General features: G+C 63.1%; 193 protein-coding genes, 1 pseudogene and 2 riboswitches (2 of these 196 cut by a window edge). Of the genes and pseudogenes, 110 read left to right on the forward strand and 84 right to left on the reverse strand.

The genetic code is table 11. The features are described from left to right. Positions 1-769 carry the 3' portion of a malic enzyme-like NAD(P)-binding protein gene (locus FHW75_RS02160; RefSeq protein ID WP_026020363.1) on the forward strand. Its footprint begins 500 nt before the window's first position, so only the last 769 of its 1,269 coding nucleotides appear in the window; the start codon falls outside the window, past its left edge; the stop codon is at positions 767-769. Between the two features lie 185 nt (positions 770-954). Here the strand turns inward: FHW75_RS02160 and FHW75_RS02165 are convergent, their stop codons facing one another. Further along, positions 955-3,408: a penicillin-binding protein 1A gene (locus tag FHW75_RS02165; RefSeq protein ID WP_019097361.1), complete on the reverse strand. Its 2,454-nt coding sequence runs from the start codon at positions 3,406-3,408 to the stop codon at positions 955-957. Between the two features lie 191 nt (positions 3,409-3,599). Between FHW75_RS02165 and pilM the strand changes: the two genes are divergently transcribed. From pilM to FHW75_RS02220, 11 genes are all read left to right on the forward strand, one after another. Further along, positions 3,600-4,481: a type IV pilus biogenesis protein PilM gene (gene pilM / locus FHW75_RS02170; protein ID WP_019097360.1), complete on the forward strand. Its 882-nt coding sequence runs from the start codon at positions 3,600-3,602 to the stop codon at positions 4,479-4,481. Continuing rightward, positions 4,478-5,014, forward strand: coding sequence for a PilN domain-containing protein (locus FHW75_RS02175; protein WP_084296627.1), 537 nt, complete (start codon positions 4,478-4,480; stop codon positions 5,012-5,014). The genes pilM and FHW75_RS02175 overlap by 4 nt, the downstream gene beginning before the upstream one ends. A gap of 11 nt (positions 5,015-5,025) precedes the next feature. Beyond that, positions 5,026-6,027 (forward strand): pilus assembly protein PilP, encoded by a 1,002-nt coding sequence (locus tag FHW75_RS02180; protein ID WP_183673199.1) that lies wholly within the window; start codon positions 5,026-5,028, stop codon positions 6,025-6,027. Further along, a complete protein-coding gene (locus FHW75_RS02185; protein ID WP_183673081.1) occupies positions 5,951-7,219 on the forward strand; it encodes a type IV pilus secretin PilQ in 1,269 nt (422 codons plus the stop codon). The genes FHW75_RS02180 and FHW75_RS02185 overlap by 77 nt, the downstream gene beginning before the upstream one ends. Positions 7,220-7,223: 4 nt before the next feature. Further along, positions 7,224-7,742 carry a shikimate kinase AroK gene (gene aroK / locus FHW75_RS02190; RefSeq protein ID WP_025752276.1) on the forward strand — a complete coding sequence of 173 codons (519 nt, stop codon included), beginning with the start codon at positions 7,224-7,226 and terminating at the stop codon, positions 7,740-7,742. A 97-nt stretch (positions 7,743-7,839) separates the two neighbouring features. Continuing rightward, complete coding sequence (gene aroB, locus FHW75_RS02195) at positions 7,840-8,937, forward strand: 3-dehydroquinate synthase (protein WP_025752278.1); 1,098 nt, start codon at positions 7,840-7,842, stop codon at positions 8,935-8,937. 15 nt (positions 8,938-8,952) lie between these two features. Next, positions 8,953-10,566, forward strand: a complete 1,614-nt coding sequence (locus FHW75_RS02200; protein WP_027610018.1) for an SPOR domain-containing protein — start codon at positions 8,953-8,955, stop codon at positions 10,564-10,566. A 372-nt stretch (positions 10,567-10,938) separates the two neighbouring features. After that, the gene (gltB, locus tag FHW75_RS02205) at positions 10,939-15,384 is read left to right on the forward strand and encodes a glutamate synthase large subunit (protein WP_019098285.1); all 4,446 of its coding nucleotides are present in this window, start codon (positions 10,939-10,941) and stop codon (positions 15,382-15,384) included. Positions 15,385-15,507: 123 nt separating this feature from the next. Further along, the gene (locus FHW75_RS02210; RefSeq protein WP_019098286.1) at positions 15,508-16,926 is read left to right on the forward strand and encodes an FAD-dependent oxidoreductase; all 1,419 of its coding nucleotides are present in this window, start codon (positions 15,508-15,510) and stop codon (positions 16,924-16,926) included. A 129-nt stretch (positions 16,927-17,055) separates the two neighbouring features. After that, entirely contained in the window at positions 17,056-18,120 is a 1,065-nt protein-coding gene (hemE, locus tag FHW75_RS02215; RefSeq protein WP_019098287.1) for a uroporphyrinogen decarboxylase, read from the forward strand. A gap of 116 nt (positions 18,121-18,236) precedes the next feature. Then, a complete protein-coding gene (locus FHW75_RS02220; protein ID WP_019098288.1) occupies positions 18,237-18,584 on the forward strand; it encodes a YgiW/YdeI family stress tolerance OB fold protein in 348 nt (115 codons plus the stop codon). Positions 18,585-18,622: 38 nt separating this feature from the next. Here FHW75_RS02220 and FHW75_RS02225 read toward each other — a convergent pair whose 3' ends face one another. Next, the gene (locus tag FHW75_RS02225; RefSeq protein ID WP_202607039.1) at positions 18,623-19,810 is read right to left on the reverse strand and encodes an MFS transporter; all 1,188 of its coding nucleotides are present in this window, start codon (positions 19,808-19,810) and stop codon (positions 18,623-18,625) included. A gap of 166 nt (positions 19,811-19,976) precedes the next feature. Between FHW75_RS02225 and FHW75_RS02230 the strand changes: the two genes are divergently transcribed. Continuing rightward, complete coding sequence (locus FHW75_RS02230) at positions 19,977-20,876, forward strand: LysR family transcriptional regulator (RefSeq protein ID WP_025752284.1); 900 nt, start codon at positions 19,977-19,979, stop codon at positions 20,874-20,876. Positions 20,877-20,952: 76 nt separating this feature from the next. Continuing rightward, complete coding sequence (locus FHW75_RS02235; protein WP_019098291.1) at positions 20,953-21,726, forward strand: ParA family protein; 774 nt, start codon at positions 20,953-20,955, stop codon at positions 21,724-21,726. Between the two features lie 131 nt (positions 21,727-21,857). On the opposite strand, the gene trxC is transcribed toward FHW75_RS02235, so the two are convergent. The 4 genes from trxC to FHW75_RS02255 are packed head-to-tail and all read right to left on the reverse strand — an operon-like array spanning position 21,858 to position 28,939. Further along, complete coding sequence (trxC, locus tag FHW75_RS02240; protein ID WP_019098292.1) at positions 21,858-22,292, reverse strand: thioredoxin TrxC; 435 nt, start codon at positions 22,290-22,292, stop codon at positions 21,858-21,860. A 54-nt stretch (positions 22,293-22,346) separates the two neighbouring features. Further along, positions 22,347-23,807, reverse strand: a complete 1,461-nt coding sequence (gene selO / locus FHW75_RS02245; protein ID WP_183673083.1) for a protein adenylyltransferase SelO — start codon at positions 23,805-23,807, stop codon at positions 22,347-22,349. Between the two features lie 45 nt (positions 23,808-23,852). Continuing rightward, positions 23,853-27,161, reverse strand: coding sequence for a mechanosensitive channel MscK (gene mscK / locus FHW75_RS02250; RefSeq protein WP_025752287.1), 3,309 nt, complete (start codon positions 27,159-27,161; stop codon positions 23,853-23,855). Positions 27,162-27,196: 35 nt separating this feature from the next. Then, entirely contained in the window at positions 27,197-28,939 is a 1,743-nt protein-coding gene (locus FHW75_RS02255; protein ID WP_016712480.1) for a potassium/proton antiporter, read from the reverse strand. Between the two features lie 179 nt (positions 28,940-29,118). Between FHW75_RS02255 and FHW75_RS02260 the strand changes: the two genes are divergently transcribed. After that, complete coding sequence (locus tag FHW75_RS02260; RefSeq protein ID WP_183673084.1) at positions 29,119-31,155, forward strand: dermonecrotic toxin domain-containing protein; 2,037 nt, start codon at positions 29,119-29,121, stop codon at positions 31,153-31,155. 64 nt (positions 31,156-31,219) lie between these two features. On the opposite strand, the gene betA is transcribed toward FHW75_RS02260, so the two are convergent. The 3 genes from betA to betI form a co-directional block, all read right to left on the reverse strand. Beyond that, on the reverse strand, positions 31,220-32,917 hold the full coding sequence (gene betA / locus FHW75_RS02265) for a choline dehydrogenase (protein WP_016712478.1): 1,698 nt from the start codon (positions 32,915-32,917) through the stop codon (positions 31,220-31,222). A 77-nt stretch (positions 32,918-32,994) separates the two neighbouring features. Further along, entirely contained in the window at positions 32,995-34,467 is a 1,473-nt protein-coding gene (gene betB, locus FHW75_RS02270; RefSeq protein WP_027614845.1) for a betaine-aldehyde dehydrogenase, read from the reverse strand. 39 nt (positions 34,468-34,506) lie between these two features. Next, a complete protein-coding gene (gene betI / locus FHW75_RS02275) occupies positions 34,507-35,163 on the reverse strand; it encodes a transcriptional regulator BetI (protein ID WP_016712476.1) in 657 nt (218 codons plus the stop codon). Between the two features lie 533 nt (positions 35,164-35,696). Here betI and FHW75_RS02280 point away from each other — a divergent pair. Then, positions 35,697-37,643, forward strand: coding sequence for a BCCT family transporter (locus FHW75_RS02280; protein WP_311647304.1), 1,947 nt, complete (start codon positions 35,697-35,699; stop codon positions 37,641-37,643). A 73-nt stretch (positions 37,644-37,716) separates the two neighbouring features. Here FHW75_RS02280 and FHW75_RS02285 read toward each other — a convergent pair whose 3' ends face one another. The 4 genes from FHW75_RS02285 to gpmI all read right to left on the reverse strand — a co-directional run bounded on the left by FHW75_RS02285 (position 37,717) and on the right by gpmI (position 42,869). Further along, positions 37,717-38,484, reverse strand: coding sequence for a divergent polysaccharide deacetylase family protein (locus FHW75_RS02285; RefSeq protein ID WP_183673088.1), 768 nt, complete (start codon positions 38,482-38,484; stop codon positions 37,717-37,719). Positions 38,485-38,492: 8 nt separating this feature from the next. Then, positions 38,493-39,809 (reverse strand): S41 family peptidase, encoded by a 1,317-nt coding sequence (locus FHW75_RS02290; protein WP_016712472.1) that lies wholly within the window; start codon positions 39,807-39,809, stop codon positions 38,493-38,495. 78 nt (positions 39,810-39,887) lie between these two features. Further along, positions 39,888-41,192 (reverse strand): murein hydrolase activator EnvC, encoded by a 1,305-nt coding sequence (locus FHW75_RS02295; protein ID WP_027614846.1) that lies wholly within the window; start codon positions 41,190-41,192, stop codon positions 39,888-39,890. A gap of 141 nt (positions 41,193-41,333) precedes the next feature. Continuing rightward, positions 41,334-42,869 carry a 2,3-bisphosphoglycerate-independent phosphoglycerate mutase gene (gene gpmI, locus FHW75_RS02300; protein WP_019098296.1) on the reverse strand — a complete coding sequence of 512 codons (1,536 nt, stop codon included), beginning with the start codon at positions 42,867-42,869 and terminating at the stop codon, positions 41,334-41,336. Between the two features lie 206 nt (positions 42,870-43,075). Here gpmI and FHW75_RS02305 point away from each other — a divergent pair, with 206 nt between their 5' ends. The 3 genes from FHW75_RS02305 to secB are packed head-to-tail and all read left to right on the forward strand — an operon-like array spanning position 43,076 to position 44,270. Then, positions 43,076-43,489 carry a rhodanese-like domain-containing protein gene (locus tag FHW75_RS02305; RefSeq protein WP_019098297.1) on the forward strand — a complete coding sequence of 138 codons (414 nt, stop codon included), beginning with the start codon at positions 43,076-43,078 and terminating at the stop codon, positions 43,487-43,489. A gap of 1 nt (position 43,490) precedes the next feature. Further along, positions 43,491-43,745 carry a glutaredoxin 3 gene (gene grxC / locus FHW75_RS02310; protein WP_003249204.1) on the forward strand — a complete coding sequence of 85 codons (255 nt, stop codon included), beginning with the start codon at positions 43,491-43,493 and terminating at the stop codon, positions 43,743-43,745. 39 nt (positions 43,746-43,784) lie between these two features. Then, positions 43,785-44,270 carry a protein-export chaperone SecB gene (gene secB / locus FHW75_RS02315; RefSeq protein WP_016712467.1) on the forward strand — a complete coding sequence of 162 codons (486 nt, stop codon included), beginning with the start codon at positions 43,785-43,787 and terminating at the stop codon, positions 44,268-44,270. A gap of 154 nt (positions 44,271-44,424) precedes the next feature. Here the strand turns inward: secB and trmL are convergent, their stop codons facing one another. Beyond that, positions 44,425-44,886, reverse strand: coding sequence for a tRNA (uridine(34)/cytosine(34)/5-carboxymethylaminomethyluridine(34)-2'-O)-methyltransferase TrmL (gene trmL / locus FHW75_RS02320; protein WP_016712466.1), 462 nt, complete (start codon positions 44,884-44,886; stop codon positions 44,425-44,427). Here trmL and FHW75_RS02325 point away from each other — a divergent pair. Further along, on the forward strand, positions 44,885-45,322 hold the full coding sequence (locus FHW75_RS02325; RefSeq protein ID WP_016712465.1) for a hypothetical protein: 438 nt from the start codon (positions 44,885-44,887) through the stop codon (positions 45,320-45,322). The genes trmL and FHW75_RS02325 overlap by 2 nt on opposite strands. A 365-nt stretch (positions 45,323-45,687) precedes the next feature. On the opposite strand, the gene ntrC is transcribed toward FHW75_RS02325, so the two are convergent. The 3 genes from ntrC to glnA form a co-directional block, all read right to left on the reverse strand. Next, positions 45,688-47,124: a nitrogen regulation protein NR(I) gene (gene ntrC, locus FHW75_RS02330; RefSeq protein ID WP_016712464.1), complete on the reverse strand. Its 1,437-nt coding sequence runs from the start codon at positions 47,122-47,124 to the stop codon at positions 45,688-45,690. Beyond that, positions 47,121-48,206: a nitrogen regulation protein NR(II) gene (gene glnL / locus FHW75_RS02335; RefSeq protein ID WP_016712463.1), complete on the reverse strand. Its 1,086-nt coding sequence runs from the start codon at positions 48,204-48,206 to the stop codon at positions 47,121-47,123. The genes ntrC and glnL overlap by 4 nt, the downstream gene beginning before the upstream one ends. A 357-nt stretch (positions 48,207-48,563) precedes the next feature. Continuing rightward, the gene (gene glnA / locus FHW75_RS02340) at positions 48,564-49,970 is read right to left on the reverse strand and encodes a type I glutamate--ammonia ligase (protein WP_016712462.1); all 1,407 of its coding nucleotides are present in this window, start codon (positions 49,968-49,970) and stop codon (positions 48,564-48,566) included. 401 nt (positions 49,971-50,371) lie between these two features. On the opposite strand from glnA, the gene thiI reads away from it, so the two are divergent. Both thiI and typA read left to right on the forward strand, forming a co-directional pair. Then, a complete protein-coding gene (gene thiI / locus FHW75_RS02345; RefSeq protein WP_016712461.1) occupies positions 50,372-51,826 on the forward strand; it encodes a tRNA uracil 4-sulfurtransferase ThiI in 1,455 nt (484 codons plus the stop codon). A gap of 128 nt (positions 51,827-51,954) precedes the next feature. Beyond that, on the forward strand, positions 51,955-53,775 hold the full coding sequence (typA, locus tag FHW75_RS02350; RefSeq protein WP_016712460.1) for a translational GTPase TypA: 1,821 nt from the start codon (positions 51,955-51,957) through the stop codon (positions 53,773-53,775). 122 nt (positions 53,776-53,897) lie between these two features. Here the strand turns inward: typA and FHW75_RS02355 are convergent, their stop codons facing one another. After that, complete coding sequence (locus FHW75_RS02355) at positions 53,898-54,302, reverse strand: YkgJ family cysteine cluster protein (protein WP_025752310.1); 405 nt, start codon at positions 54,300-54,302, stop codon at positions 53,898-53,900. A 184-nt stretch (positions 54,303-54,486) separates the two neighbouring features. Between FHW75_RS02355 and FHW75_RS02360 the strand changes: the two genes are divergently transcribed. The 5 genes from FHW75_RS02360 (at position 54,487) to FHW75_RS02380 (ending at position 59,844) form a co-directional block, all read left to right on the forward strand. Continuing rightward, complete coding sequence (locus FHW75_RS02360; RefSeq protein ID WP_019098300.1) at positions 54,487-56,937, forward strand: glycogen/starch/alpha-glucan phosphorylase; 2,451 nt, start codon at positions 54,487-54,489, stop codon at positions 56,935-56,937. 247 nt (positions 56,938-57,184) lie between these two features. Then, positions 57,185-58,195 (forward strand): class 1 fructose-bisphosphatase, encoded by a 1,011-nt coding sequence (locus tag FHW75_RS02365; protein ID WP_016712457.1) that lies wholly within the window; start codon positions 57,185-57,187, stop codon positions 58,193-58,195. A 3-nt stretch (positions 58,196-58,198) separates the two neighbouring features. Then, positions 58,199-58,795 (forward strand): DUF924 family protein, encoded by a 597-nt coding sequence (locus FHW75_RS02370; RefSeq protein ID WP_019098301.1) that lies wholly within the window; start codon positions 58,199-58,201, stop codon positions 58,793-58,795. A gap of 225 nt (positions 58,796-59,020) precedes the next feature. Beyond that, complete coding sequence (bamE, locus tag FHW75_RS02375; RefSeq protein ID WP_003249234.1) at positions 59,021-59,275, forward strand: outer membrane protein assembly factor BamE; 255 nt, start codon at positions 59,021-59,023, stop codon at positions 59,273-59,275. Then, positions 59,272-59,844, forward strand: coding sequence for a lipocalin family protein (locus FHW75_RS02380; protein WP_019098302.1), 573 nt, complete (start codon positions 59,272-59,274; stop codon positions 59,842-59,844). Before bamE ends, FHW75_RS02380 begins: the two co-directional genes overlap by 4 nt. A 32-nt stretch (positions 59,845-59,876) precedes the next feature. Here the strand turns inward: FHW75_RS02380 and FHW75_RS02385 are convergent, their stop codons facing one another. Beyond that, positions 59,877-61,241 (reverse strand): formimidoylglutamate deiminase, encoded by a 1,365-nt coding sequence (locus FHW75_RS02385; protein WP_019098303.1) that lies wholly within the window; start codon positions 61,239-61,241, stop codon positions 59,877-59,879. Between the two features lie 142 nt (positions 61,242-61,383). On the opposite strand from FHW75_RS02385, the gene hutC reads away from it, so the two are divergent. The 14 genes from hutC to FHW75_RS02455 all read left to right on the forward strand — a co-directional run bounded on the left by hutC (position 61,384) and on the right by FHW75_RS02455 (position 78,762). Beyond that, positions 61,384-62,094, forward strand: coding sequence for a histidine utilization repressor (gene hutC / locus FHW75_RS02390; RefSeq protein ID WP_174244684.1), 711 nt, complete (start codon positions 61,384-61,386; stop codon positions 62,092-62,094). Then, positions 62,091-62,663, forward strand: a complete 573-nt coding sequence (locus FHW75_RS02395) for a HutD family protein (RefSeq protein ID WP_016712452.1) — start codon at positions 62,091-62,093, stop codon at positions 62,661-62,663. The genes hutC and FHW75_RS02395 overlap by 4 nt, the downstream gene beginning before the upstream one ends. A gap of 155 nt (positions 62,664-62,818) precedes the next feature. Next, complete coding sequence (gene hutU, locus FHW75_RS02400) at positions 62,819-64,492, forward strand: urocanate hydratase (protein ID WP_016712451.1); 1,674 nt, start codon at positions 62,819-62,821, stop codon at positions 64,490-64,492. 108 nt (positions 64,493-64,600) lie between these two features. Then, on the forward strand, positions 64,601-66,133 hold the full coding sequence (hutH, locus tag FHW75_RS02405) for a histidine ammonia-lyase (protein WP_019098304.1): 1,533 nt from the start codon (positions 64,601-64,603) through the stop codon (positions 66,131-66,133). A 147-nt stretch (positions 66,134-66,280) separates the two neighbouring features. After that, positions 66,281-67,684: an amino acid permease gene (locus tag FHW75_RS02410; protein WP_019098305.1), complete on the forward strand. Its 1,404-nt coding sequence runs from the start codon at positions 66,281-66,283 to the stop codon at positions 67,682-67,684. Between the two features lie 15 nt (positions 67,685-67,699). Beyond that, complete coding sequence (gene hutI / locus FHW75_RS02415; RefSeq protein ID WP_025752319.1) at positions 67,700-68,905, forward strand: imidazolonepropionase; 1,206 nt, start codon at positions 67,700-67,702, stop codon at positions 68,903-68,905. A 10-nt stretch (positions 68,906-68,915) separates the two neighbouring features. Next, the gene (gene hutG / locus FHW75_RS02420; protein ID WP_025752321.1) at positions 68,916-69,719 is read left to right on the forward strand and encodes an N-formylglutamate deformylase; all 804 of its coding nucleotides are present in this window, start codon (positions 68,916-68,918) and stop codon (positions 69,717-69,719) included. Positions 69,720-69,969: 250 nt separating this feature from the next. Next, the gene (gene pip / locus FHW75_RS02425; protein WP_016712445.1) at positions 69,970-70,941 is read left to right on the forward strand and encodes a prolyl aminopeptidase; all 972 of its coding nucleotides are present in this window, start codon (positions 69,970-69,972) and stop codon (positions 70,939-70,941) included. Beyond that, positions 70,938-71,375: a D-aminoacyl-tRNA deacylase gene (dtd, locus tag FHW75_RS02430; protein ID WP_019098637.1), complete on the forward strand. Its 438-nt coding sequence runs from the start codon at positions 70,938-70,940 to the stop codon at positions 71,373-71,375. The genes pip and dtd overlap by 4 nt, the downstream gene beginning before the upstream one ends. Before the next feature lie 263 nt (positions 71,376-71,638). Beyond that, entirely contained in the window at positions 71,639-73,378 is a 1,740-nt protein-coding gene (locus FHW75_RS02435) for a glucan biosynthesis protein G (RefSeq protein ID WP_201296075.1), read from the forward strand. After that, a complete protein-coding gene (gene mdoH, locus FHW75_RS02440; RefSeq protein ID WP_025752326.1) occupies positions 73,371-75,944 on the forward strand; it encodes a glucans biosynthesis glucosyltransferase MdoH in 2,574 nt (857 codons plus the stop codon). Before FHW75_RS02435 ends, mdoH begins: the two co-directional genes overlap by 8 nt. Before the next feature lie 251 nt (positions 75,945-76,195). After that, positions 76,196-76,993: a transporter substrate-binding domain-containing protein gene (locus FHW75_RS02445; protein ID WP_025752328.1), complete on the forward strand. Its 798-nt coding sequence runs from the start codon at positions 76,196-76,198 to the stop codon at positions 76,991-76,993. A 79-nt stretch (positions 76,994-77,072) separates the two neighbouring features. Further along, on the forward strand, positions 77,073-78,035 hold the full coding sequence (locus FHW75_RS02450) for an amino acid ABC transporter permease (protein WP_016712441.1): 963 nt from the start codon (positions 77,073-77,075) through the stop codon (positions 78,033-78,035). Next, positions 78,028-78,762, forward strand: coding sequence for an amino acid ABC transporter ATP-binding protein (locus FHW75_RS02455; RefSeq protein WP_025752329.1), 735 nt, complete (start codon positions 78,028-78,030; stop codon positions 78,760-78,762). The genes FHW75_RS02450 and FHW75_RS02455 overlap by 8 nt, the downstream gene beginning before the upstream one ends. 107 nt (positions 78,763-78,869) lie before the next feature. On the opposite strand, the gene FHW75_RS02460 is transcribed toward FHW75_RS02455, so the two are convergent. From FHW75_RS02460 to ubiE, 12 genes and pseudogenes are all read right to left on the reverse strand, one after another. Continuing rightward, on the reverse strand, positions 78,870-80,810 hold the full coding sequence (locus FHW75_RS02460; protein WP_019098456.1) for a methyl-accepting chemotaxis protein: 1,941 nt from the start codon (positions 80,808-80,810) through the stop codon (positions 78,870-78,872). A gap of 148 nt (positions 80,811-80,958) precedes the next feature. After that, complete coding sequence (locus FHW75_RS27060; protein ID WP_371058789.1) at positions 80,959-81,831, reverse strand: methyl-accepting chemotaxis protein; 873 nt, start codon at positions 81,829-81,831, stop codon at positions 80,959-80,961. Further along, positions 81,814-82,929, reverse strand: a pseudogene (locus FHW75_RS27065) (methyl-accepting chemotaxis protein); the annotation flags it as partial. The pseudogene FHW75_RS27065 and the gene FHW75_RS27060, both read right to left, overlap by 18 nt. Before the next feature lie 46 nt (positions 82,930-82,975). Beyond that, positions 82,976-83,683 carry a 16S rRNA (uracil(1498)-N(3))-methyltransferase gene (locus FHW75_RS02470; protein WP_019098458.1) on the reverse strand — a complete coding sequence of 236 codons (708 nt, stop codon included), beginning with the start codon at positions 83,681-83,683 and terminating at the stop codon, positions 82,976-82,978. Further along, on the reverse strand, positions 83,680-84,468 hold the full coding sequence (gene tatC / locus FHW75_RS02475; RefSeq protein WP_016712436.1) for a twin-arginine translocase subunit TatC: 789 nt from the start codon (positions 84,466-84,468) through the stop codon (positions 83,680-83,682). Before tatC ends, FHW75_RS02470 begins: the two co-directional genes overlap by 4 nt. Beyond that, entirely contained in the window at positions 84,465-84,842 is a 378-nt protein-coding gene (tatB, locus tag FHW75_RS02480; protein WP_016712435.1) for a Sec-independent protein translocase protein TatB, read from the reverse strand. Before tatB ends, tatC begins: the two co-directional genes overlap by 4 nt. A 3-nt stretch (positions 84,843-84,845) precedes the next feature. Then, the gene (locus FHW75_RS02485; RefSeq protein ID WP_016712434.1) at positions 84,846-85,133 is read right to left on the reverse strand and encodes a twin-arginine translocase TatA/TatE family subunit; all 288 of its coding nucleotides are present in this window, start codon (positions 85,131-85,133) and stop codon (positions 84,846-84,848) included. A gap of 25 nt (positions 85,134-85,158) precedes the next feature. Then, complete coding sequence (locus FHW75_RS02490; protein ID WP_013974545.1) at positions 85,159-85,494, reverse strand: phosphoribosyl-ATP diphosphatase; 336 nt, start codon at positions 85,492-85,494, stop codon at positions 85,159-85,161. 1 nt (position 85,495) lies between these two features. Further along, positions 85,496-85,888: a phosphoribosyl-AMP cyclohydrolase gene (hisI, locus tag FHW75_RS02495; protein WP_003249284.1), complete on the reverse strand. Its 393-nt coding sequence runs from the start codon at positions 85,886-85,888 to the stop codon at positions 85,496-85,498. 72 nt (positions 85,889-85,960) lie between these two features. Further along, entirely contained in the window at positions 85,961-87,580 is a 1,620-nt protein-coding gene (ubiB, locus tag FHW75_RS02500) for a ubiquinone biosynthesis regulatory protein kinase UbiB (protein WP_025752338.1), read from the reverse strand. After that, the gene (locus FHW75_RS02505; RefSeq protein WP_019099357.1) at positions 87,577-88,200 is read right to left on the reverse strand and encodes an SCP2 domain-containing protein; all 624 of its coding nucleotides are present in this window, start codon (positions 88,198-88,200) and stop codon (positions 87,577-87,579) included. Before FHW75_RS02505 ends, ubiB begins: the two co-directional genes overlap by 4 nt. Beyond that, complete coding sequence (gene ubiE, locus FHW75_RS02510) at positions 88,200-88,970, reverse strand: bifunctional demethylmenaquinone methyltransferase/2-methoxy-6-polyprenyl-1,4-benzoquinol methylase UbiE (RefSeq protein ID WP_016712431.1); 771 nt, start codon at positions 88,968-88,970, stop codon at positions 88,200-88,202. Before ubiE ends, FHW75_RS02505 begins: the two co-directional genes overlap by 1 nt. Positions 88,971-89,094: 124 nt before the next feature. Between ubiE and FHW75_RS02515 the strand changes: the two genes are divergently transcribed. Continuing rightward, positions 89,095-89,370, forward strand: coding sequence for a polyhydroxyalkanoic acid system family protein (locus FHW75_RS02515; protein WP_016712430.1), 276 nt, complete (start codon positions 89,095-89,097; stop codon positions 89,368-89,370). Positions 89,371-89,382: 12 nt separating this feature from the next. On the opposite strand, the gene FHW75_RS02520 is transcribed toward FHW75_RS02515, so the two are convergent. Further along, entirely contained in the window at positions 89,383-94,080 is a 4,698-nt protein-coding gene (locus FHW75_RS02520) for a DUF6543 domain-containing protein (RefSeq protein WP_183673090.1), read from the reverse strand. 178 nt (positions 94,081-94,258) lie between these two features. On the opposite strand from FHW75_RS02520, the gene FHW75_RS02525 reads away from it, so the two are divergent. Both FHW75_RS02525 and FHW75_RS02530 read left to right on the forward strand, forming a co-directional pair. Then, complete coding sequence (locus FHW75_RS02525) at positions 94,259-94,678, forward strand: phasin family protein (RefSeq protein ID WP_016712427.1); 420 nt, start codon at positions 94,259-94,261, stop codon at positions 94,676-94,678. A 10-nt stretch (positions 94,679-94,688) separates the two neighbouring features. Next, positions 94,689-95,474, forward strand: coding sequence for a phasin family protein (locus FHW75_RS02530; protein ID WP_025752344.1), 786 nt, complete (start codon positions 94,689-94,691; stop codon positions 95,472-95,474). A gap of 151 nt (positions 95,475-95,625) precedes the next feature. Here FHW75_RS02530 and FHW75_RS02535 read toward each other — a convergent pair whose 3' ends face one another. From FHW75_RS02535 to gshB, 14 genes are all read right to left on the reverse strand, one after another. After that, positions 95,626-96,240, reverse strand: coding sequence for a TetR/AcrR family transcriptional regulator (locus FHW75_RS02535; protein ID WP_016712425.1), 615 nt, complete (start codon positions 96,238-96,240; stop codon positions 95,626-95,628). A gap of 13 nt (positions 96,241-96,253) precedes the next feature. After that, positions 96,254-97,936 carry a class II poly(R)-hydroxyalkanoic acid synthase gene (gene phaC, locus FHW75_RS02540; RefSeq protein WP_025752348.1) on the reverse strand — a complete coding sequence of 561 codons (1,683 nt, stop codon included), beginning with the start codon at positions 97,934-97,936 and terminating at the stop codon, positions 96,254-96,256. A 42-nt stretch (positions 97,937-97,978) separates the two neighbouring features. Then, entirely contained in the window at positions 97,979-98,830 is an 852-nt protein-coding gene (phaZ, locus tag FHW75_RS02545; RefSeq protein ID WP_019099360.1) for a poly(3-hydroxyalkanoate) depolymerase, read from the reverse strand. A gap of 62 nt (positions 98,831-98,892) precedes the next feature. Beyond that, positions 98,893-100,572: a class II poly(R)-hydroxyalkanoic acid synthase gene (gene phaC / locus FHW75_RS02550; protein WP_016712422.1), complete on the reverse strand. Its 1,680-nt coding sequence runs from the start codon at positions 100,570-100,572 to the stop codon at positions 98,893-98,895. 268 nt (positions 100,573-100,840) lie between these two features. Further along, positions 100,841-101,218, reverse strand: coding sequence for a gamma-butyrobetaine hydroxylase-like domain-containing protein (locus FHW75_RS02555; protein WP_016712421.1), 378 nt, complete (start codon positions 101,216-101,218; stop codon positions 100,841-100,843). Between the two features lie 86 nt (positions 101,219-101,304). Further along, entirely contained in the window at positions 101,305-102,648 is a 1,344-nt protein-coding gene (gene hslU, locus FHW75_RS02560; RefSeq protein ID WP_016712420.1) for an ATP-dependent protease ATPase subunit HslU, read from the reverse strand. 76 nt (positions 102,649-102,724) lie between these two features. Continuing rightward, a complete protein-coding gene (gene hslV / locus FHW75_RS02565) occupies positions 102,725-103,255 on the reverse strand; it encodes an ATP-dependent protease subunit HslV (RefSeq protein ID WP_003249309.1) in 531 nt (176 codons plus the stop codon). A gap of 212 nt (positions 103,256-103,467) precedes the next feature. After that, on the reverse strand, positions 103,468-104,739 hold the full coding sequence (locus FHW75_RS02570; protein WP_027614853.1) for a dihydroorotase: 1,272 nt from the start codon (positions 104,737-104,739) through the stop codon (positions 103,468-103,470). Then, the gene (locus FHW75_RS02575; protein ID WP_011536054.1) at positions 104,736-105,740 is read right to left on the reverse strand and encodes an aspartate carbamoyltransferase catalytic subunit; all 1,005 of its coding nucleotides are present in this window, start codon (positions 105,738-105,740) and stop codon (positions 104,736-104,738) included. Before FHW75_RS02575 ends, FHW75_RS02570 begins: the two co-directional genes overlap by 4 nt. A 12-nt stretch (positions 105,741-105,752) precedes the next feature. Beyond that, the gene (gene pyrR, locus FHW75_RS02580; protein ID WP_016712418.1) at positions 105,753-106,271 is read right to left on the reverse strand and encodes a bifunctional pyr operon transcriptional regulator/uracil phosphoribosyltransferase PyrR; all 519 of its coding nucleotides are present in this window, start codon (positions 106,269-106,271) and stop codon (positions 105,753-105,755) included. A gap of 49 nt (positions 106,272-106,320) precedes the next feature. Continuing rightward, entirely contained in the window at positions 106,321-106,746 is a 426-nt protein-coding gene (gene ruvX / locus FHW75_RS02585; RefSeq protein WP_012312410.1) for a Holliday junction resolvase RuvX, read from the reverse strand. After that, entirely contained in the window at positions 106,746-107,315 is a 570-nt protein-coding gene (locus FHW75_RS02590; protein WP_016712417.1) for a YqgE/AlgH family protein, read from the reverse strand. Before FHW75_RS02590 ends, ruvX begins: the two co-directional genes overlap by 1 nt. A 138-nt stretch (positions 107,316-107,453) precedes the next feature. Then, a complete protein-coding gene (locus FHW75_RS02595) occupies positions 107,454-108,359 on the reverse strand; it encodes an energy transducer TonB (protein WP_019099363.1) in 906 nt (301 codons plus the stop codon). A gap of 91 nt (positions 108,360-108,450) precedes the next feature. Then, complete coding sequence (gene gshB, locus FHW75_RS02600; RefSeq protein WP_027610033.1) at positions 108,451-109,404, reverse strand: glutathione synthase; 954 nt, start codon at positions 109,402-109,404, stop codon at positions 108,451-108,453. A 153-nt stretch (positions 109,405-109,557) separates the two neighbouring features. Between gshB and FHW75_RS02605 the strand changes: the two genes are divergently transcribed. From FHW75_RS02605 to trhA, 7 genes are all read left to right on the forward strand, one after another. Beyond that, positions 109,558-109,959, forward strand: coding sequence for a PleD family two-component system response regulator (locus FHW75_RS02605; RefSeq protein ID WP_019099364.1), 402 nt, complete (start codon positions 109,558-109,560; stop codon positions 109,957-109,959). Between the two features lie 47 nt (positions 109,960-110,006). Further along, positions 110,007-110,372, forward strand: coding sequence for a twitching motility response regulator PilH (gene pilH / locus FHW75_RS02610; RefSeq protein WP_016712413.1), 366 nt, complete (start codon positions 110,007-110,009; stop codon positions 110,370-110,372). Further along, positions 110,369-110,923, forward strand: a complete 555-nt coding sequence (locus tag FHW75_RS02615) for a chemotaxis protein CheW (protein WP_019099365.1) — start codon at positions 110,369-110,371, stop codon at positions 110,921-110,923. Before pilH ends, FHW75_RS02615 begins: the two co-directional genes overlap by 4 nt. 47 nt (positions 110,924-110,970) lie before the next feature. Continuing rightward, positions 110,971-113,010 carry a methyl-accepting chemotaxis protein gene (locus FHW75_RS02620; RefSeq protein ID WP_230852946.1) on the forward strand — a complete coding sequence of 680 codons (2,040 nt, stop codon included), beginning with the start codon at positions 110,971-110,973 and terminating at the stop codon, positions 113,008-113,010. A 9-nt stretch (positions 113,011-113,019) separates the two neighbouring features. Continuing rightward, complete coding sequence (locus FHW75_RS02625) at positions 113,020-117,969, forward strand: Hpt domain-containing protein (protein ID WP_183673092.1); 4,950 nt, start codon at positions 113,020-113,022, stop codon at positions 117,967-117,969. Beyond that, on the forward strand, positions 117,962-118,435 hold the full coding sequence (locus FHW75_RS02630; RefSeq protein WP_019096623.1) for a chemotaxis protein CheW: 474 nt from the start codon (positions 117,962-117,964) through the stop codon (positions 118,433-118,435). Before FHW75_RS02625 ends, FHW75_RS02630 begins: the two co-directional genes overlap by 8 nt. Before the next feature lie 61 nt (positions 118,436-118,496). Next, positions 118,497-119,114, forward strand: coding sequence for a PAQR family membrane homeostasis protein TrhA (trhA, locus tag FHW75_RS02635; protein WP_159266657.1), 618 nt, complete (start codon positions 118,497-118,499; stop codon positions 119,112-119,114). Here trhA and FHW75_RS02640 read toward each other — a convergent pair whose 3' ends face one another. The 3 genes from FHW75_RS02640 to FHW75_RS02650 all read right to left on the reverse strand — a co-directional run bounded on the left by FHW75_RS02640 (position 119,115) and on the right by FHW75_RS02650 (position 121,922). Continuing rightward, the gene (locus FHW75_RS02640; protein WP_019096621.1) at positions 119,115-119,834 is read right to left on the reverse strand and encodes a 16S rRNA (uracil(1498)-N(3))-methyltransferase; all 720 of its coding nucleotides are present in this window, start codon (positions 119,832-119,834) and stop codon (positions 119,115-119,117) included. 110 nt (positions 119,835-119,944) lie between these two features. Further along, positions 119,945-121,351, reverse strand: a complete 1,407-nt coding sequence (locus FHW75_RS02645; protein ID WP_016712407.1) for an adenosylmethionine--8-amino-7-oxononanoate transaminase — start codon at positions 121,349-121,351, stop codon at positions 119,945-119,947. Between the two features lie 79 nt (positions 121,352-121,430). Continuing rightward, complete coding sequence (locus tag FHW75_RS02650; protein ID WP_183673201.1) at positions 121,431-121,922, reverse strand: hypothetical protein; 492 nt, start codon at positions 121,920-121,922, stop codon at positions 121,431-121,433. Between the two features lie 211 nt (positions 121,923-122,133). On the opposite strand from FHW75_RS02650, the gene FHW75_RS02655 reads away from it, so the two are divergent. From FHW75_RS02655 to FHW75_RS02665, 3 genes are all read left to right on the forward strand, one after another. Beyond that, the gene (locus FHW75_RS02655) at positions 122,134-123,990 is read left to right on the forward strand and encodes a flavin monoamine oxidase family protein (protein WP_019096620.1); all 1,857 of its coding nucleotides are present in this window, start codon (positions 122,134-122,136) and stop codon (positions 123,988-123,990) included. Between the two features lie 211 nt (positions 123,991-124,201). Further along, on the forward strand, positions 124,202-124,753 hold the full coding sequence (locus FHW75_RS02660; protein WP_183673094.1) for a cytochrome b: 552 nt from the start codon (positions 124,202-124,204) through the stop codon (positions 124,751-124,753). Positions 124,754-124,785: 32 nt separating this feature from the next. Beyond that, positions 124,786-125,364, forward strand: coding sequence for a YceI family protein (locus tag FHW75_RS02665; RefSeq protein ID WP_019096618.1), 579 nt, complete (start codon positions 124,786-124,788; stop codon positions 125,362-125,364). A gap of 51 nt (positions 125,365-125,415) precedes the next feature. Here the strand turns inward: FHW75_RS02665 and FHW75_RS02670 are convergent, their stop codons facing one another. The 5 genes from FHW75_RS02670 to ahcY all read right to left on the reverse strand — a co-directional run bounded on the left by FHW75_RS02670 (position 125,416) and on the right by ahcY (position 131,915). Beyond that, a complete protein-coding gene (locus FHW75_RS02670) occupies positions 125,416-127,311 on the reverse strand; it encodes a DEAD/DEAH box helicase (RefSeq protein WP_027610035.1) in 1,896 nt (631 codons plus the stop codon). Between the two features lie 218 nt (positions 127,312-127,529). Beyond that, positions 127,530-128,318 (reverse strand): ABC transporter substrate-binding protein, encoded by a 789-nt coding sequence (locus FHW75_RS02675; protein ID WP_019096156.1) that lies wholly within the window; start codon positions 128,316-128,318, stop codon positions 127,530-127,532. Positions 128,319-128,384: 66 nt separating this feature from the next. Beyond that, positions 128,385-129,458 carry a hypothetical protein gene (locus FHW75_RS02680; RefSeq protein ID WP_027614855.1) on the reverse strand — a complete coding sequence of 358 codons (1,074 nt, stop codon included), beginning with the start codon at positions 129,456-129,458 and terminating at the stop codon, positions 128,385-128,387. Between the two features lie 93 nt (positions 129,459-129,551). Next, on the reverse strand, positions 129,552-130,397 hold the full coding sequence (gene metF / locus FHW75_RS02685) for a methylenetetrahydrofolate reductase [NAD(P)H] (protein ID WP_016712399.1): 846 nt from the start codon (positions 130,395-130,397) through the stop codon (positions 129,552-129,554). Positions 130,398-130,505: 108 nt separating this feature from the next. Beyond that, the gene (gene ahcY, locus FHW75_RS02690; RefSeq protein ID WP_183673097.1) at positions 130,506-131,915 is read right to left on the reverse strand and encodes an adenosylhomocysteinase; all 1,410 of its coding nucleotides are present in this window, start codon (positions 131,913-131,915) and stop codon (positions 130,506-130,508) included. Positions 131,916-131,935: 20 nt separating this feature from the next. Beyond that, a riboswitch (S-adenosyl-L-homocysteine riboswitch) is annotated at positions 131,936-132,032 on the reverse strand. Between the two features lie 178 nt (positions 132,033-132,210). On the opposite strand from ahcY, the gene FHW75_RS02695 reads away from it, so the two are divergent. Next, complete coding sequence (locus tag FHW75_RS02695; RefSeq protein WP_016712397.1) at positions 132,211-132,612, forward strand: acyl-CoA thioesterase; 402 nt, start codon at positions 132,211-132,213, stop codon at positions 132,610-132,612. Between the two features lie 33 nt (positions 132,613-132,645). Here FHW75_RS02695 and FHW75_RS02700 read toward each other — a convergent pair whose 3' ends face one another. Next, complete coding sequence (locus FHW75_RS02700; protein ID WP_016712396.1) at positions 132,646-133,881, reverse strand: sodium:proton antiporter; 1,236 nt, start codon at positions 133,879-133,881, stop codon at positions 132,646-132,648. Positions 133,882-134,070: 189 nt separating this feature from the next. On the opposite strand from FHW75_RS02700, the gene FHW75_RS02705 reads away from it, so the two are divergent. Both FHW75_RS02705 and FHW75_RS02710 read left to right on the forward strand, forming a co-directional pair. Then, positions 134,071-134,904 (forward strand): EamA family transporter, encoded by an 834-nt coding sequence (locus FHW75_RS02705; RefSeq protein ID WP_016712395.1) that lies wholly within the window; start codon positions 134,071-134,073, stop codon positions 134,902-134,904. Between the two features lie 27 nt (positions 134,905-134,931). Next, the gene (locus FHW75_RS02710) at positions 134,932-135,318 is read left to right on the forward strand and encodes an MAPEG family protein (RefSeq protein WP_019096159.1); all 387 of its coding nucleotides are present in this window, start codon (positions 134,932-134,934) and stop codon (positions 135,316-135,318) included. Positions 135,319-135,367: 49 nt separating this feature from the next. Here FHW75_RS02710 and FHW75_RS02715 read toward each other — a convergent pair whose 3' ends face one another. After that, entirely contained in the window at positions 135,368-136,519 is a 1,152-nt protein-coding gene (locus tag FHW75_RS02715) for a murein transglycosylase A (RefSeq protein ID WP_016712393.1), read from the reverse strand. A 119-nt stretch (positions 136,520-136,638) separates the two neighbouring features. On the opposite strand from FHW75_RS02715, the gene FHW75_RS02720 reads away from it, so the two are divergent. After that, positions 136,639-137,085: a cytochrome c gene (locus tag FHW75_RS02720; protein ID WP_183673099.1), complete on the forward strand. Its 447-nt coding sequence runs from the start codon at positions 136,639-136,641 to the stop codon at positions 137,083-137,085. 176 nt (positions 137,086-137,261) lie between these two features. Here FHW75_RS02720 and FHW75_RS02725 read toward each other — a convergent pair whose 3' ends face one another. The 4 genes from FHW75_RS02725 to FHW75_RS02740 form a co-directional block, all read right to left on the reverse strand. After that, complete coding sequence (locus FHW75_RS02725; RefSeq protein ID WP_016712391.1) at positions 137,262-137,654, reverse strand: DUF1090 domain-containing protein; 393 nt, start codon at positions 137,652-137,654, stop codon at positions 137,262-137,264. A 132-nt stretch (positions 137,655-137,786) separates the two neighbouring features. Beyond that, positions 137,787-139,487, reverse strand: coding sequence for an NAD-dependent DNA ligase LigB (gene ligB / locus FHW75_RS02730; RefSeq protein ID WP_183673101.1), 1,701 nt, complete (start codon positions 139,485-139,487; stop codon positions 137,787-137,789). A gap of 145 nt (positions 139,488-139,632) precedes the next feature. After that, positions 139,633-140,823, reverse strand: coding sequence for a methionine adenosyltransferase (gene metK, locus FHW75_RS02735; RefSeq protein ID WP_003249375.1), 1,191 nt, complete (start codon positions 140,821-140,823; stop codon positions 139,633-139,635). Between the two features lie 18 nt (positions 140,824-140,841). Beyond that, entirely contained in the window at positions 140,842-141,834 is a 993-nt protein-coding gene (locus tag FHW75_RS02740) for a metalloregulator ArsR/SmtB family transcription factor (protein ID WP_019097662.1), read from the reverse strand. A 229-nt stretch (positions 141,835-142,063) separates the two neighbouring features. On the opposite strand from FHW75_RS02740, the gene tkt reads away from it, so the two are divergent. The 9 genes from tkt (at position 142,064) to FHW75_RS02785 (ending at position 151,444) form a co-directional block, all read left to right on the forward strand. Continuing rightward, positions 142,064-144,061, forward strand: coding sequence for a transketolase (gene tkt, locus FHW75_RS02745; RefSeq protein WP_019097663.1), 1,998 nt, complete (start codon positions 142,064-142,066; stop codon positions 144,059-144,061). A gap of 150 nt (positions 144,062-144,211) precedes the next feature. Beyond that, a complete protein-coding gene (gene epd, locus FHW75_RS02750) occupies positions 144,212-145,273 on the forward strand; it encodes an erythrose-4-phosphate dehydrogenase (protein WP_012274524.1) in 1,062 nt (353 codons plus the stop codon). 12 nt (positions 145,274-145,285) lie between these two features. Then, positions 145,286-146,449, forward strand: a complete 1,164-nt coding sequence (locus FHW75_RS02755; protein WP_016712386.1) for a phosphoglycerate kinase — start codon at positions 145,286-145,288, stop codon at positions 146,447-146,449. Further along, a complete protein-coding gene (locus tag FHW75_RS02760; protein ID WP_060501000.1) occupies positions 146,449-146,700 on the forward strand; it encodes a hypothetical protein in 252 nt (83 codons plus the stop codon). The genes FHW75_RS02755 and FHW75_RS02760 overlap by 1 nt, the downstream gene beginning before the upstream one ends. 63 nt (positions 146,701-146,763) lie before the next feature. Next, positions 146,764-147,093 (forward strand): MliC family protein, encoded by a 330-nt coding sequence (locus tag FHW75_RS02765; protein ID WP_016712384.1) that lies wholly within the window; start codon positions 146,764-146,766, stop codon positions 147,091-147,093. A 100-nt stretch (positions 147,094-147,193) separates the two neighbouring features. Next, positions 147,194-148,258 carry a class II fructose-bisphosphate aldolase gene (gene fba, locus FHW75_RS02770; RefSeq protein WP_012274520.1) on the forward strand — a complete coding sequence of 355 codons (1,065 nt, stop codon included), beginning with the start codon at positions 147,194-147,196 and terminating at the stop codon, positions 148,256-148,258. Between the two features lie 210 nt (positions 148,259-148,468). Beyond that, complete coding sequence (locus FHW75_RS02775; protein WP_019097665.1) at positions 148,469-150,595, forward strand: bifunctional diguanylate cyclase/phosphodiesterase; 2,127 nt, start codon at positions 148,469-148,471, stop codon at positions 150,593-150,595. Positions 150,596-150,634: 39 nt separating this feature from the next. Beyond that, positions 150,635-151,135, forward strand: coding sequence for a M48 family metallopeptidase (locus FHW75_RS02780; RefSeq protein ID WP_026020381.1), 501 nt, complete (start codon positions 150,635-150,637; stop codon positions 151,133-151,135). A gap of 12 nt (positions 151,136-151,147) precedes the next feature. Continuing rightward, positions 151,148-151,444, forward strand: coding sequence for a helix-turn-helix domain-containing protein (locus FHW75_RS02785; RefSeq protein WP_016712380.1), 297 nt, complete (start codon positions 151,148-151,150; stop codon positions 151,442-151,444). 32 nt (positions 151,445-151,476) lie between these two features. On the opposite strand, the gene FHW75_RS02790 is transcribed toward FHW75_RS02785, so the two are convergent. Then, entirely contained in the window at positions 151,477-151,929 is a 453-nt protein-coding gene (locus FHW75_RS02790; RefSeq protein ID WP_016712379.1) for a GNAT family N-acetyltransferase, read from the reverse strand. 155 nt (positions 151,930-152,084) lie between these two features. On the opposite strand from FHW75_RS02790, the gene FHW75_RS02795 reads away from it, so the two are divergent. Continuing rightward, on the forward strand, positions 152,085-152,822 hold the full coding sequence (locus tag FHW75_RS02795; protein WP_019097666.1) for an ABC transporter substrate-binding protein: 738 nt from the start codon (positions 152,085-152,087) through the stop codon (positions 152,820-152,822). 15 nt (positions 152,823-152,837) lie between these two features. On the opposite strand, the gene yccS is transcribed toward FHW75_RS02795, so the two are convergent. The 7 genes from yccS to FHW75_RS02830 form a co-directional block, all read right to left on the reverse strand. After that, a complete protein-coding gene (yccS, locus tag FHW75_RS02800) occupies positions 152,838-155,021 on the reverse strand; it encodes a YccS family putative transporter (protein WP_019097667.1) in 2,184 nt (727 codons plus the stop codon). 83 nt (positions 155,022-155,104) lie between these two features. Then, entirely contained in the window at positions 155,105-156,286 is a 1,182-nt protein-coding gene (locus tag FHW75_RS02805; protein ID WP_183673103.1) for an NAD(P)/FAD-dependent oxidoreductase, read from the reverse strand. Between the two features lie 138 nt (positions 156,287-156,424). Continuing rightward, positions 156,425-157,762, reverse strand: a complete 1,338-nt coding sequence (gene dbpA / locus FHW75_RS02810) for an ATP-dependent RNA helicase DbpA (RefSeq protein WP_232238295.1) — start codon at positions 157,760-157,762, stop codon at positions 156,425-156,427. 112 nt (positions 157,763-157,874) lie between these two features. Then, on the reverse strand, positions 157,875-159,302 hold the full coding sequence (gene mdtD, locus FHW75_RS02815; RefSeq protein ID WP_019097669.1) for a multidrug transporter subunit MdtD: 1,428 nt from the start codon (positions 159,300-159,302) through the stop codon (positions 157,875-157,877). Between the two features lie 109 nt (positions 159,303-159,411). Then, entirely contained in the window at positions 159,412-160,731 is a 1,320-nt protein-coding gene (locus tag FHW75_RS02820) for a TldD/PmbA family protein (protein WP_183673105.1), read from the reverse strand. Then, positions 160,731-162,173 (reverse strand): TldD/PmbA family protein, encoded by a 1,443-nt coding sequence (locus tag FHW75_RS02825; RefSeq protein ID WP_025752389.1) that lies wholly within the window; start codon positions 162,171-162,173, stop codon positions 160,731-160,733. The genes FHW75_RS02820 and FHW75_RS02825 overlap by 1 nt, the downstream gene beginning before the upstream one ends. 87 nt (positions 162,174-162,260) lie before the next feature. Continuing rightward, a complete protein-coding gene (locus FHW75_RS02830; protein ID WP_016712371.1) occupies positions 162,261-163,154 on the reverse strand; it encodes a LysR family transcriptional regulator in 894 nt (297 codons plus the stop codon). Between the two features lie 291 nt (positions 163,155-163,445). Here FHW75_RS02830 and FHW75_RS02835 point away from each other — a divergent pair, with 291 nt between their 5' ends. Next, on the forward strand, positions 163,446-163,709 hold the full coding sequence (locus FHW75_RS02835; protein WP_183673107.1) for a DUF3077 domain-containing protein: 264 nt from the start codon (positions 163,446-163,448) through the stop codon (positions 163,707-163,709). 201 nt (positions 163,710-163,910) lie between these two features. After that, positions 163,911-164,834 carry a DMT family transporter gene (locus FHW75_RS02840; protein ID WP_183673203.1) on the forward strand — a complete coding sequence of 308 codons (924 nt, stop codon included), beginning with the start codon at positions 163,911-163,913 and terminating at the stop codon, positions 164,832-164,834. Positions 164,835-164,864: 30 nt separating this feature from the next. Here the strand turns inward: FHW75_RS02840 and FHW75_RS02845 are convergent, their stop codons facing one another. The 3 genes from FHW75_RS02845 to FHW75_RS02855 all read right to left on the reverse strand — a co-directional run bounded on the left by FHW75_RS02845 (position 164,865) and on the right by FHW75_RS02855 (position 171,341). Then, positions 164,865-166,667: an acyl-CoA dehydrogenase gene (locus tag FHW75_RS02845; protein ID WP_084296644.1), complete on the reverse strand. Its 1,803-nt coding sequence runs from the start codon at positions 166,665-166,667 to the stop codon at positions 164,865-164,867. Positions 166,668-167,104: 437 nt separating this feature from the next. Continuing rightward, positions 167,105-171,058 (reverse strand): trifunctional transcriptional regulator/proline dehydrogenase/L-glutamate gamma-semialdehyde dehydrogenase, encoded by a 3,954-nt coding sequence (putA, locus tag FHW75_RS02850; RefSeq protein ID WP_027610042.1) that lies wholly within the window; start codon positions 171,056-171,058, stop codon positions 167,105-167,107. A gap of 31 nt (positions 171,059-171,089) precedes the next feature. Continuing rightward, the gene (locus tag FHW75_RS02855) at positions 171,090-171,341 is read right to left on the reverse strand and encodes a hypothetical protein (protein ID WP_141099571.1); all 252 of its coding nucleotides are present in this window, start codon (positions 171,339-171,341) and stop codon (positions 171,090-171,092) included. A gap of 74 nt (positions 171,342-171,415) precedes the next feature. On the opposite strand from FHW75_RS02855, the gene putP reads away from it, so the two are divergent. The 9 genes from putP (at position 171,416) to FHW75_RS02900 (ending at position 182,187) form a co-directional block, all read left to right on the forward strand. After that, positions 171,416-172,894: a sodium/proline symporter PutP gene (gene putP / locus FHW75_RS02860; protein WP_019097676.1), complete on the forward strand. Its 1,479-nt coding sequence runs from the start codon at positions 171,416-171,418 to the stop codon at positions 172,892-172,894. Positions 172,895-173,000: 106 nt separating this feature from the next. After that, the gene (locus FHW75_RS02865; RefSeq protein WP_016712364.1) at positions 173,001-173,837 is read left to right on the forward strand and encodes a 23S rRNA (adenine(2030)-N(6))-methyltransferase RlmJ; all 837 of its coding nucleotides are present in this window, start codon (positions 173,001-173,003) and stop codon (positions 173,835-173,837) included. Positions 173,838-174,046: 209 nt separating this feature from the next. Next, a complete protein-coding gene (locus tag FHW75_RS02870; protein WP_016712363.1) occupies positions 174,047-175,804 on the forward strand; it encodes a carbamoyltransferase in 1,758 nt (585 codons plus the stop codon). Next, positions 175,788-176,918, forward strand: coding sequence for a glycosyltransferase (locus tag FHW75_RS02875; protein WP_019097677.1), 1,131 nt, complete (start codon positions 175,788-175,790; stop codon positions 176,916-176,918). Before FHW75_RS02870 ends, FHW75_RS02875 begins: the two co-directional genes overlap by 17 nt. Further along, entirely contained in the window at positions 176,918-177,814 is an 897-nt protein-coding gene (locus tag FHW75_RS02880) for an antimicrobial resistance protein Mig-14 (RefSeq protein WP_019097678.1), read from the forward strand. The genes FHW75_RS02875 and FHW75_RS02880 overlap by 1 nt, the downstream gene beginning before the upstream one ends. Further along, positions 177,811-179,214 carry a PIG-L deacetylase family protein gene (locus FHW75_RS02885; protein WP_089229921.1) on the forward strand — a complete coding sequence of 468 codons (1,404 nt, stop codon included), beginning with the start codon at positions 177,811-177,813 and terminating at the stop codon, positions 179,212-179,214. The genes FHW75_RS02880 and FHW75_RS02885 overlap by 4 nt, the downstream gene beginning before the upstream one ends. Positions 179,215-179,262: 48 nt before the next feature. After that, entirely contained in the window at positions 179,263-180,219 is a 957-nt protein-coding gene (locus FHW75_RS02890) for a glycosyltransferase (RefSeq protein WP_019097680.1), read from the forward strand. A gap of 65 nt (positions 180,220-180,284) precedes the next feature. After that, complete coding sequence (locus FHW75_RS02895; RefSeq protein WP_019097681.1) at positions 180,285-181,058, forward strand: glycosyltransferase family 2 protein; 774 nt, start codon at positions 180,285-180,287, stop codon at positions 181,056-181,058. A gap of 37 nt (positions 181,059-181,095) precedes the next feature. Continuing rightward, positions 181,096-182,187 carry a glycosyltransferase gene (locus tag FHW75_RS02900; RefSeq protein WP_019097682.1) on the forward strand — a complete coding sequence of 364 codons (1,092 nt, stop codon included), beginning with the start codon at positions 181,096-181,098 and terminating at the stop codon, positions 182,185-182,187. 3 nt (positions 182,188-182,190) lie between these two features. Here the strand turns inward: FHW75_RS02900 and FHW75_RS02905 are convergent, their stop codons facing one another. Next, positions 182,191-182,796 (reverse strand): hypothetical protein, encoded by a 606-nt coding sequence (locus FHW75_RS02905; RefSeq protein WP_019097683.1) that lies wholly within the window; start codon positions 182,794-182,796, stop codon positions 182,191-182,193. Positions 182,797-182,896: 100 nt separating this feature from the next. Here FHW75_RS02905 and FHW75_RS02910 point away from each other — a divergent pair, with 100 nt between their 5' ends. The 3 genes from FHW75_RS02910 to hldE all read left to right on the forward strand — a co-directional run bounded on the left by FHW75_RS02910 (position 182,897) and on the right by hldE (position 187,448). Beyond that, positions 182,897-184,072: an O-antigen ligase gene (locus FHW75_RS02910; protein ID WP_019097684.1), complete on the forward strand. Its 1,176-nt coding sequence runs from the start codon at positions 182,897-182,899 to the stop codon at positions 184,070-184,072. Positions 184,073-184,087: 15 nt separating this feature from the next. Beyond that, entirely contained in the window at positions 184,088-185,896 is a 1,809-nt protein-coding gene (gene msbA, locus FHW75_RS02915) for a lipid A export permease/ATP-binding protein MsbA (RefSeq protein ID WP_019097685.1), read from the forward strand. 130 nt (positions 185,897-186,026) lie between these two features. Next, the gene (gene hldE, locus FHW75_RS02920; RefSeq protein WP_019097686.1) at positions 186,027-187,448 is read left to right on the forward strand and encodes a bifunctional D-glycero-beta-D-manno-heptose-7-phosphate kinase/D-glycero-beta-D-manno-heptose 1-phosphate adenylyltransferase HldE; all 1,422 of its coding nucleotides are present in this window, start codon (positions 186,027-186,029) and stop codon (positions 187,446-187,448) included. A 30-nt stretch (positions 187,449-187,478) separates the two neighbouring features. Here hldE and FHW75_RS02925 read toward each other — a convergent pair whose 3' ends face one another. Genes FHW75_RS02925 through FHW75_RS02940 form a run of 4 tightly spaced genes read right to left on the reverse strand, consistent with a single transcriptional unit; the run spans position 187,479 to position 190,863 of the window. Beyond that, positions 187,479-188,447 carry a hypothetical protein gene (locus FHW75_RS02925; RefSeq protein WP_019097687.1) on the reverse strand — a complete coding sequence of 323 codons (969 nt, stop codon included), beginning with the start codon at positions 188,445-188,447 and terminating at the stop codon, positions 187,479-187,481. Positions 188,448-188,499: 52 nt separating this feature from the next. Further along, positions 188,500-189,312: an aldo/keto reductase gene (locus FHW75_RS02930; RefSeq protein ID WP_019097688.1), complete on the reverse strand. Its 813-nt coding sequence runs from the start codon at positions 189,310-189,312 to the stop codon at positions 188,500-188,502. Next, complete coding sequence (locus tag FHW75_RS02935; RefSeq protein WP_025752398.1) at positions 189,309-190,484, reverse strand: FAD-binding oxidoreductase; 1,176 nt, start codon at positions 190,482-190,484, stop codon at positions 189,309-189,311. The genes FHW75_RS02930 and FHW75_RS02935 overlap by 4 nt, the downstream gene beginning before the upstream one ends. 46 nt (positions 190,485-190,530) lie before the next feature. Then, positions 190,531-190,863, reverse strand: coding sequence for a multidrug efflux SMR transporter (locus FHW75_RS02940; protein ID WP_008095055.1), 333 nt, complete (start codon positions 190,861-190,863; stop codon positions 190,531-190,533). Positions 190,864-190,950: 87 nt separating this feature from the next. Here FHW75_RS02940 and FHW75_RS02945 point away from each other — a divergent pair, with 87 nt between their 5' ends. Together FHW75_RS02945 and waaA are read left to right on the forward strand one after the other, a co-directional pair. After that, positions 190,951-191,841: a LysR family transcriptional regulator gene (locus FHW75_RS02945; protein WP_016712349.1), complete on the forward strand. Its 891-nt coding sequence runs from the start codon at positions 190,951-190,953 to the stop codon at positions 191,839-191,841. A gap of 11 nt (positions 191,842-191,852) precedes the next feature. Next, positions 191,853-193,124 (forward strand): lipid IV(A) 3-deoxy-D-manno-octulosonic acid transferase, encoded by a 1,272-nt coding sequence (waaA, locus tag FHW75_RS02950; RefSeq protein ID WP_019097690.1) that lies wholly within the window; start codon positions 191,853-191,855, stop codon positions 193,122-193,124. A 52-nt stretch (positions 193,125-193,176) separates the two neighbouring features. Here waaA and FHW75_RS02955 read toward each other — a convergent pair whose 3' ends face one another. Then, positions 193,177-194,613 carry a TolC family outer membrane protein gene (locus FHW75_RS02955; protein ID WP_016712347.1) on the reverse strand — a complete coding sequence of 479 codons (1,437 nt, stop codon included), beginning with the start codon at positions 194,611-194,613 and terminating at the stop codon, positions 193,177-193,179. 160 nt (positions 194,614-194,773) lie between these two features. After that, positions 194,774-194,880: riboswitch (TPP riboswitch) on the forward strand. Between the two features lie 154 nt (positions 194,881-195,034). On the opposite strand from FHW75_RS02955, the gene thiC reads away from it, so the two are divergent. Further along, entirely contained in the window at positions 195,035-196,915 is a 1,881-nt protein-coding gene (thiC, locus tag FHW75_RS02960) for a phosphomethylpyrimidine synthase ThiC (protein WP_183673109.1), read from the forward strand. 149 nt (positions 196,916-197,064) lie between these two features. Next, complete coding sequence (gene cytX / locus FHW75_RS02965) at positions 197,065-198,348, forward strand: putative hydroxymethylpyrimidine transporter CytX (protein WP_027610050.1); 1,284 nt, start codon at positions 197,065-197,067, stop codon at positions 198,346-198,348. Here cytX and FHW75_RS02970 read toward each other — a convergent pair. Beyond that, positions 198,317-199,063 carry an RsiV family protein gene (locus FHW75_RS02970; protein WP_019097693.1) on the reverse strand — a complete coding sequence of 249 codons (747 nt, stop codon included), beginning with the start codon at positions 199,061-199,063 and terminating at the stop codon, positions 198,317-198,319. The genes cytX and FHW75_RS02970 overlap by 32 nt on opposite strands. A gap of 196 nt (positions 199,064-199,259) precedes the next feature. On the opposite strand from FHW75_RS02970, the gene FHW75_RS02975 reads away from it, so the two are divergent. The 9 genes from FHW75_RS02975 (at position 199,260) to FHW75_RS03015 (ending at position 208,464) form a co-directional block, all read left to right on the forward strand. Then, the gene (locus FHW75_RS02975; RefSeq protein WP_016712343.1) at positions 199,260-199,877 is read left to right on the forward strand and encodes an NUDIX domain-containing protein; all 618 of its coding nucleotides are present in this window, start codon (positions 199,260-199,262) and stop codon (positions 199,875-199,877) included. Further along, positions 199,868-200,320 (forward strand): DUF1249 domain-containing protein, encoded by a 453-nt coding sequence (locus FHW75_RS02980; RefSeq protein ID WP_025752404.1) that lies wholly within the window; start codon positions 199,868-199,870, stop codon positions 200,318-200,320. Before FHW75_RS02975 ends, FHW75_RS02980 begins: the two co-directional genes overlap by 10 nt. Position 200,321: 1 nt before the next feature. Continuing rightward, a complete protein-coding gene (gene cpdA, locus FHW75_RS02985) occupies positions 200,322-201,119 on the forward strand; it encodes a 3',5'-cyclic-AMP phosphodiesterase (protein WP_026020382.1) in 798 nt (265 codons plus the stop codon). Positions 201,120-201,265: 146 nt separating this feature from the next. Further along, the gene (locus FHW75_RS02990; RefSeq protein WP_016712341.1) at positions 201,266-201,874 is read left to right on the forward strand and encodes a YqiA/YcfP family alpha/beta fold hydrolase; all 609 of its coding nucleotides are present in this window, start codon (positions 201,266-201,268) and stop codon (positions 201,872-201,874) included. A 35-nt stretch (positions 201,875-201,909) separates the two neighbouring features. Continuing rightward, positions 201,910-203,814, forward strand: coding sequence for a DNA topoisomerase IV subunit B (parE, locus tag FHW75_RS02995; RefSeq protein ID WP_016712340.1), 1,905 nt, complete (start codon positions 201,910-201,912; stop codon positions 203,812-203,814). Further along, positions 203,811-204,797, forward strand: coding sequence for an esterase-like activity of phytase family protein (locus FHW75_RS03000; protein ID WP_019097696.1), 987 nt, complete (start codon positions 203,811-203,813; stop codon positions 204,795-204,797). Before parE ends, FHW75_RS03000 begins: the two co-directional genes overlap by 4 nt. Next, positions 204,794-205,312 carry a TIGR02281 family clan AA aspartic protease gene (locus FHW75_RS03005; protein WP_019097697.1) on the forward strand — a complete coding sequence of 173 codons (519 nt, stop codon included), beginning with the start codon at positions 204,794-204,796 and terminating at the stop codon, positions 205,310-205,312. The genes FHW75_RS03000 and FHW75_RS03005 overlap by 4 nt, the downstream gene beginning before the upstream one ends. Positions 205,313-205,322: 10 nt before the next feature. Then, positions 205,323-207,581 (forward strand): DNA topoisomerase IV subunit A, encoded by a 2,259-nt coding sequence (parC, locus tag FHW75_RS03010; RefSeq protein ID WP_016712337.1) that lies wholly within the window; start codon positions 205,323-205,325, stop codon positions 207,579-207,581. Positions 207,582-207,753: 172 nt separating this feature from the next. Then, positions 207,754-208,464 carry a membrane integrity-associated transporter subunit PqiC gene (locus FHW75_RS03015; RefSeq protein ID WP_025752408.1) on the forward strand — a complete coding sequence of 237 codons (711 nt, stop codon included), beginning with the start codon at positions 207,754-207,756 and terminating at the stop codon, positions 208,462-208,464. A gap of 109 nt (positions 208,465-208,573) precedes the next feature. On the opposite strand, the gene FHW75_RS03020 is transcribed toward FHW75_RS03015, so the two are convergent. After that, positions 208,574-210,034, reverse strand: coding sequence for an AhpA/YtjB family protein (locus FHW75_RS03020; protein ID WP_019097699.1), 1,461 nt, complete (start codon positions 210,032-210,034; stop codon positions 208,574-208,576). Positions 210,035-210,168: 134 nt separating this feature from the next. Here FHW75_RS03020 and serB point away from each other — a divergent pair, with 134 nt between their 5' ends. Next, positions 210,169-211,383, forward strand: a complete 1,215-nt coding sequence (gene serB, locus FHW75_RS03025; RefSeq protein ID WP_019097700.1) for a phosphoserine phosphatase SerB — start codon at positions 210,169-210,171, stop codon at positions 211,381-211,383. A gap of 73 nt (positions 211,384-211,456) precedes the next feature. On the opposite strand, the gene asd is transcribed toward serB, so the two are convergent. Genes asd through FHW75_RS03040 form a run of 3 tightly spaced genes read right to left on the reverse strand, consistent with a single transcriptional unit; the run spans position 211,457 to position 214,719 of the window. Next, positions 211,457-212,320, reverse strand: a complete 864-nt coding sequence (gene asd / locus FHW75_RS03030) for an archaetidylserine decarboxylase (RefSeq protein ID WP_019097701.1) — start codon at positions 212,318-212,320, stop codon at positions 211,457-211,459. Between the two features lie 9 nt (positions 212,321-212,329). Further along, positions 212,330-213,139, reverse strand: a complete 810-nt coding sequence (locus FHW75_RS03035) for a rhodanese-like domain-containing protein (RefSeq protein WP_019097702.1) — start codon at positions 213,137-213,139, stop codon at positions 212,330-212,332. 44 nt (positions 213,140-213,183) lie between these two features. Beyond that, positions 213,184-214,719: an HDOD domain-containing protein gene (locus FHW75_RS03040; protein ID WP_025752410.1), complete on the reverse strand. Its 1,536-nt coding sequence runs from the start codon at positions 214,717-214,719 to the stop codon at positions 213,184-213,186. A 130-nt stretch (positions 214,720-214,849) separates the two neighbouring features. Here FHW75_RS03040 and motA point away from each other — a divergent pair, with 130 nt between their 5' ends. Together motA and motB are read left to right on the forward strand one after the other, a co-directional pair. Next, the gene (gene motA / locus FHW75_RS03045; RefSeq protein WP_016712329.1) at positions 214,850-215,701 is read left to right on the forward strand and encodes a flagellar motor stator protein MotA; all 852 of its coding nucleotides are present in this window, start codon (positions 214,850-214,852) and stop codon (positions 215,699-215,701) included. A 3-nt stretch (positions 215,702-215,704) separates the two neighbouring features. Continuing rightward, entirely contained in the window at positions 215,705-216,736 is a 1,032-nt protein-coding gene (gene motB, locus FHW75_RS03050) for a flagellar motor protein MotB (protein ID WP_025752412.1), read from the forward strand. Between the two features lie 45 nt (positions 216,737-216,781). Here motB and rsgA read toward each other — a convergent pair whose 3' ends face one another. Then, the gene (gene rsgA, locus FHW75_RS03055) at positions 216,782-217,813 is read right to left on the reverse strand and encodes a small ribosomal subunit biogenesis GTPase RsgA (RefSeq protein WP_019098047.1); all 1,032 of its coding nucleotides are present in this window, start codon (positions 217,811-217,813) and stop codon (positions 216,782-216,784) included. Between the two features lie 152 nt (positions 217,814-217,965). On the opposite strand from rsgA, the gene orn reads away from it, so the two are divergent. Both orn and FHW75_RS03065 read left to right on the forward strand, forming a co-directional pair. Next, positions 217,966-218,508 (forward strand): oligoribonuclease, encoded by a 543-nt coding sequence (orn, locus tag FHW75_RS03060; protein ID WP_016712326.1) that lies wholly within the window; start codon positions 217,966-217,968, stop codon positions 218,506-218,508. Between the two features lie 91 nt (positions 218,509-218,599). After that, positions 218,600-219,211 (forward strand): trimeric intracellular cation channel family protein, encoded by a 612-nt coding sequence (locus FHW75_RS03065; RefSeq protein WP_003249516.1) that lies wholly within the window; start codon positions 218,600-218,602, stop codon positions 219,209-219,211. A gap of 26 nt (positions 219,212-219,237) precedes the next feature. On the opposite strand, the gene queG is transcribed toward FHW75_RS03065, so the two are convergent. Then, the gene (gene queG, locus FHW75_RS03070; RefSeq protein WP_016712325.1) at positions 219,238-220,302 is read right to left on the reverse strand and encodes a tRNA epoxyqueuosine(34) reductase QueG; all 1,065 of its coding nucleotides are present in this window, start codon (positions 220,300-220,302) and stop codon (positions 219,238-219,240) included. A 65-nt stretch (positions 220,303-220,367) separates the two neighbouring features. Between queG and FHW75_RS03075 the strand changes: the two genes are divergently transcribed. The 10 genes from FHW75_RS03075 to FHW75_RS03120 form a co-directional block, all read left to right on the forward strand. Next, on the forward strand, positions 220,368-221,228 hold the full coding sequence (locus tag FHW75_RS03075) for an NAD(P)H-hydrate dehydratase (protein WP_025752418.1): 861 nt from the start codon (positions 220,368-220,370) through the stop codon (positions 221,226-221,228). Then, a complete protein-coding gene (gene tsaE / locus FHW75_RS03080; protein ID WP_016712323.1) occupies positions 221,216-221,689 on the forward strand; it encodes a tRNA (adenosine(37)-N6)-threonylcarbamoyltransferase complex ATPase subunit type 1 TsaE in 474 nt (157 codons plus the stop codon). Before FHW75_RS03075 ends, tsaE begins: the two co-directional genes overlap by 13 nt. An 11-nt stretch (positions 221,690-221,700) precedes the next feature. Next, entirely contained in the window at positions 221,701-223,131 is a 1,431-nt protein-coding gene (locus tag FHW75_RS03085) for an N-acetylmuramoyl-L-alanine amidase (protein ID WP_016712322.1), read from the forward strand. Continuing rightward, the gene (gene mutL, locus FHW75_RS03090; RefSeq protein ID WP_019097354.1) at positions 223,128-225,026 is read left to right on the forward strand and encodes a DNA mismatch repair endonuclease MutL; all 1,899 of its coding nucleotides are present in this window, start codon (positions 223,128-223,130) and stop codon (positions 225,024-225,026) included. The genes FHW75_RS03085 and mutL overlap by 4 nt, the downstream gene beginning before the upstream one ends. Before the next feature lies 1 nt (position 225,027). Then, positions 225,028-225,999: a tRNA (adenosine(37)-N6)-dimethylallyltransferase MiaA gene (gene miaA, locus FHW75_RS03095; RefSeq protein WP_019097353.1), complete on the forward strand. Its 972-nt coding sequence runs from the start codon at positions 225,028-225,030 to the stop codon at positions 225,997-225,999. A 94-nt stretch (positions 226,000-226,093) separates the two neighbouring features. Then, entirely contained in the window at positions 226,094-226,354 is a 261-nt protein-coding gene (gene hfq, locus FHW75_RS03100) for an RNA chaperone Hfq (RefSeq protein ID WP_003258160.1), read from the forward strand. 12 nt (positions 226,355-226,366) lie between these two features. Further along, entirely contained in the window at positions 226,367-227,668 is a 1,302-nt protein-coding gene (gene hflX / locus FHW75_RS03105) for a ribosome rescue GTPase HflX (RefSeq protein WP_016712319.1), read from the forward strand. Between the two features lie 96 nt (positions 227,669-227,764). Then, positions 227,765-228,940: an FtsH protease activity modulator HflK gene (gene hflK / locus FHW75_RS03110; protein WP_183673111.1), complete on the forward strand. Its 1,176-nt coding sequence runs from the start codon at positions 227,765-227,767 to the stop codon at positions 228,938-228,940. Next, the gene (gene hflC / locus FHW75_RS03115) at positions 228,940-229,809 is read left to right on the forward strand and encodes a protease modulator HflC (RefSeq protein ID WP_012274454.1); all 870 of its coding nucleotides are present in this window, start codon (positions 228,940-228,942) and stop codon (positions 229,807-229,809) included. The genes hflK and hflC overlap by 1 nt, the downstream gene beginning before the upstream one ends. 301 nt (positions 229,810-230,110) lie before the next feature. Next, on the forward strand, positions 230,111-230,686 hold the 5' portion of the coding sequence (locus tag FHW75_RS03120) for an ATP phosphoribosyltransferase regulatory subunit (RefSeq protein WP_019097352.1). It continues 612 nt past the right edge of the window; 576 of the gene's 1,188 nt are visible here — the first part of the coding sequence; the start codon lies at positions 230,111-230,113; the stop codon falls past the right edge of the window.

The following is a 230,686-nucleotide window of genomic DNA, read 5'->3' on the forward strand; positions in this document are numbered from 1 at the left end:
CGTGACCGCTGCCGGCATGATCAACGCCCTGGAAATCGCCGGCAAGAAGCTGGAAGACGCCAAGATCGTCTGCCTGGGTGCTGGTGCAGCCGCCATCTCCTGCATGAAGCTGCTGGTGAGCATGGGTGCCAAGGTCGAGAACATCTACATGATCGACCGCAGCGGCGTGATTCACGCTGGCCGCGACGACCTGAACCAGTACAAGGCGCAGTTCGCCCACGCTACCGACAAACGTACCCTGGCTGATGCCCTTAACGGTGCAGACGTGTTCGTGGGCCTGTCCGGCCCGAACCTGCTGAGCCCGGAAGGCCTGAAGTCAATGGCGGCCAACCCGATCGTGTTCGCCTGCTCGAACCCGGACCCGGAAATCTCGCCAGAGCTGGCGCACGCCACCCGCAGCGACGTGATCATGGCGACCGGTCGTTCCGACTACCCGAACCAGGTCAACAACGTACTGGGCTTCCCGTTCATCTTCCGTGGTGCTCTGGACGTTCGCGCCAAGCGCATCAACGAAGAAATGAAGATCGCTGCCGCTATCGCCCTGAAGGACCTGGCCAAGCTGCCAGTGCCGAAGGAAGTGTGCGAAGCCTACGGCGTCGAAGGCCTGGAGTTCGGCCGTGAGTACATCATTCCGAAGCCGCTGGACGCACGCCTGATCACCGTCGTTTCCGACGCTGTGGCCAAGGCCGCCATCGAATCCGGCGTGGCTACCCTGCCGTATCCGAAGCACTACCCGCTGACCAGCGTGGATGACGTGTTCAACGGCTGATTGCCGCTGTAGCGACACAAAAAGCCCCGGCTCGTATGAGCCGGGGCTTTTTGTTTGGCATTGTGAAGGATGTGTCAGGGCTGCAGGGTGTTTGCCATGGCAAAGTTGTCGCCTATGAGATCGAGCGCCGCCCGCGCGGCGCTCGATGTCAGCAGCCTCACATAACCCCAGTCAAACACCCAGCCTCAGAACAGATCCATCGGCGCCGCTTCATCCGCTGGCAGCGGGCTGCCAGGCGCTGCACCATTGCCCAGCTCATCCACCGACGGCGGCGAGTCTTCGGCCTTGAACAGCTCGAAGTAGGCATTCGGCGTGCTCGGCGAGGCAGCGCGGCCACTGACCGGGTCGACCCGCAGGCTAAGGATGCCTTCCGGTTCTGCCGGTGCGTGATTCGGTTTGTCCTTCAGCGCCGCGCCCATGAAGCTCATCCAGATCGGCAAGGCCGCCGTACCGCCGTACTCGCGACGGCCGAGGGTTTCCGGCTGGTCGAAGCCGACCCACACGGTGGTCACGTAATCGGCGTTGTAGCCGGAGAACCAGGCGTCCTTGGATTCGTTGGTGGTGCCTGTCTTGCCTGCGAGGTCGGTGCGGCCCAGTGCCAGCGCCCGGCGGCCGGTGCCGCGCTTGATCACGTCCTGCAGCATGCTGGTGAGGATGTAGGTGGTGCGCCCGTCGATGATCTGCTCGGCCACCGCAGGTGCTTGTGGTGCAGTCGCAACCTGGCTGAAGGCCGGCGGCGCCTCACCTGGCATGGCGGCGGTGCTGATGGGTTGTTCAGGTGCGGCCAGGCCCGCCTGGTCTTCGGCACCCTGCGGTACGCGGGCCGGGTTGGCGGTGAACAGGGTCTCGCCGCTGCGGCTTTCGATGCGGTCGATCAGGTACGGGGTGATCTTGTAGCCGCCGTTGGCGAATGTGCTCCAGCCGGTGGCGATTTCCATCGGGGTCAGGGTGGCGGTGCCCAGGGCCAGCGACAAGTTGCGTGGCAGGTCCTGCTTGTTGAAACCGAACTTCGCAATGTAGTCGATGGTGCGGTCTACACCCATGGCCTGCAGCAAGCGGATCGACACCAGGTTACGCGACTTGTACAGCGCTTCGCGCATGCGGATCGGGCCAAGGAAGGTGTTGGTATCGTTCTTCGGCCGCCACACTTTATCCACCGACTCGTCGACGAACACGATCGGCGCATCGTTGACCAGGGTGGCTGCCGTGTAGCCGCTGTCCAGTGCGGCACTGTAGATGAACGGCTTGAAGCTCGAACCTGGTTGGCGCTTGGCCTGCATGGCGCGGTTGTAGTTGCTCTGCTCGAACGAGAAGCCGCCAACCAGTGCACGAATGGCGCCGTTGGAAGGGTCGAGGGTGACCAGGGCGCTTTGTGCACCAGGCACCTGGCTGAACTTGAGCTTGCCGTCGTCCAGACGCTGCAGACGCACCAGGTCACCGACCTGGGCCACGTCGGCCGGCGACTGCGGTGTACGGCCCTGGGCGTTGCTGTTGATGAACGGGCGCGCCCACTTCATGGTGTCCCAGGCAACCTCGGCTTGCTGGCCGTCGCGGGTCAGCACCTTGAGGCCGGTTTTTTCGACATGGGTGACAATGGCCGGCTCCAGGCCACCAAGGATGCGCTGCTTGCCCAGTTCCTGCAGCCAGGCTGCCTGGGTACGGCCCGGGAAGCGGGCTTCCGGGCCGCGATAGCCGTGGCGCTCGTCGTAGTCGGAGAGGCCGTTGAGGATGGCCTTGTTGGCCATTTCCTGCATGTCGCTGGGCACTGTTGTGGTGACGCGGAAGCCTTCGGTGTAAGCGTCGCTGCCGTAACGGCCGACCATTTCCGCGCGGGCCATTTCAGCGATGTAGGGGGCGTTCACCTCAGGCGTCGGCACGTGGTAGCTGGCATTGAGCGGCTCGGCCAGGGCAGCCTGGTAGCTGGCTTCGTCGATCTTGCCCAGCTTGTACATGCGGCCAAGGATCCAGTCGCGGCGCTCCTTGGCGCGCACCGGGTTGGCCAGCGGGTTGAAGCGTGACGGTGCTTTGGGCAGGCCGGCGATCATGGCCATCTGCGCCAGGCTCACGTCGCGGATCGACTTGCCGTAATACACCTGCGCGGCTGCGTCGATGCCGTAGGCGCGGTTGCCCAGGTAGATCTTGTTCACGTACAGCTCGAGAATCTCGTCCTTGGTCAGCTCGCGCTCGATCTGCAGGGCCAGCAGGATCTCGTTGGTCTTGCGCGAGAAGCTGCGTTCGCTGGTGAGGAAGAAGTTTTTCGCCACCTGCATGGTGATGGTGCTGCCGCCGGTCTGGATATGCCCGGTTTTTACCAGCTGGGTCGCTGCGCGCATCAGGCTGCTGGGGTCGACACCGTAGTGGTTGAGGAAATTGTCGTCCTCGGCTGACAGAAGTGCCTGAATGAACTGTGGCGGAATTTCCGCGAAGCGGATCGGCGAGCGGCGCATCTCGCCAAACTCGGCAATCAGCTTGCCATCGCTGCTGTACACCCTGAGGGGGATCTGCAACTGGATGCTTCTGAGCGACTCGACCGAGGGCAGGCTGGGGCTAAGATACAGAAACGCACCGCTCACACCGAGTACGAGCGCGCAGATGACTGCGACGGAAGACCACCAGAAGAACTTCAGCAGACGTATCAAGGTTTTTCGGTGTCCAGGTTGAGAGTGGATTGCACGCAGGTCCGGCGGACCAGAAAACGCTGGGCATTATAAGCATTTTTTCGCCTCTCCGGGTTACCGGCCAGGCAGCCCGTCGCCTCGATGAGCAGCCCTGGCCCAGTGTTGCCGCGGGGTTGCGACAGATCGCTGCGACACGCAGCAAGGAAGCCGCGATGTTAGGACGCTTCGGCAAGGATGCCGGTTCACTGGTGGGGGTAGAAATTGCCCCGGACGCTGTTCGGGTTGTGCAGCTTCAGCGGCGCAGCCGGCGTTGTCGGGTGCTTGCCTCGGCTCAGGAACCGTTCGAGTCAGCGGCCGGCAAGGATTGGGCAGCGGAGCCCGCTGCGGTGGTGGCAGCCTTGCGTCGTGCCTACCGGCGCAGTGGTCTCAGGCAACGGCGGGTAGCGTTGGCATTACCCGCCAACCAGGTGATCTGCAAGCTGTGTCATCTGCCGATGGAGCAGACTGGTGTAGAGCTGGAGGCGCACTTGCTGGCCGGTGCCGAGCGACTGTTTCCGTTTCCGCTGGAGGACCTGGCCCTGGATTTTCAGGTTTTGGGGGCGTCTCGCGTGCAACCGGGATGCGCCGAGGTGATGGTGGCCGCATGCCGGCAAAGTGCGTTGGCGTCACTGGAGGCCATCGTTGACGAGGCAGGGTTGCAGCTGGAAGCCGTCGAGGTCGATAACATCGCCCTGTGCCGCATGTTGCCTCAGGGGTGCTTCGAAGGCTCGGCATTACTGCGTGTAGAGGCACATGGTGCAGTTCTGTATGACTGGCATCCCGGTCGGCCCAGCCAGCGTCGTGAATTGCAAACGCAGGGGCAGAAGGGGATGGGGCCGCTGTCGGAGGCGCTACATGCGCTGCTTGCCGATGAGCATTTGCCTGCTGGCCTGTGGATAACCAGCAGCTGTTCGCTGGATCCTGACTGGCTGCAAAGCCTGGGCCGTCAACTGAAAACGACGTGCCGGCATTTGCCTGGCAAGGCCGGGCTTGAGCATGTCGACGGGTCGATGCTGCTGGCTTGCGCCCTCGCTTATGGAGGATTGCGGCCATGATGCGACTGAACCTGCTGCCTTGGCGTGAGCGGCAGCGCCAGGCCACGCTTCGGCGTTTTCGCTCCCGGTTGGTCGCTGGCGCCATTCTGGCGCTGTGCGCGGTGATGCTGGTCGATCAGTTGGCCCGCCAGCGCGCGCAGCAGCAGGCGCTGTCCAACACCCGGCAACAGGCCGCGCTTGAGCGCTTGGCCGAGCAATTGCGGCCGTTGGATGATGTGCGTGCACAGCATCAGGCGCTGCTGGAGCGTTTGGCTGCGCTTGAGCGTTTGCGCGCTCAGCAGGGCATTCTGGGTGATGTGTTCACTGACCTCGAAGGGGCGCTGCCGATGGGCGTGCAGCTTCTTGACCTCAGCTTGGAAAACGGCCACTTGCGGTTGGCCGGGCTCGCTACCTCCGGCGCCGTGGTTGCGCAGTTCATGCGCGACCTGGAACATTCGCGTGTTCTGCTCGACCTGGAGCTCAAGCGCATCAGGAGCGTGCCGGGTGGCGATGAGTTTCTGTTGGCCGCGCGCGTTTCGGCGTTCTGGTCGTGAATGTGGCGCCGATCTTTGCCTGGCTGGCGGTCGCCGAGCACTCCAGGCGTATCAGGTGCCTGGCGCCAGCCATGGTCGCTGTGCTGGTGTTCGGTCTGGGTTGCGCGTTGCGCCTGCCGGCAGCGCTCCAGCAACAGGCACAAGAGGCGTCCAGGCAAGCCTCATTAGATGAACAGAAGTCAGCCAGCACGGCGAAGCTGGTCGAACTGGAGCAACTGCGGGCAGCTCTGATTGTTGCCGAGCAGGCGTTGCTGGAGGCTCACTGGCACCTGGCCAGCGGGGAGGACATGAGCGACGTGCTCGGCAGCCTGGCTTCGTCGGGGCATGCGCACGGCCTACTGGTCGAGCGGTTCGATGTGCATGAAAGCGAGCCGCAGGCAGGCTACCGCAAAACACCCCTGGAGGTGCAGGTGATGGGGCCTTACACGGCTCTGCGTCAATGGCTGCACGACTGGCTGGGCCAGGCGCGCCTGCTGCGCAGTGGCGACATCAACCTTTCTATTGTCGAGGGGCAGCCAAGGCTTTTGCGCCTGCAACTGCATGTAGAGGCCTTCGAGGCTGTCGCGCCGGTGCCGGCACCCGAGGCGTTTGCACGCACCTCGGCCAGGGCCGCCACACCAGAACCCGTGGTCGACCCTTTCACGCCAGCAGCAAGACGAATGGCAGGCTTTGGGCTGGGCAGTGTGCCGTTGGCACAACTGGAAATGGTCGGCAGCCTGTCGCGCGGGATGTCGCACGAGGCGCTGCTGATGGCGGCTGGCAGGCTCTATAGGGTTCGGGCAGGCGAGCGTTTAGGGCGTAACCACGGTGTGGTGGAGCGGGTCGACCAAGACCATGTCGAGGTCCGCGAACGGCTATTCATGGCGGGGGTGTGGCACGAGCGCACAGCGTTCATCACCCTTGCAAAGCGCCTGGGCAAGGAGGCCCCGGACCGGAATGAAAATGTTGATGAAATGGGTGTTGGCAGCCCTGCTGCCGATCCCGCTGGCGTCGGCGATGCCTTACCAGGGTGAGCCCCTGTCGTTGAACTTCCAGGATGTGGAAGTGCGCTCGGTGCTGCAGGTGCTGGCTGATTATGCGGGCGTCAACCTGGTTGCGGGTGACGACGTACAAGGTAACGTCACGTTGCGTTTACAGGATGTACCTTGGGGTCAGGCACTCGACCTGGTGTTGCGAAGCAAGGGCCTGGCCCGGCGGCAGGAGGGTAATGTACTGCTGGTGGCACCTGCGGCAGCGTTTGCCGCGCAGCCGTTCGATGCCCCCTTGGGGCAGGAGCCGAATGCTCAGGTGCAGCCGCTACGCCGTGAGCTGATACCGATCCATCATGCCAAGGCCGCCGAGCTGGTTGATCTATTGCTGACCAGCCTGGCGGATGACGGCACCCTCACTGCCAGAGGCAGCCTGGCTGTCGACGAGCGCACCAATACACTGGTGGCGTACCAGCCCGCCGACCGCCTGGCGGAACTGCGGCAGCTGGTTGCGCAACTGGACGTGCCGGTGCGCCAGGTGGCGATCGAGGCGCGTATCGTCGAAGCCAACGTCGATTACGAGAAAAGCCTGGGGGTGCGCTGGGGCGGGCCGTTGTATAGCGAAAACCTGCGGCCGGGCCAGGAGCTGTTTGTCGACCTTGGTGTGGAGCGTGCGGGCAGTAGCCTCGGCCTGGGTCTGCTGCGTGGCGACCTGTTGCTCGACCTGGAGCTCAGCGCCATGGAAAAAAGCGGCAACGGCGAGATCATCTCGCAGCCCAAAGTGGTAACGGCCGACAAGGAAACGGCCAGGATCCTCAAAGGCACCGAGGTGCCCTACCAGGAAACCAGTCAAAGTGGCGCCACCTCGGTGTCGTTTCGTGAAGCCTCGCTGTCGCTGGAGGTGACACCGCAAATCACCCCGGACAACAAGGTGATCATGACCGTCAGGGTGACCAAAGACGAGCCGGATTACGTCAATGCCTTGAACAACGTACCGCCGATTCGCAAGAACGAGGTCAATGCCAAGGTTCGCGTGGCGGACGGTGAAACCATCGTGATTGGTGGCGTGTACTCCACTTCGCAAAACAATGTGGTCGACAAGGTGCCATTTTTCGGCGATCTGCCGTATGTTGGGCGGCTGTTTCGACGCGATGCATTACAAGAGAAAAAATCCGAGCTGCTGGTCTTCCTGACTCCGCGTATCATGAGTGACCAGGCGATTGCTGTGAGTCGTTGATTCTGTGCGAAATTTGATACTTGTGGGGCCCATGGGCGCTGGTAAAAGCACCATTGGACGCCTTTTGGCCAAAGAGCTGCGCCTGCTGTTCAAGGATTCCGACAAGGAAATCGAACTGCGATGCGGCGCCAATATCCCGTGGATTTTCGACAAGGAAGGCGAGCCGGGTTTTCGTGATCGCGAGCAAGCGATGATCGCCGAACTGTGCGCGCTTGATGGCGTGGTCCTGGCCACCGGCGGCGGCGCGGTGATGCGCGAAGCCAACCGCCAGGCATTGCACCAGGGTGGTCGGGTGATCTACCTGCACGCCTCGGTGGAGCAGCAGGTTGGCCGTACCGCGCGCGACCGTAATCGCCCGCTGCTTCGCACCGCCAACCCCGAGGCGACCTTGCGCTCCCTGCTGGCAGCGCGCGACCCGCTCTACCGCGAGATCGCCGACCTGGTGGTGGAAACCGACGAGCGGCCGCCGCGCATGGTGGTGATCGACATTCTCGAGCGCTTGCAGCAGTTGCCGCCCCGTTAACCCGGGACTATTCTCGGCCACCAGCGCCGAGGCGAGGTTCAACGTTACCGCGCAGGTTGCCCGTACGGCGCCGCGCCCAAGTACATTGTGGGGATACATGCAGACACTTAAGGTCGACCTGGGCGAGCGTAGCTACCCGATCTACATAGGCGAAGGCTTGCTGGACCAGCCCGAGTTGCTGGCGCCGCACATTGCCGGCCGGCAAGTCGCCATCGTTTCCAACGAGACCGTCGCGCCCCTGTATCTCGAACGCCTGACCAAGACCCTCGGTGCCTATTCGGTGCTGCCAGTGGTGCTGCCCGATGGCGAAGCCTACAAGAACTGGGAAACCCTGCAGCTGATTTTCGATGGCCTGCTGACCGCCCGCCATGATCGCCGCACCACCGTGGTCGCTCTGGGCGGGGGTGTGATCGGTGATATGGCCGGCTTCGCGGCCGCCTGCTACCAGCGTGGTGTCGATTTCGTCCAGGTGCCGACCACCCTGCTGTCCCAGGTCGACTCCTCGGTGGGTGGCAAGACTGGTATCAACCACCCGCTGGGCAAGAATATGGTCGGTGCCTTCTATCAGCCCAACGCCGTGCTGATCGACACCACCAGCCTGAAGACGCTGCCTGCACGCGAGCTTTCGGCTGGCCTGGCCGAGGTGATCAAGTACGGCCTGATCTGCGACAAGCCGTTCCTTGCCTGGCTAGAAGACAATATGCAGGCCCTGCGCGGCCTGGACCCTGTGGCCCTGACCGAAGCCATTCGTCGCTCCTGCGCGGCAAAGGCTGCGGTAGTCGGGGCCGATGAGCGCGAGTCCGGCGTACGGGCCACGCTCAACCTGGGGCATACCTTCGGGCATGCCATCGAGACCCACATGGGCTACGGCGTGTGGCTGCACGGCGAAGCCGTGGCAGCGGGCACGGTGATGGCCCTGGAAATGTCCATGCGCCTTGGCTGGATCGACCAGGCCGAGCGCGATCGCGGAATCCGCCTGTTGCAGGACGCAGGTTTGCCGGTGGTGCCACCACAGGAAATGACCCCGGCGCATTTCATGGAGCACATGGCGGTCGACAAGAAGGTGCTCGACGGTCGTCTGCGTCTGGTGCTGCTGCGCCAGATGGGCGAGGCCGTGGTGACCGACGACTATCCGAAAGAGATTCTACAGGCCACGCTGTCGGCGGATTACCGCGCGATCGTGGCCCAGCTTTGAGGTTGTGACAGCGCAATGACCAGTTTGCATGCCGATGAGGCCTTTCTCGACCATTACCAGTTGAGCCACGATCCGTTCGCACCCCGCGTGCCCGGCTTCAAGTTCTTCCCGGCCCAGCGCAAGCCCGTGCTTGGCCAATTGCACCATCTGGCACGCTATAGCCAGTTGATGCTGGTAGTCAGCGGCCCGCTGGGCAGCGGCAAGTCGCTGCTGCGCCAGGCCCTGGTGGCCAGTACCAACAAACAGGCGGTGCAGAGCGTTGTGGTGTCTGCCCGCAGTGCCAGCGATGCTTCCGGCATGCTGGCCCAGGTCGCCCAGGATCTGGGTGTGGACCAGGCTGAAGTGCAGGCGATTCTGTCCAAGGTGGTGCAGCTGGCACTCACCGGGCAGGAAGTGTATTTGCTGGTAGACGATGCGGAACAACTCGACGAGTCGGCACTCCAAGCGTTGCTGGAATTGGCGGCCGGTGTACCGGAAGGGCGCCCGCATGTGTTCCTGTTCGGTGAACCGTCACTGATTGCCGGGCTGGATGAGCTCAATATCGAGGAAGAACGCTTCCACATCATCGAGCTCGCCCCCTACAGTGAAGAGGAAACCCGCGAGTACCTGGAGCAGCGTCTGGAAGGCGCGGGCCGGGGCATCGAGGTGTTCAGCCGTGAACAGATCGTCGATATCCATGAAAACTCCGACGGTTGGCCTGGCAACATCAACCAGGTCGCCCGTGACACTTTGATCGAAGCCATGATCGCCAGCCGCTCGACGGCCAAGCGACCATCCATGGGGTTCAAGATGCCTAAAAAACATGTGCTCGCGCTGTCCGCTGTGGTCGTGGTCGCCGTTGGCGCCGCGGTGTTGATGCCCAAGAAAGGCGACAAGGCGCCGGCCGATGCGCCAGCCGCCCAAGCCCAGTTGCCGCTTGGCGAAGGCAAGCAAGGTGCTGCCATCGAGTTCTCTGGCTCGTCCCAGCCGATGCCACTGCCTTTGGTGGGCCAGTCCCAGCCGGTGATGCGCGAACCGCTGGCCCAAGCCGCAGGCATGGGTGAAGGTGAAGAAGGCAGCCCGGCAGGCGATACCGCCCTGCAGCCCGGCAACCCACCGCCCACCGTGACCACCATTGCTCCGCCGCAAGGCGTGCCCGCCGGCCCGGCACCTGCGCCTGCCCAGCCCGTCGCCAGCGTGCCTGCCCAGCCTGTGCAGCCGGTGGCACCTGCGCCGAAACCCGTCGCAACCCAACCGGCCAAACCGGTTGCACCTGCCAAGCCTGCGCCAGCACCGACCCAGGTTGCCGTGGCCAAGCCAGCCGCCAAACCGGCTGAAAAGCCAGCGGCATCCGGTGGTGGCAGCGGTGGCTGGTACGCCGGGCAAAAGCCGGGTAACTATGTGGTGCAGATCCTCGGCACCAGCTCCGAGGCTTCGGCTCAGGCGTACGTCAAGGCCCAGGGTGGCGACTATCGCTACTTCAAGAAAAACCTGCAGGGCAAGCCGTTGTACGTCGTGACTTATGGCAGCTTCGCCAGCCGCGATGCAGCGGTTGCGGCAATCAAGAACTTGCCAGCGAAGGTCCAGGCTGGTAAACCTTGGCCACGTACCGTCGCCAGCGTCCAACAAGAGCTGGCCTCGGCCCGCTGATACCTTCCGGGCGGCATCACCCCGCCGCCCAGTAGCTAAGCGAATTCTAGCTTTCGACTAGCCTGCTGCGTTCTAACGCGGCAGGCTTTTCTGTCCCAGACTGCCGGCCACAAGCCTTACTTGCAGTCATGGCTGAAACGCTTCAGACTCGAGCCAAGCCGCTATCACGGCGCATGGCGCAAAAACATTCAAAATTGCGACATAAATTTTCAATGGTGAGACATGAAAATTTGTGGGCATCGCTGTCGCTGTGCAACAATGGTTTTCCATGGCCACCGCAAAAAAGCTGGCATTTGATCGGCGTGGATGGTAAGTGGTTGTTAAAAAAGAGATTTGCCTCCGTTGAGAGGTGAACCTGGTGAGAATGTGTCTATGAAAACAGGTCTGTACCATCCCGAAGAATTCAAGGACAACTGTGGTTTTGGCCTGATCGCCCATATGACGGGCGAACCGAGCCACCACCTTCTGCAAACCGCCATGCAGGCGCTGACCTGCATGACCCACCGCGGCGGCATCAACGCCGACGGCAAGACCGGTGACGGTTGCGGTCTGCTCATGCAGAAGCCCGATCAATTCCTGCGTGCCGTGGCCCAGGAGCACTTCGCCGTCGAGCTGCCGAAGCAGTACGCCGTCGGTATGGTGTTCTTCAACCAGGACCCGGTCAAAGCTGAAGCCGCCCGCGCCAACATGGACCGCGAAATCCTCGCAGCCGGCCTGAAACTGGTCGGCTGGCGTAAGGTGCCGATCGACACCAGCGTGCTCGGCCGCCTGGCCCTGGAGCGCCTGCCACAGATCGAGCAGGTGTTCATCGGCGGTGAAGGCCTGAGCGATCAGGAATTCGCGATCAAGCTGTTCAGTGCCCGTCGCCGTTCGTCGGTGGCCAACGCCCACGACGCCGACCACTACATCTGCAGCTTCTCGCACAAGACCATCATCTACAAAGGCCTGATGATGCCGCGCGATCTCGCGGCGTTCTACCCAGACCTGGGTGACGAGCGCCTGCAAACTGCGATCTGCGTGTTCCACCAGCGCTTCTCCACCAACACCCTGCCGAAATGGCCGCTGGCGCAGCCGTTCCGCTTCCTCGCCCACAATGGCGAGATCAACACCATCACCGGCAACCGCAACTGGGCCATGGCCCGTCGCACCAAGTTCGCCAACGACCTGATCCCCGACCTCGAAGAGCTCGGCCCGCTGGTCAACCGCGTGGGTTCCGACTCGTCGAGCATGGACAACATGCTGGAACTGATGGTGACCGGTGGCATCGACCTGTTCCGTGGTGTGCGCATGCTGGTACCGCCAGCCTGGCAGAACGTCGAGACCATGGACGCCGACCTGCGTGCCTTCTACGAATACAACTCCATGCACATGGAGCCGTGGGACGGCCCGGCCGGTATCGTCATGACCGAAGGCCGCCACGCGGTGTGCCTGTTGGATCGGAACGGCCTGCGCCCGGCGCGCTGGGTGACCACCACCAATGGCTACATCACCATCGCCTCGGAAATCGGCGTATGGGGCTACCAGCCTGAGGAAGTGCTGGCCAAAGGCCGTGTCGGCCCGGGTCAGATCCTGGCCGTGGACACCGAAACCGGCCAGATCCTCGACACCGACGCCATCGACAACCGCCTGAAGTCGCGTCACCCCTACAAGCGCTGGCTGCGTCAGCACGCCACCCGTATCCAGGCGACGCTGACCGACGACCAGGGCGTGGCCAGCTATGACGCTGACCAGCTCAAGCAATACATGAAGATGTTCCAGGTCACCTTCGAAGAGCGTGATCAGGTGCTGCGCCCGCTGGGTGAGCAGGGCCAGGAAGCCGTCGGCTCGATGGGTGACGACACGCCGATGGCCGTGCTGTCGCAGCGCGTGCGTTCGCCGTACGACTTCTTCCGCCAGCAGTTCGCCCAAGTGACCAACCCGCCGATCGACCCGCTGCGCGAAGCGATCGTGATGTCGCTGGAAATCTGCCTGGGCGCCGAGCGCAACATTTTCCAGGAGTCCCCGGAGCACGCTTCGCGGGTGATCCTCAGCTCGCCGGTCATTTCGCCCGCCAAGTGGCGTTCGCTGATGAGCCTGGAGCGCGAAGGTTTCGACCGCCAGCTGATCGACCTCAACTATGAAGAGGGTGTCGGCCTGGAGGCGGCCATCCGCAATATCGCTGACCAGGCTGAAGAAGCCGTGCGCGCTGGCAAGACCCAGCTGGTGCTGAGTGACCGCTACATCGCCCCGGGCAAACTGCCGGTGCACGCTTCGCTGGCCGTGGGTGCAGTGCACCACCGCCTGACCGAACAAGGCCTGCGTTGCGACAGCAACATCCTGGTGGAAACCGCCACCGCCCGCGACCCGCACCACTTTGCCGTGCTGCTGGGCTTCGGTGCCTCGGCTGTTTACCCGTACCTGGCTTATGAAGTGCTGGCCGACCTGATCCGCACCGGCGAAGTACTGGGCGACCTGGACGAAGTCTTCAAGTACTACCGCAAGGGCATCTCCAAGGGCCTGCTGAAGATCCTGTCGAAGATGGGCATCTCCACCATCGCCTCGTACCGTGGTGCGCAGCTGTTCGAAGCCATCGGCCTGGCCGAGGAAGTGGTCGGCCTGAGCTTCAAGGGCGTGTCCAGCCGTATCAAGGGTGCGCGCTTCGAAGACCTGGAAAGCGACCAGAAGCTGCTGGCAGCCGAAGCCTGGAGTGCGCGCAAGCCGATCCAGCAAGGCGGCCTGCTGAAGTTCGTTCACGGTGGCGAGTACCACGCTTACAACCCGGACGTGGTCAACACCCTGCAAGCCGCCGTGCAGCAGGGCGACTACGCCAAGTTCAAGGAATACACCACGCTGGTCGACACCCGCCCGGTGTCGATGATTCGCGACCTGCTGAAAGTGAAAGTGGCCGACCAGCCGCTGCCGCTGGAGCAGATCGAACCGCTGGAGGCCATCCTCAAGCGGTTCGACTCCGCCGGTATCTCGCTGGGTGCCCTGTCGCCGGAAGCCCACGAGGCGCTGGCCGAGGCCATGAACCGCCTGGGCGCGCGCTCCAACTCCGGTGAGGGCGGTGAAGACCCGGCGCGCTACGGCACCCTGCGCAGCTCCAAGATCAAGCAGGTGGCCACCGGTCGCTTTGGCGTGACCCCGGAATACCTGGTCAACGCCGAAGTGCTGCAGATCAAGGTAGCCCAGGGCGCCAAGCCCGGTGAGGGCGGCCAGCTGCCAGGCGGCAAGGTCAACGGCCTGATCGCCAAGCTGCGCTATGCGGTACCGGGCGTGACCCTGATTTCGCCACCACCGCACCACGACATCTACTCGATCGAAGACCTGGCCCAGCTGATCTACGACCTCAAGCAGGTCAACCCGCAGGCGCTGGTGTCGGTCAAGCTGGTGGCGGAAGCCGGCGTGGGCACCATCGCCGCTGGTGTGGCCAAGGCCTATGCCGACCTGATCACCATCTCGGGCTACGACGGGGGTACCGGTGCTTCGCCGCTGACCTCTATCAAGTACGCCGGCGCCCCGTGGGAACTGGGCCTGGCCGAAACCCACCAGACCCTGCGTGGCAACGACCTGCGCGGCAAGGTGCGGGTACAGACCGACGGCGGCCTTAAAACCGGCCTGGATGTGATCAAGGCGGCCATCCTTGGCGCCGAAAGCTTCGGCTTCGGTACCGCGCCAATGATCGCCCTGGGCTGCAAGTACCTGCGCATCTGCCACCTGAACAACTGCGCCACCGGCGTAGCCACTCAGAACGACAAGCTGCGCAAGGATCACTACATCGGCACCGTCGACATGGTGATCAACTTCTTCACCTTCGTCGCCACCGAGACCCGTGAGTGGCTGGCCAAACTGGGCGTGCGCAGCCTGGGCGAACTGATCGGCCGTACTGACCTGCTCGACGTATTGCCAGGCGACACCGAGCGCCAGCAGTACCTGGACCTGTCGCCGCTGCTGGGCAGCTCGCACATCCCGGCTGACAAGCCGCAGTTCTGCGAAGTGGACAAGAACCCGCCGTTCGACCAGGGCGAGCTGGCCGAGAAAATGGTGGAAATGGCCATGCCGGCCATCCGTGACCAGGCTGGTGGCGAGTTCAACCTCGACATCTGCAACTGCGACCGTTCCATCGGTGCGCGCGTGTCGGGTGAAATCGCCCGCTTGCACGGCAACCAGGGCATGGCTGCGGCGCCGATCACCTTCCGTTTCAAGGGTACTGCGGGCCAAAGCTTCGGTGTGTGGAACGCCGGTGGCCTGAACCTGCACCTGGAAGGCGACGCCAACGACTACGTCGGCAAGGGCATGACCGGTGGCAAGCTCACCATCGTGCCGCCAGCCGGCAGCCCGTTCGAAACCCAACACAGCGCCATCGTCGGCAACACCTGCCTGTACGGTGCCACTGGCGGCAAGCTGTTTGCTGCGGGTACTGCGGGCGAGCGCTTCGCTGTGCGTAACTCCGGCGCCCACGCTGTTGTCGAGGGCACTGGCGATCACTGCTGTGAATACATGACCGGCGGCTTTGTCTGCGTGTTGGGCAAGACCGGTTACAACTTCGGTTCTGGCATGACTGGCGGCTTCGCCTACGTGCTCGACATGGACAATAGCTTCGTCGACAAGCTCAACCACGAACTGGTGGAAATCCAGCGTATCAGTGGTGAAGCGATGGAGGCCTACCGCAGCCACCTGGCGCGCGTCCTTGACGAGTATGTGGAAGAAACCGGCAGCGAGTGGGGGCGTGAGCTCTCGGAGAACCTGGACGACTACGTGCGGCGCTTCTGGCTGGTGAAGCCGAAGGCAGCCAACCTGAAGCAACTGCTGTCCAGCACCCGTGCCAACCCGCAGTAAAAACAGCTGCAAGTGGCAAGCCTCAAGCTGCACGTAAAGGCAGTACGAGGTTTGCCCGGCTTAAGTGATCGTCTTGCGGCTTGCAGCTTGTAGCTTGCAGCTGCTGTAAAGAGGTTTTGAAAAATGGCTGAACGTCTGAACAACGACTTCCAGTTCATCGAAGTGGGCCGCAAGGACCCGAAGAAAAAGCTGCTGCGCCAGCGCAAGAAAGAGTTCGTGGAAATCTACGAACCGTTCAAGCCGCAGCAGTCCGTGGAACAGGCGCACCGCTGCCTGGGCTGCGGTAACCCGTATTGCGAATGGAAGTGCCCGGTACACAACTTCATCCCCAACTGGTTGAAGCTGGTTTCCGAAGGCAACATCCTGGCCGCCGCCGAGCTGTCGCACCAGACCAACACCCTGCCGGAAGTGTGCGGCCGCGTGTGCCCGCAAGACCGCCTTTGCGAGGGTGCCTGCACCCTGAACGACGGCTTTGGTGCGGTGACCATCGGTTCGGTGGAGAAGTACATCACCGACACCGCCTTCGCCATGGGCTGGCGCCCGGACATGTCCAAGGTCAAGCCAACCGGCAAGCGCGTTGCCATTATCGGCGCCGGCCCTGCTGGCCTGGGCTGCGCCGACGTACTGGTGCGTGCCGGCGTGACCCCGGTGGTGTTCGACAAGAATCCGGAAATCGGTGGCCTGCTGACCTTCGGCATCCCCGAGTTCAAGCTGGAAAAAACCGTGCTCAGCAACCGCCGCGAAGTCTTCACCGGCATGGGCATCGAATTCCGCCTGAACACCGAGGTGGGCAAGGACGTCACCATGGAACAGCTGCTCGCCGAGTACGACGCCGTATTCATGGGCATGGGTACCTACACCTACATGAAGGGTGGCTTCCCGGGCGAGGACCTGCCAGGCGTGCACGACGCGCTGGACTTCCTGATCGCCAACGTCAACCGTAACCTGGGCTTCGAGAAGTCGCCGGAAGACTTCGTCGACATGCAGGGCAAGAAGGTTGTGGTGCTGGGCGGTGGCGATACTGCGATGGACTGCAACCGCACGTCGATCCGTCAGGGCGCCAAATCGGTGACCTGCGCCTATCGCCGTGACGAAGCCAACATGCCGGGTTCGCGCAAAGAGGTGAAGAACGCCAAGGAAGAGGGCGTGAAGTTCCTCTACAACCGCCAGCCTATCGCCATCGTTGGCGAGGACAAGGTGGAAGGCGTGAAAGTGGTCGAAACCCGCCTTGGCGAGCCGGATGCCCGTGGCCGCCGTAGCCCCGAGCCGATCCCGGGTTCTGAAGAGATCCTGCCGGCCGATGCCGTGGTGATCGCCTTCGGCTTCCGTCCAAGCCCGGCGCCGTGGTTCGAGCAGCATGGTATCCAGCTGGATAGCCAAGGCCGCGTGGTGGCGCCGGAGAAAGGCAAGTTCAAGCACCAGACCAGCAACCCGAAAGTGTTTGCCGGTGGCGACATGGTGCGCGGTTCGGACCTTGTGGTAACGGCCATCTTCGAAGGGCGTACCGCTGCTGAAGGCATCCTGGACTACCTCGAAGTCTGAAATCATTTAGATTTTGTATACAAAATCTATTGATCCAGGACATACCCATAGAGAAAAGGCACGGCAATGAGCCGTGCCTTTTCTTTGTGCGTCTGAGAAAATGCCCGCACTATTTTTCCGGATGCCGACATGACTGCCCTGAAGAACGATCGTTTCCTGCGTGCACTGCTCAAGCAACCCGTAGATGTCACCCCGGTGTGGATGATGCGCCAAGCCGGCCGCTACCTACCGGAGTACCGCGCCAGCCGCGCCAAGGCCGGTGACTTCATGAGCCTGTGCATGAACCCGCAGTTCGCCTGCGAGGTCACCTTGCAGCCGCTGGACCGCTACCCGCTGGACGCGGCGATCCTGTTCTCGGACATCCTCACCATCCCTGACGCCATGGGCCTGGGCCTGTACTTCGAAACCGGCGAAGGCCCGCGTTTCAAGAAGGTCATCAGCACCCCGGCCGACATCGAAGCGCTGCCAATCCCCGACCCACAGAAAGACCTGGGTTATGTGATGGACGCGGTCAGCACCATTCGCCGCGAGCTCAACGGCCGTGTGCCGCTGATCGGCTTCTCGGGCAGCCCGTGGACCCTGGCCACCTACATGGTCGAAGGCGGCTCGTCGAAAGACTTCCGCAAGACCAAGGCCATGGCCTACGACAACCCGCAAGCCCTGCACCTGCTGCTGGACAAGCTCGCCCAGTCGGTGACCAGCTACCTGAATGGCCAGATTCTGGCCGGTGCCCAGGCTGTGCAGATTTTCGACACCTGGGGTGGCAACCTGTCGGCGGCGGCCTACCAGGAATTCTCCCTGGCCTACATGCGCAAGATCGTCAGCGGCCTGATCCGCGAGCACGAAGGGCGCAAGGTGCCGGTGATCCTGTTCACCAAGAACGGTGGCCTGTGGCTGGAAAGCATTGCCGACGCCGGTGCCGACGCATTGGGCCTGGACTGGACCTGCGAGATCGGCGACGCCCGCCGCCGCGTGGGTGACAAGGTGGCCCTGCAAGGCAACATGGACCCGACCGTGCTGTACGCCAAGCCGGAAGCCATCCGCCAGGAAGTGGCGCGCATCCTGGCCAGCTACGGTCACGGCACGGGCCATGTGTTCAACCTGGGCCACGGCATTACTCCGGAAGTCGACCCGGAGCACGCGGGTGTGTTCATCAACGCCGTGCATGAGCTGTCGGCGCAGTATCATCAGTGATCTGAAGGCTGAAAACCCAAGCCCGGCCCTGTGCCGGGCTTTTTGTCGCATTAAGTTTTAATTCAGCGATCGTCGTTAATCTGGTCCCATCGAAACCCAAAAAGGACCCGATCCCCATGAAAGCACGTTATCTCGCCCTGATCCTCGCCCCTCTGTTCAGCACCGCCGCACTGGCTGCGAGCTATACCGGCCCCGGCGCCCAGTCGGTCACTACGGTGGCCGCTGCCAACGACGCTGCCGATGACACTCCGGTGGTGCTGCAAGGCTTCGTGACCAAGAAGATCAACAACGACGACAAGTACGAGTTCAAGGACAACACCGGCACCATCACCGTCGAGATCGATGACGAAGACCTGCCGCCTACGCCGTTCAATGACAAGACCAAGGTCAAGCTGACCGGTGAGGTGGAGAAGCACCTGATGAGCCGGGAAGTGGATGTGGATATTGTCGAGATCATCAACTGATCCGAGGGCCTATTCGCGGGTAAACCCGCGAATGGCCCTCAAGCCGTTTTCGGTGGAAGCTTGCTCAGGTGCAACGCCACCAGCAACGCCACCGCCAGCAAGCTGCCAATGAACAGCCCGATGCCATTCCAGCCCCACTGGTGCCAGAACACCCCGCCCGCAGTACCCGCCACGCTCGACCCGGCGTAATAGCTGAACAGGTACAGCGACGAGGCCTGCCCCTTGGCCTTCAGCGCCCGGCGGCCGATCCAGCTGCTGGCAACCGAGTGCGCGCCAAAGAAGCCGAAGGTGAACACCAGCATGCCTAAGATCACCATCGCCAGCGGGCTGGCCAGGGTCATCAGTAAGCCTCCCGCCATCACCACGATACTGGCCCAGAACACCTTGCGCCGGCCCAGCTTGTCCGCCAGTGCGCCGACCTGCGCCGAGCTGTAGATGCCAGACAGGTACACCACCGACAGCAGGCCGACCAGCGCCTGGTTCATATGGTAGGGCTCAGCCAGCAGGCGGTAGCCGATGTAGTTGAACAGGGTGACGAAAGCCCCCATCAGCAGGAAGGCTTCAAGGAACAACCAAGGCAGGCCGGCATCCTTGAAGTGCATGACAAAGCCGTCCAGCAGGCTGCGCGGGTTCATCGACTGTGGGCGGAAGTTGCGCGATTCGGGCAATACCTTCCAGAACACCAGCGCGGCCACCAGGGCCAGGCCGCCGATGGTCAGCATCGCCGTGTGCCAGCTGACGAAGTCGATCAGTACGCCAGTGATGAGCCGCCCACTCATGCCGCCAATCGCGTTGCCCCCGATGTACAGGCCCATGGCCAGGCCGATGTGCTGCGGGTGGATCTCTTCGCTCAGGTAGGTCATGGCCACTGCCGCCAGGCCACTCAACGACAGGCCGACCAGTGCGCGGGTGACCAGTACCAGCTCCCAGCTCGGCATCACTGCGCTGGCCAAGGTGGAGAGGGCTGCGCAAACCAGGGCAAAGACCATGACCGGCTTGCGCCCGATGCGATCAGAGATAGGGCCGGTGATCAACAGGCCGAACGCCAGCATGGCGGTGGCCACCGACAGCACCAGGCTGCTTTGCGCAGCGTTGATGGCAAATTCCTTGGACAACAGCGGCATCATCGGCTGAACGCAGTACAGCAGGGCGAAGGTGGCGAAGCCGCCGCTGAACAAGGCCAGCACGGTCTTCATGAAGGCGGGGGTGCCTTTTTCGATCCACATTTCGTTCAGGGGCGCAGGTTCTGGCTCGGCGGGAAGGGGGGCTACAGCAGTTTTCACGGGCGGGTACCTCTGGCGCAATGGAAAAAAGCATATAGCTGGCTAATGATTAGATCCAATATATTGTTCGACCTATTTGAGATGTTTTACGACCTGTTTGGAGCCGATCATGGAACTGCGCCATCTGCGTTACTTCATCGCCGTGGCCGAAGAGCTGCACTTTGGCCGTGCCGCGCAGCAGCTGGGCATCTCGCAGCCGCCGCTGAGCCAACAGATCCAGGCCCTGGAGCAGGAGCTGGGAGCTCGGCTGTTCGAGCGTACCAACCGTCGGGTGGAGCTGAGCGAGGCAGGGCGGTTATTCCTTGAGGAGGCGCGTCGGGTGCTGGCGCAGGTGGAGAAGGCGGCCGATGTGGCCCGGCGTGCTCAGCTGGGAGAACTGGGTGAAATGAAGATCGGCTTTACCTCGTCTGCGCCCTTCACCTCGAAGATCCCCAAGGCCATCCATGCCTTTCGCCAGCGTTTCCCGGCGGTGCACCTGAACCTCAAGGAAATGAGCAGCCGCGATGTCGCCGAAGGGGTGTTCGACGAGTCCATCGAAGTCGGGTTGATGCGGCCGATGCCGTTGCCTGAAGGTTTGCAGGTCACCGAGTTGTTTCGTGAGCCGCTGGTGGCAGTCATCAATGCTTCGCATCCGCTTGCCGAGGGCACTGAACAGGGTGTGCACATGGCGGCGCTGGCCCATGAGCCATTCGTGTTCTTCCCACGCAGTTATGGCAGCGGTTTGCATGCGCAGTTGCTGAGTCTGGCGCGTCAGGCAGGTTTCAGCCCGCACTTTGCCCAGGAGGCGGGGGAGGCGATGACCATCATCGGGCTGGTGTCGGCGGGGTTGGGGGTGTCGGTGTTGCCGGCGTCATTCCAGCGCATGCGCATCGAGGGGGTGGTGTACCGCACCTTGCTGGATGAAGGGGCGATGTCGGCGGTTTGGCTGGTGCAGCGCGAGCGCGGCAATTCGGTGATGGCCAAGGCGTTTGCCGAGCTGTTGACGGGGCAGGTGGTCGGCCAGGGCTGATGCCGGTCAAATGGCACTGGCCATTGCCGCAGTGCCGCCACATACTCGGGCATTCGTTGAAACACGGAGGTCAATCATGCGGCGCGTGGTGTTCAATCAGAAAGGTGGCGTGGGCAAGTCGAGCATTGCCTGCAACCTGGCGGCGGTCAGTGCCAATGAAGGCTATCGGACCCTGTTGATCGACCTGGATGCCCAGGCCAACTCGACCCAGTACCTTACCGGCCTCACCGGCGAGGACATCCCCATGGGGATTGCCGACTTCTTCAAGCAAAGCCTGTCCAGCGGGCCGTTCAGCAAGAAGAACAAGGTCGATATCTACGAAACCCCTTTCGACAACCTGCATGTGGTCACCGCCACGGCAGAACTGGCCGATTTGCAACCCAAGCTTGAGGCCAAGCACAAGATCAACAAGCTGCGAAAGCTGTTGGACGAGCTGGACGAGGATTACGACCGGATCTACATCGACACCCCGCCAGCGCTGAATTTTTACGCGGTTTCTGCACTGATTGCCGCCGATCGCGTACTGATTCCCTTCGACTGCGACAGTTTTTCACGCCAGGCCCTGTACGGCCTGCTGGCCGAGATCGAAGACCTCAAGGATGACCACAACGAAGACCTGCTGGTCGAAGGTATCGTGGTCAACCAGTTCCAGTCCCGCGCCAGCCTGCCGCAGCAGATGCTCGACGAACTGCTGGCCGAAGGCCTGCCGGTGTTACCGGTGTACCTGGGCAGCTCGGTGAAGATGCGTGAATCGCACCACGCCAGCCTGCCCCTGATTCACCTGGAGCCGAAGCACAAGCTGACCCAGCAGTTTGTCGAGTTGCATGATTTGCTGGAGGAGAGAGGTTAGACGTCTGTTAGGTATCAAGGCTGCCAGGTGCCTGGCGCAGCATTTTCGGCGCCTGTGAAATCGAGCGCCGCCCGCGCGGCGCTCGATGCCACAGCCGCCATCCTGCTAAAGGCATGCACCAGAAAACACACCTAAACCCCTTGGCTACGCACCCACTCCAGCAACGACTGAAGTGGAAACGCCCCGGCCTGGCGGCTGACTTCGCGGCCGTTCTTGAACAGCAGCAGGCTGGGGATCGAGCGGATGCCGAGTTGCCCGGCGAGGTTGCGGTTGGCTTCGCTGTCGAGCTTGGCCAGTCGGCAACGGCCAGCCAGCTGGCGGGCAGCCTGTTCGAAGGTGGGGGCGAAGGATTTGCACGGGCCGCACCAGTCGGCCCAGATGTCGACCAGCAGCGGCAGGTCGCCTTTGATCTGGCTGGCGTAGCTGGCTTCGGTGAGCTCGAAAGGAGTGCTCAGCAGCACGTCTTGTTTGCAGCGCCCGCATTTCGGGGCGTCACCCAGGCGCCCGGCGGGCAGGCGGTTGAGGCCGTTGCAGTGGGGGCAGGGGATTACCAGTGGGTCGGACATATCAATTCCTTGTATTGTTTTTGCGGGCCCTATCGCCGGCTGAGCAATCATCAATCAAGAAGAGCAGCTGATTTCCAGATGCTTGCCCCATTCCGGCGGTCGCTCAGCGTAGGCTTGCATGCCGGCTTGTTCCTCGAACGGCCTGGTCAGCACCTGATGCAACCGCCGCACTTCACTGTAATCCCCCGCTTCGGCCGCTTCGATGGCTCTCTGGGCCAGATAATTGCGCAGCACATACAGCGGGTTCACCGCATGCATCCGTTCACGGCGCCCTTCGGCATTACCGGGTTCACGCTCACAGCGGGCCAGATAATCTGCGCCCCAGTCATCGAAAGCGGCCAGGTCGATAAAATCATCGCGCACTAGGTTCAGCGCCTCGGCAACCGGCTGTTCACCCAGCTTTCGGAAGAACAGGCTGTAGTCCACACCACCCCGCTGCATGCACTGCAGCAGGCGCTCGACCAGCGCCATGTCGTCATCCTCGGCAGTGGTCAGGCCCAGGCGGCGGCGCATGATGTCCAGATAATGGGCCTGGTACAGAGGCAAGAAAAGCCCCAGTGCCTCCTTCAGGGGCTCCACCTCGATCACCGTGGTCAGGGCCTGTGCCAGCGCGCTGAGGTTCCAGTGGGCGATGGGCACCTGGTTGGCGTAGCTGTAGCGGCCACGGTCGTCGGAGTGGTTGCAGATGAAGTTGGCGTCGAAGTCATCGAGGAAGGCGTAGGGGCCGAAGTCGAAGGTGATGCCCAGGATCGACATGTTGTCGGTGTTCATCACCCCGTGGCAGAAACCATAGGCCTGCCAGCGGGCGATCAGTTCGGCATTGCGCTCGACGATGGTGCGGAACATGGCCAGGTACGGTTGCTCGGCATCCTGGCATTCAGGGTAGTGCTGCTGCAGTACATGATCGATCAGCACGCGCTGCTGCTCGGGCTGTTTGGTGTAGTAGAAGTATTCGAAATGGCCGAAGCGCACATGGCTCTGCGCCAGGCGGGTGAGCATGGCAGCGCTTTCGCGGGTTTCGCGCCAGACCGGGGTACTGGAGCCGACCACGCACAGCGCACGGCTGGTGGCAATGCCGAGGGCGTGCAGGGCTTCGGAGGCCAGAAACTCGCGGATCGACGAGCGCAGCACAGCGCGGCCGTCGCCCATGCGCGAATACGGGGTCTGGCCGGCCCCCTTCAGGTGCAGGTCCCAGTGTTCGCCTTTGTCGTTGAGCACTTCAGCCAACAGCAGGCCACGGCCATCGCCCAGGCGCGGGTTGTAGGAGCCGAACTGGTGGCCGGAATACACCATCGCGCGTGGGTCGGCTTCTTCCCACAGTTTGTGGCCGCTGAACAGCTCGGCGAACACTGGTAGGTCGGCCTGGGCGGGGTCGAGGTCGAGCAGCGCCATGGCCGACTCGCTCGCAACGACCAGGCGCGGGTCTGCGATGGGTTCTGGCAGGACCTGGGTAGAGAACGCATCGCCCAGGCGGGCGAAGCGGTTGTCGAAGGTGAGTTGGTCGAGGGCTTTCACGGGCTGCTCCTGAGATTCAGCACAGAATAAAGCATTCGAGCCCACTCAGGCCGGTGCAGTGCCATCCGGTTTGGGCTGCTCCATCGGAATCAACTGCTGTTTGCCGCCGTTGGGGTCCATCAGGAATACCTCGACCTGGCGCACCGAGATCTTGATGTTGTGCGCCTTGAACTCGCGGCTGATGTAGCGGTTGATCTCGTCCAGCGTCGGGTTGCGGTCGCCCAGGTCGCGTACGTGCATCCGCAGTTCGTGGTCCAGCGAGCTTTCGCCGAAGTTGAGGAAGTACACGATCGGTTCAGGGTCCTTGAGCACCCGTGGGTTCTCATGCGCACCTTTGAGCAGCAGGTCACGTACCAGGTCCAGGTCGGAGCCGTAGTCGATACCCAGTTTCAGCGTCACCCGGGTAACCGTGTCGGTCAGCGACCAGTTGATCAGCTGGCCGGTGATGAAGGTCTTGTTGGGGACGATGATGTCCTTGCGGTCGAAGTCGGTGATGGTGGTGGCGCGGATGCGGATCTTGCTGACCGTGCCGGACAGGTTGCCGATGGTGATGGTGTCGCCAATGCGCACCGGGCGCTCGAACAGGATCATGATGCCAGAGATGAAGTTGGCGAAGATTTCCTGCATGCCGAAGCCCAGGCCCACCGACAGTGCAGCCACCAGCCATTGCAGCTTGTCCCAGCTCACCCCCAGGGTGGACAGGGTGCTGACGATACCGACGCCGACGATGGTGTACGACAACAGCGTGGTGGTGGCGTAGGCGCTGCCCTGGGCCAGGTTCAGGCGTGACAGCACCAGCACTTCCAGCAGGCCCGGCAAGTTGCCGGCCAGGGCGAAGGTGATACCGACGATCACCAGCGCACCCAGCAGGTCGCCAAGGCTGATCGGTACCATGCTGGCGGCGGCGCCGGTGCCGCTGGTGTATTCGTAGAGGACGAAGTTGTTGAGGTAGGCGAACACTGAAATCAGGTCTGCCCACACCCAGTACAGGCCGGCGATGAAGCCGCCGAGCAGGGCCAGGCGAATCAGGCGCAGCGATTGCTGGTTGACCTGCTCGATGTCCAGCGTCGGCTCTTCGGTGATGACTTCGCCATCCAGCCCTTCCTTGGCCGCCGCCCGCTTGCTCAGCGCCCGCTGGTAGGCCAGGCGCCGTGCCGCGACCGACAGGCCACGCACGAATGCAGCCTCGATCACCAGCCAGAACAGCAGCAGGTACAGGGTGTAGATCAGCCGGTCGGTGAGTTTCAGCGCGGTGTAGTAGTAGCCGAAGCACACGGCGACGAACAGGGCGATGGGCAGGGCGGTGAAGGCCACGCCCACTGCCTTGCGGAACAGTGAAGTGTCGCGGTGTGCCGGGCTGCTGAGCAGCAGGCGGCTGAGCAGCCAGGCCATCAGTGCGTAGCACGTCAGCACCACGCCGATCCCCAGCACGTCGTCGGCCAGCGCCGAGGGCTGGTGCTCGGCCACCGCCACCACACCGACCAGCGCCAGCACCACGGTGCCCAGGCGGCGTACCCAGCCGCGCAGGAATTCGACCTGCGGCTTGTGCCAGCGGAAGTGGATTTCGGCCACGCCACCGGGGGCGAGGATGCGGTAGGCGGTGTAGAACACCAGCCAGGCCTGGGCCAGTTGCCAGAGGGCGGCGCCCAGGTTGGCGTTCTGCCCGCGGGCGTCGATCTGCAGGGCGTAGCTGCACAGCGCCAGGCCAAGGCTGACCGGCATTGCCAGCAGGATATTGATGAGGATTGCCTGGGGCGTGTGCCACTGGCTGTCACGGCGGAAGTGGCCGATGTCCTGGTGCACCTTGCCCAGCCGTTGGTACAGGTACTTGCGCCGCCACAGCAAGGCGCCAATCACCAGCAGCAATGGCAGGAACAGCAGCGGGCGCTGGCTGAGACCGTCGGCCAGTTCTTTCAGGCCCGAGCCCCACGGCAGGTTGGCTACCTGGTCGGCCAGGCGCTCTGGCACATAGCTCAGCCAGTCCCAGTCCAGCGGCTTGTTGCTGGGGATCCAGAACATCTGCTCGTCGAGGGTGGTGCGCAGGCTCTGCGCGGTGCCCAGCAACTGCTTCTGATTGAGCTGCAGGGTGATCGATTCGTTCAGCAGCGCCGACAGCTCGCGGTTCAACCGCTCCAGCAGGTCGCTACGGTTGATGGCCACTTCCAGCAGGGCCTTGCGCAGTTGAGGCGTCACCTCTTCCTGCGGTTGGGCAGCCAGCAGCTTGTCGACGTAGGTGACCGGGCTGCTCATTTGCTCGCGCTGCTGGTTGACCTCGAACTGGTACAGGCGGGTGTCGGCGATCTGGTCGGCCAGGTCGCGGTCGACCTTCAGGTGCGGCAGGGTCTGCTTCTGCTTGTAGAGGATCTTGGACAGCAACAGGCTGCCCTTGAGCACGTTGATCTGCTCGTCCAGCGCCTGGTCGGCCTGGGTCAGGCTGTCCAGTTGCTGTTTGGTGCGCAGGTTCTGCTGGGTCAGTTCGTTCAGGCGGTCGGTACTTTTCAGCAGGTAGTCGGAAAGCTTGAGGTTAAGCGCGCTTTCGGTGGCCAGCAGGCTGCTGCCGCCGGCCTTCTGGGCTTCGATGGACTGCTGGGTAACCGCCTCCTGAGACTGGGCCAGGCGCTTGTCGTTGATCAGGGTCTGCAGGTCCTGGATTTCCTGCTCCAGGCGCGTAGCGCGTTCGATCAGCAGGTCGTGGCGGGCGTTCCCCAGGTCTTGCAGCAGGCTGTTGCCGGCCAGCTCCTGGCGGCGCAGCAGGGTCAGCGCATTGAGCGAGGCCAGCTCGGCATTGAGCTGGTTGCGCTGGTCGGCGTTGATGGATTTGCCGCCGTCCTTGCCGGTTTTCAGGATGTTGTTGATCTGCTGGGTACGGGCCTGGCTGTTGCTGATTTCGGCCTGGGCGCGTTCCGGGCGGGTTTGAGAATTGATGATCAGGCTATTGGCTTCGGACAGCGCCTTTTGCAGCTCGCCCTGTTGGGTGTTGCGCTCGCTGAGCATCTGCTCAAGCTGCGGCACGCTCAGCGTGGCATACCGCTGGGCGACGGGCTGGGGCTTGCTTTCCTTGAGCCTGGCGAGCTCTTTCTGGCTGTCGCTGGTTTCTTTCGGGGCCCCGGCCAGCTGCTGCTTCAGCGCGGCAAGCTTCTTCTCGCTGTCTTCCTTGCTGGCCAGCTGGCTCAAGGTCTGTTCGAGCACCTGCTGCAGGGCCTTCTGGTCGGCCTCAGGCAGCTTGCGCTCAGCGATCTTGTCGAGGCTGTTCTGGATGCTGGCGGTGGTCGGGGCCTCTGCGGCAGTGGCCGCAAAGGAAAGGGACAGGCACAGCCCGAGCAGGGCTGTGCGAAGGTACACGCGCAGGGACATAGGCAGACTACTTGTGGATCCGGCAGAAACGAAGTTTAGAGGAACAATCCTGGTCCGGGTCGCGTTCCTTCGGGGAATCTGACGCCCACTTTCTGGATCTTGTTCCCGTCCATGGTCGCCACGGTCCAGATCGTGCCATGCCATTCGACCTGGTCACCTACTACTGGAGCGCCTCCGACCTTTTGTCGGATGAACTGCGCCAACGGCATTTTCGCGTCCAGGCCATCGAGTTTCAGGCCGTACAACGCTGCCACTGCGCCCAGTTCGGCATCGCCTTCGAGCACGAAATCGCCGAAGAAACGCAGGTCCAGGCCACGCTGTGGCGCCTGGCTGAACAGTTTGCCCAGGGCCGGCAGGTTGTGCTCGTGGCCGATCACGCAGAGCATGTCGCCTACTTCCAGCACGGTACTGCCCGACGGGTGCAGCAGTTGCTCGTTACGGAACAGGGCGGCGATCCGCGTGCCTTCGGGCATTTTCAGTTCGCGCAGGGCGGCGCCGATGCACCATTTTTCGGCACCCAGGCGGTACACGAACAGCTCCCACTCGCTGGTGATGTGCACTTCCAGGGCAGAGCGGGAAATCGGTGCCGGGTCTGGCGGTACGGTCACTTTCAGCAGCTTGGCCATCCACGGCAGGCTGGTGCCTTGCACCAGCAGCGACACCAGCACGATGAAGAACGCCAGGTTGAAGAACAGCTGGGCGTCCGGCAGGCCGGCCATCAGCGGGAACACCGCCAGAATGATCGGTACCGCGCCGCGCAGGCCGACCCAGGAAATGAAGCCTTTCTCGCGGCCATGGAAGGCCTTGAAGGGCAGCAAGGCGGCGACCACCGACAGCGGCCGCGCCACCAGGATCATCCACAGCGCCAGGCCCAGCGCCGGCAGGGCGATAGGCAGCAGGTCGTGCGGGGTGACCAGCAGCCCCAGCACCAGGAACATGCCGATCTGGGCCAGCCAGGCCATGCCGTCGAGCATGTGCAGGATGCCGTGGCGGCTGCGGATCGGCTTGTTGCCCAGCACCAGGCCGCACAGGTACACGGCGAGGAAGCCACTGCCGTGCAGGGCGTTGGTCAGCGAGAACACCACCAGGCCACCGGCCACCACCAGGATGGGGTACAGGCCGCCGGCCAGGTTGATGCGGTTGACCAGTTGCAGCATCAGCCAGCCACCGCCCAGCCCCAACAGGCCGCCGATGCCGAATTCGCGCAGTAGATGGCCCAGCAGGCTCCAGTGCAGGCCAGTCTGGCCGCTGGCGATCATGTCGATCAGGGTGACAGTGAGGAACACCGCCATCGGGTCGTTGCTGCCCGACTCGATTTCCAGCGTAGCGGTAACCCGCTCGTTCAGGCCTTTGCCGCCCAGCAGCGAGAACACCGCCGCAGCGTCGGTAGAGCCGACGATGGCGCCGATCAGCAGGCCCTGGATCAGGCTGAGGTTGAACAGCCAGGCGGCGACCAAGCCGGTGAGGGCGGTGGTGATCATTACCCCGACCGTGGCCAGCGACAGCGCCGGCCACAGTGCCACGCGAAAGCTTGCCACCCGTGTGCGCAGGCCACCGTCGAGCAGGATCACTGCCAGTGCCAGGTTGCCCACCAGGTAGGCGGTGGGGTAGTTGTTGAAGATGATGCCGCCACCATCCACACCGGCGACCATGCCGACGGCGAGGATGATGACCAGGATAGGGATGCCCAGGCGCGACGACAGCGAGCTGACCAGGATACTTGCACCCACCAGCAATGCGCCGATCAGGAACAGGCTATTGATGGTGCTTGCATCCAAAGGCAGGTACTCCGAAACAGCGGGGGAAGGGACGTGGTAGCGGATTTTTCAGCAAAAGCTAGCAGGTCGCGTGCCAATCGATTCTAACCTGAGGCTGATGCGGGCTGTAAAGCGATACCGCACTGTAGTTACGGCTTGCGGATGTAGTGGTGACCCCCACAGTCAGGCAGCCGAGTAACATGAACGATAAACAACGTCTCCCTCTTGCCCAGGTGGCCCAGCGCCTGCTCGGGCAATTTCCAGATCTGCACGGCATGGCGCGCGAGGCGGCGGGCCATGTGCTGCGCCACCAGCTGGGATACTGGCTGGACCCGGACACGCTCTACTGGCATGAATTCAAGTCAACGGCCAACAGCTCCCGCAGCTACACCGGCTGGCGCCACCGTGGGCCGCCGCGGCGGTCGCTGAGCCTGACCGAGCTGGTTATCCAACGCTTCAGCCCTCAGCAGCAGACTGCTGCCGATGAGTTGAGTGTCTACGGCGGTTTCTACCGGGTGGATGCCAGCCATAGCGATTATGACGAGCGTAACGAAGTGCGGCTCGACCCGCAGGCGATGCTGAAGGCGTTCTGGCAAATGGATTTTGCGGGGCGCTACAGCGAGGCACTGAGCCGTTTTCGCGAGCAGCGTGGCGAAGATTACTGCGTACTGGCCCGCGCTCGCTTTCTTGCCGCTGTCGGTCAATCCGTGCTGAGCGAACCTGAGCGGCGTGAACTGCTGGCGGCAACACTCCGTGTGACGAAGCTGCCGAGTAGCCTGAAAGCCTTGCGCGAGGATTACCCTGCAAATGCCCGGGGTGGCTGGTGTGCGCTGTCCGGCCATGCCCCTGATGCCAAGCCACTGTTCCTGTACACGCTCAAGACCGGTAGAGCGTGCGCTTTTCTACCCGCTGCGCAGGATGTGCTGCTGGTATTTGGCGGCCGCCAGGCGTTACAGGCCTGGATTGCAGCGCATGCTTTTTCGAATGACACGCAGCGGCAAGCTGTTGTGGGTGACCTGTTCATTCGTGTTCGTGAGATGTTCATGGATGCGCTGGTCCATGAGGCCCACCAACGGCTGACCACCAATGCACAGCTGCGCAAGGCCGAATGGCTGGCTGGGTTGCAGGCTGCAAGCATGTTGATTGCGCCGATGGCGCCAGTGGGTTGGCCGGTGATCCTGACGTCGCTCGGGCTTGGCACTGCGAGCCTGGCCCTGCACCTGGACCGTGCCCTCAATGGCAAGGCGGCCTGGCGCACGGCTGCCTGGTGGGCGGTGGTTGTGGATGTGCTGTTCATTCTGCTCGATGCGGCAATGCTGCGTGCCAGTGAGCTGTTCACCGATGCCCGCCTGCCGCTACGCGTGGCAGGCCAGGCGCAAACCGTCGTTGCCAAGGTGGACTGGGCGCGCTACATGGCACCGGCTGCAGACGAGTTGCTGGCCATGTCGGATCAGGCCTTGGCTCGCCAGGCCGCTTTGCTTGGAGCGGTGCCTTGGGCCGATCTCGACAGCGTAGGTGCCGGCGGTGCTTATCTCGATGCTTTCAGTGAGCCCTACCCGGTTTACCGCGATGAGCATGGCTTTGGCTCGGCCGCCATTGCCGAATACACCAGCTCGCCGGAGCGCTACAACAACTTGTGGCAAGGTTTGCCTTTGGAAGGCTCGCGTGCAGAGAGCATCCAGCGCAGCCACGACCTTGCACATGCGCTTGGGCAATTAGGCGTGAACAATCAAGTGCGGCTGTACCGTGCGGCGTCCGGCCTGCGTGGTTCTGGCATACCGACGACAGGCGAGGGTGCCCTTGCAGTGGGCGACGTGTTGGTGACCAGCGATTTCACTTCGTTCACAGAAAACCCTTATGCCCTGTGGGAGGTGTTCAACGACCCGCAGACCCAGGCGAGCGGCAAGGGGGCTTTTGGCGACAATGCGTTGGTGTATGTGCTGGAGCCGGGTGAGAACGTGCAGGCAATGCCGATCGGGCCGTTCTCAAGGCGTCCGGACGAGGCGGAGTCGCTGATGATGCCGGGGCGTTATTTGCAGGTTGAAAAGCTGACGCCGGTGAAGGGAGGCAATCATCGCTTCATGGAAGTGTGCCTGAAGGCACTGGCGCGGGCGCCGGAGGGGGCGAGGGTGCGTGAGATGCGCACGGGGGCCTTGTTCGACCGTCAGGTGATGGCTGAACGGTTGGGTGTGGAGGATGACGGGTTGATGCGTACGTTTTTTGCGGTACCGACGTGACACATCTTTGATGTCAGCCAATCAAGTGATTTGGGGCTGCAAAGCAGCCCCATTAGTACTGCTGTCAGCCTTGCTTCACTTCACGCATCGGCTTGCCCTTCACCGGTGCATCGCCCGCCACGTAGTATTTGGCGGTGCTGCGCGGCAGCGGCTTGCGTCCACGGATCTTGTCCGAGATTTTCTCGGCGATCATGATCGTGGTGGCGTTGAGGTTGCCGGTGATGATCAGCGGCATGATCGACGCATCGACCACGCGCAGGCCCTTCATGCCGTGCACACGGCCTTCGCCGTCGACCACTGCCATGTCATCGGTGCCCATCTTGCACGAGCAGGACGGGTGGAAGGCAGTTTCGGCGTGCTCGCGGATGAACTTGTCCAGTTCTTCGTCGGTTTGCACGTGGGCGCCCGGGCTGATTTCGCGGCCACGGTACGGGTCCAGCGCCGGCTGGGCCATGATTTCACGGGTCAGGCGGATGCCGTCACGGAATTCCTGCCAGTCCTGCTCGGTGGACATGTAATTGAACAGGATGCTCGGGTGTTGGCGCGGGTCCTTCGATTTGACCTGGATGCGGCCGCGGGCAGGGGAGCGCATGGAACCCATGTGCGCCTGGAAACCATGTTCCTTCACGCCATTGGAGCCGTTGTAGTTAATGGCCACTGGCAGGAAGTGGTACTGAATGTTCGGCCATTTGAATTCAGGGCGGGTACGGATGAAACCGCCAGCCTCGAACTGGTTGCTGGCGCCGATGCCGGTGCCGTTGAACATCCACTCGGCACCGATGGCCGGCTGGTTCCACCACAGCAGCGAGGGGTACAGCGACACCGGCTGGGTGCAGGCGTACTGCAGGTATAGCTCCAGGTGGTCCTGCAGGTTTTCGCCAACGCCCGGCAGGTCGTGCACCACCGGGATGTCGAGGCTTTCCAGCAGGGCACGCGGGCCGACGCCGGAACGTTGCAGCAGTTGCGGCGAAGCGATGGCGCCGGAGCTGACGATCACTTCCTTGCGCGCACGGGCTTCAACGCGCTCTTCGCTGTCGCCGACCAGGTAGGTCACGCCAACGGCGCGCTTGCCGTCGAACAGCACGCGGTCACTCAGGGCGTGGGTGACGATGGTCAGGTTCGGGCGCTTCTTGGCCTGGTCCAGGTAGCCACGGGCGGTGCTGGAACGGCGGCCGTTCTTGGTCACGGTACGGTCCATGGGACCGAAGCCTTCCTGCTGGTAGCCGTTGAGGTCTTCGGTGCGCGGGTAACCGGCCTGCACGCCGGCTTCGATCATGGCGTGGAACAGGGGGTTGTTGCCCGCTTTTGGCGTGGTCACGCTGACCGGGCCTTCGCCGCCGTGATAGTCGTTCGGGCCGATGTCGCGGGTTTCGGCTTTACGGAAGTACGGCAGGCAGTCCAGGTAGGTCCAGTCTTCCAGGCCTGGCAGTTCTGCCCAGCCGTCGAAGTCCATGGCGTTACCGCGGATGTAGCACATGCCGTTGATCAGCGACGAGCCGCCCAGGCCCTTGCCGCGGCCACATTCCATGCGGCGGCCGTCCATGTACGGCTCCGGGTCGGTCTCGTAGGCCCAGTTGTAGCGGCGGCCCTGCAGCGGGAAAGCCAGTGCGGCTGGCATCTGGGTGCGGAAGTCGAAGCGGTAGTCGGGGCCACCGGCTTCCAGCAGCAGTACGGTAACGCCGGCGTCTTCGGTCAGGCGGGTCGCCAGGGTGTTACCGGCGGAGCCTGCGCCGACGATGATGTAATCGAATTCTTGGGACATGAAAGTACCCTCGTGTTGGCGGTGATCAGGGAGCGGGAACGCCCGTGCGCAGCGGCACGGGCGGGGCTATACAGGGTTTAGAAAACCGAGTTGTAGCCACCCAGCTCAACCTGGACCGACTTGATGCGGGTGTATTGAGCCAGCGAGCTGACGCCGTTCTCACGGCCGACGCCCGATTGCTTGTAGCCACCGACCGGCATTTCGGCCGGCGATTCGCCCCAGGCGTTGATCCAGCAGATACCGGCTTCCAGCTTGTGGATGATGCGGTGGGCGCGGGTGATGTCGTTGGTGCACACACCGGCGGCCAGGCCGTACTCGGTGTCGTTGGCACGACGGATCACTTCTTCTTCGGTTTCGTAGGTGAGGATGCTCATCACCGGGCCGAAGATTTCTTCCTTGACGATGGTCATGTCGTCGGTGCAGTCGGTGAACACGGTCGGGGCCACGAAGGCGCCCTTGGCGAAGTCACCGGCAGTCAGACGTTCGCCGCCGCACAGCACGCGGGCACCTTCTTCTTTGCCCTTGGCGATGTAGCCCAGCACGTTTTCCATGTGCGGGAAGCTGACCAGCGGGCCGAAGTTGGTGTTTTCGTCTTCTGGGTTGCCAACACGAATGCGGGCAACGCGCTCGGCGATCTTGGCTTCGAAAGCCGCTTTCATCTCGGCAGGGATGAACACGCGGGTGCCGTTGGTGCACACCTGGCCCGAGCTGTAGAAGTTGGCCATCATGGCGATGTCGGCGGCCTTGTCCAGGTCGGCGTCGGCGCAGATGATCAGGGGCGACTTGCCGCCCAGTTCCATGGTCACTTCCTTCAGCGACGAGCTGGAGGCGCTGGCCATGACCTTCTTGCCGGTGGTGGTGCCGCCGGTGAAGGACACTTTTTCAATGCGTGGGTGCTCGGTCAGCCAGGTGCCGACTTCGCGGCCGCTGCCGGTCAGGACGTTGAACACGCCGTTTGGCAGGCCGGCCTCGGTGTAGATCTCGGCCAGTTTCAGGGTGGTCAGCGAGGTGACTTCCGACGGCTTGAAGATCATCGCGTTGCCAGCGGCCAAGGCCGGGGCGGACTTCCACAGGGCGATCTGGATCGGGTAGTTCCAGGCACCGATACCCACGGTGACGCCCAGCGGCTCGCGACGGGTGTAGACGAAGGACGATTCGCGCAGCGGGATCTGCTCGCCTTCGATGGCCGGTACCAGGCCTGCGTAGTATTCCAGCACGTCGGCGCCGGTGACGATGTCGACGTAGCGGGTTTCGGAGTACGACTTGCCGGTGTCCAGGGTTTCCAGCATGGCCAGCTCGTCGTTGCGCTCGCGCAGGATGTCGACGGCGCGGCGCAGGATGCGCGAACGCTGCATGGCAGTCATCGCTGCCCAGACTTTCTGGCCGCGCTCGGCGCTTTCCACAGCCTTCTCGACGTCAGCCTGGGTGGCACGCTGTACGTGGGCGAGGACTTCGCCGGTGGCCGGGTTGATGGCTTCGAAGGTGGCATCGCTGCCAGCGTCGACGTAAGCGCCATCAATGTAGAGTTTTTGCGTTCCGAAACGGGCCATAGTGTCCTCGCAAGTGCAGTGTGTGGTTTGGCTTGCGCGTCACGCTCCAGCCGGGTTGGCAAGGGCCGTGCGCGGTTGTTCAGCGGCCTGGTCGTTTGTACCCAGGGTGTGCTGTTTAGCCAGTTGTAGATCCATGTATTCGTAAGCAATCCGTATCGCCTGGTCGGTGTCGAATGCATCACCCGACAGGGCACCACGCAGCCACAGGCCATCGATCAAAGCTGCCAGGCCGCGGGCTGCCTTGCGCGCATGGTAGAGCGGCAAGGCGCGGCGGAACTGGCAGCACAGGTTGGAATACAAGCGGTGGTCGTTGATCCGCTGCAACCTGTGCAAATCGGGCTGGTGCATGCTGGAAGCCCAGAAGGCCAACCAGGTTTTCATTGCCGGGCCGTTCACCTGGCTGGCATCGAAGTTGCCCTCGATGATCACTTTCAGGTGGGCGCGCGGGCTGTCGTCCTTCAGGGCCTGGCGACGTGCTCGAACACCTTCGTTGAGCATGTTCATGATGTAGCCCATCGTCGCTGCAATCAGGCCGTTCTTGTCCCGAAAGTAGTGACTGATGATGCCGTTCGACACACCGGCCAAACGGGCAATCAGCGCAATGCTGGCGTCCCCCAGACCGACCTGATCGACCGCCTGTAACGTGGCTTCGATCAACTGCTGGCGGCGGATGGGTTGCATACCGACCTTGGGCATCTTGCTATCTCCTCAGGCCTGCGAGCAGACGACGGGCGGCTGACTCGGCGAAGGCCAGTCTATTTTGTTTTGATTGAACGTTCAATCAATAAAGAATAAGCTCTGCGACAATTTGTGCCATTGACAGTTTTTCAGGCGGTCGAGAAGGCACGAGTTGACACCCCAGGAAATCGCGTAACCCCCGGAATACAAGGCGTTGACGGGCATGAGCGATGCGAAATGCAGATTCTGCCGTACGGTCACTGGCCCTGCGACAGGCCCTTGGAGCGGGCGGGGTGATCTGTGACGAATGCGCGCACCTCTGCCGAGGTGTGGCTTTTTCAGCAGGCCACCTGTCTGTTTTTTTGCAACGTATCGATTCGGGATCACGGTTTCCAGGGTGCTTTTATAACACCTGATGCAGTGGGGATATTCCACCAATTGCTCGGGAAAGACTGATTAGCCTCCACAGCCGCACTGCCCGGAGCATTCGTGCAATGAGTTCTGCCTCACTTACCAAGCCCCCCGCCGAGAGGGTACGGGTCAACCGCGTGGTGTTCTTCACCTCCGCGCTGATGATCCTTGTTCTGACTGCCTTGCTGATCGCTGTACCCGAAACCGCCGGCCAGGTGCTGGGCGTGGCCCAGAAATGGCTGACGCGCACCTTTGGCTGGTACTACATGCTGGTGATCTGCGGTTACCTGCTGTTTGTCGTCTACCTGGCCTTCTCCGACTACGGCAGCCTCAAGCTGGGGGGCAAGGACGACCAGCCGGACTTCAGCTACGGCGCCTGGGCCGGCATGCTGTTCTCGTCCGGTATCGGTATTTCGCTGCTGTACTTCGGCGCGTCCGAACCGCTGGACCACTACTTCAACCCACCGGAAGGCACCCCAGCCAGCCTCGAAGCTGCGCGCCAGGGCCTGCAACTTACCTTCCTGCACTGGGGCCTGCACGGCTGGGCGATCTATGCCCTGGTTGGCCTGGCCGTGGGTTACTTCGCCTACCGCCACAACCAGCCGCTGGCACTGCGCTCGGCGCTGTACCCGCTGGTGGGTGAGCGTTGGGTCAAGGGTGCTGCCGGCAACGCCGTGGACATCTTCGGCATGTTCGTGACCCTGCTGGGCCTGGTGACCAACCTGGGGATCGGGTCGATGCAGGTGTCCTCCGGCCTGGAATACCTGTTCGGCATGGACCACAGCAAGACCAACCTGCTGGTGGTGATCCTGGTCATGGCCGGTGTGGCCACCGTGGCGGCGGTGTCGGGTGTGGAGAACGGCATTCGCCGCCTGTCCAACCTGAACATCCTGCTGTTCAGCGGCCTGCTGATCTTCGTACTGCTGGGTGGTGAAACACTGCACCTGCTCAACGGCTTCGTGCAGAACATCGGTGACTACCTGAACGGCATCGTGCTGAAAACCTTCGACCTGTATGTGTATGAAGGCGAGGCGGGCAAGTCCGAGCGCTGGCTGGGCCTGTGGACCGTGTTCTACTGGGCCTGGTGGATTTCCTGGGGCCCGTTCGTCGGCATGTTCATTGCCCGTATCTCCAAGGGCCGCACCGTGCGCCAACTGGTGATGGGCGTGCTGCTGATCCCGCTGGGCTTTACCCTGGCCTGGCTGTCGATCTTCGGCAACACCGCGCTGGACCTGGTGATCAACCAGGGCGCCGTGGAGCTGGGCAAGACCGCGCTGGAACAACCGTCAATGTCGATCTACCAGCTGCTGGAATACTTCCCGGCGGCCAAGATCGTGATCGGTGTAGCGGTGTTCGTGGGCTTCGTGCTGTTCCTCACCCCGGCCGACTCCGGCGCGGTGATGATGGCCAACTTGTCGTGCAAAGGCGGCAAGGTCGACGAAGACGCCCCGCACTGGATGGTGGTGTTCTGGTCGGTGGTTATCACCCTGGTCACCATCGGCCTGCTGTTTGCCGGTAACTTCGAAGCCATGCAGACCATGGTGGTGCTGGCGGGCCTGCCGTTCTCGGTGGTGCTGGTGCTGTTCATGTTCGGTCTGTACAAGGCCATGAAGCAGGACGTGGCGGTGGAAAGCGAGCGCGCCGAGCTGGCCGCCCGTGGCCGTCGCGGCTTCAGCGAGCGCCTCACCCAGCTGGAACTGCAGCCGACCCAGGCCGTGGTGCAGCGCTTCATGGACAAGCAGGTTAGCCCGGCGCTGAAAGAAGCGGCCGCGCAGCTGCAAACCCTGGGCTTCGAAGTGGAAACCCGTGTTGGCCAGTCGCGCAACATGATGGGCCTGCGGGTGATGATGGACGAGGGTAACCCGTTCGTTTACGAAGTCAGCCTGGACGGCTACATGGCCGCGCCGAGCGAGGCGCCGGTGGAAGGCGAGCCGGAAGTGCGCCAGCGCTTCTACCGTGCCGAGGTGTACTTGCACGACGGCAGCCAGGAGTACGACCTGATGGGCTTTGCGCCGGAGCAGATCGTGCGTGATGTGCTGGACCAGTTCGAAAGCCACCGCCAGCTGTTGGGGCGTGTGTATAGCTGATGGCTGTTGAGGTAAAAGAAAACCCGCTCACCTGAGCGGGTTTTTTATTGGGCCGCGTTGTAGCCCCTGCTTCTCAGCGATTGGTGTAGCGGCCATTCTTGCCATGTCCAAGCATCGCTTGGTTGCTTCGCAGGGCAATCATCTGGCTGAGCTTGATCAGTTCGATGCCTTGGCCTCTGAGCTGTGGCAGTGCCCGCTCCAGCACATCGAGAGTCTGAGGATAAGGGTGCCCGATCAACACAGCCGAACCCTGCTTGCGCGCCAGGGCGATGCCTTGCTGCAACTGCCCGCTGATGGCCTCGGTAGTGCGCACATCGTCGAGGAACACATCACGCGAAACGTGGGCCAGGCCGATGCGCTGGGCTTCGGCAGCCGCTACGGTGGCCGCGCTGGTGCGGCTGTCGACGAAGAACAGGTGACGTTGTTGCAACTCACCCATCAACCAGGTCATGGCATCACGCTGTGCGGTCATCCGGCTGCCCATGTGGTTGTTGATGCCGGCGGCGAATGGCACCTTGGCCAAGGCTGCATCCAACCTGCTGGCCAGGACCGGCAGCGGCAACTCGGGATGCCAGGCATAGGGACCGGTCGCAGGGTCCATCGGCATGTGCAGGATCACCGTCTTGCCAGCTTTGTGTGCCTGACGAGCGAAATCGCTGGCATGCGGGGTGTCGGGCATGATCGCCATGGTCACCGGGCCGGGCAGGGCGAGGGTGCGGCTGTCCCGCTCGGTGCTCTGGCCCAGGTCGTCGATGATGATGCTCATGTAGGCCTTGTTGGCCGGTGCCGCTTGCGCGATCCCGGCCAACAGGCAGAACAACAGACACAGCAGATACCGCATAGGGTGAATCACTTGCCTGAGGTGATGTTCAGCCCTTTGAGCAGGCTCAGCGCCTGGCTCAACTGGAAGTCGTCATCCTGTGGGCGCTCTTTGCGCTTGCTGCTGCCGGTCGGGCGGTCGGCGCCGCCGTTGCCGTTGCCCAGGTGGCCCTGCAGGTCGGCTTCCTTGAAATTGTCGGTGTCGACTTCGGCGGTGAGCTTGGCCGGGCGCACTTCGATATCGGGGACGATGCCCTGGGCCTGGATCGAGCGGCCATTGGGGGTGAAGTACAGCGCGGTGGTGAGCTTCAGGGCGCGGTCGTTGGCCAGCGGCAACACGGTCTGCACCGAGCCTTTGCCAAAGCTGTCGGTACCCATCAGCACAGCGCGTTTCTGGTCCTGCAGGGCGCCGGCGACAATCTCGGAGGCCGAGGCACTGCCGCCGTTGATCAGCACCACCAGTGGCACGCCTTCGCTGGCGTCCGCCGGGTCGGCGGAGAAGCGCAGTTCGGAGTTGGCGATGCGGCCTTTGGTGTAGACGATCAGGCCCTTGGTCAGGAAGTGGTCGGCCACTTCCACCGCCGATTGCAGTACGCCGCCCGGGTTGTTGCGCAGGTCCAGCACAACGCCGCGCAGCTTCTTGCCGTTGTCCTTGCGCAGCTTGGCCAGGGCCTTGCCCACTTCGTCGCCGGTCTTGACCTGGAACTGGGTGATACGGATGTAGCCGTAGTCGTTTTCCAGCAGCTGGCTCTTCACGCTCTTGACCTGAATGACCGCGCGGGCCAGGGTCACGTCAAACGGGTTGCCGCCGTCGCGCACCAGGGTCAGGGTGATTTTTTCGCCAACCTTGCCGCGCATCTTGTCGACCGCTTCGGTCATGGTCTGGCCGCGGGTGGGGGCGCCGTTGATCTTGACGATCAGGTCGCCGGCCTGCACGCCAGCCCGGGAGGCCGGGGTGTCATCGATAGGCGAGACCACCTTGATGAAGCCGTCTTCCTGGCCCACTTCGATGCCCAGCCCGCCGAACTCGCCGCTGGTGCTTTCCTGCAGCTCCTGGAAGTCCTCGGGGCCGAGGTAGGCCGAGTGCGGGTCAAGGTTGCTGAGCATGCCTTTGATGGCGTTTTCCAGCAGGGTCTTGTCGTCCACTGGCTCTACATAGGCCGCCTTGATGCGGTCCATGACCTCGGCGAAGGTGCGCAGCTCTTCCAGCGGCAGTGGCGCCTTGGCCGTGACCTCGGTGGCAGGCACTGCGGCGGCCTTGGCCGGCTCGGCAGCGATGGCCAGGGGCGCACCGACCGCCAGGGCGATGGACAGGGCCAGCTGGGTGAGACGAGGCGAGTGCAGCATGTCGAACGAACTCCTGATCCTGTAAGCGCTCCCTGGGGAGCATCGGCGCAGCACTCAGGCTACGCCGTAGAAATTTGACTAGCCCCGGCACCACTGCGAAGGGTCGGTCGGGCGGCCCTGCTGGCGGATGGCGAAGTACAAGCCTGCCGCGTCCTGGCCGCCGCTGTCGCCAACGGTGGAAATGGCTTCACCGGCCTTGACGATATCACCGGCGCTCTTGAGCAGGCTCTGGTTGTGGCCGTACAGGCTCAGGTAACCGTTGCCATGGTCGAGAATGACCAGAAGCCCCGCACCGCGCAACCAGTCGGCGAACACTACACGCCCGCCGTGCACCGCACGTACCTGGGTGCCTGGGTTGGCGCTGATCATCACCCCGTCCCATTTGGCACGGGCATCGCTGCCGCGGGCATCACCAAAGCGTGCCAGCAGTCGACCATTGACGGGCCATGGAAGTTTGCCCCGCGCGGCAGAAAAAGCGCCGCCATAGTTGGCGCCATCGCTGGAAACCATCGGGCCGAGGGTGGTACGGGCCTTTTTGGGCGGTTCCACAGGTTCCTTGGCCTGTTCGCGGGCGGCGGCGGCCAGGGCTTCCTGCTGGCGGCGTTTTTCCGCTTCCTGCTGGGCCAGCAAGGCTTTCTTGCGCGCCTCCTCGGCTTCGCGGGCCTGACGGGCCAGGGTTTCCTCGATGGTCTTGAGGACTTTGGACAGGTCGGCCTGGTCCTGCTCGCGGGCCTGCAACTTCTGGTCGCGGTCCTTCATGTCGCCATTGAGCTTGGCCAGCACCTGCTGGCGCTTGCCGCGCTCGGCTTCCAAGGCCTGGCGGCGGCTGTCGAGGTCGGCGCGCTGGGCCAGCAACTGCTCCTGCTGGGTGGCAATTTCCTGCTCGACGTTGCCCAGCTGGCGCAGGGTCTCGTTGAAGGTGCGCAGTTGTTCCAGGCGCGCCTTGCTGATGTAGTCGTAGTAGGTGAGGGTGCGGGCGAACTTCTCAGGGTTCTGCTGGTTGAGCAGCAGCTTGAGGTATTCCTCGCGGCCGTTGTTCTGGTAGGCCGAGCGGGCCTGGATGGCGATCAGCCGTTGTTGTTCAACGCGGGCGCTCTGGAGTTTTTTTTTCTCGGTATCAAGGCGCTCCAGATCGCCCTCGGTCTTTTTTAGCTCTTGCTGCAGCGCCTCCACCTGTTTTTCGAGGTTGCCGATGTCGGTCTCGGTGGCTTTGAGGTCCTTTTGCACACCGGCCTTTTCTTCCTGGAGCTTGCCCAGCGTCTTCTTGAGCTCGGCAATGTCCTGGCGGGTGGCGTCCAGTTGCTGCTGGGTCTGCGCACGCTCATCGGCGAATGCCGGGCTGAGCAGGCAAGACAGGGCTAGGAGAATCAGGGCGCGAAGCATGGGGTTTGGCGTACCAAGGATGGAGACTGGCCTAGTATGCCCGCCCGGGCGGGCAAAAAAAACGCCTCGCTGCGGGTGCAGAGGGGCGTTTGTCCGGAATTCATGTGCAAAGGGGCTGCTTTGCAGCCCCAACCCACCGAATCAGGCGTCAACCAGGATCGAGGTGCCGGTCATTTCCACCGGCTTCTCAAGCCCCAGTAGCTTCAGCATGGTCGGTGCCACGTCGGCCAGCACGCCGCCATCACGCACTTTCACGTTGCGCTTGCCCACATAGATGAACGGCACCGGCTCGGTGGTGTGCGCGGTGTGCGCCTGGCCGGTGCATTCGTCTTCCATCTGCTCGACGTTGCCGTGGTCGGCGGTGATCAGCGCTTCGCCGCCCACCTTGTCCAGCGCGTCAACGATGCGGCCGACGCAGCCGTCCAGGGCCTCGACGGCTTTCACAGCCGCCTCGAACACGCCCGTGTGGCCGACCATGTCGCCGTTGGCGTAGTTGACCACGATCACGTCATAGCGTTGCTGCTCGATAGCTTCGACGATGCGGTCGGTCACTTCCGGTGCGCTCATCTCCGGCTGCAGGTCGTAGGTAGCAACCTTCGGCGATGGAATGAGGATGCGTTCTTCGCCTTCGAACGGTTCTTCGCGGCCGCCGGAGAAGAAGAAGGTGACGTGAGCGTATTTCTCGGTTTCGGCGATGCGCAGCTGGGTCTTGCCGTTTTTCGCCAGGTACTCGCCCAGCACGTTGTGCAGGCTGGCCGGGGCGAAGGCCGCAGGGGCCGGGATTTTGGCCGAGTACTGGGTCAGGCCGATGTAGGCCGCCAGTTTTGGCAGGCGGGCACGCGGGAATTCGTTGAAGTCGGCTTCGACGAACACGCGCGACAGCTCGCGGGCACGGTCGGCGCGGAAATTCATGAAGATCACGGCATCGCCATCTTCGACCTTGACCGCTTCGCCAACGCGCGTGGCCTTGACGAACTCGTCGCTCTCGTCGCGTGCGTAGGCCGCTTCCAGGCCAGCCAGCGCGGTGTCGGCGGTGTATTCGGCAGTGCTGTCGACGATCAGGTTGTAGGCAGCGCTGACGCGGTCCCAGCGGTTGTCGCGGTCCATGGCGAAGTAGCGGCCGATCAGGCTGGCGATGCGGCCCTTGCCCAGCTTGGCGAAGGTGGCGTCGAGCAGTTCGATGGACGACTGCGCGCTGCGCGGCGGGGTGTCGCGGCCATCGAGGAAGGCGTGCAGGTAGATTTTTTCTGCACCGCGCTGCGCGGCCAGTTCGGCCATGGCCACCAGGTGGTCCTGGTGGCTGTGTACGCCGCCATCGGACAGCAGGCCGAGGATGTGCACGGCCTTGCCGGCACTGGCGGCCTTGTCCACGGCGCCGGTGAGCACAGGGTTTTCGAAGAATTCGCCGTCACGGATGGCCTTGGTCACCCGGGTGAAGTCCTGGTACACGACGCGGCCGGCGCCGAGATTCATGTGACCGACTTCGGAGTTGCCCATCTGCCCGTCCGGCAGGCCGACATCCATGCCCGAACCGGAAATGAGGCCGTGCGGCTGGCTGGCGCGCAGGCGGTCATAGACCGGTGTGTTGGCGGCGTAGATGGCGTTGTATTCGGGGCTTTCGCTGTGGCCGAAGCCATCCAGGATGATCAGGACCAGGGGTTTGGGCGTACTCGTCATCAATCAAACTCACGGTTGTTCAAAGATGATAAAGACACGCATTTTAGGGCAAATCCGCCACCAGCGGCGAATATTCGTCCTGTTGCCTGACCAGCGCGCCCGATGTAGCAACATGAAGGTACCTTTCCGGCCGGCCTGTCGGGCTTTGGTGGCACTGGGGGGCTGTGTATACTGGCCGGCATTTTCAATCGCCTGGAACACCGCTGATGGTTGCTCACCTGATTCAATTCGCGACAGATCACTACATCCTGGTTGCGATCTTCGTTGTTCTGCTGGTCCTGCTGCTGCTCAATGAAATCCGCCGTGGCGGCCAGAGCCTGAGCAACGGCCAGCTGACCGCCCTGGTCAATGCCGACAAGGGTCTGGTCGTCGACATCCGTACTGCCAAGGAATATGCCGCCGGCCACATCGTCGGTGCGATCAACATTCCGCAGGACAAGCTGGCCACCCGCATGAGCGAGCTGGACAAGCACAAAGAGAAGACCCTGATCGTCGTCGACGCAATGGGCCAGCAGTCCGGCACCCACTGCCGCGAACTGCTCAAGGCTGGCTACACCGCTGCCAAACTGAGCGGTGGCGTTTCCAGCTGGAAAGCCGATAACCTGCCCCTGGTGAAGTGATATGAAGCCCGTCATCGTCTATTCCAGCGACTACTGCCCCTACTGCATGCGCGCCAAGTACTTGCTTGAGAGCAAAGGCGTGGCCTTCGAGGAAATCAAGGTCGACGGCAAACCGCAGGTGCGCGCCGAGATGAGCCAGAAGGCCGGCCGTACGTCGGTGCCGCAGATCTGGATCGGCAGCACCCATGTCGGTGGATGCGATGACCTCTATGCCCTGGAGCGCGCCGGCAAGCTCGACGCGCTGCTGGCGGCCTGATTTGCACTGCATTCAAAAACATTAGGATAAGGATCTGCCATGACTGACCAACAGACCAACGGCGCTGCTGCAGAAGACAACAGCCCACAGTTCTCCCTGCAGCGCATCTACGTGCGCGATCTGTCGTTCGAAGCCCCGAAAAGCCCGCAGATCTTCCGCCAGAGCTGGGAGCCGAGCGTTGCGCTGGACCTGAACACCAAGCAGAAAGCCCTGGAAGGCGACTTCCACGAGGTGGTGCTGACCCTGTCGGTTACCGTCAAGAACGGTGACGAAGTGGCGTTCATCGCTGAAGTACAGCAGGCCGGTATCTTCCTGATCGCCAACCTGGATGCAGCTTCGATGAGCCACACCCTGGGTGCGTTCTGCCCGAACATCCTGTTCCCGTACGCCCGTGAGACCCTGGACAGCCTGGTGACCCGCGGTTCGTTCCCGGCCCTGATGCTGTCGCCGGTCAACTTCGACGCACTGTATGCGCAAGAACTGCAACGCATGCAGGAAGCGGGCGCTGCGCCGACTGTGCAGTAATCACTGCCGGTATCAAGAAAGCGCCTCTCGGGGCGCTTTTTTATTGCCTGTGCGGGCCTCTTCGCGGGGCAAGCCCGCTCCCACAATGGTTTGGCGTACACATTTGAATGTGGGAGCGGGCTTGCCCCGCGAAGAGGCCGTTCCTGCCCATGCATCAACTGCCGGCAAACGCATTCTGCCGCCACGCCTCATACACGGTCACCGCCACAGTGTTCGACAGGTTCAAGCTACGGCACCCCGGCCGCATTGGCAGGCGCAGGCGCTGCTCAGCCGGCAAGCTGTCCAGCACCTCGGCTGGCAACCCGCGGCTCTCTGGCCCGAACAAGAAGGCATCACCCGGTTGATAGGCCACTTCATGGAACGGGTGCGAGCCCTTGGTGGTAAAGGCGAACAGCCGTGGATTGCCCAGGCTTTCCAGGCATCCGGCCAGGCTCTCATGGCGCTTGAGCGTGGCATACTCGTGGTAGTCCAGCCCCGCACGGCGCAGGCGCTTGTCGTCCAGTTCGAAGCTGATGGGTTCGATCAGGTGCAGGTGGCAGCCGCTGTTGGCGCACAGGCGAATGATGTTGCCGGTATTTGGCGGAATTTCTGGTTGAAAAAGGATGACGTGAAACATGCACGGCTCCAAGCGTGAAGATGACGGGCATTCTACCCCTGAACCGGACGTGCGTTCGAAGGCCTTCCCACGGATGATGCTGTCGCTGGCGATCGTTGGCGTCATGGTCGGGTTGATGATTGGCCGCCTGACAACGCCCGAAGAGCGGGTGTTGCAGCAGGTGGAGGTGGTGCAGGACGGCCTGGACCTTTGGTTCAATGAAGAACCGCAGCTGCACGGCGAGAACGTGGAAGGGACGGTTGCGTTGCTGTTCCAGGCCCAGGGCAAGGCCCAGCAAGGGCAATTGAGCCTGGCGGGGAAGCCAGTTAGCTGGCGGGTGCAGAAGAGCAAGGAAGGGCTGTTGCTGACAGTGGTGGCCGCGCGTCCCCTGCACGGCGAGTGGGCCGGTACAGAGGACGCTGGGCGTTGGCGTGTGCAGGTGAAGCTGCACGAATAAAAGAGGGGATATCCCGGCCTGCCTGTACCAGGGTCCCCAAAAGGGGTACTGCGTGTTGCGTGTAAAGGGGGGATGTCCCGGCCTGCCTGTACCGAGGTCCCCAAAACGGGCGGTGTTGCGAATAAAAGAGGGGTTCACCCGGCCTGCCTGTACCAGGGCCCCCGAAACTGGGTATGTATTAGGTATTGCAGGGGGCGTGCCAATTTTGCAAAGCCCGTGAATATTGGGCTTTGAGGGGTATTTGGCCGGTTTTTGAGGGGATTTGTGCCTTCGAGAGGTGCATTGGGCACAGGATCGGTGCATCGGTAGGCTGAAATGGCTGGGGCCGCAAAGCGGCCCCAGGGATCTTGCAGGATTACCGAGAGTTAGTGGTCGTCACCTTCCTCGTCATCACCGCCCGCGACATTCATCCCCAGCTCCTTGATCTTGCGGGTCAAGGTATTACGCCCCCAACCCAGTAACAGCGCCGCATCCCGGCGCCGACCGGCGGTATGCTTGAGCGCCGTCTCGATCATGATCCGCTCAAAGCTTGGCACCGCGCTGTCCAGCAGGTTCGACTGCCCGCGTGCCAACGCCTGGTCGGCCCACTGGCGCAAGGCCTGCTCCCAGTTGGTGACCGGTGCGGCATCCTGCGGCAGGTTCAGCAGTTCAGGCGGCAGGTCGCCGATCAGTACCTCGCGGCTGGAGGCCATCACAGTGATCCAGCGGCAAGTGTTCTCCATCTGCCGCACGTTGCCCGGCCACGGCAGGTTGCGGATGAACTCTTCGGTCTCCGGCTTGAGAATTTTCGGCTCCACCGCCAGCTCCTGGGCGGCGCGGGCGAGGAAATGGCGGGCGAGGGCGGGGATGTCCTCACGGCGGTCGGCCAGCCGAGGAATATGGATGCGAATCACGTTCAGGCGGTGGAACAAGTCTTCGCGGAACTTGCCGGCCTGTACCAGCGACTCCAGGTTCTGGTGGGTCGCGGCAATGATGCGCACATCGACCTTGACCGGCACGTGGCCGCCAACGCGATAGAACTCGCCATCGGCCAGCACCCGCAGCAGGCGGGTCTGGGTGTCGGCAGGCATGTCACCGATTTCGTCGAGGAACAGCGTGCCGCCATCCGCCTGCTCGAAGCGGCCCCGGCGCAGGTTGGCGGCACCCGTGAAAGCGCCTTTCTCATGGCCGAACAGTTCGGACTCCATCAAGTCCTTGGGGATGGCGGCCATGTTCAGGGCAATGAACGGCGACGCCGCACGCGGGCTGTGGCGGTGCAGCGCATGGGCGACCAGCTCTTTACCGGTACCCGACTCACCGTTGATCAATACGGTGATGTTGGAGTGGCTGAGGCGGCCGATGGCGCGGAACACCTCCTGCATGGCCGGTGCTTCGCCGATGATTTCGGGTGTGCGCGCCAGGTTCTGTGGCACATCCAGCCCTTGCTGTTCCTGGGCATGCTGGTTGGCACGCTTGACCAGCGAGACAGCCTCGTCCACGTCGAACGGCTTGGGCAGGTATTCGAAGGCCCCCCCCTGGTAAGACGCCACGGCGCTGTCCAGGTCGGAATGAGCGGTCATGATGATGACCGGCAGGCGTGGGTGCTGCTCGCGAATCTGTGCCAGCAGGTCGAGGCCGCTGGCACCCGGCATGCGGATGTCGGAAATGATCACGTCCGGTTGCTGGCGTGCAAGGCGGCCCATCACACCATCTGCGCTGTCGAAGCTCTGGGTGGTCATGCCTTCCTGTTGCAGGGCTTTTTCCAGTACCCAGCGGATGGAGCGATCATCGTCGACAATCCATACGGTTTCACTTCGGCTCATGAGGCGGTGGCTCCTTGTTCCAGAGGCAGGTAGATCGAAAAGGCGGTGTGGCCTGCGTGGCTTTCACACTCGATCAGGCCCTGGTGCTGGCTGATGATGTTCTGGGTAATGGCCAGGCCCAGCCCGGTACCGTCGGGGCGGCCACTGACCATGGGATAGAAGAGGGTGTCTTGCAGTTCCGGCGGGATGCCCGGGCCGTTGTCGATGATTTCTACCCGCGCCACCAGACGATGGCGCACATGGCCGATGGTGAACTGGCGCAAGGCGCGGCTGCGCAGGGTGATACGGCCCAGGCGCAGCTCGTTCTGCGAACTGATTGCCTGCATGGCGTTACGCACGATGTTGAGGACGGCCTGGATCATCTGCTCGCGGTCGATCAGGACGTCCGGCAGGCTTGGGTCGTAATCGCGCACCAAAGTGATGCAACCCTGGCTTTCGGCCTCGACCAGGCTGCAGACCCGCTCCAGCACTTCGTGGATGTTGGTCATGGCCAGTGACGGCAGCTTGTTCGAGCCGAGCATGCGGTCTACCAGGTTACGCAGGCGGTCGGCCTCTTCGATGATCACGTTGGTGTAGTCGCGCAGGCCTTCCTCGGGCAACTCGCGTGACAGCAACTGCGCCGCGCCACGGATGCCGCCGAGGGGGTTCTTGATTTCGTGAGCCAGGCCGCGCACCAGCATCTTGGTGGTTTCCTGCTTGCTCAGCTGGGCCTCTTCCTTGGTGATACGCAGCAGCCGGTCGCGCGGGTGCACCTCCAGCAACAGCAAGGTCTGGCCCTGGTTGAGGATGGGTGTTACCGCGTAGTCGACGGTGATGGTCTGCCCGGTCAGCGAGGTGAGCTGCGCTTCGCGCTTGGTGAACGGGTGCGCCTGTTCGACCGCCTGGCGCAACGAGCTGAGCGCTTCGGTCGACTCGGTGAACAGCTCGCTGATGAACTGCCCATGGCTACGTTGCCCGCTGACAGCCAGCAGCATTTCCGCAGCCGGGTTCATGTACTCCAGGCGCAGCTCGGCATTGAGCAGCAACGTGGCGGTGGTCAGGTTGTCCAGAAGCAGACGGTGCTGTGCATCGCTGATGGTCATAAGGCGTCGTTGACCTCTTTTGGCGCTTGCCTGGCACTGCTTTGGCCAGGGCCAGGTGCGGTGGCCCCGCTGGTGCGAAGCTCTGTACCTGCTAGAAATGCAAGAAACAAACCAAAGCTCCGAAAAGAAGCGGGATTTGCCGATAAAGGCCTGTATCTGCGCAAATTCGGATCAGAAACTCTGGATGAAACGTTTCATGTGAACCAGATTGGGGAGCAAATAGGGGCATGGCGCTTTGTTGTGCACCAAGATAGAGCATAGCGTGGGTGAGGTGATTTCTGTGTGGCGCAGAAACGAAAACGGCCTCCCGAGGGAGGCCGTTCCTGATCATGTCATCGGCGCAAGGCGCCGATCAGATCAGCAGCTGTAGTACAGCTCGTATTCCAGCGGGTGCACGAAGGTACGGACCTTGATCTCTTCTTCCGATTTCAGCTCGATGAAGGCATCGATGAAGTCGTCGGAGAACACGCCGCCCTTGGTCAGGAACGCACGGCCTTTGTCCAGCTCTTCCAGGGCTTCTTTCAGGCTGCCGCACACTTGCGGAATGTCCTTGGCCTCTTCTGGTGGCAGGTCGTACAGGTTCTTGTCGGCAGCATCGCCTGGGTGGATCTTGTTCTGGATGCCGTCCAGGCCAGCCATCAGCAGGGCCGCGAAGGCCAGGTACGGGTTGGCCGATGGGTCCGGGAAGCGTGCTTCGATACGGCGGGCTTTCGGGCTGCCGACGTAAGGAATACGGATCGAGGCGGAACGGTTACGCGCCGAGTAGGCCAGCATTACCGGGGCTTCGAAACCTGGAACCAGACGCTTGTACGAGTTGGTCGACGGGTTGGTGAAGCCGTTCAGGGCCTTACCGTGCTTGATGATACCGCCGATGAAGTACAGGGCGGTGTCGGACAGGCCGGCATAGCCTTCACCCGAGAAGGTGTTCTTGCCGTCTTTCCAGATCGACATGTGTACGTGCATGCCCGAACCGTTGTCGCCGTACAGTGGCTTCGGCATGAAGGTGGCAGTACGGCCGTAGGCGTCGGCAACGTTGTGCACGACGTATTTCAGGGCTTGTACTTCGTCAGCCTTCTTCACCAGGGTGTTGAACTTGACGCCGATTTCGTTCTGGCCGGCAGTCGCCACTTCGTGGTGGTGAACTTCAACGGTCTGACCCATTTCTTCCAGTGCGTTGCACATGGCAGTACGGATTTCGTGGTCGTGGTCGAACGGCGGAACCGGGAAGTAGCCGCCTTTCACGCCTGGACGGTGGCCTTTGTTGCCGCCTTCCACGTCAGCACCGGTCATCCACGAGCCTTGCTCGGAGAAGATCTTGAACATCGAGCCGGAGATGTCCGACTGGAACTTCACTTCGTCGAAGATGAAGAACTCTGGCTCCGGGCCTGCGAATACGGTGTCACCGATGCCGGTGCTCTTCAGGTACTCTTCGGCGCGCTTGGCGATTGCGCGTGGGTCACGATCGTAGCCCTGCATGCTCGACGGGTCGACGATGTCGCAGGTGATGATCAGGGTTGGTTCTTCGGTGAACGGGTCCAGCACGGCGGTTTCGTCAACCGGCATCAGGATCATGTCGGAAGCTTCGATGCCTTTCCAGCCAGCGATGGAGGAACCGTCGAACATCTTGCCGACTTCGAAGAAGTCCTCGTCCAGCGCATCACGCGACGGCATGGTCACGTGGTGCTGAATGCCTTTGGTGTCCGTGAAACGCAGATCAATCCACTTGACGTCATGATCTTTGATGAGTTGAACCGACTTCGACATGTTGTCCTCCGGATGGTCTAGAGCGCGGTGGGCCGCTGCCCTGGAAAAAGGGTGTTGCCGGGCGCGGATAGTCGGCCAAGCTTACCTGCCTCACAAGGGAGCAAATTGCATGCCAGTGCCCGAAAATGGCGAGGGCGGGATAAAAGGGGGCGTTTGCGGGCATTTGGTACGCGGGTGATGGCGAAAAATGCACCCTTAAGATGCGGGCTTTGGTGCCGACGCACCAAAGAAGTGCATTGCTTGATTTGTGTCGCGCCTGCGATCGATCTCACGGGCACCGCAAAACCCCCCGCCTTGCATTTATCTGAAAGCTTCTGATCAAAAGTTGGTCAAATCCTGAGCAATTTCCGCTATAATTCGCGCCCCTCATTTTCGGCAGGCCCTGCGCGCGCTGTTAACCAATGAAACTTATCGTCAAAGTCTTCCCAGAAATCACCATCAAGAGCCGGCCGGTGCGCAAGCGCTTCATCCGCCAGCTCGGCAAGAACATCCGCAACGTGCTCAAGGACCTCGACCCTGAGCTCGCGGTCGATGGTGTCTGGGACAATCTCGAAGTGGTCACCCGCGTCGAAGACGAGAAAGTCCAGCGCGAGATGATCGAGCGCCTCACCTGCACGCCGGGTATCACCCACTTCCTGCAGGTAGAGGAATACCCGCTGGGTGACTTCGACGACATCGTCGCCAAGTGCAAGCACCACTTCGGCCACTTGCTGGCCGGCAAGCACTTCGCCGTGCGCTGCAAGCGCGGTGGCCACCATGACTTCACCTCGATGGACGTCGACCGCTACGTCGGCAGCCAGCTGCGCCAGCAATGCGGCGCCGCCGGCATCGAGCTGAAGAACCCTGAAGTGCTGGTGCGCATCGAAATCCGCGACCAGCGCCTGTACGTGATCCACAACCAGCACAACGGCATCGGCGGTTACCCGCTGGGCGCCCTGGAGCAGACCCTGGTGCTGATGTCCGGTGGTTTCGACTCCACCGTGGCGGCCTACCAGATGATGCGCCGTGGCCTGATGACCCACTTCTGCTTCTTCAACCTCGGCGGCCGTGCCCACGAGCTGGGCGTGATGGAAGTGGCCCATTTCCTGTGGAAAAAGTACGGAAGCAGCCAGCGTGTGCTGTTCATCAGCGTGCCGTTCGAAGAAGTGGTCGGCGAAATCCTCAACAAGGTCGACAACAGCTACATGGGCGTCACCCTCAAGCGCATGATGCTGCGCGGTGCCGCGCACATGGCCGACCGCCTGCAGATCGACGCGCTGGTCACCGGCGAGGCGATTTCCCAGGTGTCCAGCCAGACGCTGCCGAACCTGTCGATCATCGACTCGGCCACCGACAAGCTGGTGCTGCGCCCGTTGCTGGCCAGCCACAAGCAGGACATCATCGACCAGGCCACCGAAATCGGCACCGCCGATTTCGCCAAGCACATGCCAGAATACTGCGGCGTGATCTCGGTAAACCCGACCACCCACGCCAAGCGCCACCGCATGGAGCATGAAGAAAAACAGTTCGACATGGCCGTGCTGGAGCGCGCCCTGGAGCGCGCCAAATTCATTTCCATCGACCATGTGATCGATGAGCTGGGCAAGGACATCGAAATCGAGGAAGTGGCCGAAGCGTTGCCAGGCCAGATCGTCATCGACATTCGTCACCCCGATGCCCAGGAAGACGAACCCCTGGCGCTGGAAGGTATCGAAGTCCAGGCCATGCCGTTCTACGCGATCAACAGCAAGTTCAAGCACCTGGACCCCACGCGCCAGTACTTGCTGTATTGCGACAAGGGTGTGATGAGCCGTTTGCACGCACACCACCTGCTCAGTGAGGGACATGCCAATGTGCGTGTTTATCGTCCGACATAAGACGCCGGGGCTGTATGGCGGCAGTATCCGCCATCGCCCTCCCGACCGCCGGGCCCGCTGAGCCTTAAACAGTACATATTGGCCGCCTACACTGGGCGGCAACCGAATCCTCTGATCGAGATACACTTGTGATCGAAAATCTGCGTAACATCGCCATCATCGCCCACGTTGACCATGGTAAAACCACCCTGGTCGACAAACTCCTGCGTCAGTCCGGCACTCTGGAGCGTAACGAGCTCAACGACGAGCGCGTCATGGACTCCAACGACCAGGAAAAAGAGCGCGGTATTACCATTCTGGCGAAAAACACCGCCATCAACTGGAACGGCTACCACATCAACATCGTCGACACCCCCGGCCACGCCGACTTCGGTGGCGAGGTTGAGCGTGTAATGTCGATGGTCGACTCCGTGCTGCTGCTGGTCGACGCCCAGGACGGCCCGATGCCGCAAACCCGCTTCGTGACCAAGAAAGCCTTCGAAGCCGGCCTGAAGCCAATCGTCGTGATCAACAAGGTTGACCGCCCGGGCGCACGTCCTGACTGGGTTCTGGACCAGATCTTCGACCTGTTCGACAACCTCGGTGCTACCGACGAACAGCTGGACTTCAAAGTCGTCTACGCCTCGGCCCTGAACGGCATTGCCGGCCTGGACCACACCGAAATGGGCGAAGACATGACCGCCCTGTACCAGTCGATCGTCGACAACGTACCTGCGCCGTCTGTTGACCGTGACGGCCCGTTCCAGATGCAGATCTCCGCACTGGACTACAACAGCTTCCTCGGCGTTATCGGCGTTGGCCGTATTGCCCGTGGTCGCGTCAAGCCGAACACCCCGGTTGTTGCCATCGACACCAACGGCAAGAAGCGTAACGGCCGTATCCTGAAGCTGATGGGCCACCACGGCCTGCACCGTGTAGACGTTGAAGAAGCCCAGGCTGGCGACATCGTCTGCATCAGCGGTTTCGACGAGCTGTTCATCTCCGACACCCTGTGCGCCCCGGATGCGGTAGAAGCGATGAAGCCGCTGACCGTTGACGAGCCGACCGTTTCCATGACCTTCCAGGTCAACGACTCGCCGTTCTGCGGTAAAGAAGGCAAGTTCGTCACCAGCCGTAACATCAAGGACCGTCTGGACAAAGAGCTGCTGTACAACGTTGCTCTGCGCGTTCAGGAAACCGATTCCCCTGACAAGTTCAAGGTATCGGGCCGTGGTGAGCTGCACCTGTCGGTTCTGATCGAAACCATGCGCCGTGAAGGCTTCGAGATGGCCGTAGGCCGTCCTGAAGTAATCATCCGCGAAGTTGACGGCGTGAAGCAGGAGCCGTTCGAGAACGTCACCATCGACATCCCTGAAGAATCCCAGGGCAAGGTGATGGAAGAGATGGGTCTGCGTAAAGGCGACCTGACCAACATGGTTCCGGATGGCAAGGGCCGTGTGCGCCTGGAGTACAACATTCCAGCCCGTGGTCTGATCGGTTTCCGTAACCAGTTCCTGACCCTGACCAACGGTGCAGGCATCCTGACCTCGATCTTCGATCGTTACGACACCATGAAGTCGGGCCAGATGTCCGGCCGCCTGAACGGCGTACTGGTTTCGGTCGAAACCGGCAAGGCGCTGACCTACTCGCTGGAAACCCTGCAGGCGCGCGGCAAGCTGTTCGTCGAGCACGGCCAGGAGATCTACAACGGTCAGATCATCGGCCTGAACAGCCGTGACAACGACCTGGGCGTGAACCCGACCAAAGGCAAGAAGCTCGACAACATGCGTGCTTCGGGCAAAGACGAAGTCATCGCCCTGGTACCGCCAGTTCGCCACACCCTGGAACAGGCCCTGGAATTCATCCAGGACGACGAGCTGTGCGAAGTGACGCCTAAGTCGATCCGTCTGCGCAAGAAGATCCTGGACGAAGGCGAGCGTACCCGCGCTGCCAAGAAAGCCAAGAACTGAGTTAGCTCAGGCTGAATGAAAACGCCCCCGGTCGAAAGGCCGGGGGCGTTTTTTTATGCCTTCAGGAATTGTGCTGCCCGCTTCGCGGGCAAGCCCGCGAAGCGGCACTTGAAGGCTAACGATCAGCGCCCAACCACCTTGGGCTTGTACGCACAATACCCCGGTCGCGGCCCGACCTTGGGGTGGTTGCGGCAGGTATCCGGGCGCTTGTCATAAATGGTGCACAGGCGGCTTTTACGATCCAGATACATGCAGTCATCGTTGCTCATCCGGGTCAGGGTGAAGATCCCCGACTTCTGGTTGAAGCGCTCGATGATGCCTTCCTTCTGCAGGCGTTTGGCCACGTTCTTCGGCGGTTCGTCTTTTTCGAACTCGTCTACCACGCCGATACGGATCAGATCCTTGATCTTCACCTCCACCGGCAGGGTGCAACAGGTCGAGTGGCAGCCACCGCACATGTGGCTGGTGTAGCGCTGCCAAGTCTCCAGGCGGTCGACTTCGGCGGCGGCGATCAGGGTTGTTTTCATCTTTATAGGGTGGATCACGGTCTTGGGGCGCGCGATGATACCGGAATTGTTCAATTTATGAACAACCTTTTGCCGGAATCGCAGAGTGGGCATGAAAACTGCGAACCGTAACTGTCACTCCCGGTCGAAGGGTCTAGTCTCAACAATCTCCCTCCGCTTTCGTCAACTTGCCCGAGGATGCCGCATGTCCCAGGAACCCAAAGCACGTGACGCCGAAGTCGCGGATTTTCGCGCCGCCGTACTGAACAAGCTGACCTATGCGGTTGGCAAGGACCCGGAGCACGCCTTCGACCATGACTGGTTCGAAGCCATTGCCCTGGCTGCGCGCGATCACATGGTCGACCACTGGATGGACCATACCCGCCAGGCTTATCGACGCAGCCAGAAGCGGGTCTACTACCTCTCCCTGGAATTCCTTATCGGGCGCCTGCTGTACGACAGCCTTAGCAATCTGGGGCTGCTGGACATCGCCCGCGATGCACTGGAAGGGCTGGATGTGGACTTGGAGCGCATCCGCCTGCTCGAACCCGATGCCGCGCTGGGTAACGGAGGCCTTGGCCGGCTGGCAGCATGCTTCATGGAAAGTATGTCCACCTTGGGCATTGCCGCCCATGGTTATGGCATCCGCTACGAGCATGGGCTGTTCCGTCAGGCCGTGGTCGATGGCTGGCAGCAGGAGCAGACCGAAAACTGGCTGGATTTCGGCAACCCGTGGGAGTTCGAGCGTGCCGAGGTGATCTACCCGATCAGCTTCGGCGGCAGCGTTGAAACCTTGAGCGATGATAGCGGTGCCCAGCGCCAGGTCTGGTCGCCGGGTGAAACGGTGCGGGCGGTCGCCTATGACACGCCCGTTGTCGGCTGGCGCGGGTCCAGCGTCAACACCTTGCGCTTGTGGCGTGCGCGGGCGCTGGAAGAGCTGCACCTTGAACGCTTCAATGCGGGCGACCACCTGGGGGCCGTGGCCGAAGTGGCGCGGGCCGAGAGCATTTCTCGCGTGCTGTACCCGGCGGACAGCACCGAGGCGGGGCAGGAACTGCGCCTGCGTCAGGAGTACTTCTTCGTGTCGGCTTCGTTGCAGGATTTGCTCCGCCGTCACCTGAACATGCACAAAGACCTGCTCAACCTGCCCGATGCGGCAGCCATCCAGCTCAACGACACCCACCCATCGATTGCGGTGGCGGAGTTGATGCGGCTGTTGGTGGATCAGCATGAAATACCGTGGGAAAAGGCCTGGGAGCTGACTGTCGGCACGCTCGCGTACACCAACCACACGCTGCTGCCCGAAGCCCTGGAAACCTGGCCGGTCGCGCTGATGGAACGCATGCTGCCCCGGCACATGCAGATCATCTACCTCATCAATGCCTACCATATCGACTCGCTGCGCGCCAAAGGCCTGCACGATTTCGACGTGCTGCGCGCCGTGTCGCTGATCGAGGAAGACAACGGCCGCCGCGTGCGCATGGGCAACCTGGCGTTTCTTGGCTCGCACAGCGTCAACGGCGTGTCGGCGCTGCACAGCAAGTTGATGAAGAGCACCGTGTTCTCCGAGTTGCACAAGCTTTACCCGCAGCGTATCAACAACAAGACCAACGGCATTACCTTCCGCCGCTGGCTGTACCAGTCCAATCCTCAGTTGACCGACATGCTGGTCGAGGCGCTCGGGCCAGAGCTCAAGGACGACCCTGAAGGGCGGCTGGCCGGCCTGGTGCCGTTTGCCGACAAGCCTGGTTTTCGCAAGCAGTTCGCCGCCCAGCGCCTGCACAGCAAGCGCGCGCTGGCCAGCATCATCCAGGACCGCATAGGCGTTACGGTAAACCCCGAGGCGTTGTTCGACGTGCAGGTCAAGCGCATCCACGAGTACAAGCGCCAGTTGCTAAACCTGCTGCACACCGTGGCGTTGTACCAGGCCATACGCAACGACCCCGGTACCAACTGGGTGCCGCGGGTGAAGATTTTCGCCGGCAAGGCGGCAGCCAGTTATCACCAGGCCAAGTTGATCATCAAACTGGCCAACGACATCGCTCGGGTGGTGAACAACGACCCGACCGTCCGTGGCCTGCTGAAGGTGGTGTTCCTGCCCAACTACAACGTCAGCCTGGCTGAAAGCATCATCCCGGCGGCAGACCTTTCCGAGCAGATTTCCACGGCCGGTTATGAAGCCTCCGGTACCAGCAACATGAAGTTCGGGCTGAACGGCGCGTTGACCATCGGCACGCTGGATGGCGCCAACGTGGAGATGTGCGAGCAGGTGGGTGCCGACAACATGTTCATCTTTGGCCTGACAGCCCAGCAGGTCGAGGCGCGCAAGAAGGCGGGTGATTTTGGTGCCAGTGCGGCGATTGCTGCGTCCAACCGCCTGAGTGACGTGCTGCAGGCGATTCGCAGCGGTGTGTTCTCGCCGGACGACCCTTCGCGCTACGCCGGCTTGATCGACGGGCTGGTGGCGTATGACCGCTTCCTGGTGTGCGCCGACTTCGATGCCTACTGGGATGCCCAGCGGCGGGTCGAGGAACTGTGGCACACGCCGCAGGAGTGGTGGCGCATGGCGGTGCTGAACACGGCGCGGATGGGGTGGTTCTCGTCGGACCGGACCATTCGGGAGTATGCCACCGAGATCTGGAAGGCTTTGGATTGATGTGAGGCCATTCGCGGGCGCGCCCGCTCCCACAGGTGCATCACAAGCCTCGCAGCTTGCGAGACACCTGTGGGAGCGGGCGTGCCCGCGAATGGGCCCACAACCAGACCACCGGCCTGGCGAAGGCTGAACTACCGACCTATTGTGCCGTCAGAGAGCCGTGGCGAGTCTCATCACTCGCTAGCCTGCAACTCTCCCTGTAAACTGCGGGGGTTTTTCATCCCCCCCAATCCGTTCGGAGCCATACATGTCCCGCGTTACCCTGAGTCGCTATCTGATTGAGCAGACCCGCAGCAACAATACCCCTGCCGATCTGCGCTTCCTGATCGAAGTGGTGGCGCGTGCGTGCAAGGAAATCAGCCATCACGTGTCCAAAGGCGCCCTGGGTGGTGTGCTGGGCAGCATGGGCACTGAAAACGTGCAGGGCGAAGTCCAGAAGAAACTGGACGTGATTTCCAACGATATCCTGCTGGAAGCCAACGAGTGGGGCGGCCACCTGGCCGGCATGGCGTCCGAAGAAATGGACAACGCCTACCAGATCCCGGGTAAATACCCGAAAGGCGCCTACCTGCTGGTCTTCGACCCGCTGGACGGTTCGTCGAACATCGACGTCAACGTGTCGGTCGGCACCATCTTCTCGGTACTGCGTTGCCCTAACGAATACCTGAGCCAGAACGAAACCCTGAACGAAAACGCCTTCCTGCAGCCAGGCACCCAGCAGGTCGCCGCCGGTTACGCCATCTACGGCCCGCAGACCATGCTGATCCTCACCCTGGGCAATGGCGTGAAGGGCTTCACCCTGGACCGCGAGCTGGGCAGCTTCGTTCTGACCCACGAAAACATCCGTGTGCCGGAAAGCACCGCCGAATTCGCCATCAACATGTCCAACCAGCGCCACTGGGAAGCCCCGGTACAACGCTACGTGGGCGAGCTGCTGGCAGGCGAGACCGGCCCGCTGAAGAAGAACTACAACATGCGCTGGATCGCTTCGATGGTGGCCGACGTGCACCGCATCCTGACCCGTGGCGGCCTGTTCATGTACCCACGTGACGCCCGTGAACCAAGCAAGCCGGGCAAGCTGCGCCTGATGTACGAAGCCAACCCGATGTCCTTCATCATCGAGCAGGCCGGCGGCGCCTCCACCAACGGTTACGATCGCATCCTCGACATCAAGCCAGAAAGCCTGCACCAGCGCGTGTCGGTGATCCTCGGCTCGAAGGAAGAGGTCGAGCGCGTTACCGCCTACCACAAGGAGTAAGTCATGCTCGCACCTTGGCAGCCGTTGCTGGAATGGTGGTTCGGTTGGGGCACCAGTCCCCAGGCCGTGGCTGACGAGAAGAGCACGCTGTGGTTCGGCAAGCATCACGATGCCGATGCCCATGCGCTGTTTGGCGACCTGACCGAGCAGGCCTTGGCCGGCGGGCTCGACGAGTGGCAGCAAAGCCCGCAGGGCTGGCTGGGCCTGCTGATTCTGCTGGACCAGCTGCCGCGCATGATCTACCGCGACACGCCGCGCGCTTTCGAGGGCGACCGGCGTGCCCAGGTGGTGGCCATGCAGGGCCTGCAGAAGGGCTGGGACTACCAGTTGCTGCCCATCCAGCGGGTGTTCGTGCTGCTGGTGTTGGAGCATGCCGAGGTGCTGGACTGGCAGAACCTGTGTGTCGAGCGTTATCAGGTATTGCTCGACGAGCAGCCAGAGGCCCATCGCCGGCTGTTCGAAGGCTTCCTCGACTATGCCGAGCAGCATCAGCGCGTGATTGCCCGGTTCGGGCGCTTCCCGCACCGCAATCTGGTGCTGGAGCGGCCGAGTACCAGTGAAGAGATGGACTTTTTGCTGGAGCCCGGGTCCAGGTTCTGAGGCATTGAGCCTGCTGCGCAGGCTGTCGTGACGCAAGGCCGCTCCTACAAGGTGCGGCCTTTTTTATTGGGCGATGACTATTACTTTGTGATTAATCGCACGGTAGTGGCCACCCGACCAATGGTGTAGGGGTAAATGGGGTGGAGTAGGGAACCTGGGAGGGTTTTTTCCGTCGAAGGTCACTGCAGGCCACTCGCCTGTATCCCCTCTCCAGGAGTGTCCTTCATGTCGTTGCGTTCCCTCGCCCTGTTGTCGCTGTGCGTCGTCCTGACTGCCTGCAGCAAGATCAACCAGGAAAACTATTCCAAGATCAAGGCCGGTATGAACAAGGCCGAGGTCGAGCAGTTGCTCGGCACGCCGACCGAGTGCTCTGGCGCGTTGGGCATGAGCAGCTGCACCTGGGGGGACGAGAAGAGCTTCATCAGCGTGCAGTACGCAGCTGACAAGGTGCTGATGTATTCAGGGCAGGGTCTCAAATGAGGCGTGCGTACCTGCTGATGGGGGTGTGCCTGGCGTTGCTGCTGGGCGGTTGTGCAGGCTCCGTGCATGACCCGCTGGCGCCGAAAACCGCCGGCAATGTCGACCTCAAGCGCTATCAGGGCAAATGGTTCGAGCTGGCACGCCTGCCTATGCGCTACCAGACCGGCTGCGAGCAGTCCGAGGCGCACTACAACCTCAAGCCGGATGGCAGCTTTGGCGTGCTCAACCGTTGCCGCACCATGGGTGATGAATGGCTGCGTGCCGAGGGGCACGCCAGCATTCAGGAACCGGGGCATACCGACAAGCTGTGGGTAGAGTTCGACAACTGGTTTACCAAGCTGGTGCCGGGCGTGGCTCGGGGCGAGTACTGGATTCTGTACGTGGATGACCGTTACCGCACGGCAGTGGTCGGCAGCCCGGATCGCAAGCACCTGTGGATTCTGTCGCGTACGCCGACATTGCCGGCGTGGGAGCGTGAGAACCTGTTGTCCAAGGCTCGGCAGCAGGGGTATGACACCAGCCGCTTGATTTGGCGGGCGTCTGATCAACAGATTGTAAAAATGCACTGATTTTTTGGGGCTGCAAAGCAGCCCCAGTACACTCAACCCAAAAGCTGCCGCAATACCTGAGTAAACGCCCGCGCGCTTTCCTCTTCCTGTGCATGCCGCCCTTGGCGCACTACCCACTGCCCATTCACCATCACATCGCGCACTTGGCGATCCCCACCCGCAAACAGCCAGCGGTTAAGAATGGCATCCCCATCCGCCATAGCGATATAAGGGTCCTGCCCGTCGAGTACCAGCCAGTCGGCACGCTTGCCCACGGCCAGCTCTCCAATCCCTTGCCCCAGTGCCTGCGCACCACCTGCCAGTGCTGCGTCATACAGCGTGCGCCCGACCATCGGCTGGTCGGCGCGGTACAGGCGGTTACGCCGCTGGTCACGCAGGCGCTGGCCATATTCCAGCCAGCGCAGTTCTTCCACCACGCTCAGCGACACATGGCTGTCTGAACCAATGCCCATGCGCCCGCCCTGCGCCAGGTAGTCCACCGCCGGGAAAATCCCGTCACCCAGGTTGGCCTCGGTGGTCAGGCACAGCCCGGCCACGGCACCGCTGCGGGCCATGGCGGTGACTTCATCCGGCTCGGCATGGGTGGCATGCACCAGGCACCAGCGGTGATCGACATCGATATGTTCGTACAGCCATTGCAGCGGGCGCAGGCCGCTCCAGGCCAGGCAGTCGTCCACTTCCTTCTGCTGCTCGGCGATATGGATATGCACCGGGCATTGCTTGTCGCTGGCCGTCAGCACGTCGGCGATCTGCCCAGGCGTTACCGCTCGCAGCGAGTGGAAGCACAGGCCCAACTGCTGTGCAGGTTGCGCGGCCAGGATCGGGGACAGTTGTGCCTGCAGTTGCAGGTACCCTTCGGTGGAACTGATGAAGCGCCGCTGCCCGTCGTTCGGTGCCTGGCCGCCGAAGCCGGCGTGGCTGTACAGCACCGGCAGCAAGGTCAGGCCAATGCCGCTGTCGGCCGCAGCCGCGCTGATGCGGCGGGAAAGCTCGGCCGGGTCGGCGTAGGCCTTGCCGGCATGGTCATGATGCACGTAATGAAACTCGGCTACCGAGGTGTAGCCGGCCTTGAGCATCTCGATGTACAGCTGGCGGGCGATGACCTGCAGCTGGTCCGGGGTGATCTGCCCGACCAGGCGGTACATCAGGTCGCGCCATGTCCAGAAACTGTCGTTGGGGTTGCCAGCGACTTCCGCCAGGCCTGCCATGGCGCGCTGGAAGGCATGCGAGTGCAGGTTGGGCATGCCGGGCAGCAACGGGCCGGCCAGGCGTTCAGCACCTTCGGCCGAAGCGCTCGGCTCGATGCTGACTACATGGCCATCGCTGGCGACCTCGATACGGACATGGTTGGCCCAGCCCGTTGGCAGCAGGGCGCGTTCGGCGAAGTAGGCGGACATCGGTAAAATCCTGTTATTGTTAACTTGTATATACATATACAGGCGTTTGCCTGCCGGGTAAACTGCGGCAAGCTACCGCTCATTCCATTGCAAAGGACTCAACGCCGTGCCGACACCTCCTGTCTCCGCGCTGGTTGCCCAGATGGGCGAGGGCCCGGCGCCGCTGTATGCCCGGGTCAAACACATGATCGTCCAGCAGATCGACAACGGCAGCTGGCCGCCCCACCACCGGGTTCCCTCCGAGAGCGAACTGGTCAGCGAGCTGGGTTTCAGCCGCATGACCATCAACCGCGCCCTGCGCGAGCTTACGGCTGAAGGCCTGCTGGTGCGCATGCAAGGCGTGGGTACCTTCGTGGCTGAGCCCAAGGGCCGATCGGCGTTGTTCGAGGTCAACAACATTGCCGACGAAATCGCCGCACGCGGCCATCAGCATAGCTGCCAGGTCATTACCCTTGCCGAAGAAGCCGCCGGCTCCGAACGGGCCCTGGCCCTGGACATGCGTGAAGGCCAGCGGGTGTTCCACTCGCTGATCGTGCATTTTGAAAACGGCGTGCCGGTGCAGATCGAGGACCGCTACGTCAACGCGGCCATTGCCCCTGACTACCTCAAGCAGGACTTCACCCGGCAGACGCCTTACGCCTACCTGTCCCAGGTGGCGCCGCTGACCGAGGGCGAGCACGTGGTCGAGGCCATCCTGGCCGAGCCGGACGAATGCACCCTGTTGCAGATCGAGCGGGGCGAGCCTTGTCTGCTGATTCGCCGCCGCACCTGGTCCGGCCGCCAGCCGGTGACCGCTGCACGGTTGATACACCCCGGTTCCCGTCATCGCCTGGAAGGACGTTTCAGTAAATGAGCCAACTGCAGTTGTTGCGTGCGCAGGATTACCCGCGCATGCCGTGGAAGAACGGTGGCGGTTTCACCGAAGAAATTACCCGCGACAGCGGTGAAGGGCTGGACGGTTTTGGCTGGCGCCTGTCGATTGCCGATATCGAGGAGTCGGGCGGGTTTTCCACGTTCGCCGGCTACCAGCGGATCATCACTGTGCTGCAGGGCGATGGCATGCGACTGCTGGTCAATGGCCAGGCCAGTCGACCGTTGTTGCCGTTGGATGCCTTTGCCTTCAGCGGCGAAAGCCAGGTCAGCTGCAAGCTGCTGGGCGGGCCGATTCGCGATTTCAACCTGATCTATGCACCGCAGCGGTATCGGGCGCGGTTGCAGTGGTTCGATGGCACCAGCCGGTTGTACAGCTCGGCGTCGACGGTGTTGTTGTTTGCGGCCAGTAGCCAGGTTGAGGTGACCATGGCAGGGCGCGAAACGCAGCGGTTGGGGTTGCATGACTGCCTGCGGCTCGAAGGCAATGACGAATTGCTTGGGCTGGAGGTTCAGGGGCGGTTCTGCCTGATCGAACTCATTTCACGTTGAGCTATCCGGGGCCGCAAAGCGGCCCCAGCTTTTTCAGCCGTTCAGCGGATCAGTCCAAATATTTTGGTTGTCCATGCTTGTACATACAAGTAAAGGTGTGTTTGTATATTGACCACGACATACCCGCCCGCGGACGACCGCAGAGGACCTTTCCCGTGACCGACAACAACAAATACCGTGACGTTGAAATCCGTGCCCCACGTGGCAACAAGCTGACCGCCAAAAGCTGGCTGACCGAAGCGCCACTGCGCATGCTGATGAACAACCTCGACCCACAGGTTGCGGAAAACCCGAAAGAACTGGTGGTGTACGGCGGTATCGGCCGCGCTGCCCGTAACTGGGAATGCTACGACAAGATCGTCGAAACCCTCACCCGCCTGGAAGACGACGAAACCCTGCTGGTGCAGTCGGGCAAGCCGGTCGGCGTGTTCAAGACCCACAGCAACGCCCCACGCGTGCTGATCGCCAACTCCAACCTGGTGCCGCACTGGGCCAACTGGGAACACTTCAACGAACTGGACGCCAAAGGCCTGGCCATGTACGGCCAGATGACCGCCGGCAGCTGGATCTACATCGGCAGCCAGGGCATCGTCCAGGGCACGTATGAAACCTTCGTCGAAGCCGGTCGCCAGCACTACGGCGGCAGCCTGAAAGGCAAGTGGGTACTCACCGCAGGCCTGGGCGGCATGGGCGGCGCCCAGCCACTGGCCGCTACCCTGGCCGGCGCCTGCTCGCTGAACATCGAATGCCAGCAGAGCCGCATCGACTTCCGCCTGGAAACCCGCTACGTCGACGAGCAGGCCACCGACCTCGACGACGCCCTGGCGCGCATCGCCAAGTACACTGCCGAAGGCAAGGCCATCTCCATCGCCCTGCACGGCAACGCTGCCGAAATCCTGCCAGAGCTGGTCAAGCGTGGCGTGCGCCCGGACATGGTCACCGACCAGACCAGCGCCCACGACCCACTGAACGGCTACCTGCCAGCCGGCTGGACCTGGGAACAGTACCGCGACCGTGCGCAGACCGAACCGGCTGCCGTGGTCAAGGCCGCCAAGCAGTCGATGGCCGTGCACGTACAAGCCATGCTGGACTTCCAGAAGCAGGGCATCCCGACCTTCGACTACGGCAACAACATCCGCCAGATGGCCAAGGAAGAAGGCGTGGCCAATGCCTTCGACTTCCCGGGCTTCGTGCCGGCCTATATTCGCCCGCTGTTCTGCCGTGGTATCGGCCCGTTCCGCTGGGCGGCGCTGTCTGGCGATGCCGAGGACATCTACAAGACCGACGCCAAGGTCAAGGAACTGATCCCCGATGACGCCCACCTGCACCGCTGGCTGGACATGGCCCGCGAGCGCATCAGCTTCCAGGGCCTGCCGGCACGTATCTGCTGGGTTGGCCTGGGCCTGCGCGCCAAGCTGGGCCTGGCGTTCAACGAAATGGTCCGCAGCGGCGAGCTGTCGGCACCGGTGGTGATCGGCCGTGACCACCTGGACTCGGGTTCGGTCTCCAGCCCTAACCGCGAAACCGAAGCCATGCGTGATGGCTCGGACGCTGTCTCCGACTGGCCGCTGCTCAACGCCCTGCTGAACACCGCAGGCGGCGCCACCTGGGTGTCGCTGCACCACGGCGGTGGCGTGGGCATGGGCTTCTCGCAGCACTCGGGTATGGTGATTGTCTGCGACGGTACCGACGAAGCCGCCGAGCGTATCGCCCGCGTGCTGACCAACGACCCGGGGACTGGCGTGATGCGCCACGCCGATGCCGGTTACGCCATCGCCATCGACTGCGCCAAGGAGCAGGGCCTGGACCTGCCGATGATCACTGGCTGATCGCCGCGCTTTGGATCGCACCCCGCAAGGGGTGATACTGAACAACAAGAAGGAGCGCGCAGGCACCGAAAAACGGGCCTGCGGCTCCACGCGATTTGGAGTAGCAACGTGACCGAATTCACCCTCAAGCCCGGCACCCTGACCCTGGCCCAGCTGCGTGCGATCCACGCCGCGCCCGTGCGCCTGCAACTGGATGCCAGCGCCGCGCCGGCCATCGACGCCAGCGTTGCCTGTGTCGAGCAGATCATTGCCGAAGACCGCACCGCCTACGGCATCAACACCGGTTTCGGCCTGCTGGCCTCGACCCGCATCGCCAGCCACGACCTGGAAAACCTGCAGCGCTCGCTGGTGCTGTCCCACGCCGCCGGTGTCGGCGCGCCGCTGGATGACGACCTGGTGCGCCTGATCATGGTGCTGAAAATCAACAGCCTCAGCCGTGGCTTCTCCGGCATTCGCCGCAAGGTCATCGACGCGCTGATCGCCCTGGTCAACGCCGAAGTCTACCCGCACATCCCGCTGAAAGGCTCGGTGGGCGCGTCCGGTGACCTGGCGCCGCTGGCGCACATGTCGCTGGTGCTGCTGGGCGAAGGCAAGGCCCGCTACAAAGGCCAGTGGCTGTCGGCCACCGAAGCCCTGGCAGTTGCCGGCCTCGAACCGCTGACCCTGGCTGCCAAAGAGGGCCTGGCCCTGCTCAACGGTACCCAGGCTTCCACCGCCTACGCCCTGCGCGGTCTGTTCCAGGGTGAAGACCTGTACGCAGCTGCCATCGCCTGCGGTGGCCTGAGCGTCGAAGCGGCATTGGGCTCGCGTTCGCCGTTCGATGCGCGTATCCACGAAGTGCGTGGCCAGCGCGGCCAGATAGACACCGCCGCCTGCTTCCGCGACCTGCTGGGCGATTCTAGTGAAGTGTCGCTGTCGCACAAGAACTGCGACAAGGTCCAGGACCCGTACTCCCTGCGCTGCCAGCCGCAGGTCATGGGCGCCTGCCTCACCCAGCTGCGCCAGGCTGCCGAAGTGCTGGGCATCGAAGCCAACGCCGTGTCCGACAACCCGTTGGTGTTCGCCGCCGAAGGTGACGTGATTTCCGGTGGTAACTTCCACGCCGAGCCGGTGGCCATGGCTGCCGACAACATTGCCCTGGCCATCGCCGAAATCGGCTCGCTCAGCGAGCGCCGCATCTCGCTGATGATGGACAAGCACATGTCCCAGCTGCCGCCATTCCTGGTGGAAAACGGTGGGGTCAACTCCGGCTTCATGATCGCCCAGGTGACCGCTGCCGCCCTGGCCAGCGAAAACAAGGCCCTTTCGCACCCACACAGCGTCGACAGCCTGCCGACTTCGGCCAACCAGGAGGACCACGTGTCGATGGCCCCGGCTGCCGGCAAGCGCCTGTGGGAAATGGCTGAAAACACCCGTGGCGTACTGGCCATCGAATGGCTGGGCGCCTGCCAGGGCCTGGACCTGCGCAAAGGCCTGAAGACTTCCGCCAAGCTGGAGCAGGCGCGCAAGGCGCTGCGCAGCGAAGTGCCGCACTACGACCGTGACCGTTTCTTCGCGCCAGACATCGAAAAGGCCGTGGAACTGTTGGCCAAGGGTAGCCTGACCGGCTTGCTGCCGGCGGGTGTGCTGCCAAGCCTGTAATGCCCCTAGGGCCGCGTTGCGGCCCATCGCGAGCAAGCTCGCTCCTATAAAGGCAACGCGTTCCCTTGTAGGAGCGAGCTTGCTCGCGATTGGGTTGCATGGCGGCCCCCTGATCTCACGACCACAAAAACAATTTAAGGACGTGACATGCAACAAGCTCCAGGTCTCAAGCGCGGGCTAAGTGCCCGCCACATCCGTTTCATGGCCCTCGGTTCCGCCATCGGCACCGGGCTGTTCTACGGCTCTGCCTCGGCCATCCAGATGGCCGGCCCGGCCGTGCTGCTGGCCTACCTGATCGGCGGCGCTGCCGTGTTCATGGTCATGCGCGCCCTCGGCGAAATGGCCGTGCATAACCCGGTGGCCGGCTCCTTCGGCCACTACGCCAGCACCTACCTCGGCCCCATGGCCGGCTTCATCCTCGGCTGGACCTACGCCTTCGAAATGGTCATCGTCGCCATCGCCGACGTCACCGCCTTCGGTATCTACATGGGCTTCTGGTTCCCGGAAGTGGCCCGCTGGATCTGGGTGCTGGGCATCGTCTTCCTGATCGGCGGCCTCAACCTGTGCAACGTCAAGGTGTTCGGCGAAATGGAGTTCTGGCTGTCGCTGCTCAAGGTCGGCGCTATCGTGGCGATGATCCTGGCCGGCCTCGGCATCATGGCCTTCGGCTTCAGCCAGGTGGGTACCGGGCATGCCGTCGGCGTCAGCAACCTGTTCGACCACGGCGGCTTCATGCCTAACGGCGTGGGTGGGTTGATCGCGTCCTTTGCCGTGGTGATGTTCGCCTTCGGCGGCATCGAGATCATTGGCGTCACCGCCGGTGAGGCCAAAGATCCGCAGCGCGTCATCCCCAAGGCGATCAACGCCGTGCCGCTGCGCATCCTGCTGTTCTACGTACTCACCCTGTTCGTGCTGATGTGCCTGTACCCATGGCCGCAGATCGGCAGCCAGGGCAGCCCGTTCGTGCAGATCTTCAGCAACCTGGGCATTGGCTCTGCCGCCGCTGTGCTGAACATCGTGGTGATTTCTGCCGCCATCTCGGCCATCAACAGCGACATCTTCGGCGCCGGCCGCATGATGTACGGCCTGGCCCACCAAGGCCATGCGCCACGCAGCTTCGGCAAACTGTCGAAGCATGGCGTGCCGTGGATGACCGTGGTGGTGATGGGCGCTGCACTGCTGATTGGCGTGCTGCTCAACTACCTGATCCCGGAGAACGTGTTCCTGCTCATCGCTTCCATTGCCACCTTCGCCACTGTATGGGTGTGGCTGATGATCCTGCTCACCCAGGTGGCCATGCGCCGCAGCATGAGCCGTGAGGAAGTGGCCCAACTCAAGTTCCCGGTACCGTTCTGGCCCTACGGCCCGGCCATGGCCATTGCGTTCATGGTGTTCATCTTTGGTGTGCTCGGCTACTTCCCGGACACCCAGGCGGCACTGATCGTCGGCGTGGTCTGGGTGGTGTTCCTGGTGGCGTCCTACCTGCTGTGGTGCAAGCCGCGTGCAGGGCAGGGCAGGCCGGCAGCAGAACCCGTAGAGCTGCACCGTTAGTAAAGGAGATTGTGCATGAGAACCCTCTGGCAGCATTGCCATGTGGCTACCATGGCCGAGGGCCGTTATTCGGCCATCGAGGACGCGGCCATCGTCACCCGTGCCGGGCTGATCGAGTGGATCGGCCCACGCGCCGAGCTGGCGCCGGTCGACGCTGACCGCACGGTGGACCTGGGCGGCGCCTGGGTCACCCCGGGGCTGATCGACTGCCACACCCACGCGGTGTTCGGTGGCAACCGTAGCGGTGAGTTCGAGCAGCGCCTGCAGGGCGTGAGCTATGCCGAAATTGCTGCCCAGGGCGGTGGTATCGCCAGCACCGTGCGGGCCACCCGCGCGGCCAGCGAGGACGAACTGTTCGCCAGTGCTCGTCAGCGGGTTCAGGCGCTGATGCGCGATGGCGTGACCACGATCGAGGTCAAGTCTGGCTACGGCCTGGACCTGGCCAACGAACGCAAGATGCTGCGCGTGGCCCGGCGCCTGGCGGACGAACTGCCGCTGGCGGTGCGGGCCACCTGCCTGGCCGCGCACGCCCTGCCACCGGAGTACGCCGGCCGGCCCGACGACTATATCGCGCATATCTGCGACGAGATGCTGCCAGCCTTGGCTGCCGAGGGCCTGGTGGACGCAGTGGATGCCTTCTGCGAACACCTGGCGTTTTCCCCGGCCCAGGTCGAGCGGCTCTTCATCAAGGCGCGTGAGCTGGGCCTGCCGGTCAAGCTGCACGCCGAACAGTTGTCGTCGCTGCACGGCTCCAGCCTGGCAGCGCGTTACCAGGCGCTGTCGGCGGATCATCTGGAGTTCATGACCGAGGAAGACGCCATCGCCATGGCCGCAGCCGGCACTGTTGCTGTGCTGCTGCCGGGCGCCTTCTACTTCCTGCGTGAAACCCAGTTGCCGCCCATGGATGCACTGCGTCGCCACGGGGTGAAAATTGCCTTGGCCAGCGACCTCAACCCCGGCACGTCACCTGGGTTGTCGCTGCGGCTGATGCTGAACATGGGCTGCACCTGTTTCCGCATGACCCCGGAAGAAGCGTTAGCTGGCGTTACGGTACATGCCGCCACGGCACTGGGCCTGGGCGACAGCCACGGCTCGCTGGAAGTGGGCAAGGTGGCCGACTTCGTCGCCTGGCAAATCGAACGCCCTGCCGACCTGGCCTACTGGCTGGGCGGCGACCTGCCCAAGCGCGTGGTGCGCAAGGGCAACGAAATCTCCAATTGAGCGAGGCACGATGGACAAGGTACTGAGTTTTCACCAAGGCCACCTGCCGCTGCTGATCAGCATGCCGCACGCCGGCCTGGGCTTGAGCAACGCGGTGCGCGACGGCCTGGTCGATGAGGCGCGCAGCTTGCCGGACACCGACTGGCACATCCCCCGGTTGTACGCCTTTGCCCGTGACATGGGGGCCAGCGTGGTCGCGGCGGAGTACTCGCGCTTCGTCATCGACCTCAACCGCCCGGATGACGACAAGCCGTTGTATGCCGGCGCTACCACTGGCCTGTATCCGGCCACGTTGTTCGATGGCGAGCCGCTGTTCAAGGATGGGCTGGCGCCCTCAGGTGAAGAACGCAAAGGTTATCTGGAGCAGATCTGGCGTCCCTACCACGGCACGATCCGCAGCGAACTGGACCGGTTGCGCGAGCAGTTTGGTTACGCCCTGCTGTGGGATGCCCATTCCATTCGCTCGCTGATCCCGCACTTGTTCGACGGCAAGCTGCCGGACTTCAACCTGGGCACTTTCAACGGCGCCAGTTGTGACCCGGCATTGGCTGAGCGGCTGCAAGGCGTGTGCGCCAAGGTACAAGGTTACAGCCATGTGCTTAATGGCCGCTTCAAAGGCGGGCACATCACCCGGCATTACGGTGACCCGGCCAACCATATTCATGCTGTGCAACTGGAGCTGGCACAAAGCACGTACATGGACGAAACCGAGCCGTTTGCCTACCGGGAAGACTTGGCGAGGCCTACACAAGACGTACTGAAGCAGCTTCTGCAGGCGCTGCTGGCTTGGGGCGAGGAGCGTTACAAGCGTTGAGTGGAAGGGGCGAAGCCATTGGCTTCGCCCCGCTTCATGGGTGTTCAGTCGTTGGCTACCTGCGCAATATGTGCGCACGCGCAAAATCGTTTCAAGCGGTAAAGGGTTGTCGAACAAGGCTGGGCCGCTTGGCCGGCTGGGGGTAGATATATGTGTCCGCAAGGTTGGCCGTATCAGCGAGGACGGTGCTGAAAGTGCAATTCAGGTTTATGATGGCCCACGGCCGAATAATCCTCACACGGAGTGCGCAATGCAGACCCTGTACCCGCAGATCAAACCCTACGCCCGGCACGATCTGGCCGTGGAAGCGCCGCATGTGCTGTATGTCGACGAAAGCGGCTCGCCAGAAGGTCTGCCGGTGGTGTTCATCCACGGTGGCCCGGGCGCCGGTTGCGACGCCCAGAGCCGTTGCTACTTCGACCCCACGCTGTACCGCATCATCACCTTCGACCAGCGCGGCTGTGGCCGCTCCACGCCACACGCCAGCCTGGAGAACAACACCACCTGGCACCTGGTCGAGGATCTGGAGCGCATTCGTGAGCACCTGGGTATCGACAAGTGGGTGCTGTTCGGCGGTTCCTGGGGCTCCACCCTGGCCCTGGCCTATGCCCAGACCCACCCCGAGCGCGTGCATGGCTTGATCCTGCGCGGCATCTTCCTGTGCCGGCCGCAGGAGATCGAGTGGTTCTACCAGGAAGGTGCCAGCCGAATGTTCCCGGACTACTGGCAGGACTACATCGCGCCAATTCCGCCGGATGAGCGCGGCGACCTGGTCAAGGCCTTCCACAAGCGCCTGACCGGCAATGACCAGATTGCCCAGATGCACGCCGCCAAGGCCTGGTCCACCTGGGAAGGCCGCACTGCCACCCTGCGCCCCAACCCGCTGGTGGTCGATCGCTTCTCCGAGCCGCAACGTGCGCTGTCGATCGCCCGCATCGAATGCCACTACTTCATGAACAATGCGTTCCTCGAGCCGGACCAGCTGATCCGCGACCTGCCGAAAATCGCCCACCTACCGGCGGTTATCGTGCACGGCCGCTATGACGTGATCTGCCCGCTGGACAACGCCTGGGCACTGCACCAGGCCTGGCCCAACAGCGAGCTGAAAGTCATCCGCGACGCTGGCCACGCGGCTTCCGAGCCGGGTATTACCGATGCCTTGGTGCGTGCGGCCGACCAGATGGCCCGGCGCCTGCTCGACCTGCCTCTGGAAGAAGCATGAGGGGCCTGCTCCAGCGCGTGCGTGGTGCGCGGGTTGAGGTAGCAGGGGAGGTGGTCGGCGCCATCGACCAGGGTTTGCTGGTGCTGGTGGCCGTCGAGCCTGAAGATTCCCGTGAACAGGCCGATAAGCTGTTGCACAAGCTGTTGAACTACCGTGTGTTCAGCGACGAGCAGGGCAAGATGAACCTGTCGCTCAAGGATGTCGGTGGCGGTTTGTTGCTGGTGTCGCAGTTCACCTTGGCGGCGGACACCCGCAACGGCATGCGCCCGAGCTTCTCGACGGCAGCGCCACCGGCCCTCGGCGCCGAGTTGTTCGACTATCTTTTGCAGCAGGCAAACGCGCAGCATACCGACGTGGCCAGTGGCCGCTTCGGTGCGGATATGCAGGTGCACCTGGTCAATGATGGCCCCGTAACATTTATGTTACAAATGTGAGCTCAAAAAACCCTTTGTTTATAGGAAAACAAGGGGTTTTGTACGATAAATAGTTGTTCCAGCCTGATGCGTTGTCACGCGACCTGCTGGATAATCGCGCGCTGCATGGACCTGCGTTCGCAGGTTCGTTTCACTCTGACTCGAGCATTGTCTGGATCCGTTTGGGGAATCATTACGCCCTCACGGGGTCCGAACAGTGCTCGCCAACCCGGCATTTGTCGCTGGCCGTTGGTTTCATGATCTGTTTTCGGCGAGGGTTGCTCGTGATTGTTAGTCCCCAAAAAGCATCAAGAATCCCCGGAACCGGGCTGCGCAAGGCTTTGATGGCCAGTGTGGCACTGGTAGGCCTGATGAGCGCGGGCCAGCTGTGGGCATTCAATCTTGACGATGTTGCAGCCAAGGCAAAGGATCTGGCCGGCCAGAAGTACGAAGCACCCAAAAGCAACCTGCCGGCCGTATTCCGCGACATGAAGTTTGCGGACTATCAGAAAATTCATTTCCTGCAGGAAAAGGCCGAGTGGGCCAAGGACAAGACCCCGTTCAAGCTGTCGTTCTATCACCAGGGCATGCACTTCGATACCCCGGTGAAAATCAACGAGGTCACCGCCACCAAGGTCGAGGAAATCAAGTACGACCCGAGCCGCTTCGAGTTCGGTGACGTGCCACACGACCCGGAAACCACCAAAAACCTGGGTTACGCCGGTTTCCGCGTGCTGTACCCGATCAACAAGGCCGACAAGCAGGACGAGATCATGACCCTGCTTGGCGCCAGCTATTTCCGCGTGGTCGGCAAGGGCCACGTGTACGGCCTGTCGGCCCGTGGCCTGGCCATCGACACCGCGCTGCCGTCGGGCGAGGAATTCCCGCGCTTCACCGAGTTCTGGGTCGAAAAACCCAAACCGGCCGACAAGCACCTGGTGATCTACGCACTGCTGGATTCGCCGCGCTCCACCGGTGCCTACAAGCTGACCCTGCGCCCGGGCAACGATACCGTGGTCGACGTACAGTCCCAGGTCTTCCTGCGTGATCAGGTCAGCCGCCTGGGTATCGCCCCGCTGACCAGCATGTACCTGTTCGGCCCCAACCAGCCGTCCAAGGTGCTCAACTACCGCCCGGCCCTGCACGACTCTGAAGGCCTGTCGATCCATGCCGGTAACGGCGAGTGGATCTGGCGCCCGCTGAACAACCCGAAACACCTGGCCGTGAGCAACTTCAGCGTCGAGAACCCGCGTGGTTTCGGCCTGATGCAGCGTCAGCGCGCCTTCAGCGACTACGAAGACCTCGACGACAACTACCAGAAGCGCCCAAGCGCCTGGATCGAGCCGAAAGGTGACTGGGGTAAAGGTACCGTCGACCTGGTCGAAATCCCGACTGCCGACGAGACCAACGACAACATCGTTGCCTTCTGGAGCCCGGAAAAGCTGCCGGAGCCGGGCAAGCCGTTCGAGTACGCCTACCGCCTGCACTGGACCATCAACGAGGCGAAGTTCCAGGCGCCTGAGTTGGGCTCGGTCAAGCAGACCCTGCGCTCCACCGGTGACGTGAAGCAGTCCAACCTGATTCGCCAGCCAGACGGCAGCGTGGCCTTCCTGGTCGACTTCGCCGGCCCGGCCCTGGCCGCCCTGCCGGAAGACACCGCCGTGCGCAGCCAGATCAGCGTGGGTGACAACGCCGAGGTGGTCGAGAACAATCTGCGCTATAACCCTGAGACCAAGGGCTGGCGCCTGACCCTGCGTTTGAAGGTCAAGGAAGCCAACAAATCGACCGAAATGCGTGCCGCGCTGGTGCGCGATGTGCCGGTCGAACCCGCCAAGCCTGCGCAGGACGCCAAGCAGGACAAGGCCGCAGCCAAGCATGCCAAGGCCGAGAAAGCCGTCAAGGCTGAGCAAACGGCCAAGGCCGAACAACCTGCCGCCGATGCGGCGCCCACCAACGGGGCCCCGGCCACCACCGAGAAGGTGCTGACCGAGACCTGGAGCTATCAGTTGCCTGCCGATGAGTAACTCAAGCGCAAGGCCAGTATCGCTTGGCGAGTACCTGGCTCACCTACCACTGAGTGACGAGCAACGGGCGGAACTCGCCAGTTGCACGTCGTTCAGTGAGCTGCACCAACGTTTGGCTGCCAAACCGGCCGCCGACGCTGCCGAGGCCGTGCAGGCCTCGGTGGGCCCGCGCCTGACCGTGGGCAGCGCCGCCGAGCTGGAGGACGCCGAAATGCTCGGCGTCGACGGCAGCGGTCGCCTGTGTCTGAAAATCGCCCCGCCGATCAAGCGCACCAAAGTGGTGCCAGAGCCTTGGCGCACCAACGTGCTGATCCGCATGTGGCGGCGCATGACCGGCCGCACCAATGCCCCGCAGCCACCCAAGCGCGAGCTGCCGCCGGCGCGCTGGCGTACGGTCGGCTCGATCCGCCGCTACATCCTGCTGGCCCTGATGATCGGCCAGACCATCGTCGCCGGCTGGTACATGAAGGGCATCCTGCCGTACCAGGGCTGGTCGTTCGTCGACCTCGACGAAATCCTCAACCAGTCGCTGTGGGATACGGTGGTGCAGGTTTGGCCGTATGCCTTGCAAACCTCCATCCTGATCCTCTTTGGCATCCTGTTCTGCTGGGTGTCGGCGGGCTTCTGGACTGCGCTGATGGGCTTCCTCGAGCTGCTCACCGGGCGTGACAAGTACAAGATTTCGGGCAGCAGCGCCGGCAACGAGCCGATTGCCCCCGAGGCGCGTACCGCGCTGGTGATGCCGATCTGCAACGAAGACGTGCCGCGCGTGTTCGCCGGCCTGCGTGCAACGTTCGAGTCGGTGGCTGCCAGCGGCAACCTCGACCGTTTCGACTTCTTCGTGCTCAGCGACACCAACGACACCGATATCGCCGTGGCCGAACAACAGGCCTGGCTGGACGTGTGCCGCGAAACCAAGGGCTTTGGCCGCATCTTCTACCGCCGCCGTCGGCGCCGGGTGAAGCGCAAGAGCGGCAACCTTGACGACTTCTGCCGTCGCTGGGGCGGCGAGTACAAGTACATGGTCGTGCTGGACGCCGACAGCGTCATGAGCGGCGAGTGCCTGAGCAGCCTGGTGCGCCTGATGGAGGCCAACCCGGACGCCGGCATCATCCAGACCGGGCCGAAAGCCTCGGGCATGGATACCCTGTATGCGCGCATGCAGCAGTTCGCCACCCGCGTATACGGCCCGCTGTTCACCGCCGGTCTGCACTTCTGGCAGCTGGGCGAGTCGCACTACTGGGGCCATAACGCGATCATCCGCATGAAGCCGTTCATCGAGCACTGCGCCCTGGCGCCGTTGCCGGGCAAGGGCGCGTTCGCCGGTGCGATCCTTTCTCACGACTTCGTCGAAGCCGCGCTGATGCGCCGTGCCGGCTGGGGCGTGTGGATCGCCTACGACCTGCCGGGCAGCTATGAAGAGCTGCCGCCAAACCTGCTGGACGAGCTCAAGCGTGACCGTCGCTGGTGCCACGGCAACTTGATGAACTTCCGCCTGTTCCTGGTCAAGGGCATGCACCCGGTGCACCGTGCGGTGTTCCTCACCGGGGTGATGTCGTACCTGTCGGCGCCGCTGTGGTTCCTGTTCCTGGTGCTGTCGACCGCGCTGCTGGCGACCAACACGCTGATGGAGCCTCAGTACTTCATCGAGCCGTACCAGCTGTACCCGCTGTGGCCGCAGTGGCACCCGGAGAAGGCCGTGGCGCTGTTCTCCACCACCATCGTGCTGCTGTTCCTGCCCAAGCTGCTCAGTGTCATCCTGATCTGGGCCAAAGGTGCCGTCGAGTTCGGCGGGCGGGTCAAGGTCACCTTGTCGATGCTGATGGAGATGCTGTTCTCCATGCTGTTGGCTCCGGTACGTATGATCTTCCACACCCGCTTCGTGCTGGCGGCGTTCCTCGGCTGGGCCGCGACCTGGAATTCGCCGCAACGTGACGACGACTCCACCCCGTGGGGCGAGGCTGTGCGCCGCCATGGTCCGCAAACCCTGTTGGGTATCGCCTGGGCTGGGCTGGTGGCGTGGCTGAACCCGAGCTTCCTGTGGTGGCTGGCGCCTATCGTTGGCTCGTTGGTGCTGTCGATCCCGGTTTCGGTGATTTCCAGCCGTACGCGCCTGGGCCTGGCGGCCAAGGACGAGAAGCTGTTCCTCATCCCCGAGGAATACGCTACCCCGCAAGAGTTGCTGGCCACCGACCGGTACACCCACGAGAACCGCTGGCATGCCCTGCACGACGGCTTCGTGCGGGCCGTGGTCGACCCTCGGCAGAACGCCCTGGCCTGCGCCATGGCCACTGCCCGTCATGGCCAGGCGGCGCCGATCGAAGCGCTGCGTGCCGAGCGCGTGGCCAAGGCGATGGAAGTCGGGCCGAAAGGGCTGGACCTCAATACCCGCCTGGCCCTGCTCAGCGACCCGGTGGCGCTCACCCGCCTGCACGAGCAGGTGTGGGCCGAGCACAATACGGCGTGGATCGATGTGTGGCGTGCGTCGATCAAGAACGACCCGCACTCGCCGCTGTTGCCGCTGCACCCGGAGAGTGAAGGCCAACCGGCACTCGTCGGCGCCTGATCGATTGCAATCGCGAGCTACGCTCGCTTCTACGATGAACACCCGTAGGAACGAGCGTAGCTCGCGATGCGCCGCGCAAGCGGCGCTCGATTCTTCGGCCACAATCCGATTTTGGCCAACAAAGTCCCCCCCGGCTCTAGGTCCCCGAGCCGCCATGCGTTAGCATCCCATTCCGATACGACGCCTCGGCCAGTACGGCCGTGCCAACACAATAAGATTCGCTACTTTTCTTGCTAGGGGACTTGGTGATGATCAAGAAATACCTTTCGCGACTGCTGGTCGGTGTTACCGCCCTGGTCGCCGTGACAGCGGCCCAGGCCGGCGCCATCGATGATGCAGTCAAGCGCGGCACCCTGCGGGTGGGCATGGACCCGACCTACATGCCGTTCCAGATGACCAACAAGCGTGGCGAAATCATCGGCTTCGAAGTCGATATCCTCAAAGCCATGGCCAAGTCCATGGGCGTCAAGTTCGAGGCCGTATCCACCGCCTACGACGGCATCATCCCGGCCCTGCTGACCGACAAGTTCGACATGATCGGCAGCGGCATGACCCTGACCCAGGAACGCAACCTGCGTCTGAACTTCAGCGAACCCTTCATCGTGGTTGGTCAGACCCTGCTGATCCGCAAGGAACTGGCTGGCGAGATCAAGTCGTACAAGGACCTGAACAACGAGAAGTACCGCCTTACCTCCAAGCTCGGCACCACCGGCGAGATGGTTTCCAAGAAGCTGATCGGCAAAGCCAAGTACCACGGCTACGACAACGAGCAGGAAGCGGTGATGGACGTCGTCAACGGCAAGGCTGACGCCTTTGTCTATGATGCGCCGTATAACGTGGTGGCCGTAGAAAAAGCCGGCGCTGGCAAGCTGCTGTTCCTCGAAGAACCCTTCACCTACGAGCCGCTGGCCTTCGGCCTGAAGAAAGGCGACTACGACAGCATCAACTTCATCAACAACTTCCTGCACCAGATCAAGCATGACGGGACCTACGATCGTATTCACGACAAGTGGTTCAAGAACAAGGACTGGCTGAAGGAAATGGAATAAGGCCCAGGCCACAAGCCCGGCTTTATGACCCCGACGCGCAGGCAAACCCTGCGCGTTCGCATTTACGGAAGTACCCCACGTGATCAAACACAAGAAAGCCCAGTGGCCCTGGCATGGGCTGACGGCCCTGGTTCTGGTGGGCCTGGCGTTCAGCCTGTACATGGCCACCTCGATGATTTCCTACGAGTGGCGCTGGAACCGCGTACCGCAGTACTTCGCCTACAAGGCCGAGGAAACGCAGCGCGCAGCCAATTACGGTACCGTGCAGGACATCGTCGTCTCTGGCGATAACGCGCGCGTCACGCTGAAGGATGAAAGCGGCGCGGAACAAGTACTCGATGTCGCCAAGGACAGCCTGCAACTGAGCCGTGGCGACGATGTTGCCGAAGGCGACGCGATAGGCGTAACCCGCCATTGGGCAGCGGGCCCGCTGGCCTGGGGCCTGTGGACCACCTTGTGGATTTCGGTGGTGTCCGGGGCACTGGGGCTGGTGATCGGCCTGTTCGCCGGCCTGTGCCGGTTGTCGAACAACCCGACCCTGCGCGACCTGTCGACCGTTTATGTCGAACTGGTGCGCGGCACGCCGCTGTTGGTACAGATCTTCATCTTCTACTTCTTCATCGGCACCGTGCTCAACCTCTCCCGCGAGTTTGCCGGGGTGGCAGCGCTGGCGCTGTTCACTGGCGCCTATGTGGCCGAAATCGTCCGTGCCGGTGTGCAGTCCATTGCCAAGGGCCAGAACGAAGCGGCCCGCTCGCTGGGCCTGAACGCCGGCCAGTCGATGCGTCATGTCATCTTGCCGCAGGCGTTCAAACGCGTGCTGCCGCCGCTGGCCGGCCAGTTCATCAGCCTGGTCAAGGACACCTCGCTGGTGTCGGTAATTGCCATTACCGAACTGACCAAGAGCGGCCGTGAGGCCATCACCACCTCGTTCTCGACGTTCGAGATCTGGTTCTGCGTGGCAGGTCTGTACCTGCTGATCAACCTGCCGCTGTCGCACATTGCCAGCCGGCTCGAGCGGAGGCTTGCGCAAAGTGATTGAAGTCCGTGACCTGCTGAAAGTCTTCGACACCCGTGGCCAGGTGGTACGGGCGGTGGATAACGTCACCACCCAGGTCGCCAAAGGCGAAGTGGTGGTGGTGCTCGGCCCATCGGGCTCGGGCAAGTCGACCTTCCTGCGCTGCCTGAACGGCCTGGAGCATTTCGACGAAGGCCATGTGGCCATCGACGGCCTGCAACTGGCCGACCCCAAGACCGACATCAACGCCTACCGCCGCGAAGTGGGCATGGTGTTCCAGCACTTCAACCTGTTCCCGCACATGACCGTGCTGGAAAACCTGTGCCTGGCGCAGAAGGTGGTGCGCAAGCGCAACAAGGCCGAGCGTGAAGCCAAGGCCCGTGCGCTGCTGGAAAAAGTGGGTATTGCGCAGAAGGCCAACGAATTCCCGTCGCGCCTGTCCGGTGGCCAGCAGCAGCGGGTAGCGATTGCCCGCGCCTTGGCGATGGACCCGAAAGTGATGCTGTTCGACGAGCCCACCTCGGCGCTCGACCCGGAAATGGTCGGCGAAGTGCTGGACGTAATGAAGACCCTGGCCCAGGAAGGCATGACCATGGTCTGCGTCACCCACGAAATGGGCTTCGCCCGCGAAGTGGCGGACCGGGTGCTGTTCTTCGACCATGGCAAGCTGCTGGAAGACTCGGCCCCGGCCGCCTTCTTTGCGGCGCCGAAAGACCCAAGGGCCCAGGCCTTCCTGCGCCAGGTGCTGTAACCGCACCGGCCCTTTCGCGGGACAACCCCGCTCCCACAAGTGCTGCACCGCCCTCAAGGCTGGTGATTGACTTGTGGGGCTTGTCCCGCGAAGAGGGTGACCCGGTCTCAAATGCTGAATCGCCCGACCATCCCCCTCAACTGCTGCCCCAGTTGCTCCAACTCCCCACTCGAAGCCGCCGTCTGCTCACTGGCCGCACTGGTCTGATCTGACGCATCCCGCACGCTGATGACGCTTCGGTTGATCTGCTCGGCCACCACGCTCTGTTCCTCGCTGGCCGTGGCGATCTGCTGGTTCATGCCCTGAATGCTCGACACCGTGTCGGTGATCTGGCTCAGTGCATCCCCGACGCGGCGGCTCAGTTCCACGCTCTGCTCGGTCAGGTTCTTGCTGCTGTCCAGCAAGCGGGTCACTTCGTCAGTGCCGTTGTGCAGGCTGTCGATCAGTTGGCCAATCTCCTCGGTCGCTGTCGAGGTGCGTTGGGCCAGGCCGCGTACCTCGTCGGCCACCACGGCAAAGCCACGCCCGGCTTCACCGGCCCGTGCCGCTTCGATCGCCGCGTTCAGGGCCAGCAGGTTGGTCTGTTCGGACACCGACTTGATCACATCGAGGATGCTGCCAATCCGCTGGCTTTCGCCCGCCAAGTGCTGCATGGCCGTCAGGCAATGGTCCATTTGCCCGGCCAGTTGCTCGATACGGCCGATGGCTTCGGCTACCACCTGGTCGCCCAGTTGCGCCTGCTGGTCGGCGTTGGTCGCGGCGAGCGAGGCCTGCTCGGCGTTCTGTGCCACTTCCTGCACGGTGGCACTCATCTGGTTCATGGCAGTGGCTACCTGGTCGGTTTCCTCACGCTGCTGGTTGATGCGCAGCTTGGTGTCCTCGCTGCTGGTCGCCAGCTGTGTGGCGGCCTGTGACAGCTGGCCGACACCCTGGTCGATGCCCCCGATCAGCTCGCGCAGGCTCAAGGTCATTTCGCGCATGCTGGTTTGCAGCTGGCCCATTTCGTCGCGGCGTTGCACGGTGTCAACCTGGCTCAGGTCACCCTTGGCGATGCGCACGGCCACGGCCAGTGTCTGACGTAGTGGCTGGGTGATCTGCAGGGTAATCAGCCAGGCGGCTATCACCCCAAGCACCATGGCCAGCAATGCCACGCTGGTCAGCAGCGAGCGGGCAGCCAGGGCTTCGCTGTCCCGTTGTTCAACTTTGCGCCCGGCCAGTTCGACACTCGCCACGCCCAGTTCGTCGCCCATTTTTTCCATGCTGCCCTGCAGCTGCTCGGCGCGCACCGCTGCGCGGCGGTACTGATCCAGGCTGGCCCGGTACTTGGCCAGCTCGACGCCGGGCTGCTCGGTCAGTGATCGTGGCAAGCTCAGTGGGGCCAATGCCTTTAGCAGTTGCTCAAGGCTCTTGTCGGCGGCGTCCAGTGCCTCGTCGCCGACCTTGGCGAACGCCTCGACGGGCGAGAAGGTGTAGGCCGGTACAAGGCTTTGCTGGTTGGCGCCTTCGACATGGCGACCGAGGCTTTCCATCAGGCCCAGCGCGCTGCCTTGTTGACTCTCAGACATCGTCAGCAAGGCTTGGGTCTGCAAGTCGTCGATGACATCGTCCAGTTTGAGCGCTTGCGCTTGCATGGCCTGGCGCAGTGCCGTGCGGCTGGCGACGGTGCTTTGCAGCTCGGTGAAGTCTTCGCGCAGCTGTTGCAGCAATTGCAGTTTTTGTGTGAGCAACTGACGGGATTCGTCAACGTTACTGCGTTGCTGCAACGTGCTCAGCATGCGCTCCAGTTGCTCGATGGCCTGCTGGATACGTGCCTTGCTGGTGTCGTCGCTGAGTACGCGGAAGGTGATGCGCTCGGCACGCAGGTCTTTGACCAGATCGTTGATCTGGCCAATTTCACTGAGCTGTTGCGAGCGGTTGATGGCGCCATCAAGTGCACGCCAGCCGCTGATGGTGGTGGCCAGGGTGAGCAGCAGGACCACGGCGAAGCCGAGGGCCAGCTTGGCGGCGACATTGAGGTTGCCGAGCTTGCGGTTGAGGTAGCCGAGCATGGGAAGTCTCCGTGCGATTGGGGGAGGGCATGCAGGCGTATTGCCGGCATTACACCTCTGCCAATCGGCTGCGGAGCTGTAGGACTTGACCTGATAATCAGGTAGGAAATTTCGCCGCGGTATGTAGGAAGGCTCTTCCGGTCCTCGTTTAGAGCCTGAACCGCCCCACCAACCCCTGCAGGTGGGTGCCCAGCCGCGCCAGCTCCACGCTGGAGCTGGCCGTCTCTTCACTGGCTGCTGAGGTCTGGTCGGAAATGTCCCGCACATTCATCACGCTGCGGTTGATCTCTTCGGCCACGGCCGTCTGTTCTTCAGCAGCCGTGGCAATCTGCTGGTTCATCGCCTGGATCGACGACACGGTCCGGGTGATGGTTTCCAGCGAGCTGCCGGCGCGGCGGGTCAGCTCGACGCTGCTGTCGGTCAGCTGGCGGCTGTTGTCCATCACAGTGGCCACCCGTTGGGTGCCACTTTGCAGGCCGGCAATCAGTTCTTCGATCTCTTCGGTCGACTGCTGGGTGCGCTGGGCCAGGCTGCGCACTTCGTCGGCCACCACGGCAAAGCCACGCCCGGCCTCGCCGGCACGGGCGGCTTCGATTGCCGCGTTCAGGGCCAACAGGTTGGTTTGCTGGGCCACCGACTTGATCACGTCGAGCACACTGCCGATCTTGTCACTCTCGGCCTTGAGCTGGTTCATCGCTTCGCTGGAGTTGACCACTTCGCCCGCCAGGCGCTCGATCTGCGCCACGGCCTCGCCCACCACCCGGTCACCTTCGCGGGCTTGCTGGTCGGCCATCAGGGCGGCTTCCGAGGCCTGCTCGGCGTTGCGCGCCACTTCATGCACAGTGGCGGTCATCTGGTTCATGGCGGTCGCCACTTGATCCGTCTCGACCTTCTGGTTGTTGACCCCGGCGCTGGTTTGCTCGGTGACGGCAGAGAGCTGTTCGGCGGCGCTGGCGATCTGCGTTACGCCGTCGCCAATGCCGCCGATCAACTCGCGCAGGCCTTGGGTCATGCGCTGCATGCTGGCCTGCAACTGGCCCAGTTCGTCGCGGCGCTGTACGGGCAGGCTCTGGGTCAGGTCGCCATTGGCCACACGTTCGGCGGCGCGCAGGGTCTGGCGCAGCGGGATGATGATCTGCCGAGTAATGGCCCAGGCGGCCACCAGGCCGAAGGCGAGGGCCAGCACGGTGGCGAGCGCGAGCAGGGTTTTGGCCTGGGCTGCAGCGGCGTCGCGCACCTCGGTTTGAGACGTGGTCATCGCCTGGCTGGTCTGCAGCAGTACCGTGCCTTGTTCGGCCATGCGTTGCAGGGCTTGCTCGCTGGCGGTCTGGGCATTGCCGAACTGGATGACTGCATCGCGGTAGCCAGCCATGGCTGTGGCGGCATCGTCCAGGCTGGCGGCATGTTCGGCAGGCACCTTGGACGGCAGTGCACGCAGTTCGGCCAGCGCCTGGTCGATGGCCTTCAACGCCGTTTGCTGGAAGTCGGCGTTGCCGCTGTAGGTGTAGCCGCGCACCTGAAAACGTGCCTGCTGCAGCAGGGCGCTCACATCCACCGCATGCTGGTACTGGTTGATATCGCCACCTTGCTGCAGCCCTCGCTGCACGCGGCCGATCAGTTCCGCTGCCTTGTCGGCGCTGTCGCCGAGCACGTCACGGCTGGCTTCGCGGCGCTGGCCGGCCTGCTTCAGCTCGTTGAATGCCTGCTGGTAGGTGCGCACGGCTTCGCGCTGCTGCTCCAGGCGTTGGCGATCGGCGGGGTGCTCGATCAGCCCGAGCATCAGCTGTACCTGGCGGTCGAGGTTGGCCAAGGCCTTTTCAAGCTCGGCCACTGAGGCATCGTCACGCCGGCGCTCGTAGTGCTGGCGAGCAATGCGCAGTTCCTGGGTGTACTGCTGGATGACCGAGATGTTCCCCAGCTTGTCGCCACGGTCGATGATGCTGTCCATGCCGTGCCAGCCGGTCAGGGTAATAGCCAGGGTCAACAGCAGCACCAGGCCGAAGCCCAGCCCAAGTTTGCGATTGACGCTCACATTGCCCAGCGATTGGGCTAACCATTGATACATGTACGACTCCCTGGCGACTTGGCAGTACAAATAGTTGTTGTATTGCCAAGGCATCGGCCTGGGAGAGGGAAACTTGATGGGCTAAAAAACGGCGTTTGCGTCAGAAAATACGCGAAAGCAGCGCTGTTACCGCAGTCTCGACCCGCAAGATGCGCTCACCCAGCTGCACCGGCGCCAGCCCGGCCTTGCCCAGCAGGTCGACCTCGTAGGGGATCCAGCCGCCTTCGGGGCCGATGGCCAGGGTAACGGCTTGCTCCACGGCACGGGGGCAGGCGGGGTAGGGGCCAGGGTGGCCGACCAGGCCCAGGGTGCCAGCAGCGATGGCGGGCAGGCGGTCTTCGACGAAGGGCTTGAAGCGTTTTTCAATGATGACTTCGGGCAGCACGGTGTCGCGCGCCTGTTCCAGGCCAAGGATCAGGTTTTCGCGAATGCTTTCGGGCTGAAGGAAGGGCGTTTGCCAGAAGCTTTTCTCGACCTTGTAGCTGTTCACCAGGATCAGGCGTGGCACGCCCAGGGTGGCCACGGTCTGGAACAGCCGACGTAGCATTTTCGGCCGCGGCACCGCCAGCACCAGGGTCAGCGGCAGCTTGGCCGGCGGCGGTTGGTCAAACGCAACTTCCAGCTCGGCTTCGTGCTTTTCCAGCCGCAGCACCGTGGCCTTGCCCATCAGGCCGCCGATACGGCCCACGCGCAGGTTGTCGCCCACCGCCACGCGGTGGATATCCTGCATGTGGGTGAAGCGCCGGTCAGCGAGAACGACGCGGTCGGCCGAAACGAAGTCGGCCTCTTCAAGAAGCAACAGGTTCACGGTTGGGTCGCAGGTGGCTGGTCGTTATGGTCGTCGGCAGTTTCGTCATGGGCGCTGCGTTTGCGGATCATACTGCCGCACAGCACACCCACCTCGAACAGTAGCCACATGGGCACGGCCAGCAGGGTCTGGGAGAAGATATCCGGCGGGGTGAGCACCATGCCGACCACGAAGCAGCCGATGATCACGTAGGGGCGGATCTTCTTCAGGTACTTCACGTCGACCACGCCGATCCACACCAGCAGCACCACCGCTACCGGGATTTCGAAGGCCACGCCAAAGGCGAAGAACAGCGTCATCACGAAGTCGAGGTAGCTGGCGATGTCGGTCATCATCGACACACCTTCCGGCGTGGCGCTGGCGAAGAAGCCGAAGATCAGCGGGAACACCAGGAAATAGGCGAACGCCATGCCGGCATAGAACAGGAAGATGCTCGACACCAGCAACGGAATGGCGATGCGCTTTTCATGGCGGTACAGCCCGGGTGCGATAAAGCCCCAGATCTGCTGCAGGATGAACGGGATCGCCAGGAACAGCGACACGATCATGGTCAGCTTGAACGGCGTGAGGAACGGCGAGGCCACGTCGGTGGCGATCATCGTCGCATTGGCCGGCAAGTGCTCGCGCAGCGGCGCCGAGACCAGTGTGTAGATCTGCTGGGCGAAGGAGAACAGCCCGGCAAAGATCAGGAAAATGACGGCAACGCACCGCAGCAGGCGGGTGCGCAGTTCGGTCAGGTGCGAAACCAGCGGCATCGGCTGGTCGTGTTCCGGGATCTCGCTCATGGGGCTCGCGGCGGTTGAGGCGGTTCAGAAGGCGTGGCCGGGGCGGCAGGCGGCTCGACCGGCCTGGCTTCCAGCCCGGCAGGTGGCTGCACGCTGGCCGTGGTCACCGGCGGCTGTGCAGGTGGCGTCAGCGGGTTGAGGATGCGCTTGGCTTCCTCTTCCATCTGCAGGATGTGCTCGTTGTGCAGCTGGCGGCGGATGTCGTCGGCGCCGATTTCGCGCTCCACTTCCATCTTGATGCTGTTGAAGCTGCGCTTGAGCCGGCCGATCCACAGGCCTGCCGTGCGCGCGGCACCCGGCAGGCGCTCGGGGCCGAGCACCAGCAGAGCGACCAGGCCGACGAGCAGCAGCTCGCTGAAACTGATGCCGAACATGGGTCAGTCTTTCCGCTGTGGCTCTTGGACCGGCTGGGCCTGGCCTTCGATGGTGTGGCCTTGCTGCGGCTGCGCGGTGCTCTGCTGGTGAGGCGCCTGCACCGGTGGCACCGGTTGGGCAGGCGGCGGGGTTTGCTCGGCCGGCTTGTTCTCTTCGTCGTTCATGGCTTTGCGGAAGCCCTTGATCGACTCGCCCAGGTCGCTGCCGAAGTTTTTCAGCTTTTTGGTGCCGAACACCAGGACCACGACGACCAGCAGGACGATCCAGTGTTTCCAGTCAAAAATACCCATGGTGCTCTCCTAGAATGCGTTGTGCTCAAGCCGAAGGCTGTCGCGCGGCCTTTTCATCGTGCCCGGACAGCCCGAAACGGCGCTCCAGCTCATCGAGCACGGCTTGTGGATGCTGTCCCAGCGCGCTGAGCATCACCAGGCTATGAAACCACAGGTCGGCGGTTTCGTAGATGACATCGCTGTAATCCTTGCTCACGGCAGCATCTTTGGCCGCGATGATGGTCTCGACCGATTCTTCGCCGAGCTTTTCGAGGATCTTGTTCAGGCCCTTGTGGTACAGGCTGGCCACGTAGGAGCTGTCAGGCGCTGCTTGCTTGCGTTCTTCAAGCACTTCGGCCAGGCGGTTGAGGGTGTCGCTCATGTCAGTGTCCTGCGCTGTAGATGGCATCCGGGTCCTTCAGGACCGGGTCGACGATTTTCCACTGGCCGTCTTCGTACACACGGTAGAAGCAGCTTTCACGGCCGGTATGGCAGGCGATATGACCCAGTTGCTCGACCATCAGGATGATCACGTCGGCGTCGCAGTCCAGGCGCAGCTCATGCAGCTTTTGCACATGCCCGGATTCCTCACCCTTGCGCCACAGCTTGCCACGCGAACGCGACCAGTAGATGGCGCGTTGCTCGGCGGCGGTAAGTGCCAGCGATTCGCGGTTCATCCAGGCCATCATCAGCACGCGTCCGGTCTTGTGGTCCTGGGCGATTGCCGGTACCAGGCCATCGCTGTTCCACTTGATCTCGTCCAGCCAGTCTTTCATCGTCGACTCCAAAACGGGCCCGCTCCTGTACCGGGCCCTTTGCGCTAGTGTGCCAGCCACGGGCGCGGCTGGCTATTGGCGTACGATCAGGTAAAGGCCTGCGGCCAGCATCAGCCAGGCCGGCCACGCAGCCGGGGCGGCCAGGCTGGCGGTTTCGGCGGCGCCAGCGGCCAGCACCGCACCACCACCGAGCAGGCCGGCGCCCAGCAGGCGCAGTGCCCAGCGGTCGCCCTGGCGGCGCCGTTCCGGCAGTTGCGGGTCGTGCAGGTGCGGCTGTGACAGGCGTTCTAGCAGGTCGCGGGCCATGTCGGCCAGGTGTGGCAGTTGCTCGACCTGGCTGTGGATGTTGCCGAACATCGCCTTGGGGCTGTAGCGGTCGCGCATCCAGCGTTCCAGGTACGGCTTGGCGGTGCTCCACAGGTCCAGGTCGGGGTACAGCTGGCGGCCCAGGCCTTCGATGTTGAGCAGGGTCTTTTGCAGCAGCACCAACTGCGGCTGCACTTCCATGTTGAAGCGCCGCGCGGTCTGGAACAGGCGCATCAGCACCTGACCGAAGGAAATATCCTTTAACGGTTTTTCGAAGATCGGTTCGCACACGGTGCGGATCGCCGCTTCGAATTCGTTGACCTTGGTGTGTGCCGGTACCCAGCCCGAGTCGATATGCAGCTGGGCGACACGGCGGTAGTCACGTTTGAAGAAGGCAATCAGGTTGCGCGCCAGGTAGTCCTGGTCCTCGGCGGTGAGGCTGCCGACAATGCCGCAGTCGATAGCGATGTACTGCGGGCTCCACGGTTTTACGGTGCTGACGAAAATGTTGCCGGGGTGCATGTCGGCATGGAAAAAGCTGTCGCGGAACACCTGGGTGAAGAACACTTCCACGCCACGCTCGGCCAGCAGTTTCATGTCGGTGCGCTGGTCGGCCAGGGTGGCCATGTCGGTCACCGGCACGCCGTAGATGCGCTCCATCACCAGCACCTTGGGGCGGCACAGGTCCCAGTACACCTGGGGCACGTACATCAGCTCGGAGCCTTCGAAGTTGCGCCGCAGCTGGCTGGCGTTGGCCGCTTCGCGCAGCAGGTCGAGCTCGTCGTAAATGGTTTTTTCGTAGTCGCCGACGATTTCCACCGGGTGCAGGCGGCGGGCATCGGCCGAGGCGCGTTCGGCGGCCTTGGCGATCAGGAACAGCCAGGCCAGGTCCTGGGCAATGACCGGCTTCAGGCCCGGGCGCACGACCTTGACCACCACTTCTTCGCCGGTCTTGAGACGTGCAGCATGTACCTGGGCCACCGAGGCCGAGGCCAGTGGCTCCACGTCGAAGCGGCTGAACAGCTGCGCCACCGGGGCGCCCAGCTGTGCCTCGATCAAGGCCACGGCCTGCTTGGGGTCGAACGGCGGTACACGGTCCTGCAACAGCATCAGCTCATCGGCGATGTCGTTGGGCAGCAGGTCGCGACGGGTGGACAGCAACTGGCCGAACTTGATGAAGATCGGCCCCAGGTCCTGCAGTGCCAGGCGCAGGCGCGCCCCACGGCTCAGCTCGGACGGCTTGCGTGGCAGCCAGCGCCACGGCATCAGCAGGCGCAGGCTCATCAGCCACCAGGGCAGCGGCAGGTCGAACAGCAGGTCATCGAGACGGTAGCGGATCACCACACGCTGGATGCGAAAAAGACGGCGGACGGCGAGCAGCTTCATGCGTTATCGCTGGTATCAAGGGATCGGGAGAGGCGCTTGAGGCGCGCCTCGAGGCGTTCTGTGTCGAGCTTCAGGGCATCGAGTTCGCTGAAGGCGGCTTCGGCTTCGCGTTTGCCCACCAGGGTGCGGGACTCTTCAGCCAGGTACTCGGACAGGTTCTGGCTGAAGCGCGCCAGGCCCTGGCGGGTCCAGCGTGCACGCAGGCGGATATGGCCTGCCAGCATGGCCGTGGCGACCGGGCCAAGCCAGCGTTGCAGCTCGTGCTCCCAGTCCAGCTCAAGGTCTTGCAGCACGCCGAACAGGTCCAGCAGTACGGCGCTGTCGCCATGCAGCTCCACCTGCGGGCTGTGCAGCACGGCGGTCTTGTCTTTGGCCAGGGCCAGTTGCGCCAGGCTGCCAGCCGGGGCGCGCAGGCTACAGTCGACTTCGCCCTGCCAGTGCGCGGCCAGCATCAGGCCTTCTCCATCGGGCAGGATGAAGACCTGCAGGGCCGGTTGGCGGCAGTCGATCTCGATGACCTTGCCATCCAGCGAGGCCAGGCGCGGCAGGGCCGTGCTGTCCATGCGCAGGATGCGGTTCAGGCCATGTTCGACGCTGGCGAGCAGCCCGGCCAGCAGCATCAGGGCTTGATCCCCCGGTGTACGGCAACGATGCCGCTGGTCATGTTGTGGTAGGTGACGCGGTCGAAACCGGCCTCGACCATCATGCTCTTCAGGGTTTCCTGGTCCGGGTGCATGCGGATCGATTCGGCCAGGTAACGGTAGCTTTCCGAGTCGTTGGTGATCAGCTTGCCGGCCAGTGGCATGAAGGCGAACGAGTAGGCGTCGTAGGCCTTGGACATCAGCTTGTTGGTCGGCTTGGAGAACTCCAGGATCAACAGGCGGCCGCCGGGTTTGAGCACGCGCAGCATCGAACGGATGGCTTCGTCCTTGTGGGTGACATTGCGCAGGCCGAAGGCGATGGTCACGCAATCGAAGTGGTTGTCCGGGAACGGCAGCTTTTCAGCGTCGGCCTGGACGAACTCGATGTTGCCGGCCACGCCACGGTCGAGCAGGCGGTCACGGCCGACCTTGAGCATCGAATCGTTGATGTCGGCCAACACCACCTGGCCGGTCGGACCTACAAGGCGCGAGAACTTGGCGGCCAGGTCGCCGGTACCACCGGCGATATCCAGCACGCGGTTGCCGCTGCGCACGCCCGACAGCTCGATGGTAAAGCGCTTCCACAGGCGGTGCATGCCGCCGGACAGCACGTCGTTCATCAGGTCGTACTTGGCGGCCACCGAGTGGAACACTTCGGCGACTTTCTTCGCCTTCTGGCTTTCAGGGACGTCCTGGTAGCCGAAATGGGTGGTGGGTTCGGCGTGTTCGCCTTTGCGCTGGTCGTTCATATCGCTTCACCGGAAAAAATTACCGCCATTCTAGGGCGAACGGGCGGATTTGTCTTGGCGGGGTGTGCCAGTGGGCAGGGGCGGGCATAATGCCGATTATGTCTACATCTTCAGGAACACCCGCATGACCCAGATCAGCGTCGAACGCAAACACTCCCTCGGCCGCGATGCCGCCCGCGCCAAGGCCGAAGCCCTGGTCGACAAGCTCAGCCGCGAATACGACCTCAAGGCCACCTGGAACGGTGACCGGGTCGATGTGGCGCGCAGCGGCGCCAACGGTAGCGTGCACATTGGCGAGGACAGCATCCGTGTGGAGCTGAAGCTGGGCATGATGCTGTCGATGATGAGCGGCACCATCAAAGGTGAAATAGAGCGGGCGCTGGACAAGGCACTGGCCTGACGCCCGCTGCGCTCAGTTGTCGGGGAACGGGACAAGGTCCTCGATCTGCTCCAGGCGCAGGTCACCCCGATAGATCTGATAGCGCTCCGAGGGCGCCAGAACCCGTTGTAACCGCTCGTCGCGGCTCATGGCGTCCGGGAACTTCAAATGCCCTTTGGCAAACCGCCGGGCATTGGCAGTGGCGCTGGTGTAATGAAAATGAGCTTCCCAGAGCTTGGCTCTGGGCTGCAGCCGATAAATGTCATACACATCCAGAAAATCGTTGGCCTTGAGCCTCTTGCGGCTTCTGGTCAGCCTGACCTCGACTTCGCCGGCCTCTATCAGGAAACGCAACGCTTTGCTGTCCGGGTGCTGGGTGTCCAGGTAAGCCGTGGTCAACAAGCGCTTTTTTTCTGCTTGTACCTCGGTTATTGCCTGTTCCAGCCTGGCGGCCAGTGAATGCCCTTGATCCGGGCCGGTACGCAAAGTAGCAGCGATGTCCGCCATGTCCTGAATATAGAAGTCGAGTTGGTCCGCCAGACTGTTGGGACCTTCCAGGTGGCGGGCAGCGTAAGCGACCCTGGCGGTTTTCTGGGCCAGCAGGTCGTTACCGGTGCGGCGAAGGCGAGCGTAGTCCGTTACCGTCGCAACTTGCGCCACGGCCTCCCAGTGATCTGCTTGTTGCTGATAGCGCGCAACGGTGTGTTCGGTCAGCGGGTCGATCTGCACGGCTTCGCTGTTTTCATCAGCCTGCTCGACAACCAGGGATCTGCCCCGGTTGGTGCGGATCACCTTGCGTCTGACGGGGCGCACCCTGTGCGTCACAGGCTTTTCGGGCACTGCAGCCTGCGTGTCGGCCGCAGCAGAGATCACGCCCAGGTCATTCTCGGTCAGGTTTATCAGTGCTTGCAGTTCAGCGATGTATTCATTGAGCTTGCCGCTGTCCACTGCCGGCAGGTTGCGCGAAAGCAGATACTCGGCATTGCCCAGTGACAGCTTGTATTCGCTCAGTGCGCTCTCCAGCGGCTCTTTCTGCTCCTCTGGCTTCAGGCCGGCTGCAGCCAGGCTGTCATGGCTCAGCAGCGCTTCATGCAGATGTTTGCTGCGCAGGGTTTTCTGTGAGAGCAGGGTGCTTTCGAAGTTCTCAGCGGTTAGCCGGTCTCTGTTCACGACCAACTGATACAGGTCGCTGAGGATCTGGGCTCGGACAATCAGCGTCGAATAGCGCCGGTTGTTGATAATGGCATCAAGCTTCTTGCGCTTGCCAGAGAACTGGATCTGCCCATCTGTCAGCGCTTCGCTGAGGTTTTGGTCGAGGCGTTGGCTGACGTTGAAGAGGCGTCTATGGGTTGCCAGTGCTGCCTCGACGTTCTTGCTGTAATCCAGGTACAGCTGGGCCTGCTCGTGGCCAAAAGGCAGCTGTACGAGCCGGCGCGATTGGTCTTTGAGTGCCCCATAGTCATTCATTTCGAGCAGGCGTCGGAACTGCTGCACGTCGGCGGCGAGCAACTGCTCCCACCACTGCCCACGGGCATAGGAGGCAGTTGCGTTTGGGTCGAGCCTGGCGTATTTCGGGTCACTCATGCTGGCGAAAAGCTGCGCTTGATCCCTTATCAGAGTGGCCTGTTTTTCGTAGGTAAGGGCCAGCACATCAAAGATCGCACGCGCCTCGTTGCGCAGTGCCTGTAGTGCCTGTCGTCGTATCTGCAGTTCCTCTGGCAGGTCGCCAAGGTCTACGCCGGGGTTGGCATCCAGGGATTGCTGGAATGCCAGGTGTGCCTCGTCATACGGTTTTACCCGTTCCAGATAGCCATTGAGGAACGTTTCCATGCTGGTGAGTTTTTTGTCATTTGCCGCGCGGCTTTCCAGCATTCTCGTGAAAGCTTGTTTCTTCTCATCAATCAGCACCTTGGTCGCTTTCGGCATCCCGCCCGGCAGGTGCAGGTCGAGCATCCATTCGCCGTTCCAGCGCGTCAGCCAAGGTCCACGGGCGCGTTCGCGGCCGACAATGTAGTAACCGTCAGGTTCTGCGCCCCACGTCTGTGACCATTCACTCTGGCTGACTTCCGGTCCGATGATGCGCATGCCGCTATAGGTCTCTTCGACCTCATAGGCAACATCCTGCAGTTTCACATAGTAGCGGTCGTCAACCTTGTACAGGCCTCGCATTCGGCCGTTGGCCACTGCATTTTGCCCGTTGAGGTTGGCCTTGGCGCGTAAGGTGTTGAGCGCCACACGGGCTTCACGCGGCAGGTTGCCGAGCCGCTGGTCGCGGCCCCATTGGCTGACGTTGAGCGCAGCAGGCCCGGGTTGCTCGGTGACAGGGACCCAGGCTGATTTCTCGGGCGGCTGCGTTACAGTTGGGCTGGAAACTCTGCGCGGTCCGGGCTGAATGGGCAGTTCCATCTCGGGGCTGGCGGTAGCGGGCCCATGGGCTAGCAACATGGCCAGGTTCAGCAGGAGGTCGGCACCGGCGAGCCACTTTTCGTCGTTGCTGCCTTGGGTCAATGTGACCAGGTCGTCCTTGATACTGAGCAAGGCTGTGACCAGCCAGGCCAGCAAACCTGCAGGCCCTCGCAGCAAGGGCGCCGCCGTATTGAACGCCAGCCATGCGAACTGCCTGACCAACGCCCAGCGTTGCTGGGCGTTGGAGATGCTCTGCCATGAGGCCAGCAACACGAGCATGTCAGCCCTGGCTTCATACATCGAATTGTCCAGGTTGCCCGACCATGGAGTGAAGGCCAAGGTGACAGGCGCCCTCAAGCGCTCGATCGTGTCAGCGGTCATTGCCGATCCTGGCCCCACCAGATGCGCCAGTTCATTGAGACCGGCATGCAGATGCGGATGGGTAAAACCATGATTGGCATAAATAGGGCGGGCGTCGTCATCCAGCCAGGTGAGGATGTCCTGCTGCAGGGCTTGTTCGGTCCGGATGGCGGTCATCAATTGATTGCGGCTGTCGAACTGTCTGATGGCCTGCGTGGCATACATAGGCCGGTAGAGTATCCAGGCCCCGGTGGCGGACACCTCGATGACGAACATGGCATGCACCCGGTTTGCCTTTGGGCCACCCGGCACGCTGCTGAACGACAGAGGCCCCATCTTCAGCGATGTGCCCGAGTGGGCTTCACGGTGGCAAAAATCTGCGACGACCTGCCAGTTGCGTTCGCTCAGCTGCCCCGCGATCTTGGCGTGTAATGCGCTCAGCAGTAAGGCATTGCGCCATTCTTCGGCAAAGCGCTGGCGCCGTTTGTCGATGTCAGTGCTCGTCTGCAACTGGTCGTGGACAAACTGCGGATACTGGCCACCGACATCCACGTCAACGATCAGTGCGTTGACATAGTCAAGGTCCATCCAGCTGCTTGTTGGCTGTTGCCCGGCCAATAGAATAGCCGAGGCCACCTGGTCGCTACCCAATTGCAGGCGTGAGATGGCCAGCTCGGTCAGGCTGATGGTTTTCAGGTACTCAAGCTTTGCGGGCCCCACGGAGGACATCTGTACAACTTGTGAAATTGTGATCAGCACCTGGTCTGGGTTGCACGGTTGCTGGTTCGGGTGGTCATCGCGCATTTGCTCACGCAGGCGACGAACCGTGTATTGCTGCAGGGTTTCGATCCCGTCTAGGGAGGTTTCACCATGCGCCAGCATTTGCCCTGCCGACAGCTTCAGCAGTGCCGTGTGGTACTGAAAACGGTCAGTCACGGTGGCGCTCTCGAGCCAGTCAGGCAGCGGGATCGCGGGTGTCGATTGCACGAGGTGGAAGCACGCCGGGAATATCGATGAGGGGTCACTCAGCGTGTTGAAGAGCGCTTCCAGATCGGCAACGTGTTCGATGGCGCCAAGCTGCACCCGGTCAATTTTTTGCAGCAGGCCGTTGAGCAATTGCCGAGCCTGATAGCTGAACGGGTCTTCGGTCAATGCCGTGCAGGCCCAGGACATCGTGTCGAACGTATGATGCTCTGAAAGCTCGTCGCGCAGGGCGGTGGTGAACGCAGTGATCCCGTTGAAGCCGCGCACGGTGCCTGAGGGCTTGCACCACAAGACCAGGTCGCGCGCATTTTGATTGCCGGTGATGAGCAGGTCCGGTATTACCTCGTGAACCGTGCTGCCTGGGCTGGCGAGTGAAACCTGCAACCCCTGCACGTTTGCCTCTGTGCCGGCTTGAGCGAGAATGGCGTACAGCAGGGCCTTCTGATCGCTGTCCAGGCCCTGGCGTTCAAGGGTGCCGAGCAGTGCGGCCTTGAGAACCTGCTGCATCCAACGCAGGCGGGTTACATCTGAATCACCGTCGCGGCTGTTCCAGAAACTGACCTGCGCCTGTTGAAAGGTCTCGGAAAGGGTTGCAAGCACATCGTCGTAGTCAGTGTTCAGGTCGGCCATGCGGATATCGATGGCCGGCGCAACATGCTGGGGACGAAAGATGGCGGGTGGGTTCAGGCTGAGTTGGTCCGTGGGCTTGAGCGCCATGGGTTGGCCGCTGAGGAAATGTTCGAGCAATGTATCCACCAGGTTGCCTGGCGGTGTCGGTGGTCCTTCATCCAGATCATGCAGGATGCTGAAACCGGTCAGGGATTGCAGCTGCGGGTGGTTCTTGCGGGTCCATGGGTAGCGTGCTGCGAGTGCGTCGAAACCAGCGCTGGCCACGACTTCGCGCAGGCCGGGGCGGCTGGCGAACTGCGTCGCTACCAGATGCTTGAAGGACACAGATGGCGAGGGCAGTGATTGGGGCATGGCATCAGGCTCCGGTCAAAGGGGAGCCGAATGCTGAAGCGTTAACCTGAAGCCGCTGCGGTAGATAAGTCAGCGCGGCCATCTTAGGGTGAAGATTCTAATTCCAGGCCCTACCTTATGCTCAAGCCCAACCTCCATGGGCGGTTCCTCCTCCACTCATGAGCATGAGGTACAGAGCATGGCCAAAGCGACTGTGAAGAAAAAGGACGATGCCCCGGGCACGCTGGGCGAGGTGCGCGGCTACGCGCGCAAGATCTGGCTGGCTGGCATCGGCGCTTATGCGCGGGTGGGCCAGGAAGGCTCCGACTACTTTCAGGAGCTGGTCAAGGCCGGCGAAGGCGTCGAGAAGCGTGGCAAGAAACGCATCGACAAAGAGCTCGATGCTGCCAACAACCAGATCGACGAAGCGGCTGAAGAAGTCAGTCGCGTACGCGGCAAGGTAGAAATTCAACTCGACAAGATCGAAAAAGCTTTCGACGCACGGGTAGGGCGCGCCTTGAATCGCCTGGGCATTCCGTCTAAACATGACGTTGAGGCGCTGTCGATCAAGCTTGAACAGTTGCACGAGCTGCTTGAGCGCGTCGCGCACAAACCATAAGGAGAGCAGGATGGCTGGCAAGAAGAACACCGAAAAAGAAGGCAGCTCCTGGGTCGGCGGGATCGAGAAATACTCCCGCAAGATCTGGCTGGCGGGGCTGGGTATCTATTCGAAGATCGACCAGGACGGCCCGAAGCTGTTCGACTCGCTGGTGAAGGATGGCGAGAAGGCCGAGAAGCAGGCGAAGAAAACCGCTGAAGACGTGGCCGAAACCGCCAAGTCCTCCACCACTTCGCGCGTGTCTGGCGTGAAGGACCGTGCATTGGGCAAATGGAGCGAACTCGAAGAGGCTTTTGACAAGCGCCTGAACAGCGCCATCTCGCGCCTGGGTGTGCCGAGCCGCAACGAGATCAAGGCCCTGCACCAGCAGGTGGACAGCTTGACCAAGCAGATCGAGAAGCTGACCGGTGCTTCGGTTACGCCGATTTCGTCGCGCACCGCTGCCGCCAAGCCGGCTGCGAGCAAGGCGGCGGCCAAGCCACTGGGCAAAGCGGCAGCTAAACCTGCGGCGAAAACGGCGGCGGCCAAACCGGCAGCTAAAACCGCAGCGGCAAAACCGGCTGCCAAGCCTGCGGCCAAGGTGGCGGCGGCCAAGCCAGCCGCCAAACCGGCAGCGGCCAAGCCTGCTGCGGCGAAGAAGCCTGCGGTGAAAAAAGCCCCGGCCAAACCGGCAGCCGCCAAGCCAGCAGCCCCAACGGCCAGCGCCGCCCCGGCCGCTACCGCAGCACCGGCACCTGTTGCAGCCCCGGCCAGCAGCACGCCGTCGGCACCAACGGGCACCGGTACCCTGATCTGATACCGCGTCGCCTGCTTCGCGGGCTTGCCCGCTCCCACAGGTTTATCGCAGAACCCTTGGTTTGTGCGATCCCTGTGAGAGCGGGCGAGCCCGCGAAGGGCTGCAAAGCAGCCCCAGTCAAACTGGAGTACTCACTTGGCTGGCATCATTGTTACCCCTCCAGATACCGCACCGCCAACTGCTCCGCTGCCGCTCGCGCCTGTGCCTGTAAATGCGGCGCAACCAGCATCATCACCTGATACACCACAATCCCCACATCCCCTTCGCGCCCCAGCACCCGCTGGTAATCCAGCGAGAACATCAGCGTCAGGGTGATCTGCTCCACCAACTGCCCCAACGCCTGGGTCTCACTCTCCACCAGCCCCTGGCCCTTGAGGCTGGCCAGCAACGCCGCCAGCGTACGCTTGAGCGCGTTGATCAGGCTGCGCATGCCACGCGCCAGCTTGGGCAGGCGCCCGGTCAGGTTGGACAGGTCCTGAAACAGGAAGCGGTACTGGGCCATGTGCTCGACGATCAGGTGCAGGAACAGCCAGTAATCCTCGGCATCCAGGCGCACCTCCAGCGGCGGGTCGAGCAGGGGCATCAGCGCTTCTTCGAAGCGCTCGAACAGGCCCAGCACCAACGGCTCCTTGCCGTGGAAGTGGTAGTACAGGTTGCCGGGGCTAATGCCCAGCTCGTTGGCAATCTCCAACGTGGAAACGTTCGGTTCGCCCTGCTGGTTGAACAGTTGCAGGGCGCATTCGAGGATACGGTCGCGGGTCTTCATCCAGTCGTCAGGCTCATCGGGTCAGGACATAGGTGCCTGGCGCCGGGCCGAGCGGTGGATACGTGCTGTTGCCCAGTTCGGTACGGGGCGCCTTGAGCGGGCCGGAACGTGGCGTGATCCATTCCAGCCACAACGGCCACCAGCTGCCGTCGCTGCGTTTGGCTTCATAGAACCAGGCGCGCGGGTCGCCCGTAAGCTTGGGGTTTTCCAGGTAGTAAGCCTTGGGGTTGCCCGGCGGGTTGATGATGCTCTGGATGTGCCCGCTATTGGCCAGCACGAAGCGCCGGTCGCCACCGAGAAGCAAGGCCGAGCGATACACGGCATCCCACGGGGTGATGTGATCGTTGCTGCCGGCTACGGTGAAACTGTCCAGATCGACCTGCTTGAGGTCGATGGGCGTGCCGCACACTTCAAGCCCTGCGGGGTGGGTCAGCGGGTTGTGCTTGAAGAAGTCCAGCAAGTCGCCGTGCAGGGCTGCCGGCAGGCGTGTGTTGTCGGCGTTCCAGTAAAGGATGTCGAACGCTGGCGGCGTCTTGCCCAGCAGGTAGTTGTTGACCCAGTAATTCCAGATCAGGTCGTTGGGGCGCATCCAGGCGAAAATTCTGGCCACCTCGCCGCCGTCCAGCACCCCCCGTTGATACGAGCGACGCTTGGCGGCCTCGACGGTCTGCTCGTCGGCGAACAGGCTGGCCGGGCTGTCGAACTTGCTGTCCAGCAGGCTGACAAGGTACGTGGCGCTACGCACCCTGCGCAGTTGGCGCTTGGCCTGCAGATGCCCCTGCAGCGCGGCCATGGTCAGCCCGCCGGCGCAGGCGCCCATCAGGTTGGGGTCGCGGTTGCCACTGATGCTGCGGCAGGCGTTGAGCGCTTCTTCCAAGGCCTGCACATACGAGGACAGCCCCCACTCGCGGTGACGAGGGTCGGGGTTGCGCCAACTGACCATGAACACCTGCAGGCCGTTCTTGAGCATGTACTGGACGAAGCTGTTGTGTGCCTGCAAGTCGAAGATATAGAACTTGTTGATCTGCGGCGGCACCACCAGCAAGGGCCTGGCGTGCTGTTTTTCACTCATCGGCTTGTACTGGATCAGTTCCAGCAGCTCGTTGCGAAACACCACTGCGCCGGGCGTAGCAGCGACGTTGCCACCGACCTCGAAAGCGCGTTCGTCCACCTGGCGCGGCAGGCCGTCGTTATGGCGCAGGTCGTCGAGCAGGTGGGCCACGCCACGCACCAGGCTTTGCCCGCCGGTATTGAGCAGTTCCTTTACTGCCAGCGGGTTGAGCAGCGAGTTGCTAGGCGCCAGGGCGTCATTGATCAAGCCAAACAGAAAGTGCGCGCGGGCCCGGTCATCGTCGTCCAGGTGGCTTTCGTCGATCCATTGGCGGGTCTGCTTCTGCCAGGCCAGGTAGGCCTGCAGGCCACGGCGGTAAAACGGGTTCTGGCTCCAGGTCGGGTCGCTGAAGCGGGCGTCGCGGGGGTTGGGCTGGTAGGGCGAGTCGCCCAGCATCACGCGGCCCAGCTGGCCGCCGAGTGCCAGCAGGTGCCGCGCCGTATGCAGCGGGTTGGTCAAGCCGTGGCGGCCCACCCTGCGCAGGGTCGACACCAGGTCACGCCCGCGCAGGCCGAGTATGGCGTTCTGTACGTTCATGCTGGTGGCGGGGAGCGTTTTCGTTCCTTTGGCCGGTTTGTCTGTCATGGCAACACTCCCTCGTCTTACCCGTTTTCCGGGCAGCGACAATCAACCGCCGGAGGCGGGGCGCGGGTGCATGACCGCGCGCTGACGTTCTTCCTGGAGAAACTTCATGATGATCGGTGCGACGGCCTCGGCCCGGGTAATCAGGAACAGGTGACCATCGTCGATTATGTGTAGCTGGGCGTTGGGAATCCGCCAGGCCAGCAGGCGCATGTTGATCAGCGGAATAAGCGGGTCGTCATCACCGGCCAGCACCAAGGTCGGCTGGTGGATCTTGTGCAGCCAGTGGATGCTCGTCCAGCCCAGGCCTGCGAACAGTTGCCAGTAATAACCCATCTTGCCGCCAGAGCGGACCTTGGACGCATGGTGCATGGCCAGGTCCGGGTCGCGACGGAAAGCGCCGCCATAGATCATCGGCGCGATGCGGATGACATGGGAGGGCTGCACGTAGCGCCTGGGGCTGGCCATCATCCACAACACTTTGGGCTTGCCCGGCACCATGACTGAGCCGGCGGCAGTGGCGGCCAGCACCAGCTTCTTGCAGCGCTCCGGGTAGTCATGGGCGAACTGCTGGGCCAAGGCGCCGCCCCAGGACACGCCGATGGCGCTGACCTGGCCGTAGTCCAGGTAATCGAGCATGCGCGCGGTCAGCTTGGCCAGCCCCGGAAAGCGATAGGGATGACGCGGTGTGGACGAACCGCCCACCCCGGGCACATCGAAGGCGATGACCTCAAGGTCCGGGTCCAGTGCTTCGATGAACGGGAACACCAGCTCCAGGTTGGCGCCGATGCCGTTGAAAATCAGCAACGGTGTCAGGTGCGGCTTGCCCGGGCGGACGGCAGTGCGAATGGATTGATCGTCCAGTTCGACGGTCCTGAAGATGTAGGGTTCCGGCATGCGTTCGACTCTTCGGTGAAAAAAGCACCGTGGCGCGCCCGTGGCGGCCACGGCAAGGCCACTCAACGCTCGTGAACGTAGGTACCCGGTGAGGCTTCGCCAGCGGCATAGGCGCGGTTGCCCAGGCGGGTCGGCGCCTTTTTGAGCTCCCCGGCACGTTCGCTCAGCCAGCTTTGCCAGTGCAGCCACCAGGAGTCGGCATGCTTGGTGGCGTTTTCCTGCCAGGCCACCGGGTCACCCGGGCGATCGGCACCGGTCATGAAGCGTGCCTTGGGGTTGCCTGGCGGGTTGAGGATGCTCTGGATATGGCCACTGTTGGACAGCACGAACTCGATCTTGCCACCGAACAGGTGCGCTGAGCGGTAGCACGACTGCCACGGGGTGATGTGGTCGGCGGTGCCGGCAACGCTGAAGATGTCGCACTGCACTTTCTTCAGGTCGATCGGGGTGCCGCACACTTCAAGGGCGTCCGGGCGGGTCAGCGGGTTGCTCTTGAACATTTCGATCAGGTCGCCGTGGAAGGCGGCCGGCAGGCGCGTGGTGTCGTTGTTCCAGAACAGGATGTCGAACACGGGCGGCTCGTTGCCGAGCAGGTAGTTGTTGACCCAGTAGTTCCAGATCAGGTCGTTGGGGCGCATCCAGGCGAACACCTTGGCCATGTCGCTGCCTTCCAGTACGCCGGCCTGATAGGAGTGGCGCTTGGCAGACTCCAGGGTCTGCTCGTCGACGAACAGTGCAACCTGGGTATCCATGGTGGTGTCCAGCACGCTGACCAGCAGGGTCAGGGCGTTGACCTTGTTCTCACCGAGGGCGGCATAGTGGCCTACCAGTGCGGTGCAGGTGATGCCGCCGGAGCAGGCACCGAGCATGTTCAGGTCCTTGCTGCCGGTAATGGCCAGCACGGCATCGACCGCTTCCTTGAGCGCATCGATGTAAGTGGACAGGCCCCACTCGCGCTGGGCCTTGGTCGGGTTGCGCCAGCTGATGATGAAGGTTTGCTGCTGCGAGCGCAGGCAGTAGCGCGCCAGGCTCTTCTCCGGGCTCAGGTCGAACACGTAGAACTTGTTGATCTGCGGTGGTACCACCAGCAGCGGGCGGGCATGCACCTGTTCGGTGATGGGGCTGTACTGGATCAGCTCCAGTACATCGTTGCGGTACACCACGGCACCTTCACTGGTGCCCAGGTTCTTGCCCACTTCGAAGGCGTCCATGTTCACCTGGCTGGGCATGCCGCCGTTGTTGACCATGTCCTTGGCCAGGTTGGACAGGCCGTCGAGCAGGCTCTTGCCACCGGTTTCGAAGAAGCGTTTGACCGCTGCCGGGTTGGACAGGGTGTTGGTCGGTGCCATGGCTTCGGTCATCAGGTTGATGACGAACTGGCCGCGGCTGATGTCTTGCGGTGACAGGTCGCTGCTGCCAATCCAGTCCTGCAGCTCCTTGCGCCAGGCCAGGTAGGTTTGCAGGTAGCGGCGGTACAGCGGGTTGTTGCTCCAGGCCGGGTCATTGAAGCGACGGTCGTCGCTTTCCGGGGCCAGGCTGGATTTACCCAGCAGCACGTTCTTCAGCTCCAGGCCAAAGTGGGCCACATGCTTGGCGCTGTGCAGCGGTTGGCGCACGGCCTGGCGCAGCACGGTACGTGCCGAGCTCAACAGGTCCTTGCGGCGAATGCCGATGACCGGGTTCAGCCCCAAGGTATTGTCCGAGGCCTGCCGCTGCAGCTCATCGTTGTTCTTGTTACTCATCTACGACGCTCCGTTGTCCTGAGACGAGTACCGGTTGCTGTGGCAGGAGCACAGCCCTGAGCCCGGTACTGCTACTCGGGTGACCAGTGATAAGGAACAGCGGTGCTGCGGGGGTTCTGACTGCCTGCAAAATGATGCAGGGAACTTGCCATACCCATTGGTTACCCGACTTTCATGTAATGCGCAAGACAGCCCTTCACTGGGCTGTCTGCAAGTCATTCAAACAGATGAATTTAGAAAATGCGCTCTAAACCCTGCAGCCCTTGCGCTAGAGCATGAGTTTCACCACCGATTCGGCCGGGTCGCGGGATTTCCCGGCCTTGTGCAGTTCGTCGAGGTACTCGGCCCACAACTGTTCCTGGCGCAGGCACAGCTGTTCGAGGTACTCCCAGGTGAACAGGCCGCTGTCATGGCCGTCGTCGAAGGTCAGTTTCAGTGCATATTGGCCGGCAGGTTCCAGGCCGACGAGGCCGACGTTGATCTTGCCAAATTGCAGGATGGGGTTGCCGTGGCCCTGGACCTCGGCAGAGGGGGAATGCACGCGCAGAAATTCGGCAGGCAGGTTGTAGGCCTCGCCGGGGGCGTAGGTGAGGGTGAGGGTTTTCGAGGCTTTGTGCAGGTTGATGGCGGTAGGTAGACGGGCCATGGGGGAATCTCTCGGGAGCTGATGAAGTACAGCTTCTGGAGATTTGGAGGAATGTGCAAGGGGCCGCAAAGCGGCCCCGTGCGGACTTACAGGATGTAACGCGACAGGTCTTCGTTCTGCGCCAGCTCACCCAGGTGGCTGTTCACATACGCAGCGTCGATCTGGATCGGCGTTTCGTCGTGGGCGCTCGCCAGATCGCCAGCACTGAACGACACCTCTTCGAGCAGGCGTTCAAGCAGGGTGTGCAGGCGGCGGGCACCGATGTTCTCGGTCTTCTCGTTCACCTGGTAGGCAATCTCGGCCAGGCGCTTGATGCCGTCAGCCTGGAACGCGATGTTCAGGCCTTCGGTTTTCAACAGGGCCTGGTACTGCTCGGTCAGCGAGGCATGCGGCTCTTGCAGGATGCGTTCGAAGTCTTCCGGGGTCAGTGCCTTCAGTTCCACGCGAATCGGCAGACGGCCTTGCAGCTCGGGCACCAGGTCGCTTGGCTTGCTCAAGTGGAACGCACCCGAAGCAATGAACAGAATGTGGTCGGTCTTGACCATGCCCAGCTTGGTGTTGACGGTGCAGCCTTCGATCAGCGGCAGCAGGTCGCGCTGCACGCCTTCACGGGACACGTCAGCGCCGCCCACGTTGCCGCGCTTGGCAACCTTGTCGATTTCGTCGATGAACACGATGCCATGCTGCTCGACCGCTTCCAGGGCCTTGGCCTTGAGCTCTTCCTCGTTGACCAGGCGGCTCGCTTCTTCATCGCGCACCATCTTCAGCGCTTCTTTCACCTTCAGCTTGCGCGCCTTGCGCTTGCCTTTGCCCATGTTGGCAAACAGGCTTTGCAGCTGGTTGGTCATTTCTTCCATGCCGGGTGGCGCGGCAATTTCGACGCCCACGGCATCGGCCACTTCGATTTCGATTTCCTTGTCGTCCAGCTGGCCTTCACGCAGGCGCTTGCGGAACAGCTGGCGGGTGTTGGAGTCGGTGCTGGTCTGTGCGGCTTCCTCGGCGAAGCTGCTCACCCGTGCCTGCGGCAGCAGGGCATCGAGGATGCGGTCTTCGGCGGCATCTTCGGCGCGGTGGCGCACGCGGATGATCTCCTGCTCGCGCAGCATCTTCAGCGCGGCATCGGCCAGGTCACGGATGATCGACTCGACGTCACGGCCCACGTAGCCCACTTCGGTGAACTTGGTCGCTTCCACCTTGAGGAAGGGCGCGTTGGCCAGCTTGGCCAGGCGACGGGCGATTTCGGTTTTGCCGACGCCGGTGGGGCCGATCATCAGGATGTTCTTCGGGGTCACTTCGGCACGCAGCTCGGCAGGCAGCTGCATCCGGCGCCAGCGGTTGCGCAGGGCAATGGCCACGGCGCGTTTGGCGTCGTCCTGGCCGATGATGTGGCGGTTGAGTTCGTGGACGATCTCGCGGGGGGTCATGGACATGGTCAATACGGTCCTTGGGCAGATGAATCAGCGTGGAAAAGCCCCGTCACCGGGAAGGGGCGCCAGAACAGCTGAGTCAGTCGGCCAGGTCCTGCTCCTCGATGGTCAGGTTGTGGTTGGTGAACACGCAGATGTCACCGGCGATGTTCAGGGCGGTTTCGGCGATTTCACGGGCCGAGAGGTCGGTCTTGTTCAGCAGGGCGCGGGCTGCGGCCTGGGCGTAGGCGCCACCGGAACCCATGGCGATCAGGCCGTCTTCGGGTTCGACCACGTCGCCGTTGCCGGTGATGATCAGGGAAGCGTCCTTGTTGGCCACGGCCAGCATGGCTTCCAGGCGGCTCAGGGAACGGTCGGTACGCCATTCCTTGGCCAGCTCGACGGCGGCACGTACCAGGTGGCCCTGGTGTTTTTCCAGCTGGCCTTCAAAGCGTTCGAACAGGGTGAAGGCGTCGGCGGTGGCACCGGCGAAGCCCGCAATGACCTGGCCGTGGTACAGGCGGCGCACCTTCTTGGCGTTGCCTTTCATCACGGTGTTGCCGAGGGATACCTGGCCGTCGCCACCCATGACGACTTTGCCGTTACGGCGGACAGAAACGATGGTGGTCAAGGGGAGAGTCTCCACGCAGCGGGGCGAAAGTGCCTGATGCAGACTCATATGGGGGTGGGGGGAAGGATTTCAACCGTGGGGGATGAATGGTCGCGCTTGGCAGGATGAACAGCGTTGGGGCATTCGCGGGCACGTCCGCTCCCACAGGATCACCATATGCCTTGGGATAGTGGTGATCCTGTGGGAGCGGGCGTGCTTGCGAAAAGTGTTACTCAGGCCTCGTGGCAAACGTGCCCATCGACCAAGGTATAACGCACTGCACCCGGCAGGCAGTGGCCGATGAACGGGCAGTTCTCGCCGCGCGAGAACCATTGCTCGCCGGCAACGGTGGAGGCTTGCGGGTCGAACAGCACCAGGTCGGCTGCGCCACCCACCTTCAGCTCACCAGCCGGCAGGCGCAGGGCAGCAGCCGGGCCGCTGCTCAGCCGGGCCAGCAGGGTCGGCAGGTCGAGCAGGCCGTCCTGCACCAGCGTCATGGCCAGTGGCAGCAGCAATTCAACGCTGCTGATGCCCGGCTCGGTGGCGCCGAACGGGGCCAGCTTGGCGTCGCGTTCGTGCGGCTGGTGGTGGCTGGAAATCGCCTGGATCACGCCCGACTTCACCGCCTCCCGCAGGCCGTCGCGGTCAGCAGCGGTGCGCAGTGGCGGCTGCACGTGGTACAGGCTGGAGAACTCGCGCAGCGACTCATCGGTGAGGATCAGTTGGTACAGCGCCACATCGGCGGTTACCGGCAGGCCGAGGGCCTGGGCCTGGGCGATCAACCGTGCGCCACGGGCACTGGTGATCTGGGTGAAGTGCGCACGCACGCCGGTCTGTTCCACCAGCAGCAGGTTGCGCGCCAGGGCCACGGTTTCGGCGGTTTCCGGGATGCCCGGCAGGCCGAGGAAGCTGGCCATGGCCCCTTCATGGGCCAGGCCGCCTTGGGCCAGGTCGCGGTCCTGGGAGTGGAACACCACGGTCAGGTCGAAGGTGGCGGCGTATTCCAGGGCGCGGGCCAGGGTACGGTTGTTGGGGATTTCCTTCAGGCCGTTGCCAAAGGCCACGCAGCCGGTGTCACGCAGGGCTACCAGCTCGGCCAGTTGTTCGCCTTCCAGGCCCTTGGTCAGGGCGCCGATCGGGTAGACCTTGCTGTTGGCGGCTTCGCGGGCGCGGTCGAGGATCAGCTCGGCCACGGCCGAGGTGTCCAGTACCGGCTTGGTTTGCGGCGGGCAGCACAGGCTGGTGACACCACCCGCCACGGCCGCGCGGGTTTCACTGGCGATGTTGCCTTTACGGCTGTAGCCCGGCTCGCGCAGGGACACGCCAAGGTCGACCAGGCCAGGCGCGGCAACCAGGCCATCGGCCTGGATCGTGCGGCTGGCGCTGAAGCCGGCCGGGGCGGTGCCGATGGCGGCAATGCGACCGCCGTCCAGGTGCAGGTCGGTAACCTGGTCCAGGCCTGTCTTGGGGTCGATGACCCGGGCGCCGAGAATACTGAGGGTCACTGGGCGTTCTCCTGGTCGAATTGACGTTGCGCGTTCTGCCCGCTCATGGCCATGGACAGCACGGCCATGCGCACGGCGATGCCGTAGGTGACCTGGTTGAGGATCACCGAGTGCTTGCCGTCGGCCACGGCCGACTCGATTTCCACGCCCCGGTTGATCGGGCCTGGGTGCATGACGATGGCGTCAGGCTTGGCCCCGGCCAGGCGTGCGGTAGTCAGGCCGAACAGGCGGTAGAACTCGCCCTCGCTGGGCAGCAGGCCGCCAGCCATGCGCTCGCGTTGCAGGCGCAGCATGATCACCACATCGACGTCTTTCAGGCCTTCGGCGAGGTCGGTGTACACCTTCACGCCGTACTGCTCGATGCCGATCGGGATCAGGGTTTTCGGGCCGATCACACGGATGTCCGGGCAACCCAGCGCCTTGAGCGCCAGCATGTCGGAGCGGGCCACGCGCGAGTGCAGGATGTCGCCGACGATGGCCACCGACAGGTTCTCGAAGCTGCCCTTGTGGCGGCGGATGGTGAGCATGTCGAGCATGCCCTGGGTCGGGTGCGCATGGCGGCCGTCACCGCCGTTGATCACGGCAACATCCGGGCACACGTGCTCAGCGATGAAGTGTGCGGCGCCTGAGTCGGAGTGGCGCACGACGAACATGTCGGCGGCCATGGCTTCGAGGTTGCGCAGGGTGTCGAACAGGGTCTCGCCCTTGCTGGTCGAGGAGGTCGACACGTTCAGGCTGATCACGTCGGCCGACAGGCGCTGGGCCGCCAGCTCGAAAGTGGTGCGGGTACGGGTGGAGTTCTCGAAGAACACGTTGCACACGGTCTTGCCGCGCAGCAACGGGACTTTTTTCACGGCCCGGGCACCGACTTCCAGGAAGGAGTCGGCGGTGTCGAGGATTTCGGTGAGCAGTTCGCGGGGCAAACCGTCCAGCGAGAGGAAGTGGCGCAGCTGGCCCTGATCATTGAGCTGCAGCGGGCGCTTGGCGTCGAATGGCGTCATCGCGGGGGACTCTTAAAGGGCGGAAGCGGAGGCGAGGTCCTGGCGCTCGAGGGCGAGCGGTGCGGGTCCGGTCAATTTTACCCGTTCATGGGCCGCCAGCGACAGGGTGGCGCCCAGCACATTCGGGCGGATCGGCAGTTCGCCGGCATCCAGGTCCAGCAGGCAGACCAAGGTGACGCTGGCCGGGCGGCCATAATCGAACAGTTCGTTGAGTGCAGCGCGTACGGTGCGACCGCTCATCAGCACGTCATCTACCAGCACCAGGTGCTGGCCTTCCACTTCGAATGGCAGCTCGGACGGGCGCACTTGCGGGTGCAGGCCGTTCTGGCTGAAGTCGTCGCGGTAGAACGAAACGTCCAGGGTGCCCATGGGGCTGGTATCACCCATGGCTTCCTGCAGGGCCTGGGCAACCCAGACACCGCCGGTGCGGATGCCGATGTAACGTGGCTCGCTGATGTTGCGGCGGGCCAGGTGGGCGCGAAGGTCGACAGCCATCTGCCGGATCAGCTCGGCGGGATTGGGTAGGCTCATTGCGGGCTCCTCGGAAGGGTGCGCCGGGCGGGCCCGGCGGCAAAGATGATCAGGTATTGGCCTCCAGCCAGCCTTGTAGCAACAGGGCGGCGGCGATGGCATCGACCGGGTTGTCGCGGTAGCTGCCGCGCTGGCCTCCACGGGCCATGCGCTCGCCTTTGGCCTCGAAGGTGGTCAGGCGCTCGTCGTGGGTGTGCACGGGCAGGTTGAAGCGGCCATTCAGGCGGCGGGCGAACTTTTCGGCGCGGGCGCTCATTTCGCTGGGCGTGCCGTCCATGTTCAGCGGCAGGCCGACGACGATGGCGTCGGGTTTCCACTCATTGATGAGCTTTTCCACCTGAGCCCAGTCCGGTACGCCATTTTGTGCCTTAAGGGTGCACAGTTCGCGGGCCTGGCCGGTGACCACCTGGCCAACGGCCACGCCGATCTGTTTGCTGCCGTAGTCGAAGCCCAGTAGCAGGCGTAGTTCGGCCATCAGGCGTGGCCCGCCTGGCTGGTCAGCAGGTTCAGGTTGATCCCCAGGCTGGCGGCGGCCGCGTCCAGGCGCAGGTCGCTGGCCAGGCCAAAGATGATTTCCGGGTCGAACGGGCAGTTGAGCCAGGCGTTGTCGGCCAGTTCGGCTTCCAGCTGTCCGGCTTCCCAGCCGGCATAACCCAGGGTGATCAGGCTTTGTTTCGGGCCTACCCCGGCAGCGATGGCCAGCAAGATGTCCTGCGACGTGGTCAGCGCCAGCCCTTCCAGTGCCACGGTGGCCTGGAAGCTGCACTCGCTGCTGTGCAACACGAAGCCGCGGTCGGTCTGCACCGGGCCACCCTGGTAGATCGGCACCTGCAAGGTGCTGGCCGGTGGTGTTTCATCCGGGCGCAGCTGCTCGAGGATGTCGGCCAGGCTCAGCTCCTGCGGCCGGTTGACCACCAGGCCCATGGCGCCATGCTCGTTGTGCTCGACGATGTAGGTGAGGGTCTGGGCGAAGTTCGGATCGGCCATGTGTGGCATGGCGATCAGGAACTGATGCTTGAGGTAGCTCGGGGCGAGGGTTTTCATGAGGGATAGTGTGGCGCCAGGTGGCGGGGCTGACAAGGTGCGGATTTGTGTCGTTTGGTTGGCGACTGTCTTGAGGGTTTTGGTGCCTGTGAAATCGAGCGCCGCCGCATATAGCAAGCCCTATACCGAGGCCCGAGATCAGTTACTGGACAAACGGTCCCCTCGCGCAAAACGCCAGGTACGAATGATCTCCAGCCGGTCAAATTCGGCCAGATCCCCGGTAAACGGCGCAAAAGGCGCCGCCAGTCGCACAATACGTTGTGCCGCCTGGTCCAGCACCGGCTGCCCGGACGATTCCAGCACCAGCACCTCATACAACGAACCATCGCGGTTGATCGACACCATCATCCGCAAATTGCCGTAAATCTGTTGCCGGCGCGCTTCGTCGGGGTAGTTCAGGTTGCCCACCCGCTCGACCTTCTTGCGCCACTCTTCCTTGTACCAGGCACCCTTGTCGCGCATGGTCGATGCAGCATTCAGGCGGTGAATCTTCGGCCGCTTGGCGTACATCTGCTGTTCGTTGGACAGCTCCGCCTCCAGGCTGGCGATCTGGCTGGACAGCTGCGAGCTGTCGAAGTCTGGCGCTGGCGCCGCCGGCTTGGGCTGTGGCTTGCTTTCCTTGGGTTTGGGCTCGAGCTTCTGCGGCTTGGGCGCCGTGGTCACCACCGCCGACTTTTGTGGGGTAGGGGGCGGCACCACCTCGGGCTTGGCGGCAGGCGGTGGGGTGATCTTGTTGATCTTGCTGTCCTGGAACGGCGCCAATTCAGTGGTTGTAGGCACCGCTTTCTTGTCCAGGGTGCCGCTGCCCTGCTGGTTGTCCTGGGCCTGGAAATCGGCCTTCTCGGGCGGTTTCTCGCTCTTGAAGGTGGCCAGGGTGATGTCCATGGTGTGGCGGATTTCGGCAGGCTTGACCACGCTGAAGCCGACGCCAAGGATCAGCGCCAGGTGCACCAGGGCAGCCAGGAACAGGGTAAAGCCGAGCCGGTCCACCGGGCGAACACGGGGAGGCAGCAGGGTGGCGGGGATGTCAGCGGGCAGCGTCATCAGGTATCCAGCAACCGCAGGGCGGGGCAGCAGCTCAATCGAATAGGACCGGCATCATACCCCACTCTACGCGTTTGCTTCGCGTTGGCTGTCAGCGCGCCTTCAGCTTGCGATCAATGGCATCCATCAGCTTGCCACCGATGTCGGTGTTGTAGGCAGCGTCGATTTCGCGGATGCAGGTAGGGCTGGTGACGTTGATTTCGGTGAGGTAGTCGCCGATCACGTCCAGGCCCACGAACAGCAGGCCCTTTTCGCGCAGGGTCGGGCCGACCTGGGCGGCAATCCAGCGGTCGCGGTCGGTCAATGGGCGGGCCTCGCCACGGCCGCCGGCGGCCAGGTTGCCACGGGTTTCGCCACTGGCCGGGATGCGCGCCAGGCAGTAGTCCACCGGCTCGCCATCGATCATCAGAATGCGCTTGTCGCCGTCCTTGATGGCCGGCAGGTAGGCCTGGGCCATGATCTGCTGGGTGCCCAGCGCGGTCAGGGTTTCCAGGATCACCGACAGGTTGGGGTCGCCAGCCCGGTGACGGAAGATCGACGTACCGCCCATGCCATCCAGCGGCTTGAGGATCACGTCAACATGCTTGGCTGCAAACTCACGAATGATGTCCGGGCGGCGGCTGACCAGGGTCGGCGTGGTGCACTGCGGGAACAGCGTGGCGAACATCTTCTCGTTGCAGTCGCGCAGGCTTTGCGGGCGGTTGACCACCAGCACGCCATCATTCTCGGCCTGTTCCAGCAGGTAGGTGCTGTAGACGAATTCCATGTCGAACGGCGGGTCCTTGCGCATCAGGATCACGTCCAGCTCGGCCAGGGGGCTGTCCTGCTCTTCGCCCAGTTCGAACCAGTGCGCCGGGTCGGCAAACACCTTCAGCGGGCGCATGCGGGCGCGGGCCTTGCTTTCGTCCTGGTACAGGTCTTGCTGTTCCATGTAGAACAGGCTCCAGCCGCGTGCCTGGGCGGCCAGCAGCATGGCCAGCGAGCTGTCCTTCTTGTAGGAGATGGACGCGATGGGGTCCATGACAATGCCGAGGCGTACGCTCATGGGGTGGTTCCTCTTGGCGGCAGGTGCCGCGATGGCTCGAAAGAAAAGTGGCTCAGGGTGGCGCCGCAAACGCCGCCGGTCAAGGGGCGGCGCAGATGGAATGGCCACCCGGAGTGTGCTAAAAATGCAGCTAATTTCCATTGGTAGGCGTCTATGGAACAACCCCTGAAGGTGATGGTGATCGACGATTCCCGCACGATCCGGCGCACCGCACAGATGTTGCTCGGTGAAGCGGGCTGCGAGGTAATCACCGCCAGCGATGGCTTCGATGCCCTGGCCAAAATCGTCGACCACCAGCCCGGCATCATCTTCGTCGATGTGCTGATGCCGCGCCTGGACGGCTACCAGACCTGCGCCGTGATCAAGCACAACAGTGCTTTCAAGGACACGCCGGTCATCCTGCTGTCGTCGCGCGACGGCCTGTTCGACAAAGCCCGCGGCCGGGTGGTCGGTTCTGATCGGTTTCTGACCAAGCCGTTCAGCAAAGAAGAACTGCTCGATGCGATCCGCGCCCACGTGCCCGGTTTTGCCGCAACCCAACAACCCGCACCCTGACCGTGCCCCGCCATGGCACGGTCTTACTTTCCTGATGGGGAAACAGCATGGCCCGAGTTCTGATTGTCGACGACTCGCCGACAGAGATGTACCGCTTGACCGAGTGGCTGGAAAAGCACGGCTACCAGGTGCTCAAGGCCAGCAACGGTGCCGATGGCGTGGCCCTGGCCCGGCAGGACAAGCCCGACGCGGTGCTGATGGACATCGTCATGCCCGGCATGAACGGCTTTCAGGCCACCCGCCAGCTCAGCAAGGACCCGGAAACCGCCGCCATCCCCGTGATCGTGGTCACCACCAAGGACCAGGAAACCGACCGCATCTGGGCCACGCGCCAGGGCGCCCGTGACTTCCTGACCAAACCGGTGGAAGAAGACGCGCTGATCGCCAAGCTCAAAGAAGTGCTGGGGGCTTGACCACCCGCCCGCAAGGCGCGTCGCTGACCGCCTTCGAGTTGTTGCTGGACATCGACCGGCGCTGCCGCCTGCTGGTCGCCGACCAGCCCCCGCAGGACAACCGCCTGCAACAGTGGAGCGGTATCGGCTTTCGCCTTGCCGGGCAGTGGTTCGTCGCGCCCATGGGTGAGGTGGCCGAGGTACTGCGCGAACCGCGCAGCAGCCGCGTCCCGGGTGTGCAACCGTGGGTATGCGGGGTTGCCAATCTGCGTGGGCGGCTGTTGCCGGTGATGGACCTGAGCAGTTTCTTCGGCCTGGGCCACGCCGCTCCGGGCAAGCAGCGGCGGGTGCTGGTGCTGGACCACGACGACCTGTTCGTCGGTTTGCTGGTGGACGAGGTACTTGGCCTGCAACACTTCGCCCTCGACAGCCTGCAGCTGTCGCCGCCGCAGCCATTGATCCGCGCCGCTGCACGCTTCGTGCAGGGGCATTTCCCGCGTGAACGCAACTGGGCAATCTTCAGCCCCTTCGCCCTGGCCCAGGCGCCGGGCTTTCTTGATGTGGCGTTATAGGACCTGCGAACGTGAACAAGCCTGCCACCCCCGTCACAGCCACCACAGTGACCCCACGTACCCGCAGCATCGCGCAGATCACCGTGCTGTTTCTGATCCTGATCCTGTCGATCATCCTGCTGTTCGCCAACTTTGCCTACCTGAACACCCAGTCCAACTACGACAAGCAGTACATCGGCCATGCCGGCGAGCTGCGGGTGCTGTCTCAGCGCATTGCCAAGAACGCCACCGAAGCCGCCGCCGGCAAGGCCCTGGCCTTCAAGCTGCTGTCGGATGCACGCAACGACTTCGAGCGGCGCTGGGGCTACCTGCGCCAGGGTGACAAGTCCACCGGGTTGCCAGCTGCGCCGCCTACGGTGCGAGACGAGATGGAGGCGGTACGCCGCGACTGGGAAAACCTGCGCAAGAACACCGACACCATCCTGGCCAGTGAGCAGACCGTGCTGTCGCTGCACCAGGTGGCGGCGACGCTGGCCGAAACCGTGCCGCAGTTGCAGGTGGAATACGAAAAAGTGGTCGAGATCCTGCTGCAAAGCGGCGCTCCGGCCAACCAGGTGGCGGTGGCGCAGCGCCAGCTTTTGCTGGCCGAGCGCATCCTCGGTTCGGTCAACACCGTGCTCGCGGGTGACGATACCGCCGCTCAGGCAGCTGATGCCTTTGGCCGCGATGCCGGGCGCTTTGGCCAGGTGCTGGAGGGGATGCTCAGGGGTAACGCGGCCATCCAGGTAACCCGTGTCGAGGACGCCGATGCCCGTGCGCGGCTGGCCGAAATCGCCGAACTGTTCCAGTTCGTCGCGGGCTCGGTCGATGAAATTCTCGAAACCTCGCCCGAACTGTTCCGCGTGCGTGAGGCCGCGGGCAACATTTTCAGCCTGTCGCAAACCCTGCTGGACGAGGCATCACACCTGGCCAACGGTTTCGAGAACCTGGCCGGTGGGCGCACCCTCGATACCGTTGGCGGCTATGCCTTGGGCCTGCTGGCGCTGGCTTCGATCATCCTCATCGGCCTGGTCATGGTGCGCACCACCAACCGCCAGTTGCGTGAAACGGCAGAAAAGAACGAACGCAACCAGCAGGCAATCATGCGTCTGCTGGATGAAATCGAAGAGCTGGCCGACGGCGACCTGACCGTGACCGTATCGGTGACCGAAGACTTCACTGGCGCCATTGCCGACTCGATCAACTATTCCGTGGACCAGCTGCGCGACCTGGTCGCTACCATCAACCACAGCGCCGTGCAGGTTGCCGCTGCCGTACAGGACACCCAGAACACCGCCCGCCAGCTGGCCAAGGCTTCCGAACACCAGGCCGAGCAGATCAGCGAGGCCTCCGAGGCGGTCGGCGACATGGTCGAGTCGATCGACCGGGTTTCGGCACATGCCTACGAATCGGCCAAGGTGGCCGAGCGCTCGGTGGCCATTGCCAACAAGGGTAACGAGGTGGTGCATAACACCATCAACGGCATGGACAACATTCGCGAGCAGATCCAGGACACCGCCAAGCGGATCAAACGCCTGGGCGAGTCTTCTCAGGAAATCGGCGACATCGTCAGCCTGATCGACGACATTGCCGACCAGACCAACATCCTTGCCCTCAACGCGGCCATCCAGGCCTCGCTGGCCGGCGAGGCTGGCCGTGGTTTTGCCGTGGTTGCCGACGAAGTGCAGCGCCTGGCAGAGCGCTCGTCGTCGGCCACCCGGCAGATCGAGGCGCTGGTACGTACCATTCAGGCCGACACCAACGAGGCAGTCATCTCCATGGAGCAGACCACCGCCGAAGTGGTGCGTGGCGCTCGCCTGGCGCAGGATGCCGGGGTGGCGCTGGCCGAGATCGAAGGGGTATCGCAGAACCTGGCCGATCTTATCCACAGCATCTCTGACGCTGCCCAGTTGCAGACCTCGTCGGCCGGGCAGATTTCCCACACCATGGCGGTGATCCAGCAGATTACCGCACAAACCTCCGCCGGCTCCGGTGCCACCGCCGACAGTATCCGCCACTTGGCCCGCATGGCCAGTGAGATGCGCCGTTCGGTGTCCGGTTTCACCCTGCCGCCACCTGCGCAAAGCCCCACCGATGCGCCGCGCTGAGGAGTGCCCATGGCTTCTGCTGCTGTAAGTCCCGAACGCCACGACACCGTAGCGCTGGCCTGGACCAAGGCTGCCATCCTCGACTGCTTGGGCCAGGCGCGCCAGGCGCTGGAGCGTTTTGCCGGCGAACCGGGCGACCTGTCGATGCTGGCCTTCGTGGTCGACAACCTGCATCAGGTACATGGTTGCCTGCGCATGCTTGAACTGCGCGGAGCGACGCGCCTGGCCGAAGAGCTGGAACTGTTCGCCAAGGCGCTGGCCGACGGCCAGGTCAGCCCACGGGGCGATTGCCTGGGGGCGTTGTTTCGTGGCCTGGAGCAATTGCCTTCGTACCTTGAGCGCTTGCGCGGTGCCCGCCACGACCTGCCCTTGGTGATGCTGCCGCTGCTCAATCAGTTACGTGCCTGCCGAGGTATCGAGCCCTTGGCCCAGGCCTGCCTGATCAGCGGTGCAGCACAGCGTTTTGCCGGCGCCGACGACTTGGCCAACCTTGACCTGTCGTTGGGCAATTGGCGTGAACAATTGCAAGCCGGGCCGGGCCGCGATGCCCTGCGCTCGGTGGTGACTGCTCTGTGCGACGACCTGATGCGCATCAAGGAGCGCCTGGACCAGTTCGTGCGCAGCGACCGCCAGCACAGCGAGCAGCTCGATGCCCTGCTGGCGCCGCTGCGGCATGTAGCCGACACCCTGGCTGTGCTGGGCTTCCAGCAACCACGGCGGGTCATCATCGACCAGGTGCTGGCGCTGCAGGCCTTGGCCCAGGGCGAGCGCGTGGTGGATGACGCGGTACTGATGGATGTGGCGGGCGCCTTGCTGTACGTGGAGGCTTCGCTGAACGGCATGGTCGGCCCGCTGGAAGAAAACGGGCAGGGCGGGCTGCCAGGCTCGGACCTGGCCGAGATACGCCAACTGGTGCTGAACGAATCGCTGAACGTACTGCAGCAGGCCAAGGACCTGATCGGCGACTACCTGGAGTCCGACTGGCCGCGCCAACGCCTGCAACCGTTGCCGGGGCTGTTGCAGCAGATTCGCGGCGCGCTGGCCATGTTGATGCTGCCCGCAGTAGCCGAGCTGTTCGCCGGCTGCGCCAGCTATGTGCAGCGCTGGTTGCAGCACCTGGATGTAGAGCCGCCCGCCGATGAGCTGGCCCACTTGGGTGAGGCCATGAGTGCCGCCGAATGCTACCTGCAATGGCGGGTGGCCGACCCGCTGGCGGATGCCCAGCCGTTCATCGACATGGCCCGTGCCAGCCTGGCAGCGCTGGGCGTGTATTGTGCGCAGGCCGACACCCGTGCAGGCCTGGATGCCAATGGCGACGGTATCGATGACGAGCTGCGCGAGGTGTTTCTCGATGAAGCCGGCGAGTTGCTGCCGGAGATCGAGCGGCACTGGCTGCGCTGGCGTGCCGACAACCAGCAGCGCGAGGCGCTGGGGGAAGTACGCCGTGCGCTGCATACGCTCAAGGGCAGCGGCCGCATGGTGCATGCCGAAGCGGTGGCCGAGCTGGCCTGGGGCGCCGAGCACCTGCTGAACCGGGTGCTGGAGGGCCGTAGCGTGCTGAGCCCGGAAGGCGTGGTGGCCCTGCAGCAAGTGTTCGTCCACCTACCTGATTTGCTGGCCGACTTTGCGGCTGGGCAATTGCCGCAACTGACCGAAATCGAACAGTTGGCTGGGCACCTGCATGCCCTGGCAGAAAACGACGAACCGGGTGCTGCCGATATCGATGGCCTCGACCCGCAGCTGCTGGATATTTTCCGCACGGAGGCGCAAGGCCACCTGGCCAGCCTCGATGCTTTTCTGCAAGGCGCAGACGGCCACGATACGCCGGTCAGCGATGGCCTTCAGCGCGCCCTGCATACGCTCAAGGGCAGTGCTGCCATGGCCGGGGTGATGCCGGTCGCCGAGCTGGCCACCGCCTTCGACCGCCTGGCCCGGGAATACAAGGGCCACCAACTCCCCCTGCAAATGGCCGAGATCGAATGGCTGGAAGCCGCACGCTCGCTGTTCCACCTGGGTCTGGCGCAACTCGACAGCACACCGTTGGCCGCCATCGCTGGTGCTGCGGAGCTGATCGAACAGGTTGGCCAGGCCGTAGACGCACGTCTGGCCAGCTTGCATGACGACCCGCAGCATGTCCGGCGCGGCAAGCGCGACCCGCAGTTGGTCGCCAGTTTCCTGGCCCAAGCCATGGATATCCTGCTCGATGCCGAGTCGTTGCTATCGCGCTGGCAGCAACAGCCTGGGCAGCGTGATGCGCTGGACACCCTGCTCGACCAGCTGACCACCCTGGGGCACGCCGCGCACCTGGCCGACTTGTGGCAGATGGATGATGTGTGCGAGGCCTTGCTGGACCTGTATGGCGCCGTGGAAGAGGGCAGCCTGCCTGCCAATGCGCGTTTCTTCGCCCACGCCCGGCGCGCCCATGAAGCCCTGCTGGACATGCTCGATGAAGTGGCGGCCGGGCAGGACATCGCGCCGCGGTCAGAAACGCTCGACGGTCTGCGCAACCTGCTGGACCAAGCCTTGGCGCCAGAGGCCACTGGTCTGGTGGGCATCGACACGGTCACGCCGTTGCACCCGGACATGGACGTGGCCGATACCCTGGGCCTGGGGCTGCCCCATCAGCCGCAGCTGCCTGACGTGACCGAGCCTCTGCTTGAGGAACCGGAAAGCCCAGGCGAAGAGCTGCTGGAGGTGTTCCTCGAAGAAAGCTCGGACATCGTCGAAAGCGCCGCCGCAGCCTTGGCGCGCTGGCAGGCCGACCCGCGCAGCAGCGTCGAGGTAGACAACCTGATGCGCGACCTGCACACCCTCAAGGGTGTGGCGCGCATGGTCGAAATTGCCCCCATTGGTGACCTGGCTCACGAACTGGAGTTTCTGTACGAACTGCTGGCTGCCGGCCGCTTGCCGCCGAGCGCGCCTTTGTTCGCGCTGTTGCAGAACTGCCACGACCGCCTGGCGCACATGCTCGATGCCGTGCGTCTGGGGCAGCCACTGCATGCCGCCACGGCGCTGATCGACTATATCCGCAACTTCAGCAGCGCGGCCCTGACCGACAGTGCTGCCGGCCAGGGGCCGGTCGAAGCCGCCGCCAGCGAGGTGCCGACAGCAGCGCCAGAGCGGGCGCCAGGCGACATGGTCAAGGTCGATGCCGAGTTGCTCGACGACCTGGGTAACCTGGCGGGTGAGCACTCGATCATCCGTGGGCGCATCGAGCAGCAAGTCAACGATGCACAGTTCACCCTCAACGAGATGGAAACCACCCTGGAGCGCATGCGCGACCAGCTGCTGCGCCTGGACATCGAGACCCAAGGGCGAATCTCCAGCCGCCAGCAGTTCGAAGGCGATGCCTATGATGATTTCGACCCACTGGAAATGGACCGTCATTCACAGTTGCAGCAGTTGTCGCGGGCCTTGTTCGAGTCCGCCTCGGACTTGCTCGACCTGAAGGAAACCCTGGCTCAGCGTGCCCAGGAGGCCTACAGCCTGCTGCAGCAGCAGGCGCGGGTGAACAGCCAGTTGCAGGAAGGCTTGACCGCAACCTTGATGGTGCCGTTCGAGCGCCTTGTGCCGCGCTTGCAGCGCGTGGTGCGGCAGGTGGCCAGCGAGCTGGGCAAGCAGGTAGAACTGGTGGTCGGCAACGCCGAAGGTGAACTGGACCGCAGTGTGCTTGAGCGCATGGTGGCACCGCTTGAGCACATGCTGCGCAACGCCGTCGACCATGGCCTGGAAAGCCGCGAAGCACGCCTGGCCGCCGGCAAACCGGAGCAGGGCACCATCCACCTGAATTTGCTGCACGAAGGCGCCGATATCGTGATCGAAATGACCGACGACGGTGCTGGCGTTCCGCTTGAAGCGGTGCGGCGCAAGGCCATCAAGCGCGGCTTGCTGGACCCGCAGGCGCAGTTGAGCGATCACGAGATCCTGCAGTTCATCCTGCGCCCGGGTTTTTCCACCGCCGAGAAAATCACCCAGATCTCCGGGCGCGGCCTGGGCATGGACGTGGTGCACGAGGAGGTCAAGCAACTAGGGGGCTCGATGAGCATCGAGTCGGCTCAGGGCAAGGGCGCGCGTTTCCTCATCCGCTTGCCGTTCACCGTGTCGATCAACCGGGCACTGATGGTGCATCTGGGTGAGGAGCAGTACGCCATCCCGCTCAATACCATCGAGGGCATCGTCCGTGTGCCGCCGGCAGAGCTGGCGGTGTGCTATCAGCTGGACCCGCCCCGCTATGTTTATGCCGGCCATGAATACGAGCTGCGTTACCTGGGCGAGTTGCTGCAAGGCCTGCCGCGCCCGGCCTTGCTGGGGCAGAGTGTGCCGTTGCCCGTGCTGCTGGTGCATGCCAAGGAGCAATCTTTCGCCATTCAAGCCGATAGCCTGTCGCCCAGCCGCGAAATCGTGGTGAAGAGCCTGGGGCCGCAGTTTGCTGCCGTTGCCGGGCTGTCGGGGGCGACGCTGCTGGGCGATGGCCGGGTCGTGCTGATTCTCGACCTGCTTGGCCAGCTGCGCGGCCAGCAGCGGCGCCTGGCTCGTTTGCCCGGTGGCGGCACCCCACGCCAGTTGCTCGGCCCGGTGCCGCGCCGCGCATTGTTGGTGATGGTGGTGGACGACTCGGTGACTGTGCGCAAGGTTACCAGTCGCTTGCTGGAACGCCACGGCATGAGCGTGCTGACGGCCAAGGACGGGGTCGATGCCATGGCCTTGTTGGAAGAGCACCGTCCGGACGTGTTGCTGCTGGATATCGAGATGCCGCGCATGGACGGGTTCGAGGTGGCCACTCGCATTCGCCGTGACGCGCGGCTGAAAGACCTGCCGATCATCATGATTACCTCGCGTACCGGGCAGAAGCACCGCGACCGCGCTATGGCCATCGGCGTCAACGAATACCTGGGCAAGCCGTATCAGGAGTCGTTGTTGCTGCAGAGCATTGCACACTGGAGCCAGCCTCATGCTTGAACTGATTGCCGGCCAGCGCAGCAGCCTGACCGGGCTGTTGCTGCCCTTGGGCGACCGCACCCTGGTATTGCCCAACGTGGCGGTGGCCGAGTTGAGCGGCCAGCGCAATTTGGTGTGCCAACGCGGTGAGCCGGCCTGGCACCTGGGCTGGATCGACTGGCGAAAGCAGCGCCTGCCGCTGATCGGGTTCGAAGCGGCGTGTGGTGGCGAGACGCCGTGCGGCGAGCGGGCGCGGGTTGTGGTGCTCAATGCTTTGGGCGACACCGGCCTGCGCTATTTGGCGCTGTTGCTGCAGGACATTCCGCGTTCGTGCAAGCTCGACAGCCAGCTGAATTATGTGGATGTGGCGCTGGGGCGCCTGGAGCTGGCGGCGGTGCAGGTGGGCGAGCAGGTGGCGCGGGTGCCTGACCTGGCCGGGCTGGAAAGGCTGGTGCGTGACGCGGAACTGCAACCTGAGTTTGGGTAAGATTCAGGGCCGTCACTGACGGAATGAGGAACCCAGCCCACCTCAGGAGGTCTGTGTTTGCATGTATTACGGTGAACGCTTCAACGCCTGGACCCACCTGGTCGGTGCTGTCCTGGCCTGTATCGGTGCCATCTGGCTGATCGTGGTCGCGGGCCTGCAAGGCGACCCGTGGAAGATTGTCAGTTTCTCCATCTACGGCTGCACGCTGCTGTTGCTGTACAGCATCTCCACCCTGTACCACAGCACCCGCGGGCGGGCGAAGGTGATCATGCGCAAGCTCGATCACCTTTCGATCTACCTGCTGATCGCCGGCAGCTACACCCCCTTCTGCCTGGTCAGCCTGCGCGGCCCCTGGGGCTGGAGCCTGTTTGGCGTGGTCTGGGGGCTGGCGGTGATCGGCATGCTGCAAGAGATCAAACCGCGCTCCGAGGCGCGGGTTCTGTCGATCATCATCTATGCGGTGATGGGCTGGATCGTGCTGGTGGCGGTCAATCCATTGCTCCACTCGCTGGGCACTGCCGGTTTTGCCTGGCTGGCTGCCGGCGGGGTGTTCTACACCGTCGGCATCATCTTCTTCGCCCTCGACAGCCGCTTGCGTCACGGGCACGGCATCTGGCACCTGTTCGTGATTGCCGGCAGCCTCATGCACTTCGTGGCGGTGTCGTTCTACGTACGCTAGTTAAAAATCGCCCCAAAGCTGTTGTGCCACCGACAGCGCCACCACTGGCGCGGTCTCGGTGCGTAGCACCCGTGGGCCGAGGCGTGCGGCATGAAAGCCGGATGCTTTGGCGTGCTCGACTTCGCCTTCGCTCAGGCCGCCTTCGGGGCCGATCAGGAAGGCCAGGTTGGCAGGCTTGTCGTGGCTGGTGAGCGGCTCGGCCACCGGGTGCAGTACCAGTTTCAGATCAGCCTTGGTGCTGTTCAGCCACTCGGCCAGCGTGATCGGCGGGTGAATGACGGGCAAGGTCGAGCGACCGCATTGTTCACAAGCGCTGATTGCCACTTGGCGCCAGTGGGCCAGGCGTTTGTCGGCGCGTTCGTCCTTCAGCCGCACTTCGCAGCGCTCGCTGACGATCGGGGTGATTTCGTTGGCGCCCAGTTCGGTGGCTTTCTGGATCGCCCAGTCCATGCGCTCGCCACGGGACAGGCCTTGGCCGAGGTGTACGTGCAGTGGCGAATCGGTCTGGCCAGGCAGTGCCTGGTCGAGGTTGACGCGTACGGTTTTCTTGCCCACTTCGAGCAACTGGCCGAGGTATTCCTGGCCGCTGCCGTCGAACAGCTGCACGGCGTCGCCGGGGACCATGCGCAGTACGCGGCCGATATAGTGGGCCTGGGCTTCGGGCAGGTCGTGCTCGCCAAGGCTCAGGGGGGCGTCGATGAAGAAGCGGGACAGTCTCATGGATTTGCTCGGTAGAAGAGAGACGCAGATCCCCTGTGGGAGCGGGCATGCCCGCGAAGCAGGCAGCGTGCTCGCTCCCACAGGAAAAGTGATGTGGCGAACTGCCGGGCCTAGCCCGGGTCACGGAAGTCGGGGTGGAAGTTGGCCGGCACGGCAACGCTGACGCTTTCCCGGGTAGCGATGTCGATGCCTTCACTGGCCACTTCCGCCAGGAAGTCGATCTGCTCGGGTGTGATCACGTAAGGCGGCAGGAAGTAGACCACGCTGCCCAGCGGGCGCAGCAGGGCGCCGCGGGTCAGGGCATGCTCGAACACCTTCAGGCCGCGCCGCTCCTGCCACGGGTAGGCGACCTTGCCAGCCTTGTCCTTGACCATCTCGATGGCCAGGGCCATGCCGGTCTGGCGAATTTCGGCAACGTGAGCATGATCGGCCAGGTGTGCAGTCGCCGTTGCCATGCGCGTAGCCAAGGCCTTGTTGGCCTCTATCACGTTGTCCTGCTCAAAGATGTCCAGGGTCGCCAGCGCTGCAGCACATGCCAGCGGGTTGCCGGTGTAGCTGTGCGAGTGCAGGAATGCGCGCAGGGTCGGGTAGTCGTCGTAAAACGCCTGGTACACCTTGTCGGTGGTCAGGCAGGCGGCCAACGGCAGATAACCACCGGTCAGGGCCTTGGACAGGCACAGGAAGTCCGGGCGGATGCCCGCCTGTTCACAGGCGAACATCGTGCCGGTGCGGCCAAAGCCCACGGCGATCTCGTCGTGGATCAGGTGCACGTCGTAGCGGTCGCAGGCCTCACGCAGCAGCTTGAGGTACACCGGGTGGTACATGCGCATGCCGCCAGCGCCCTGGATCAGTGGCTCGACGATCACGGCGCTGATGGAGGCGTGATGCTCGGCCAGGGTCTGTTCCATGGCCTGGAACATGTTGCGCGAGTGCTCTTCCCAGCCCATGCCCTCGGGGCGCAGGTAGCAGTCGGGGCTGGGCACCTTGAGGGTGTCCAGCAGCAACGCTTTGTAGGTTTCGGTGAACAACGGCACATCGCCTACCGACATGGCGGCGATGGTTTCGCCGTGGTAGCTGTTGGTCAAGGTAACGAAGCGCTTCTTACCTGGCTTGCCGACGTTCTGCCAGTAGTGGAAGCTCATCTTCAGCGCCACTTCGATGCACGACGAGCCATTGTCGGCATAGAAGACCCGGTCGAGCCCGGCCGGGGTCATGGCCACCAGGCGCTCGGACAACTCGATCACAGGCTGGTGGCTGAACCCGGCCAGAATCACATGTTCCAGCTGGTCGACCTGGTCCTTGATGCGCTGGTTGATGCGCGGGTTGGCATGGCCGAACACGTTGACCCACCAGCTGCTCACCGCGTCCAGGTAGCGCTTGCCTTCGAAGTCCTCCAGCCACACGCCTTCGCCGCGCTTTATCGGGATCAGCGGCAGCTGCTCGTGGTCTTTCATCTGGGTGCAGGGGTGCCACAGGACCTTGAGGTCGCGTTGCATCCACTGATCATTGAGGCCCATGGGCACTTCTCCTGGCTTTGCGGCGTGGTTCGACCGCGTAAGCCTAAGCAATGCCGCAGGGCAGGACAACCATCGTGGTTCAGTGCCGGTGGGTGCCGCTCCATTCGAGGCGGCGGATGTGCACGGTACCCGCCTGTGAAGTGGAGATGGTCAGGCGCCGAAATGGTCCGTCGATTACCTGATGGTAAGGGTGTGTGGCGATGGGGCCTGGCCGCAGGTCGCGAAAACCGCTGCCTTCCAGCGTGATCCAGTAGAAGTTACGTGGCGCAGGGGCGACCAGGTCGTAATGATGGTTTTCGGCATCGAACAGCATGTGCAGGTCGTCACAGAGGAAATCGCTGACCACATAGTACTCCAGCCGCAGGCACTCGACTTCATGGGCGAAGCCAATTTCGACCTCGCAGTGTTCTCCGATAACCAGCTCCGAGCCTTCATCGCCCTTGAACGCTTCGTGAATACCTGCCCATGAAGTACTCTTGGAGCGGATCCTGAGCCCTGATTCGGTACGGAGTACGTGCCTGTACCAGAGAAACTGCCTTTCGACGTGATTGAACTGCTCCTCGAAGATCATGCGCATGCCCTCCTGGCGGGGCTTATGGCCATCCTCGCCAGCTTCGCCTGCGGCCGTGTGACATGGCTACTGGCAAAAATGTCAGTTGCCAAAAGCACTTGATGTCACTGCGCTGGCAGGGTTGGCGGAGGTGACGTATTCTTAACGCATCTCTCTCGGGGCATTCCTGCCTCTTCCCGTATCTGTAACCTCTGACTCGGAGTTCGCCGACATGGCTGCTGCTTGGGTGCGCCTGTGCGCGTTGGTATTGATTGGTGTGTCCAGCGGCGCCGCGCTGGCAAAGGACAAGACGCCCACGGCAATCGTGGTGGGCGGCGGCCTGGCAGGCCTGACGGCAGCCTACGAGCTGCAGACCAAAGGCTGGCAGGTGACCCTGCTGGAAGCCAAATCGGGCATGGGGGGGCGTTCGGGCCTGGCCACCAGTGAATGGATCGGCAACGCCAAGGCGCAGCCGGTGCTTAACCAGTACCTGGACCGTTTCAAACTTGAAACACTGCCGGCGCCGGAGTTCGTGCGTACCCCCGGTTACCTGATCGACGGCGAGTATTTCAGCGCCACCGACCTGGCCACCAAGCAGCCTGCTACCGCCGAAGCACTCAAGCGCTACGAGAAAACCCTCGACGACCTGGCCCGCTCCATCGACGACCCGCTGAACCCGCAGGCAACCAGCACATTGTTTGCCCTCGACCAGATCAACGTCTCCACCTGGCTCGACAAGTTGCAGCTGCCGGCCACGGCCCGTCAGTTGGTCAACCAGCAGATCCGTACCCGCTACGATGAGCCGTCACGCCTGTCGCTGCTGTACTTCGCCCAGCAGAACCGCGTGTACCGTGGCGTCAGCGACCGCGACCTGCGTGCCGCACGCCTGCCGGGTGGCAGCCCGGTGCTGGCCCAGGCTTTCGTCAAACAGCTGAAAACCATCAAGACCAGCTCGCCGGTCACCGCCATCGTCCAGGACAAGGACGGGGTAACGGTAAAAGTCGGCAGCGTCGGCTACCAGGCCGATTACCTGGTCATGGCCGTGCCGTTGCGCGCCCTGGCCAAGATCCAGATGACCCCGGGCCTGGACAACCAGCACCTGGCAGCGTTGAAGGGCACCAACTATGGCTGGCGCGACCAGCTGATGCTCAAGTTCAAGAAGCCCGTGTGGGAAAGCCGCGCACGCATGTCGGGCGAAATCTTCAGTAACGCCGGCCTCGGCATGCTGTGGATCGAGCCTGCGCTCAAGGGCGGCGCCAACGTGGTGATCAACCTGTCCGGCGACAACGCCCGCCTGCTGCAGGCATTTGGCGACAAGCAGATGGTCGACCAGGTGCTGATCCGCCTGCATGCGTTCTACCCACAGGCCCGTGGTGCGTTTACCGGTTACGAGCTCAAGCGCTACAGCACCGACGCCGGCACCGGCGGCGCCTACCTGGCTTATGGCCCGGGGCAGATCAGCAAGTACTGGCGCTTGTGGGAGCGCCCGGTGCAACGCATCACCTTTGCCGGTGAGCATACCGATGCCCTGTACCCTGGCACCCTGGAAGGCGCCCTGCGCAGCGGCCAGCGTGCGGCCAGCCAGGTGCAGGACCTGTTGGCCGGCAAGTCGTTCGACCCGGCCAAAGCGGCGCCGGTTGCGGCGGCAGCGGCAGCCGGTGCGGTGGCCGCCAAGCAAAGCAAGGGCGGTTTCTTCTCCAATCTGTTCGGTGGTTCGTCCGACAAGGCTGACAAGGCGCCAGTGAAAGAGGAGCCGAAAAAGGTCGAAGAGGCCAAGCAGGACAAGCCGGGCTTCTTCAAGCGCCTGTTTGGCGGGGCGGACAAGCCGCAAGCGAAGGCCGAGCCGATCGCCAAGGCTGAGGAAGTGGTGCCGGCATCCGCGCCAGCTCCACAAGCCGCGCCGGCCCCGGTTGCGCCTGCACCTGTGGTCAAGGAGGCGGCTGCCAAGCCAGCAGCGACCAAGGCGGCCCCGGCCAAGCATGCGCCGGCGCACAAACCCGCGCACAAGCCTGCCGAGACCAAGAAGGCGACAGCCAAGTCCGAACCGACCAGGAAACCTGTGGCCAATACCCAGGCCAAGGCGGGTTGATTTATTGCCAGCGCCGCCCCTTTCGCGGGTAAACCCGCGAAGAGGCCGGCACTGGCAACCTTGCACACCCCGGCTATCGTTAATGTTTCCTTAATGGGAAGGTTACAGAATAACTATCGGATTTCTCGATAATCCGAAGCAATTTTTTCCGCTTTTCTTCGATACATTTCGCGTTAGTCTGTGCACAGCTTTCACGGGGAAACACGCCAACATGCAACTGCGCAATTCATCTTCTCGCTACGGCGTGGTCAGCATCATCCTGCACTGGGGTGTGGCGCTGGCAGTCTTCGGCCTGTTTGGCCTGGGCTTGTGGATGGTCGGCCTCGACTATTACAGCCCTTGGCGCAAAGCCGGCCCGGACCTGCACAAGAGCATCGGCCTGGTGCTGTTGGCGGTGATGTTGCTGCGCGTAGTCTGGCGTTTCGTCAGCCCGCCACCTCTGGCACCGGCCAACCATGGCGCCTTCACCCGCCTGGCGGCCAAGCTGGGGCACCTGGCCCTGTACCTTGGGCTGTTTGCGGTGATGGCGGCCGGTTACCTGATTTCCACCGCCGATGGCGTCGGCATTCCGGTGTTTGGCCTGTTCGAAGTGCCGGCATTGATCAGCGACTTGCCCGATCAGGCAGACGTGGCGGGTGTGATTCACCTGTGGCTGGCCTGGGGCCTGGTCATTTTTGCCGTGCTGCATGCCTTGGCAGCGCTCAAGCACCATTTCATCGACCGTGACGCGACCCTGACCCGCATGCTGGGCCGCAAAGCTTGACCCTCAACCTCAATTGCATAGGAAGGAACAGGATGTTGAAAAAGACTTTTGCCGCTCTGGCGCTCGGTACCGCACTGCTCTCCGCTGGCCAGGCCATGGCTGCCGAGTACAAGATCGACAAGGAAGGCCAGCACGCGTTCGTTGACTGGAAAATCAGCCACCTGGGCTACAGCTTCATCCACGGTACCTTCAAGGACTTCGACGGTAACTTCACGTGGGACAGCGCCAAGCCTGAAGCCAGCAAGATCAACGTCGACCTGAAAACCGCCAGCCTGTGGTCGAACCACGCCGAGCGTGACAAGCACATCGCCAGTGCCGATTTCCTCGACGTGAAGAAGTACCCGGAAGCCAAGTTCGTCTCTACCGCCGTCAAGACCACAGGTGAAAAGACTGCTGACGTGACCGGCGACCTGACCCTGCACGGCGTGACCAAGCCGGTCACCTTCAAGGCTACCTTCAACGGTGAAGGCAAGGACCCATGGGGCGGTGAGCGCGCTGGTTTCAACGCCACCACCACCCTTAACCTGAACGACTTCGGCATCAAAGGCCCGGGTGCTACTTCGCAGACCCTGGACCTGGATATCAGTGTTGAAGGTGTGAAGCAGAAGTAAGTGATGCTTCGGCAATAAAAAACGCCGCCCATTGGGCGGCGTTTTCGTTTCTTAGCCTTTTCGGGTCAACAAGGCTGGGCGCTCACCGCGCGGGCGGCTTGGCAGGTCATCCAGCTGCTCAGGCGTTGGGTAACGGTCGAGCTTGGACTCCTTGCGGATGATCACCGGCTGTTTTTCCGGCTGGCGCGAGTTGCGCACGGCCGGCTCTTGCCGGGCGGCATCGTCACGGGCAGGGCGGCCACGGCCTGCGCCGCCGCCATCGCGACGGGCACCGCTACCGTTGTTGGCGCGAGGCGGGCGTTTTTCGCCGCCGCCGCTGCGCTGCTGGCCACCACTGCGGGCCTGACCCTGGCCGCCGGCATTGCTGCGCTGGCCATTGCCCTGGCCCTGACCTTGGCCGGCACCACCACCTGGGCGGCGGTTGCGGCCCTGGTTCTTGCCCTGGTAGGGGCTGACGTAGTCGGCGCGGTTACCGAAGTTGTCGATATCGTCGTCCAGGAACTCTTCCGGGTCACGGTCGGCTGGTGCTTTCGGTACGCTGCTGTTGCTGGCCTGTTGCTGTTGCTGCTGGCGCGGCTTCTTGTCACGCGGCTTGCGCGGCTGTTGTTGCTTGTCGCCGCTCTTTTCCTTGTCGGCTGGCTTGTCCGCAGCCTGCTGCTTGGTCTTGCCTTTATCCTTGCCTTTGTCCTTGCGGCCGCCGTTGGCGTCCTTGCTGCCTTCGCCGCGTGGCTGATTACGGCCGCCACGGCCATTGTTCTGCGGGCGCTCGCGCACTTCGGGTTTTTCGGCTTCTACCTGGCTGGCGTCGAAGCCCATCAGGTCGCCGTCAGGGATCTTCTGCCTGGTAACCCGCTCGATGCTCTTGAGCAGCTTCTCTTCATCCGGCGCGACCATGGAAATCGCCTCGCCCGAACGACCGGCACGGCCGGTACGGCCAATGCGGTGAACATAATCTTCCTCGACATTGGGCAGCTCGAAGTTGACCACATGAGGCAGTTGGTCGATGTCCAGGCCGCGGGCGGCGATGTCGGTGGCAACCAGCACGCGCACGCTGTTGGCCTTGAAGTCGGCCAGCGCCTTGGTGCGGGCGTTCTGGCTCTTGTTGCCGTGGATCGCAGCGGCGCTCAGGCCGTGTTTTTCCAGGTACTCGGCCAGGCGGTTGGCGCCGTGCTTGGTACGGGTGAACACCAGCACCTGTTCCCAGGCACCCAGGGTAATCAGGTGTGCCAGCAGCGCGCGCTTGTGGCTGGCAGGCAGGCGGTAGACGCGTTGCTCGATACGTTCGACCGTGGTGTTCGGCGGGGTGACCTCGATACGCTCCGGGTTATGCAGGAGCTTGTCGGCGAGGTCGGTGATGTCCTTGGAGAAGGTGGCCGAGAACAGCAGGTTCTGGCGCTTGGCCGGCAGGCGGGCCAGTACTTTCTTGACGTCGTGGATGAAGCCCATGTCGAGCATGCGGTCGGCTTCGTCGAGTACCAGGATTTCCACGTGGGCCAGGTCGACCTTGCCTTGGCCGGCCAGGTCGAGCAAGCGGCCCGGGCAGGCAACCAGCACGTCAACGCCTTTGGCGATGGCCTGGATCTGCGGGTTCATGCCAACGCCGCCGAAGATGCAGGCGCTGACCAGGGGCAGGTCGCGGGCATACACCTTGAAGCTGTCGTGCACCTGGGCTGCCAGTTCGCGGGTCGGGGTCAGGACCAGAACGCGCGGCTGACGCGGGCCGTGACGTTGCGACTTGTCGGGGTGGCCGGCCGGGAACAGGCGCTCGAGAATCGGCAGGGCGAAACCGCCGGTTTTACCAGTACCTGTCTGTGCGGCAACCATCAGGTCACGGCCTTGCAACACGGCGGGAATGGCCCGCTGTTGCACGGGGGTCGGCTGGGTATAGCCCGCAGCCTCGATAGCGCGGACAAGAGCCTCGGAGAGACCGAGGGAAGCAAAGGACATGGGCGATCCTGTTCTCGTGTGGGCTGGGCCCGTTGGGATGTTCTGCCTGGCGCGAAGGGCATCGGTGGGATGCGATCGCGTCCGGTCCAGCTGGGCTTTCACTGCACATCCGGGAAACGGAGGGTGGACGCGAAGGGGCGTCGGTGCCGATCGGGATGCCTGTTGCGAGGCCGAGCGTCCGGGCGTGAGCCGGGCGGGAAGGCCCGAGTATAACAGAGCTATCGCGCTGTGCTGCTTTCCTGCTGCTCAACGGCGTTGAGAATGTTTCCGATGTCGCCTGTGTAGCGCTGGTTGATGGCGGCAAAGGCCGGTTCCTGTTTGAAACGCTGCAGTGCTTCGGCAAAGGCCAGGGCCAATGCCTCACGCCCGGGTTTACGTACCAGCCCCAGATACTGGGCCTGGCGGCTGATCACCAGCGGCAGCGCCTCTACTTGCTGTTCCAGGCCCAGTTGCCGGAGCAGGTAATGACCAACCTTGCGATCGGTGATTGCCAGGTCGATACGGCCCAGCAGCAGCTTGCCGAAGTTGGCTTCCTGGGTGGGTGCGGCTTCCCGACGGAAATGCGTGGCCTCGTTGAACGCGGCGCCGTAGGCATAGCCGGGCGAGGTGCCGATGGTGAGGCCTGCGAGGTCGTCTGTGGCGGTCACAGGGTGGCGGCGTGCGCGCGCCTGGAACAACACGAATTCGACTTGCGACAAGAGCTCGGGGGCATAGACCAGGTAGGGGCGCCGGGCTTCGGTCTGGAAGATGTCCAGAATCCCGTCGGCCAGGCCTTGCTCGATCATTGCCAGGCAGCGCTTCCATGGAAGGAACTGCCATTCCACCTCGACGCCGAGGCGTTTGAACACTTCGGTGGTGACTTCGTAGTCGATGCCGTGGGGTTGGCCATTCTGCTGGTAGATGTAGGGTGCCCAGTCATCGGACACCAGACGCAGACGCTCGCCCAAGGCCGACGGGCTCAGGCAGGCGAGCAGCAGGGTGCAGAACAGGCGGGCGACGAGTGGCATGGCCGGAGATTACGCGCTCGGCCTGTTCTAGGCCAGAGGGTGTGATGTTCTCCTCTGCCGGCCCACTCAAATGTGGGAGGACCTCAGCAAATGTGTCTCGATTTCCTTGCGCCGCTCACCCAGCGACAGCCGCAGCCCCGGGTGGCGCAAGCACTGGCGCAGTTGCTCGGGCTGCAGCTGGCCGTAGCGGGCGTTGAGGTTTTCCAGGGCCTTGTCCCACCAGGCCGGCGCGCAGGCGCGGTCGAACTCATTGGGGTAGGGGTAGCAGCCATAGAGCAACTCGCGGGCGAACTGGCGCTCGTGCCTGGGTAGGGTCATGCTCAACGCCTTGTAGCCCAGGCGGTGCAGCGCGGGAGGCCGGGGTAGCTGGTCGTTGACCAGCTTGACGTCAGCCAGCGCCGCCTGGCCCAGCGGGTCGTGGCCGTGCTTGCGCAGCCAGGCCTGGATCTTGGCGCGGAATTGCGCCTTGCGGCTCCAGTAGTGGTGGATGACATCGGTGCATTCAGCCAGCTCCAGTTGGCGATAGGCCGCCACCGCCAGGCAGAACTCTTCGAGGGTATAGGCCTCGCGGGCGAGGGGGTAGAACTCGTCCATCATGGCGATGGAGCTGTCCAGTGTGCTGGCGTCCTCGGCCGTGAGGCCGATCACGCCGGAGTTGATCAGTGGCATCTGGCAGTCGGCCAGGCCCCGGCCTTGCAAAATGGTCAGCAGGTTCTTGTACAGCAGGCACTTCTGGTTCGCGCCGTAGCGCGGGCCGATGGCATTGCACAGCAGCTTGCCCGGGGCCACGCGGGCGAACAGTTGCAGTGGCGACGTGCGGAAAAAGGTGTCGGTGTCGATCAGCACCGCCAGCGGGTGTTGCTCCAGCACCTGGCGCAACAGCACGTGCTTGCTGCGAAAGTGATAACCGTGGGGGGCGTTCCATGCCTGGCGCGTGGCTTCGTCCAGCAGGTGGATGCTGACAGGCAGTTTGGCATAGGGCTGCGGGTTGTCGGTGTACACCTGGATGTCCATGGCTTCACGTGCCGTACCCAGGTGGGCAAGGGCGCTGACGATGCTGAAGCAGGCTTCCTGGTGATAGGTTGCCGGGCCAAAAGCCAGGTAGACAAGCTGTGGACGCGATGGCTGGGAATGCTGCATGGCAGGCAAGACCTGTGTAACCCGAAAATGAATAAGGCTTTAGTCTATGACCAAAGCCTTAATCATTTCTTAAGCAGACTTTGCCAAAAGATTTCAGCGCGGCAGCTTGAGGTTGTTCCAGATCGCCAGGCTCGGTTCGGCCTGGTTCAAGGTGTAGAAGTGCAGGCCCGGTGCGCCACCTTGCAGCAGCTGTTCGCACATGCGGGTGATCACTTCTTCGCCGAAGGCCTGGATGCTGGCGGTGTCGTCGGCATAGGCTTCCAGCTGCTTGCGGATCCAGCGCGGGATCTCGGCGCCACAGGCGTCGGAGAAACGGGCCAGCTTGCTGTAGTTGGTGATTGGCATGATGCCAGGCACCACCGGGATGTCCACGCCCAGCTTCTGTGCGCGCTCGACGAAGTAGAAGTAGCTGTCGGCGTTGAAGAAGTACTGGGTGATGGCGCTGTCGGCACCGGCCTTGACCTTGTGCACGAAGTTGGCCAGGTCGGCCTCGAAGTTGCGCGCCTGCGGGTGCATCTCAGGGTAGGCGGCCACTTCCAGGTGGAAGTGATCAGCTGTTTCCTGGCGGATGAACTCGACCAGGTCGCTGGCGTAGCGCAGTTCGCCACTGGCCATGCCCATGCCCGACGGCAGGTCGCCACGCAGGGCGACGATGCGCTTGATGCCGGCGGCCTTGTATTCGGCCAGCAGGGCGCGCAGGTCGTCCTTGGAGTCGCCCACGCACGACAGGTGCGGCGCGGCAGGTACCTTCACTTCGCTTTCCAGCTGCAGCACGGTGTTCAGCGTGCGGTCGCGGGTGGAGCCGCCGGCGCCGTAGGTGCAGGAGAAGAAGTCCGGGTTGTAGCTTGCCAGCTGGCGGGCGACGCCCATCAGCTTTTCGTGACCGGCGTCGGTCTTGGTGGGGAAGAACTCGAAACTGTAGCGGCGTTCTTGTGACATCACTCGTTCCTCAAGCAGCCTGCTTCACGCGGCAGGCTGCAAGTAAAAGCCAGGGCGGTGTGGGCCGGCCTGGCTTGGGCATCGTTGCGAAGCGTTGCCTGCGAACGCTTAGTAGCGGTAGGCGTGCGGCTTGAACGGGCCTTCGACGGTCACACCGATGTAGTCGGCTTGTTGCTGAGTCAGCTGGGTAACCACACCGCCGAAGCCGCGGACCATTTCCAGGGCCACTTCTTCGTCGAGTTTCTTCGGCAGCACTTCTACGGTCAGGCGCTCGGCCTTCTTCTCGGCCGACAGGTCGGCGAACTTCTGCTTGAACAGGAAGATCTGGGCCAGTACCTGGTTGGCGAACGAACCGTCCATGATGCGGCTTGGGTGGCCAGTGGCGTTACCCAGGTTGACCAGGCGGCCTTCGGCCAGCAGGATCAGGTAGTCGTCGTTCTGTGGGTCGAAGCTGCCAGCGCCGGTACGGTGGATCTTGTGTACCTGCGGCTTGACCTCTTCCCAGGCCCAGTTCTTGCGCATGAAGGCGGTGTCGATTTCGTTATCGAAGTGGCCGATGTTGCAGACCACGGCACGCTTCTTCAGGGCCTTGAGCATGTTGGCGTCGCAGACGTTGACGTTACCAGTGGTGGTGACGATCAGGTCGATCTTGCCCAGCAGGGCCTTGTCGATGCTGGCTTCGGTGCCGTTGTTGATGCCATCGATGAACGGCGAGACCAGCTCGAAGCCGTCCATGCAGGCCTGCATGGCGCAGATCGGGTCAACTTCGGTGACCTTCACGATCATGCCTTCCTGGCGCAGGGACTGGGCCGAGCCCTTGCCCACGTCACCGTAGCCGATCACCAGGGCTTGCTTGCCCGACAGCAGGTGGTCGGTGCCGCGCTTGATGGCGTCGTTCAGGCTGTGACGGCAGCCGTACTTGTTGTCGTTCTTGCTCTTGGTGACCGAGTCGTTGACGTTGATGGCCGGCACTTTCAGCTCGCCCTTGGCCAGCATGTCCAGCAGGCGGTGTACGCCGGTGGTGGTCTCTTCGGTCACGCCGTGTACGCGGTCCAGTACCTGTGGGTACTTCTTGTGCAGCAGCTCGGTCAGGTCGCCACCGTCGTCGAGGACCATGTTGGCGTCCCATGGCTGGCCATCTTTCAGGATGGTCTGCTCCAGGCACCACTCGTACTCTTCTTCGGTTTCACCTTTCCAGGCGAATACCGGAATGCCAGCGGCGGCGATGGACGCGGCGGCCTGGTCTTGAGTGGAGAAGATGTTGCAGGACGACCAGCGCACTTCGGCACCCAGGGCTACCAGGGTTTCGATCAGCACGGCGGTCTGGATGGTCATGTGGATGCAGCCCAGGATTTTCGCACCCTTGAGCGGCTGCTCGGCCAGGTACTTGCGACGCAGGCCCATCAGCGCAGGCATTTCCGATTCGGCAATGATGGTTTCGCGACGGCCCCAGGCGGCCAGGGAGATGTCGGCGACTTTGTAATCGGTAAAACCAGCAGGCATGTTTGCAGCGCTCATGAGAGCCTCCATTCGTAGTGTGCGAATGGGCGCCGTTGTGCGTTAAGCGCCCGCAAGAGCGAGCAACGCCCCATCCGAGCCTGACAGGCCTAGCCTGCTGCAGCGCCCCTCGGACAGGTGGCGGGCATGGCACCGCTGTGGGCAACCATGTGAAGCGGCGCAGATTATAGCCGCCCCCGCCCGCTTGCCCAAGGTTTTCTGTCGATTAATCGCGACGATAGTCGATGTTCAATGGAGTGATGGCGGCCGCTCTGCCATCATTGCTCTACGTTAGCCAAGCAGGTCAGGAGTACAGATGAACTTTCACACCCGCAAGTGGGTTAAACCCGAAGACCTCAACCCCAATGGCACCCTGTTCGGTGGCAGCCTGTTGCGCTGGATCGACGAAGAGGCGGCGATCTACGCCATCGTCCAGCTGGGCAACCAGCGCGTGGTAACCAAGTACATTTCGGAAATCAACTTCGTCAGCGCTTCGCGCCAAGGCGACATCATCGAGCTGGGCATCACCGCCACCGAGTTTGGTCGTACCTCGATCACGCTCAAGTGCGAAGTGCGCAACAAGATCAGCCGCAAGGCCATCCTCACGGTCGACAAGATGGTCTTCGTCAACCTGGGTGAAGACGGCCTGCCGGCGCCGCATGGGCGTACCGAGATCAAGTACATCCAGGACCAGTTCCCGGATTCTGCGGTGGAATGACGATTCTGGGGGCCGCAAAGCGGCCCCAGAATCTCAAGGCTGTGCGCTGACCTTGCGCACCACCCGCCCGATGCTCAACCCCTGCACCAGAATCGACGACAGCACCACGATGTAGGTGATCGACAGCAGCAGGTCACGCTCCTCGCCCAGCGGCAACGACAGCGCCAGGGCCACCGACACCCCACCCCGCAAGCCACCCCAGGTCAGCACCCGCACCGTGCCTTTCGGCACCGGGCGCCAGCGCCGCAGCAGCACAATGGCCGGGGCCACGGTCAGCAACCGCGACAGCAGCACCGCCAGCGCCAGCACGCCGCCGGCCGCCAGGTGCATCCAGTTGAACGGCAGCAGCAACAGCTCCAGGCCGATCAACGCGAACAACAAGGCGTTGAGCATGTCATCGATCAACTCCCAGAAACCGTCCATGTAGCGACGAGTCATGTCATTCATCGCCAGGTTACGCCCCAGGTTACCGATGATCAGGCCGGCCACCACCATGGCGATCGGCGCGGAGACATGCAGCTCGTAGCACATGGCCGAGCCACCAATGACCAGTGCCAGGGTCAGCATGACCTCGACCTGGTACTGCTCGACACTTTTGATCATGCGGTAGGTGGCGTAGCCGATCAGGCCGCCGAACACCACGCCACCGATGGCCTCCCGGGCGAACAGGATGGCGGTGTCGGTCATGCTCGGTGTTTCACCCAGCTGGATGATGCCCAGCAGCACGGTGAACACCACTACCGCCGTGCCATCGTTGAACAGCGACTCGCCAACGATAGTGGTTTTCAGCGGTTTGGAGGCGTTGGCGGTACGCAGCGCGCCCAGCACGGCAATCGGGTCGGTGGGGGAAATCAGCGCACCGAACAGCAGGCAGTAAATCAACGGCACCTGCCAGCCGAACAGGGCGAATACCCAGTGCGACAAGTAGCCGATAACCACGGTGGCGATCAGCACGCCCAATGTCGCCAGCAGGCCAATGGGCCAACGGTAGCTGCGCAGGTCGCTGAGGTTGACGTGCAGTGCGCCGGCAAACAGCAGGAAGGCCAGCATCCAGTGCATCAGCAGGTCGTTGAAATCGATCTGGTTCATCAAGCCTTCGACGCGTTCTTCCAGGCCCGGGAAGCCGATCAGGCTCAGGCCCTGCAGCATCAGGGAGAACAGCAATGCCGTGACCATCACGCCGATGGCGGGGGGCAGGCCGATGAAGCGGTAATTGACGTAGGTAAGAAGGGTGGTGAGGCAGATAAACGCGGCAACTAATTCAAGCATCCCGAATCCTGTAACAGTGGCTTCCAAGTCGTTACCCGAATGGCTCGGGCAGTTCTTTGATGACCTGGCGCGGGGTTCGGGACACAGGGTTTGACCGGATTCCCTTAAATCGTTCCCATGTCGGGGGCGCGGCGGCCCCCCGGAATGCCCTATATTCGAGCCCTTACAACCCTGCAAGGATAAGAAGGCGTGTTGGCAACATCCCTGGTGCTGGTCGCCGCCCTGCTGCATGCGACCTGGAATACCCTGATCAAATTCAGCGGCGAACGCCTGCTGGTAATCGCCAGCATGGACACGGTTGCACTCGCTTTCGCGGTGCTGGCCGTGGCGTTCGTCGATGTGCCGCCCGCTGAAATCTGGCCTTGGTTGATCGCTTCGGCACTCGCCGAGCAGTTGTACCGCTATTTGCTGATCCAGGCCTATCGCGTGGGCGACCTGGGGCTGGTCTATCCTCTGATGCGCGGCCTGTCACCATTGGTGGTGCTGGGGCTGACCCTGGCCTTCGCCGGGGAGTCGCTGAGCCAGCAGCAGATCATCGGCATCCTGTTGATCCCGTGTGGCATGGCCTGCCTGTTGTGGCAGGGCGGTGGTGGCGACCGGCTGCCTTGGTCGATGCTGCCGGTGGTTGCCCTGATTGGCCTGTGCATCGGCTGCTACACCTGGTTCGATGGCCAGGCGGTGCGCTTGTGGGGCAAGCCTTGGGACTACCTGGTGTGGTTGACCCTGCTCAGCGCCTGGCAATTTCCGCTGCTGGCCAGCGTGGCTCGGCGCGCGCCGTTCATGCTGTTCTGGCGAACACAATGGCGCCTGGGGCTGGCGGTGGGCTTTTGCGTATTGTTCAGCTACGCCCTGGTGCTCTGGGCCATGCATCTGGGGTCGGTGGCCGAGGCAGCTGCGTTGCGCGAGTTGAGCGTGATCCTGGTGGTGCTGCTGGGCATGCGCTACCTCAAAGAACCTTTTGGCGGGCCAAGACTCCTAGCTTGCGGGCTGGTCCTGGCAGGCATGCTGGTGATGAAGCTCTAACCCATTTTCGAACAAGGAGTCCTGAGCATGACCGTTGCCCTGTGGTGCATTTTGATCGCGCTGCTGTTGAATCCGCTGTGTGCCTTGATCGCCAAGGTGGCCAGCGGCCGCTTCGGCCTCAAGGACAACCATGATCCGCGCGCCTTCCTTGATACTTTGTCGGGTTTACCGCGGCGTGCGCATGCTGCGCAGCAGAACGGCTACGAGGCGTTTCCGGCGTTTGCCGCAGCGGTGCTGGTAGCGGACATCGTCGGCAATGCCGAGCAGGTGACGCAGGATGTGCTGGGGGTGATGTACATCACCAGCCGGCTGCTGTACATCATCTGCTATCTGGCGGATTGGGCTGCCTTGAGGTCGCTGGTGTGGTTTGCCGGGCTGGCGCTGATCGTGTCGTTCTTTGTGGTTTCCATCTGAAACAGAGTGGCCTTCTTCGCGGGCAAGCCCGCGAAGAATCCAGCGCCGATCAAGGCACTTTGGGTACTTCTGGCAGTGGCTGGCCCTTGGGCCACAGCATCCAGATCTGCCCCTGCTGCTTCATGTTCCCGGCCAGCTCGCCGGCTTGCGGCCCGGTACCCCAGAACAGGTCCGCACGCACCTCGCCAGCAATCGCCCCGCCCGTGTCCTGCGCCCCAACCGGGCGCACCACCGGCGAGCCATCCGGGCGAGTCGTGGACAGCCACAACAGGCTACCCAGCGGTATCACCTTGCGGTCGATGGCCACGCTGTAGCCGGCAGTCAGCGGCACATTCAGCGACCCGCGCGGGCCCTCGTTGCTGTCCGGGCGGGTGCTGAAGAACACGTAGCTGGGGTTGCTGGCCAGCAGTTCCGGCACGCGCTGCGGGTTGGCCTGGGCCCAGGCATGAATCGCGCCCATGCTCACCTCTTCTTTTTTCAGCTGGCCCTGTTCCACCAGCCAGCGGCCGATTGGCCGGTAGGGGTGGCCGTTCTGGTCGGCGTAGCCCAGGCGCAGTTGCCGACCGTCCTCCAGCTGGACGCGGCCGGAGCCCTGGATCTGCAGGAACTGCAGGTCCATCGGGTCGGTCAGCCAGGCCAGCACCGGCGCCTTGACGCCGTCACGGTTGATCACCTCGGCAGTGTCGTAAGGCTTGAGCACCCGGCCATCGAGGCGACCGCGCAGGCGTTTGCCCTTCAGCTCGGGGTACACGCTGGCCAGGTCGACCACGATCATGTCCTCAGGAATGCCATAAACCGCCACATGGTTGGTCGACGACTGCTTCAGGCTGCCGGGGTAGACCGGCTCGTAGTAACCGGTGATCAGGCCGTTGGCGTTGTTCTCGGCAGAGCGCAGGCCGTACACCTCCAGGTTCTGCTCCAGAAAGGTGCGCACTTGCGCGGCGCTTGCCGTGGCGCTTCCGGCCGCTTCACAGGTGGCAGCCCACACGGGGTCGCGCTTGAGCTTCTCGCAGCCGCTACGCCAGGCGTAAAAGCCGGCCAACAGGTCTTCATCGCTGACCGCCGGCAGGTCTTTCCAGGTGGCCGGGGCATAGGTGGCGATGGCGTGGGGCTCGGGCTTGGCGTTCTCGCCGCCATTGCAGCCGGCCAGCAACGCCAGTACAGGGAGTGTCCAGGCCAGATGGCGCAGGGCAGATTTCATGAGTGCATTCCTGTCATGGGCGAACATGAAGATTCACCCCTGTAATTTATGTGGCTATTGGTCTTTGGCCCTTGGGCAGCGATACTGGCCGCCCATTTGCGTAGGCCGAAGTGAGCGTGATGTTGAAGCGATTGACCGTTGTTCTGCTGGCAGCACTGGCCCTGGGCGGTTGTGACCGGGTTGACCCGAACTCGCCGCTGGGCAAGCGCAAGGTGATCTTCAAGGACATGCTCAAGACCAGCGAAGACCTGGGTGGCATGCTGCGTGGCCGGTTGCCGTTCGACGGGGTGAAGTTTGCCGAAGGTGCGCTGAAGCTGGACGGCCTTGCCCATCAACCCTGGCAGCACTTTCCTCAGGTACGCGATGGCGGCGACAGCGCCGCCCGTGCCGAGGTATGGGAGCGCCAAGCGCGTTTTCATGACCTGGCCCGGCAACTGGAGGGCGTTACCGGCGAACTGGTCGGTGTAACCCGCAGCCAGCCGCTGGATGCCGCGCAGTTGAAGGCGCCGATGGACAAGGTCGAAGCGGCGTGCAAGGCCTGTCATACCGAATTCCGCAATCACTGAACACTGCATCGCTTTTACATACCAGCGCATAACTGTCTGATCTAGCAGGAACCCTGTGGGAGCGGGCTTGCCCGCGAACACCGGCGAAGCCGGTGCCATACACCGCGTCGCATTCTTCGCGGGCAAGCCCGCTCCCACAGGGTTAAGCGGTGCCTGATCAAGCTATGTTCGTCTTATCAGCGATCCAGGTCGTCGACTGCTTCCTGCAATTCTTTACGCGACTCGGCCAGCTTGTCCTTGCGCTTGTTGATCTTCTCGGCGTCGCCTTTCTTCTCGGCCTTCTTCAAGTCTTTTTCCCGCTGCGCCACTTCATGGCGGGCGTCGAGCACCTTCTGCTCACGTTCCTTGCGCAGGCTGGCGTCGGTGCAGTTGTCCACCCCGCGCAGGGCTTCTTCCAACCCTGCAACCTGGTCGCTGTTGCCATGGTCACGGGCAATCTTCAGCTGGTTTTCGATGGCACTGCGCTTGGCGGCGCAGCCGGTCAGGCCGGCATCCGGCTGGGCAGCCTGTGCGGTGCCTGCGGCCAGGCCAAGTGTCGCGAGCAGCAAAAGGGTCGAAATACGTTTCATGAAAAGCCTCCTGGACGGGGCGGGGCAGCAAAAGTTGGTGGAAATCCTGCCTTGGTTTTGCCCATTTAGGAACCCTTGTCGGCTTTTTCCGGAGCAATCTCAGGGTTTCCCTACAAGTAAATTGGTAAAAAATCATTGCTCGATGGGTTCGCTGCCATTCTGGAACCCGTTGATCCCTGCCAGGGCCAGCTCTGCGGCAAGGGCTTGAACCTCATTGGCAGCAAAAAACGCCGCCAGTTGCTGCCCACGCTTTTCGCCAATCCCGGCCAAGGCTTGCCATTCACGGCTGCTGCGTTTTTCCAGCCCTGGCCAGTCGCCTGCCAGTTGCAGGCTCGACGGTAGGGGTGTGCCCAGCCCGCGCAACCATTGGGCAAAAGGCCGTGAGCGGGCCGCATCGAAGCTGCTCGCCAACTGCACAGATGTCGCATCACTGATGCCTGCCACCTGGCCCAGGCGCTCGGCATCCAGATGCAACCAGTCGGCCATCGATGTCACTAGCCCGGCGTCCACCAGCCGGCGCCAGGTGCCAGGCCCGGTGCGTGGCAAGGCCAGCCCGTGTTTACCGCTGAGCCACGTCAGGCGGGCAATGAACTGCTCCTCGCAGCCCTCGCTGGCCTGCCAGCAAGTGTGGGCGTGGTACCGGTCGGGCGCCGGCGCGCTGACCGCCTGGCGTTCGACTGCGCGATGCACCACCTGCTCCAGGCGTGGGATGGTCAGGCCGGCCAGGCTGATGGCCACTTGGTCTCCGGGGCGGATGTCGAGGCTGTGCCAGCGCGCCAGCGAGCCCAGGCTCACCTGGGTAATGCGCCGGTCGTCCAGGGTGACCGGCAGCAATTGCAAAACTGGCGTGACCTTGCCGGTGCGACCGACCCGGAAGCGTACGTCACGCACTTCGGCCAAGGCCTGTGCATAGGGGTACTTCCAGGCCGCGATCCAGTAAGGCGCCTTGGCTTGCCAGCGCTCTGCCGGCGGCCGACTGCCCTGGCGCAGCACCACACCATCGGTGGCGAAAGGCAGGGCAGAGCGGTACCAGTGGTCGCGCCAATGGGCGGCCTCGTCCGTGGTGCCTATGGCGATGCTGTAGCGCAGGCTTTCCGGAAAGCCCAGTTGCGCCAGTTGCTTGAGGCGCTCAGCCTGCTGGCTGGGGCCGTGCGGCCAGTCCCAGACGAACAGGCCGATGCCGGCGCCTTGTTCAGTTGTCAGCTGTTTGCGTGCGAGCAGCCCGGCCACGGTGCCGCGGGCGTTGGCGCTGCCTGCCCGGGCTTGCACATGCTGGTCCAGGCGCAGATACAACTCACCCTGCAATTGCAGGTCGATTGCCTGAGGCAACTGCCGGGTGAGGGTGCCTAGCTGGGGAATGTGCCGGCTCCAGTCGTGCCCCTGCACGCCGTCTCCGCGACTGACCAACTGCACCAGCTGGCCTTGCCGATAGGTGAGCGAGACGGCAACACCGTCGATCTTGGGCTGCACCCATACACCGGTCTTGCCGACCAGCCAACGTGCGACGGCCTGGCGATCAGCCAGCTTGTCGATGCCGGTATGCGGTACCGCGTGAGGGATCGGGCCTCGCGCGCTGGCCAAGGGGGATGGAGCGGTGGCCAGGCCAAAGCATTGCTGCAAATGCTCCAGGCGTAGGCGGCTCTGGTCGTAAAGCGCGTCGGCCACCAGCGCAACACCTTGTCGGTGGTAGTGATCATCCCAGCGGGCAAGTGTGGCCCGCAGTTGCGCTGCTTCGGCGTCGACGTGTTGTGCAGACCAGTCGGGGCACTGCTCGGCCCGGGCCATTGGGGCCTGCAGCAACAGCAGCAGGGTAAGCAACAAAGGGTGAAGCATGGCCAGCATCCTTGCGTGGCGTGTAGGAGCCCCCAGCCTAGGCAGGTTTGCTGGTGCTTGCCGCAGCGAGATTGTCAGCCGATATGTCACAAAAAAGCCCCTGCCGATCACTCGGCAGGGGCTTTCGCCAGGCGCTGTAGGAAGCTTACAGGCCGGCAGCGTCACGCAGCGACTGGGCGCGGTCGGTGCGCTCCCAGGTGAAGGTGGTGAAGGTGTCGTCGCCGACAGTCTTCTGCTGCGGGGTGCGACCGAAGTGGCCGTAGGCAGCGGTTTCCTGGTACATCGGGTGCAGCAGGTCGAGCATGGTGGTGATGGCGTACGGACGCAGGTCGAAGCACTCGCGCACCAGCTGGATGATCTTGTCGTCGGAAACCTTGCCGGTGCCGAAGGTGTTGATCGAGATGGAGGTCGGCTGGGCCACGCCAATGGCGTACGACACCTGGATCTCGCAACGCTCTGCCAGGCCGGCGGCAACGATGTTCTTGGCCACGTAGCGGCCGGCGTAGGCGGCGGAACGGTCGACCTTGGACGGGTCCTTGCCGGAGAACGCGCCACCACCGTGGCGGGCCATGCCGCCGTAGGAGTCGACGATGATCTTGCGGCCGGTCAGGCCACAGTCACCCACCGGGCCGCCGATGATGAAGTTGCCGGTCGGGTTGATGTGGTACTGGGTGCCCTTGTGCAGCAGCTCGGCAGGCAGGGTGTGCTTGACGATCAGCTCCATCACGGCTTCTTGCAGGTCTTTCTGCGACACCTCAGGGTTGTGCTGGGTCGACAGCACCACGGCGTCGATACCGACCACCTTGCCGTTTTCGTAGCGGCAGGTGACCTGCGACTTGGCATCCGGGCGCAGCCACGGCAGCAGGCCGGATTTGCGCGCTTCGGCCTGGCGCTCGACCAGGCGGTGCGAGAAGCAGATCGGTGCCGGCATCAGCACTTCGGTTTCGTTGCTGGCATAGCCGAACATCAGGCCCTGGTCGCCAGCGCCCTGGTCTTCAGGCTTGGAGCGGTCCACGCCCTGGGCGATGTCCACCGACTGCTTGCCGATGATGTTCATCACGGCGCAGGTGGCACCGTCGAAGCCGACGTCGGAGCTGTTGTAGCCGATGTCGATGATGACTTTACGCACCAGGTCTTCCAGGTCGACCCAGGCCGAAGTGGTGACTTCGCCGGCGATGATGGCGACACCGGTCTTGACCAGGGTTTCGCAGGCCACGCGGGCGTATTTGTCCTGGGCGATGATGGCATCGAGGACAGCGTCCGAAATCTGGTCGGCGATCTTGTCCGGATGCCCTTCGGACACGGACTCGGAGGTGAAAAGGGAGTATTCGCTCATCTCGAAGGTTCCTGAAATTTACCGATGGTGTATGTCGCCAGCCGTCCGCTGGAAATGGCGGACCTGGATCTGGAAACCGTTACGCAAGCCTACGTACAGGCTGTCCCCGTGGGCGAGCCCGGCAGCGTTGGCCCAGCGGGCCAGGTCGTCCTGCTCGAAGCCAAGCCACAGGTCGCCGCAGGCTTCACGCGCCCACCCCTGGTCATGGCTGCACAGTTCGGTGACCAGCAGGCTGCCGCCTGCCTTTACCCGTTTGGCCAGCTGGCGCAAGGCCAGGGCCGGGTCGCTGAAATGGTGCAGCACCATGTTCAGCACAACGCAGTCGGCGGCCACATCCGTTGCATCCAGTGCATCGGCCAACTGCAGGTTGACGTTGTGAAGCCCTTCGCGTTGGCACACCTGGCGCGCCAGCTCAAGCATGGTCGGGCTGTTGTCCAGGGCGGTGACGTGGGCAAAGCGCCGGGCCAGGTCTGGCAGGAAGCCGCCGTCGCCGGGGCCAACCTCCAAGGCGCTGGCGGCCGGGTCGAAATTGAGTTTGTCGAGCAGTGTCAGCAGGCTTTCGCGGTATTGCGGCAGGCCGGCGATCAGGTCTTGCTGGGCGCGGAATTTCTCTTCCACACGCAGGAAGAAGTCCTGGCTGGTGGCCGCGCGGCGTTGTTGCACCTGGGCGATCCGCGCTTGCACGTCAGGCGGCAGGGCCATGTCATCCACTTCTTCAAGCAATGCCGCGTGCAGCCGGCCACCCAGGCGCAGGCCATCGGGCAGGGCGCGGCGGTAAAAGATGGCGTTGCCTTCGCGACGGGTTGCCACCAGCTCGGCCTGGGCCAGCACCTTCAGGTGGTGGCTCATGCCCGACTGGCCGATGTCGAAGATCTGCGCCAGTTCCAGCACACCGAAAGAGTCGTTGGCCAGGGCGCGCAATACGTTCAGGCGCAGCGCGTCGCCACTGGCCTTGCACAGGGCGGCCAATGCTTCGCGTTGCTCGGGGATCGATTGCGCACGGAGGTTCATGGGGCGGCAGTCTAGACAGGCATCAATGCCCTAGCAAGGCCAATATCAAAAAGTTTTGATATTGAGTGATGGGCGGGGCGGTTATCCCGGTTTTGCCCCGAATTGAAGGCCAATCACAGGAAAATCCCCCGACTGCGACCATACGTCATTGCCCCAAGCCCCCCCAGTGGGCGAAAATGGCCGCCTTTTTTCGTGACACCACCTATTCAAGCCCCCCAGGAGATCAGCGATGCCCAGCCGTCGTGAACGTGCCAACGCCATTCGTGCCCTCAGCATGGATGCCGTGCAAAAGGCCAACAGCGGCCACCCAGGTGCCCCTATGGGCATGGCGGATATCGCCGAAGTGCTTTGGCGCGACTATCTGAAGCACAACCCGAGCAACCCGAGCTTCGCTGACCGTGACCGCTTCGTGCTGTCCAACGGCCACGGCTCGATGCTGATCTACTCGCTGCTGCACCTGACCGGCTACGACGTCACCATCGATGACATCAAAGGCTTCCGTCAGCTGCACAGCCGCACCCCGGGCCACCCGGAATACGGCTACACCCCAGGCGTCGAGACCACCACCGGCCCACTGGGCCAGGGTATCGCCAACGCCGTGGGCTTCGCCCTGGCCGAAAAAGTACTGGCTGCCCAGTTCAACCGTGAAGGCCACACCATCGTCGACCACAACACCTACGTGTTCCTGGGCGATGGCTGCATGATGGAAGGTATCTCCCACGAAGTCGCCTCGCTGGCCGGCACTCTGGGCCTGAACAAGCTGATCGCCTTCTACGACGACAACGGCATCTCCATCGACGGTGAAGTGCACGGCTGGTTCACCGACAACACCCCGGCGCGCTTCGAAGCATACAACTGGCAGGTGATTCGCAACGTCGACGGCCACGATGCCGAAGAAATCAAGATGGCCATCGAGACGGCGCGCAAGAGCGACCGCCCGACCCTGATCTGCTGCAAGACCATCATCGGCTTCGGTTCGCCGAACAAGCAGGGCAAGGAAGACTGCCACGGTGCCCCGCTGGGCAACGACGAAATCGCCCTGGCCCGCAAGGAACTGAACTGGAACCACGGTCCGTTCGAAATCCCGGCCGACATCTATGCCGAGTGGGACGCCAAGGCCGCTGGTGCCAAGGCTGAAGCTGACTGGAACCAGCGTTTCGACGCCTACGCCAAGGCCTTCCCGGAACTGGCTGCCGAATTCAAGCGCCGTGACAGCGGCGAGTTGCCGGCCGACTTCAGCGAGAAGGCCCAGGCCTACATCAACGAAGTGGCCGCCAAGGGCGAAACCATTGCCAGCCGCAAGGCCAGCCAGAACGCCCTGAACGCCTTTGGCCCACTGCTGCCCGAGTTCCTGGGTGGCTCGGCTGACCTGGCAGGCTCCAACCTGACCCTGTGGAAGGGCTGCAAGGGCGTCGAAGCCAATGACGCCAGCGGCAACTACGTGTTCTACGGCGTGCGCGAGTTCGGCATGACCGCCATCATGAACGGCGTTGCCCTGCACGGTGGCCTGGTGCCTTACGGCGCGACTTTCCTGATGTTCATGGAATACGCCCGCAACGCCGTGCGTATGTCGGCACTGATGAAGCAGCGTGTGATCCACGTCTATACCCACGACTCCATCGGCCTGGGTGAAGACGGCCCGACTCACCAGCCAATCGAGCAACTGACCAGCCTGCGCAGCACGCCGAACCTGGACACCTGGCGCCCGGCCGACGCGGTGGAATCCGCCGTGTCCTGGAAAAGTGCCCTGGAGCGCAAGGACGGCCCTTCGGCACTGATCTTCTCGCGCCAGAACCTGCAGCACCAGGCACGTGACGCCCAGCAGATCGCCGACATCAGCCGTGGTGGCTACGTGCTCAAGGATTGTGCTGGCGAGCCTGAGCTGATCCTGATCGCCACCGGTTCCGAAGTGGGCCTGGCCGTTCAGGCGTTCGACAAGCTGACCGAGCAAGGCCGCAAGGTGCGCGTGGTTTCCATGCCGTGCACCAGCGTGTTCGATGCCCAGGACGCTGCCTACAAGCAGTCGGTGCTGCCGCTGGAAGTGGGTGCGCGTATCGCCATCGAAGCGGCCCACGCCGACTTCTGGTACAAGTACGTCGGCCTGGAAGGCCGTATCATCGGCATGACCACCTACGGTGAGTCGGCGCCGGCTTCGGCACTGTTCGAAGAGTTCGGCTTCACCCTGGAGAACATCCTCGGTACTGCCGAAGAGCTGCTGGAAGACTGATACAAGGAAGGCGAGGGCCTTTGGCCCTCGTTCGCGGCACAAGGCCGCTCCTACAGGGTATTGCGTACGCCGTCCCCTGTAGGAGCGGCCTTGTGCCGCGAATGGGCTGCGCAGCGGCCCCGTTCAACTGCCGGAGTTCAAGAGCTACCTATGCCCCACCTGCGTCCCTACAAAGTTGCACTCAACGGTTATGGCCGTATCGGCCGCTGTGTCCTGCGCGCGCTGTTCGAGCGGGGGGCGAAGGCCGGTTTCGAGATCGTCGCGCTGAACGACCTGGCCGATCAGGCCAGCCTGGAGTACCTGACTCGCTTCGACTCCACCCACGGGCGTTTCCCCGGTGAGGTGAAGGTCGATGGCGATTGTCTGCATATCAATGGCGACTGCGTGAAGGTAATGCGCAGTGCTACCCCTGAAGGCATCGACTGGGCAGCGCTCGGCATCGATCTGGTGCTGGAATGCTCCGGCGCCTACAACACCCGCGCCGATGGCCAGCGTTTCCTCGACGCCGGTGCGCCCCGGGTACTGTTCTCGCAGCCCATGGCCAGCGAAGCCGACGTAGACGCCACGGTGGTCTACGGCATCAACCAGGCCTGCCTGACCGGCAGCGAGCGCCTGGTGTCCAACGCCTCGTGTACCACCAACTGCGGTGTGCCGCTGTTGCGTGTGCTGGACCAGGCGTTCGGCATCGAATACGTGCAGATCACCACCATTCACTCGGCGATGAACGACCAGCCGGTGATCGACGCCTACCACCACGAAGACCTGCGCCGCACGCGTTCGGCCTTCCAGTCGGTGATCCCGGTGTCCACTGGTCTGGCGCGTGGCATCGAGCGCCTGCTGCCGGAACTTGCCGGGCGAATCCAGGCCAAAGCGGTACGCGTGCCCACCGTCAACGTCTCGTGCCTGGACATCACCCTGCAGACCGCCCGCGACACCAGCGCGGCCGAGGTCAACCGGGTATTGCGCGAGGCGGCACTGGAAGGCCCGCTCAAAGGCTTGCTGGCCTACACCGAACTGCCGCACGCCAGCTGTGATTTCAACCATGACCCGCATTCGGCGATCGTCGATGCCAGCCAGACCCGTGTTTCCGGCCCCCGCCTGGTGAACTTGCTGGCCTGGTTCGACAACGAATGGGGTTTTGCCAACCGAATGCTCGACGTTGCCGAACACTTTCTGCACGTCGTTCACCCAACCCGCAACAAACAGCCCTGAAGGACTGCATTCATGACCGTGTTGAAGATGACCGACCTCGACCTGCAAGGTAAACGCGTACTGATCCGCGAAGACCTCAACGTGCCTGTCAAGGACGGTGTGGTAGCCAGCGATGCGCGTATCCTGGCAGCGCTGCCGACCATCAAGCTGGCCCTGGAAAAGGGCGCGGCGGTAATGGTCTGCTCGCACCTGGGCCGCCCGACCGAAGGCGAGTTCTCTGCCGAGAACAGCCTCAAGCCGGTTGCCGACTACCTGAGCAAGGCCCTGGGCCGCGACGTGCCGCTGGTTGCCGACTACCTGGACGGTGTCGCGGTACAGGCCGGTGACCTGGTGCTGTTCGAGAACGTGCGCTTCAACAAGGGCGAGAAAAAGAACGCTGACGAACTGGCGCAGAAGTACGCTGCCCTGTGCGACGTGTTCGTCATGGACGCGTTCGGCACCGCTCACCGCGCCGAAGGTTCGACCCATGGTGTGGCCAAGTTCGCCAAGGTCGCTGCTGCCGGCCCGCTGCTGGCTGCCGAGCTGGATGCGCTGGGCAAAGCCCTGAAGGCGCCTGCCAAGCCGATGGCGGCCATCGTTGCCGGTTCCAAGGTGTCCACCAAGCTGGACGTGCTGAACAGCCTGAGCGCCGTGTGCGACCAGCTGATCGTCGGTGGCGGCATCGCCAACACCTTCCTGGCCGCTGCTGGCCACCCGGTGGGTAAGTCGCTGTACGAGCCTGATCTGGTCGATACCGCCAAGGCCATCGCCGCCAAGGTCAGCGTGCCACTGCCAGTAGACGTGGTGGTTGCCAAGGAATTCGCCGAAACGGCCGAAGCTACCGTCAAGGCCATCGCCGACGTGGCAGCCGATGACATGATCCTGGACATCGGCCCGCAAACCGCGGCCAACTTCGCCGAGCTGCTGAAGTCGTCGAAGACCATCCTGTGGAACGGCCCGGTCGGCGTGTTCGAGTTCGACCAGTTCGGCAACGGCACCCAGGTACTGGCCAAGGCCATCGCCGACAGCGCTGCATTCTCCATCGCCGGTGGCGGTGACACCCTGGCAGCCATCGACAAATATGGCGTCAGCAAGGATATCTCCTACATTTCTACCGGTGGTGGTGCCTTCCTCGAGTTCGTCGAGGGCAAGGTCCTGCCCGCCGTGGCAATCCTGGAAGAGCGGGCCAAGGCCTGATGACGTCGGCGCTTGGCAAAGGGAGTGGCCTGATGGTCAAGCAATTGCCTGTGATGATGCTGGCCGGCCTGCTGAGCGCCTGCTCTGGCAGCCCGGCTTCCGATGCCGATCCGGCGCATTCGCCCAAGGGCGGCTGCTATCAGTCCGAATGGCAGGCCGAAACCGTGCCGGTCATCAGCAAGCGCGTGGGCCCGGAAGGCCTGGAAAAGTACGACGAAGACCACCAGCGCAAGGCGCTGGGTTGCCCTTGAGCCCGGCGTTTCGTCGGCTCAGGCAACCAAGCGACCGCTGTGTGGTCATCTAGAGGATATGTAATGAAAGCGCTTTTGGCCGCTACGGCCCTGGCGACACTGGCAGGATGCTCACTGCTGCAGCCGGCGCAACCCGCCCCGGCAGACAACTGGACCCGTTGGGTCTGCGACACCCAGGCCGAAGTGCTGTGGCGCTTCGCCGATGCACAACGCGACCAGGTCGACGTGCGCCTGGGTGGCGGCGACCAGGTCTACCGGCTCAAGTCCGAGCCGGGTGCCTCGGGTGCGCTGTACAGCGATGGCATGCTGGCCTTCCACACCAAGGGCGAAGAAGGCCTGGTGTACTGGGTGGCAACCAACGATCTGATTGGGCGGGGCTGCAAGGCACCGTGACTGGCCGGGCCGCGACGGTGGCCCACACTACTTGAACAGCAACCGCCCCTGCGGCAGGCTTGCACGAAACAAACGACGCTTGTCGGGAGAGAGATACACAATGGCACTCATTAGCATGCGCCAGATGCTGGACCACGCCGCCGAGTTCGGTTACGGCGTACCAGCTTTCAACGTCAACAACCTCGAGCAGATGCGCGCCATCATGGAAGCGGCCGACAAGACCGACTCCCCGGTGATCGTCCAGGCTTCGGCCGGTGCCCGCAAATACGCTGGCGCCCCGTTCCTGCGCCACCTGATCCTGGCGGCCATCGAAGAATTCCCGCACATCCCGGTGTGCATGCACCAGGACCACGGCACCAGCCCTGACGTCTGCCAGCGCTCGATCCAGCTGGGCTTCAGCTCGGTCATGATGGACGGCTCGCTGGGTGAAGACGGCAAGACCCCGACCGACTACGAGTACAACGTCCGCGTTACCCAGCAGACCGTTGCCATGGCACACGCCTGCGGTGTTTCGGTAGAAGGCGAGCTGGGCTGCCTGGGTTCGCTGGAAACCGGCATGGCCGGTGAAGAAGACGGCATCGGCGCCGAAGGCGTGCTGGACCACAGCCAGATGCTGACCGACCCGGAAGAGGCTGCCGACTTCGTCAAGAAGACCCAGGTCGACGCCCTGGCGATCGCCATCGGTACCAGCCACGGTGCCTACAAGTTCACCAAGCCGCCTACCGGCGACGTGCTGGCCATCGACCGCATCAAGGAAATCCACAAGCGCATCCCCAACACCCACCTGGTGATGCACGGTTCTTCCTCGGTACCGCAAGAGTGGCTGGCGATCATCAACCAGTACGGCGGCGACATCAAGGAAACCTACGGTGTACCGGTTGAAGAGATCGTCGAAGGTATCAAGTACGGCGTACGTAAGGTCAACATCGACACCGACCTGCGTCTGGCCTCTACCGGTGCCATGCGCCGCCTGATGGCGACCAACCCGAGCGAGTTCGACCCACGCAAGTTCTTCGGTGAAACCGTCAAGGCCATGCGCGACGTGTGCATCGCTCGTTACGAAGCCTTCGGCACTGCCGGCAATGCCTCGAAGATCAAGCCGATCTCCCTGGAAGGCATGTACCAGCGCTACCTGAAAGGTGAGCTGGCCGCCAAGGTCAACTGATCAACCGGCAGCATGAAAAACCCGCAGCGATGCGGGTTTTTTTATGGGCGACAGAACCTGCACATAATCCCGGCAGACCGACCGTTAGTCGGCTACCGTACAGTTGAGCCGCTGATAGCGTTCTGATTGCATTGCGCGTTACAGCCTCGGGTCTAGAGTATTGATGGATCCAACCGTATTTTGAAGTCGGTCACATAACAGAGAAGCAGCATGGATGGCGCTCAAGCTCAACCACAGCCACTGGATGGCTGCTCGGTTCTTCTGGTGGTAGACGACTACCCCGAGAACCTCATCAGCATGCGGGCCTTGTTGGCCCGGCAGGATTGGCAAGTGTTGACGGCAAGCTCAGGGATGGAAGCCTTGAGCGCGTTGCTCGAGCACGATGTCGACCTGGTCCTGCTGGATGTGCAAATGCCGGAAATGGACGGTTTCGAAGTCGCCCGGCTAATGCGTGGCAGCCAACGCACCCGGCTGACCCCGATTATCTTCCTCACCGCCAACGAACAGTCCGAAGCCGCCGTGCTCAAAGGCTACGCCAGCGGCGCCGTGGACTACATGTTCAAGCCGTTCGACCCGCAAATCCTCAAGCCCAAGGTTCAGGCCTTGCTCGAACAGCAGCGCAACCGGCGCATGCTGCAACGTCTGAGCCGAGAGCTGGAGGCCGCCAGGGCATTCAATGCATCGATCCTGGAGAATGCTGCCGAGGGCATCCTGGTGGTAGATGCACAAGGTGTCATCAGTTTTGCCAACCCGGCCATTTCGCGCTTGCTGGCGGCACCGGTTCAGCAATTGCAGGGCGCTCACCTGCTTGACCTGGTGCAACTGGCCAATGCCAGGCTGTGGGAGGAGTCCGACTTCTATCAGGCCTACCTGGGGCGGCGCATTTTCCGCGTACACGATGCCCTGTTGCGCACTTTGGGGGGCGAGCTGGTGCCGGTGGCGCTGTCCTGTGCACCGCTGCCGGCCGACCAGCAGGCCATGGTGGTGACGGTGCTGGACATGTCGGTGGTGCGCAACCTGCACCAGCAATTGGAGTACCAGGCGGTTACCGACCCGCTCACCGGGTTGCTCAACCGGCGGGGTTTCTACCAGGCCGCCGAAGGTGCTCTGCTGCGTAACGAGCGCTCGGACAAGGCGCAGGCGCTGATGTACATGGACCTGGATGGCTTCAAGCGCATCAACGACTCGCTGGGCCATGAAACCGGTGACCGCGTGCTGCGCTGGGTAGGCGAGCAACTCAAGGACTGCCTGGGTAGCGAGGCGTTGCTGGCGCGGATGGGCGGTGATGAATTCACTGCACTGTTCGACAGCCTGCCTTACCCCGAGCAGGCGGGCCGTTATGCCGAGAAACTGCTTGAGCGTATTTCGATCAGCCATCAGATCGAAGGGCTTGATGTGAGCCTTGGGGTCAGTATCGGCATCGCCACCTACCCGGACTGCGGCGCCAATGTGGAGGGCCTGTTGCGTGCAGCCGATGCGGCGATGTATGCCGCGAAGCAGGCCGGGCGCCAGCAGTACCGCTTCTATGACCAGGAACTCAACGGCCGCGCACGTTCGCGCCTGATGCTTGAAGACGGCGTGCGCGCCGCCATCGAGCAGCAGGACTTCACCTTGGTCTATCAGCCTCAGGTGTCGTTCATCGATGGCCGTCTGCGTGGATTCGAAGCATTGTTGCGCTGGCAGCACCCCAGCGTCGGCGACGTACCGCCGGGGCTGTTCATTCCGTTGCTGGAGGAAGCACGGCTGATCAACCGCCTGGCCAGCTGGATTTATCGGCAGGGGGCCGCTCAGCGCCAGGCCTGGTACGAACGCTTCCCCGCAGACCTGGTACTTGGCATCAGTTTGAGCCGTGCGCAGTTCGTCATGCCCAGCCTGGTTGAGGAGTTGCAGCGGGTCATCCAGCTTTACCAACTGGACCCGGCGCAGCTGGAGGTGGAAGTGGCGGAGACCTCGTTGATGTACAACATCGATGCGGCCGTAAAGCAGATACACCGCCTGCGCGAGTTGGGAGTTCGGGTGGCGCTGGATGACTTTGGGGCGGGTGACTGCTCATTGCGCATGCTGCGCGACTTGCCAATCGACACCCTCAAGCTTGACCGCCACCTGGTGGCACGCCTGCCCGACTCGACGGTGGATGCGGCTTTGGTCCGCAGTGTGATTGGCCTGTGTGCCGACTACCGTATCACGGTGATTGCCGAAGGGGTGGAGACCCCGCCTCAGGCGGCCTGGCTCAAGGCCAATGGCTGTGAGTATGTGCAGGGCTTCCTGGTGGCTCACCCGATGATCGCAGCGGACGCCAGCGGCTTTCCGGCAATTTTCTCGTGGCCAGGGCCATGATTGGCTAGAATCGGCATTCGTTACGCCGAATGCAGCGCCATGACCGTATTACGTTACTTGCAAGCCTACCCCCCGCACCTGCAAGCGCAGGTGCGGCAGATGATCGACAGCGGCCGCCTGGGCGAGTACCTGCAGCGACGCTACCCCGACCGCCATGACGTGCAAAGCGACAAGGCGCTGTATGGCTATGCCCAGGACCTGCGCCAGCAGTACCTGCGCACCGCGCCGGGCCTGGACAAGGTATTGTTCGACAACCGCCTTGACCTGACCCATCGGGCCTTGGGCCTGAATACGGCGGTGTCGCGGGTGCAGGGCGGCAAGCTCAAGGCGAAAAAGGAAATCCGCATTGCCTCGTTGTTCAAGGAGGCCGCGCCACAGTTCTTGCGCATGATCGTGGTGCACGAACTGGCGCACCTGCGCGAGCGCGATCACAGCAAGGCGTTCTACCAGCTCTGCCAGCACATGGAGCCGGACTACCACCAACTGGAATTCGACCTGCGCGTCTACCTGACTTATCGGGAGCTGCCGGGCAACGTTTAAGGACCACGCAGCATGGAAGTGAGCAAGACCAAGAGCAGCTTCTACCGCCGTTTGTACGTGGCCTGGCTGATCGACAGCCGGACCGCGACCAGCGTACCCGCGTTGATGGAGGCCACCGGGATGCCACGGCGCACGGCCCAGGACACCATCGCCGCCCTGGCCGACCTGGACATCGTCTGTGAGTTCGAGCAGCAGGAAGGCGCGCGCAATCATGCCGGGCATTACCGCATTCATGACTGGGGCGCGATCGACAAGCAGTGGATCATCCAGCACCTGCGGCAGATCCGCGAAGTCTTGGGCTACCCGTGAAGTTCCGGGGCCGCAGCATGGCCCCGGCAACCTCAACCTTTGCGCATCCCGATATGCGGAATATCGTCCTCAAGGTATTCCTCTCCCACCACCACAAACCCGTGCCGGGCATAGAACCCTTGCAAATGCGCTTGCGCCGACAGGTAAACCGGCACGCCTGGCCAGCAATGCTCAGCCGCCTCCAGCCCCTTGAGCAGCAACGGATGCCCCAGCTTCAGCCCGCGCGCTGACGGCGAAGTCACCACTCGTCCGATCACCACATCCCCGCCCTGGGACTGCGGATCGAGCAGGCGCAGGTAGGCGACCAGCTTGTCATCCTGCCAGGCCATCAGGTGCAGCGTATCGCCCGTCAGGTCCTGGCCGTCCACTTCCTGGTAGGCGCAGCGCTGCTCTACCACGAACACTTCCGTGCGCAATTGCAGAATGGCGTAGAGCTGGTCCTTGCCGAGGTCGGTGTGGTGCTTGCAGAGCCAGTCGATGGATATAGGCGCGAACTCCTTGAGTGAGCGGTCGATCATCGCATGGCCTGTGCCCTTCGGCCAAAATAGAGGCTAAATGACACTATTGGCCGCTGCCCTCGGCGATGGCTTTGTGTAATCTCATCGGCAGTGTGTGCCCCCCATCGCGAAAGGACGTGAGCATGCGGCCACTGCTTTGTGTTCTGGGATTACTGGCAATGATGCTGGCAACACCCGTCGCACCCCAGGACAAACTGCGCCTGGTGGCCGACAGCTGGCCGCCGTTCACCGATACCAGCATGCCGGGCGGGGGCTTGGCCACCAGCATTGTCACCTCGGCGCTGGCCCGCGCGGGCTATGCCACAACGTTTGAAGAAGCGCCTTGGGCCCGGGCGTTGCTGGGGGTGAGTGAAGGGCGTTACGACGTGCTGATCAATGCCTGGCAGAACGACGCGCGTGCCCGTATCGGGCAGTTCTCCAGCGCTTACCTGACTAACCGTATTCGCCTGCTGCAACGCACGGGCGAGCCATTGCGCTATCAGCACCCGTCGGACTTGTACCCCTACAGCATTGCTGTGGTGCGTGATTACGCCTACTCACCTGAGTTTGACGGCGATACCCGGTTGAACAAGGTGCCGGTGCGCAACTTTTCGTCGGCCGTGCGCATGCTGGCGGCCGGGCGGGTGAACCTGGCGGTGGAGGATGAGTATGTGGCACGTTACAACTTGCAGCGTGAGCCGCAGGAAGTGCGCGATGGGGTGATGCTGGTGGAGCCGCCGTTGGGGGAGAACACCCTGCATATTCTGGTTAGCCTGAAGCACCCGGGGCATGCGCGGATTGTCGAGGGGTTCGAGCAGGCGATTGCGGCAATGAAGGCGGATGGCAGTTACGCGCGGTTGCTGCGCCAGCATGGTTTCTGAGGGTTGTGCCTGCTCTCAGGCAGGCGCACCCTCCTTGATCAAATGCGCCGCCAAGGTCCGCAATGGCCCCAGCTGCCGGCAAATCAGCGCCAACTGTGTCTGCACCAGCCGCTGATGCTCATCCAGCTCTTCCGGCATCTGCTCAAGGGCATTGGCCAGCGCCTCTTCTTCATCACTGTGAATCGCCACCGGTAACCGCGCCGCCAGCCCATTGGCTATTTCGTCCAGGCTGTTGGCCAGGCTTTGCCCGGCGCCTTCGATCAGTTGCTCCTGGACCTCCGCCGGCAACGCTGTGTCGCGGTGTGCACCCAGCCCGGAGAGGTAGCTGAGCAGGGTGTGCGACAGCACCAGGAAACGGAAGCCCACATCCGCTTCCTTACGGAAATGCCCAGGCTCCATCAGCATGTTGGCCAAGGTGGTGGACAGCGCCGCGTCGGCGTTGTGGGCATTGCGCCGGGCCAGGCGGTAGGCCAGGTCGTCGCGCTTGCCGTGGGCATACTGCTGCATGATCTGGCGCAGGTATACGCTGGCGCAGGCCAGGGTATTGGCCAGTGCCTTGTTCAGCCGCCGCCCTTGCCAGTCCGGCAGGAACAGGAACACCGCCAGGATGGCGATCAGGCTGCCCACCAGGGTATCGAACAGGCGCGGCAGGAACAGCCCATAGCCATCGCCGATCTGGTTGAAGCAGAACAGTACCATCAGGGTGATCGCCGCCGTGGCCAGGGTGTAGCGGGTGGTGCGGTTGACGAAGAACACCACCCCGGCGACCACGGCGAACAGCGACTGGATGACCGGGTTGGGGAACAGGTCGAACAACGCCCAGCCCACTGTCAGGCCGACGGCGGTGCCGAAGATTCGCTGTACCAGCTTGCGCCGGGTTGCGCCGTAGTTGGGCTGGCACACGAACAACGTGGTCAGGATGATCCAGTAGCCTTGGGTGGGGTGGATCAGGTGCACCATGCCGTAGCCGATCGACAGCGCCAGCGGCAGGCGCAGGGCATGACGGAACAACAGCGAGGTCGGCGTCAGCTGGGTGCGCAGGCGTGTCCACACGTCTTTAAGCGAGCGTGGGGAGCGGTCGAGCAGGCTGCTGTCGCTGGCGTCGGCCAGGCTGTCCGGGTTGCTGGCGGCGCTTAGCAGGCGGTCCAGTGTTGCCAGGTTGGCGGCCAGTGCCCGCAGCGAACGCAACAGGCCACGCCAGGCCGGGTTGCTCTGGATGCGCAGGTGTTCTAGCGAAGCGTTGAGGTCTTCGAGGGCTTCGGGATAACCGCTGGCCAGCACGAATGGCTGGCGCAGGCGGATGGAGCGCGCCAGCTCCTGGCAGGACGAACCCTGCTTGCGCAGCAGGCGCTGGCAGCGAAACATCACATCACTGTGGAAGAACGCGTCGGTCAGGGCGTTATAGGGGTAGTGCGAGGCACTGACCCGCTCGTGGATGTCCTGGGCCAGGAAATACAGCTTGAGGTAGCGGCTGACTTTGGAGTTCGGCTGGCTGTTGCCGACCCGGTGCAGGATGATTTCCTTGGCTGCGTTGAGCGCCGCCACCACCTTGCCGTTTTGCTGCGCCAGCTCAAGGCGGCGGGCCTCGACATCGAGGGTGCGTACCGGCTCGAACAGGCTGGCCTTGAGCTTGAGGTAGCTGCCCAGCTCGTAGAACAGCTTGGCCAGGCTTTGCTGCACCGGCTGGTTGGAGAACAGTGCCTGCCATAGCACCGACAGCAGCCCGTACCAGGCCGCCCCCGTCACCAGCAGCAAAGGCTCGTGCCAGAAGTCCGTCACCTGGCCACCGCGCTGGTCAACGCCGATCATGGTGTAAACCGCTGTGATCAAGGTCGCTGAAGCGATGGCACCGTAGCGTTCGCCCAGTGCACCGAGCATGGTCAGGCCGAATGCGGCCAAGGCCAAGGCAACAACGAAAACCCAGGGGTAGGGGAACAGTAGCTCCACCGCCAGCGCGGCGATGGCAAAACACACGAGGGTAACGGCAAGGGCGCTGAGACGGCCCTGCCAGCTGTCGTCGGTTTCGGCCAGGGCACTGGCGATGATGCCGAGGAACAGGGGGATCAGCAGGGCCATCTCGTTCTGGTACCAGCACAGGGCCAGGCTGCCGGTGAGGGCGATGGTGACCCGGATGCTGTAGCTGAACTTGTCTTGGCCCCACAGGCGACGCAGTGACTGACGGAACGAGCTCGATGACATGATGGCCTGCTAGGCAGTAAGCGAAGAATGCATTGCAGCACGGGCCAGCAAGAAGCGTTCCGTGCTGCTGAATGGATTCTACTCTACACGAACTGCGCTGCGGCGTTGGCCGACGCCCAGGCCCACTGGAAGTTGAAACCGCCCAGGTGGCCGGTGACGTCGAGCACTTCGCCGATGAAGTACAGGCCCGGGCTTTTGAGCGATTCCATGGTCTTGGACGACACTTCGCGCGTATCCACGCCGCCCAGGGTGACTTCGGCGGTGCGGTAGCCTTCGGTGCCGGCCGGTACCACTTGCCAGTTCGCCAGCTTTTCGGCGATCTGTGCCAGCTCTGCCGGGGTGTACTGCTTCATCGGCCTGGACTCGAACCACTGCTCGGCCAGCAGGTTGGCCAGCTTGCGGGTGAACACCTCGCCCAGCACGGTCTTCAGTTCGGCGTTGGCGCGCTCGGTTTGCATCTGTTGCAGCCAGGTGAGCGCATCGCGGTCGGGCAGCAGGTTGATCTCCACCGTGTCACCGGCTTCCCAGAACGAAGAAATCTGCAAGATCGCCGGGCCGCTCAGGCCACGGTGGGTAAACAGCAGGTTTTCGCGGAAGCTGGTGCCATTGCAACTGGCGGTGCAGTCCAGCGAGGTGCCGGACAACTCGGTGCACAGTGCCTTGAGTTGGGGCTCGGTGATGGTGAACGGCACCAGCCCGGCGCGGGTCGGCAGCAGGGTGTGGCCAAACTGGCGCGCCACCTGGTAGCCGAAACCGGTGGCACCCAGGGTCGGGATCGACAGGCCGCCGGTGGCAATCACCAGTGACTGGCAGGCGAACTGGCCACCGCTGGTCTGCAGCAGGTAGCCGGTTTCGGTCTTTTCGATCTGTTCGATGCTGGTATGCATGCGGATTTCGGCGCCAGCCTCGTCGCACTCGACCAGCAGCATGTCGAGGATGTCGCTGGCCTTGTTGTCGCAGAACAGCTGGCCGAGCTTTTTCTCGTGGTACGCCACGCCGTGCTTGCACACCAGTTCGATGAAGTCCCATTGGGTGTAGCGGGCCAGGGCCGACTTGCAGAAATGCGCGTTCTGCGACAGGAAGTTGGCCGGCTCGGTGTACATGTTGGTGAAGTTGCAGCGCCCGCCGCCAGACATGAGGATCTTCTTGCCGGGCTTGTTTGCGTGGTCGAGCAGCAGCACCCGGCGGCCACGGCGAGCGCTGAGCTGGGCGCACATCAGGCCGGCGGCGCCGGCGCCGAGGATGATGACGTCGGTGGAATGCACGGTGTTACCTCTTGGGAATTGCCGGGGCTGCTTGGCAGCCCTTTCGCGGCACAAGGCCGCTCCTACAGGAGATACGCGATCGCTTGCAGGAGCGGCCTTGTGCCGCGAAAGGGCCGCAAGGCGGCCCCAAAAAAATCATCAGATGATGCGGACTTTCAGTGAACGCCCTTTGATCTTGCCGCTGTTCAGCCGCTGCATGGCCTGCTTGGCCAGCGCCCGCTCCACGGCAACGAACGCCTGGAAGTCGAAGATGGCAATCTTGCCCACCTGCTTGCCCGGGATGCCGGCATCACCGGTCAGTGCCCCGAGAATATCGCCCGGGCGCAGCTTGTCCTTGCGCCCGGCTGCAATGCACAGGGTGCTCATCACCGGCAGCAGCGGCTCGCCGCCCTTGTTCTTCAGGCTGTCCAGCTGGTCCCAGCGCAGCGGGCTCTTCTGTAGCGCCTCGATGGCCTGGGCGCGGTGGCCTTCGGCTGGTGCCACCAGGCTGACTGCAACACCTTTCTCACCCGCACGGCCAGTACGGCCCACACGGTGTACGTGGATTTCGGCATCACGCGCCAGTTCCACGTTGATGACCATGTCCAGGCCATCGATATCCAGGCCGCGCGCAGCCACGTCGGTAGCCACCAGCACCGAGCTGCTGCGGTTGGCGAACATGGTCAGCACCTGGTCGCGGTCGCGCTGCTCCAGGTCGCCGTGCAGCGCCTGGGCGACGATGCCCTTGGCGGTCAGGTGGGCAACCACGTCCTCGCATTGCTGCTTGGTGAAGCAGAACGCCACGCAGGACTGCGGGCGGTAGTGGCCGAGCACGCGGGTGACGGCCTCCAGGCGCTGCTGCGGGTCGATCTCGATGAAGCGCTGTTCGATCTGGTTGTCGGTGTGCAGGCTTTCGACCTTCACTTGCTGCGGGTTGCGCATGAAGTCGGCGGCCAGTTGCTTGATACCGGCCGGGTAGGTGGCCGAGAACAGCAGGGTCTGGCGGCGCGACGGGGTCTTGCCGATGATGCTGGCGATGGCGTCGAAGAAGCCCATGTCGAGCATGCGGTCGGCTTCGTCCAGTACCAGCGTGTTCAGGCCATCGAGTACCAGGGTGCCCTTGTCCAGGTGTTGCTGGATACGCCCCGGGGTGCCGACGATGATGTGCGCACCGTGCTCCAGCGAGGCGATTTGCGGGCCCAGCGAAACGCCGCCGCACAGGGTGAGGATCTTGATGTTGTCCTCGGCGCGGGCCAGACGGCGCAGCTCCTTGGCCACCTGGTCGGCGAGTTCGCGGGTAGGGCACAGCACCAGCGCCTGGCAGCCGAAGTAGCGCGGGTTGATCGGGTTCAGCAGGCCGATGCCGAAGGCGGCGGTCTTGCCGCTGCCGGTCTTGGCCTGGGCGATCAGGTCCTGGCCCTTGAGGATGACCGGCAGGCTCTGGGCCTGGATCGGCGTCATCGAGGCATAGCCGAGGGCGTCCAGATTCGCCAGCATGGCGGCGGACAACGGCAGAGTGGCAAAGGCGGTGGATTCGGTGGTCACGAGGCTGGCCTGCGGTGCGAAGCGAAAAATGCCGCACAGTCTACCAGCCTCATGGCCATTCGCCCTACGACTCCATGTGTTCTTCCGGACGACGGGCACGCCTTCCGTCCGTGGGCGCCAGTTGCAGGAAGATCGCTGCCGCCAGCATGGCCATCACGCCGATGGTGACGAAGGTCAGCTGGAAGGCGCCCAAGGTGGACTCCACGCCTTCGGCGCTGCCCGCTGCGGTAAAGCCGCCCAGCAAGGCACCGGCACAGGCCACGCCCAGGCTCAGGGCCAGTTGCGCGACCACCGATAGTAGGCTGTTGCCGCTGCTGGCGCTGGCGTCGTCCAGGTCGATCAGGGTCACGGTGTTCATCGCGGTGAACTGCATCGAGTTGACCGCCCCCAGCAAGCCCAACTGAATCAGTAGCACCGCGTAGGGCGTCTGCTCGTCGACCAGCCCCAGGCTGGCCAGCAGCAGGCCCAGCAGCAGGGTGTTGCCGGTGAGGATGATACGGTAACCGAAGCGCTCGATCAGCGGGCGGGCAACGGACTTGGCCAGCATGGCCGCTGCCGCCAGCGGGATCATGCTCATGCCGGCCTGGGCCGGTGAGTAGCCCAGCGCGACCTGCAGCAGCAACGGCACCAGGAACGGTAGGGCGCCACTGCCCAAGCGGGCGAACAGGTTGCCGAGGATGCCGATGGCGAAGGTGCGCACGCGGAACAGGCTGGGCGAGAACAAAGGCTCCGGGTCGCGCCCGGCACGCAGCCAGTAGGCGGCCAGGCACGCCATGCCGGCGAACAGCAGCAACATCACCCGCAAGTGCGGCAGGTGCAGCTCGCCCAGGCCTTCCATGGCGATGGTGATCAGTACCATCGCGGCACCAAACAGCAGGAAACCGGGGCCGTCGAACGTGGTGCGCTCGGCACCGCGCAGGTCTGGTATGAACTTCCATACGGCAAAGCAACCGATCAGGCCGACGGGCAGATTGAGCAGGAAGATCCAGTGCCAGCTGAGGATCTCCACCAGCCAGCCGCCGACCGTCGGGCCTAGCAATGGGCCGAGCAGGCCGGGGATGGTGATGAAACTCATGATTCGCACCAACTCGCTGCGTGGATAGGCGCGCAGCACCACCAGGCGCCCGACCGGCAGCATCAGCGCACCGCCCAGGCCCTGCACGACCCGGGCGAAGATCAAAAAGCCCAGGCTGTTGGCAGCGGCACACAGCAGCGAGCCGAAGCTGAACAGCAGGATGGCACTGAAGAAGATGCGCTTGGTGCCGAAACGGTCGGCGATCCAGCCCGAGGCGGGGATCAGCAGGGCTACGGTGAGCATGTAGGCGATGATCACGCCCTGCATGCGCAGCGGGTCTTCGGCCAGCGAGCGGGCCATGGCCGGCAGTGCGGTGTTGAGGATGGTGCCGTCCAGGGACTGCATGAAGAAGGCGATGGCCACCACCCAAGGGATCCAGCGGGCGGTGACGGGGTCTAGCGGTGCTCGATCGGGCATGACTTCCTCGTTTGTCAGTGCCGGCCTCTTCGCGGCTAAAGCCGCTCCCACAAGGGTTATGCGATCCCTGTAGGAGCTGCTTTAGCCGCGAAAGGGCCAGCAAATCCAGTCACAATGTCAGTGTGAGACCTTTGACCAGTGCCCCCGGCAAATGACTCGACCCGGTACTGCGCTGTCCATAGGTGCTGGTCGACAGGATCATCTCGCGCTCGCGGGTCAGGTCCTCCAGCTGGCTGCCAAGCAAACTGTACAGGCTGTCATCGAAGCGCATGGTGCTCACGGGCCCCTGAATCTGCCCGTTTTCCACCCAGAAGGTAGCGAATCGGGTCAACCCCGTCATGCGCGCCGCCGGCAGATCAGAGTAGTTCAGGTACCACAGGTTACTGATGTACAGCCCGGTACCCAGCCGCTCAAGCACATGCTCGCTGGCCAGAGTACCCGGCGCCAGGCTCAGCGCACACGGCGATTCGTAACTGTCGGCACCATTGGCCAGCAACGCGAACTCGGCTGCACTGCGTGCACTGATCAACCTCTGCTGCGCCTCTCCTTGCTGAATCAACGGCACATCCAGGCGCGGTGCCCCCTCATCGGAAAACGCCGGGCTCAGCGACCCGCTAACCTGCTCGGAGAAACTCACCAGCGGGCTCAGCCGGGCATCACCGTTGTACAAACGCTGCAAGGCGCTGTTGCCAGTGGCCAGCGCCTGCGCGGAAAAACCGCCCCAGCACAGCATGCCGGCGATTTCGTCCATGGCCGCCGGGGCCAGGTAGGCGCGGTAGCTGCCGGGTTTGAGGGTGACTGCCGGGCGGCCGAGGAAGCCCAACTGTTCTCGCGCCTGGCGCAGACGTGCGATGAAGTCATCCGTGCTCCACACCTGGCCGGCATAGTTGGCCTTCACCGCCTGGCCGTTTTTGTGGAACAGGCTCCAGTCGAAGTTGAAGCTGTTGGCCTGGTGCCAGCCAAAGGCACCGAACGAACTGGCAAAGCCCCGGCAGATCGGGCCGGCAGCGTAGATACCGACCAGGTCCAGCTCGCCTGCTTCGCGGTCGAGCAGGGCCAGTACTTCGTCCAGTTCGGGCAGGGGCTGCGCCTGCAGGCTGTGGCTTTGCCAGGCACTTTCGTCTAGCCGCAGATAAGGGTCAACGGGCAACAGTGGCAACGTCTGGCGCAGTTGCTCCAGCGCATCGCCAAGGTGCTGGCGGTCCAGTTGCGCGTCGCCACTCAAGGTCACCTGCTGTTCCGCCTGGCGACCATCACCGACCAACCGCAGTTGCGCGCTGGCCTGGCTGACAGTGCCGGCCTGGCGCACCTTGGCGTGGTTGAAACGCACGAATTGCGACTGTTCGGCGCTGTAGCCGAGGGTGAACTGCTCGCCTGCTTGCAGGGCGGCGCGCACATCCCCGACCAGGGTTTCGAAAGCATGTTTCATCAGGCGTCTCCTCCGAATACATCAATCTGGCGGAATACGCAGGCGGGCGATGCATGGCCGACCCGCACCACCTGGTTGGGTTCGCCCTTGCCGCAGTTGGGCGTGCCGAGTACCTGGAAGGTGCTGCGGTCGCCAACCGCCGCCAGGTTGCGCCAGAACTGTGCGGAGATGCCGCGGTAGTTGGGGTTCTTGACGATGCCCTTGAGCTCACCGTTTTCGATCAGCTGGCCCCATTCGCAGCCGAACTGGAACTTGTTGCGTGCATCGTCGATGGACCAGGAGCGGTTGGTGCGCATCAGGATGCCGTGCTCGATACCCTTTACCAGTTGCTCCAGGCTTTGGTCGCCCGGCTCGATGTTCAGGTTGGCCATGCGGTCGATCGGTGCACGGTTCCACCCGCAGGCGCGGCTGTTGGCCACGCCGTCCAGGCCAGAGCGGAATTGCGACAATGCGCCGCCCAGCGGGCGCAACAGCAGGCCGGCGCGGATCAGGAACTGCTTGCTGGCCGGGGTGCCGTCGTCATCGAAGCTGTAGCTGGCCAGCTCTTCGCCGATGGTCGGGTCGAACGTCACGTTCAGCAGGCTGGAGCCGTATTGCAGGTGGCCGAAATCGCTGGCTTTGACGAAGCTGGTGCCAGCGTAATTACGCTCGTCACCGAGGATGCGGTCCATTTCCAGCGGGTGGCCGATGGACTCGTGAATCTGCAGCATCATCTGGTCTGGCATCAGCAGCAGATCGCGTGGGCCGCTGGGGGTGTTGGGTGCCAGCAGCAACTGCAGTGCCTCGTCGGCAACTTGCCGGGCGGCGCCCACCAGCCCGCAACGCTCGATGATTTCGAACCCGCCCTGCTGGCCGAAGTTGTCGCGGCCCAGGCTGCGGCTCTGGCTGTCCTGGCCATCGCTGGCGGTGACACCCAGGCCTGGGAACAGGAAGCGCTGGGCGTGGCGCAGTTCGGCACCGGCCGAGTTCAGGTAGGTTTGCTCGACCAGGGTCAGGCCCAGGCTCGCCTGCCAGTCCACCAGGCGGCTGTCCTTGGGCACGCTGGCCGATTCGGCGGCGAGCAAGCCAAGGCAGTCGGCGAGGGACAGCACGGGCTGGTCGAAGTTGGGTGAAATATGATCGTGACGGGCGCTGGTCACGGGTTGGTCGCGCAGGTCCAGCAAGCTGTGCCGGGCGATCTGCCGGGCCAGGACCTCGGCCTGCTCCAACGCGTGTTGCAGGCCCGCCTGGGACAGGTCGGCGGTGGCCGCGTAAGCTTCCACGCCGTTGACCCGCACAGTGAGCATGGCGCCTTCGTCCTGGCTGAAGAACGGAGGTTCGGCAACGTTGCGGCGAACCGATAGCGCCTGGTGCGACTGTTTCACATGGCGCAGGGAAAACAACTCGGCCGTACTGCGCAGCGCGGCAAAACGCTGGCGCAGCAGGGCGCTGGAATCAAACATGCACAAGCCTCCGTGTACACGGTGGCTCCCCCTAGAACCACCCCTCTAGCAATGCCAGCTCATTATGGCAGCCCGGTACTTTCCTGGTCAGGAAATAACGCGCGGCGGGAAATGGTCGGGCGTTGCCACCCCTTCTTTCTGGATGGCGGCTTTCAACATTCCGTTCAAATGCAGCGCGACATGGTGAGAGGTGTCCGTCAGCAGGTAGACGTGATGCTCGGCGAGGTCGGGCAAGCCCATGCCCTCCACGTAAGTGAGCGATGGGTCGGCGTTATCCAGCCCTTCGACGATGCCAACGGCCAGGCCACTCCTCATGCAGGCCAGCACGGCATGCCAGTTGGCGCTTTCCAGCAGGATGCGGTACGCGATGCCTTGAGCTTTCAGTGCCTGCAAGGCCGCCTCTCTGTACGGGCAGCCTTTCAACTGCAGAGCCAGTGGCAAGGGGCGGCTGGCATCATGATTGAACCCCGGGGCGGCGGCCCAGCGAGGCTGAGTCGATCGTATCCATTCACCTTGCTGCCAGTCTTCACTGCTGACCGCCACTGCCAGGTCCAGCCGCTGTCGGGCAAACAGGTCGATGAGCTCGGCGCTGGACCGTGCCACGGCCTCCAGTTCCAGTTTCGGGTTACTGGCAACAAACACCGGCAAGAAGTCGCTCATGAGGTTGGCGGCATAGCCGTCGGGCACACCCAGGCGCACTTTTCCGGTGATCTGCTGCGGTGACAGCGTAGCCAGCAACCTGTCATGCGCCATCAGAAAACGTGTTGCCTCGCCCAGCAAGTGCCGGCCTGCCGGGGTCAGCTCCACCGATTGGTTGCTGCGGGCAAACAGTTGTTGCCCGACCTTTTCTTCCAGCTTCTGGATTTGTGTGGTTACCGCCGAAGGGCTGCGGTGGACGTAGTCGGCTGCATCCTTGAAGCGGCCCAGCCGCGCTACTGCCTGGAAGGTTCTCAGTACGTTGATGTCGAGGCCTTTGCCCATTGCGCCACCTGATTTAGCCGGATCGAACCAGCGCTTCGATTTATTCAACTGTACAGGCTTTATACCCCCTCTTACTGTGAGGTCAAAGCACGCCTACCTCCCGAAAATGCAATGGAATGATACGGATGAGCATAGGGCAATGCTGGAGTCGGCGTTGAGTCAAGTGCAGCTGTCAATTGAGCTTCGGACTTTGCGCGGACGTTTGGATGATGTGTTGTCTGGCCTGCCCCTTTCACGGGAGAACCGGGGAGGGGAAGGCCAGGCAGTTTGAGATCCTGAGGGAATTGAACAATGACAATCGAAGATACCCAGTACACCGTTGGCAAAACTACCTTTTACCAAGGCGAAAACGGTACCCATCCATTGTTTCGCATTGAGGCGGGCATCCCGTGTAGGGACGCTCGCGAGCAGTCTTCGGAGTTAATGGGCTATGTGCGCGAATTGACCGTCACCGGGCTGATGGACGAGAAACCGATGATGATTTGGGCCGCACATTATCTGAGCGCGATGGCCAAGGCGCTGATGGATGATGCTGAGTTGGGAATGAAGCAATGAGGGGCTGCTTGTATTCAGGCCACTTGAAATGATGCCCAGTACATCCACCGCAGCCGTTTGTAGCGCGTGGCCTTGGATGACGGCATACCCGCGACCATCGCCAATTGGCTGGGGCTGCGATTGGCCTTGTGTCGGTCGGCTGCCCGGCACTTTGCGTGCGTGGGCATCGAACCGATCACCTTTGAGGGGAGAGGTGTGAACATGCAAAGTAGCGCGTTGTATCTCATTTTGCTGCAAGCCATTTTTGTCCTGTCCTGGAGTTCGGGCTTCATTGGCGCCCGGCTGGGTACAGAGGACGCGGGTGCGATCAGCCTGCTCTTCTGGCGCTTTCTGCTGGTCAGCATCTGCCTGTTGCCCATTGTCGAGCATCGACTGGGGGCATTGTCGTGGGCACAAATACGCTACAACGCCGTGATCGGCTTTTTGGCCCAGTTCGCCTACCTGGTGAGTGTTTACATCGCTATTCGAGGTGGGCTACCGGCCGGGATCGCTGCCATTATTTGCGCCCTGCAGCCACTGATAACGGCATCGATGAGCCGCAAGGACCAGCATGAGCGCAGCGGCCGGCAGGAATGGCTGGGGCTTGGGGTCGGGTTCGCGGGCGTAAGTGTGGTCGTGCTGGGAGAGTACAGCCTGTCCACGACCCGGCTTGAGCTTTGGCTATACGCTCTGCCGCTGATCGCCGCCGTCACGTTGTCCATTGCCACCCTTTATCAGCGGCGGCAATCGGTACTGGCGACCGACCACAGCAAGGACGGCTTGTTGATGCCGCTGTTTTTGCAGTCAACCACGACGTTGGTACTGCTGGCAGCCACAGGCTTGCCGCTGGGCCTGATCGAGGTGCCTGCCAGCACGCAAGTCTGGGCGGCTGTTGCATGGCTGACCTTGTTCTCGACGTTCATCGCCTACTTGAGCCTGTGGATACTGCTCACGAAACTGTCGGCGACTCGCGTTTCGGCACTGGTCTATCTGGAGCCGCCAGTGACGTTGCTATGGGCAGCACTGATGTTCGGGGACGCGATCCACTGGACAACCTATGCAGGCGTCGCAGTGGTCGCTGCGGGAATCGCCATTGCGCGTAGCCCGCGCAGGGTGACTTCGCCTGCACATGCAGTGGAGAGATAGGCACCGTGCATGAAGGCGCGCAATGCGCTCCTAGAACCAGGCGTCTTGCATCGCGAGGCAGGTGGCGTCGCGTGCCTCGAGCAATGCCAGCTCATGATGGCAGCCCGGTACTTCCCAGGTCAGGAAATAACGCGCCGCTTGCAGCTTGCCGAGGTAAAAGTCGCGGTCGCTGGCGTTGCCCTTGAGCAGGCCAAGCTCGGCGTGAATGGCCTGTTCCAGCCAACGCCAGCCAATCACGCAGTGGCCGAACGCCTTGAGGTACAGGGCCGAGTTGGCCAAGGCACCAGCAACTTTGCCCTGAGCCAGGTCGCTGAGCAGGGCAAGGGTCACGCTTTGCAGTCGGTTGACCAATTGCTCCAGCGGCTGGCGTAGCGGGTCGAGGTTCGGGTGATGGCTGGCGCGCTCGGCCGTATCGGCGATCAGGCGGATCAGTTGCTTGAGGCCGGCGCCATTGTTCTGCGCCAGCTTGCGGCCGAGCAGGTCGAGCGACTGGATGCCTTCGGTGCCTTCGTGGATCGGGTTCAGGCGGTTGTCGCGGTAGTACTGTTCTACCGGGTATTCGCGGGTATAGCCGTGGCCGCCGAGAATCTGGATGGCCAGTTCGTTGGCCTTGAGGCAGAAGGCCGAGGGCCAGGATTTGACGATAGGGGTCAGCAGGTCGAGTAGCTCCTGAGCCTGCTTGCGAGTGCTTTCTTCGTTGGCGGTCTGGGTGTCGTCGAACAGGCGAGCGGCGTACAGGCCCAGGTCGAAGGCGCCTTCGACGTAGGCCTTCTGCGCCAGCAGCATGCGTTTCACATCACTGTGTTCGATGATCGGCACCGCCGGGCTGTGCGGGTCTTTGTTATCCGGCAGCCGACCCTGCGGCCGCTGGCGGGCGTACTCCAGCGAGTACAGGTAACCGGCGTAACCGAGCATCACCGCGCCCATGCCGACGCCGATGCGTGCCTCGTTCATCATCTGGAACATGCAGGCCAGGCCTTGGTGCGGTTGGCCGATCAGGTAGCCGACGCACTCGCCGTTGTCACCGAAGTTCAGCGCGGTAGAGGTGGTGCCGCGCCAGCCCATCTTGTGGAACAACCCGGCCAGCAGCACATCATTGCGTGGGCCACGGCTGCCGTTCTGGTTCACCAGGTATTTCGGCACGATGAACAGCGAGATGCCTTTCACCCCGGGCGGGGCGTCCGGCAGTTTGGCCAGCACCATGTGCACGATGTTGTCGGACAGTTCGTGATCGCCGCCGGAGATGAAGATCTTGTTGCCCTTGAGCCGGTAGCTGCCGTCGCCGGCAGGTTCGGCGCGGGTGCGGATGTCGGCCAGCGATGAGCCGGCGTGGGGCTCGGTCAGCGCCATGGTGCCGAAATAGCGGCCCTCGATCATCGGCTGCAGGAACAGGCGCTTTTGCTCGTCGTTGCCAAAACTCTCGATCAGGTTGGCTGCGCCCATGGTCAGGAACGGGTAGGCCGTAGTGCCGGCGTTGGCGGCCTGGAAGTGGGCGAAGCAGGCCTGCGAGACCAGGCTGGGCAACTGCATGCCGCCGGCTTCGAAATCGCGGTTGGCGTTGAGGAAGCCGGCTTCGAGGAAGGCATCGACCGCGGGTTTCACCTCCGGGATCAGTTCGGCCCGGCCGTCCACATAGCGCGGCTCGTTTTCATCAGCCTTGCGGTTGTGCGGGGCGAAGAACTTTTCGGCGATGGTGCGTGCAGTGGTCAGCGCGGCGTCGAAGGTTTCGCGGTTGTGCTCGGCGAAGCGCGGGCGCTGAGTGAGGGCTTCGGCGTCGAGGACTTCATAGAGTTCGAAGGCGAGGTTGCGGCGGCTGAGCAGGGTCTCGGGCATGGTGGCGGTCCTGAGGCGGGATGCTGCGAGTGTAGGGGCGAGGTCGGGGTGGGGACAGGTTAATAGGTTTGGGTGATATGGGTTTAGAAAGGGTTTGGGGCATTTAGGCGCTTGTCTTTTGTTTTTTGGCGCCTGCGCGATCGAGCGCCGCCCGCGCGGCGCATCGCGAGCTGCGCTCGCTCCTACGTTGGTTTCGGGCCAGTCATGCCTGTGCCAGAGGCGCGCGACCGCTTGGTTTGTACGACGCGATACCGTGTCATGCACCAAAGCGTTCGCGCGCAAATCCCGCAGGAATAATTGGCCCGAAACAAACGTAGGAGCGAGCGCAGCTCGCGATGCGCCGCGCGGGCGGCGCTCGGTATCATAGGCGCTGAACATCTCAAGCCATGCGCCCATAAAAAAGGAGAGCCGAAGCTCTCCTTTCATATCAACAACCCTCAGCCAATGGTCATCAAGCTGGCATTACCGCCCGCAGCAGCAGTGTTGACACTCACTGCCCGCTCGATCACCAAGCGCTCCAGCGCAATCTGGTGATCCCCGCTGGACAGCCCGTGCACACCCACGATCGCCCCGGCGCGTTTGGCCACCTGCTGGCAAACGCCGCGCAGTTGGTCCGAGTCGCCATGGTGGATCACGGCGTCGAACGCCACCTCATCCTTGTTCCAGTCCGAAACCAGCTTCACCTTGGCCTGCAGCTCGCGTGGCAGGCGCTGGCGCAGCGCCTTGCCAGGTTCGCCGTCAGCCCATACCGCCGAGCTGCCCACCGCCAGCACGGCCGCGAACTGGGCCAGCAGGTCGGCCTCGTTGTCGGCCAGGCACAGCACGTGCTCGCGCGGCAGGATGGTATAGCTGTTGCGCTCGCCGGTCGGGCCTGGCAGCAGGCGGGCGATGCCGCTCTGCGACTGGCTGGCGAACTGGCTGCACAGCGCGGCCAGGTCGGCCAGCTGGTTGTTTTCTGCCCAGGCCTTCAGGCCGTGCAGCGGCTTGATCAGCTGATCGTGCAGGGTGCGGTCCGGCTTGCCTTCGCCATCCTGATGCTGGAAGTGGCGGCCAATCGCGTCGGCCGGGCGGGTCGACAGCAGGCGGTACAAGTACAGCGGGCCGCCGGCTTTCGGGCCGGTACCAGACAGGCCTTCACCACCGAATGGCTGCACACCTACTACCGCACCGACGATGTTGCGGTTGACGTACATGTTGCCGGCGTTGGCGGTTTCCACGACTTTGGCGATGGTCTCGTCGATACGGGTGTGTACGCCGAGGGTCAGGCCGTAACCGGAGTTGTTGATCTGCTCGATCAGCTGGTCCAGGTTGCGACGGTTGTAGCGCACCACGTGCAGCACCGGGCCGAAGATTTCGCGCTTCAGCTCGTCGAAGCTTTCCAGCTCGATCAGGGTTGGCATCACGAAGGTGCCGCGCTTGATCTCGGCTGCATCGGCGATTGCCACTTGATAGACCGAGCGGCCTTTCTCGCGCATGCCCTGGATGTGCTTCTCGATGCCGGCCTTGGCTTCGGCGTCGATCACCGGGCCAATGTCCACGGCCAGGCGGTCCGGGCAGCCCAGGCGGCTTTCGGCCATGGCGCCCTTGAGCATTTCGATCACGCGGTCGGCGGAGTCTTCCTGCAGGCACAGCACGCGCAGGGCCGAGCAACGCTGGCCGGCACTGTCGAAGGCCGAGGACACCACGTCGATCACCACCTGCTCGGTCAGTGCCGAGGAGTCGACGATCATGGCGTTCTGGCCACCGGTTTCGGCGATCAGCGGGATCGGTCGGCCCTGGTTGTCCAGGCGGCCAGCGACGTTACGTTGCAGTAGGCGGGCCACTTCGGTGGAGCCCGTGAACATCACACCTTTGACGCGCTCATCACCCACCAGGCCGGCACCAACGGTTTCGCCGCGGCCTGGCAGCAGTTGCAGCACGCCTTCAGGGATGCCGGCTTCCAGCAGCAGGCGCACGGCCTGGGCGGCGATCAGCGGGGTTTGCTCGGCTGGCTTGGCCAGTACCGGGTTACCGGCGGCCAGGGCAGCGGCTACCTGGCCGGTGAAGATTGCCAGCGGGAAGTTCCACGGGCTGATGCACACCACCGGGCCCAGCGGGCGGTGGGCGTCGTTGCTGAAGTCGTTGCGGGCCTGTACCGCGTAGTAACGCAGGAAGTCCACGGCTTCACGCACTTCGGCGATGGCGTTGGCGAAGGTTTTACCCGCTTCGCGGATGAGCAGGCCCATCAGCGGCTGGATTTCGGCCTCCATCAGGTCGGCGGTGCGCTCAAGAATGGCGGCGCGCTCGGCGGGCGGGGTAGCCTGCCAGATCGGTGCAGCATTCAGCGCGCACTGGATGGCGTTGTCGACATCGGCGACGGTAGCTTCCTGTACATGGCCTACCACGTCGCGGTGGTCTGCCGGGTTCAGTACCGGCGCGGCGGCACCTTGGCTGGCCGCGCAGGCCAACAGCGGGGAGGCTTTCCAGTCATTGTGAGCGGTGGCCAGCATGGCGCAGGACAGCGATGCCAGGCGGTGTTCGTTGGCCATGTCGATACCGGCCGAGTTGGCGCGCTCGCTGCCATACAGTTCACGCGGCAGCGGGATGCGCGGGTGCGGCAGGCCGATGCTGCCTTCCTGGGTGCCCATGCGCTCGATGCTGGCGACCGGGTCGGCAACCAGTTCCTGAATGGAAATCGAGTGGTCGGCGATGCGGTTGACGAACGAGGTGTTGGCGCCGTTTTCCAGCAGGCGGCGTACCAGGTAGGCCAGCAGTGTTTCGTGGGTGCCGACCGGTGCATACACGCGGCACGGGCGGTTCAGCTTGCCGTCGGCAACCTTGCCGACCACTTGCTCGTACAGTGGCTCGCCCATGCCGTGCAGGCACTGGAACTCGTACTGGCCCGGGTAATAGTTCTGCCCGGCAATGTGGTAAATGGCCGACAGGGTGTGGGCGTTGTGGGTGGCGAACTGCGGGTAGATGGCTTCTGGCACGGCCAGCAGCTTGCGGGCGCAGGCCACGTAGGACACGTCGGTGTACACCTTGCGGGTGTAGACCGGGTAGCCTTCCAGGCCTTCGACCTGGGCGCGCTTGATCTCGCTGTCCCAGTAGGCGCCTTTTACCAGGCGGATCATCAGGCGGTGGCGGCTGCGCTTGGCCAGGTCGATGACGTAGTCGATCACGTACGGGCAGCGTTTCTGGTAGGCCTGGATAACAAAGCCGATACCGTTCCAGCCGGCCAGCGACGGTTCGAAGCACAGGCGCTCGAGCAGGTCGAGCGACAGTTCCAGGCGGTCGGCCTCCTCGGCGTCGATGTTCAGGCCGATGTCGTACTGCTTGGCCAGCTGGGTCAGCGACAGCAGGCGCGGGTACAGCTCTTCCATCACGCGCTCGTACTGGGCGCGGCTGTAGCGCGGGTGCAGCGCCGACAGCTTGATGGAGATGCCCGGGCCTTCATAGATGCCGCGGCCATGGGAGGCCTTGCCGATCGAGTGGATGGCCTGCTCGTAGGACGCCAGGTACTTCTGTGCGTCGTGCTCGGTCAGTGCCGCTTCGCCGAGCATGTCGTAGGAATAGCGGAAACCTTTGGCTTCGAAGCGGCTGGCGTTGGCCAGGGCTTCGGCAATGGTTTCACCGGTCACGAACTGCTCGCCCATCAGGCGCATGGCCATGTCGACGCCCTTGCGGATCATCGGCTCGCCGCTTTTACCAATAATTCGGGTGAGCGAGGAGGTCAGGCCGGATTCGTTGTGGGTGCTGACCAGCTTGCCGGTCAGCAGCAGGCCCCAGGTGGCGGCGTTGACGAACAGCGATGGGCTGTTGCCCAGGTGCGGCTGCCAGTTGCCGGTGCTGATCTTGTCGCGGATCAGCGCGTCGCGGGTGCCCTTGTCGGGGATGCGCAGCAAGGCTTCGGCCAGGCACATCAGCGCCACGCCTTCCTGGGACGACAGCGAGAATTCCTGCAGCAGGCCCTGGACGATGCCGGCACGGCCACCAGCGCTCTTCTGGTTGCGCAGTTTTTCGGCGATGCCGGCGGCCAGCTTGTTGGTTGCCTCTGCCAGCGGGGCGCTCAGGCGCGCCTGCTCCAGCAGCATTGGCACCACTTCCTGCTCGGGGCGGCGGTAGGCGGCAGTGATTGCCGAACGCAGCACGGACTGCGGCAGGATGCTCTCGGCGAATTCCAGGAAGCACTGGTGGCTGTGGTCAGCCTGGACTTCGCCGGCGTCGTCGGCCAGGTTGCTGACATGACCGTTGAGTTCGGTCAGGGTGGCACCACCCTCGAGCTTCTCCAGGTAATTGAAGATCGCTTGCTTGATCAACCAGTGCGGCGTGCGGTCAATGGACTGCGCAGCTGCTTTGAGTCGCTCACGGGTCGGGTCGTCGAGTTTGACCCCAAGGGTGGTAGTCGCCATTTCTTATCCTCGTTATTGCCACGGTTGTGGCCTAAGCTGGCGTCAAGAGTATCTGTAGGACAATTCGGGTGCAACCAGGTGCAACCCGAATTTTTTGTGTAAAAGGTGCAACTCGTCTGACAGTCATTTCCACACGATGGAAAGGGTCGTTTTCGGTGCTTTTTATTCTGAAAAAACGGCTTGATGCGCCAAAAAGGAGCAAGAAAGCAGCTTTATCGGAAAATGCACCGGCAGGTGCAACTTGCAAATGAAAAAGGGTTGCACCCGCTTTGCGTTGTTGCATAGCATTCGCCGCCTGGGTGCAACCGCCATGGCTGCGGTTGCGCATGAGATAAAAACAAACGCCAGGGCACACGTATGGGCAACCCACTAACGATCACCTTCGTGATCTACATCGCGGCAATGGTGCTGATCGGCTTCGCTGCCTATCGCTCCACCAACAACCTTTCCGACTATATCCTCGGCGGTCGTAGCCTGGGCAGCGTGGTGACCGCGCTTTCCGCTGGCGCTTCCGACATGAGCGGCTGGCTGCTCATGGGCCTGCCGGGCGCCATCTACTTCTCCGGTCTTTCCGAGGCCTGGATCGCCATCGGTCTCACCGTCGGTGCCTATCTGAACTGGCTGTTCGTCGCCGGCCGCCTGCGCGTGCAGACCGAGCACAACGGTGATGCACTGACCCTGCCGGATTACTTCTCCAGCCGCTTCGAAGACAACAGCGGCCTGTTGCGGATCATCTCGGCCATCGTCATCCTGGTGTTCTTCACCATCTATTGCGCCTCTGGCATCGTTGCCGGTGCCCGCCTGTTCGAAAGCACCTTCGGCATGTCGTATGAAACTGCCCTGTGGGCGGGGGCTGCGGCCACGATTGCCTACACCTTCGTGGGTGGCTTCCTGGCAGTGAGCTGGACCGACACCGTGCAAGCGTCGCTGATGATCTTCGCGCTCATCCTCACCCCGGTGATCGTGCTGATCTCGACCGGTGGCTTCGACACCACCTTCGCCGCCATCGACGCGGTGAACCCGGCCAACTTCGACATGCTCAAGGGCGCGACCTTCGTCGGTATCATCTCGTTGATGGGCTGGGGTCTGGGCTATTTCGGCCAGCCGCACATCCTGGCGCGCTTCATGGCTGCCGACTCGGTGAAGTCGATTGCCAACGCTCGCCGTATCTCCATGACCTGGATGATCCTGTGCCTGGCCGGTACCTGTGCCGTGGGCTTCTTCGGTATCGCCTACTTCTCGGCGCACCCTGACCTGGCGGGTCCGGTCACTGAAAACCGCGAGCGTGTGTTCATCGAGCTGGCCAAGATCCTGTTCAACCCATGGATTGCCGGTGTGCTGCTGTCGGCCATTCTGGCGGCAGTAATGAGCACCCTGAGCTGCCAGCTGCTGGTGTGCTCCAGTGCCCTGACCGAAGACTTCTACAAAGCCTTCCTGCGTAAGAACGCCTCGCAGGGTGAGCTGGTGTGGGTTGGCCGCCTGATGGTGCTGGCCGTTGCGCTGATCGCCATCGCCATGGCCGCAAACCCGGAAAACCGCGTGCTGGGCCTGGTGGCCTACGCCTGGGCTGGCTTCGGTGCGGCCTTCGGCCCGGTAGTGCTTATTTCGGTACTGTGGAAAGGCATGACCCGTAACGGCGCGCTGGCCGGTATCGTGGTGGGCGCGCTGACCGTGATCCTGTGGAAGAACTTCGACACCCTCGGGCTGTACGAAATCATCCCGGGCTTCCTGTTCGCCAGCATCGCCATTGTGCTGGTGAGCAAGCTGGGCAGCCCGTCGCAGTCGATGGTCAAGCGCTTCGAAACCGCTGATGCGGCTTATCACGCTGACAAGTAATACCCGTTGAATCGGCGGCGCCTGCTTCGCGGGCGCCACCGATCAGCAGCAAGGCCTGACTCCGCCTGCAAGGCAAGGTAAACTTGCCACCCCCGCAGGAGTTGCCATGAACTATCGTCACGCCTTCCACGCCGGCAACCACGCCGACGTCCTCAAACACATCGTGCTGACCCGCCTCATCGCCCTGATGTCGCGCAAGGAGCAGCCGTTCGCCTACATCGATACCCACGCAGGGCTTGGTCTGTACGACCTGCAAGGCGACCAGGCAACCCGTACCGGCGAGTATCTGGAAGGCGTTGCCCGCTTGTGGAATCGTGACGACCTGCCAGCGATGGCTGCCGATTACCTGCGCGTCATCAAGCGCCTGAACGCCGACGGCGAGCTGCGTTACTACCCCGGTTCGCCCGAGCTGGCCCGTCGCCTGATGCGCCAGCAGGACCGTGCCCTGCTCAACGAGAAGCACCCCGAAGACGGGCCGCTGCTCAAGGAGAACATGAAAAAAGACCCGCGCGTGGTCGTGCATCTGGGTGAAGGCTGGCATGTGCCGCGGGCCTTGCTGCCGGTGCAGGAAAAGCGCGCGATCATGCTGATCGACCCGCCGTTCGAGCAGGCCGATGAGCTCAAGCGCTGCACCAATGCCATGAAAGAGGCGATTGGCCGCATGCGCCAGACTGTTGCGGCCATCTGGTACCCGATCAAGGACCAGCGCTCGCTGACTCGCTACTACCAGGACCTGACCAGCACCGGTGCGCCGAAACTGCTGCGGGTCGAGCTGTATGTGCATCATCAGGACAGCCCGCAGGGGCTCAATGGCTCTGGCCTGGCCATTGCCAATCCACCGTGGGGGCTGGAAGAAGAGCTCAAGGAGCTGCTGCCTTGGCTGGCCAAGGAGTTGGCGCAGACCGATGGCAGCTACCGTATGGACTGGTTGATCGCCGAGTAAGCAGCTGTCTCCTATCCCTTGTGGGAGCAGGCTTGTCCCGCGAAGCAGGCGACGCGGTGTATGGCACCGGCTTTGCCGGTGTTCGCGGGGCAAGCCAGCTCCCACAACGACCGCGCAGTTCCTGATCTTTGCGTTATAATCCCGCCCTTTAGCCGCCACCCGCCCAAGAGGCCGCTGGCGCATTTTTACCGAATGAAGAGGCTAATCCCTTGGCATTGACGATCCTTGGCCTGTCCGGCGCCCTTAGCCATGACCCTTCCGCGGCCCTGTACATTGACGGCAAGCTGATTGCCGCCGCCGAAGAAGAGCGCTTCGTGCGTGACAAGCATGCGAAGAACCGCATGCCCTACGAGTCGGCGAAGTTCTGCCTGGAACAGGCAGGCATCAAGCCGTCCGACGTCGACGTGGTAGCCATCCCGTTCGCCCCGATCAGCCTGTTCGGCAAGGCGCGCTGGCACTATGCCAAGCGCTACTGGTACGCCCCGGATCGTGCCCTCGACGCCATCCTGATGGGCAACCGTCGCTACAAGCGCTACCGCAAGAAGATCGTCTGGTGCCTGGAGCAGCTGGGCTTCGACCCGAAAAAGGTCAAGATCGAGCCGGTCGAGCACCACCTGGCTCATGCCTCCAGTGCCTACCACTGCTCGGGCTTCAAGGAAAAAACCGCCATCCTCGGCATCGACGGTAAAGGCGAATACGCCACCACCTTCTTTGGCTACGGCGAAAACGGCAAGATCCACAAGATCAAGGAGTTCTTCGACCCGGACTCCCTGGGTGGCCTGTACGGCGCGATTACCGAGTTCCTCGGCTTCGAAATGCTCGACGGCGAGTTCAAGGTCATGGGCATGGCGCCGTATGGCGATGCCAGCAAGTACGACTTCTCGCGCCTGGCCAGCTTCGAAAACGGCGAACTGGTGATCAACACCGAGTATGCCAACGTTATCGGCCTGCGCCGCTATAAAGAGAAGGGCAAGGGCTTCTACTTCTCGCCGAAGCTGATCGAATGGCTGGGCCCCAAGCGCGAAGGCGACATCGCCGACGAGCCGTACATTCATTACGCGGCCAGCATGCAGGCGCTGTTCGAGAAACTGGCGCTGCAGATGATCGACCACTACCTGGGCGACACCCTGCGTGAAACCGGCAAGCTGGCCTTCGCCGGCGGCTGCGCGCTGAACGTGAAACTGAACCAGAAGATCATCGCCCGTCCGGACGTGAAAGAGCTGTTCGTCCAGCCGGCTTCCGGCGACGCCGGTACTGCCGTCGGCGCCGCAGCCTATGTTTCCCATGCCCGTGGCGTACCGGTCGAGAAGATGGAACACGTCTACCTCGGCCCGTCGTACTCCAACGAAGACGTGATCGCGGCCTGCGCCCGTCACCCGAACCAGCCGAAGTGGCGCAAGCTGGAGAACATGCCCCAGCAGATCGCCCAGATCATGGTCGACGGCAACCCGGTGGCCTGGTTCCAGGGCCGCATGGAGTTTGGCCCGCGCGCCCTCGGTGGTCGTTCTATCATCGGCTGCCCGAGCGTTGAGGGCGTGGCTGACCGCATCAATCACCAGATCAAGTTCCGCGAACGCTGGAGACCTTTCTGCCCGTCGATGCTCGACACCGTTGCCCCGCAGATGATCAAGGTCGACCACCCGGCGCCATTCATGACCTTCACCTTCGAAGTGGCTGAAGAGTGGAAAACCCGCGTCCCGGAAGTGGTCCACGAGGACGGTACTTCGCGTGCACAGGTGCTCAAGCGTGAGTACAACCCACGCTACTACGACATGATGAAGGCGCTGGAAGACCTGACCGGCAACGGCGTGTCGCTGAACACCTCGCTGAACCGCCGTGGTGAGCCGATGATCTGCTCGCCGACCGATGCCCTGAACATGTTCTTCGGCTCGGACCTGCAGTACCTGATCATGGAAGACATCCTGGTCGTGAAGGACGGCGCTGCCGCCTATGACCAGCCGCTCTGAACCGCGCATCCTGCAGTTCTGCCATGGCTATGACGGGCCTTTCCTGGATTGCGCCCGTCAGTACGCCAGCCTGTTCCAGGGCCGTGGCTACCAGGTCACCACGGTGTTCCTTACCGGCGCTGCCGACCCGCAGGTAGCGGCGGGCTGCGCGTCGGACGAGGTGCTGTTCCTGGCGTTCAGCTCCAAGGCCGTGCGTGGCCTGAAGCTCGGCGCCATCCGTGCCTTGCGGCGGATCGCGGCCGAGCGCAATTTCGCGTTCTGCATTGCTCACCGCTTCAAGCCGATCTACGTGGCCCTGCTGGGCACCGGCCTGCCGGTGATTGGCGTGCATCATGCCTTTGGCGACTACGAGCGCAAAGGCCGCCGTTTGTTCGCCAACCTGTTCAGCAAGCGCCTGAGCTTGCTGGGCGTGTCGGACGCCGTGCGTGACGATATGCGCCGCTGCCTGCCGCAGTGGCCGGCCGAACGCATCCAGACCCTGTACAACCGCATCGATATCGACGCCCTGCAAGCGGCACTGGTGCCGCGCGCCGAAGCACGCCAGGCCTTGGGCCTGGATGCACAGGCATGGATCGTCGGCAATGTCGGGCGCCTGCACCCCGACAAAGACCAGGCAACCCTGTTGCGTGGTTTTGCTCAGGCGTTGCCAGGGCTGCCAGCGGGCGCCCGTCTGGCGATTCTCGGCAAGGGCCGGCTGGAGGCCAAGCTCAAGGCTCAGGCCGCCGAGCTGGGCATTGCCGGGCAAGTGGACTTCCTGGGCCAGGTGCCGGATGCACGGCGCTATTTCCAGGCGTTCGACGTGTTTGCCCTGAGCTCTGACCATGAGCCGTTCGGCATGGTCCTGCTCGAAGCCATGGTCGCCGGTGTGCCGGTGCTCGCCACGGCATGCGGCGGGGCTCGCGAAGTGGTCGAGGGTGTGGGGGTGCTGTTCCCGCTGGGCGATGCTGCACAGTTGGCGCAGGGGCTGAAGCATCTGGCCGTGCTGGACGGCGAGCAGCGCCAGGCCTGTGCCGAGCACATGCTGCAGCGTCTGCGTGAACGCTTCTCCGACCACGCGGTGCGTGAGGCCTTCTGGCAGCTGCCGCAAGTGCGTGCGCTGGTGGAGCAGGCCTGATGCTCAATCGAATCCAGGCCTTCCGCGAACGCGGTTGGCAAGTTATAGATGCCAAGGCCTATGCCGAGGCATGGGCGCGCTTTGGTGGCAGTGTTGCCACTCATCCGCTGGTGGTCGAACAGCTGGCAGACCTGGCACAGATCCCGGTGCGATACCTGGGCTGGCATCAGGCGGGTGAGCTGAAGGCCGCCATCCCGACCTGGGGGCGTCACCTGGCGCTGTCCAAGGATGTGCTCAAGCGTGCTGGCAAGAAAGCCCTGTTCGATCTGGGCAATGCCGAAATCATCCTGCCGGCGGCAGCCGATGCCGCTGCACCGCTGCGGCATGCCGCGCGCTACCTCTCCGATCTGAACCAGGGCCGCTTCAGCGGCCTCAAGGCGCAGAAGGAACAGCTGGCCATGGCCCGCGCCCCTGAAGACCTGTCGAAAAAATTCCGCTACAACCAGCGCCGCGAACTGCGCCTGCTGGAAGAAGCAGGTGGCCTGGTACGCCCGATCAGCGACTTCAGTGCGCAGGAAATCGCCAGCATGTACTGCGACCTGTTCCAGCGCCGCTGGGGCTTCCCGGCCACCGGTGCCGAGCACATGGCCCAGGTGCTGGAGCGCCTGCAAGCGCTGCTGATCGGCTCGGTACTGCTGCTGGATGGCAAGCCGATTGCCATTCAGCTGGTGTACCGCGTCGAAGCGCCGGAATGGATCAGCGTCGAGTACATCAATGGCGGCGTAGACCCTGAAACCAAGGCTTTCAGCCCGGGTAGCGTGCTGAGCTTCCTCAATACCCAGGCCGCCTGGGAAGACGCCCGTACGCGCAACAAGCCACTGCGGTTCTCGTTCGGCCGTGCCGACCGCGAGTACAAGGACCGCTGGTGCAACCCTGTGCCGGTGTACCAGGCGTGAGCCGCAAGCAGCAGTTGCTCAAGCGCCACCGGCGCAACAAGCGCCTGGGCTTGCTGACGAGCCTGGTTGCGTTGGTCGCCTTGGGGTTTTTCAGCTGGTGGTGGCTGCCGTTGCTGCTGTTGCCGCTGGTCTGGGCGGCTCACGAAGCCTGGTTTGCCGACCATCTGTTCTACGCCCCGGGCGAGGATTACGCCTACGACTTCGGTGAACAGGCGCGGGAAGTGCCTGCCAGCCTGCGCGATGGCCGGCTCCAGGCCGATTGCGTGCTGCAGGGTGACGAAACCCTCATGCTTGAGCTGCAGGTAAAAAGCTCCTGGCTGGGGCGGTTTCTCGACCCTCGGGTAGAGCTGGATGCTGCTGAGCAGGCTGACCGGCAAACGTTCGAGCGTGGTGTTGATGGCGTACGTTTTCTCAACCTGACCGGCCTGGCCGTGCCCTTGCAAGCGGGTACCTTGCGCCTGCGCGGTCGTCATTGCCGGCTGCAAGGCCAGCCGCGCCTGTGGATAACCCCCGCTGTCGAGCTGCAACGTCGCCGGGTGATGGTGATCGCGCCGCACGCCGATGACGCCGAGCTGGCTGCATATGGCCTCTACAGCCAAGCCGACGAAACCTGGGTGGTCACCCTGACAGCTGGCGAGATCGAAGCCGAACACTACCAGCAGATGGGCCTGCCAAAAGCCGAGGCCGCCCGCCTGAAGGGCCGCTTGCGTGCCTGGGACAGCATCGCCGTGCCGCGCTGGGCTGGTGTGCCGGAGTCACGTTGTGTGCAGTTGGGTTACTTCTGCCTGCAACTGCCTGCCATGCAGGCCGCGCCCGATCAGCCGGCTGCTTCCCGTGAAGCTGACCTGGCCGATATCCGCGTGTTCCGCCAGTTCAACCCGTTCCCGCTACCGGCCGACCGCGATGGCGCGCCAACCTGGCACAACCTGCTGGCCGACCTGCGGGCCTTGCTGGAAATGGCCAAGCCGGAAGTGTTGGTGATGCCGCACCCGCAACTCGACCCGCACCCCGATCACATCTGCGCCCAGGCGGCCGTGCTGGAGGCCCTGCAAGGCCTGGCCTGGCAGCCGCAGACCTTGTTGTGCTACGCCAATCACCTGCACGACAACGACCGCTGGCCGATGGGCGACAGTGGCGACGGCGTGGCCTTGCCGCCGCAGTTGAGCGCAGCCCAGGCCTGGGCACCCTGCAGCCTGGTGCTGGACCTGGCCACGCAGCGCGACAAGGCCATGGCCCTGGGCATGATGCACGACTTGCAGCCGCCGGCGCCCTTCAAGCGTCGCTTGCGCCGCCTGCTGCAGCGCTGGCTGGCCGGGCGGCGGCCCTCGCCTTACGGGGAGAACGAGTTCTTCCGCAAGGCCGTGCGCAGGCACGAACTGTTCTGGCGGCGTGAGCTGTAAGCACGCCCCATGGTTGACCGCGATGGCGCAGAGCGCCCAAGGAACGTTATGAAAGTCCTATTTCTGGTACAGAAGGAACAGCGGGCGATTCTCGACCGCCTGTACGACGGCGTCGCGGCCAACTGCGAGTGCGACCTGCGCTGGCTGAGCAGCGATGACCAGCGCAACCTGCGCCGCTACTTCAAGCGTGAAGTTCAGGTCGAGCGCTATGACCGCATTGTGTTCTTCCTGCGCTTCAAGCAGGAGATTCGCCAGGTGGCCTTCATCCGCACCGTGCCGAACCTGGTCATCCTGGAGCACGACGCCTACCAGAACTACATCCCGTGCAAGTACACCGGCAAGTTCAGCGCCCATTACCGGCAGCTGCCATGGGCGCGGGTCATCAGCTCGGGCTACATGGTCAGCGAACGCCTGCGCCAGGAAGGCTTCGATGCGGTATTCGTGCCCAAGGGCTATGACGAGCAACTGCTGGCCGACCAAGGGCGTGAGCGCGATATCGAACTGGCCTTCGTCGGCAGTGTCAACAGCGTGGCCTACAGCGGCCGCAAGGCGCTGCTGGACGAATTGGGGCAGGTCGAGAACCTGCTGGTTACCCGTACCAAGTCGGGCGAAGACTACTGCAACACGCTCAACCGTATCCGGTTCTTCGTCAGTGCCGACGTTGGCATGGGCGAATACATGATCAAGAATTTCGAAGCCATGGCCTGTGGCTGCGTATTGCTGGCATACGACCAGGGCGAGGAAGAGAACCGCGCGCTGGGCCTGCAGGACATGCACAACGTGGTGTTCTATGACAACATCCCGACCCTTCAGGAAAAGCTCCGCCGTTTGCGGGCAGACCCTGAACTGGCCCGGCAGATTGCAGAAAATGGCCGCCATCTGGCGGTTTCCCGTTTCAGTTTCGCCGCAGTTGGCCGTAGCATCGTCGACCACATGCGCCCGGCGCTGAGGCCCCATCCGCCCTTGTCTGCATGGCAGCGGTTGCGCCTGAAGCTGGGCATCTAAATAAGAGCTTTCACGCCCAGGAGCGGGTTGTTGAAGGCCGTTTGTCGCAATGCGGAGGGAGTCCGGTGCGCTTTTCAAATGAGAGTGACGTCACGCTCGTCGTGACCAGTTGTGGGCGGTTCGATCTGCTCAAAGATACCCTTGAGAGTTTCGACCGCTACAACACCGCGCCCATTCGCGAGGTATTCATCACCGAAGATTCCGGTGACGATGCTGTGCATGCCGCTGTGCCAGAGCACTGGAAACCGCACTGCAAGGTGTTCGTTAACCGGCCCAAGCTTGGCCAGTTGCCGTCTATCGACCTGGCTTACAGCCACGTCAAGACGCCGTACATCTTCCACTGCGAGGACGACTGGCATTTCTATCGCCAAGGCTTTGTCGAAGACTCGCGGGCCATTCTGGATGTGAGCCCCAACCTGTTGCAGGTGTGGCTGCGCAGTCATGCTCACGACCTGGCCATCCATAGCCCTTACATCCACTTGGGCGATCGGCAGGTGATCGCGGGTGTGCCTTGCTACCCGCTGCTGTCCGACAAGGCTGAATGGCAGGCGTTTTCGCTCAACCCCGGTCTGCGGCGTTTGAGTGATTACCAGCGCTGCGCGCCATTTGCCGCCTATGCTGGAGAGAAGGCGCTTTCCCGACGCTACGCTGAGTTAAATCTGACAGCGGTCACCTTGGAGGGTGATGCAGTATTGCACACTGGATTCGGTAATCACGTGACCTTGCCCATCGAAGTGGAGCGCAAGGCCAAACGCCGTCAACGTGATCGAATCAAACTGGCATTGACGCTGGTGACGGGTGCCTTGATCGGCATGGGTATCACCATTTTTGTTCAATGAAGTCGCTGTCCCACCTGACATGAGCGGGAGAGGGCCCATGAACATCGTCAATATGATGTGGGCGGGTGGAACGCCGTACATGTCCATCCACAAGGTGCATCGCCAAGTGCTGTCGCACGCAGGTACCGATGCCCGGATCAGTAACTGGTTGCTGCTGGGAAGCGGGTTGTGTTGCGGGCTTGGCTCGACCCGGGAGTGGCACATGCCACTGCGTGCGCTGAAAGGACGGCACCTGTGGCGCCTGTTGCGGCCCTGGTTGCGCTTGCGTTTGCGCAAGGCGCTGGCCGAGGCCAACGCTGAGGTCGTGCTGCTCGACGGTATTGGCGTCGCGCGGCTGGTGCTGCCGCTGTTGCAGAACAGTCCCCAGGTTCGGGCAAAGGTGCTGTTCCATGGCAAGACGCGCCTGAGCAGTAGCGATGTACGCTTGTTGCGTATGTTCCCCGCCGAGCGCCTGAGCATCGCAGCGGTGTCGCATACGCTGGCCGAATCACTGGAGCACGACTTGGGCAGGCCGGTGCAGACCCTGCGCATGGCGCTTGACCCGTTAGCGTTCGTCGAGCCGTTGTTGAGCCGTGACAGGGCCAGGCAGGCGCTGCAGTTGCCTGCTGCGACCGGGGTGATGCTGGGCGCGGTGGGGCGGTTGGTGGAAAGCAAAGGCTTCGAGATGCTGATCGAGGCGTTTGCCCGGGCCAGCACACATCAGCCGGACCTGCAGTTGGCCATTATTGGCGAAGGCCCTCTGCACGCCGTGCTGCAAGAGCGTATCGATGCACTGGGCCTGGCCGCGCGCGTTCACCTGTGCGGTCACCGTGAAGACCTGCAGCAGTTGTATCGGGCGTTCGATTGGCTACTGGTGCCTTCTCGCTCTGAAGGCCTGGGGCTGGTGGTGCAGGAGGCGGTCATGGCCGACGTGCCGGTGGTGTGCAGCGACCTGCAAGTGTTTCGCGAACAGTTGCAGGATACCGGCGGTTACCTGCCGGTAGCCGATGAAGGGGCATGGGCCGAGGCAATCGAACGATGCACATCCCTCAGCGCCCGGACGGTAGCCGCCCGGCAGCGTCAGGCGCTGGCGCCGGAGCAAGCCTGGCAGGCCTTCTGCAATGGCTCGCAGAGCTTGCTGCGAAACTGACGTTCAGCGTGCCAGCAGGGCAGCCTCGAACGCAGCGAGGGGGAACCGGTCACCCAGGTTCTCCCGCTCGATATAGCGCACCATGTGCTGCACATTGCGACGAATCATGCGTGCCGACAACGGCGGGCGCAGGAAACGCATGTCGGCCACGTCGATCAGGCCCAGGCGCTGGTCGGGGGTAACCACCACGTTGCCCAGGTGCAGCGAGCGGAAGTACACACCGCTGTGGTGCAGCTGGCGAACCAGCTGAATCAGCTGCGGCAGGTAGGTATCCCAGCTGAACCCATCATCGCGCGACATTTGCAGCAGGGTACGCCCGGGCAGCGGGCGATACAGCACGGCGGTACGGCCTGGCAGGTCGAGCTTGTGCTGGCTGATCACCTCGAGCGTAGGGATGCCCAATTGTGCCAGGCGCGCAGCGTTATCGACGAAGCGCTGCGAGTAGGGGCGCAACAGTGCAGATGAAATCAGCCGCTTCCTACGAAAAACCTTGAGGAAATTTCCATCCTTGAGCAGGTAGACTTTGGCGCCATGGCTGTCTGCCTCAAGCACCTGTGCGCCTTGTGTCAGCTGATCGAAGTCGACCTGGGTGAGCCGGGAGCATTGCATGAATAGAGCCTTGTCGTCTGGCGAGCAAAATGACCGGCAATAATGCCGAAAATAATGCTGTTGCACCATGGATGGTGTCTTTGATTCATCGGGGGAAAGGATGTTGTATCAAAAAAACTGGGCACGGGCCTGGTTAGGTTTGGGTCTGGTCTGGTTCCTGGCAGCAATTGCCCTGGCACCGAGCAACAAGGTTTACCAGCAGGGGCTGGTGTTGTTTTTGTGGCTGCCAACGCTGGTACTGGCGTGGTCTGCCCGTGAAGTGCTGGTGCAAGCCTGGAGGCGCCAGCCAGCGCTGTGGGTGAGTGTGCTGCTGTTGTTGGCGTGGTGCGGGCTGAGCCTGGCCTGGTCGCCCGCAGAAGACCCAGGGCGCGAGATCAAGCGCCTTGTCTACATTCTGGTATTCCTGCTGGCATTCCCGCTGCTGGCGCAGCAAGGCAGGGCCCGCATTCGTCAGCTGTTGCTGCTTGGCAGCGGCCTGTTGGCCCTCGCCGCGCTGGTCTCGATCATCAATTTCTACGGTTTGCAGGGCAAATCGTTGCTGGCCCGTCTGGCAGGCATTGGCGAGATCTCGCACCCGATTCTGGGGGCTTATGTCATCGGCTCGGCGGTGCTCTTCTTGCTGTACGAGCCGCCGCGCCAGCGTGGCATGCAGCTGTTATGGCTGGGGGCGCTGGTCTGTCTGGGCGCGTTTGCCATGCTCAGCCAGAGCCGCGGGGCGATTCTGGCCCTGGTGATCACCGTGGTGATCGCGCCGCTGTGGTTCCGCGATCGCCACAGCCAGGTGTTTTCCATCCTCGCGCTGGTTGCCACCGGCCTTGCGTTCTTCGTCGTATACGACCTGATCGCCAAGCGCGGTTCGTCCTATCGGCCGGAAATCTTCAATGCCGTCATCGATATGATTGCCGCACACCCCTGGACCGGCCTGGGGCTGGGGGCTGCCTACGACGTAAGTGCCGTGGGTAAACACTTTGACCACACCCACAATATGTTCACCCATGTTGCCGTGGAAATGGGGATCCCTGGCATGTTGCTCTGGGTCATCGTGTGGTTGTTCACCCTCGGCGAAATCATCCGTGCGCGCGGTACACTGTTTGGCAAGATCCTTCTGGGGTTCTGGGTGTACTCGACCCTGGCCATGCAGTTCGATGCCGCCAGCCTCACCGGCACGCCGCGCGCCGAGTGGTTCATCAGCTGGCTGCCTGTCGGCCTTGCCATGATGCTGCCATGGGGGCGTGCCGAAAATGGCGCCTGTGGTAAAATTTCCGGTTCAACCTGAACAGCGAGCTCGATAATGGCCGAAACACCGCGACCGGCGGAGCACACCTCCAGCCTGAAGATCTACTTCCGGCTGCTGAGCTATGTGAAACCCTATGTCGGCATTTTCCTGCTGAGCATTGTCGGTTTCGTGATCTTTGCCTCGACCCAGCCAATGCTGGCGGGCATCCTCAAATACTTCGTCGATGGGCTGAGCAACCCCGAAGCGGTGTTGTTCCCCAACGTGCCCTACCTGCGCGACCTACAATTGTTGCAGGCAGTGCCGCTGCTGATCATCCTGATCGCCGCGTGGCAGGGCCTGGGTTCGTTCCTCGGCAACTACTTCTTGGCCAAGGTGTCCCTGTGCCTGGTGCATGACCTGCGGGTGGAGTTGTTCAACAAGCTGCTGGTGTTGCCCAACCGCTATTTCGACAACCATAACTCCGGGCACCTGATTTCGCGCATCACCTTCAACGTGACCATGGTCACCGGCGCGGCGACCGACGCCATCAAGGTGGTGATCCGCGAAGGCCTGACCGTGGTGTTCCTGTTCGCCTACCTGTTGTGGATGAACTGGCACCTGACCTTGGTGATGGTCGCCATCCTGCCGGTAATTGCGGTGATGGTCAGCGTTGCCAGCAAGAAATTCCGCAAGCAGAGCAAGAAGATCCAGGTGGCCATGGGTGATGTCACCCACGTTGCCTCGGAAACCATCCAGGGCTACCGCGTGGTGCGCAGCTTCGGTGGCGAAGCCTATGAGGAACAGCGCTTCGGCAAGGCCAGCCAGAGCAATACCGACAAGCAATTGCGCATGACCAAGACCGGCTCGCTCTACACGCCGATGCTGCAGCTGGTGATCTACAGCGCCATGGCCGCGCTCATGTTCCTGGTGCTGTTCCTGCGCGGTGACTCCACGGCTGGCGACCTGGTTGCCTATATCACCGCCGCCGGCCTGCTGCCCAAACCGATCCGCCAGCTTTCGGAAGTCAGCTCGACCATCCAGAAGGGCCTGGCCGGTGCAGAAAGCATCTTCGAGCAACTGGACGAAGAACCTGAGCTGGACACCGGTACTGTCGAGAAGGAGCGCGTGGAAGGGCGCCTGGAAGTGCGCAACCTGAGCTTCACCTACCCGGGTACCGAGCGCGAAGTGCTAAGCGACATCAGCTTTGTCGCCGAGCCAGGGCAAATGATCGCCCTGGTGGGCCGCTCCGGCAGCGGCAAGTCGACCCTGGCCGCGCTGATCCCGCGCTTCTATCACCACGACCAAGGGCAGATTCTGCTCGATGGCGTGGAAATCGAGAACTATCGCCTGCGTAACCTGCGCCGCCATGTTTCGCAGGTGACTCAGCACGTCACCTTGTTCAACGACACCGTGGCCAATAACATCGCCTACGGCGACCTGGCTGGCGCCCCGCGCGCAGATATCGAAGCTGCTGCGGCCGACGCCTACGCCAAGGAGTTCGTCGACCGGTTGCCCAAGGGCTTCGATACCGAAGTGGGTGAGAACGGTGTGCTGCTTTCCGGCGGCCAACGCCAGCGCCTGGCGATTGCCCGGGCGCTGCTGAAAAACGCACCGCTGCTGATTCTCGACGAAGCCACCTCGGCGCTGGATACCGAGTCCGAGCGGCACATCCAGGCTGCCCTGGACCATGTGATGCAAGGCCGCACCACGCTGGTGATCGCCCACCGCCTGTCGACCATCGAGAAGGCCGATCAGATCCTGGTCATGGATCAGGGCCGCCTGGTGGAGCGCGGCACCCATACCGAGCTGCTTGCGGCTAATGGCCATTATGCCCGCCTGCATGCGATGGGGCTGGATGAGCCGGCCAAGGCCGATATCACGTGAACCCTCCTTGATCGGGGCCATCATGGCCCCGATTGTCACGGGAATTTTCCGGGGACGATCTGGCCATAAAGCCGTCGACTACCCTGTGCTAATATCCTGCCCCTGTTCATTATTTCCATATGGGTTGCCCATGAAGTTGTCCATGCCGCGTTTCGATCAAGCCCCGGTACTGGTGGTCGGCGATGTCATGCTCGACCGCTACTGGCATGGCGGTACTTCGCGTATCTCGCCTGAGGCGCCAGTTCCGGTGGTCAAGGTCGATCAGATCGAAGATCGCCCAGGCGGTGCGGCCAACGTTGCCTTGAACATCGCTGCGCTGGGCGCGCCGGCTTCGCTGATCGGCGTCACCGGCCAGGATGAAGCTGCCGACAGCCTGGCCAACAGCCTGCAGGCTGCCGGTGTGCGTTCGGTGTTCCAGCGCATCGCGCACCAGCCGACCATCGTCAAGCTGCGGGTCATGAGCCGTCACCAGCAGTTGCTGCGTATCGATTTCGAAGAGCCGTTCGCCACCGACCCGCTGTCGCTGGGTGCGGAAGTCGACAGCTTGCTCGAAGGCGTCAAGGTGCTGGTCCTTTCCGACTACGGCAAGGGCGCACTGAAAAACCACCAGAGCCTGATCCAGGCGGCGCGAGCCAAGGGTATTCCGGTGCTGGCCGACCCCAAGGGCAAGGATTTCTCCATCTACCGCGGTGCTAGCCTGATCACCCCGAACCTCAGCGAGTTCGAGACCATCGTTGGCCGTTGCGCTGATGAGGCCGAGCTGGTTGCCAAAGGTGTGCAACTGCTGCAGGACCTGGACCTGGGCGCCTTGCTGGTGACCCGTGGTGAGCACGGCATGACCCTGCTGCGCACGGGGCAGCCGGCGCTGCACCTGCCGGCGCGGGCGCGCGAAGTGTTCGATGTGACCGGTGCCGGTGATACTGTCATCTCCACCCTTGCGGCGGCTATTGCGGCTGGCGAGGACCTGCCCCACGCGGTGGCGCTGGCCAACCTGGCGGCAGGCATCGTGGTTGGCAAGCTGGGTACGGCTGCGATCAGCGCCCCCGAACTGCGACGGGCCATCCAGCGTGAGGAAGGCTCCGAGCGCGGTGTGCTGGGCCTTGAGCAACTGCTGCTGGCCATCGATGATGCGCGGGCGCACAAAGAGAAGATCGTCTTCACCAATGGCTGCTTCGACATTCTGCATGCCGGGCATGTCACCTACCTTGAGCAGGCGCGGGCCCAGGGCGATCGCCTGATCGTCGCGGTCAACGACGATGCCTCGGTCAGCCGGCTCAAAGGGCCAGGGCGGCCCATCAACAGCGTCGACCGGCGCATGGCCGTTCTGGCCGGCCTGGGGGCGGTGGATTGGGTGATCAGTTTCCCTGAGGGCACGCCGGAAAACCTGCTGAGCCAGGTCAAGCCGGATGTGCTGGTCAAGGGTGGCGACTATGGCATCGACCAGGTGGTGGGCGCCGATATCGTCAAGGCCTATGGCGGTACCGTGAAGGTGCTGGGCCTGGTCGAAAACAGCTCGACCACGGCGATTGTCGAGAAGATTCGCAAGAACTGATAACGCTGGGGCTGCAAAGCAGCCCCAATATCACTTATTCAGGCTAGTACGCGCCCGCTCCAGCAGCGCCCGCGCTTTGTCACCAAACCGCTGCAAGTGCGATGCCCGCAACGGCTTGGGCTCCACCAACCCCTGCTGTTTCACCCAGTCCTTCCAGCGCACTCGCTCGTCCTTCACCACCCAGCCTTCCTGCCGTGCAAAACTCTCTGCCAGGTACAGCCCACGCGTACTCGCCGGCACCAGCTCATCCTTCTTCAGCGTATACAGCTCCGCCAGCGGTTGGCCGTCCTTCAACGGCATCAGGTACAGGTCTGGCCGTTTGCGGTTGAGTCGCGCTACCAGCTGGCCGCTCTCCAGTCGCTCATCGACGTGGAACAGGCTCAGTTTCTTGGCTTCACGGGGCACCTGCAGGCGCATGTCGTAGATCAGTTGCAGCGAGGCGGTGGGCAAGTGCACATAGGCCCGTGGCCGCTCCAGTAGCATCAGGTTGCCGCAGTGCACGGGGCGGGCGGCGCCGGACTGCGGGGTCAGCAGGAAGTGCGGTGTTTCGCGATAGTGCAGGGCGGCGGCATACGGCACGGGCAGCCAGGTATCGTTGAAGCGCCCGCCCAGCCAGCCTTCCGGGGTTTCCAGCAGGCATTCCTCAGCCACTTCCTGCACCGCCGTGTGCAATGGCAGGTTCAGCTCCTGTGCCGGTACATAGCCGGAAATCAGTTTCAGCACCACATCGCCCCGGTCTTGCCGGCGCTGGCGCACCAGCACCCAGTAATCGCGGTTTTGCCAATGCAGGGTGAGGCGCACCGACACGCCCAGGTTGGCCAGTTCGGCCACGAAGTGCTGCGTGTCGGGTAGCTGGATGGCCTTGCGCCGTTGCTGGGTCTGGGCAAAGTTGAGCGGCATGCCGATACTTTGATAAATCAGCCCTTCGGGCGTGGCCTCGACATGCAGCGGCAGTGTCTTGAAGTTGCTCGGGTTCTTGCGGATCAGCGTTCGCGCCACGAGGCTCCTCCTTGCGTCGGGTCAGTCGCCAGGCCCTTGGGCCTGGGGAAACTCAATGCTGGCCCAGGATACGGGCGATGGTGGCCACATTGTGGGCCAGGTGCAGCGGGTTGATGGTGCCGACGATAGCACTGCTGACGCCCGGGTGGGCGAACAGCAGTTCGAAGCTGGCCTGCACCGGGTCAACGCCCGGGGCCAGGCAGACATGTCCACTGGCCAGGGCCTTCTTTATCAGGATGGCCTTGCCGTGCTCGGCAGCGTAGTCCAGTACCGGGCGTTCTGCCTGCTCGTTGAGGTTGTAGGTGACCATGGCGCAGTCGCCCTGTTCCAGTGCTTTCAGGCCGCCGGCCACGGTCTTGCCAGACAGGCCGAAGCCGAGGATCTTGCCCTCCTGCTTAAGTTCAGCCAGGGTCTGGTAGACCTCCTGCTGTTCGAGGATCGCCAGGTCATTGCCGTCGGAATGCACCAGCACCAGTTCGATGCGATCGGTTTCCAGGCGGCGCAAGCTGCGCTCCACCGAGCGACGTGTGTGGGCGGCGCTGAAGTCGAAGTGCGACTGGCCGCTGTCGAATTCTTCACCGACCTTGCTCACGATCACCCACTCATCGCGTTGGCCGCGCAGCAGGGGGCCCAGGCGTTCTTCGCTGCGGCCATACGCCGGGGCGGTGTCGATCAGGTTGATGCCCAGCTCGCGGGCCTGGGCCAGCAGCAGGCGGGCTTCGTCATCGCCGGGGATGGTGAAGCCGGTGGGGTACTTCACGCCTTGGTCGCGGCCCAGCTTGACCGTGCCCAGGCCCAGCGGTGAAACCTTGAAACCGGTGCTGCCCAGCGGGCGGTGGAAGTCGTGCAGGGTTGGCAGGGTCATGGCAGCAGTTGCTCCCAGGCCGGCACACCCAGCGGTGGGCGTGGCAGGCCGGCCAGTTCGGCTTGTGCCTGCGGGCGGATACCGTCGCGCTCCAGGTGGCTGATGACCCGGTCGCTGAAGTCCGGCGCCAGGGCCAGCTTGGTCGGCCAGCCCACCAACAGGCGTTGCTGGTCGGCGAGGAAGGCGTTGTCCGGGCGCACCAGGCCGGACTGCGCAGGTTCGGCGCGGTCGACGCGCAAGGTGGCCCAACGGACCTGGCTTTGGTCTACCCATGGCAACAGGTTGGCTATTTCCTTCTGCGCCGCCGCAATCTGTGCCGCCGGCTCACGTGCCACGCCATCGGCTTCGGCCAGATCCCCGCCCAGGTACCAGACCCATTGGCCATCAGCAGCCGGGTGAGTCGTCACTGTTACCCGTGGCTTGGGGCCGCCGCCCAGGCAGTGTGCATACAGCGGCTTGAGGTTAGGGCCCTTGGCCATGACCATGTGCAGCGGGCGAATTTGCATCGCAGGCAGCTTCAGGCCCAAGGCATGCAGCAGGTCCTCGGTGCCGGCACCGGCGCTGAGCACGATACGCTGGGCACGGATGTCGCGGCCATCGACGCGCAGGCCGACCAGTTCGTCGCTTTCGCGTAGCGGCTCGATGCGTTCCCCGGCCAGCAGGCTGTCGCCCGCCAGGTCGGCCAGGTTGGCCAGCAGGCTTGGTACGTCGATGACCAGTTCGGCCAGGCGATAGACCTTGCCCTTGAAAGCGCGGTCTTGCAGGGCGGGCGGCAGTTGCTCGCCTTTTACCTGGTCGACCCGGCCGCGCACGGCCTTGCTCGCGAAGAAGCTGGTGAGGTTGCCGGCCAGAGTGCCTGGCGACCACAGGTAGTGGGCCTCGGACAGCAGGCGGGTGTTGCTCAGGTTCAGCTCGCCGCTACCGCTCAAGGCTTCGCGCCAGCGGCGCGGCATGTCGGCGATGGCTTCCGAAGCACCGGTGAGGGCACCTTGCAGGGCGTACTTGGTACCACCGTGAATGATGCCTTGAGACTTGATGGTCTGCTCGCCGCCAAGGCTGGCGCGTTCCACCAGCACTGTCGAATACCCCAGGCGGCGCAGGCGGGCATTGAGCCAGAGGCCTGCGACCCCGGCGCCGACGATCAGCACGTCAGTGGAAATGGCAGATGGCATGGCGGTACCTCGAAGACTGGGACAGCTGACAAGTATACAGGCAGCTTCAGTGCCCGGCAGTCTTGGAAAACAGCTGAATCACCACCACCCCACCCACGATCATCGCCATGCCCAGCATCGCCGGTACATCCAGCTTCTGCCCGTAGATCACCAGCGCCGCCACACTGATCAGCACGATCCCCAGCCCGGACCAGATGGCGTAGGCAATGCCCACCGGAATGCTGCGCACCACCAGGGTCAGCATCCAGAACGCGATGCCATAGCCAACCACCATCAGCAGCAACGGCAATGGCGTGCTCAGGCCCTTCACTGCTTTCATCGAAGCGGTGGCAATGACTTCGGCGCAGATGGCGATGGCGAGGTAGGTGTAGGCATTCATGGCAGGATCCTCCGGTAACTGGTCGGGCATTCTAGACGCTACCTGAATGGGGTAAAGTCATTACCTATCAGTAGGGGAGATAGGTTGATGGCAGAGCAATGGAATCTTGAGCAACTGCGCACCTTCCTGCGCGTCGCTGAACTGCGCTCGTTTTCTGCCGTGGCCCGGGAGCAGCGCAAGGCGCAGTCGGCCATCAGCAGCGCGATTGCCCTGCTTGAAACCGACCTGGGGGTCACCCTGTTCGAGCGCAGCAGTGGCCGGCAGCCGAAGCTGACCGAAAACGGCAGTGCACTGCTGGAAGATGCCCGCGAACTGTTGCGCCAGTGCGAGCGCCTGGATGGCCGCGCCCTTGCGTTGATGCGCGGGCAGGAGGCTTTGCTGCGGGTGGCGCAGGACGAAGCCATGCCTTATCAGCCGGTGATCGACAGCCTCGACGAACTGGCCAGCCGCTATCCATTTCTAGAAGTGCAATTGGCCAGTGGTGCGCAAGGTGATGTGGCGCGCAAGCTGGTGGAGCGCCGCGCCGACCTGGGCCTGTTCTTCCACCACGAAAGCATGCCGGCATCGCTGGAGCGGCGCGCCCTGGGCAGTGTGGAGATGGTCACGGTGTGCGCTGTCGGCCATCCGCTTGCAGGTGAGGGCCGGGTCACCCGCCAGCAACTGGCCCGCCACCGACAACTCCTCATCACGCCACAGCAAAGCGGTTACCCCGGTGGCGAAGCAGTCAGCCCGCAGGTGTGGCGTGCCGACAGCTTCTACGCCATGGCCGAACTGTTGATGCGCGGCCTGGGCTGGGCCTGGTTGCCGCGGCATGTGGTGCAGTACCCGACTTACCAGGCGCACATGGTCGAACTGGACAGCGAGTGGCGCCCGCCGGCACTCGTGGCAGAACTGGCCTGGCGCCGTGATGAGCCGCTGGGGCCTGCGGCGCAGTGGCTGGCCGAGCGCTTTGCAGTGCACTTGCGTGCGATCGGGTAAACTCCGCCGCCATGAACAGAACACTCTATACCTTGCTATTTCACCTGGGCCTGCCGCTGGTTGCGCTGCGCCTTTACCTGCGCGCACGCAAGGCGCCGGCCTATGGCCAACGCATCGGCGAGCGCTTTGCCTTCAAGCTGCCGGCCATGCGCCAGGGTGGCATTTGGGTGCACGCGGTATCGGTGGGCGAAAGCATCGCAGCAGCGCCGATGGTGCGTGCCTTGCTCAAGGCCTACCCGGGCCTGCCGATCACGCTTACCTGCATGACGCCGACCGGTTCCGAGCGCATTCGCGCCATGTTCGCCGACGAACCACGCGTGCAGCATTGCTACCTGCCCTACGACCTGCCCTGGGCGGCCGGGCGCTTTCTCGACCATGTGCAGCCGAAGTTGGGCATCATCATGGAAACCGAGCTGTGGCCCAATCACATTCACCAGTGCGCCAAACGCGGCATCCCGGTGGCGCTGGCCAATGCGCGGTTGTCCGAGCGCTCGGCCCGTGGCTATGGGCGCTTTGCCAAGCTGACACGGCCAATGCTGGCGGAGATGAGCCTGATTGCGGTGCAGACCGAAACCGAGGCCCAGCGCTTCCGTGATTTGGGCGCGCCCCCTGAGTGCGTGCAGGTCACCGGTTCGATCAAGTTCGACCTGAAGATTGATGAGCAACTGCTCCCGCGTGCCAAGGCACTGCGCGCGCAATGGGGGGCTGAGCAGCGCCCGGTGTGGATTGCGGCCAGTACCCATGAAGGCGAGGATGCGCTGATTTTGCAGGCGCACCGGCAGTTGCTACAGGTGCATGGTGATGCGTTGCTGATCCTGGTGCCGCGCCATCCCGAGCGATTCAATGCGGTGCATGTGCTGTGCAGCGAGCAATTCGCTACCGTGCGGCGCTCTGCCGGCACGCCCGTCGACGCGCAAACCCAGGTATTGCTTGGCGATACGATGGGTGAGTTGTTGTTCCTGTATGCGCTGGCCGATATTGCCTTTGTCGGTGGCAGCCTGGTGGCGACGGGTGGGCACAACCCGCTGGAGCCGGCAGCACTGGCGTTGCCGGTGCTGATGGGGCCGCATGTGTTCAACTTCCTTGAAATCAGCGCGATGCTGCGTGAGGCGGGGGCGTTGCAGCAGGTGGACGATGCCGACGGGCTGGCCGGGGCAGTGCGGCGGTTGGTCGAGTTGCCGCAGGATGCACAGCGCATGGGCGAGGCGGGCAGGGCGGTGATGCGGGCCAATCAGGGGGCATTGCAGCGGTTGCTTGATGGGCTGGGCGCGCTCCTGCGCTGATTTTTGTGTGGCCTTCTTCGCGGGTAAACCCGCGAAGAATCCAGCATCTATATCAAGGCCTGCGCTCAAAGTTCTTGGCAGCCGCCGCAGCCAAGTCCGGCGGCAGGAAGTCCTTGTCCGGGTTGTAGTCCGGCTTCAGGTAGCGCTTGAGGTCCTGCAGATCTTGCGGGCTGAGGGTGCCGGCCGCCTGCTTCAGACTCAGGTTGTCGAGGATGTAGTCATAGCGGCTGTTGTTGTAATCCCGCACCGAGGTGTACAGCTGGCGCTGGGCATCGAGCACGTCGACGATGTTGCGGGTACCCACCTGGTAACCGATTTCAGTGGCTTCCAGCGCACTCTGGTTGGAGATGATCGACTGCTTGCGCGCCTGCACCTGTTCCACGTCGGTGTTCACCGCGCGGTGCAGGTTGCGGGTGTTTTCCACCACCTGGCGGCGCAGGCTTTCGCGCTGCTGCTCGCTCTGGCTCAGGCGCTGGTAGGCCTCGCGTACTTGCGAGCTGGTCAGGCCACCGCTGTAGATCGGGATGTTCAGCTGCAGGCCGATGCTGGTTTGCTCGACGTCACCGCTATAGCGTGAAACAGGGGCCGGTGCAGGGTTGGTGAAGCCGAAGCTGTCGTTGTCGCCTTTCTGGTATTTGGCCACCGCATCGAGCGTCGGTGCATGGCCTGCCTTGCGCTGACGCAGCGTTTCTTCAGCGGCGGAAACCGCATAGTTGGTAGCCAGCAGGTTGAGGTTCTGGCGCCCGGCGGTTTCGACCCAGGCTTTGGCATCGTTCGGGGTTGGCACCTGTACCGGCAGGGTATGCACTACGCCCTGGATCGAGGTGTATTCGCGGTTGGTCAGGGTGACCAGCGCTTCGAATGCATCCTGCACCTGGCGCTCGGCGATGATACGGTTGGCCCGGGCGGTGTCGTAACTGGCCTGGGACTGCAGCACGTCGGTCTTGTCCGAAAGGCCCACATCGAAACGTTCGTTGGACTGGTCGAGCTGGCGCTTGAAGGCAGCTTCTTCGGCTTTGGTAGCGGCCAGGTTGTCCTGGGCGCGCAGCACGGCGAAGTAGCTCTGCGCGGACTGCAGGATCAGGTTCTGTTCAGTGGCCGACAGCTCCAGTGCCGCCTGTTCGTTGACCGCTTCGGCAGCCTGCAGCTGGAACCAGCGGTCCGCGCGGAAGATCGGCTGCGCCAGGGTGGCGCTCCAGGTATTGCCGCTGCGGTTGGTGGTGGCAGACGGCTCGTCCAGCTTGGTGCGGGTGTTCATCATCTCGGCGCCAGCCGACAGGTTGGGCAGCAACCCGGCGCGGGCCTGTGGCACCACTTCGCGGCGGGCGCCGTAATCGGCGCGGGCGGCGGCCAGGTCGGCGTTGTTGTCCACCGCTTCCTGGTAGACGCTGACCAGGTCGGTCTTCACTGTCGGGGGCACGTCCGCTGCCCAGACCACTCCGTTGGACGCACAAGACACGGCTATCGCCAGTGAGAGTTTGCGCAGCATAGAGGCAATCCTTGTACGAAATTTAATTACTGAACTGTTGAGTATCGGATGACGGGCCAGTGTAGTGCCATGCGCCCCCGGCAACAATCGCCAGGTGTGCCTTTCATCAACCGCGCATTTACCCGCTTGGCTTTGCCGACCACTCCAGTCTAGACTGCGCATGTTCTTGTCGGGGTGCCTTGAAGCAAAGGCTGAGATCGCAGAGGTGCGGATCCCGTTGAACCTGATCAGGTTAGCGCCTGCGTAGGGAACAAGATTGCTCGCCTTCCCGGGGAGCCTCTTGTGCCAGGTCCGGGAATGTCGCAGCTGCATGCAGCTTCAGGCACCCCCATATCCGGCACTGCACCCATCATGGGTGTGTCCGCGCCATTCAGGTTCACCCCGACATTCCACTGCTAGGAAGCCGTCTGGAGAGCCTGTGATGACCAAACAAGAAAAAGCGATCAACCTCAGCGAATCGGCACAAGTCGATCAGCAGTCCGTGCAACCGTTCCCGCGTTCGCGCAAGGTGTATGTCGAAGGCTCGCGCCCGGATATCCGTGTGCCCATGCGTGAAATCAGCCTGGACGATACCCCGACCGATTTCGGTGGCGAAACCAATGCCCCGGTGCTGGTCTACGATACCTCTGGCCCGTACACCGACCCCAACGTGATCATCGACGTGCGCAAGGGCCTGGCCGACGTTCGTTCGGCGTGGATCGACGCCCGTGGTGACACCGAGCGCCTGGACGGCCTGAGCTCCGATTTCGGCCAGCAGCGCCTGAACGATGCCGAACTGGCCAAGCTGCGCTTTGCCCACGTGCGCAACCCGCGCCGCGCCAAGGCCGGCGCCAACGTCTCGCAGATGCACTATGCCCGCCGTGGCATCATCACCGCCGAGATGGAATACGTGGCCATCCGCGAAAACATGAAGCTGCAGGAGGCCCGCGCCGCCGGCCTGCTGAAAGAGCAGCACGCCGGCCACAGCTTCAGCGCCAACATCCCGAAAGAAATCACCCCCGAATTCGTCCGCCAGGAAATCGCCCGTGGCCGCGCGATCATCCCGGCCAACATCAACCACCCGGAAGTGGAGCCGATGATCATCGGCCGCAACTTCCTGGTGAAGATCAACGGCAACATCGGCAACAGCGCCCTGGGTTCCTCGATCGAGGAAGAAGTGGCCAAGCTGACCTGGGGCATCCGCTGGGGTTCGGACACGGTCATGGACCTGTCCACCGGCAAGCACATCCACGAAACCCGCGAGTGGATCATCCGCAACTCGCCGGTGCCGATCGGTACCGTGCCAATCTACCAGGCGCTGGAAAAGGTCAACGGCGTGGCCGAAGACCTGACCTGGGAGCTGTTCCGCGACACCCTGATCGAGCAGGCTGAACAGGGCGTGGACTACTTCACCATCCACGCCGGCGTGCTGCTGCGCTATGTGCCGCTGACCGCCAAACGTGTTACCGGCATCGTCAGCCGTGGTGGCTCGATCATGGCCAAGTGGTGCCTGGCGCACCACAAGGAAAACTTCCTGTACACCCACTTCGACGAAATCTGCGAAATCATGAAGGCCTACGACGTCAGCTTCTCGCTGGGTGACGGCCTGCGCCCTGGCTCGATTGCCGATGCCAACGACGCCGCGCAGTTCGGTGAGCTGGAAACCCTCGGCGAGCTGACCAAGATCGCCTGGAAGCACGATGTGCAGTGCATGATCGAAGGCCCGGGCCACGTGCCGATGCAGTTGATCAAGGAGAACATGGACAAGCAGCTGGAGTGCTGCGACGAGGCGCCGTTCTACACCCTCGGCCCGCTGACCACCGACATTGCACCGGGTTACGACCACATCACGTCGGGCATTGGTGCGGCGATGATCGGCTGGTTCGGTTGCGCCATGCTGTGCTACGTCACGCCCAAGGAGCACCTGGGCCTGCCGAACAAGGACGACGTGAAAACCGGCATCATCACCTACAAGATCGCCGCGCACGCCGCCGACCTTGCCAAGGGCCACCCGGGCGCGCAGATTCGTGACAACGCCTTGTCCAAGGCGCGCTTCGAGTTCCGTTGGGAAGACCAGTTCAACCTGGGCCTGGACCCGGACACTGCCCGTGCCTTCCACGACGAGACCCTGCCGAAGGAATCGGCCAAGGTCGCGCACTTCTGCTCGATGTGCGGGCCGAAGTTCTGCTCGATGAAGATCACCCAGGAAGTGCGTGAATACGCCGCCAGGATCGAGACCGTGGACGTGTCGGTCGAAGAAGGCATGCGCGAGCAGGCCGAGCGGTTCCGCCAGGAAGGCAGCCAGCTGTACCACAAAGTGTAAAAGCGCCGTTTCTCCACTGTGGGAGCGGGCTTGTCCCGCGAACGCGTCAGCTGCGCCAACGCGTTTGGCAGGCCTGACGCCTTCGCGGGGCAAGCCCGCTCCCTGAGTGGGTCGGCGAAACCCTATCAATCCTTCTGGCGAACATAACAATGACCACCCCCAGCCAATTTTCCCCCGACCACCCGGTCCCCACCCACCAGCGCATCTTCGGTGCCCGCGACCTGTTCTCGCTGTGGTTCTCCCTCGGCATCGGCCTGATGGTGCTGCAGGTAGGCGCCATGCTGGCCCCCGGTCTGGGCCTGGCGGGCGCAGTGCTGGCCATCGCACTGGGCACCGGCGTGGGCGTGCTGTTGCTGGGGGCTGCCGGTGTGATCGGCAGCGACACCGGCCTGTCGGCCATGGGCACCCTGAAACTCAGCCTGGGCGGCCACGGCGCGCGCTTGCCGGCGCTGCTCAACCTGCTGCAACTGGTCGGCTGGGGCGCGTTCGAGATCATTGTCATGCGCGATGCTGCCAGCCTGCTGGGCGCGCGCGCCTTCGGCGAAGACAGTGCCTGGAACAGCCCGATGCTGTGGACCCTGTGCTTCGGTGCCCTGGCCACCTTGCTGGCAGTGAGCGGGCCACTGGCCTTCGTGCGCAAGGTACTGCGCGCCTGGGGTATCTGGTTGCTGCTGGGTGCTTGCGTCTGGCTGACCTGGAACCTGTTCGCCAAAGCTGATCTGGCTGATCTGTGGAGCCGCGCCGGGGACGGCTCGATGTCGCTGGCGGTAGGCTTCGACATCGTCATTGCCATGCCCCTTTCGTGGCTGCCGCTGATCGCCGACTACTCGCGCTTCGCCCGCAACGGCAAGCATGTATTTGGCGGTACGGTAGTGGGCTACTTTATCGGCAACACCTGGCTGATGAGCCTGGGCGTGGCTTACACCCTGGCCTTCGCTGCCAATGGCGAGGTCAATGCCCTGCTGCTGGCCCTGGCGGCCGCCGGCATGGGTATTCCGCTGTTGCTGATTTTGCTGGACGAGTCGGAAAAGGCCTTTGCCGACATCCATTCGGCGGCCGTGTCCACCGGTGTGCTGGTGCCGGTGAAGGTCGAGCACCTGGCCTTGGCCATTGGCGTGCTGTGCACCCTGATCGCTTTGCTGGCGCCGCTGGCCCAGTACGAGAACTTCCTGCTACTGATCGGCTCGGTGTTCGCGCCGCTGTTCGGCGTGGTGCTGATGGACCACTACGTGGTGCGTCGCCGTCGCCTGCCGGCCCAAGTGGGGGGTTTGCACTGGCAGGCGCTGCTGGCCTGGGTGGTGGGTGTGGCGGCTTACCATGTCATTGCTACACAGGCGCCGGACTTCGGGGCGACCCTGCCGGCACTGGTGCTGGCAGGGCTGCTGCACGGGCTGCTGAGCCTCAGCCGCGACCGGGAAACAGTTCAGGCTTGAGCACGCCATTCAGGCGTGGGTAGGGGATCTTCAGTTCCACGTGGCCCATGGAATAGGGCGCGATGGCGTAGACCTCATACTTGACCACGACTGCGCCGTACGTCAGGGCGATGTGCGGCGATTTCTTGAACGGCCAGGTTTTGACGAACTCGGCGTCCTTGTCCATGCCCACGCTCATCAGCCAGGCCCGGTGCGACTCCTCGACGGTTTTCCAGAAGGTGTCTTCCTGGCCGGGCACCAGCATGTCCTGCAGGGTCAGCACCTTGTCCAGCTTGCGCGAATAGTTGATGAAGCCACGCCCCGGCATGCCGTGGGCGCCACCGCTGTCCAGGTAGCTGGACAATTCGATGATCACCAGCCCGTCATGCTGCTCGCGTACCTTGGCTTGCAGGTAGCTGCTGTTACGTTTGTCGGCACTGGCCAGGTATTGCTGCTCGTAGGCCTGCAGGGTGCTCGGCGCGGTGCCATGCTGATTGTCTTCGGTCAGTTGCAGCAGGCGTTTTTCGACGATGGCGTCCAGCTTTGGCAAGGCCGGGAAGTGGACCATGTCGATGTTTACCAACGGGCAGTCGCTTTCGCTGCAGCCGGGTTTCACGTGCTCCCAGGCGTCGCGCTTGACCTCGAGCGGGGCTCGGTAGTTGGGCGTGAACAGGCTCTGGCAGGCGCTCAGAGCGAGTGCCAGCACAGCCACGGAAGTCAGTTTGACAAGTGTCATGATGATCCTTGCAGAACAGGGAAAAGTCGGCCTTTGACCGTCTGCGCAGCCTTCAGTTCGCCACTAAGCTAACAGAGTGAAGACCTGCTGTCCCGAGTGCGCCAGCGGTTGGCAGAAAGGGATGAAACCGGCAGGCGTGCAGAGTAGGATGGCGCGATGCAGTAACCAGGCGGTTGATGTAGCAACGAGGATTTCCATGTCAGACACATTGAATTCGGTGCCCAAGGCGGTCGAGATCGTCAAACGGGCCAACTGTTTCCAGGGCTTCTACAAGCTCGACAAGGTGCACCTGCGCCATGAGCTGTTTGCCGGAGGCATGGGCCGCGAGATCAGCCGCGAACTGTTCGTGCGCCACGATGCAGTGTGTGTACTGCCTTACGACCCGTTGCGTGATGAAGTGGTGCTGATCGAGCAGTTTCGCGTTGGCGCCATGGGCAAGATCGATAACCCCTGGCTGATCGAGATGGTCGCCGGGCTGATCGACAAGGACGAACAACCTGAGGAAGTTGCCCACCGCGAAGCCGAAGAAGAAGCTGGCCTGACGTTCACTGCACTGTGGCCGATGACCCGCTACTTCCCGTCGCCCGGCGGCAGTGACGAATACGTTCATCTGTTCCTTGGCCGGTGCAGCAGCGAGGGGGCGGGCGGCCTTCATGGCCTGGAAGAAGAGGGCGAAGACATTCGCGTGCGCGTGTGGTCGTTCGAAGACGCCTTGCAGGCCGTGCGCGACGGGCGTATCTGCAACGCGGCGACCATCATCGGCCTGCAATGGCTGGCGCTGAATCGCGACGAAGTACGAGGGATGTGGAAGTGAACCTGCTGCGCGAGCGCTATCGAGTCGATCTGGTCGGGCTGCAGGCAGCCTGCGAGGCCAACTACGCCCGGCTGATGCGCCTGTTGCCCGACATGCGCACCACCCAGAGCTCGCGTCGTATCGGCATGACCCAGGGTGACCAGATGCTCGGTGTGCTCGTGCTCGATGTGGTGCTGGCCTGCCCGTACACCACCACCCTGCATGTACGTCAGGAGCACAGCCTGCCGTGGCTGCCTGTGCCGCACCTGGAAGTGCAGGTGTACCACGATGCGCGCATGGCCGAAGTGGTGAGCGCCGAACACACGCGGCGCCTGCGCAGCATCTATCCGTACCCTAACAAGGCCATGCATCAGCCGGACGAAAAGGCCCAGCTCAACCTGTTCCTCGGTGAATGGTTGAGCCATTGCCTGGCTTGCGGTCACGAACTGGCAAGTGTTCGCTGACATGCGGCCAGACCTGACGCGCCCTGTGCATGTGGTGCAACTGACCGACGCTCACCTTTTCGCCGATCCGGCCGGCAGCATGTTGGGCCTTAAAACCCGTGACAGCCTGAGCCATGTGGTGGCCCAGGTGCAGCGTGAGCAACCGCTTGTCGACTTGCTGCTGTGTACGGGCGACCTGTCCCAGGATGCCAGTGTTGCCTCTTATGAAGCGTTTCGTGAGCTGACCGCGCCATTTGCCGTGCCCACCCGCTGGTTGCCGGGCAACCATGACGAAGCCCGGGTCATGGCCGAAGTGGCCCCGGAGCTGGTGCAGGCGGTAACCGATATCGGCGCCTGGCGTATTGTCATGCTCAACACGGCAGTGCATGGCGCGACACATGGCCTGCTGGCGGATGACCAGCTGGCCGTGCTGCAAGCCGCGCTGGAAGGGGCGGGCGAGCGCCATTGCCTGGTGTGTTTCCACCATCAGCCGGTAGACATCGGCTGCGCCTGGATCGCGCCGATCGGCTTGCGCAACGCCCAGGCACTGTTCGATATCGTCGAGGCTTATCCACAGGTGCGGGCGTTGCTGTGGGGGCATGTGCATCAGGAATGGGATGAAGTACGCGATGGCCGGCGCCTGCTGGCTACGCCGTCGACCTGCATTCAGTTCGCGGCGCGCAGTGAGGAATTCCAGGTGAGCGAAGAGCAGCCTGGCTACCGCTGGTTGCGCCTGCATGCTGATGGGCGGCTGGAGACCGGGGTGGAGCGGGCGCTGGATTTCACCCTTGCCCTCGATTTTGATAGCCCAGGATATTGAAGAATTCGGGGCGCGGAGCTGCCCCGGCTCTCTTGAAGAAATTGTTGCGAAACCCGTGACACTGCGTCAAAACCCGGCGAACGCGCTACACTGCGCGTCCCTGCGCCCGCATCATCAGGCGCAACGCCACAGTTTCCGGGGGCAGCATGTCGGGTTCCATCCTCTATATCCATGGCTTCAACAGCTCGCCGCTTTCCACCAAGGCGCGCCAGCTCGAGGCTGTGATGCAGCAACTGGGGCTGTCGGCCCAGCTACGCGTGCCAGCCTTGCACCACCACCCGCGCCAGGCCATCGCCCAGCTCGAAGCGGCTATCGCAGAACTCGGTGCGCCATTACTGGTGGGCAGCTCGCTCGGCGGCTACTATGCCACCCATCTGGCCGAGCGCTATGGCCTGAAAGCGCTGCTGGTCAACCCGGCGGTAACCCCGCACAAGCATTTCGACGGTTACCTGGGCACCCAGCGCAATCATTACAGTGGTGAAACCTGGGAGCTGACCCACGATCACGTGAAGGCCCTGGCCGAGCTGGAAGTACCGGCCCCGGTCGATGCCAGCCGCTATCAAGTGTGGCTGCAGACCGCCGATGAAACCCTGGACTATCGCCACGCCGAGCACTATTACCGTGCCTGTGCCCTGCGCATCCAGGCCGGTGGCGACCACAGCTTCCAGGGCTTCGCCCAGCACCTGCCGGCACTGCTGGCCTTCGCCGGCATTGCCCGCGGGCAGTATGCGGCGCTCGACTTTTCTGTATTTTGATTTTTTTGCATTCACCAGACTGACGAAGAGACCCTATGGCCAATCCCAGCGCTAGCGCCTATAACGCAGACGCCATCGAAGTCCTCTCGGGCCTTGACCCGGTCCGCAAGCGGCCGGGCATGTACACCGATACCAGCCGCCCCAATCACCTGGCCCAGGAAGTCATCGACAACAGCGTCGACGAAGCCCTGGCTGGCCACGCCCGTTCGGTGCAGGTCATCCTGCATGCCGACCACTCGCTGGAAGTTAGCGACGATGGCCGCGGCATGCCCGTGGACATCCACCCGGAAGAGGGGGTGTCCGGGGTCGAGCTGATCCTCACCAAGCTGCACGCCGGCGGCAAGTTCTCCAACAAGAACTACCAGTTCTCCGGTGGTTTGCACGGTGTCGGTATTTCGGTGGTCAATGCCCTGTCGACCCAGGTGCGTGTGCGCGTCAAGCGCGACGGCAACGAATACCAGATGACCTTTGCCGATGGCTTCAAGGCCAGCGAGCTGGAAGTGGTCGGCTCGGTCGGCAAGCGCAACACCGGCACCAGCGTCTACTTCAGCCCCGACCCGAAGTACTTCGACTCCCCCAAGTTCTCCATCAGCCGCCTCAAGCATGTGCTCAAGGCCAAGGCCGTGCTGTGCCCGGGCCTGCTGGTCAGCTTCGAGGACAAGGCCAGCGGCGAAAAGGTCGAGTGGCACTATGAGGACGGCTTGCGCTCTTACCTGGTCGATTCGGTCAACGAGTTCCAGCGCCTGCCCGACGAGCCGTTCTGCGGTAGCCTGGCCGGTAACAAGGAAGCCGTTGACTGGGCCTTGCTGTGGTTGCCGGAGGGCGGCGACAGCATCCAGGAAAGCTATGTCAACCTGATTCCGACCGCCCAGGGCGGTACCCACGTCAACGGCCTGCGCCAGGGGCTGCTGGATGCCATGCGCGAGTTCTGCGAGTTCCGCAACCTGCTGCCGCGTGGGGTGAAGCTGGCACCGGAAGACGTCTGGGAACGCATCACCTTTGTGCTGTCGATGAAGATGCAAGACCCGCAGTTCTCCGGGCAGACCAAAGAGCGCCTGTCTTCGCGTGAAGCGGCAGCGTTCGTTTCCGGCGTGGTCAAGGACGCCTTCAGCCTGTGGCTCAACGCCCACCCCGAGCTGGGCATGCAGCTGGCCGAGCTGGCCATCAGCAACGCCGGACGCCGCCTCAAGGCCAGCAAGAAGGTCGAGCGCAAGCGCATCACTCAGGGCCCGGCATTGCCCGGCAAGCTGGCCGATTGTGCCGGCCAGGACCCGATGCGTGCAGAGCTGTTCCTGGTCGAGGGTGACTCGGCCGGTGGCTCGGCCAAGCAGGCGCGGGACAAGGAGTTCCAGGCGATCCTGCCGCTGCGCGGCAAGATCCTCAACACCTGGGAAGTGGACGGTGGCGAAGTCCTGGCCAGCCAGGAAGTGCATAACATTGCCGTGGCCATTGGCGTTGACCCCGGTGCCACCGACCTTGCGCAGCTGCGCTACGGCAAAATCTGCATCCTCGCCGACGCCGACTCTGACGGCCTGCACATTGCCACGTTGCTGTGCGCGCTGTTCGTTCAGCACTTCCGGGCGCTGGTCGAGGCCGGGCACGTGTATGTGGCCATGCCGCCGCTGTACCGCATCGACCTGGGCAAGGAAATCTACTACGCCCTCGACGAAGCCGAGCGTGACGGCATCCTCGATCGCCTGGTGGCCGAGAAGAAGCGCGGCAAGCCGCAGGTCACCCGGTTCAAGGGCCTGGGCGAGATGAACCCGCCACAGCTGCGCGAAACCACCATGGACCCGAACACCCGGCGCCTGGTGCAGTTGACCCTGGATGACGTGCAGGCCACCTGCGAGCTGATGGACAAGCTGCTGGCCAAGAAGCGCGCCGGCGACCGCAAGAGCTGGCTGGAAACCAAAGGCAACCTGGCCGAGGTCATGGTTTGATTCGGCAGTTTCTTGCCGTTTGCCTTGCGCTGGTTGCCCTGCCGAGCCTGGCGGGCAACTGGCCCGAGCTGAAGCTCAGTGCCGAACACCCGATCGACGGCATGCGCGGTGGCAACCTTTCGGGCCTGGTGGAATGCCGGGGCGGGCTGTGGGGCGTGTCCGATCGCGACGACGACCGTATCTACCGCTTTGACCAGCAAAACCCGACCTGGCGCGCGCAACCGCTGACCTTTACCCCGCCATCGCCACCGGAAAGCGGGCTGCCGTGGGGCCTGAAGTCGCGCAACTGGGCGGCGTCGTACATTCGCGGAGGCGAGCTGGACTTCGAGGGCATCACCTGTGATCAGGCGGGTAACCTCTACCTGGCCAGTGAAGCCCATGCCGCCGTGTTGCAGTTACCCGTTGACGGCGAACCGGACTGGTTGAAGATCGACCCGGCCATGGTCCGCCAGGCCCGCGCCAGCGGCATGCTGCTGAACTTCAATGCACTGTTCGAAGGCCTGGCGATCAACCCGGCGGGCGACCGCCTGTGGCTGGCCGCCGAGCGCGAACGGCGTGGCCTGGTAGCCATCGAACGCCAGCAATCGGTATGGACTTGCGGGCGCAGCTGTGTGCTGTTGAGCGAGGCCGGGGTCGAGATGCAGCCGGCGCAAATGCCCGATGCCCGAGCGCTTTCGCGTGATTTTTCCGACCTGGCCTGGTTCGAGGGCAAGCTGTTTACGCTCGAACGCAACGCCTACCGGGTGTGCCGGCGTGATGTCGATAGCGGCAAGGTCGAGCGCTGCTGGTCGTTTGCAGCAGATGCCCTGGTGGAGTCGCGCCGCTACGCACAACCGTTCGGACTGGCTGAAGCGCTGGTAATCGATGCCAAGGGCGCTTGGATTGGCCTGGACAACAACAACGGTGCCCGTGCCGATGGCGAAACCCGCCCGATCGTCTGGCGCTTCGATGCGCCGGAAGGCGGCTGGAGCGCCAAGCCATGAGCCAGACGCCGGGCAAGCGCGCGGGCAGGGTGCTGATGGTTGTCGCCTGGGCGGCGGCACTGTTTCTTGCTACGCGTTTTTTCGGCCAGTGGGAAGACAGCCAGCGTAACCCCAATACCCAGGTGCAGTCCGAGCATGGCGAAGGTTTTATCGAGGTACGCCTGCTGAGCAACGGCCAGGGCCACTTCGTGGTGGATGGCGCCATCAACGGCCAGGTGGTGCATTTCATGCTCGACACCGGCGCTACCGACGTGGCCATCCCCGAGGCATTGGCCCGGGACCTGAACCTGGAGCGGGGCAGCCCGGTCCTGCTCAGCACCGCCAACGGACGCACCGAGGGCTACCGCACACGCCTGGCCAGCCTGCAACTGGGCGACATCCGCCTGCAGGGCGTACGCGCAATCGTGGTGCCAGGCCTGGACGGGCCAACTGTATTGCTGGGCATGAGTGCCCTGAAACAACTTGAATTTACCCAGCGCGGCGGCACCATGCTACTGCGCCAGAACCTGAAATGACGAGGCCCGCATGAGCGACTCACTGGAACTCAGCCTGGACGGCGTAGAACGCCGCTCGCTGGCTGACTTCACCGAACAGGCCTACCTCAACTATTCCATGTACGTGATCATGGACCGCGCCTTGCCGCATATCGGCGACGGCTTGAAGCCGGTGCAGCGACGCATCGTCTACGCCATGAGCGAGTTGGGGCTTGATGCCGATGCCAAGCACAAGAAGTCGGCGCGTACCGTCGGTGACGTGCTCGGTAAGTTTCACCCCCACGGCGACTCGGCCTGCTACGAGGCCATGGTGCTGATGGCGCAGCCGTTCAGCTACCGCTACACCCTGGTCGACGGCCAGGGCAACTGGGGTGCGCCGGACGATCCGAAGTCGTTCGCCGCCATGCGTTACACCGAGGCGCGCTTGTCGCGCTACGCCGAAGTGCTGCTTAGCGAAGTCGGCCAGGGTACCGTCGACTGGGTGCCGAACTTTGACGGCACCCTGCAGGAGCCGGCCGTGCTGCCCGCGCGCCTGCCCAACATCCTGCTCAACGGCACCACCGGTATCGCCGTGGGCATGGCCACCGACGTACCGCCGCACAACCTGCGTGAAGTGGCCAGCGCCTGTGTGCGCCTGCTCGACGAGCCAAAGGCCACCATCGAGCAGTTGTGCGAGCACATTCAGGGGCCGGACTACCCGACAGAGGCCGAGATTGTCACGCCTCGGGCGGAAATCCTCAAAATGTACGAGAGCGGCCGTGGCTCGATCCGCATGCGTGCCGTGTACCGCGTCGAAGATGGCGATATCGTCGTCACCGCGCTGCCGCATCAGGTTTCCGGGGCCAAGGTGCTGGAGCAGATCGCCGCGCAGATGCAGGCCAAGAAGCTGCCGATGGTCGCCGACCTGCGTGACGAGTCGGACCACGAGAACCCGTGCCGTATCGTCATCATTCCGCGTTCCAACCGCGTGGATGCCGACGAGCTGATGCAGCACCTGTTCGCCACCACCGACCTGGAAAGCAGCTACCGGGTGAACGTGAACATCATCGGCCTCGACGGTCGGCCGCAGTTGAAGAACCTGCGTGCCATCCTGGTGGAGTGGCTGGAGTTCCGTACCAACACGGTTCGCCGCCGCTTGCAGCACCGCCTGGACAAGGTCGAGAAGCGTCTGCACCTGTTGGACGGTTTGCTCACCGCGTTCCTCAACCTGGATGAAGTGATCCATATCATCCGTACCGAAGAGCACCCCAAGCAGGCGCTGATCGAGCGCTTTGAGCTGACCGAGATTCAGGCTGACTACATCCTCGAGACCCGCCTGCGACAGCTGGCACGCCTTGAAGAGATGAAGATCCGCGGCGAGCAGGACGAGCTGCTGAAGGAGCAAGCCAAGCTGCAGGCCTTGCTGGGTAGCGAGGCCAAACTGCGCAAGCTGGTGCGTAGCGAACTGATCAAGGATGCCGAAACCTACGGCGACGACCGCCGCTCGCCGATTGTCGAGCGCGCCGAAGCCAAGGCACTGTCTGAAAACGAACTGATGCCGACCGAGCCGGTTACCGTGGTGCTGTCCGAGAAGGGCTGGGTGCGTTGTGCCAAAGGCCACGATATCGACGCTACCGGCCTTTCCTACAAGGCTGGCGACGGTTTCAAGGCCGCTGCGGCCGGGCGCTCCAACCAGTTTGCCGTGCTGATCGACTCCACCGGCCGCAGCTACTCGCTGGCCGCTCACAGCCTGCCATCGGCGCGTGGCCAGGGCGAGCCGTTGACGGGCCGCCTGACGCCGCCACCGGGGGCGACCTTCGAATGCGTGCTGCTGCCTGATGACGATGCACTTTATGTGGTGGCATCGGATGCCGGTTACGGCTTTGTGGTCAAGGGCGAAGACCTGCAGGCCAAGAACAAGGCCGGTAAGGGCTTGCTCAGCCTGCCCAACGGCGCCAAGGTCATGACCCCGCGCCCGGTGGCCGACCGCGAGCAGGACTGGCTGGCGGCAGTCACCACCGAGGGCCGCTTGTTGGTATTCAAGGTCAGCGACTTGCCGCAGCTGGGTAAAGGCAAGGGCAACAAGATCATTGGCGTGCCGGGCGACCGGGTGGCCAGCCGTGAAGAATTTGTCACCGATCTGGCCGTGATTCCCGAAGGTGCAACACTTGTATTGCAAGCCGGCAAGCGTACCCTATCTCTGAAAGCGGACGACCTGGAGCATTACAAGGGCGAGCGCGGACGGCGGGGCAGCAAGCTGCCACGCGGCTTCCAGCGCGTCGATGGGTTGCAGGTGGAAGTACCGGCTTAACCGGTAGAAATGTCTGGAACGGCAATTTCAGCGCCGTTCCGGGCAGAAATGCTGGAGTCGGACGGTTATTTCGCGGATGATATGGCCCTTGCGGTGCCGACGTAGTCGTGTGCCCGTTTGAATCTATATGTATCACTGCGGTGTGCCTGAAGGCGACCGCCTGGATGGGATGATGAAATTTCTGCGCCTTCCATTTGCGCTGTTGATGACTGGCCTGCTGGGCCTTGGCGGGTGCACCATGCATCAGCCGGTTGCCCTGTACCAGCTCGACAGTGGTGATCCTGGCCAGCCTTCGCAAAGTGCAGGCATGGCCGTGGTACTCGGCCCGGTATCGGTTGCCGATTACTTGCAGCGCGAGACGTTCCTGCAACGTCAAGCCGATGGCAGCCTGAGCGCAGCGACCGACGGTCGCTGGGCGGGCAGCCTTTCGTCGGATATCGACCAACTGCTGGTGCGTCAGCTTGCCTGGCGCCTGGACAGCCAGCGTGTGGTGTTGGCTCCGGCAACCGCTGGTTTCAGCCCGGATGTACAAGTGCTGTTGTCGATCACCCGCCTGGACTCGGGTAAAGACCAGCCGGCCATTCTCGATGCCCAATGGCGTCTGCTGGACCGCCGTGGCCATGTGCGTGACAACCGCATCATTCACCTTGAGCAGCCGCACGAGGGTAGCGAGTCGTCGCAGGTGCAGGCCCAGGGCCAACTGCTGCAGAAGCTGGCTGAGCAGCTGAGCACGGCGGTGAAGCCATTGGCCAACCAGCCGGCAATTGCCGAAGAGTCGCCTAAAAAGCCCGCAGCGCCGGTGCAAGTGAAGAAGGCGCCGGAGAAGTCCAAGATCCCGATGGCTTCGCCGATTCGTACCGATATGGAAGTCTATCGGTTCTGATTGAACTGCCAGCCACAAAAAAGCCCGCGATGATGCGGGCTTTTTTGTGGCTGCAGGCTAGAGGCGGACTTTGTGGGAGCGGGCGTGCCCGCTCCCACAGGGGTAACTATCAGGCCCTGCGCTCGTGCATCCGCGCCAACTGCCGTTCCAGCATCGACGGGTAAGGCTCCATCAGGCGCTCCACGCAGCAGGCACCCTCAGGGCTGGCAATCGGGCGAATACGCGCACGCTGGCGAATCAGCGCGTCATCGCTGATTTGCCGCTCCACCAGCAACAGGTTGCGGCTGTGCTGCGACAGCGCCAAGGCATCCTGGGCCTTTTCGGCCATGAGCAGGTCCACCATCTCCAGCCCTTGCAGGTCGTTGCCCAAGGCCAGGCCCAGCTGTAGCTGCAGGGTGATGCCGCTGTCGGCCACTTCAATCTGCAGGGCGTGGCCCAGGGCGCGCAACAGCTCGCCGCAGCAGATGGCATTGGTCAGGTAGTCTTCGCCGCACTCGCGGCTGTGGAACAGCACCAGGGTGCTGCCATCGTTCAGCGTGTGGGTTTCACCGTCGTAGAGCGAAGCCGCGTGCTCCAGGCAATCGCGGTAGCGTTCGGTCAGCTCGGTGAGGCGTGTGCGTGGCAAGCGGCGCAACTGCTCCTGCGAGCCCAGTTGCACGGCAAGTACGGCGCTGTACTGCGGTTCGTCAGACTCAACCACTGCAGCGGCCTTGGGCGCACTGTCGTCGTCCAGCAGGCCGGCGAAGGCATCGTCGTCATCCTCGTCTTCCACCGCGGCAACCTTGGCGCGTGGTGCGGCCTTGGGGGGCGGTGAAGCCTCGTGCAGGTCGTCGTATTGCGCGTCGTCCTCTTCCTCCAGCTCGGGCTCTGGCGGTGGCGGCGGGGCCAGGCGCGCATGCAGCTGGCGGGCGATATCGCCGATCTCGTCCTGACGGTCGGTGGCCGGGGTGTAGGGTTGCGGGTCGCGCAGCCATACCCGCAACTGCAGCAGCGGCAGGGTAATGAAACGGCCCTGGCGCAGGCTCAGGGTCAAGGCGAGCACCAGCAGGATAGCGGCAAGGATGCCCATGCTCTGCAGGCTGATCAGCATCGGCTGCTGGAACTGGCTCATGTCCAGGCTTATGCGCAGTTGCCCGGCAGTGACGTCCTGGAAGGTGATCTTGGTCTGGTACAAGCCCTCGGCCTCACCCAGCAGGCTGTTGCGCGGGCGCTGGCCGGCTTCGGCGAGGATGCGGTTGTCCACACTGTAGATCGCCGCATGGGCCACCAGTGGGTTTTTAACCAGGTTACCCAGCAGCACGTTGAGGCTGAGGATGTCGTTTGACACCAGCAGCTCGGTTGCCGACGTGGCCGTCTGGGTGGTCAGGCTCTGGCCCAGGGCATCGGCCTGCTCATGCATGGCCTGCTTGAACTGCAGGCCCATGACGCAGGCATAGATCACCAGCGCCAGCGCCACCAGGAAGATGTTGGTGCAGGCGATCCGCAGTGCCAGCGGCACGCGACGTTGACTCAGGGCACGATAGATCATCAGGAAGAAGTTGTCTGGTTTGACGGGCGTGGGCCGGTTCACTGAGCTCGGCTCTTAATGGCATGAAAGTGGGGGGAGTATAGCGACCCGGGTTTTGTCGGCAAAGTATCGTTGGCGCCCGATGGTCACGGAAAATCGGTAGAATGCGCATTTTTCATCGAAGTCGGAGCCAGGTTGTGCGCGAAATCGTCCTGATCAACATCACCGGTGAGGACCGTCCCGGTCTCACTGCGGCTATCACCGGCGTCCTGCTGCAGGGCGGTGTGAGCATCCTCGACATCGGCCTGGCGGTCATGCACGGCACCTTGTCGTTCGGCATTCTGGTCGATATCCCGGACAACGAAGTGGCTACCGCGCTGCTGCAAAGCGTGCAGGCCAAGGCTCACGAGCTGAATTTGCAGGCCCGCTACACGCCGATTTCCGAGGCAGACTACCAGCACTGGGCCGACGGCCAGGGTGAAGCGCGCCACATCGTGACCCTGCTCAGCCGCAAGATCACCCCCGAGCAATTGCAGCGTGTGAGTGCGGTGATCAGCCAGTACGGCCTGACCATCGAGCGCATCGAACGCCTGTCGGCCCGGGTAGCGCTGGACGCCGAAACCGAAAAGGGCAAGGCGGCCATCGAGATTTCCGTGCGCGGCGTGCCGAGCGACGCCCAGGCCCTGCGGGCTGACTTCTTCGCCCTGGCTGAAGCGCTGAGCGTCGACATCGCCTTCCAGAAGGACGACCTGTTCCGTCGCAACCGCCGTCTGGCGGTGTTCGACATGGACTCCACACTGATCGAGGCCGAAGTCATCGATGAGTTGGCCAAGGCGGCCGGCGTGGGTGAGCAGGTGGCGGCCATCACCGAGCGTGCCATGCGCGGCGAGCTGGACTTCCGCGCCAGCTTCAAGGAGCGTATGGCGCTGCTCAAGGGCCTGGATGTGGGCGTGCTGGACGAAATCGGGGCTTCGCTGCGCCTGACCGAGGGCGCCGAAAACCTGTTCGCCGAACTCAAGCGCCTGGGTTACAAGACTGCGATTTTGTCAGGTGGCTTTACCTACTTTGCCCGCCAGGTGCAGGCGCGACTGGGTATCGACTACGTATTCGCGAACGAACTGGAAGTGGTCGACGGCAAGGTGACCGGCGTGGCGGTCGAGCCGATCGTCGATGCCCAGCGCAAGGCCGAGCTGCTGCAGAAGCTGGCCAGTGAAGAAGGTTTGCAGCTGGAGCAGACCATTGCCGTGGGTGACGGTGCCAACGACCTGCCGATGCTGTCGCTGGCCGGGTTGGGCGTAGCGTTTCGCGCCAAGCCGCTGGTGCGCCAGTCGGCCAAGCAGGCCATTTCTACCCTGGGGCTGGATGGTGTGCTGTACCTGCTGGGCCTGCGCGACCGCGACGCCCGCGGCTGACCTGGCAGTCTGGGGCTGCAAAGCCCCAATAAAAAGGCCCTGCTCATGCAGGGCCTTTTTCATGCGGCTTGAATCAAGCCTGTGCAGGCTCTGCCAACAGTTGCCCCATGCGCACTGCGGAACCAGCGCCCAGGTTTTCAGCCCATTTCACCTGCTCTGGTCCGAACAGCACGATGGCGGTCGAGCCCAGCTTGAAGCGGCCCAGCTCTGCACCTTTCTCCAGGTGGATCGGCGCACGACTGGTTTCGTCGTAACGGAAAGTCTTCAGTTCACGCTTGGGTGGCGTCACCAGCCCGGCCCACACGGTCTCGATCGAGGCCACGATCATTGCACCCACCAACACCACGGCCATCGGCCCGCGTTCGGTGTCGAACAGGCAGACCACGCGCTCGTTGCGGGCGAACAGCTCGGGAACGTTCTCTGCGGTGGTCTGGTTGACCGAGAACAGGCGGCCCGGCACGTAGACCATTTCGCGCAGGGTCCCTGCCAGCGGCATGTGCACGCGGTGGTAATCCTTGGGCGACAGGTAGATGGTGGCGAACTCGCCGCCCATGAACGGCGCGGCCATGGCCGGATCGCCGCCCAGCAGCTCTTGCGCGCTGAAACCGTGGCCCTTGGCTTGGAAGATGCGACCGTGCTCAATCGGGCCGAGCTGGCTCACAGCACCGTCGGCCGGGCACAGGATGGCACCTGGCGTTTCGTCCAGCGGGCGCGCACCCGGTTTCAGGGCGCGGGTGAAGAACGCATTGAAGTGCTCGTAGGCGCTCAAGTCCTCGACCAGGGCTTCGGACATGTTGACCTGGTAGCGCTTGGCGAACCAGGCGGTGAAGGCGTTCTTGAACCAGCGCGCGCGGCACTCGGCAACGCAGCCGGCCAACCGCGACAGCAGGTGGTGCGGCAGCAGGTACTGGCTGATGATGAACAGACGGGATTTCATGCAGGTTCCTTAAACTTCTACAGGCGTGTCCGGGTGGTTGCCCCATTCGCTCCACGAGCCGGCATAGGCCTTGACGCGTGGATAGCCGAGGGCCTTGGCCACCAGATAAGTGAAACCGGAGCGGCGATGGGTCTGGCAGTGGGTGATCACTTCCTTGTCAGCGGTGATGCCCAACTGCTCGAGGACTTCTTTGATGTCCTTGCGAATGCGCAGGTGGTCGTTGAGATCCATGCCGGCGGTCCACTCGAAGTTGATCGCGCCGGGGATATGGCCACCCTTGGCAGCCAGCACTTTCTCGCCGTTGAATTCCTGCGGGCCGCGCGCGTCCCAGATGACCAGGTCATTGGCGCCCAGGCGGCTTTGCAGGTACTCGCGGGTGGCGGTGGGCGCGTTGTCGATACGCAGGTGCACCGGAGTGTTGCCGTTGGCGGGCACTTCGGTGGTCAGCTTGTCTGCTGGCCAGGCCTGGATGCCGCCATTGAGGTAGTGGTAATGCTTATGGCCGATCACGTCGAGCAGCCAGATGAAACGCCCGGCCCAGCCGCCGCCTTCATCGTCATACACCACATACACGGCGTCGTTGCGGTGGCCGAGTTCGCTGAACAGTTTTTCCAGGTCACCCAGCGCAGGCAGCAGGCCGGGCGCAGGAGGCTGGCCAAGCTGGGTACGCTTGCCTTCGACAAAGCGTGCGCCGGGGATGTGCCCGCTGACATAGCGGTTGGCGCTGCTCAAGTCGACCAGGATCAGCTGGGGCGAATCCAGGCGTGGCAGCAGGTCCGCGGCTTCGATCACCAGGGGCAGGCCGGAAAAGTCAGTCATCCACGGTCTCCAGTGTGGAAAGAGGGGCGATTGTAGCGCAAGGCTCAGCCCTTGCGGTTGGCAAACACCGACAGCGCCCGCTCGGTACATTGCGCGGTCTTGCCGAAGGCCTGCACGCTGATGTCGGCCAAAGGCCGGCAGCCTTGGTCGGCCACCATCAGCATCAGCACCTGGTCGTTCACCGCCAGCGAGCGTAGCAGCACATGCTCGCTGCGGAACAGTGCACGCAGGGGCGCGGGTAACAGTGCCGAGAACTGGGCGTGGTTTTCCGGGGTGATGCGCAATTGCCCTGCCTGGGCCAGCAGCTTTTGCAGCAGTTTGTTCTGCGACACTTGGAGGGCCATGGTGCCAGCCTCCTTGGGCAGACCGGCAAGTTGCTGCACGCGCAGGTAGTCGCTGGCTTTGTCCAGGCTCAGCAGCAGGATGCGTTGCATGCCGCAGGCCTGCAGGGCTTCGAGGGCCTGGGTGGCCAAGTGTACGGTGTTGGTGAACGGGCTAGGCTGGGCCAGCAGGTGCTGGCACAGCTTGCGCCAGCGTGCCAGGTCGTCGCTGCTGGGCGGTGGCGGGGCGAGCATGTCCGGGTGCGGGCGGCGCTGGTGCCAGGGCCAGATCAACGCCTCTGCCGGGTGGAACAACGCGTGCCGGGCGTGGCGGCGGGCACTGGCGGCGGCCTGTTGGTGCACTTGCTGCTGCACATCTTCCAGCGAGGTTTGCAGGTACAGCGCAGTCAGTAGCTGCCAGCGCAGCAGGTGCGGGTTGTCCCAGCCAACTTGCGCGGCCAGGGCCAGGTTGTTGGCCAGCAGCACGGTGTTGGCCGGTTGGTTGAACCAGCGGCGCAGGCCGGGCTCGGCGTCCAGGCGGTGTTGCTGGCTGAGCAGGTCTTCGTCGCGGGCGATACTCAGCACCTGAGCCAGTTGCTCGCGCTCTTCCAGCAGCAGGCGGTAACCTTGGGTTACCCACTGCGGCAGGCGCCAGTACTCGGCCATGGTCTGGCACAGCGCCATGATCCGTACGCCAAACAGTTCTTCCTCCACATGGGCGGCGTCTTCGCCCTTGTGGATAACCCGTAGCTCCCAGGTGTCGAGCAGTTTGGGGTAGGCCAACGCCAGCGGCCAGAGTGGCGACAGGAACAGCAGGCTGCCCCAGTGAATCTCCTGCCACAGCCGTGCCAGGCGGCTGGCGAACAGGCCGCTGGCTTGTTGCGAGGCGTGCTGGCTGATCAGCTGGAACTGGCTGAGTACGGGCGGGATTTCTTCAACGGGCACCGAGGGCAGGCGCTTGAGCAGTTGTTCACTGCGCTCCAGGCCCAGGCGATTAAGGGCGACTTCCAGGCTTTCGGCAGGCTCTGCCTGGCTGGCATTGGTGGGGTGATTGGCTTCGCGCATCACCGACAGCACCAGTGCCGGGCTATCCTGCATCAGTTCGGCGATATCGCGCAGCGAGCGGCGGCTATCGTGGATGGCAGCCATGACCCGGTCGTAGCTGTGCTTCGGCACGGGGATGCGAACACTCTCTAGCAGCTTTACCCAGGCCTCTAGCGTACGTGGGGCCTGAGCGGGCACCTTGGTTTCAATTGGCATTTTGACATCAGTCCGAACTGGCTTTTCGCATTGAGTGGCTATAGTCTGGCGCAGTTCTGCCGATAAGTAGAAGAAGAGTTTTAAAGCTCCCGTCTCTTCCCCTGACCACGACAGCAAGTGCTTTGAACCTATGGCTAAAATTATCGGCATCATCGTCGTATTCGCGAGCGTGCTCGGCGGGTACGTGCTCTCCCACGGCAAGATCGCGGCGCTGATCCAGCCGTTCGAAGTACTGATCATTGGCGGAGCGGCCTTTGGTGCATTCCTGCAGGCCAACCCTGGCCACATGACCATGCACGTCATCAAGAAGTCGATGAAGATGTTCGGCTCGCGCTTCACCCACGCCTACTACCTGGAGGTGCTGGGCCTGGTGTACGAGATCCTCAACAAGAGCCGTCGCGAAGGCATGATGGCCATCGAGGCCGACATCGAGGACGCAGCAGCCAGCCCGATTTTCGCCAAGTACCCGACGGTGCTGGCCGACGAGCGCATGACCGCGTTCGTCTGCGACTACCTGCGCATCATGTCCACCGGCAACATGGCCCCGCACGAGCTGGAAGGCCTGTTCGACATGGAGCTGCTGAGCATGAAGGAAGAGCTGGAGCACCCGTCCCATGCGGTGACCGGTATCGCCGACGGCATGCCTGGCTTCGGTATCGTCGCGGCAGTACTGGGGATCGTGGTGACCATGGCCTCGCTGGGCGAGGGTGACCAGGCGGCTATCGGCATGCACGTAGGTGCGGCATTGGTCGGTACCTTCTTCGGTATTCTGGCGGCGTACGGCTTCTTTGGCCCGTTGGCCAAGTGCCTGGAGCACGATGCCAAGGAAGAGCTGAACCTTTACGAATCGATCAAGGCTTCGCTGGTTGCCTCGGCCTCGGGCATGCCACCTTCGCTGGCGGTCGAGTTCGGGCGCAAGGTGCTGTACCCCAAGCACCGCCCAAGCTTCTCCGAGCTGGAACAAGCGGTTCGCGGTCGCTGAGTCATGGAGAACAATCAGCCCATCATCGTCAAGCGCGTCAAGCGCTTTGGCGGCGGCCACCACGGTGGCGCCTGGAAAATCGCCTTTGCCGACTTTGCTACGGCAATGATGGCGTTCTTCCTTGTGCTGTGGTTGATGTCCACGGCCACGCCGGAGCAGAAGATCGCCATCGCCGGCTACTTCAAGGACCCGATCGGCTTTTCGGAAAGCGGCACGCCTTATGTCATCGACCTGGGTGGTTCGCCTGAGCTGGCACCGGAAAAAACCATCAATCCGGAAGCCAAATCCGAGCCGATGCCCGAAACCACGACCCAGCTGAACAAAGACCAGGTCGAGACCATGGCCGAGCAGGTCGAGCGTGAGCGCCTGGAGTTACTGCTGCAAGAGCTGCAGAACAAGGTGGAAGAGAACCCGCAACTGCAGAAGTTCAAGGACCAGATCCTGTTCGAGATCACCCAGGATGGCCTGCGCATCCAGATCATGGATGCCGAGAATCGGCCGATGTTCGACATCGGCAGCGCGCGCCTGCAGCCGTACTTCGAAGATATCCTGCTGGCCATGGCCGACACCATCAAGGCGGTGCCGAACAAGATCAGCATCAGCGGCCACACCGATGCCAAGCCGTATGCCGGCACTGGCGAATTCGGCAACTGGGAGCTGTCGGCCAACCGTGCCAACGCCGCACGCCGTGCGCTGGTGGCCGGTGGTTACCCGGACGGGCAGGTGGCGCGGGTGGTGGGCTACGCTTCGTCGTCGCTGTTCGACCGCAAGGACCCGTTCAACCCGGTCAACCGCCGCATCGACATCATCGTGCTGACCAAGAAGGCACAGCGCAATATCGAGGGTGAGCAGGGTGCGCCGGAAGCGCCGGCTGCCGAGCCTGCGCCACCGGCCAGCGGTACTGCGCCAGGGGCTGCGGCGCCGGCTGCACCAGGGGCAGCTGAACAAGCGCCAATGCAGCCGCGTGAGCTGCGCCAAAAGCTGAACATCTTTGAAGATGGCACGCTGAAGATGGATGAGGCCAAAGAGCAGTGAGCCTGCTCGGCCCTTCCGGGCGCGGCGCAAGGCCGCGCCTGCAACTCAATGGCTGTCTTGTGACAGGCTGGCAATGATCGAGCGGTAGCTGTTCATGCGCTGCGGCTTGATGCGCCCTTCGTCCAGTGCCTTGAGCAGCGCACAGCCCGGTTCGCGGTCATGCTTGCAGTCGCGGAAGCGGCAGGTGCCGAACAGGTCGCGGAACTCGATGAAGCCATCTTCCACATCGTCGCGGCTGACATGGCCAAGGCCGAACTCGCGGATGCCCGGCGAGTCGATCAGGTCGCCGCCGTTAGGGAAGTGGTACAGCCGTGCCGTGGTAGTGGTGTGGGTGCCCTGGCCAGACCATTCCGACAGGTCGCCGACACGGGTGCCGGCGTCTGGGAGCAGGCTGTTGACCAGCGACGACTTGCCCACGCCCGACTGGCCGACGAATACGCTGATGTGGCCGTCGAGCTGCTGTTGCAGGCGCTGCATGCCGTCACCGTGGTGTGCCGATACCTCCAGTAGCGGGTAGCCCAGTTCGCGGTAAACCTCCAGCAACGCATGCAGGCCAGGGCCGTTCTCGTCGTTGATCAGGTCGGCCTTGTTCAGCAGCAGCAGCGGGCGCAGCCCCGCGTGCTCGGCAGCGACCAGGTAGCGGTCAATCAGGTTCGGGTGGGGCTCCGGGGCCGGGGCGAACACGATCACGATCAGGTCGACGTTGGCTGCCACAGGCTTCAGCTGCCCGTGATTGTTCGGCCGGCACAGCTCGGTGCTGCGCGGCATCTGCGCCACGATCACGCCAATGCCCTGGTTGCCCGCACGCCATACCACGCGGTCGCCTGTGACCAGTGCTGGCAGGTTGGCGCGCAGGTGGCAGCGGAACACCTGGCCTGCGGATTCGCCGTCCTGGGCTTCCACCTCTACCTGCACGCCGAAGTGCGCGATCACCAGGCCCAGTTGCTCAGGCCCCAGATCGCCGCCTTCCAGTTCTTGCAGCACGTGCTGCTCGCGTTTGGCGGCGCGAGCGGCGCGCTCGCCCTGGATTTTTTCGATCCGCCAGTTCTGGCGGCGATTGAGCTGGCGTTTGGCCATGAAGGTACCGTGAGAGAGGCCCGGCGAGGGGCATTGAAAACGGCAGGCAGTTTAGCACGCCAGGCGTTGGACTTTTCCGCTTACCTTTGTGCAGTGAATGGGCGCGCCCTGGCCACTAGGCTACTATGACGGCCTATACGAGGAGCCCCTGCATGCAAAACCCACAGAACCTGATCTGGATCGACCTGGAAATGACCGGCCTGGATCCGGACAGCGACGTCATCATAGAGATGGCCACCATCGTCACCGACAGTGAGCTGAACACCCTGGCCGAAGGGCCGGTGATCGCTATCCACCACAGTGACGAAGTGCTGGCGCGCATGGACGAATGGAACACCCGCACCCACGGTGCTTCGGGCCTGACCCAGCGCGTGCGCGAGAGCAAGGTCAGCATGGCTGAAGCCGAGGCGCAGACCATCGCCTTCCTCGAACAGTGGGTGCCCAAGGGCAAGTCGCCCATCTGCGGCAACAGCATCTGCCAGGACCGCCGCTTCCTCTATCGCCACATGCGCAACCTGGAAAACTACTTCCACTACCGCAACCTGGATGTCTCCACCCTGAAGGAGCTGGCCGCGCGCTGGGCGCCGAATGTGCGTGACAGCTTCAAGAAGGGCAACACCCACCTCGCGCTCGACGACATTCGCGAATCGATCGCCGAGCTGCGCCACTACCGCGAACACTTCATCAAGGTGTGAGCTGAAACGGCGCAGATATTGTATCTGCGCCCCCTTTTGGTGCTTCGAGCAACTGGTTAGACTGCGCGCCTTTCTCGCACGGACACGCACCATGTTGTTGATGCTCTACCTCATCGCCATCACTGCCGAAGCCATGACTGGCGCGCTGTCTGCCGGGCGCCGCGGCATGGACTGGTTCGGCGTGGTGCTGATCGCCTGCGTCACCGCCCTGGGTGGCGGCTCGGTGCGCGACGTGCTGCTCGGGCATTACCCGCTGACCTGGGTGAAACACCCGGAATACCTGGTGCTGACCAGCTTCGCGGCGCTGCTGACCATCTTCATTGCGCCGATGATGCGCCGCCTGCGCTCGCTGTTTCTGGTGCTCGATGCACTGGGGCTGGTGGCCTTTACCCTGATTGGCTGCATGACCGCGCTGGAGATGGGGCAGGGCATGCTGGTGGCGTCGATCAGCGGGGTGATCACCGGGGTGTTTGGCGGCATCTTGCGGGATATCTTCTGTAACGACATCCCGCTGGTGTTCCGGCGCGAGCTCTATGCCAGCGTGTCGTTCGCGGCGGCGTGGTTCTACCTGGGGTGTGTGTATTTCAAGGTGCCGGCAGAGCAGGCGATGCTGCTGACGTTGTTTGGCGGGTTCCTGGTGCGCTTGCTGGCGATTCGTTTCCACTGGGAAATGCCCAAGTTTCACTATAACGACCAGCAGTGAATTCGTGGGCCGCACAGCGGCCCCAGCTATTGAATACCGTGCCGGGCCAGCGCCCACTCCACATGCTCGCGCACCAGCTCCGATTCATCGTCACGCCGTGCCTTCAGCGCCTCGATCACTGGAATGGTGGATGGCGCATTGCCCAACCCCACCGCCAGGTTGCGCAAGAACCGCTCATACCCCGCCCGCCGCAACGGCCCGCCCTCGGTCTTGCGCAGGAAGGTGCGCTCATCCCACAGGAACATTTCCGCCAGCTCGGCATTTTCCAGCCCATGCCGTGGCTGGAAGTCCTGCTCCTGGCTGTGTTTGGCAAAGCGGTTCCATGGGCAGACGATCTGGCAATCGTCGCAACCGAACACTCGGTTGCCCATCTTCGCGCGCAGCTCGACAGGGATCGCACCCCTCAGTTCGATGGTCAGGTATGAAATGCAGCGCCGCGCATCCAGCACATAGGGCCCGACGAAGGCCTGGGTCGGGCAGATGTCCAGGCAGGCCTGGCAGCGGCCGCAGTGTTCGCTGGTGGTGGCTTCGTCCACCGGTATTGGCAGGTCGACAAACAGCTCGGCGAGGAAGAAGTAGCTGCCTGCCTTGCGGTTGAGCAGCAGGGTATTCTTGCCGATCCAGCCCAGGCCGGCCTGTTCGGCCAGGGCCTTTTCCAGCACCGGGGCGCTGTCGACGAAAGCGCGGTAACCGAACGGGCCGATGGCCTCCTGGATGCGGTCGGCCAGGAACTGCACGCGCTTGCGCACCAGTTTGTGATAGTCCCGGCCCAGCGCATAGCGCGAGATGTAGGCTTTTTCAGGCTGTGCCAGGCGCTGTGCCATCTGTGTGTCGCCGGACAGGTAGTCCATGCGCAGCGACACCACGCGCACGGTACCGGGGATCAGCTGATCGGGGTGCGATCGCTTGCTCCCATGTGCGCCCAGGTACTCCATCTCGCCCTGGTAGCCAGCATCGAGCCAGCGTTGCAGGTGGTGTTCGTGTTCGCCAAGGTCGACCCCGGCGATGCCAACGTGGGCAAAACCGAGTTCTTGGCCCCAAATCTTGATCGATTGGGCCAGTTGGGCGAGGTCAGGCGTACAGACGGACATGGATGGGCAAGGCAATACGGGTTCAGGTGCGTATAATTCTGCCAGACATTGGAGCCTTTGACCCCATGCCGCAGACTAAACACCCCAGCCATGCCCCTCAACTGCTCAGCAGCGTGACCGTCACGCACCTGGCGGCCCGGCATGCGCATGCCCATAAGGGCGACTTTGGCCATGTCCTGGTGGTCGGCGGTGACCTTGGCACCGGCGGCGCCGTGCTGCTCAGCGCCGAAGCCGCGCTGCGGTGCGGTGCCGGGCTGGTCAGCGTGGCAACCCGGCCCGAACATGTCTCGGCCAGCCTGGCGCGTTTGCCCGAGGTAATGTGCCTGGGCGTCAGTTCGGCCAATCAGTTGATGGGTGTGCTGGAGCGAGCCTCGGTGCTGGTGGTCGGCCCGGGGTTGGGGCAGGCGGCATGGGGCCGCAGCTTGCTGTCGGCGGTGGCCAATGCCGAGCGGCCGCAGGTGTGGGACGCCGATGCCCTGAATTTGCTGGCACGTACCCCACTGGCCCTGCCCAGTGGCAGCATCCTCACCCCGCACCCGGGCGAGGCGGCGCGGTTGCTGGGCATTTCCACCGAGGCGGTGCAGGCCGACCGCCCGGGTGCTGCGCGCAAGCTGGCGCGACGGTATAACAGCGTCTGCGTGCTGAAAGGGGCCGGTACCCTGGTGGCCGACCCTGCCGGGCAGTTGATGCTGTGCGAGCGTGGCCATCCGGCCATGGCCGGTGCCGGCTTTGGCGATGTGCTGACCGGTGTGCTGTCGGCGTTGCTGGCCCAGGGCCTGGACGCCTGGCAGGCCGCCGGGCTGGGGGTGTGGCTGCACGCCTGTGCGGGCGAGCGGCTGGGTGTAAAAGGTAGAGGCCTGGCGGCCAGTGATCTGGCGCCGGTCATTCGAACGTTGTTGGAGGAGCATTCTGCGTGTCTGGCATAACCCTGTTTCTGGCCGATGAAGACGCCACGGTCAAATTTGGCGCAGCACTGGCCGAGGTGACCGGCGGTCGCGGCGTGATCTTTCTTGAAGGCGACCTGGGCGCTGGCAAGACTACGCTTTCCCGAGGGCTGATCCGCGGCCTGGGCCATACGGGGGCAGTGAAAAGCCCGACCTTCACCGTGGTCGAACCCTACGAGATCGGTGAGGTCCGAGCATTCCACTTCGACCTGTATCGCCTGGTCGATCCGGAGGAGCTGGAGTTCATGGGGATTCGTGACTATTTCGAGGGCGACCCGCTGTGCCTGTTCGAGTGGCCACAAAAGGGTGCGGGCGTTTTGCCAAAGCCTGACCTGACCATTACCATAAGCCCCCAAGCGGGCGGACGCTCGCTGATCCTTTCGCCGCAGGGGGCTCGCGGCGAGGCCTGGTGCGTGGCACTGGCCAAACACTATAAACAGTAAGTGGGGTAGGTATGCGCATACGCGCACTGGTCGCCATCGTTGGTCTGCTGCTGACAACGGTGACCGTTGACGCTCTGGCCGTCACTCAAGTCAAGAGCGTGCGCCTGTGGCGCGCGCCAGACAACACGCGGCTGGTCTTCGACCTGTCTGGCCCCGTGCAGCACAGCGTCTTCACCCTGAGCGCGCCGGACCGCCTGGTTATCGACATCAATGGTGCGACCCTGGCCGCGCCGTTGAACGTAGCCACCTCCAACACGCCGATCAGCAGCGTGCGTTCGGCCCAGCGTACCCCGACCGACCTGCGCGTGGTGGTCGACCTGAAAAAGTCGGTCACCCCGAAAAGCTTCACCCTGGCGCCGAATGCCCAGTACGGCAACCGCCTGGTGGTCGACCTGTACGACCAGGAAGCCGACGCCATTGCGGCCAGCGCGCCGCCTCCGGCCCCGGCGCCGGTGCAGACGCCTGCGACCACGCCTGCCGTGCCGGTAAGCCCGGCCCAGCCCGCCATCAAGCTGCCACCGGTACCGAGCGGCAAGCGTGACATCGTGGTGGCCATCGACGCCGGCCACGGCGGCGAAGACCCGGGGGCCTCCGGCTCGCGCGGCCAGCACGAAAAAGACATCGTGCTGCAGATCGCCAAAGAGCTGCAGCGCCAGATCAACAGCGAAAAAGGCTTCCGTGCCGAGCTGACCCGCACTGGCGACTACTTCATTCCGCTGCGCAAGCGCACGGAAATCGCCCGCAAGAAGGGCGCCGACCTGTTCATCTCGATCCATGCCGACGCGGCACCGTCACGCGCCGCCTTTGGTGCCTCGGTGTTCGCCCTGTCTGACCGTGGCGCTACCTCCGAGACCGCGCGCTGGCTGGCCGATACGGAAAACCGTTCCGACCTGATCGGGGGGGCCGGTAACGTCAGCCTGGATGACAAGGACCGCATGCTCGCTGGCGTGCTGCTGGACCTGTCGATGACCGCCACCCTCAGTTCCAGCCTCAACGTGGGGCAGAAGGTGCTGGGCAACATGGGCCGCGTCACCTCGCTGCACAAACAGCGCGTGGAACAGGCCGGCTTCATGGTGCTGAAATCGCCGGACATTCCATCGATTCTCGTTGAAACCGGTTTTATCTCGAACAACAACGAAGCCGCCAAGCTGGCCACCGCCAGCCACCAGCAGGCGTTGGCCCGCTCGATCCACACCGGTGTGCGCCAGTATTTCCAGCAAAACCCGCCGCCTGGCACTTATATCGCCTGGCTGCGTGACACCGGCAAGATTGCCGCCGGCCCGCGTGAGCACACGGTACGCCCTGGCGAAACCCTGGCGATGCTCGCCGTGCGCTACCAGGTGAGCGTGGCCAGCCTGCGCAGCACCAACAGCCTCAAGACCGATGAGCTGAAGGTCGGCCAGCGCCTCGACATCCCTGCTACTACATTGGCCTCGCAATGAGTGGCGGTTCGCGCATTCAGCTGCTCAGCCCGCGGCTGGCCAACCAGATTGCCGCTGGCGAGGTTGTCGAGCGGCCGGCCTCGGTCGCCAAGGAACTGCTGGAAAACAGCCTGGACTCCGGTGCCCGACGCATTGACGTGGAAGTGGAGCAGGGCGGCGTCAAGCTGCTGAAGGTGCGCGACGATGGCAGCGGCATTTCTGCCGATGACCTGCCGCTGGCCCTGGCCCGCCATGCCACCAGCAAGATCCGCGAGCTGGAAGACCTCGAAGGGGTGTTGAGCCTGGGTTTCCGTGGCGAGGCGCTGGCTTCGATCAGCTCCGTGGCGCGGCTGACCCTGACGTCGCGTACCGCCAGCGCTACCGAGGCCTGGCAGGTGGAAACCGAAGGCCGTGACATGCTCCCGCGCGTACAGCCGGCGGCGCATCCGGTGGGAACTTCGGTGGAAGTGCGCGACCTGTTCTTCAATACCCCGGCGCGGCGCAAGTTCCTCAAGGCCGAGAAAACCGAATTCGATCACTTGCAGGAAGTGATCCGCAGGCTGGCGCTGGCACGTTTCGATGTCGGCTTCCACCTGCGGCATAACGGCAAGAGCATCCTCAGCCTGCATGAGGCTCACGACGAAACAGCGCGTGCCCGGCGGGTAGGTGCCATCTGCGGCCCGGGCTTCATGGAGCAGGCGTTGCCGATCGACGTCGAGCGCAACGGCCTGCGCCTGTGGGGCTGGGTCGGCCTGCCGACCTTCTCGCGCAGCCAGGCAGACTTGCAATACTTCTTCGTCAATGGCCGCGCAGTGCGTGACAAGCTGGTCGCCCACGCCGTGCGCCAGGCCTACCGCGACGTGCTGTTCAATGGCCGGCACCCGACCTTCGTGCTGTTCCTGGAGCTGGAGCCCAACGGCGTCGACGTCAACGTGCACCCGACCAAGCACGAAGTGCGCTTCCGCGAAGGGCGTTCGGTGCATGATTTCCTGTATGGCACCCTGCACCGTGCCCTGGCCGATGTGCGCCCGGAAGACCAGCTGGCCGCGCCTGCCGCCGTGCCTGAGGTGGTCCGTCCCACTGGCCCGCAGGCCGGTGAGTTCGGCCCGCAGGGCGAAATGCGCCTGGCTTCGCCGGTGCTTGAGCAGCCTCGTGCCCCGCAGCAGTCGTTCTCCAATGGCGGCAGTGGTGCGGGCTACCAGTATCAGTACACCCCACGCCCCTCACAGCCGGTGCCGGCTGCCGAAGCGCAGGCGGTGTATCGCGAGTTTTACAAGCCGTTGGAAAACGGTGCGGCGCCGGCAACGGCCCTTCCCGAAAGCCAGGGTGACATTCCCCCGCTGGGCTACGCGCTGGCGCAGCTCAAGGGCATCTACATCCTCGCTGAGAACGCCGTTGGCCTGGTGCTGGTGGACATGCACGCCGCCCACGAGCGCATCATGTACGAGCGCCTGAAGGTGGCCATGGCCAGCGAAGGCCTGAGCGGGCAACCGCTGCTGGTGCCTGAAACCCTGGCCCTGAGCCAGCGCGAAGCGGACTGCGCCGAAGAACACGCGCAGTGGTTCCAGCGCCTGGGCTTCGAGCTTCAGCGCTTGGGCCCGGAGACCCTGGCGATCCGCCAGATCCCGGCCTTGCTCAAGCAGGCGCAGGCCAACCGGCTGGTGCAGGATGTGCTCGCCGACCTGATGGAGTACGGCACCAGCGACCGTATCCAGGCGCACCTCAACGAACTGCTCGGCACCATGGCCTGCCACGGCGCCGTGCGCGCCAACCGGCGCCTGGCCATTCCCGAGATGAACGCCCTGCTGCGCGACATGGAAAACACCGAGCGCAGCGGCCAGTGCAACCATGGCCGTCCCACATGGACCCAGATGGGCCTGGACGACCTGGACAAACTCTTCCTGCGCGGTCGATGAAATGAGCGGCAAGCCCCCTGCAATATTCCTGATGGGCCCTACGGCGGCCGGCAAGACCGACCTGGCTATCGAGCTGACCCAAGTGCTGCCTTGCGAGCTGATCAGCGTCGATTCGGCGCTGGTCTATCGCGGTATGGACATCGGCTCGGCTAAACCGCCGAAAGAAATCCTCGCTGCCCACCCGCACCGGCTGATCGACATCCGCGACCCGGCCGAGAGCTATTCGGCCGCGCAGTTCCGTGCTGACGCCCTGGAGGCCATGGCCGAGATCACTGCACGCGGCAAGATACCGCTGCTGGTGGGCGGCACCATGCTCTACTACAAGGCGTTGATCGATGGCTTGGCAGACATGCCGGCGGCAGACGCTGCCGTGCGCGCCGAGCTGGAGGCTCAGGCCGAAGCGCTGGGCCTGGCCGAGTTGCACCGCCAGCTGGCCGAGGTTGACCCGGTGTCAGCGGCGCGCATCCACCCCAATGACCCGCAGCGACTGATCCGGGCGCTGGAAGTGTACCGGGTGAGTGGCGAGAGCATGACGGCTCATCGCCAACGTCAATTCGCGGAAAGTCGCGGCGCAGACGCAGGCGCTGACGGACATTTGCCCTATACTGTCGCCAGTTTGGCGATTGCTCCTACAGATCGTCACATTTTGCATCAGCGAATTGCGTTACGATTTTCGCAGATGCTGGAACAGGGCTTCGTTGACGAGGTCCGATCGCTGCGAGCCAGAAGTGACTTGCACGCCGGGCTGCCGTCTATACGGGCAGTGGGGTATCGGCAGGTCTGGGATTACCTGGATGGCAAGCTGACTGAGAATGAGATGCGTGAACGCGGTATCATTGCAACCAGGCAGCTGGCCAAGCGGCAGTTCACCTGGTTGCGTGGCTGGCCTGACGTACACTGGCTTGACAGCCTGGCCTGCGACAATCTGTCCCGCACCTTGAAATACCTTGGGGCCATCTCCATATTGAGCTGAGTCCCTGCTGATTGCCGTCTATTCTTGCGAAGGGGCGGCCTAATTTATCGATTTTATTGATTTTCTATTATTTATCCTTACAGGAGTGCGGCATATGTCAAAAGGGCATTCGCTACAAGACCCTTACTTGAACACCTTGAGAAAAGAAAAGGTCCCGGTATCCATCTATCTGGTCAACGGCATCAAGCTGCAGGGCTCGATCGAATCCTTCGACCAGTTCGTGGTACTGCTGAAAAACACCGTCAGCCAGATGGTCTACAAGCACGCCATTTCGACTGTCGTGCCTGCCCGTCCGGTTCGCCTGCCAAGCCCGTCCGATTCCGAACACGGCGACAGCGAGCCAGGCAACGCCTGATAGGAGCCTGCATTGTTCTTTGAGCGCCACGGTGGTGGTGAGCGGGCATTGCTCGTTCACTTGGAAGGTCAGAACCCTGAGGCGCGCGAAGACCCGCAGGAGTTTCAGGAGTTGGCATTGTCGGCCGGTGCCGACATCGTCTCGTTGGTCACGGTGTCAAGGCATCAGCCTTCCGCCAAATACCTGATTGGCAGTGGCAAGGTCGAGGAATTGCACGACCTGGTCCATGCCGAGCAGGTAGACCTGGTGATTTTCAATCACACCCTCACGCCCAGTCAGGAGCGCAACCTTGAACGTGTGTTCGAGTGTCGTGTGCTCGACCGTACCGGGCTGATCCTCGATATCTTCGCCCAACGGGCGCGTACCCATGAAGGCAAGCTGCAGGTCGAACTGGCCCAGCTGGAGCACATGAGCACGCGGCTGGTGCGCGGCTGGACCCACCTTGAGCGACAAAAGGGTGGTATCGGCCTGCGCGGCCCGGGTGAAACCCAGCTGGAAACCGACCGCCGCCTGTTGCGGGTGCGCATACGCCAGATCAAGTCACGCCTGGAAAAGGTACGCAGCCAGCGCGAGCAGGCGCGCCGTGGGCGCAAGCGCGCAGACATCCCGTCGGTGTCGCTGGTGGGTTACACCAACGCCGGCAAGTCCACGCTGTTCAACGCCCTGACCGAATCCGAGGTGTACGCCGCAGACCAGTTGTTCGCCACGCTCGACCCGACCTTGCGCCGGCTTGAGCTGAACGACCTGGGGCCGATCGTGCTGGCCGACACCGTGGGCTTCATTCGCCACCTGCCGCACAAGCTGGTCGAGGCATTTCGGGCTACGCTCGAAGAGTCGAGCAACTCCGACCTGTTGCTGCATGTGATCGACGCCCATGAGCCTGAGCGCATGGAACAGATCGAGCAGGTGCTGGCTGTGTTGGGCGAGATTGGTGCTGAAGGCTTGCCGATCCTCGAGGTGTATAACAAACTCGACTTGCTCGAAGATGTCGAGCCGCAGATCCAGCGCAACGCCGATGGCAAGCCGGAACGGGTCTGGGTATCGGCACGCGATGGGCGTGGCCTGGAGCTGGTCGGCCAGGCAATTGCCGAGTTGCTGGGGGATGATCTGTTTGTCGGTACCCTGTGCCTGGAGCAGCGTTTTGCCCGTTTGCGCGCGCAATTCTTTGCCTTGGGTGCCGTGCAGAGTGAAGAGCATGATGAAGAGGGGCGCAGCCTGCTGAGCGTGCGACTGCCCATGGTCGAACTGAATCGCCTGGTCAGCCGCGAAGGCATGGAGCCGCAAGTGTTTGTCGAGCAACACACTTTGCAATAAATGCTCGTCGAGGTCGCCGGGCAGCAGTGACAGGCATTCTGTAGCATTGGACGGCGCGCCGTGGGCGCGTCTTTGCTTTATCAGATGGAGAGCGCTATGGCTTGGAACGAGCCGGGTGGCAACTCGAACAATCAGGATCCCTGGGGCGGCCGCCGTGGTGGCGGTGGTGGTGACAAGAAAGGTCCGCCGGATCTGGACGAGGCCTTCCGCAAATTGCAGGACAGCCTGAATGGCATGTTCGGCAGTGGCAAGAAACGTGGCGGCGGTGACCGCAATGTCGGCAAGGGCGGTGGCCTTGGCCTGCTGGGCATTGGCTTGGCGGTGCTGGCTGCCATCTGGCTGTACAGCGCCGTGTACGTGGTCGACGAGCAGGAGCAGGCTGTGGTGCTGCGCTTCGGCAAGTACTATGAGACGGTCGGTCCCGGCCTGAACATCTACTTCCCGCCGATCGATCGCAAGTACATGGAAAACGTCACGCGTGAGCGTGCCTACACCAAGCAGGGCCAGATGCTGACCGAAGACGAGAACATCGTCGAGGTGCCGCTGACCGTCCAGTACAAGATCAGCAACCTGCAGGACTTCGTGCTCAACGTCGACCAGCCTGAGGTAAGCCTGCAGCACGCGACCGACAGTGCCCTGCGCCACGTGGTGGGTTCCACCTCGATGGATCAGGTGCTCACCGAAGGCCGTGAGCAGATGGCCGTGGATATCCGCGAGCGCCTGCAGCGCTTCCTCGACAACTACCGTACCGGTATCACCGTCACCCAGGTCAACGTACAGAGCGCGGCGGCCCCGCGTGAAGTGCAGGAAGCCTTCGACGACGTGATCCGTGCCCGCGAAGACGAGCAGCGTGCCCGCAACCAGGCCGAGTCCTACGCCAATGGCGTGGTGCCGGAAGCCCGTGGTCAGGCCCAGCGCATCATCGAGGACGCCAACGGTTACCGCGACGAAGTCATTGCCCGGGCCAAGGGTGAGGCCGACCGCTTCACCAAGCTGGTCGCCGAGTACCACAAGGCACCTGACGTGACCCGTCAGCGTCTGTACCTGGAGACCATGCAAGAGGTCTACAGCAATTCGAGCAAGGTCATGGTGGCGACCAAGGACGGGCAGAACAACCTGCTCTACCTGCCACTGGACAAGATGGTCGAAGGCAGCCGCAACCCGTCCGCGCCAACCACCAGCGTGTCGCCATCGGTCAACGATGCGGCCGCCCGTGCGGCGCAGGACCTGCAACAGCAACAGCAGCCGCTGCGTACTAGGGAGAGCCGCTGATGAGCAATAGATCGCTGATCGCCCTGATCGCCGCCGTGGTTCTGGCCATCGTGGCCTGGAACAGCTTCTACATCGTGTCCCAGACCGAGCGTGCGGTACTGCTGCGCTTCGGTAAGGTGGTCCAGGCAGATGTTCAGCCGGGCCTGCACGTGAAGATCCCGTACGTGAACCAGGTGCGCAAGTTCGACGCCCGCCTCATGACCCTCGACGCCCCGACCCAGCGGTTCCTGACCCTGGAGAAGAAAGCGGTGATGGTCGACGCCTACGCCAAGTGGCGCGTCAAGGATGCGGAGCGCTTCTACACCGCCACGTCCGGCATGAAGCAGATCGCCGACGAGCGTCTGTCGCGTCGTCTGGAAAGCGGCCTGCGCGACCAGTTCGGTAAACGTACCCTGCACGAGGTGGTTTCCGGTGAGCGTGACGCACTGATGGCTGACATCACTGCATCATTGAACCGCATGGCCAACAAGGAGCTGGGCATTGAAGTGGTCGACGTGCGCGTCAAGGCCATCGACCTGCCGAAGGAAGTCAACCGCAGCGTGTTCGACCGCATGAGCACAGAGCGTGAGCGTGAAGCGCGCGAGCACCGTGCCAAGGGTAACGAGCTGGCTGAAGGTATTCGTGCCGACGCCGACCGTCAGCGCCGTGTGCTGCTGGCCGAGGCCTACCGCGAAGCAGAAGAAACCCGTGGTGACGGCGACGCTCAGGCGGCCGCCATCTATGCCAAGGCCTACAGCCAGGACGCTGATTTCTATGCGTTCCACCGTAGCCTGCAGGCATACCGCGAGAGCTTCTCGAGCAAGAGCGACGTGCTGGTCCTGGACCCGAAGAACGAATTCTTCCGTTACCTGGACAAGAGCAAGCCGTGATGCTCAGGCCCTGATTTTCATGCGGCGGCGCCCCGCCTGGCAGCTAAAACACCAGGCGGGGTGCATCCTGAATGAAAAGGGGTGTATGATGAGGCAGCCGGGAAATTTCCCGGCTTTTTTGCGTCTGCAAGGTTGATTGGCAACGCGCCAGTTGACGGTTTGGTCAGCTCGCAAGGCAATTCGAGGGTATCGGGTACGGTGGCTGCGCTGGGATCAGTGCTGCCCGCTGCTGTGCGCGATACCGGCTTTACTGACGGCTCGCCTGCTGGCAAGCCGCCCGGACCAGAGGGGAAATGGCGTAATGGCAACGGTAGACCGCTGGCTGCTGCCAGATGGCATCGAGGAAGTACTGCCACCTGAAGCTGCGCGCATCGAGATCGCGCGCCGCCAGGTGTTGGACCTGTTCCAGAGTTGGGGCTACGAACTGGTCGTCACCCCGCATATCGAGTACCTGGAGTCGCTGCTCACCGGCGCCGGCCAGGACCTGGATCAGCGCACCTTCAAGGTGGTGGACCCACAGTCCGGCCGCCTGATGGGCTTCCGCGCCGACTTCACTCCGCAGGTGGCGCGCATCGACGCCCACACCCTGCGCCGTGAAGGCCCGAGCCGCCTGTGCTATGCCGGTAGCGTGCTGCACGCCCAGCCGCGTGCACTGTCGACCTCGCGCAGCCCGATCCAGCTGGGTGCCGAGCTTTACGGCGATGCCAGCCCTACCAGTGATGTCGAAGTCATCAGCCTGATGCTCGCCACGCTGCAGCTGGCCGATGTGCCGGATGTGCACATGGACCTGGGCCACGTTGGTATCTACCGTGGCCTGGCCCGTGCCGCCGGCCTGTCCGGTGCGGTGGAGCAGCAGCTGTTCGACGCCATGCAACGC

Source organism: Pseudomonas sp. OG7, from assembly GCF_014192825.1.
Lineage (GTDB): Bacteria > Pseudomonadota > Gammaproteobacteria > Pseudomonadales > Pseudomonadaceae > Aquipseudomonas > Aquipseudomonas monteilii.

Excerpts from the sequence above, each read along its gene's own strand:
- pilM (WP_019097360.1), top strand. The coding sequence starts at position 3,600 with ATGTTAGGACGCTTCGGCAAGGATGCCGGTTCACTGGTGGGGGTAGAA.
- FHW75_RS02175 (WP_084296627.1), top strand. The coding sequence starts at position 4,478 with ATGATGCGACTGAACCTGCTGCCTTGGCGTGAGCGGCAGCGCCAGGCC.
- FHW75_RS02185 (WP_183673081.1), top strand. The coding sequence starts at position 5,951 with ATGAAAATGTTGATGAAATGGGTGTTGGCAGCCCTGCTGCCGATCCCG.
- aroB (WP_025752278.1), top strand. The coding sequence starts at position 7,840 with ATGCAGACACTTAAGGTCGACCTGGGCGAGCGTAGCTACCCGATCTAC.
- FHW75_RS02200 (WP_027610018.1), top strand. The coding sequence starts at position 8,953 with ATGACCAGTTTGCATGCCGATGAGGCCTTTCTCGACCATTACCAGTTG.
- gltB (WP_019098285.1), top strand. The coding sequence starts at position 10,939 with ATGAAAACAGGTCTGTACCATCCCGAAGAATTCAAGGACAACTGTGGT.
- FHW75_RS02210 (WP_019098286.1), top strand. The coding sequence starts at position 15,508 with ATGGCTGAACGTCTGAACAACGACTTCCAGTTCATCGAAGTGGGCCGC.
- hemE (WP_019098287.1), top strand. The coding sequence starts at position 17,056 with ATGACTGCCCTGAAGAACGATCGTTTCCTGCGTGCACTGCTCAAGCAA.
- FHW75_RS02220 (WP_019098288.1), top strand. The coding sequence starts at position 18,237 with ATGAAAGCACGTTATCTCGCCCTGATCCTCGCCCCTCTGTTCAGCACC.
- FHW75_RS02225 (WP_202607039.1), bottom strand. The coding sequence starts at position 19,810 with ATGTGGATCGAAAAAGGCACCCCCGCCTTCATGAAGACCGTGCTGGCC.
- FHW75_RS02230 (WP_025752284.1), top strand. The coding sequence starts at position 19,977 with ATGGAACTGCGCCATCTGCGTTACTTCATCGCCGTGGCCGAAGAGCTG.
- FHW75_RS02235 (WP_019098291.1), top strand. The coding sequence starts at position 20,953 with ATGCGGCGCGTGGTGTTCAATCAGAAAGGTGGCGTGGGCAAGTCGAGC.
- trxC (WP_019098292.1), bottom strand. The coding sequence starts at position 22,292 with ATGTCCGACCCACTGGTAATCCCCTGCCCCCACTGCAACGGCCTCAAC.
- mscK (WP_025752287.1), bottom strand. The coding sequence starts at position 27,161 with ATGTCCCTGCGCGTGTACCTTCGCACAGCCCTGCTCGGGCTGTGCCTG.
- FHW75_RS02260 (WP_183673084.1), top strand. The coding sequence starts at position 29,119 with ATGAACGATAAACAACGTCTCCCTCTTGCCCAGGTGGCCCAGCGCCTG.
- betA (WP_016712478.1), bottom strand. The coding sequence starts at position 32,917 with ATGTCCCAAGAATTCGATTACATCATCGTCGGCGCAGGCTCCGCCGGT.
- betB (WP_027614845.1), bottom strand. The coding sequence starts at position 34,467 with ATGGCCCGTTTCGGAACGCAAAAACTCTACATTGATGGCGCTTACGTC.
- betI (WP_016712476.1), bottom strand. The coding sequence starts at position 35,163 with ATGCCCAAGGTCGGTATGCAACCCATCCGCCGCCAGCAGTTGATCGAA.
- FHW75_RS02285 (WP_183673088.1), bottom strand. The coding sequence starts at position 38,484 with ATGCGGTATCTGCTGTGTCTGTTGTTCTGCCTGTTGGCCGGGATCGCG.
- FHW75_RS02290 (WP_016712472.1), bottom strand. The coding sequence starts at position 39,809 with ATGCTGCACTCGCCTCGTCTCACCCAGCTGGCCCTGTCCATCGCCCTG.
- FHW75_RS02295 (WP_027614846.1), bottom strand. The coding sequence starts at position 41,192 with ATGCTTCGCGCCCTGATTCTCCTAGCCCTGTCTTGCCTGCTCAGCCCG.
- gpmI (WP_019098296.1), bottom strand. The coding sequence starts at position 42,869 with ATGACGAGTACGCCCAAACCCCTGGTCCTGATCATCCTGGATGGCTTC.
- FHW75_RS02305 (WP_019098297.1), top strand. The coding sequence starts at position 43,076 with ATGGTTGCTCACCTGATTCAATTCGCGACAGATCACTACATCCTGGTT.
- grxC (WP_003249204.1), top strand. The coding sequence starts at position 43,491 with ATGAAGCCCGTCATCGTCTATTCCAGCGACTACTGCCCCTACTGCATG.
- secB (WP_016712467.1), top strand. The coding sequence starts at position 43,785 with ATGACTGACCAACAGACCAACGGCGCTGCTGCAGAAGACAACAGCCCA.
- FHW75_RS02325 (WP_016712465.1), top strand. The coding sequence starts at position 44,885 with ATGCACGGCTCCAAGCGTGAAGATGACGGGCATTCTACCCCTGAACCG.
- trmL (WP_016712466.1), bottom strand. The coding sequence starts at position 44,886 with ATGTTTCACGTCATCCTTTTTCAACCAGAAATTCCGCCAAATACCGGC.
- ntrC (WP_016712464.1), bottom strand. The coding sequence starts at position 47,124 with ATGAGCCGAAGTGAAACCGTATGGATTGTCGACGATGATCGCTCCATC.
- glnL (WP_016712463.1), bottom strand. The coding sequence starts at position 48,206 with ATGACCATCAGCGATGCACAGCACCGTCTGCTTCTGGACAACCTGACC.
- glnA (WP_016712462.1), bottom strand. The coding sequence starts at position 49,970 with ATGTCGAAGTCGGTTCAACTCATCAAAGATCATGACGTCAAGTGGATT.
- thiI (WP_016712461.1), top strand. The coding sequence starts at position 50,372 with ATGAAACTTATCGTCAAAGTCTTCCCAGAAATCACCATCAAGAGCCGG.
- FHW75_RS02355 (WP_025752310.1), bottom strand. The coding sequence starts at position 54,302 with ATGAAAACAACCCTGATCGCCGCCGCCGAAGTCGACCGCCTGGAGACT.
- FHW75_RS02360 (WP_019098300.1), top strand. The coding sequence starts at position 54,487 with ATGTCCCAGGAACCCAAAGCACGTGACGCCGAAGTCGCGGATTTTCGC.
- FHW75_RS02365 (WP_016712457.1), top strand. The coding sequence starts at position 57,185 with ATGTCCCGCGTTACCCTGAGTCGCTATCTGATTGAGCAGACCCGCAGC.
- FHW75_RS02370 (WP_019098301.1), top strand. The coding sequence starts at position 58,199 with ATGCTCGCACCTTGGCAGCCGTTGCTGGAATGGTGGTTCGGTTGGGGC.
- bamE (WP_003249234.1), top strand. The coding sequence starts at position 59,021 with ATGTCGTTGCGTTCCCTCGCCCTGTTGTCGCTGTGCGTCGTCCTGACT.
- FHW75_RS02380 (WP_019098302.1), top strand. The coding sequence starts at position 59,272 with ATGAGGCGTGCGTACCTGCTGATGGGGGTGTGCCTGGCGTTGCTGCTG.
- FHW75_RS02385 (WP_019098303.1), bottom strand. The coding sequence starts at position 61,241 with ATGTCCGCCTACTTCGCCGAACGCGCCCTGCTGCCAACGGGCTGGGCC.
- hutC (WP_174244684.1), top strand. The coding sequence starts at position 61,384 with ATGGGCGAGGGCCCGGCGCCGCTGTATGCCCGGGTCAAACACATGATC.
- FHW75_RS02395 (WP_016712452.1), top strand. The coding sequence starts at position 62,091 with ATGAGCCAACTGCAGTTGTTGCGTGCGCAGGATTACCCGCGCATGCCG.
- FHW75_RS02410 (WP_019098305.1), top strand. The coding sequence starts at position 66,281 with ATGCAACAAGCTCCAGGTCTCAAGCGCGGGCTAAGTGCCCGCCACATC.
- hutI (WP_025752319.1), top strand. The coding sequence starts at position 67,700 with ATGAGAACCCTCTGGCAGCATTGCCATGTGGCTACCATGGCCGAGGGC.
- hutG (WP_025752321.1), top strand. The coding sequence starts at position 68,916 with ATGGACAAGGTACTGAGTTTTCACCAAGGCCACCTGCCGCTGCTGATC.
- pip (WP_016712445.1), top strand. The coding sequence starts at position 69,970 with ATGCAGACCCTGTACCCGCAGATCAAACCCTACGCCCGGCACGATCTG.
- dtd (WP_019098637.1), top strand. The coding sequence starts at position 70,938 with ATGAGGGGCCTGCTCCAGCGCGTGCGTGGTGCGCGGGTTGAGGTAGCA.
- mdoH (WP_025752326.1), top strand. The coding sequence starts at position 73,371 with ATGAGTAACTCAAGCGCAAGGCCAGTATCGCTTGGCGAGTACCTGGCT.
- FHW75_RS02460 (WP_019098456.1), bottom strand. The coding sequence starts at position 80,810 with ATGCTCGGCTACCTCAACCGCAAGCTCGGCAACCTCAATGTCGCCGCC.
- FHW75_RS27060 (WP_371058789.1), bottom strand. The coding sequence starts at position 81,831 with ATGCAGCGCATGACCCAAGGCCTGCGCGAGTTGATCGGCGGCATTGGC.
- tatC (WP_016712436.1), bottom strand. The coding sequence starts at position 84,468 with ATGAGCGAGATCCCGGAACACGACCAGCCGATGCCGCTGGTTTCGCAC.
- tatB (WP_016712435.1), bottom strand. The coding sequence starts at position 84,842 with ATGTTCGGCATCAGTTTCAGCGAGCTGCTGCTCGTCGGCCTGGTCGCT.
- FHW75_RS02485 (WP_016712434.1), bottom strand. The coding sequence starts at position 85,133 with ATGGGTATTTTTGACTGGAAACACTGGATCGTCCTGCTGGTCGTCGTG.
- FHW75_RS02490 (WP_013974545.1), bottom strand. The coding sequence starts at position 85,494 with ATGAGCGACACCCTCAACCGCCTGGCCGAAGTGCTTGAAGAACGCAAG.
- hisI (WP_003249284.1), bottom strand. The coding sequence starts at position 85,888 with ATGAAAGACTGGCTGGACGAGATCAAGTGGAACAGCGATGGCCTGGTA.
- ubiB (WP_025752338.1), bottom strand. The coding sequence starts at position 87,580 with ATGAAGCTGCTCGCCGTCCGCCGTCTTTTTCGCATCCAGCGTGTGGTG.
- FHW75_RS02505 (WP_019099357.1), bottom strand. The coding sequence starts at position 88,200 with ATGCTGCTGGCCGGGCTGCTCGCCAGCGTCGAACATGGCCTGAACCGC.
- ubiE (WP_016712431.1), bottom strand. The coding sequence starts at position 88,970 with ATGAACGACCAGCGCAAAGGCGAACACGCCGAACCCACCACCCATTTC.
- FHW75_RS02515 (WP_016712430.1), top strand. The coding sequence starts at position 89,095 with ATGACCCAGATCAGCGTCGAACGCAAACACTCCCTCGGCCGCGATGCC.
- FHW75_RS02520 (WP_183673090.1), bottom strand. The coding sequence starts at position 94,080 with ATGCCCCAATCACTGCCCTCGCCATCTGTGTCCTTCAAGCATCTGGTA.
- FHW75_RS02525 (WP_016712427.1), top strand. The coding sequence starts at position 94,259 with ATGGCCAAAGCGACTGTGAAGAAAAAGGACGATGCCCCGGGCACGCTG.
- FHW75_RS02530 (WP_025752344.1), top strand. The coding sequence starts at position 94,689 with ATGGCTGGCAAGAAGAACACCGAAAAAGAAGGCAGCTCCTGGGTCGGC.
- FHW75_RS02535 (WP_016712425.1), bottom strand. The coding sequence starts at position 96,240 with ATGAAGACCCGCGACCGTATCCTCGAATGCGCCCTGCAACTGTTCAAC.
- phaC (WP_025752348.1), bottom strand. The coding sequence starts at position 97,936 with ATGACAGACAAACCGGCCAAAGGAACGAAAACGCTCCCCGCCACCAGC.
- phaZ (WP_019099360.1), bottom strand. The coding sequence starts at position 98,830 with ATGCCGGAACCCTACATCTTCAGGACCGTCGAACTGGACGATCAATCC.
- phaC (WP_016712422.1), bottom strand. The coding sequence starts at position 100,572 with ATGAGTAACAAGAACAACGATGAGCTGCAGCGGCAGGCCTCGGACAAT.
- FHW75_RS02555 (WP_016712421.1), bottom strand. The coding sequence starts at position 101,218 with ATGGCCCGTCTACCTACCGCCATCAACCTGCACAAAGCCTCGAAAACC.
- hslU (WP_016712420.1), bottom strand. The coding sequence starts at position 102,648 with ATGTCCATGACCCCCCGCGAGATCGTCCACGAACTCAACCGCCACATC.
- FHW75_RS02575 (WP_011536054.1), bottom strand. The coding sequence starts at position 105,740 with ATGACGCCATTCGACGCCAAGCGCCCGCTGCAGCTCAATGATCAGGGC.
- pyrR (WP_016712418.1), bottom strand. The coding sequence starts at position 106,271 with ATGAGCCTACCCAATCCCGCCGAGCTGATCCGGCAGATGGCTGTCGAC.
- ruvX (WP_012312410.1), bottom strand. The coding sequence starts at position 106,746 with ATGGCCGAACTACGCCTGCTACTGGGCTTCGACTACGGCAGCAAACAG.
- FHW75_RS02590 (WP_016712417.1), bottom strand. The coding sequence starts at position 107,315 with ATGAAAACCCTCGCCCCGAGCTACCTCAAGCATCAGTTCCTGATCGCC.
- FHW75_RS02595 (WP_019099363.1), bottom strand. The coding sequence starts at position 108,359 with ATGACGCTGCCCGCTGACATCCCCGCCACCCTGCTGCCTCCCCGTGTT.
- gshB (WP_027610033.1), bottom strand. The coding sequence starts at position 109,404 with ATGAGCGTACGCCTCGGCATTGTCATGGACCCCATCGCGTCCATCTCC.
- FHW75_RS02605 (WP_019099364.1), top strand. The coding sequence starts at position 109,558 with ATGGAACAACCCCTGAAGGTGATGGTGATCGACGATTCCCGCACGATC.
- pilH (WP_016712413.1), top strand. The coding sequence starts at position 110,007 with ATGGCCCGAGTTCTGATTGTCGACGACTCGCCGACAGAGATGTACCGC.
- FHW75_RS02625 (WP_183673092.1), top strand. The coding sequence starts at position 113,020 with ATGGCTTCTGCTGCTGTAAGTCCCGAACGCCACGACACCGTAGCGCTG.
- FHW75_RS02630 (WP_019096623.1), top strand. The coding sequence starts at position 117,962 with ATGCTTGAACTGATTGCCGGCCAGCGCAGCAGCCTGACCGGGCTGTTG.
- trhA (WP_159266657.1), top strand. The coding sequence starts at position 118,497 with ATGTATTACGGTGAACGCTTCAACGCCTGGACCCACCTGGTCGGTGCT.
- FHW75_RS02640 (WP_019096621.1), bottom strand. The coding sequence starts at position 119,834 with ATGAGACTGTCCCGCTTCTTCATCGACGCCCCCCTGAGCCTTGGCGAG.
- FHW75_RS02645 (WP_016712407.1), bottom strand. The coding sequence starts at position 121,351 with ATGGGCCTCAATGATCAGTGGATGCAACGCGACCTCAAGGTCCTGTGG.
- FHW75_RS02650 (WP_183673201.1), bottom strand. The coding sequence starts at position 121,922 with ATGATCTTCGAGGAGCAGTTCAATCACGTCGAAAGGCAGTTTCTCTGG.
- FHW75_RS02655 (WP_019096620.1), top strand. The coding sequence starts at position 122,134 with ATGGCTGCTGCTTGGGTGCGCCTGTGCGCGTTGGTATTGATTGGTGTG.
- FHW75_RS02660 (WP_183673094.1), top strand. The coding sequence starts at position 124,202 with ATGCAACTGCGCAATTCATCTTCTCGCTACGGCGTGGTCAGCATCATC.
- FHW75_RS02665 (WP_019096618.1), top strand. The coding sequence starts at position 124,786 with ATGTTGAAAAAGACTTTTGCCGCTCTGGCGCTCGGTACCGCACTGCTC.
- FHW75_RS02670 (WP_027610035.1), bottom strand. The coding sequence starts at position 127,311 with ATGTCCTTTGCTTCCCTCGGTCTCTCCGAGGCTCTTGTCCGCGCTATC.
- FHW75_RS02675 (WP_019096156.1), bottom strand. The coding sequence starts at position 128,318 with ATGCCACTCGTCGCCCGCCTGTTCTGCACCCTGCTGCTCGCCTGCCTG.
- FHW75_RS02680 (WP_027614855.1), bottom strand. The coding sequence starts at position 129,458 with ATGCAGCATTCCCAGCCATCGCGTCCACAGCTTGTCTACCTGGCTTTT.
- metF (WP_016712399.1), bottom strand. The coding sequence starts at position 130,397 with ATGTCACAAGAACGCCGCTACAGTTTCGAGTTCTTCCCCACCAAGACC.
- ahcY (WP_183673097.1), bottom strand. The coding sequence starts at position 131,915 with ATGAGCGCTGCAAACATGCCTGCTGGTTTTACCGATTACAAAGTCGCC.
- FHW75_RS02695 (WP_016712397.1), top strand. The coding sequence starts at position 132,211 with ATGAACTTTCACACCCGCAAGTGGGTTAAACCCGAAGACCTCAACCCC.
- FHW75_RS02700 (WP_016712396.1), bottom strand. The coding sequence starts at position 133,881 with ATGCTTGAATTAGTTGCCGCGTTTATCTGCCTCACCACCCTTCTTACC.
- FHW75_RS02710 (WP_019096159.1), top strand. The coding sequence starts at position 134,932 with ATGACCGTTGCCCTGTGGTGCATTTTGATCGCGCTGCTGTTGAATCCG.
- FHW75_RS02715 (WP_016712393.1), bottom strand. The coding sequence starts at position 136,519 with ATGAAATCTGCCCTGCGCCATCTGGCCTGGACACTCCCTGTACTGGCG.
- FHW75_RS02720 (WP_183673099.1), top strand. The coding sequence starts at position 136,639 with ATGTTGAAGCGATTGACCGTTGTTCTGCTGGCAGCACTGGCCCTGGGC.
- FHW75_RS02725 (WP_016712391.1), bottom strand. The coding sequence starts at position 137,654 with ATGAAACGTATTTCGACCCTTTTGCTGCTCGCGACACTTGGCCTGGCC.
- ligB (WP_183673101.1), bottom strand. The coding sequence starts at position 139,487 with ATGCTTCACCCTTTGTTGCTTACCCTGCTGCTGTTGCTGCAGGCCCCA.
- metK (WP_003249375.1), bottom strand. The coding sequence starts at position 140,823 with ATGAGCGAATACTCCCTTTTCACCTCCGAGTCCGTGTCCGAAGGGCAT.
- FHW75_RS02740 (WP_019097662.1), bottom strand. The coding sequence starts at position 141,834 with ATGAACCTCCGTGCGCAATCGATCCCCGAGCAACGCGAAGCATTGGCC.
- tkt (WP_019097663.1), top strand. The coding sequence starts at position 142,064 with ATGCCCAGCCGTCGTGAACGTGCCAACGCCATTCGTGCCCTCAGCATG.
- epd (WP_012274524.1), top strand. The coding sequence starts at position 144,212 with ATGCCCCACCTGCGTCCCTACAAAGTTGCACTCAACGGTTATGGCCGT.
- FHW75_RS02755 (WP_016712386.1), top strand. The coding sequence starts at position 145,286 with ATGACCGTGTTGAAGATGACCGACCTCGACCTGCAAGGTAAACGCGTA.
- FHW75_RS02760 (WP_060501000.1), top strand. The coding sequence starts at position 146,449 with ATGACGTCGGCGCTTGGCAAAGGGAGTGGCCTGATGGTCAAGCAATTG.
- FHW75_RS02765 (WP_016712384.1), top strand. The coding sequence starts at position 146,764 with ATGAAAGCGCTTTTGGCCGCTACGGCCCTGGCGACACTGGCAGGATGC.
- fba (WP_012274520.1), top strand. The coding sequence starts at position 147,194 with ATGGCACTCATTAGCATGCGCCAGATGCTGGACCACGCCGCCGAGTTC.
- FHW75_RS02775 (WP_019097665.1), top strand. The coding sequence starts at position 148,469 with ATGGATGGCGCTCAAGCTCAACCACAGCCACTGGATGGCTGCTCGGTT.
- FHW75_RS02780 (WP_026020381.1), top strand. The coding sequence starts at position 150,635 with ATGACCGTATTACGTTACTTGCAAGCCTACCCCCCGCACCTGCAAGCG.
- FHW75_RS02785 (WP_016712380.1), top strand. The coding sequence starts at position 151,148 with ATGGAAGTGAGCAAGACCAAGAGCAGCTTCTACCGCCGTTTGTACGTG.
- FHW75_RS02795 (WP_019097666.1), top strand. The coding sequence starts at position 152,085 with ATGCGGCCACTGCTTTGTGTTCTGGGATTACTGGCAATGATGCTGGCA.
- yccS (WP_019097667.1), bottom strand. The coding sequence starts at position 155,021 with ATGTCATCGAGCTCGTTCCGTCAGTCACTGCGTCGCCTGTGGGGCCAA.
- dbpA (WP_232238295.1), bottom strand. The coding sequence starts at position 157,762 with ATGCTGGCGAATCTGGACGCCCTCGGCTATGCCTCGATGACGCCGATC.
- mdtD (WP_019097669.1), bottom strand. The coding sequence starts at position 159,302 with ATGCCCGATCGAGCACCGCTAGACCCCGTCACCGCCCGCTGGATCCCT.
- FHW75_RS02820 (WP_183673105.1), bottom strand. The coding sequence starts at position 160,731 with ATGAAACATGCTTTCGAAACCCTGGTCGGGGATGTGCGCGCCGCCCTG.
- FHW75_RS02825 (WP_025752389.1), bottom strand. The coding sequence starts at position 162,173 with ATGTTTGATTCCAGCGCCCTGCTGCGCCAGCGTTTTGCCGCGCTGCGC.
- FHW75_RS02830 (WP_016712371.1), bottom strand. The coding sequence starts at position 163,154 with ATGGGCAAAGGCCTCGACATCAACGTACTGAGAACCTTCCAGGCAGTA.
- FHW75_RS02835 (WP_183673107.1), top strand. The coding sequence starts at position 163,446 with ATGACAATCGAAGATACCCAGTACACCGTTGGCAAAACTACCTTTTAC.
- FHW75_RS02840 (WP_183673203.1), top strand. The coding sequence starts at position 163,911 with ATGCAAAGTAGCGCGTTGTATCTCATTTTGCTGCAAGCCATTTTTGTC.
- FHW75_RS02845 (WP_084296644.1), bottom strand. The coding sequence starts at position 166,667 with ATGCCCGAGACCCTGCTCAGCCGCCGCAACCTCGCCTTCGAACTCTAT.
- putA (WP_027610042.1), bottom strand. The coding sequence starts at position 171,058 with ATGGCGACTACCACCCTTGGGGTCAAACTCGACGACCCGACCCGTGAG.
- FHW75_RS02855 (WP_141099571.1), bottom strand. The coding sequence starts at position 171,341 with ATGCAACAACGCAAAGCGGGTGCAACCCTTTTTCATTTGCAAGTTGCA.
- putP (WP_019097676.1), top strand. The coding sequence starts at position 171,416 with ATGGGCAACCCACTAACGATCACCTTCGTGATCTACATCGCGGCAATG.
- FHW75_RS02865 (WP_016712364.1), top strand. The coding sequence starts at position 173,001 with ATGAACTATCGTCACGCCTTCCACGCCGGCAACCACGCCGACGTCCTC.
- FHW75_RS02875 (WP_019097677.1), top strand. The coding sequence starts at position 175,788 with ATGACCAGCCGCTCTGAACCGCGCATCCTGCAGTTCTGCCATGGCTAT.
- FHW75_RS02880 (WP_019097678.1), top strand. The coding sequence starts at position 176,918 with ATGCTCAATCGAATCCAGGCCTTCCGCGAACGCGGTTGGCAAGTTATA.
- FHW75_RS02890 (WP_019097680.1), top strand. The coding sequence starts at position 179,263 with ATGAAAGTCCTATTTCTGGTACAGAAGGAACAGCGGGCGATTCTCGAC.
- FHW75_RS02900 (WP_019097682.1), top strand. The coding sequence starts at position 181,096 with ATGAACATCGTCAATATGATGTGGGCGGGTGGAACGCCGTACATGTCC.
- FHW75_RS02905 (WP_019097683.1), bottom strand. The coding sequence starts at position 182,796 with ATGCAATGCTCCCGGCTCACCCAGGTCGACTTCGATCAGCTGACACAA.
- FHW75_RS02910 (WP_019097684.1), top strand. The coding sequence starts at position 182,897 with ATGTTGTATCAAAAAAACTGGGCACGGGCCTGGTTAGGTTTGGGTCTG.
- msbA (WP_019097685.1), top strand. The coding sequence starts at position 184,088 with ATGGCCGAAACACCGCGACCGGCGGAGCACACCTCCAGCCTGAAGATC.
- hldE (WP_019097686.1), top strand. The coding sequence starts at position 186,027 with ATGAAGTTGTCCATGCCGCGTTTCGATCAAGCCCCGGTACTGGTGGTC.
- FHW75_RS02930 (WP_019097688.1), bottom strand. The coding sequence starts at position 189,312 with ATGACCCTGCCAACCCTGCACGACTTCCACCGCCCGCTGGGCAGCACC.
- FHW75_RS02935 (WP_025752398.1), bottom strand. The coding sequence starts at position 190,484 with ATGCCATCTGCCATTTCCACTGACGTGCTGATCGTCGGCGCCGGGGTC.
- FHW75_RS02940 (WP_008095055.1), bottom strand. The coding sequence starts at position 190,863 with ATGAATGCCTACACCTACCTCGCCATCGCCATCTGCGCCGAAGTCATT.
- FHW75_RS02945 (WP_016712349.1), top strand. The coding sequence starts at position 190,951 with ATGGCAGAGCAATGGAATCTTGAGCAACTGCGCACCTTCCTGCGCGTC.
- waaA (WP_019097690.1), top strand. The coding sequence starts at position 191,853 with ATGAACAGAACACTCTATACCTTGCTATTTCACCTGGGCCTGCCGCTG.
- FHW75_RS02955 (WP_016712347.1), bottom strand. The coding sequence starts at position 194,613 with ATGCTGCGCAAACTCTCACTGGCGATAGCCGTGTCTTGTGCGTCCAAC.
- thiC (WP_183673109.1), top strand. The coding sequence starts at position 195,035 with ATGACCAAACAAGAAAAAGCGATCAACCTCAGCGAATCGGCACAAGTC.
- cytX (WP_027610050.1), top strand. The coding sequence starts at position 197,065 with ATGACCACCCCCAGCCAATTTTCCCCCGACCACCCGGTCCCCACCCAC.
- FHW75_RS02970 (WP_019097693.1), bottom strand. The coding sequence starts at position 199,063 with ATGACACTTGTCAAACTGACTTCCGTGGCTGTGCTGGCACTCGCTCTG.
- FHW75_RS02975 (WP_016712343.1), top strand. The coding sequence starts at position 199,260 with ATGTCAGACACATTGAATTCGGTGCCCAAGGCGGTCGAGATCGTCAAA.
- cpdA (WP_026020382.1), top strand. The coding sequence starts at position 200,322 with ATGCGGCCAGACCTGACGCGCCCTGTGCATGTGGTGCAACTGACCGAC.
- FHW75_RS02990 (WP_016712341.1), top strand. The coding sequence starts at position 201,266 with ATGTCGGGTTCCATCCTCTATATCCATGGCTTCAACAGCTCGCCGCTT.
- parE (WP_016712340.1), top strand. The coding sequence starts at position 201,910 with ATGGCCAATCCCAGCGCTAGCGCCTATAACGCAGACGCCATCGAAGTC.
- FHW75_RS03005 (WP_019097697.1), top strand. The coding sequence starts at position 204,794 with ATGAGCCAGACGCCGGGCAAGCGCGCGGGCAGGGTGCTGATGGTTGTC.
- parC (WP_016712337.1), top strand. The coding sequence starts at position 205,323 with ATGAGCGACTCACTGGAACTCAGCCTGGACGGCGTAGAACGCCGCTCG.
- FHW75_RS03015 (WP_025752408.1), top strand. The coding sequence starts at position 207,754 with ATGAAATTTCTGCGCCTTCCATTTGCGCTGTTGATGACTGGCCTGCTG.
- asd (WP_019097701.1), bottom strand. The coding sequence starts at position 212,320 with ATGAAATCCCGTCTGTTCATCATCAGCCAGTACCTGCTGCCGCACCAC.
- FHW75_RS03035 (WP_019097702.1), bottom strand. The coding sequence starts at position 213,139 with ATGACTGACTTTTCCGGCCTGCCCCTGGTGATCGAAGCCGCGGACCTG.
- FHW75_RS03040 (WP_025752410.1), bottom strand. The coding sequence starts at position 214,719 with ATGCCAATTGAAACCAAGGTGCCCGCTCAGGCCCCACGTACGCTAGAG.
- motA (WP_016712329.1), top strand. The coding sequence starts at position 214,850 with ATGGCTAAAATTATCGGCATCATCGTCGTATTCGCGAGCGTGCTCGGC.
- motB (WP_025752412.1), top strand. The coding sequence starts at position 215,705 with ATGGAGAACAATCAGCCCATCATCGTCAAGCGCGTCAAGCGCTTTGGC.
- rsgA (WP_019098047.1), bottom strand. The coding sequence starts at position 217,813 with ATGGCCAAACGCCAGCTCAATCGCCGCCAGAACTGGCGGATCGAAAAA.
- orn (WP_016712326.1), top strand. The coding sequence starts at position 217,966 with ATGCAAAACCCACAGAACCTGATCTGGATCGACCTGGAAATGACCGGC.
- FHW75_RS03065 (WP_003249516.1), top strand. The coding sequence starts at position 218,600 with ATGTTGTTGATGCTCTACCTCATCGCCATCACTGCCGAAGCCATGACT.
- queG (WP_016712325.1), bottom strand. The coding sequence starts at position 220,302 with ATGTCCGTCTGTACGCCTGACCTCGCCCAACTGGCCCAATCGATCAAG.
- FHW75_RS03075 (WP_025752418.1), top strand. The coding sequence starts at position 220,368 with ATGCCGCAGACTAAACACCCCAGCCATGCCCCTCAACTGCTCAGCAGC.
- FHW75_RS03085 (WP_016712322.1), top strand. The coding sequence starts at position 221,701 with ATGCGCATACGCGCACTGGTCGCCATCGTTGGTCTGCTGCTGACAACG.
- mutL (WP_019097354.1), top strand. The coding sequence starts at position 223,128 with ATGAGTGGCGGTTCGCGCATTCAGCTGCTCAGCCCGCGGCTGGCCAAC.
- miaA (WP_019097353.1), top strand. The coding sequence starts at position 225,028 with ATGAGCGGCAAGCCCCCTGCAATATTCCTGATGGGCCCTACGGCGGCC.
- hfq (WP_003258160.1), top strand. The coding sequence starts at position 226,094 with ATGTCAAAAGGGCATTCGCTACAAGACCCTTACTTGAACACCTTGAGA.
- hflK (WP_183673111.1), top strand. The coding sequence starts at position 227,765 with ATGGCTTGGAACGAGCCGGGTGGCAACTCGAACAATCAGGATCCCTGG.
- hflC (WP_012274454.1), top strand. The coding sequence starts at position 228,940 with ATGAGCAATAGATCGCTGATCGCCCTGATCGCCGCCGTGGTTCTGGCC.